Source organism: Pedobacter sp. 01N310 (assembly GCF_056399805.1).
This window is the reverse complement of sequence record NZ_JBFTSB010000001.1, coordinates 288,358-519,043: the sequence shown is the minus strand read 5'-3', so window position 1 is coordinate 519,043 and position 230,686 is coordinate 288,358. Positions and strand designations below refer to the sequence as shown.

At 38.9% G+C, this 230,686-nt stretch carries 166 protein-coding genes, 3 tRNA genes and 1 riboswitch (2 of these 170 running past the window's edge); of the genes, 59 read left to right on the top strand and 110 right to left on the bottom strand.

The genetic code is table 11. From position 1 onward, the window contains the following. The 19 genes from AC1DNH_RS01800 to AC1DNH_RS01710 all read right to left on the bottom strand — a co-directional run. Positions 1 to 743, bottom strand: the start of a protein-coding gene (locus tag AC1DNH_RS01800) for an eCIS core domain-containing protein (protein ID WP_477581078.1). Its footprint begins 2,965 nt before the window's first position; only the first 743 of its 3,708 coding nucleotides appear in the window; the start codon lies at positions 741 to 743; its stop codon lies beyond the left edge, outside the window. A 2-nt stretch (positions 744 to 745) separates the two neighbouring features. Continuing rightward, the gene (locus AC1DNH_RS01795) at positions 746 to 2,128 is read right to left on the bottom strand and encodes an ATP-binding protein (RefSeq protein WP_477607851.1); all 1,383 of its coding nucleotides are present in this window, start codon (positions 2,126 to 2,128) and stop codon (positions 746 to 748) included. Further along, positions 2,095 to 3,582, bottom strand: a complete 1,488-nt coding sequence (locus tag AC1DNH_RS01790; protein ID WP_477581082.1) for a contractile injection system tape measure protein — start codon at positions 3,580 to 3,582, stop codon at positions 2,095 to 2,097. The genes AC1DNH_RS01795 and AC1DNH_RS01790 overlap by 34 nt, the downstream gene beginning before the upstream one ends. 12 nt (positions 3,583 to 3,594) lie before the next feature. Next, the gene (locus tag AC1DNH_RS01785; RefSeq protein ID WP_477607849.1) at positions 3,595 to 7,263 is read right to left on the bottom strand and encodes a hypothetical protein; all 3,669 of its coding nucleotides are present in this window, start codon (positions 7,261 to 7,263) and stop codon (positions 3,595 to 3,597) included. Positions 7,264 to 7,274: 11 nt separating this feature from the next. Then, entirely contained in the window at positions 7,275 to 11,225 is a 3,951-nt protein-coding gene (locus tag AC1DNH_RS01780; RefSeq protein ID WP_477625108.1) for a hypothetical protein, read from the bottom strand. After that, the gene (locus tag AC1DNH_RS01775) at positions 11,226 to 14,312 is read right to left on the bottom strand and encodes a hypothetical protein (RefSeq protein ID WP_477625107.1); all 3,087 of its coding nucleotides are present in this window, start codon (positions 14,310 to 14,312) and stop codon (positions 11,226 to 11,228) included. It abuts the gene before it with no gap. 4 nt (positions 14,313 to 14,316) lie between these two features. Further along, on the bottom strand, positions 14,317 to 14,736 hold the full coding sequence (locus AC1DNH_RS01770) for a GPW/gp25 family protein (protein ID WP_477583686.1): 420 nt from the start codon (positions 14,734 to 14,736) through the stop codon (positions 14,317 to 14,319). A 3-nt stretch (positions 14,737 to 14,739) separates the two neighbouring features. Beyond that, positions 14,740 to 15,018: a PAAR domain-containing protein gene (locus tag AC1DNH_RS01765; protein ID WP_477583687.1), complete on the bottom strand. Its 279-nt coding sequence runs from the start codon at positions 15,016 to 15,018 to the stop codon at positions 14,740 to 14,742. 4 nt (positions 15,019 to 15,022) lie between these two features. Then, positions 15,023 to 16,750 carry a type VI secretion system tip protein VgrG gene (gene vgrG, locus AC1DNH_RS01760; protein WP_477610203.1) on the bottom strand — a complete coding sequence of 576 codons (1,728 nt, stop codon included), beginning with the start codon at positions 16,748 to 16,750 and terminating at the stop codon, positions 15,023 to 15,025. Between the two features lie 6 nt (positions 16,751 to 16,756). Beyond that, positions 16,757 to 17,476 (bottom strand): CIS tube protein, encoded by a 720-nt coding sequence (locus tag AC1DNH_RS01755; protein WP_477625106.1) that lies wholly within the window; start codon positions 17,474 to 17,476, stop codon positions 16,757 to 16,759. Positions 17,477 to 17,478: 2 nt separating this feature from the next. Continuing rightward, complete coding sequence (locus AC1DNH_RS01750; RefSeq protein ID WP_477610398.1) at positions 17,479 to 17,640, bottom strand: DUF5908 family protein; 162 nt, start codon at positions 17,638 to 17,640, stop codon at positions 17,479 to 17,481. An 11-nt stretch (positions 17,641 to 17,651) separates the two neighbouring features. Beyond that, complete coding sequence (locus AC1DNH_RS01745; protein ID WP_029274652.1) at positions 17,652 to 18,119, bottom strand: phage tail protein; 468 nt, start codon at positions 18,117 to 18,119, stop codon at positions 17,652 to 17,654. Between the two features lie 5 nt (positions 18,120 to 18,124). Further along, positions 18,125 to 18,559, bottom strand: coding sequence for a phage tail protein (locus tag AC1DNH_RS01740; RefSeq protein WP_131031004.1), 435 nt, complete (start codon positions 18,557 to 18,559; stop codon positions 18,125 to 18,127). Between the two features lie 21 nt (positions 18,560 to 18,580). Beyond that, positions 18,581 to 20,026 carry a phage tail sheath family protein gene (locus AC1DNH_RS01735; protein WP_477583694.1) on the bottom strand — a complete coding sequence of 482 codons (1,446 nt, stop codon included), beginning with the start codon at positions 20,024 to 20,026 and terminating at the stop codon, positions 18,581 to 18,583. A gap of 4 nt (positions 20,027 to 20,030) precedes the next feature. Further along, complete coding sequence (locus AC1DNH_RS01730; RefSeq protein WP_477610399.1) at positions 20,031 to 21,812, bottom strand: phage tail sheath family protein; 1,782 nt, start codon at positions 21,810 to 21,812, stop codon at positions 20,031 to 20,033. 17 nt (positions 21,813 to 21,829) lie between these two features. Beyond that, on the bottom strand, positions 21,830 to 22,939 hold the full coding sequence (locus AC1DNH_RS01725; protein ID WP_477625105.1) for a hypothetical protein: 1,110 nt from the start codon (positions 22,937 to 22,939) through the stop codon (positions 21,830 to 21,832). Beyond that, a complete protein-coding gene (locus tag AC1DNH_RS01720; RefSeq protein WP_477610393.1) occupies positions 22,936 to 23,544 on the bottom strand; it encodes a Pvc16 family protein in 609 nt (202 codons plus the stop codon). Before AC1DNH_RS01720 ends, AC1DNH_RS01725 begins: the two co-directional genes overlap by 4 nt. A gap of 487 nt (positions 23,545 to 24,031) precedes the next feature. Next, positions 24,032 to 24,724 (bottom strand): lysoplasmalogenase, encoded by a 693-nt coding sequence (locus tag AC1DNH_RS01715; RefSeq protein ID WP_477585708.1) that lies wholly within the window; start codon positions 24,722 to 24,724, stop codon positions 24,032 to 24,034. Beyond that, positions 24,714 to 25,931 (bottom strand): sterol desaturase family protein, encoded by a 1,218-nt coding sequence (locus tag AC1DNH_RS01710; protein WP_477610394.1) that lies wholly within the window; start codon positions 25,929 to 25,931, stop codon positions 24,714 to 24,716. Before AC1DNH_RS01710 ends, AC1DNH_RS01715 begins: the two co-directional genes overlap by 11 nt. A 197-nt stretch (positions 25,932 to 26,128) precedes the next feature. Here AC1DNH_RS01710 and AC1DNH_RS01705 point away from each other — a divergent pair, with 197 nt between their 5' ends. Then, on the top strand, positions 26,129 to 26,479 hold the full coding sequence (locus tag AC1DNH_RS01705) for a hypothetical protein (RefSeq protein WP_029274644.1): 351 nt from the start codon (positions 26,129 to 26,131) through the stop codon (positions 26,477 to 26,479). 5 nt (positions 26,480 to 26,484) lie between these two features. On the opposite strand, the gene AC1DNH_RS01700 is transcribed toward AC1DNH_RS01705, so the two are convergent. Continuing rightward, on the bottom strand, positions 26,485 to 26,985 hold the full coding sequence (locus AC1DNH_RS01700) for a very short patch repair endonuclease (RefSeq protein ID WP_477582801.1): 501 nt from the start codon (positions 26,983 to 26,985) through the stop codon (positions 26,485 to 26,487). Between the two features lie 458 nt (positions 26,986 to 27,443). Between AC1DNH_RS01700 and AC1DNH_RS01695 the strand changes: the two genes are divergently transcribed. Continuing rightward, positions 27,444 to 28,076 carry a phosphatase PAP2 family protein gene (locus AC1DNH_RS01695; protein ID WP_029274642.1) on the top strand — a complete coding sequence of 211 codons (633 nt, stop codon included), beginning with the start codon at positions 27,444 to 27,446 and terminating at the stop codon, positions 28,074 to 28,076. On the opposite strand, the gene AC1DNH_RS01690 is transcribed toward AC1DNH_RS01695, so the two are convergent. Then, positions 28,073 to 28,681 (bottom strand): Crp/Fnr family transcriptional regulator, encoded by a 609-nt coding sequence (locus AC1DNH_RS01690; protein ID WP_477582799.1) that lies wholly within the window; start codon positions 28,679 to 28,681, stop codon positions 28,073 to 28,075. The genes AC1DNH_RS01695 and AC1DNH_RS01690 overlap by 4 nt on opposite strands. Before the next feature lie 219 nt (positions 28,682 to 28,900). Here AC1DNH_RS01690 and AC1DNH_RS01685 point away from each other — a divergent pair, with 219 nt between their 5' ends. After that, complete coding sequence (locus AC1DNH_RS01685) at positions 28,901 to 29,566, top strand: HAD family hydrolase (RefSeq protein ID WP_477625104.1); 666 nt, start codon at positions 28,901 to 28,903, stop codon at positions 29,564 to 29,566. Positions 29,567 to 29,632: 66 nt separating this feature from the next. Here the strand turns inward: AC1DNH_RS01685 and AC1DNH_RS01680 are convergent, their stop codons facing one another. Then, positions 29,633 to 30,805, bottom strand: coding sequence for an aldose epimerase family protein (locus tag AC1DNH_RS01680; protein WP_477625103.1), 1,173 nt, complete (start codon positions 30,803 to 30,805; stop codon positions 29,633 to 29,635). A 407-nt stretch (positions 30,806 to 31,212) separates the two neighbouring features. Here AC1DNH_RS01680 and mgrA point away from each other — a divergent pair, with 407 nt between their 5' ends. Continuing rightward, on the top strand, positions 31,213 to 32,202 hold the full coding sequence (gene mgrA, locus AC1DNH_RS01675) for an L-glyceraldehyde 3-phosphate reductase (protein WP_477582794.1): 990 nt from the start codon (positions 31,213 to 31,215) through the stop codon (positions 32,200 to 32,202). A gap of 227 nt (positions 32,203 to 32,429) precedes the next feature. Continuing rightward, positions 32,430 to 32,615 (top strand): hypothetical protein, encoded by a 186-nt coding sequence (locus tag AC1DNH_RS01670; RefSeq protein ID WP_477610290.1) that lies wholly within the window; start codon positions 32,430 to 32,432, stop codon positions 32,613 to 32,615. A 323-nt stretch (positions 32,616 to 32,938) separates the two neighbouring features. Here the strand turns inward: AC1DNH_RS01670 and AC1DNH_RS01665 are convergent, their stop codons facing one another. Beyond that, on the bottom strand, positions 32,939 to 34,084 hold the full coding sequence (locus tag AC1DNH_RS01665) for a PAS domain-containing sensor histidine kinase (RefSeq protein ID WP_477610291.1): 1,146 nt from the start codon (positions 34,082 to 34,084) through the stop codon (positions 32,939 to 32,941). Between the two features lie 110 nt (positions 34,085 to 34,194). Beyond that, positions 34,195 to 35,361 (bottom strand): DUF3095 family protein, encoded by a 1,167-nt coding sequence (locus AC1DNH_RS01660; RefSeq protein WP_477582790.1) that lies wholly within the window; start codon positions 35,359 to 35,361, stop codon positions 34,195 to 34,197. A 159-nt stretch (positions 35,362 to 35,520) separates the two neighbouring features. Between AC1DNH_RS01660 and AC1DNH_RS01655 the strand changes: the two genes are divergently transcribed. Beyond that, the gene (locus AC1DNH_RS01655; protein ID WP_477625102.1) at positions 35,521 to 37,911 is read left to right on the top strand and encodes a TonB-dependent siderophore receptor; all 2,391 of its coding nucleotides are present in this window, start codon (positions 35,521 to 35,523) and stop codon (positions 37,909 to 37,911) included. A 234-nt stretch (positions 37,912 to 38,145) separates the two neighbouring features. Here AC1DNH_RS01655 and AC1DNH_RS01650 read toward each other — a convergent pair whose 3' ends face one another. The 6 genes from AC1DNH_RS01650 to AC1DNH_RS01625 form a co-directional block, all read right to left on the bottom strand. Then, positions 38,146 to 38,343, bottom strand: a complete 198-nt coding sequence (locus AC1DNH_RS01650) for a hypothetical protein (protein WP_215127748.1) — start codon at positions 38,341 to 38,343, stop codon at positions 38,146 to 38,148. A gap of 103 nt (positions 38,344 to 38,446) precedes the next feature. Continuing rightward, on the bottom strand, positions 38,447 to 38,767 hold the full coding sequence (locus AC1DNH_RS01645) for a hypothetical protein (protein ID WP_477611265.1): 321 nt from the start codon (positions 38,765 to 38,767) through the stop codon (positions 38,447 to 38,449). Positions 38,768 to 38,898: 131 nt separating this feature from the next. Continuing rightward, positions 38,899 to 39,195, bottom strand: a complete 297-nt coding sequence (locus AC1DNH_RS01640) for a Dabb family protein (RefSeq protein WP_477585237.1) — start codon at positions 39,193 to 39,195, stop codon at positions 38,899 to 38,901. A 48-nt stretch (positions 39,196 to 39,243) separates the two neighbouring features. Then, positions 39,244 to 41,940, bottom strand: coding sequence for a DNA ligase D (ligD, locus tag AC1DNH_RS01635; RefSeq protein ID WP_477625101.1), 2,697 nt, complete (start codon positions 41,938 to 41,940; stop codon positions 39,244 to 39,246). A 10-nt stretch (positions 41,941 to 41,950) separates the two neighbouring features. Continuing rightward, the gene (locus AC1DNH_RS01630) at positions 41,951 to 42,124 is read right to left on the bottom strand and encodes a DUF3606 domain-containing protein (protein ID WP_215127755.1); all 174 of its coding nucleotides are present in this window, start codon (positions 42,122 to 42,124) and stop codon (positions 41,951 to 41,953) included. A 107-nt stretch (positions 42,125 to 42,231) separates the two neighbouring features. Continuing rightward, on the bottom strand, positions 42,232 to 43,440 hold the full coding sequence (locus AC1DNH_RS01625) for a glycosyltransferase family 87 protein (RefSeq protein WP_477585238.1): 1,209 nt from the start codon (positions 43,438 to 43,440) through the stop codon (positions 42,232 to 42,234). A 298-nt stretch (positions 43,441 to 43,738) separates the two neighbouring features. On the opposite strand from AC1DNH_RS01625, the gene AC1DNH_RS01620 reads away from it, so the two are divergent. Further along, positions 43,739 to 43,963 carry a DUF3606 domain-containing protein gene (locus AC1DNH_RS01620; RefSeq protein ID WP_029280094.1) on the top strand — a complete coding sequence of 75 codons (225 nt, stop codon included), beginning with the start codon at positions 43,739 to 43,741 and terminating at the stop codon, positions 43,961 to 43,963. A 9-nt stretch (positions 43,964 to 43,972) separates the two neighbouring features. Here AC1DNH_RS01620 and AC1DNH_RS01615 read toward each other — a convergent pair whose 3' ends face one another. From AC1DNH_RS01615 to AC1DNH_RS01580, 8 genes are all read right to left on the bottom strand, one after another. Beyond that, positions 43,973 to 45,130, bottom strand: a complete 1,158-nt coding sequence (locus tag AC1DNH_RS01615; RefSeq protein ID WP_477610778.1) for a serine hydrolase domain-containing protein — start codon at positions 45,128 to 45,130, stop codon at positions 43,973 to 43,975. A gap of 66 nt (positions 45,131 to 45,196) precedes the next feature. Then, positions 45,197 to 45,658 (bottom strand): VOC family protein, encoded by a 462-nt coding sequence (locus AC1DNH_RS01610; protein WP_029280098.1) that lies wholly within the window; start codon positions 45,656 to 45,658, stop codon positions 45,197 to 45,199. A gap of 410 nt (positions 45,659 to 46,068) precedes the next feature. Further along, a complete protein-coding gene (locus tag AC1DNH_RS01605; protein ID WP_477625100.1) occupies positions 46,069 to 47,502 on the bottom strand; it encodes a TolC family protein in 1,434 nt (477 codons plus the stop codon). Then, positions 47,495 to 50,665, bottom strand: a complete 3,171-nt coding sequence (locus AC1DNH_RS01600) for an efflux RND transporter permease subunit (RefSeq protein WP_477582551.1) — start codon at positions 50,663 to 50,665, stop codon at positions 47,495 to 47,497. Before AC1DNH_RS01600 ends, AC1DNH_RS01605 begins: the two co-directional genes overlap by 8 nt. Before the next feature lie 24 nt (positions 50,666 to 50,689). Next, the gene (locus AC1DNH_RS01595; RefSeq protein ID WP_477582549.1) at positions 50,690 to 51,772 is read right to left on the bottom strand and encodes an efflux RND transporter periplasmic adaptor subunit; all 1,083 of its coding nucleotides are present in this window, start codon (positions 51,770 to 51,772) and stop codon (positions 50,690 to 50,692) included. An 862-nt stretch (positions 51,773 to 52,634) separates the two neighbouring features. Then, positions 52,635 to 53,138 carry a hypothetical protein gene (locus AC1DNH_RS01590; protein ID WP_477585413.1) on the bottom strand — a complete coding sequence of 168 codons (504 nt, stop codon included), beginning with the start codon at positions 53,136 to 53,138 and terminating at the stop codon, positions 52,635 to 52,637. After that, on the bottom strand, positions 53,135 to 54,349 hold the full coding sequence (locus AC1DNH_RS01585) for a hypothetical protein (protein ID WP_477585415.1): 1,215 nt from the start codon (positions 54,347 to 54,349) through the stop codon (positions 53,135 to 53,137). The genes AC1DNH_RS01590 and AC1DNH_RS01585 overlap by 4 nt, the downstream gene beginning before the upstream one ends. A 521-nt stretch (positions 54,350 to 54,870) precedes the next feature. After that, the gene (locus tag AC1DNH_RS01580; RefSeq protein WP_477609624.1) at positions 54,871 to 56,283 is read right to left on the bottom strand and encodes an aminotransferase-like domain-containing protein; all 1,413 of its coding nucleotides are present in this window, start codon (positions 56,281 to 56,283) and stop codon (positions 54,871 to 54,873) included. Between the two features lie 91 nt (positions 56,284 to 56,374). Here AC1DNH_RS01580 and AC1DNH_RS01575 point away from each other — a divergent pair, with 91 nt between their 5' ends. The 3 genes from AC1DNH_RS01575 to AC1DNH_RS01565 are packed head-to-tail and all read left to right on the top strand — an operon-like array spanning position 56,375 to position 58,415. Next, positions 56,375 to 57,265, top strand: coding sequence for a DMT family transporter (locus tag AC1DNH_RS01575; RefSeq protein WP_477609626.1), 891 nt, complete (start codon positions 56,375 to 56,377; stop codon positions 57,263 to 57,265). A 29-nt stretch (positions 57,266 to 57,294) separates the two neighbouring features. Then, a complete protein-coding gene (locus AC1DNH_RS01570) occupies positions 57,295 to 57,906 on the top strand; it encodes an FMN-binding negative transcriptional regulator (RefSeq protein ID WP_477583050.1) in 612 nt (203 codons plus the stop codon). A 2-nt stretch (positions 57,907 to 57,908) separates the two neighbouring features. Next, positions 57,909 to 58,415: a GNAT family N-acetyltransferase gene (locus tag AC1DNH_RS01565; protein ID WP_477609628.1), complete on the top strand. Its 507-nt coding sequence runs from the start codon at positions 57,909 to 57,911 to the stop codon at positions 58,413 to 58,415. A 240-nt stretch (positions 58,416 to 58,655) separates the two neighbouring features. Here AC1DNH_RS01565 and AC1DNH_RS01560 read toward each other — a convergent pair whose 3' ends face one another. The 9 genes from AC1DNH_RS01560 to AC1DNH_RS01520 form a co-directional block, all read right to left on the bottom strand. Continuing rightward, a complete protein-coding gene (locus AC1DNH_RS01560; RefSeq protein WP_477583046.1) occupies positions 58,656 to 59,888 on the bottom strand; it encodes an MFS transporter in 1,233 nt (410 codons plus the stop codon). Positions 59,889 to 59,917: 29 nt separating this feature from the next. Beyond that, positions 59,918 to 61,006, bottom strand: coding sequence for a galactose oxidase (locus AC1DNH_RS01555; RefSeq protein WP_477625099.1), 1,089 nt, complete (start codon positions 61,004 to 61,006; stop codon positions 59,918 to 59,920). Positions 61,007 to 61,079: 73 nt separating this feature from the next. Next, complete coding sequence (locus AC1DNH_RS01550; protein ID WP_477625098.1) at positions 61,080 to 61,991, bottom strand: dihydrodipicolinate synthase family protein; 912 nt, start codon at positions 61,989 to 61,991, stop codon at positions 61,080 to 61,082. A gap of 17 nt (positions 61,992 to 62,008) precedes the next feature. Beyond that, the gene (locus tag AC1DNH_RS01545) at positions 62,009 to 62,938 is read right to left on the bottom strand and encodes a dihydrodipicolinate synthase family protein (RefSeq protein WP_477608596.1); all 930 of its coding nucleotides are present in this window, start codon (positions 62,936 to 62,938) and stop codon (positions 62,009 to 62,011) included. A gap of 9 nt (positions 62,939 to 62,947) precedes the next feature. Further along, positions 62,948 to 63,727, bottom strand: a complete 780-nt coding sequence (locus tag AC1DNH_RS01540) for a phytanoyl-CoA dioxygenase family protein (protein ID WP_477585683.1) — start codon at positions 63,725 to 63,727, stop codon at positions 62,948 to 62,950. Positions 63,728 to 63,738: 11 nt separating this feature from the next. Next, on the bottom strand, positions 63,739 to 65,184 hold the full coding sequence (locus AC1DNH_RS01535) for a RagB/SusD family nutrient uptake outer membrane protein (RefSeq protein WP_477625097.1): 1,446 nt from the start codon (positions 65,182 to 65,184) through the stop codon (positions 63,739 to 63,741). A 17-nt stretch (positions 65,185 to 65,201) separates the two neighbouring features. Continuing rightward, on the bottom strand, positions 65,202 to 68,549 hold the full coding sequence (locus tag AC1DNH_RS01530; protein WP_477608602.1) for a SusC/RagA family TonB-linked outer membrane protein: 3,348 nt from the start codon (positions 68,547 to 68,549) through the stop codon (positions 65,202 to 65,204). 83 nt (positions 68,550 to 68,632) lie between these two features. Further along, complete coding sequence (locus AC1DNH_RS01525) at positions 68,633 to 69,802, bottom strand: sialidase family protein (RefSeq protein ID WP_477585342.1); 1,170 nt, start codon at positions 69,800 to 69,802, stop codon at positions 68,633 to 68,635. Between the two features lie 91 nt (positions 69,803 to 69,893). Next, complete coding sequence (locus AC1DNH_RS01520) at positions 69,894 to 70,604, bottom strand: FadR/GntR family transcriptional regulator (RefSeq protein ID WP_057934299.1); 711 nt, start codon at positions 70,602 to 70,604, stop codon at positions 69,894 to 69,896. A gap of 156 nt (positions 70,605 to 70,760) precedes the next feature. Between AC1DNH_RS01520 and AC1DNH_RS01515 the strand changes: the two genes are divergently transcribed. The 5 genes from AC1DNH_RS01515 to AC1DNH_RS01495 all read left to right on the top strand — a co-directional run bounded on the left by AC1DNH_RS01515 (position 70,761) and on the right by AC1DNH_RS01495 (position 77,822). Beyond that, positions 70,761 to 71,681 carry an alpha/beta hydrolase gene (locus AC1DNH_RS01515; protein ID WP_477581146.1) on the top strand — a complete coding sequence of 307 codons (921 nt, stop codon included), beginning with the start codon at positions 70,761 to 70,763 and terminating at the stop codon, positions 71,679 to 71,681. A gap of 527 nt (positions 71,682 to 72,208) precedes the next feature. Beyond that, on the top strand, positions 72,209 to 75,127 hold the full coding sequence (locus tag AC1DNH_RS01510) for a hypothetical protein (RefSeq protein WP_477581145.1): 2,919 nt from the start codon (positions 72,209 to 72,211) through the stop codon (positions 75,125 to 75,127). A 24-nt stretch (positions 75,128 to 75,151) separates the two neighbouring features. Next, positions 75,152 to 75,844, top strand: coding sequence for a hypothetical protein (locus tag AC1DNH_RS01505; RefSeq protein WP_477581143.1), 693 nt, complete (start codon positions 75,152 to 75,154; stop codon positions 75,842 to 75,844). Between the two features lie 34 nt (positions 75,845 to 75,878). Next, positions 75,879 to 76,823, top strand: coding sequence for a T9SS type B sorting domain-containing protein (locus AC1DNH_RS01500; RefSeq protein WP_477581141.1), 945 nt, complete (start codon positions 75,879 to 75,881; stop codon positions 76,821 to 76,823). A gap of 18 nt (positions 76,824 to 76,841) precedes the next feature. Continuing rightward, a complete protein-coding gene (locus AC1DNH_RS01495; RefSeq protein WP_477581139.1) occupies positions 76,842 to 77,822 on the top strand; it encodes a PorP/SprF family type IX secretion system membrane protein in 981 nt (326 codons plus the stop codon). Between the two features lie 44 nt (positions 77,823 to 77,866). Here the strand turns inward: AC1DNH_RS01495 and AC1DNH_RS01490 are convergent, their stop codons facing one another. Next, positions 77,867 to 79,747, bottom strand: coding sequence for a gamma-glutamyltransferase family protein (locus tag AC1DNH_RS01490; protein WP_477581137.1), 1,881 nt, complete (start codon positions 79,745 to 79,747; stop codon positions 77,867 to 77,869). Positions 79,748 to 79,923: 176 nt separating this feature from the next. Next, entirely contained in the window at positions 79,924 to 80,247 is a 324-nt protein-coding gene (locus AC1DNH_RS01485; protein ID WP_215127809.1) for a TfoX/Sxy family protein, read from the bottom strand. Positions 80,248 to 80,524: 277 nt separating this feature from the next. Here AC1DNH_RS01485 and AC1DNH_RS01480 point away from each other — a divergent pair, with 277 nt between their 5' ends. Beyond that, complete coding sequence (locus AC1DNH_RS01480; protein WP_477584522.1) at positions 80,525 to 80,806, top strand: hypothetical protein; 282 nt, start codon at positions 80,525 to 80,527, stop codon at positions 80,804 to 80,806. 197 nt (positions 80,807 to 81,003) lie between these two features. On the opposite strand, the gene AC1DNH_RS01475 is transcribed toward AC1DNH_RS01480, so the two are convergent. From AC1DNH_RS01475 to AC1DNH_RS01465, 3 genes are all read right to left on the bottom strand, one after another. Then, positions 81,004 to 82,422: a glycoside hydrolase family 28 protein gene (locus AC1DNH_RS01475; RefSeq protein WP_477584520.1), complete on the bottom strand. Its 1,419-nt coding sequence runs from the start codon at positions 82,420 to 82,422 to the stop codon at positions 81,004 to 81,006. Between the two features lie 51 nt (positions 82,423 to 82,473). After that, entirely contained in the window at positions 82,474 to 84,102 is a 1,629-nt protein-coding gene (locus AC1DNH_RS01470; RefSeq protein WP_477584518.1) for a sodium/sugar symporter, read from the bottom strand. 123 nt (positions 84,103 to 84,225) lie between these two features. Beyond that, complete coding sequence (locus tag AC1DNH_RS01465) at positions 84,226 to 85,233, bottom strand: LacI family DNA-binding transcriptional regulator (RefSeq protein WP_477609132.1); 1,008 nt, start codon at positions 85,231 to 85,233, stop codon at positions 84,226 to 84,228. A 501-nt stretch (positions 85,234 to 85,734) separates the two neighbouring features. On the opposite strand from AC1DNH_RS01465, the gene AC1DNH_RS01460 reads away from it, so the two are divergent. The 9 genes from AC1DNH_RS01460 to AC1DNH_RS01420 all read left to right on the top strand — a co-directional run bounded on the left by AC1DNH_RS01460 (position 85,735) and on the right by AC1DNH_RS01420 (position 98,580). Next, the gene (locus tag AC1DNH_RS01460; RefSeq protein WP_477585955.1) at positions 85,735 to 86,622 is read left to right on the top strand and encodes an inositol oxygenase family protein; all 888 of its coding nucleotides are present in this window, start codon (positions 85,735 to 85,737) and stop codon (positions 86,620 to 86,622) included. Positions 86,623 to 86,690: 68 nt separating this feature from the next. Further along, positions 86,691 to 89,729, top strand: a complete 3,039-nt coding sequence (locus AC1DNH_RS01455) for a SusC/RagA family TonB-linked outer membrane protein (RefSeq protein ID WP_477625096.1) — start codon at positions 86,691 to 86,693, stop codon at positions 89,727 to 89,729. A gap of 18 nt (positions 89,730 to 89,747) precedes the next feature. Further along, complete coding sequence (locus AC1DNH_RS01450) at positions 89,748 to 91,427, top strand: RagB/SusD family nutrient uptake outer membrane protein (protein ID WP_477583470.1); 1,680 nt, start codon at positions 89,748 to 89,750, stop codon at positions 91,425 to 91,427. A 118-nt stretch (positions 91,428 to 91,545) separates the two neighbouring features. Then, entirely contained in the window at positions 91,546 to 92,526 is a 981-nt protein-coding gene (locus AC1DNH_RS01445) for a purple acid phosphatase family protein (RefSeq protein WP_477583472.1), read from the top strand. Positions 92,527 to 92,596: 70 nt separating this feature from the next. Then, on the top strand, positions 92,597 to 93,823 hold the full coding sequence (locus tag AC1DNH_RS01440) for an acyltransferase family protein (protein WP_477583474.1): 1,227 nt from the start codon (positions 92,597 to 92,599) through the stop codon (positions 93,821 to 93,823). 172 nt (positions 93,824 to 93,995) lie between these two features. Next, on the top strand, positions 93,996 to 96,287 hold the full coding sequence (locus AC1DNH_RS01435; protein WP_477609340.1) for a GH92 family glycosyl hydrolase: 2,292 nt from the start codon (positions 93,996 to 93,998) through the stop codon (positions 96,285 to 96,287). Positions 96,288 to 96,851: 564 nt separating this feature from the next. Next, entirely contained in the window at positions 96,852 to 97,121 is a 270-nt protein-coding gene (locus AC1DNH_RS01430; RefSeq protein WP_477585078.1) for a hypothetical protein, read from the top strand. Positions 97,122 to 97,348: 227 nt separating this feature from the next. Then, on the top strand, positions 97,349 to 97,969 hold the full coding sequence (locus AC1DNH_RS01425; RefSeq protein ID WP_477585079.1) for a Crp/Fnr family transcriptional regulator: 621 nt from the start codon (positions 97,349 to 97,351) through the stop codon (positions 97,967 to 97,969). A gap of 251 nt (positions 97,970 to 98,220) precedes the next feature. Further along, positions 98,221 to 98,580: a DUF1801 domain-containing protein gene (locus AC1DNH_RS01420; protein ID WP_477609342.1), complete on the top strand. Its 360-nt coding sequence runs from the start codon at positions 98,221 to 98,223 to the stop codon at positions 98,578 to 98,580. A 234-nt stretch (positions 98,581 to 98,814) separates the two neighbouring features. On the opposite strand, the gene AC1DNH_RS01415 is transcribed toward AC1DNH_RS01420, so the two are convergent. Continuing rightward, positions 98,815 to 102,291, bottom strand: a complete 3,477-nt coding sequence (locus AC1DNH_RS01415) for a family 43 glycosylhydrolase (RefSeq protein ID WP_477625095.1) — start codon at positions 102,289 to 102,291, stop codon at positions 98,815 to 98,817. 412 nt (positions 102,292 to 102,703) lie between these two features. Here AC1DNH_RS01415 and AC1DNH_RS01410 point away from each other — a divergent pair, with 412 nt between their 5' ends. Beyond that, positions 102,704 to 105,769 carry a beta-L-arabinofuranosidase domain-containing protein gene (locus tag AC1DNH_RS01410; protein ID WP_477580530.1) on the top strand — a complete coding sequence of 1,022 codons (3,066 nt, stop codon included), beginning with the start codon at positions 102,704 to 102,706 and terminating at the stop codon, positions 105,767 to 105,769. Positions 105,770 to 106,015: 246 nt separating this feature from the next. Here the strand turns inward: AC1DNH_RS01410 and AC1DNH_RS01405 are convergent, their stop codons facing one another. The 4 genes from AC1DNH_RS01405 to AC1DNH_RS01390 are packed head-to-tail and all read right to left on the bottom strand — an operon-like array spanning position 106,016 to position 113,398. Then, on the bottom strand, positions 106,016 to 106,570 hold the full coding sequence (locus AC1DNH_RS01405) for a peroxiredoxin family protein (RefSeq protein ID WP_477580528.1): 555 nt from the start codon (positions 106,568 to 106,570) through the stop codon (positions 106,016 to 106,018). Positions 106,571 to 106,605: 35 nt separating this feature from the next. Then, on the bottom strand, positions 106,606 to 108,138 hold the full coding sequence (locus tag AC1DNH_RS01400) for a RagB/SusD family nutrient uptake outer membrane protein (RefSeq protein WP_477580526.1): 1,533 nt from the start codon (positions 108,136 to 108,138) through the stop codon (positions 106,606 to 106,608). Between the two features lie 10 nt (positions 108,139 to 108,148). Then, complete coding sequence (locus AC1DNH_RS01395; protein ID WP_477625094.1) at positions 108,149 to 111,160, bottom strand: SusC/RagA family TonB-linked outer membrane protein; 3,012 nt, start codon at positions 111,158 to 111,160, stop codon at positions 108,149 to 108,151. A 15-nt stretch (positions 111,161 to 111,175) separates the two neighbouring features. Next, complete coding sequence (locus AC1DNH_RS01390; RefSeq protein ID WP_477625093.1) at positions 111,176 to 113,398, bottom strand: transferrin receptor-like dimerization domain-containing protein; 2,223 nt, start codon at positions 113,396 to 113,398, stop codon at positions 111,176 to 111,178. A gap of 79 nt (positions 113,399 to 113,477) precedes the next feature. Further along, positions 113,478 to 113,582: riboswitch (SAM riboswitch) on the bottom strand. A gap of 303 nt (positions 113,583 to 113,885) precedes the next feature. Here AC1DNH_RS01390 and AC1DNH_RS01385 point away from each other — a divergent pair. Both AC1DNH_RS01385 and AC1DNH_RS01380 read left to right on the top strand, forming a co-directional pair. Beyond that, positions 113,886 to 114,161, top strand: coding sequence for an ArsR/SmtB family transcription factor (locus AC1DNH_RS01385; RefSeq protein WP_477625092.1), 276 nt, complete (start codon positions 113,886 to 113,888; stop codon positions 114,159 to 114,161). A 59-nt stretch (positions 114,162 to 114,220) separates the two neighbouring features. After that, positions 114,221 to 115,360, top strand: coding sequence for an MFS transporter (locus AC1DNH_RS01380; RefSeq protein ID WP_477584843.1), 1,140 nt, complete (start codon positions 114,221 to 114,223; stop codon positions 115,358 to 115,360). Between the two features lie 335 nt (positions 115,361 to 115,695). On the opposite strand, the gene AC1DNH_RS01375 is transcribed toward AC1DNH_RS01380, so the two are convergent. Together AC1DNH_RS01375 and AC1DNH_RS01370 are read right to left on the bottom strand one after the other, a co-directional pair. Further along, a complete protein-coding gene (locus AC1DNH_RS01375; protein WP_477584844.1) occupies positions 115,696 to 116,409 on the bottom strand; it encodes a DUF92 domain-containing protein in 714 nt (237 codons plus the stop codon). Between the two features lie 270 nt (positions 116,410 to 116,679). Beyond that, the gene (locus tag AC1DNH_RS01370) at positions 116,680 to 117,225 is read right to left on the bottom strand and encodes a putative glycolipid-binding domain-containing protein (protein WP_477608705.1); all 546 of its coding nucleotides are present in this window, start codon (positions 117,223 to 117,225) and stop codon (positions 116,680 to 116,682) included. Positions 117,226 to 117,581: 356 nt separating this feature from the next. Here AC1DNH_RS01370 and AC1DNH_RS01365 point away from each other — a divergent pair, with 356 nt between their 5' ends. Both AC1DNH_RS01365 and AC1DNH_RS01360 read left to right on the top strand, forming a co-directional pair. Continuing rightward, positions 117,582 to 118,352, top strand: coding sequence for a TlpA family protein disulfide reductase (locus tag AC1DNH_RS01365; protein WP_477608703.1), 771 nt, complete (start codon positions 117,582 to 117,584; stop codon positions 118,350 to 118,352). Between the two features lie 79 nt (positions 118,353 to 118,431). Further along, positions 118,432 to 118,737, top strand: a complete 306-nt coding sequence (locus AC1DNH_RS01360; protein WP_477583223.1) for a hypothetical protein — start codon at positions 118,432 to 118,434, stop codon at positions 118,735 to 118,737. A 96-nt stretch (positions 118,738 to 118,833) separates the two neighbouring features. On the opposite strand, the gene AC1DNH_RS01355 is transcribed toward AC1DNH_RS01360, so the two are convergent. From AC1DNH_RS01355 to AC1DNH_RS01335, 5 genes are all read right to left on the bottom strand, one after another. Continuing rightward, positions 118,834 to 119,913, bottom strand: a complete 1,080-nt coding sequence (locus AC1DNH_RS01355; RefSeq protein WP_477583221.1) for a sensor histidine kinase — start codon at positions 119,911 to 119,913, stop codon at positions 118,834 to 118,836. A gap of 255 nt (positions 119,914 to 120,168) precedes the next feature. Further along, positions 120,169 to 120,242 (bottom strand) — tRNA-Pro (locus AC1DNH_RS01350). A gap of 50 nt (positions 120,243 to 120,292) precedes the next feature. Beyond that, positions 120,293 to 120,366, bottom strand: a tRNA-Pro gene (locus AC1DNH_RS01345). A 100-nt stretch (positions 120,367 to 120,466) separates the two neighbouring features. Beyond that, positions 120,467 to 120,553 (bottom strand) — tRNA-Ser (locus tag AC1DNH_RS01340). 82 nt (positions 120,554 to 120,635) lie between these two features. Next, positions 120,636 to 122,642, bottom strand: coding sequence for an HD family phosphohydrolase (locus AC1DNH_RS01335; protein WP_157280269.1), 2,007 nt, complete (start codon positions 122,640 to 122,642; stop codon positions 120,636 to 120,638). Between the two features lie 190 nt (positions 122,643 to 122,832). Here AC1DNH_RS01335 and AC1DNH_RS01330 point away from each other — a divergent pair, with 190 nt between their 5' ends. The 8 genes from AC1DNH_RS01330 (at position 122,833) to AC1DNH_RS01295 (ending at position 131,700) form a co-directional block, all read left to right on the top strand. After that, positions 122,833 to 123,690 carry an SPFH domain-containing protein gene (locus AC1DNH_RS01330; protein ID WP_029276438.1) on the top strand — a complete coding sequence of 286 codons (858 nt, stop codon included), beginning with the start codon at positions 122,833 to 122,835 and terminating at the stop codon, positions 123,688 to 123,690. Between the two features lie 5 nt (positions 123,691 to 123,695). Then, positions 123,696 to 124,217 carry a hypothetical protein gene (locus AC1DNH_RS01325; RefSeq protein ID WP_477608701.1) on the top strand — a complete coding sequence of 174 codons (522 nt, stop codon included), beginning with the start codon at positions 123,696 to 123,698 and terminating at the stop codon, positions 124,215 to 124,217. Positions 124,218 to 124,219: 2 nt separating this feature from the next. Next, positions 124,220 to 124,387, top strand: coding sequence for a type II toxin-antitoxin system antitoxin (locus AC1DNH_RS01320; RefSeq protein ID WP_086545783.1), 168 nt, complete (start codon positions 124,220 to 124,222; stop codon positions 124,385 to 124,387). 565 nt (positions 124,388 to 124,952) lie between these two features. Next, on the top strand, positions 124,953 to 126,128 hold the full coding sequence (locus tag AC1DNH_RS01315; RefSeq protein ID WP_477583217.1) for an acetyl-CoA C-acyltransferase: 1,176 nt from the start codon (positions 124,953 to 124,955) through the stop codon (positions 126,126 to 126,128). Positions 126,129 to 126,204: 76 nt separating this feature from the next. Beyond that, on the top strand, positions 126,205 to 127,062 hold the full coding sequence (locus AC1DNH_RS01310) for a hypothetical protein (protein ID WP_477625091.1): 858 nt from the start codon (positions 126,205 to 126,207) through the stop codon (positions 127,060 to 127,062). A gap of 147 nt (positions 127,063 to 127,209) precedes the next feature. Continuing rightward, positions 127,210 to 128,799 carry a peptide MFS transporter gene (locus tag AC1DNH_RS01305; RefSeq protein WP_477625090.1) on the top strand — a complete coding sequence of 530 codons (1,590 nt, stop codon included), beginning with the start codon at positions 127,210 to 127,212 and terminating at the stop codon, positions 128,797 to 128,799. Positions 128,800 to 128,862: 63 nt separating this feature from the next. Then, the gene (locus AC1DNH_RS01300) at positions 128,863 to 130,344 is read left to right on the top strand and encodes a peptide MFS transporter (RefSeq protein ID WP_477585076.1); all 1,482 of its coding nucleotides are present in this window, start codon (positions 128,863 to 128,865) and stop codon (positions 130,342 to 130,344) included. Between the two features lie 600 nt (positions 130,345 to 130,944). Further along, positions 130,945 to 131,700 carry a polyprenol monophosphomannose synthase gene (locus AC1DNH_RS01295; protein WP_477625089.1) on the top strand — a complete coding sequence of 252 codons (756 nt, stop codon included), beginning with the start codon at positions 130,945 to 130,947 and terminating at the stop codon, positions 131,698 to 131,700. Between the two features lie 265 nt (positions 131,701 to 131,965). Here the strand turns inward: AC1DNH_RS01295 and AC1DNH_RS01290 are convergent, their stop codons facing one another. The 7 genes from AC1DNH_RS01290 to AC1DNH_RS01260 all read right to left on the bottom strand — a co-directional run bounded on the left by AC1DNH_RS01290 (position 131,966) and on the right by AC1DNH_RS01260 (position 165,328). After that, positions 131,966 to 132,475 carry a YdeI/OmpD-associated family protein gene (locus tag AC1DNH_RS01290; RefSeq protein WP_477583207.1) on the bottom strand — a complete coding sequence of 170 codons (510 nt, stop codon included), beginning with the start codon at positions 132,473 to 132,475 and terminating at the stop codon, positions 131,966 to 131,968. Positions 132,476 to 132,800: 325 nt separating this feature from the next. Continuing rightward, entirely contained in the window at positions 132,801 to 133,379 is a 579-nt protein-coding gene (locus AC1DNH_RS01285; protein ID WP_477583208.1) for a hypothetical protein, read from the bottom strand. 10 nt (positions 133,380 to 133,389) lie between these two features. After that, a complete protein-coding gene (gene dnaE, locus AC1DNH_RS01280) occupies positions 133,390 to 136,404 on the bottom strand; it encodes a DNA polymerase III subunit alpha (RefSeq protein WP_477583210.1) in 3,015 nt (1,004 codons plus the stop codon). 2 nt (positions 136,405 to 136,406) lie between these two features. Next, the gene (dinB, locus tag AC1DNH_RS01275) at positions 136,407 to 137,720 is read right to left on the bottom strand and encodes a DNA polymerase IV (RefSeq protein ID WP_477583213.1); all 1,314 of its coding nucleotides are present in this window, start codon (positions 137,718 to 137,720) and stop codon (positions 136,407 to 136,409) included. 516 nt (positions 137,721 to 138,236) lie between these two features. Continuing rightward, entirely contained in the window at positions 138,237 to 140,198 is a 1,962-nt protein-coding gene (locus AC1DNH_RS01270; RefSeq protein ID WP_477583215.1) for an OmpA family protein, read from the bottom strand. 46 nt (positions 140,199 to 140,244) lie between these two features. After that, on the bottom strand, positions 140,245 to 141,219 hold the full coding sequence (locus AC1DNH_RS01265) for a PorP/SprF family type IX secretion system membrane protein (protein ID WP_477608562.1): 975 nt from the start codon (positions 141,217 to 141,219) through the stop codon (positions 140,245 to 140,247). 58 nt (positions 141,220 to 141,277) lie between these two features. After that, on the bottom strand, positions 141,278 to 165,328 hold the full coding sequence (locus AC1DNH_RS01260) for a Calx-beta domain-containing protein (RefSeq protein WP_477625088.1): 24,051 nt from the start codon (positions 165,326 to 165,328) through the stop codon (positions 141,278 to 141,280). 517 nt (positions 165,329 to 165,845) lie between these two features. On the opposite strand from AC1DNH_RS01260, the gene AC1DNH_RS01255 reads away from it, so the two are divergent. After that, entirely contained in the window at positions 165,846 to 166,031 is a 186-nt protein-coding gene (locus AC1DNH_RS01255) for a hypothetical protein (protein ID WP_477610629.1), read from the top strand. A 28-nt stretch (positions 166,032 to 166,059) separates the two neighbouring features. Here AC1DNH_RS01255 and AC1DNH_RS01250 read toward each other — a convergent pair whose 3' ends face one another. The 5 genes from AC1DNH_RS01250 to proS all read right to left on the bottom strand — a co-directional run bounded on the left by AC1DNH_RS01250 (position 166,060) and on the right by proS (position 172,079). Further along, positions 166,060 to 166,707: a response regulator gene (locus AC1DNH_RS01250; protein ID WP_057934807.1), complete on the bottom strand. Its 648-nt coding sequence runs from the start codon at positions 166,705 to 166,707 to the stop codon at positions 166,060 to 166,062. A 612-nt stretch (positions 166,708 to 167,319) separates the two neighbouring features. Beyond that, positions 167,320 to 167,934 (bottom strand): Crp/Fnr family transcriptional regulator, encoded by a 615-nt coding sequence (locus tag AC1DNH_RS01245; protein WP_477611190.1) that lies wholly within the window; start codon positions 167,932 to 167,934, stop codon positions 167,320 to 167,322. Between the two features lie 115 nt (positions 167,935 to 168,049). Continuing rightward, complete coding sequence (locus AC1DNH_RS01240) at positions 168,050 to 168,901, bottom strand: TIGR02757 family protein (RefSeq protein WP_477585250.1); 852 nt, start codon at positions 168,899 to 168,901, stop codon at positions 168,050 to 168,052. Positions 168,902 to 169,362: 461 nt separating this feature from the next. Next, positions 169,363 to 170,502 (bottom strand): cystathionine gamma-synthase, encoded by a 1,140-nt coding sequence (locus AC1DNH_RS01235; RefSeq protein ID WP_477611204.1) that lies wholly within the window; start codon positions 170,500 to 170,502, stop codon positions 169,363 to 169,365. 104 nt (positions 170,503 to 170,606) lie between these two features. Further along, a complete protein-coding gene (proS, locus tag AC1DNH_RS01230; protein ID WP_230150509.1) occupies positions 170,607 to 172,079 on the bottom strand; it encodes a proline--tRNA ligase in 1,473 nt (490 codons plus the stop codon). 198 nt (positions 172,080 to 172,277) lie between these two features. Here proS and AC1DNH_RS01225 point away from each other — a divergent pair, with 198 nt between their 5' ends. After that, positions 172,278 to 173,288: a hypothetical protein gene (locus AC1DNH_RS01225; protein WP_477610272.1), complete on the top strand. Its 1,011-nt coding sequence runs from the start codon at positions 172,278 to 172,280 to the stop codon at positions 173,286 to 173,288. A gap of 20 nt (positions 173,289 to 173,308) precedes the next feature. Further along, positions 173,309 to 174,838 carry an OmpP1/FadL family transporter gene (locus tag AC1DNH_RS01220; protein ID WP_477585632.1) on the top strand — a complete coding sequence of 510 codons (1,530 nt, stop codon included), beginning with the start codon at positions 173,309 to 173,311 and terminating at the stop codon, positions 174,836 to 174,838. Between the two features lie 135 nt (positions 174,839 to 174,973). On the opposite strand, the gene AC1DNH_RS01215 is transcribed toward AC1DNH_RS01220, so the two are convergent. The 4 genes from AC1DNH_RS01215 to AC1DNH_RS01200 all read right to left on the bottom strand — a co-directional run bounded on the left by AC1DNH_RS01215 (position 174,974) and on the right by AC1DNH_RS01200 (position 182,205). Beyond that, entirely contained in the window at positions 174,974 to 176,371 is a 1,398-nt protein-coding gene (locus AC1DNH_RS01215) for a SusD/RagB family nutrient-binding outer membrane lipoprotein (RefSeq protein ID WP_477584324.1), read from the bottom strand. A gap of 25 nt (positions 176,372 to 176,396) precedes the next feature. Continuing rightward, on the bottom strand, positions 176,397 to 179,405 hold the full coding sequence (locus tag AC1DNH_RS01210) for a SusC/RagA family TonB-linked outer membrane protein (RefSeq protein ID WP_477584326.1): 3,009 nt from the start codon (positions 179,403 to 179,405) through the stop codon (positions 176,397 to 176,399). Between the two features lie 380 nt (positions 179,406 to 179,785). Next, positions 179,786 to 181,621, bottom strand: coding sequence for a UbiD family decarboxylase (locus tag AC1DNH_RS01205; RefSeq protein ID WP_477585308.1), 1,836 nt, complete (start codon positions 181,619 to 181,621; stop codon positions 179,786 to 179,788). 104 nt (positions 181,622 to 181,725) lie between these two features. After that, on the bottom strand, positions 181,726 to 182,205 hold the full coding sequence (locus AC1DNH_RS01200) for a Dps family protein (protein ID WP_477585309.1): 480 nt from the start codon (positions 182,203 to 182,205) through the stop codon (positions 181,726 to 181,728). 282 nt (positions 182,206 to 182,487) lie between these two features. Here AC1DNH_RS01200 and AC1DNH_RS01195 point away from each other — a divergent pair, with 282 nt between their 5' ends. Together AC1DNH_RS01195 and AC1DNH_RS01190 are read left to right on the top strand one after the other, a co-directional pair. Next, complete coding sequence (locus tag AC1DNH_RS01195) at positions 182,488 to 184,032, top strand: muramidase family protein (protein ID WP_477625087.1); 1,545 nt, start codon at positions 182,488 to 182,490, stop codon at positions 184,030 to 184,032. Next, complete coding sequence (locus tag AC1DNH_RS01190) at positions 184,029 to 184,679, top strand: uridine kinase family protein (protein WP_477625086.1); 651 nt, start codon at positions 184,029 to 184,031, stop codon at positions 184,677 to 184,679. Before AC1DNH_RS01195 ends, AC1DNH_RS01190 begins: the two co-directional genes overlap by 4 nt. Before the next feature lie 259 nt (positions 184,680 to 184,938). Here the strand turns inward: AC1DNH_RS01190 and AC1DNH_RS01185 are convergent, their stop codons facing one another. From AC1DNH_RS01185 to AC1DNH_RS01160, 6 genes are all read right to left on the bottom strand, one after another. Then, complete coding sequence (locus tag AC1DNH_RS01185) at positions 184,939 to 185,601, bottom strand: CoA transferase subunit B (RefSeq protein WP_477583344.1); 663 nt, start codon at positions 185,599 to 185,601, stop codon at positions 184,939 to 184,941. Next, positions 185,602 to 185,958, bottom strand: a complete 357-nt coding sequence (locus AC1DNH_RS01180; RefSeq protein WP_477583342.1) for a DUF4260 domain-containing protein — start codon at positions 185,956 to 185,958, stop codon at positions 185,602 to 185,604. Further along, entirely contained in the window at positions 185,958 to 186,659 is a 702-nt protein-coding gene (locus AC1DNH_RS01175; RefSeq protein ID WP_477583340.1) for a CoA transferase subunit A, read from the bottom strand. The genes AC1DNH_RS01180 and AC1DNH_RS01175 overlap by 1 nt, the downstream gene beginning before the upstream one ends. Positions 186,660 to 186,956: 297 nt before the next feature. Continuing rightward, positions 186,957 to 188,045 (bottom strand): PQQ-dependent sugar dehydrogenase, encoded by a 1,089-nt coding sequence (locus AC1DNH_RS01170; protein ID WP_477583339.1) that lies wholly within the window; start codon positions 188,043 to 188,045, stop codon positions 186,957 to 186,959. Positions 188,046 to 188,486: 441 nt separating this feature from the next. Next, positions 188,487 to 190,865, bottom strand: coding sequence for an endonuclease MutS2 (locus AC1DNH_RS01165; protein WP_477610319.1), 2,379 nt, complete (start codon positions 190,863 to 190,865; stop codon positions 188,487 to 188,489). A gap of 1 nt (position 190,866) precedes the next feature. Next, complete coding sequence (locus AC1DNH_RS01160) at positions 190,867 to 191,424, bottom strand: DUF4296 domain-containing protein (RefSeq protein ID WP_477625085.1); 558 nt, start codon at positions 191,422 to 191,424, stop codon at positions 190,867 to 190,869. Positions 191,425 to 191,493: 69 nt separating this feature from the next. Between AC1DNH_RS01160 and AC1DNH_RS01155 the strand changes: the two genes are divergently transcribed. The 4 genes from AC1DNH_RS01155 to AC1DNH_RS01140 all read left to right on the top strand — a co-directional run bounded on the left by AC1DNH_RS01155 (position 191,494) and on the right by AC1DNH_RS01140 (position 195,269). Further along, positions 191,494 to 192,195: a YggS family pyridoxal phosphate-dependent enzyme gene (locus AC1DNH_RS01155; RefSeq protein WP_477610318.1), complete on the top strand. Its 702-nt coding sequence runs from the start codon at positions 191,494 to 191,496 to the stop codon at positions 192,193 to 192,195. Between the two features lies 1 nt (position 192,196). After that, the gene (locus AC1DNH_RS01150) at positions 192,197 to 192,664 is read left to right on the top strand and encodes an N-acetyltransferase family protein (protein WP_477586003.1); all 468 of its coding nucleotides are present in this window, start codon (positions 192,197 to 192,199) and stop codon (positions 192,662 to 192,664) included. Between the two features lies 1 nt (position 192,665). After that, positions 192,666 to 193,931 (top strand): aspartate kinase, encoded by a 1,266-nt coding sequence (locus tag AC1DNH_RS01145; protein WP_477625084.1) that lies wholly within the window; start codon positions 192,666 to 192,668, stop codon positions 193,929 to 193,931. 150 nt (positions 193,932 to 194,081) lie between these two features. Continuing rightward, positions 194,082 to 195,269 carry a class I SAM-dependent methyltransferase gene (locus tag AC1DNH_RS01140; protein WP_477584386.1) on the top strand — a complete coding sequence of 396 codons (1,188 nt, stop codon included), beginning with the start codon at positions 194,082 to 194,084 and terminating at the stop codon, positions 195,267 to 195,269. 432 nt (positions 195,270 to 195,701) lie between these two features. On the opposite strand, the gene AC1DNH_RS01135 is transcribed toward AC1DNH_RS01140, so the two are convergent. The 4 genes from AC1DNH_RS01135 to AC1DNH_RS01120 all read right to left on the bottom strand — a co-directional run bounded on the left by AC1DNH_RS01135 (position 195,702) and on the right by AC1DNH_RS01120 (position 198,572). Further along, positions 195,702 to 195,899: a cold-shock protein gene (locus AC1DNH_RS01135; RefSeq protein ID WP_029276380.1), complete on the bottom strand. Its 198-nt coding sequence runs from the start codon at positions 195,897 to 195,899 to the stop codon at positions 195,702 to 195,704. Positions 195,900 to 196,107: 208 nt separating this feature from the next. After that, on the bottom strand, positions 196,108 to 196,743 hold the full coding sequence (locus AC1DNH_RS01130) for a peroxiredoxin (protein WP_215127985.1): 636 nt from the start codon (positions 196,741 to 196,743) through the stop codon (positions 196,108 to 196,110). Positions 196,744 to 196,904: 161 nt separating this feature from the next. Continuing rightward, the gene (locus tag AC1DNH_RS01125) at positions 196,905 to 197,999 is read right to left on the bottom strand and encodes a S1C family serine protease (RefSeq protein WP_215127987.1); all 1,095 of its coding nucleotides are present in this window, start codon (positions 197,997 to 197,999) and stop codon (positions 196,905 to 196,907) included. A gap of 6 nt (positions 198,000 to 198,005) precedes the next feature. After that, on the bottom strand, positions 198,006 to 198,572 hold the full coding sequence (locus AC1DNH_RS01120; RefSeq protein ID WP_477584382.1) for an RNA polymerase sigma factor: 567 nt from the start codon (positions 198,570 to 198,572) through the stop codon (positions 198,006 to 198,008). A 202-nt stretch (positions 198,573 to 198,774) separates the two neighbouring features. Between AC1DNH_RS01120 and AC1DNH_RS01115 the strand changes: the two genes are divergently transcribed. The 6 genes from AC1DNH_RS01115 (at position 198,775) to AC1DNH_RS01090 (ending at position 202,161) form a co-directional block, all read left to right on the top strand. Beyond that, a complete protein-coding gene (locus tag AC1DNH_RS01115; RefSeq protein ID WP_477584380.1) occupies positions 198,775 to 198,993 on the top strand; it encodes a hypothetical protein in 219 nt (72 codons plus the stop codon). Between the two features lie 146 nt (positions 198,994 to 199,139). Continuing rightward, positions 199,140 to 199,358: a hypothetical protein gene (locus AC1DNH_RS01110; RefSeq protein WP_057934271.1), complete on the top strand. Its 219-nt coding sequence runs from the start codon at positions 199,140 to 199,142 to the stop codon at positions 199,356 to 199,358. 130 nt (positions 199,359 to 199,488) lie between these two features. Further along, complete coding sequence (locus tag AC1DNH_RS01105; protein ID WP_057934270.1) at positions 199,489 to 199,710, top strand: hypothetical protein; 222 nt, start codon at positions 199,489 to 199,491, stop codon at positions 199,708 to 199,710. 139 nt (positions 199,711 to 199,849) lie between these two features. Further along, entirely contained in the window at positions 199,850 to 200,047 is a 198-nt protein-coding gene (locus AC1DNH_RS01100) for a hypothetical protein (protein WP_116251791.1), read from the top strand. Positions 200,048 to 200,175: 128 nt separating this feature from the next. Continuing rightward, on the top strand, positions 200,176 to 201,522 hold the full coding sequence (purB, locus tag AC1DNH_RS01095; RefSeq protein WP_477611388.1) for an adenylosuccinate lyase: 1,347 nt from the start codon (positions 200,176 to 200,178) through the stop codon (positions 201,520 to 201,522). An 87-nt stretch (positions 201,523 to 201,609) separates the two neighbouring features. After that, a complete protein-coding gene (locus AC1DNH_RS01090; protein WP_057934267.1) occupies positions 201,610 to 202,161 on the top strand; it encodes a NifU family protein in 552 nt (183 codons plus the stop codon). 216 nt (positions 202,162 to 202,377) lie between these two features. Here the strand turns inward: AC1DNH_RS01090 and AC1DNH_RS01085 are convergent, their stop codons facing one another. The 5 genes from AC1DNH_RS01085 to AC1DNH_RS01065 form a co-directional block, all read right to left on the bottom strand. Beyond that, positions 202,378 to 203,169 carry an inositol monophosphatase family protein gene (locus AC1DNH_RS01085; protein WP_477584377.1) on the bottom strand — a complete coding sequence of 264 codons (792 nt, stop codon included), beginning with the start codon at positions 203,167 to 203,169 and terminating at the stop codon, positions 202,378 to 202,380. Positions 203,170 to 203,225: 56 nt separating this feature from the next. Then, complete coding sequence (locus tag AC1DNH_RS01080) at positions 203,226 to 204,377, bottom strand: prolipoprotein diacylglyceryl transferase (protein ID WP_477584375.1); 1,152 nt, start codon at positions 204,375 to 204,377, stop codon at positions 203,226 to 203,228. Positions 204,378 to 204,726: 349 nt separating this feature from the next. Continuing rightward, entirely contained in the window at positions 204,727 to 206,049 is a 1,323-nt protein-coding gene (gene mtaB / locus AC1DNH_RS01075) for a tRNA (N(6)-L-threonylcarbamoyladenosine(37)-C(2))-methylthiotransferase MtaB (RefSeq protein WP_477609474.1), read from the bottom strand. Between the two features lie 229 nt (positions 206,050 to 206,278). Next, positions 206,279 to 206,824 (bottom strand): hypothetical protein, encoded by a 546-nt coding sequence (locus AC1DNH_RS01070; protein ID WP_477584392.1) that lies wholly within the window; start codon positions 206,822 to 206,824, stop codon positions 206,279 to 206,281. A gap of 50 nt (positions 206,825 to 206,874) precedes the next feature. Beyond that, entirely contained in the window at positions 206,875 to 207,444 is a 570-nt protein-coding gene (locus AC1DNH_RS01065; protein ID WP_477584394.1) for a UbiX family flavin prenyltransferase, read from the bottom strand. 698 nt (positions 207,445 to 208,142) lie between these two features. Here AC1DNH_RS01065 and AC1DNH_RS01060 point away from each other — a divergent pair. Beyond that, complete coding sequence (locus AC1DNH_RS01060; protein ID WP_477584396.1) at positions 208,143 to 209,996, top strand: PAS domain-containing sensor histidine kinase; 1,854 nt, start codon at positions 208,143 to 208,145, stop codon at positions 209,994 to 209,996. 36 nt (positions 209,997 to 210,032) lie between these two features. Here the strand turns inward: AC1DNH_RS01060 and AC1DNH_RS01055 are convergent, their stop codons facing one another. Next, positions 210,033 to 210,278, bottom strand: a complete 246-nt coding sequence (locus AC1DNH_RS01055) for a hypothetical protein (protein WP_477584398.1) — start codon at positions 210,276 to 210,278, stop codon at positions 210,033 to 210,035. A 260-nt stretch (positions 210,279 to 210,538) separates the two neighbouring features. On the opposite strand from AC1DNH_RS01055, the gene AC1DNH_RS01050 reads away from it, so the two are divergent. Beyond that, positions 210,539 to 210,739 carry a DUF3606 domain-containing protein gene (locus tag AC1DNH_RS01050; protein WP_029276356.1) on the top strand — a complete coding sequence of 67 codons (201 nt, stop codon included), beginning with the start codon at positions 210,539 to 210,541 and terminating at the stop codon, positions 210,737 to 210,739. A 450-nt stretch (positions 210,740 to 211,189) separates the two neighbouring features. On the opposite strand, the gene AC1DNH_RS01045 is transcribed toward AC1DNH_RS01050, so the two are convergent. The 7 genes from AC1DNH_RS01045 to AC1DNH_RS01015 form a co-directional block, all read right to left on the bottom strand. Then, a complete protein-coding gene (locus AC1DNH_RS01045) occupies positions 211,190 to 211,510 on the bottom strand; it encodes a hypothetical protein (protein ID WP_029276354.1) in 321 nt (106 codons plus the stop codon). Next, positions 211,500 to 211,631, bottom strand: coding sequence for a hypothetical protein (locus AC1DNH_RS01040; protein WP_262897887.1), 132 nt, complete (start codon positions 211,629 to 211,631; stop codon positions 211,500 to 211,502). Before AC1DNH_RS01040 ends, AC1DNH_RS01045 begins: the two co-directional genes overlap by 11 nt. 220 nt (positions 211,632 to 211,851) lie before the next feature. Beyond that, positions 211,852 to 212,433 carry an HPP family protein gene (locus AC1DNH_RS01035; protein ID WP_477586199.1) on the bottom strand — a complete coding sequence of 194 codons (582 nt, stop codon included), beginning with the start codon at positions 212,431 to 212,433 and terminating at the stop codon, positions 211,852 to 211,854. Between the two features lie 120 nt (positions 212,434 to 212,553). Next, a complete protein-coding gene (locus AC1DNH_RS01030; protein ID WP_477625083.1) occupies positions 212,554 to 213,417 on the bottom strand; it encodes an OmpA/MotB family protein in 864 nt (287 codons plus the stop codon). Positions 213,418 to 213,491: 74 nt separating this feature from the next. Further along, complete coding sequence (locus tag AC1DNH_RS01025) at positions 213,492 to 216,002, bottom strand: beta-L-arabinofuranosidase domain-containing protein (RefSeq protein WP_477625082.1); 2,511 nt, start codon at positions 216,000 to 216,002, stop codon at positions 213,492 to 213,494. 360 nt (positions 216,003 to 216,362) lie between these two features. Further along, entirely contained in the window at positions 216,363 to 216,755 is a 393-nt protein-coding gene (locus AC1DNH_RS01020) for a nuclear transport factor 2 family protein (RefSeq protein WP_477581127.1), read from the bottom strand. Positions 216,756 to 216,868: 113 nt separating this feature from the next. Next, positions 216,869 to 218,854, bottom strand: a complete 1,986-nt coding sequence (locus tag AC1DNH_RS01015) for a sialate O-acetylesterase (RefSeq protein WP_477581129.1) — start codon at positions 218,852 to 218,854, stop codon at positions 216,869 to 216,871. A gap of 219 nt (positions 218,855 to 219,073) precedes the next feature. On the opposite strand from AC1DNH_RS01015, the gene AC1DNH_RS01010 reads away from it, so the two are divergent. Together AC1DNH_RS01010 and AC1DNH_RS01005 are read left to right on the top strand one after the other, a co-directional pair. Next, positions 219,074 to 219,388, top strand: coding sequence for an RNA recognition motif domain-containing protein (locus tag AC1DNH_RS01010; protein ID WP_057934255.1), 315 nt, complete (start codon positions 219,074 to 219,076; stop codon positions 219,386 to 219,388). Positions 219,389 to 219,677: 289 nt separating this feature from the next. Then, on the top strand, positions 219,678 to 220,931 hold the full coding sequence (locus AC1DNH_RS01005) for a Na+/H+ antiporter (RefSeq protein ID WP_477581131.1): 1,254 nt from the start codon (positions 219,678 to 219,680) through the stop codon (positions 220,929 to 220,931). A 266-nt stretch (positions 220,932 to 221,197) separates the two neighbouring features. Here AC1DNH_RS01005 and AC1DNH_RS01000 read toward each other — a convergent pair whose 3' ends face one another. The 3 genes from AC1DNH_RS01000 to AC1DNH_RS00990 are packed head-to-tail and all read right to left on the bottom strand — an operon-like array spanning position 221,198 to position 225,137. Beyond that, complete coding sequence (locus tag AC1DNH_RS01000; protein WP_477581133.1) at positions 221,198 to 222,874, bottom strand: sodium/sugar symporter; 1,677 nt, start codon at positions 222,872 to 222,874, stop codon at positions 221,198 to 221,200. Between the two features lie 39 nt (positions 222,875 to 222,913). Beyond that, on the bottom strand, positions 222,914 to 224,065 hold the full coding sequence (locus tag AC1DNH_RS00995; RefSeq protein ID WP_477581134.1) for a galactokinase: 1,152 nt from the start codon (positions 224,063 to 224,065) through the stop codon (positions 222,914 to 222,916). Between the two features lie 10 nt (positions 224,066 to 224,075). After that, the gene (locus AC1DNH_RS00990; protein WP_477581135.1) at positions 224,076 to 225,137 is read right to left on the bottom strand and encodes a UDP-glucose--hexose-1-phosphate uridylyltransferase; all 1,062 of its coding nucleotides are present in this window, start codon (positions 225,135 to 225,137) and stop codon (positions 224,076 to 224,078) included. 160 nt (positions 225,138 to 225,297) lie between these two features. On the opposite strand from AC1DNH_RS00990, the gene AC1DNH_RS00985 reads away from it, so the two are divergent. Beyond that, the gene (locus AC1DNH_RS00985) at positions 225,298 to 225,996 is read left to right on the top strand and encodes an NUDIX hydrolase (RefSeq protein ID WP_215128033.1); all 699 of its coding nucleotides are present in this window, start codon (positions 225,298 to 225,300) and stop codon (positions 225,994 to 225,996) included. Positions 225,997 to 226,020: 24 nt separating this feature from the next. Here the strand turns inward: AC1DNH_RS00985 and AC1DNH_RS00980 are convergent, their stop codons facing one another. Next, entirely contained in the window at positions 226,021 to 226,791 is a 771-nt protein-coding gene (locus tag AC1DNH_RS00980) for an SDR family NAD(P)-dependent oxidoreductase (RefSeq protein ID WP_477625081.1), read from the bottom strand. Between the two features lie 181 nt (positions 226,792 to 226,972). Here AC1DNH_RS00980 and AC1DNH_RS00975 point away from each other — a divergent pair, with 181 nt between their 5' ends. Beyond that, positions 226,973 to 227,503 carry an OmpA family protein gene (locus AC1DNH_RS00975; protein WP_230150534.1) on the top strand — a complete coding sequence of 177 codons (531 nt, stop codon included), beginning with the start codon at positions 226,973 to 226,975 and terminating at the stop codon, positions 227,501 to 227,503. A 484-nt stretch (positions 227,504 to 227,987) separates the two neighbouring features. Here the strand turns inward: AC1DNH_RS00975 and AC1DNH_RS00970 are convergent, their stop codons facing one another. The 3 genes from AC1DNH_RS00970 to AC1DNH_RS00960 all read right to left on the bottom strand — a co-directional run. After that, positions 227,988 to 228,845, bottom strand: coding sequence for a glycoside hydrolase family 16 protein (locus AC1DNH_RS00970; RefSeq protein WP_477584860.1), 858 nt, complete (start codon positions 228,843 to 228,845; stop codon positions 227,988 to 227,990). A gap of 96 nt (positions 228,846 to 228,941) precedes the next feature. Continuing rightward, positions 228,942 to 230,135: a DUF4998 domain-containing protein gene (locus tag AC1DNH_RS00965; RefSeq protein WP_215128041.1), complete on the bottom strand. Its 1,194-nt coding sequence runs from the start codon at positions 230,133 to 230,135 to the stop codon at positions 228,942 to 228,944. Positions 230,136 to 230,162: 27 nt separating this feature from the next. Further along, on the bottom strand, positions 230,163 to 230,686 hold the 3' end of the coding sequence (locus tag AC1DNH_RS00960) for a DUF5000 domain-containing lipoprotein (protein ID WP_477609532.1). It continues 676 nt past the right edge of the window; 524 of the gene's 1,200 nt are visible here — the last part of the coding sequence; its start codon lies beyond the right edge, outside the window; it ends in the stop codon at positions 230,163 to 230,165.

The window sequence follows — 230,686 nt, the reverse complement described above, 5'->3', positions numbered from 1 at the left end:
ATGCTATCGTTCATTTTAGCAGCGTGGGAAGTATCATGAATCCTTACTCCCGAAAAATCGCCTCCCATTTTACTGCCCAAATCGCGACTAACATGCCCAGGCAAAGTAGTTCCACCACCCCTTGTAGCGGCAATACCAGATTGCACACTTGATGGTGCACTGCCTCCAGCAGCAGAAGCCGATTCCGATTTGGCTTGCAATACTTCTGGTTGATCTATTTCTTTAAGTACTTCGGCTTTACGGGATAATTTTTCTTCATTTTCGCAGCTGGCGCATTTACGCTGTAATTTAGGTTCATCAATCTCTTGTTCTTTACGCGATGCTTGCTCCTCATGTTCGCAACTGGCACATTTACGTTGCAACTTAGGTGGCGCTATTGCTTTAGGCTTTTCCTTTCTCGATACTTTCTTTTCGTTTTCACAACTGGCACACTTGCGTTGTATTGAAGGTCTGGCAAGGGTTCTCATCACTGCCGTTTCTTTACGCGATACTTTTTTCTCCTGTTCACAGCTAGAACATTTACGTTGCACACTCATCCCTGAAGTAGCCGTACCAAAACCCGACATTGCAAAACCTGTATTAGACGGCATTCGCATCACCCTTTCGGCCACTTGATCAGCCTCTTTCTCTTGTGGATCGTTTACGGCACCCACTTTTAGTTTAGCCTGAACACAACCAGTCCCAGGCCTGCTATGTGTAACAGACTTAGCTTGAGAATTTCCATATGCCAATGCAGTACTCATTGTTACAATGTTCGTCCTGATTTCTTTAATTCACGTTTAATGCCTTCTATAATATCTTTTTGCCTTATTTCTTTGCCTCCATCTTTAAGCATCTGCATGGTTGCATACTGCACCACATTAATGATTACGCCTCCTGTAAGTTCGAATTTTTGGGCAATTTCATTTAAATTTACTTTTTCTTCCAGCTTGGTAAACGGAGAAAACCCTTGCTCCCAAAGGATAGCCCGCTGATTTACCTGAGGCATAGGGAATTCTATAACAGATTGAAATCGGCGTAAAAATGCCTGATCGATATTCTGTTTAAAATTACTGGCCAGTATTACCAAACCATTATGATCCTCGATCCTTTGCAACAAATAGCTTGTTTCTTGGTTGGCATACTTATCTCTGGCATCACTTACATTTGTACGTTTTCCAAAAAGGGCATCTGCTTCATCAAAAAATAGTATCCATCCCTGATTTTCAGCTGCATCAAAAACCTTTGCCAAGTTTTTACCTGTTTCGCCAATGTATTTACTAACCACTCTACTTAAATCGATGCGGTAAACGGGTAAATTGTGTTTTTTACCCAAAACGGCTGCAGCTAATGATTTTCCTGTTCCGGCCTGTCCGTAAAAAAGCGTTCTAAAACCTGGCTTTAATTTATGTTTCAAACCCAAATCATTCATCATGGTAACGTTGTGTGTTAACCAGGAATTTAACAATTCTAAATGTTCTATAGTGTGCTCAGGTAAAACCAAATCACTATATTCCATATTGGTTTCGATTAAATGAGCTGGAAAATCGACCGAGAAACGGGGTTTACTCCTTTCACCAGTAGTAAACTCTTCGAACCAGTTTTTATTAATGTGTAAGGGAATGCTCGAAATGGGCTCGCCTGGCGGAAGTGGCTCGTATTCCAAAACATTTAAAGCAAAAAGTGGGTTTCTGGCATCAAATAGTTTTAATAAATCAAAGCGCAACATTAAGTTATCAGATGCCAATAAAAACAAAAATGTTTCTGCCGTAGGTAAAAAGCCACTGAATACATTTCCCTTTTTACCTCCAAATTCGGTAAATATCTGTCCGGTTTGTGGATTAGTAACCAAAAATATATCTAAACATTGGGGTTTTATCTGACTCACCATTGCCAAAAAAAGCAAAAACCGATCAGCAAACTTAAGTTGGTGCTGAGTTAAAAACCTGGTGTAAGTAGAATCAAAACCGCTTAAATCTGGCGGTTGTACAGTAAAAATGCTTGTACCTGTAGCAACACTACCTGCATTTATTGCACTACGTAACTGCAGCACTTTTTCAAACCAGTTTAACTCGGCCAAAAGTGCATCTGCGTTTCCCCGCAAAAGCGTGGTGTTTACCAGTTCAGATTTATCAAATAATTGTTCCATGGTAAGCGTATTATGGATAATGACCAGGGTAAAGTGTCTAACAAAACATCCAATCCTTTTCTTTCTACATGTAAATTATAATTGCCCTCCCGAAAAATTAAACTTCCATTCCGCATTAAAAATGTTTGGGTTAATCCTTCTATCGAAGTGGAACCTAATTTTGTCCAATGTTTGATCACCGTTGCTTTTAATTCGGTACTCTGCTTTAATTCTTCTTCAGTGAATGCGATCTCGTTGAGCTTGATTACCACTTCCGGATCTGCCCCACACAATATTTTATTAAAAATTAACCTGCTTTCATCTTCAGGCATTTCGTTATAAACCAAATAATGCAAATACACTATTGCCTTGTGTCTACACGTTTCATCAATAAACTGATTGGCATTAAGCAATTGCAAAACATTAAACAAATTTTTAAAATATGGATACAAAATAATCAGACCTGCATTTTCGATTAGGATAGATGCATTATCCAGTACTTTAGTTTGCTTTACTTTCACCGTTTTACTTACTTCCTCTTCTCTGATTAATTCAGGTTTGGGCAATCCTTTACTGCTTGTAATGGCTGCTAGTAATTTATTAAAACGTTGAAGTACCAACTTTTCTTTTTTGAGCTGAACGGCAGCGATACTTAACTTAATACTATCTATTAAAGCCGGTTTCAATGATGGCATATGCTGCACCAGCGAGAAAAGCCAAAGCCCGAAATCTTCAGTATCCAGTAAGTGTTCATCCTGCTTTAAACCATCAAGCCAATACTTAAGTATAACATTAAATAAATCATGCTTAATATTTGGTTCAAAATACTTTAAGAGGATAATATCTGTTTTAAACTGAAGGTAATGATAAAAAAATGACTGCCTGCTAATGAGCTGGATTAATCTGCTATAACTACTAGAATTGTGCTTTAACGCTACAATAAATTGACAGAAAAGATTTCGATCAATATTGAAAAGCCTCAATAAAATTTCAGAAGGGTTAAAAACAATTTCAGAAGGTAACCACCAGGGCTTTAAGCCTGTTTGACAATATAAAGTCAACGATTCATACTCATTAGCAACAGTTCCACTATTAGCGGATAAACCTGGGTTGTGTTTTAAAAGTGTTTCAGGATGAAACTTCAGATTTTCAAGAAACAAACCGAGTTTCTCATCTAGAACAACACCAGTATTTACTTTATTAAAATTGTGATTTTTAAAATAGCCATAGACTTGAGTAATGATTTGTTCTTCAACATTTTGAATCAACTTATCTAAAGATAAATTACCCAAATCGATCTCTAATTTATCGATGCGAATGGTATTATTTATGGCAAATTCATCGAAAATGGTATTGAAGATTTCCGGCAATCTGGTTTTACAGAAATGGCCGATTTCTGCCTGCACCTTTTCCCAATCCTGTTGATTATCAACAGTGAGCAACATTTTTTGCGATTGGATGAGGTGTTTGTTCATGTTCTTAAACCATTAGTTTTTTCCAAACTCAAAGTTTTCGGTTACATCGGCGTCTTTTACACTCGTTTGTCTTTCTTGAAGGCCATATACTACTGAGGTAACCCTCATTAAATAATTACCTGGTGCTACGGTTATACTGTAATTTTCACCATTTGGTGTTTGTGAATACATAATTTGACTACCCTTTTCGTCAAAAACCTCTATCTTGTAAGATTGCGCGAAAGCAACTCTACCCTTTATTAAATGGGTTTCTTCCTGAATTCTGCCCATACCAATAAAGAACGTAATTTTAGCTGCTCCTACCTCTTCGCCAGTTTCTCTTTCAATTACGGCATATTCAAGTTCATCAACAGCAATAATAGATTTCATTGCCCGGCTATTTTCTGCCACCTTTTTCGGATCAAGGCTGTAAACCAAAATCTGTTTTTTCAGATTTGGTTTAGGCTCGTAAATTTCTTCTTCAAAGGTTACTGAACCTAAACCAGGATCACTTTTAACAATAACCTTGTAATCACTAGGGTGATATAAATTATTGAGCACCTGTATTTTGGCTGTGTTTATTCTACTTTGATTATATACTACAAAACGCGAAATTGGCACCACCAACGGTGTAAGTTCTTTATTGCGGTAATCTTTCACATCGCACTCGCAGCAACTGTCGTCTTCGTAAAGGGTAAAATCGGCAATTACATTTGATGCGATATTCTCTAAACCCTGTTTGCCTATTTCTTCAACCAGTTTATCATAATGTTCATTAAACTTTGCTTCGAATCCACTTAAGTATTTACCTTTGTTTTTCTTTGTACCTATTACTACGATCTCTTCTAACTCTTTCTCTTTTGTTCCTTTTTCTACCGCCTTACGCTTTTCATGAAGCGCCGCTAAATGGGTTTCGTACTCTTTCTGTGCATCAGTTTCTTCTTTCCTGGCTTTTTCTATTTCTTCAGCACCACTTTTCTGCTTTTCTGCCAATTCAGATTTTATTTTTTTCGTTAGTTCGTTGATCTCTTTTGTTTTATCCGATTCTGTATTTTTCCGTAGTAAAACTATTCTTTCTTTGTATTCCTTTTCAATCGCTTCGCTTTTAACGGCATCACCTTCTGTTGACTTGAGTTCTCTTGTTTTTGTTTCCAGCTCAGTTTTTAAGAGAGATTCTTCTTTCTTGATTTCATCGTCTGTTAAGACCTTACGCTTATTTATTTCGGCCTTCCTACTTTCTAAAGTCTTTTTTAACTGAAGTTCAGTTTGGGTCAGTTCATTTTCACGTTCTTTTATACGAGCTCTTATTTCTGAAGACTTTAATTCGTAATTGGCTTTAATTGCCTTTTCGGCTGTTACAAGCTCCGCCACCTCTGCTTCTTTATGCGTTACCGGCAAAGCCTCAGGCGCTTTTCCAATGGTTTGGTATTCGATTTCTTTGCCTGTATGGTACAATAATAACAGGGTATTGCCTTTATTTACGCCTGCCAAATGTTCTACAGCTCCTGCTTTGCGGATATAATCATAAAATGAGATATTGGTAGACAGGCTTTTATTCCTTTGCGACCGAATATCAGTTAAAGTACCTATATTGATATAAGGCCTGATCATCAACACATTTAAGCCTCTATGTAACAAGGTGGCGGCCATGAGGTAAGCCATTAGCTCTACATTGCCATCGTTATTAATGATTTTGACCATGAGCTTCATCCCACTTACGTAGGTTACAATTAAATCTGTATACACTGTTTTAAAACGGTTTTCATCAAAATCAGAAAATTCTAAAGTAAGCGTAGCAATTAACTCCTCGATGTTATCGTTGAAACGGGCAACCAGGTGCAATACTTCACGCTGCAGATCGTCGGGTGTTTGTTCCAGTCTGCCTTTACTATTATTTATTTTGCTATAATTGGCCTGGTTGATGCGTTCGTTAACCATACCAGCTTTAATAAAAGCGGTGTTTATATTGCTGAATATAGATTTTTTCTCAGTATTAACGCCTGAATCACTGAAAGTTTCCTTTCCAGCTGCATTTGTATGCGCTGTAGCTTCTTTTTTAACATTTACACCGCTCACGGCATCTTTAGCTGCATCTTTTACATCATCAAACCGGGCTATCATTTTTTCAGCCAGGGTACTGTATTTGATCAGGTTATTGAGATAATATAACATTACATTGCGCCATACCAAATATTGCGAATCGAGATCAGGATAGCGGCATATCGTTTTCACGGTTCCTCCTTCGCCCATAAAAATAGAACGGACCTTAAAGGGCAGGTTAAACCGGCGTTGTAGTTTTTTGTACTGCAAAACGGCTGTATCTTCTGGCATAGCTAAATGGCCTTCCATTCTAAAAAAGCTGGTATCGGTTAAATTATACAGTAGTGGTGCTTCTAACTTGCTCATACCATACTGCTGCAGGTTTGCAGGCATTTGATAGTGATAACTGAGCGGTTTACCATTATCGCAGCCAAGACATAAAGATTCGTTCCAGTACTTTTCAAATTCATCGATATTGGGATCGAAATAAATTGGGAAAGCCCGCTTGCCAATGTTTTGCCACTTTTCTTTGCTTGGTGTGGCTAAAATGCCCCTTTCGCCTTTTTCGGTTAAGGAATCATAATAACCGTTTAACATGGTCAAGGTTCTTCCAAAAACCGAAACCAGTTTTTTGCTCCAGTCTTTATACTCATTAAATAAAGGTGAATATTCAAATTCCTGACGGTAAATGGAGGGAGGACAAGCCTTAGTCCCCAACATCAAATGCATTGGAAAGGCATCTTCATTGGGTAAACAAACGCTATGTAGATGCATGGCTATGCAGCGTAATTCTTCGTACGATTTTATGATATCCTCAAAAGCATCGTACACATATTGAAATCCGTAAGCCTTTCCGCTTAGGTATTGAGCGGAGAGTTCTATCAATTTCGCCTCCCACATCGATCGGATGTTATCAAAATCGACTCCCGGAAAATGACGCACCAATGCAGGCAATTCTTTATAGATAATGCCTAATTGTTTGGTGAGTTTTTCTAATATGGCTGCAACCGGACTCAAATAGGTATTAATTAAAGCAGCGTAATTAGCTGCTGCAATTGATGTAATTAATGCCCGTGGATATTCGATTGTTTCTAAATTATAGAGCGCGGGATACATCGCTCCGCCTTTATTTTTATTAAAACTATTAATATCGATGAGATCGGTTATTTTGATCAATAACTTACGCACGGTGAAGGTATTTTCTTTACCTAAATCATCGCAGCTTTTACCCAAGCAGCTTTTAAGATCCCTTGCTGCTGATTCTAAAAACAGCACAACCACATAATCGCTTAAAATTAATGACGCATTAATTGGTGTGGCCGCCACCGCAGCTGCATTTTCTGCAGTAACCAATTCTAAAAGCGGAGCTTTATTAAAATATTTATAATCTAATCCATCTGGCGGAGTATATGGTTTAAAATGTGTTAAATCGCATTCGCCCAGTGAAATCAGAAAGCCCCAGGAGGTAACGCCTACCCCTTTTGAGATATGAACGGTATTTACGCCAAAAGTTGCATGTAAGCCACAAACGATCCCTCTTCCAATCAATCTAATCCTGGTTAATCTGCTTTCCTGAAACAAGAACTGTTGCATGGTATTAAGCTGACCTGCCGTAAGTACCTGGTTTTCTTCAAAAACCGTTGTTTTATTAATGAGTTCCATAGCTAGATTAATTAAAAAATGCCAATGTTAGTTTGATTTAGAATGAGTGGGTTTTTCTGCACTTCGTTTTCGTTGCAGCTGTGCAACTTTCCGGATGGATAAACACTCCTTAAACCTTGTATTATTTCTATAAAATTTTTAAGTGCCTTAACTCTTTCGGCATCGCCAGTACTTGTGGTATTGATTTGAATGAGCCAATTTTTATACGCTTTTTCGAATTGCCCCATTTGCAAAGGATTTATCCAACACACATTGAGTACAACATGCGCGGGGCATTCTTCCCTCAATGTTTTCTCAATAAAAGTTCTAAAGTTTCGATCGCGGAAACGGTCGGGCCAATAGGGCAACACGGCTGTCATTACAAAACTATAGGTATCGGCAATTTTGCACTGTACACAATCTACATCGGTATGAATGTTTAATAGTTTATCAAAATCGCGTTTTTTTGGCCTTAACAGGATATGTTCAATCAAGTGGATACCTTCTCTATCAATGAATGTCTTATTAAAAAAAGCAACCATATCCGAAATGGCCAGTTTTTCCATCCCAGCCCTGATTACGATTGTTTTTGGCGTAACGTTTTTAATTGCAAATAACTTGGTATAGGTAACTTTGGGTGCTACTAAAAAATCTAGTTCTATATCCGAAATAATGGTTGTTTTATTATCAGCAAAGCTGATGGTTAGTATCCGAAAATCGATTAAAGCTGCCGAAGGCTTGATTAAGCTCATAGTATCGCCGATTCGCAATCTATCAGTCAAATCGGTTCCGGTTATGGTTAGCTTACGGCCATTTTCGTATAGGTAAGCGTTAAATGTTTCGGTAAAACTTAATTTTCCATCAGGATAATTATTAGGGAGTGTTTCATTAATTTCTACCTTGATGTTTGGCCCCAATGCCACGGTATTGTTTACGGAATAGGTACCATTATTGGACAGCGAATCAACAATCTTAACTATCGGTGAAGCGGTGCTGTCTTCAATGATTTCGGCCAATGGATAATTGTAATTTTTCCCTTTATCTATACCAATTATGTTATCATAAATATCGAATACTTCGAAATGGTAATTGGGAGTGTAAACGGTTACATTTTGCGGTTCGCAGCGGTAATAATCTTCGTCGGCAGCAAATCTGATTAATTTCCAGATCAAACTCATTTCGGTATCCGTCATTGTTTCGGCGGCGTCAATTCCTTTAACTTCTGCCCCTTCAATTTCGCCGGTTAGTATTACTTTTCTACCAGCATCTTCAACAGGTTTATCAAATAATTGATACTCAATTTTATGAAGAAATGGTGTTGTGGTATTGTTAACTGTATGCGAAAGCACTTCGAAGTAATTTAAAATCGGGGGTGTTAAGTTCTTACGGCTCGACAAAACCTGATCACATAACTCTTTGGTACATAAATCGATGTGACTATTAATTAATGAATTGGCAGTAGATAAGGTTAATGTAGTGTTTTTACTTTTTGCAATAACCTTTTCCTGAATTAAATCGGCCAAAAGCAAAACCTGGTATTTACCGGCAACACTACCTGCCACAATTTTATAGTTATTGATATGTACTGCAGCGCTAATCAATTCTTCCATAGCAGATTTAGCAGCCAGTACATCTGTAAAATTACCAACCCGCTCAAAAAGAACTTTGGTTAATACCTTGGTTTCGATATTCCAGGTTGTAGACACTGGTAAGATTCTAAACGCTTTCGAAAAATGTAAATCTTCTACTCTTTTAGCATCTATCCCCAACAGTAGGCTTACCCTTTTTTCGTAGCCTGAAACATTTTTATAAAACCAGGTAAATTCATTGTGGTAATTAAATGCCTTACCTCTATTGCTACTAATTTCCGGATAGGCATTTAAAAACGACAATTTATCTTTTATCAGTTCTGCTCCAGCCCTTTGACCGTCAATGGTGTAGGCAATTAAAGCATAATCGCTAAACTGCTCGCAAAAGCGGGCCAAAAGGTGATCTAGAAAGCGGTTTTTACGTTTTTCAAAATCGGTTTTACTTTCAGTAATTCCCTGCAAATGTTCCGCATAACCATCAATAAATATTCTTTGTTCAGTTGCATTGGGCACAATATCTACATTACCCCCAGTTGCTTTTAAGGGTTCGCTGAAGTACGTTTTATTCAACAAAGGCTGACCAAATTCATCCAGTTCCTGGTTTAAGCTAAACAGTGCTTTTAAACCATTAACCTGTTGAAGATAACCATATAACAACTGATCAAAAAACGACAAGAAACCTTTAAACTGTTTGGCCTGGGTTATCCGAAGATTTCTTTCATCATCAGTAGTTGGCAAATTAGGGATCCCTTCAGAACCTACACCATAAACCAGTGGAAAATCTTGTTGTATCGAGGTATAATCAGTAATTTCTCTCCAGTCGCCCACTGGAAATGCATTATCTAAAATTGGATTTTCTGGATAACGTTTCCTCGACTGAGCAAAAAGCGCTTTATATTTTGCTTCCATTTCATCTTTATCAAACGAAAATGGAAGGTTGTGTTTGTAGAACGATAAATTAGAAAGATTAGTGGATAAGCGGGGTACATAAAATTGATCAATCGCTAAAGAAAGACACCATTTAACACTTTTCTTTGATATATTAAGTACATTATCCTCTGGAAAGTTGGCCAATTGCAAGCCGCTAACCGATTGAACAACCTGTTTGCCATCAATTTTAACATCCATGATAATCCTGATCAGATCGCTTACATGGATGGTACATTTTTGTTCGGAAGCGTTAAGTTCATCGTCATCGATAAAACCATGTTCTAAAGCCGGGCCATCAAAAATATCTTCGGTAGCTTTTCCTTTGTTTTTCATATCGGGCAAGCTGTAGAAATATACATCAGGTGATAGAAACTGTGCAATTTGAAAATAAATTTCGGCGGCAACGCTTGCGGCATCAGCAAAAGGATCTATTTCTATATCGCCACAAATGGCAATTTCTTCTACTTTGAGTGCTCTGGTATTTAAATAATCTTCGCAAAGTGGCCGGTTATCATTCAACCTATCTTCAGCCTTTTTTATAATGTTTTTTATTACACCTATTTTGCGTTTGTAGGTTTGTAATAATCCATTGGGCGCATTAAAAATGAAGTAGTTTAAATCGGCATCAATTGCATCAAGGCCTACAAGAGCAATAGGAACTTCGGCAACTGTCTTAGTACCTGCAAGGGTAACTGTGTGATCTGCATCGTTGCTATCAATTAATTTATAATCGTCAGGCAATTCATCGACCTCTATTTTCAGGCTTTTAATTTTCGCAATTATTGCAGCATCGTCGTTAAAATCGATACTTAAATCGTCCCAGCGTGGAAAATGAATTTCTACCTTTATTTCTACCCCCTCTAATAATGGATCGGGGGCAAAATTATTGATGACGTATATGGCAGAAATGGAATTGGAATTTAAATCGCCATAGTTTACCGACTGATCAAATTCGATCAGAAAATTATAAAGTCCTTTAACAAAAAATCCGGTTCCATCAGTAGCGGTCGGGAAATAGTCTAATTTCTGCTGTAACTGATTTACATAAAGTTTCATTTCAGCATCATCAGCAGGAATTACCCAGGCATTTTTTATCCCCAAAGTTTCTGTCCCTGCCTGTACCGCTACGTCCATTAAGAGTTTTCGAAAATCTTTAATGGTAACGGGAGCGTTGTGCAATATTTGCCTTGCGGTAAAAAAATTACGGAAATCGATATCAGCATCGGCAGAATTAGGATCACTGGCCAGTAAATCCTGCATATCGAAGGTCAAGCGGTAACCTAAATCTGTTATGGCATAACAAAGTGTTTCGAGCGTTGTTACTCCCGGATCGTGAAGATTATAATCGCTCCAATTGCTTTTACTTAAAGCCTGAATACGGTTTATACCAATTTCACGTAGTTTATCAAACTGCATGCTATCCTGTTGCGGATTATTTTTCGATATGGTTTTTAAATCGCTCATTTAATTACAACCGCATTCGTTAATTGGAATAAATTTACTGTCTGTTATTGCGTTGTCATTGCAATCGGCACATTCACAATCCGGATTATTGATTCCCGGGATATCATTAATATTGATGATGCTATGCTCGGGGTAGGCCGTTAAAATACTTGCCGCTGTAGCGGTTTCTGCTGTTTCTAAATCTTTTGTTGATATGTCTTCTAAACCCACTGGCCTAAACAGATACATTTTAACGCAGGTGATATAATCTACATAGTCTAACTTTTCGAGCTGATAGATAATGGTCGATTTTTCTATTTTACCCCCAAATTCCATCTGCGTAGCAGCGTTGCTTGTCCAAGGGGCCAACAGTGATTTAAGCTGCGTTTTAAGTTTCGGCAGATAAATATTTTCTTCGTATCCATCACGGAGTTTGAGGTGAAAATGAAGCTTGATTTCTTCAAATATTGGATTTTGAACATTCAATTTTGCGAATACCGAATTGGTTTTGGCCAAATAAGTTTTAATCTGTTCTAATGTATTTTTAGAAACTTTTGGCTTTAATGGATTTGGCGCATTGCTGATCGAAATATCGGGCACGGCAATAATAGTTACCTGGCCGGGCGATAAAGAATTATAACTGCTTACATTCCCATTGTAAAAAGTGTGGTTAATGCATTTTGCCGTGTACACATTCGGGAATTGGGCCAAAATAAGACGCTCGTAATCCCACAGGGTGATGGATCTCCTTTTGTGCCGTAAAATTTCGCTAACCCTTAAATAATATTCATTACCGCTTTCTATTGCCTTCCCATCAAATGAGCCATAAGGTTGAACTACCTTTTTCACGGCGCTATCGGGTTCTTTTAGCTTGGCAATCACCCCTGCTTCGATGGCTATTTTTTCGGGTACAACATCATCATAAACAGAAAATTGAGCCTCACTGGCTTGAGCAGTAATGGAGATAATATCGCACACTGCCGCTGCATTGCTTATTACCGAAGCCCTTAGCCACAACAGACCAGTCGGCAATACAGTATTATCGGTATTTACGGTTTTAGGAATATTTAAGGTAACTATGCCTGTTGTTAACAATCCGTTTGTCTGTTCCCTTAAAATCTCTATGTTTTTAAATTCTTTCCAGATGTTATGTTGAAGATAGGCCCATGTTACCACTGCTTTATCAAAATCGGGATCGGCGCTACCCTCACTAACCTGTAACAATAAACTTAAATTTTGCGGAACAATTGCATCGCTTAGGCCAATGTATAACTCAGCATCATTGGATTTAGTAGGAAGTAACGATACAGACCCATGCGTAAAGGGATGTGCTTCGGCAAGGCCGAAAGGCTCAACAAAATAAAACCTGTGGATGCGGTTATCGTAAGTTGACTTAACATCGCCCGCTACCGAAAGATTTATGGTGGCTGCGCAGCTATAATCGATCGTTAAATTCTGGATAAGTGGCAAATATGGAGGATTGGGCAATTTAGGCACCGTGGTTTTACCAATTACCGCTGTACTAAATACCAGTTGATAATCGGCCTGGCCAAATGTACCTTTGGTAAATTTAAGTTTTAGATAGCCCCGTTCGGTCTCAAGGTTATAAGCATCATTTACTTCGGTATTATAATCTGCATCGAAAGTATCTGGTATATTTAAATCTGTAGAGAACTGTGCATTGGGTGCAACTGTATCTGCTGCACTAAAAAGTGAAACCTCTGCCGATGTAGCATTTATCCAATTGCGATGTAAGAGAAAGGAAACTTCTGCTTTATAATCACTATTATTAACATATTTGGTTGCATCACGGCCATTACTAGCATTAGCCAAATTGGTGTAAAGGTCGTAATATGTAACAAAAGGAACGGTAGGTAGGCCTAAATATTCAAAATTTAGCTTTAAACTACTGAGATCATGCTGAAAAACCTCTTTGCTGCCTATATAAAAATTAGCGCCAATACTGGGAATCGGACCAAAAATTTCCATAGGTTTAGCAGCATCGAGTTTACCTAAACTGTTCTGTACAAATAGATTTTTCACCCCCTGTACATCCGTTTTAATGACCACATTATCTATTGAAGCAAAGGTTAGGCTGGCATAAATATTTGGGGTTGATAGTATTTCTATCTTCAATACCGGAAAAGCGGTTCTGAAATCTTCTATATGAAGTTTTTGACTATAATCGATCAATTTAGGTTTGCTTTCATCAGCAAAGAGCACAATTTCGAGCACACTGGTACTCGTTAATGATACAGCAGTAATGTCTACCGCTGTCCACCCTTTTTCTGCGGTAATACTGGCCTTAAAATTTTCGGGCTTAATTACCGGCGCTGCCAGATAAGGCGCACGATAAGAAAAGGTAAGTGTTATTTTACGTTTGCCTTCGGCCATTCTAAACAGTGGAGAACTTATGGCAAAACCAATATTAGCTTTATTTCGATCGGTGTTGCCAAAAGTATCCCAGCTTCCATCCTGATTGGCCAACTCTCCTCCATTGCCATCGCCAGAATTTGCGATTGGTGAAGCATAAATTTTAGTTTTTTCAGCTTGATCAACCAAAATAGATTTAATACTCGCTACCTGTGTATGGCTAAAGCTGAAAGAAGATAACAGCTTGTAAAACTGTTCTTGTTTTTTACTGTTTTTGCCTGCTTTAAACTCAGTTTTATCGTTTAATATGTATTGAGAAATGTGTTTCGCCAATTCTACAATCAAATATACTTTATCGGGCTCGGCTGCCTTTTTTTCGAAGCCTAAAACGGTTTCAAAAAAATAATCTAAATGTTTGCCTGTAAACTGATTGAGGTCTTTTTGAGCAATGGCGTATAAATCCAAAAAAGAATCGAAAAGTGCCAAATGTGGTTCTGAGGTGCCATCCTCATTAATTTCACTGATATTAAAAACACTTTGCCAATCTGTCTTTTTCTCTGTTCCATCAAAATAGTAATGGTTAATATAAGCCGCCAAATTATCGCAAAATTGATAAAGGCTTGCTTTACTTCTTTCATCAATGGCAACAAAAGATGCATCCAAAGCTTTTGGCAAGCGGTTTAAACGGCTTGTTCCGTTTCTTGGTGCAGTATTTTTATTGCAATTGGTGCTCATTTTTTCAAATATTTGTTCCTTCGGTTAAATAATATGGGTAAACAATATTGTTCCTGGTATTGGTACTTCTGATGGTATATTCTACCACCAGGTTAATTACCCCAAACTCTACATTTTTAAAAACATCTAGTTTATCGAGCTTAATGCGCGGCTCGTAATAAATTATTGCCCTTCTAATCCTTTCGGTTATCCGCGTTACCAGCGTAACATTAATGGGTTCAAAAATCATATCTTCTACATTGCAGCCATACTCAGCCTGCATCACCCTTTCGCCAACCGCTGTTCCGAACAGGATCTCGAGGCTTTGGTTAATATCTACCACATCGCTTACCATGCTGGTAGCAAAGCGTTTTATGCCTTCGTATTTGACTATCTCTGGCGGAAAGGCCCATCCCTTACCTAAAAAATTGCTTTCTGTATCCATTTTTTAACCTATTGAAACTGTCGGACATCCAACTACAGCACTTGCCCCGCAAATACAGGTATCACCTGTTCTAACTGCTGGCAAACCACCTATCAACACTGTCGCACTTCCCGTCGGAAAAGGGCTTACCGTTGGCTGATGGCTATTTGGTGGCAATACACAAACGTGATTATCGCCAACTACACATGCAGGCATCCCCCCAATTAATACCGTTGGTACGCCAGGACCTATAATTGTGCCACCGTGGTTTGTGGTATCGGTAACTCTCGCTGCGTTTGCCATATTTTTAATTTATCTGCACCATACTTCCTTTAACTTTTGTAATGGCGGATGAACTGACTTCTGTGCCCGCGCTTCCGCTTAATTTTAATTGTGCGTTGGCATTGGTTGTAATATTGGTTCCATCTATTTTAAAGTCGCCTGATGCTTTTAGTATGATATCTTTAATACTTTCAATCTTGATCCCATCCTCGCTCATCTCTATTTTATTCCCATTAATATCCTGAATGTCAATCTGTTTCTGATCTTCATCCAGTGTAATAAAATTGCCTCCAGGTGTTTCTATCTTTATAATCTTCTTTTCATCATCAAACAATACCTGAAGTTTTGATTTGGTAGATAATCCTTTTAAATAATTATCATCTTTTGCTTCTAGATGAGGTGGAAATGAACTGCTATACAATCTACCCAGAATCACTGCATCGCGAGGATCATCATTTATAAAACCAATAATTACCTCATCATTTATTTCGGGATTCCAAACCCATCCATGTTCTTTTCCTGCATCTACACTGGCCAATCTTGCCCAAATGCCATCTCCTTCATTTTCGACAGTGGGCAAACGTACCCTTATTCTATTTTCACCGTCGGGATCGCTTTCTAATTGGGTAACAATACCGATCTGCAAACCATTTACCGGGGGGATGATCCCTGTGGCAGGCTTTTCTACAATATCATCGAAATTGTAGCTATGCATTTTTTGATCAAGGCCAAACTGAACATGGCTGTACCAGGCGGCTTCTCCAGAGTAACTATGGATTACCCCCGTAACCAAGCATTTCCCACTAAACCTTTCGCCTATTCCCAATAATTCAACTATAATTCCGGGTTTTAACTTGTTATCGCCCTGCACCCTAAAATTTCCGATAACCCTGTTCAACCTGCTTCTAAACAGTTGTGCTGTTGCCCATTCGGTCGATTCCTGTTCAGCTACATTGCCCGAATGATATAAGCTGTTATCTTCCCAGCCCAACACTTCTGCCAAATCATCGCCGGAAATATTACCTTGCTGGGGTAAAGGTTTTGCGGCCGATGTACCTTCTTTTACTTCCTGGTTGGTATAATTCCAGCTTTTGGTTAGTACCTGTGGATATTGGGTGCGGGCATCCATCTGAGCTTCAAAATCATAAATCTCCGATCCATAGGTATAAGTTGCCGTGCTTTCCTGACTCGCATTGGGCATACCGATAGTCAATTTTCCTGCTTCTGCTATAACCAAGGCACTGTTTAGCTCGGCCCTGGTAACAATAAAATCCCAATTGCTGCAATTAAATTGTACCAGTTGTTTATGTTGTAAACCCAATCCGTCTATATCGGCTGTAATTCCATTCTGGCCTACCAGATCGGTTATTGCATCGCTATCACTTGCGTCTTCCCATATCTTGTTTTTTCGTCCTGCGGTAAGTTTAACGGCTTTATCCCTACATTCTATTTCCATTTGGCTCCCATCCTCGTTAGCCCTAATGGTCTGGCTGATAATTAAACCAGAGAATATCATTTCATTTTCGCCATTGTAACCAGCAGCAATGCTTATTTCGGCCCCTGGAATAAAATTGGTTCCATTGCTTAAATCGAAATTTTGCGCAGCCGCGCTACCATCCATTACTACCACTTTAGCTTTAGGTATGGCATTAACCACATTGGTTACCATAATTTCTAAAATACCAACCGCATCGGGCAAAACTTGTCCGTTTATGGTAATGCTAAAACTTTGTACTCCTGAGTTGGCTGGCATGGTATATTATTTTTCAATCGGTGGAAATGAAATGTTTTGTCCTTGTTTTAATTTCCTAAAATTGTTCAGTTTATTGGCCTTGGCCACTTCTAAGTAATATCTATCGGTTTTATAAATATTGTAAGTCATTAATGGGAGCGAATTATCGCCTTCAACATTTCTGTAATGTGTTAAATCGGGCGAACTGCGCCGCTGTTCGTTAGATTGCTCGGTAAGAGATGTATAACTGGTAAAAGTGCAATCTGTTTTCGCTCTTAATGGTTTTCCGGTATTATCGAACAAGGTGTAGGTAACTTTAACAGCGGTTAACATTCCCTGAAAAGTGAGCTCACCCCAGTGTATTTTTAAAAAATTTGGCTGATGGGTATCTTCTTTAATCTTAAAACAGGTATCGATAAATTTTTCGATTACTTTATGTACTGTTTTATCATTCTGAACATCAGTTTGAAAAGTAGAATTGCCCGAGTAAGAAGCTGATGTTGCGTCCCACAAAAGGTCGAGATTTAGCTCCTTGCCCCTTGTTGATTTAAACTCGCCAACACCATCAGCAGCATTTACAGGCGCATCATGATCGAGTTCATTTTTGTAATCGATAAAATAAGTATTGGGATTATACAATACCTTAAAGGTTTCGATTGGCGAACCCGAAAAGTTATTGTCAGAATAAACATCTATTACGAGTTTTTCTAAATTACCCAATTCATCATGAAGCTGACTTAAAGCCATAGTTACCTCTCATTCTTATTTTTGATCTGTAATCTCAATTCCTCCAATGCCTTTTTCATTTTCTTATCTGTAGCTGTTTGACCGGTTCTGCCTGGCACTGTAGATCCGGCTACATTGTTGGTTACCGTTGCGGTAATGTTTAATTCTCTAATTTCTACTGGCATATTTTAGTACTTTAAATTTCTACCCGCCTGAAATATTGATGTGCAAACTCGATACTTTCGATCACCAAGCCATTTTGTTGTGCGTTAAAACCTTCTATCGACCACCGAATTGGATATGCATTAACAAAATTCCAGGCCTGTAAGGGTTGATGTTCATCGTTAAGCAAAATCAAGGTGATATCTTTCGGGCTAAACGTAAAACTTTCTACACACTCTTTAAACCACTGCATTGCTTTAGAGTTAAACAATAAACCACGCTTTAGCGTAAGGTTACTGTAGGTTACTGCCGTTGGGAGTTTATGCGCAAAACGGTTTTCTCCACCTTCCTTATATTCTTCGGTAGCAATGCTCGATTCTAAACCGGTGGCATCTGTAAAACCTATATCGTCTACGCCATCATAAGATAAGCCCTCTATCTGCAATAGAAAATGAAAACCAACTGGAGGATTTGGCGATGGTGAATTGGATATAGAGAACATATAACCTAGGTAAATTCGATGCTTAAACCTTCATGTGCTAGCTCAACTGTTTCTATAGCAACCTCGTTCCCGGTAGAATTTAGTGTTGGTCCGTCTACTTTTGATGGCCAGGCCTGCCTAACTTTCCAAACCACCACCGGTTCGTGACTTTCGTTCAGCAAACTAATGGTGAGGTCTCTCCGTTCTATTTTATTTAAACTAACGGTGTTAAACCATTGAAAAAGTTCATTATCACCTTTGGTTATGCCTCTTTTCATCGAAATCGCAGTGTACTGCTGCATTCCCGGCATTTTAGTAACATGGTATTCTGGTGAGTTTCCTTCGCGATAATCTATCGATTGGGTTTCCACCGTTAAACCACTAACTTCTGTAAAACCAATTCGCGAGCCGCCCCATTCCACCTGAAAGTGAAATACCGGCAATGGATAAGTATTTGCCATAATTTTATAATTTATGATGAATTATTCTTGTAGTTTATGTGAGAATTTCAGGATGATAAATTCTGCTGGCCTCACAGCTGCCATACCTATCTCCACATTCATTCTACCCTCTAAAATATCAAGGGAAGTCATGGTAACACCCAAGCCTATGCGAACAAAATAGGCATCATCGGGTTTTGCCCCCTGCAATGCACCCTGGCGCCATAGCTGGTTTAAAAAATTCTCGCACATGGCTTTTACACGCAGCCAGGTATTGGCATCATTTGGTTCGAAAACAACAAATTCCGTGGCTTTTTTAACGCTTTCTTCTACAAAATTGTAAAAACGCCTTACTGAAATGTATCTCCATTCGTTATCGTTTCCAGCCAAGGTTCGGGCACCCCAAACCAACGTGCCTTTGCCAGTAAAAAAGCGGATTACATTTATTGATTTACCTGTAGTTGGATCTATGTTTAGTGTTTCCTGTTGTTGTGCGGTCACTTTTAATGATGGTCCAGTAACCATTTTTACACTCTCGTTGGCAGGTGCCTTCCATACTCCACGATTGTTATCAACCCTGGCCATTATACCTGCAACAGCACTCGATGGTGGTAAATCAATTACGTTTTTATCCATCTCGTTTGTTAAAGCACGGTAAGTATTTAAATCCATTGCTTTTATGGCTGATAAGGTTGCATCGTTGTATGGTCCGTTAGCGCCATTTACCAGATGTTTTACGACAATAGAATCGTTGTAGCCATAACTTAAAGTACTTTGTAACCAAGGATAATAAACTGCACCATATTTTAAATAATCGGCACTGATATCATCTCTAATCACTCCTGCATCGGTAAAGGGAGAATCGGATAGTACCCAGGCATCAAAAATTGCAATCCGATCCTGCAGTTTAGCACATTGTGCCAAAGCGTAATCATAGGCATCTTTATAACCCGAAGTAGCACCAAATGAAGTATGCTTATCTGTAAAAATGAGCATGGTTGGTTCATCCACTTTTGCAATTGCATCTAAACAGGCTTTAGCTTTTACGGTTGTAATGGTTGAAGCTACATCGTAATCGCCACATGAAACTATATAACAAGGGCCACCACCGTTTGCATAAAACATCTGTATAGCATAATACATGTATTTACCACTTGTGGCACTCTTTTTAGCATTACAGGTAATTACGCGTTTTACTACCTTACCAGCAACTTCTGTATCGGTTATTGTGGGGATTCCACTGGTTTCGAAAACAGTAGTTTCAGAATTGGCCCCACCAAAATACTTTTGATAATCGAGAAATGAAGTAATGCGGATGGGCGTTGGTAATTTTCCTCCTGTAGGCAGAATATTGTTTCCATTTTCATCTTTAGCAAATTCTGTTCTGCCCATAAATGCTGGAATAGCCGTTTCTACAGGTGCTATTGATGCAGGCAGTTTACTTATTTCCTCTATATAAACGCCAGGGGTTTTATAATTAGTTGCCATAATTTTAAGATTTTGCTAATAAGTGAGAAAATTTAAGAACTATAAATTCTGCTGGTCTAACTGCTGCCATTCCAATCTCGATAATCAACCGTCCTTCTAAAATATCAAGAGCCGTCATGGTGATGCCCAGACCTACATTTACAAAAAATGCATCTTCAGGTTTTGCACCAGCCAAAGCCCCTTGTCGCCACAGTTGATTTAAGAAATTCTCGCACATGGTTTTTACCCGCATCCATGTTTTGGCATCATTGGGCTCAAAAACCACAAACTCCGTGGCTTTCTTTATCGATTCTTCAACCATAATAAAAAGCCGCCTTACGGGCACGTAGCGCCATTCATTATCATTCCCGGCCAATGTTCTGGCTCCCCAAACCAAGGTTCCCCTACCTGCAAATTTTCTGATTACATTAATACTTTTTCCTGATGTTGCATCTACATTCAGGTAATCTTGTTCTTCATCGCTTATTGTAATCAGTGGTTTATCAACCGTAAGCACACTTACATTGGCTGGCGCTTTCCATACACCACGTTCGTTATCTACCCGGGCCATAATACCTGCAACTATACCCGAAGGATAAAGTGGAACCGTATACGCATCAAGCGCTGCTTTTATCTGATTGAATAAGGCAAAATCGTTGCTATCAAACCCACCCTTTAAAAATGGCGCACTTAAGGTTATGCGAGGGATATTTCCTTTTGGATCATAAACAATGGGGATAGCATTTCCGGCATTGCCAGCTGCTTTAGCAGTGATGGTTACTACAGCTAAATTTGCAACAACATCTACCAAAGTCATTAAATCGGTATTACCTGCAATTGCGGCTCTTAAAGCTGCTGCTGTAGCGGTTTCGTCGGCACCAATTACAATGCCGCCTGTACCTCCAAAAGTAAAGCTAAACCCTGCTATGGCAATAGAATGCCCGGTTAAAGTAATACCCCCTATGGTTATTGTACCTGTGGCTTTTATTGCAGTAACCGCATCTTTTTCAACAATTTTGGTAATTGCTTTTTTGGTATTTACAACTTTCTTATAAATACCCAGGTTACTTCCGCCACGGTTATCGGCTGCAATTTTTATGTTTTCGTCAGTTACCCGGTTATAAGTGGCTCCACTTTGTATCTGTGGATAATAGGTGGCTCCGTATTTAAGGTTATCTGCACTTACAAAATCATTTCTAAATTTATCGGCCACTAAATAAGCTGTTGTTAAGCCTGCTTGTGGCGTATCCATTATGGTAAAACGGTCTTGCAGTTTGGCACATTGTGCCAGCATGGCATCGTTTAATTCTTTAATATCAGCACCTGAAGTTAAAGCTGTAATTTCGGGGATCAGCAGGAGTGTAATTTCATCTTCCCGCTCGCAGGCCTGTAAACCAAGTTTTAGTTCAGACTTTGTTATATCTGGTGTATCTTCGAAGTCACCCACCGAAACAACCCAGCAAGGGCCACCCCCATTTTCGTAAAACATTTTTACATGATAATATAAGATATAGCCAGAAACTGTTGTGGCCGGAGTAACATCAATCTTTGGTATTAATTTACCCGGTTCGGGTTCATTAATGGTTACTTCCAGTACTTCCGGAAAGGCACCACCAAAGAAAACTTCAAACTCTAACAGAGAGGTAATACGCACTGGAGAATTGATAGCGAAAGCCACGCCGTTTTTCTCCCGCTTTGCGGTATATCCGATAAAGCCTGGTATTGCTGTTTCTACTTGTGCAATAGATGGGGGTATTGTCGAAATCTCTTCAATATATACTCCTGGATGTTTATATGTTAGCGCCATATCATCATGAATTATTTTTAAACATATACATATATTCTACTGTCCTCTCCCGCTTGTTTTTCGGGCATTGGGTTTGGCAAATTCTTGGTTAAAATAACTTCTGTTCCTCCATCCTTTTTACTCAGTTCTAAGCCCACTTTTACCTTTTGATAAAAAGGAATCTTAACATTGCTTTTGAAGAGCAATATATCCGCATCGGCTATTTTATTAATCGGATCGGGATCATTGGCAGGCACCGGATTCCCGGCAAAAGTATATTTGGCATAAGCCGGAATGCCGCCAGGTGTACCATCCAAACTTTTATCTTTCACTAATAAATCAAAATCATCTAAATCAATCCCACTCTGGTTAATTATATAATATTTCCAGATGGTAGATTTCCTTAAAAAATTAATTAAGAACTTTGTTTCCGTAACTACCGCATTGCTTGCTGGTAGCTTTAACTCCAGCACACCAAAAATTGATTGGGCACTTAATCCGTTGCTCTTAAAAATCTTATAACTTAGTAAATCGTTTCCTGTATCTGCTGCATTTTTGATCGATATGTTATATAGCCCATCGGGTAATTTGCTCATATCGAGCAGTTTTTCAAAAACTTTACTGCTATTGACTTTAATTTTATAAGGACCATTAATGGGCAAGCCATCCGTATCAAAAGCAATAACCAGATTATTTTCTGCTGATGAATTTAGCCTCAGGGTAACTTCTGTATTTACAGGAGGAAGGGTAAAATCTAAATTCATTAAATCGCCCACAATTCCATCAATAATCTGGTATTCGAGGTTGCTGTTTAAACCGTTGTTCGAAAAATAAATCTTTTTATTGCTTAAAAAATCCTTGTTTGGGGCCGTTTCATTTAGTTGTGTAATGGCTAAAAATTTTGCTGCATTATTGAGGTGAATACCAAATTGCAAGGTGGTATCTAAAATTTCTATTTTGGGTTTTAAATCTGCTCCAATTTCAGTTATGAGATTAAAACCGGTATCAAATATTTTAAATAGCCAGCGTTGGTTAATGATTGTTTTTCTTGATGCTGTTGTTGCTATAAAACTCAAATCATTACACAAATTATCCTCATAGTAATTGTGATGCACATTAACTGAAAATAATTTACGGTAGGCTGTCATAACTTGGTTCTTGTGTTTAATAAGATATTTTCTACTAATCCATCTGGCACCAACTGAACGTTTTCCTGTACGGTAATCATCCTGATTTTATATAAAACAGAGGGCAGATAGCTGTGACCGATAATACTCCAAAAATGGTTCATCTGTTCAAAATTGAAGCTAAAAAGCTCCGCACTTAAGCGTTCAATATTACTATCAATAGCGCTTAACAAAGGAGAATTGGCCTGTGTAAACACGTTTTTGCCCTGAAAAAATGAAATTACCTGCGATAGTTTTTTTAAGCCCTCCAGGTAATCTAAAGTTGGCGATTCGGTACCCGCCTGGTTAAAATTTGCAGAAATAAGTACGTACAGATTCAGATAGATATCAGGATTGCGGGTTTCTATTTCGCCAAGCATATTCCTTACCGTAACCCGTTGATCTTTTATTGCCCTATCCTCTTCAATGTTCATTAAAGTAATACCCATTGTTTTTTCGGGTATGGCCAGTTTCCCCTCAGAAACGACACTGCTTACCACAATAAAATCATCGTTTAATGTATTGGCAATATTGTTTAGATATCCATTAATTTCTTTCGAAATAAAATCAAGTGCCGTGTTAATCATAGATAAATATTTGGAGCAGAATCTGTTTGATAATCAAACGGTTAATATAAACTTAAATAGGAAAAGCGCTATAGTTATTAACAATTTTAAAAAAAGTTATTAACACTAAATAGTAACTAAAAAACTGTCATTGGAAAGTAAACACCATACTTTTCACGAAAATTAATGACCTAAAGAAATAGTTGTTAACACATTAAAAATCAAGTTGTTAAAAACAACTCAGGGGAATAAATCTTTTTTCAGACCGAAAAAGATTTTATTTTTCTAAAAACAACCGCCCAGATTACCTAAATGGGCTAAAAAAGCACACAAAGCACCTTTAAACGCGTATTATTAATGATACTGGTTTGATATTTTAAGTTTTTTTAACCCAGTTCAATTACGAAATTATTTGTTGAGCTATTTTAGAAAATAATATAATTTCAACTGCACTCGAGTACGTGTGTCAATAGACAATCGAAAACAAAAAATTCAGTATTTGTTTGATTTAAATCTCGGTGCGTTTTACCACTAATTCGCGCGTTATGGTACCATAAACAATTAAATACTGCGCAATCATGTAGGTTGCCATAATTAATGCCCCACTTTGTGGGATGGGCTGAGCGAATTTATTTACGGCCAGCACACTGTCTGACAATAAGAAAAACAGCGCACCATACAAAATGAGTTTAAAGCTGAAAATATTCACTTTCCCATACCGGTTAACGGCCATAATAGCCATAACCGTGATAATAATGGCATACATTAAAACGGGGAACTGCATTGCTCCTAGTTTTGGCTGCAGGTAGAAAAACAAGCCTGAACAAAAAATAGCAAATGCGCCTACAGCCCACAAAAAATAAGGCGTTTTGTGGTTAGGATTCGATCTATGATCGAGTGTAAATGCCCTGATGTAAAAAATATGGCAGGCTACAAAGGCGATTAACCCAAAGATAAAAAAACTTGGTTTACCGCTTTGAAACATCAGCAAAATATCACCAGCCCAAGCAAAAATTAATCCGATGAAAATTCTCTTATGGAAACGCCCTTTCAAGTTTGTGCTCAGATAAAGCCATGCTAAAAGTACCACCACGATTAATGGCTTAGAGAAATTTCGGAGTCCAATATTATTGGCATATTCGGCATATAGCTGAATTACAAATACAAGGAAAAATATAAATGAAAATAGCTTAGTCTTCATCAGGATTGGGATTTGCCTTTTGCAAATTAAAAAACCAAATTACGGATATTAACTGGATAGCCACAAAAATTACTTGATATCCGACCGGAAATTTCAAAAATAAAACCAGCAAAACACCAAACGGCAGCCTAAAATACTCAAACTTAATTTGCCATGCCTTTTGTTCTAATAATGCACCACAGGTAATTAATGTGAATATGGTAAAAATAGCTCCTGACACTAAAGCAATGGTTTCCATTTTATGATAAGAAAACAACATTGCAGAACCTGCAGTTAAAGCAACTAAAAATTGGATCAGAACGTAACCCGTTAACCCTGATTGATATGCTGGATTATATTTTTTATAGGTTTCTACATTTATTTCCGGCGCATGTTGAAATCCGCCCAAGTGTGCTGGAAACCAGCCAGGTGGTTTAAGAAAAACTTTAATTTTATCACTGAATTTAGGTGATTTCTTTGCTGTTTTAACCAGGTCATCCCAATAATGAAGATTAGCCCAAACAGGATTCCAGCTGGCCAAAGGTTTGGTAATACCATAATAAACCTCTTCTTCTTCTTTCTGAAAAGTACCAAAAAAGCGGTCCCAGATAATCAATGTACCTGCGTGGTTTTTATCAATATATTTTGGGTTAGAGCCGTGGTGTACCCGATGATGTGAAGGTGTATTTAATATATGTTCTAAAAAGCCCATGCTTTTAATGGCTCTGGTATGAATCCAGAACTGATACAAAGTATTGAAAGAACTTAATGTTAAAAACATAATCGGATCAAAACCAACAAATGCCAATGGAAGATAAAATACCCAGCTAAACCACCCCTGAAACCAGCTTTGCCGCAAAGCCACGGTTAAATTATATTCTTCTGATTGGTGATGTACAATATGTGCTGCCCATAAAGCATTTACTTCGTGGCTCATCCGATGAAACCAATAATAGAAAAAATCGACACCAATAAATAGCAGTATCCAAACCCATATTGTTTTAGGTAATTCAAATAAATGCCAGTGCTCAAAAATATACTTGTAACCAAAAAACAATGCGGTTTTCATAAATATCCCGGTGAGCTGCTGCCCAATACCCTGACTTAAATTGGCAATACTATCATTAAGCCGATAATAATTTAGTTTTTTATAAAAATTATAAGCCAATTCTATTCCGATCAGAATAAAAAACACAGGTACAGATAACGCAATGTAATCTACTTTCATATAAACGTGAAGAAATATTTGGCCAGCAATATTTACTTTACAATTTAGAAAATTTTTAGCTCAACATAAAATCTAATTCATGTAATATTTGTGCTTGTTTGATCTTATTTATTGATTTTCATGAAATTCAGCTTACCTTTGAAAGGCTAAACTAATGCTTTTGGCGTTATTAACTTTTCATTTAAATCATCCCATCTATGAAAAAATTATCTCTCCTGTTGTTGCTAATTGCTTCGGCATTTTATACAAAGAGCCAAACGTTAGTATTAGCCAAAGATGCCGCTCAACATATTGGTAAAAATGTAACCATTTGCGATTCGGTGTATAGCGCAAAAGCTTTAGACAAATTAATTTTAATTAATTTAGGTGGTGCCTATCCAAAAGAGCTGATCACCGTAGTCATCAACAAAGAAGATCAGAGTAAATTCCCTTCGGAACCTTCGAGTATGTTTATGGGAAATAAAATCTGTGTTACCGGAATTATATCTGATTACAAGGGCAAAAAACAGATTTTAGTTACCGATCCGAAGCAGATTACCGTAAAATAAACAGCCTAATCATCAAACTGCGGTATTATTGCCGCTTTAGCCGCCTCGATATAAAGTAAAACCTGATTAACACAAGCTGTTAAACTTTCTTGTACCTCGTGTTCCCAAAAGCGCATTACGGTATAACCTTGAGCATGCAGCTGTTGGTTAACATGTTTGTCGCGTTGCATATTTCGTTCAATCTTCGGAATCCAAAAACCAGAATTTGTTTTTAAAGCTGATTTCTTTTCATCCCATTTGTAACCATGCCAAAAATCGCCATCTACAAATATGGCGAGCCTGTACTTATTGATAACCAGATCGGGTTTGCCAGGAAAATTTTTAGGGTGGATTCTGAACCTAACATGTTTGCTCCAAAGTGCCTTGCGTAGTTTTAACTCGGACAGGCTATTTTTCGCCCTAATTTTAGACATATTTTTACTCCGCTGTGCAGTGGTGTAAAAACCGGCACTTTCTTCAAAGCGGGGGACTTTAATATCCTCATCTTTATATGGCTTAGGCTCCATACCAAAGAAAACCAATAATAGGTATAAATTGTTTAAAAAATTGGCGATAGAAAGGGGCGATATTGATCAACCTAAGCACCTCCTCATTTAAAGGAGGGCGCTTCGGCTGGAGCGTTAATACAAAACGTATAATTTATGAGTAAATTGTCGAAGGGTGTGCTCCTTCAGTCGGCAGGAAATTAATCCTGCCAACCTCGTAAGCATAGATATCCTTATTATCTGATTCGAAGATTGAAAATCATTTCAACATATCATAGCGGATTATACAGATAGGCATATTTCCTTGATGAATCGTTTTATTTCCTTGATGAATATTTTTGGTCTTGTAGCTTTTCTTATACTTAAATTTAGACTTTCACCGATTTTGATCCTCAAACCGTATCCATTTCTAAAAAGCTGAAAATTTTGCATCTATTGGTATAAAATACATAGTTTTGATTTTTGATCAACCTATACCTATGCTTTTAAAACGAAATACGCTAATTTTTATACTCATTTTACTGATTGCTGCATTTACTTGTTTAAGTTTTTTCATTGCGCAGCATCCCATACTTGATTTTGACATTAAAACTTCGTTGTTTATTCAGCAATATCATGCAGATTGGTTAGATAAATTGATGTTGGCCATCAGTTTTTTTGGAGAACTCCCCTATTCATTACTTTCGGTAGTAGTGGTAGCAATCATATTTTACCAGCAAAAGTATAAACGCGAAGGCCTATTCGTTTCAACGGTGCTCTTGTCTGGATTAATTATCCTGGGTATAAAAAATGTGATTAACCGCCCACGCCCTACCGCATTTTATGTACGACTGGTGGAAATAAACCGCTTTCAGAGCTACCCCAGTGGGCATGTACTTTCTTATACCCTCTTTTTTGGCTTCTTGATTATTTTGATGAATACTTTGAAAGACGTGCCGAAGTTAACTAGAAATATAGTGACTTATTTATCAGCATTTTTGATGATCACCATTGCCCCATCCAGAATTTATCTGGGTGCACATTGGTTTACCGATACAGTTGGTGGTTTTCTGCTAGGCTTAATCTGCCTTTTCCCGCTTTGCTATTTTTACTTCAAAAAGAAAGCAAATTAAGCCTTTTCTTCTGTCTTTTCTTTCTTTCTGATCCTGCTTAAAGTTTCGATTCGCATCCCCAGGTAGCTGGCCAAAAATTTTAAAGGAACCCTTGACTTTATAGTAGGATACCCGATTTTAAACTGTTTGTACCTTATTTCTGCTGAGGGGATTCGTGATAAAATAGATCGCTCTTGCGACATATGGTAATGTATAGCCAATAATTTTCTGGCCAAAATGTTGGTTTCAGGAAATTGCACATACAAGTCGTCAATAAAACGATATGGGAGTATAAGCAGTTCTGAATCTTCCAGCGCCTGATATTGTTCCTGATAAGTTGGGACAAGGCTGCCTGGATTTCGAATACTGCCAATCAGGTGATTTTCGTCAGTTAACCAGGCAGTAATATCTTTTCCTTCATCCAGTACAAAAGCCCGTACCAAGCCTTTAACAATAAAGAATAAACAATCGCCACTAATATTGCTAAGATCAGGCAAAATCTCATTCTTACGTACGGTGATTTTGAATGTTTCAGTTTTTGCCCGCTCAATTATTTCTTTTCTTAATGGCTGCAGCTCATTTAAATACTTGATAAGAGGATCACTTTCATGATGGGCAGCAGTCATAATATTATCCGGGGTTTTAAAACGATGCAAGCTATTGCTTGAATACCGGATTTCCAAATATGGAAACGAGTTCAACAGCCAAAAAATTACAGTTGTGGAAAATTTATTTTTCAGGCCATCCGTTTTCAACACCACTTTTAGGAATAAATTATTTGTTAAATTTTCGCTTTGATAACTATATTTTACTTAATCATAAAAAAATCTGATAATTTTGCCGCCATGACGAATAATAAACCAAAAGCTTTTCTTTTCGATCTTAATGGAACCATGATTAACGATATGGCTTTCCACAATCATGCCTGGCATAACATACTTACAAAAGATTTAGGAGCAAGTATTAGCTTCGATGCGGTTAAAAAACAGATGTACGGTAAAAACCAAGATCTGTTAGAACGTGTTTTTGGTATTGGTCATTTTTCTCAGGAACAGATTGATCAGATTTCAATCGAAAAAGAGCATAGATATCAAGCTGCTTATAAAAAACATTTAACGTTAATAGCAGGTTTAGGCGATTTTTTAGAAAAAGCAAAACAATCAGCCATTCAAATGGCGATTGGCTCTGCTGCTATTCCCTTCAATATTAATTTTGTACTCGATAATTTAAATATCCGTTCCTATTTCGAAGTCATAGTAAGTGCCGAAGATGTGGTAAATAGTAAACCTGATCCGGAAACTTTTACCAATGGAGCAGAAATTTTAGGCGTTGCAGCCAGCCAATGCATAGTTTTTGAAGATGCACCAAAAGGTGTTGAAGCAGCACAGAATGCCGGGATGAGATGTGTTGTACTTACAACCATGCATACTAAAGAAGAATTTGCAGCTTACAACAACATTATAGCTTTTATAGAAGATTATACAGATCCAGTTTTACAAGAACTTTTCTAAATTAAAACGACCTGCATTTCTACAGGCCGCTTTAATTTCATCATTGTTGGGAGATCACCAAAACAACTATTTGGTAAATTTATATACCGAGCTTGTTTTATACACCTGCCCAGGTTTTAAAACCGTTGACGGAAAAGCGGGTTGATTTGGTGAATCTGGAAAATGCTGTGTTTCTAATGCAATTGCTGTTCTAAAATCATCTTTAGCACCAGTTTTAAAAGTATTTTTACTTTGCATAAAGTTGCCACTATAAAATTGTAAGCCTGGCTCCTGCGTATAAATATCCATCACTATACCCGACTTATCTCCTTTAACCGTAGCCGCATGGAACATGCCCATAGCTTTGGTTTTATTTAGCACGTAGTTATGATCATAACCCTTCCCAAAGGTTAACTGTTCGTTTTTATCGTTTATACGCGCACCAATGGTAGTTGCTTTGGTAAAATCGAACGGTGTTCCCTTAACCTTTTCAATCTTTCCTGTCGGGATCAGGGTAGAATCAACAGGCGCGTACTCATCTGCATAAATCTGTACCTCGTGGTTCAAAATCTCACCACTTCCATCACCATTTAAATTAAAAAATGCGTGGTTTGTTAAATTTACAATTGTAGTTTTATCGGTTTTAGCCTCGTAGTCCATTTTCAGTTCATTATCATCCGTTAAGGTATAAGTTACTTTAACATCTAAATTGCCTGGAAAATTTTCATCGCCATCTTTTGATAAGTAATGAAGCACTAAGGTATTGGCATTTGGCTGAGAAGCATCCCAAACAACATATTGGTAGCCTTTTTTTCCCCCATGAAGGGTATTCTGTCCATTATTGGTAAACAGCGAATAGGTTTTACCTTCAAGCGTAAATTTACCCTTTGCTATGCGGTTGCCATATCGGCCAATAGTTGCACCAAAATAGGGCTCGGTTGATTTTTCGTAATCATTAATACTTTTAAAACCTACTACCACATCAACTAACTTACCATCTTTATTTGGCACCACTAAACTAACCAGACGGCCACCGTAATTGGTAAAAATAGCCTCCGCATTATTCTTATTCTTTAAGGTGTATAACGTTGTTTGTTTACCATCAATTTCCTTTTTAAAAGAATCGGCAACAAGTTTTACAACGGCTATTGAGTCGTTTTTTAAACTATCAGCTGATGAAGATTTTTTGGTTCCGGATTGACAAGATGCAAAGCCGATTACAGCTAGCATACCGAGGCTCGTTAATGATTGTAATTTCATAAAGTGGAATACTTGGTTTAGATTTTTAATTAAGTTTTTAAATATAAGTATATGACATAACTTTACAAAAAAAAACGATTTAGAATAATCAAAAATGCATATTATTAAAGAATAATTTAATTAAACATCAGCAATGATACGATTTGTAGAAATGGTGATAACAAACTGTTGAACGATTGAAAATCTTTGATTTATTTTTATCGTCTTCCTGATCCGATAACCATCAGATTTATTTCAGGGTCTTTTTTAAAGATGAGCTAAATACAATGTTGAATGAATTCAGCATGACGATTATTATACAGCTAAATTGAACTTTCAGCGTTTTTACTGATTTGAAGATAATATTAACCTAATATCAATTAAAATCCAGTAAAACTGATTATTATTGCGGCAATCAAATTCCAAATATGAATCAAATCATTTCAACAGACCGTTACGACAAAATGCTATATCGCCGTTGTGGAAACAGTGGCATAAAATTGCCTGCGATATCGTTGGGTTTATGGCATAATTTCGGGCATGTTAACGTTTTTGAAAATAGCAAAAACCTAATCTACACTGCTTTTAACAATGGAATTACCCATTTCGATTTAGCAAATAATTATGGTCCGCCTCCAGGCTCCGCTGAAGAAGTTTTTGGAAAAATCCTTCATGAGGATTTTAGGGGCTATCGTGATGAAATGATTATTTCAAGCAAAGCCGGATATACCATGTGGGATGGTCCTTATGGCGACTGGGGTTCGAAAAAATACCTGGTTTCTAGTTTAGACCAGAGCTTAAAACGCATGAAACTGGATTATGTTGATATTTTTTACCACCATCGTCCAGATCATGAAACTCCGCTTGAAGAAACCATGGGAGCCTTAAGTCTCTTGGTTCAACAGGGAAAAGCTTTGTATGTTGGTATTTCGAATTATAAGGCAGAAGAAGCCGCAAAAGCCATCAAAATTTTAAAAGATAACGGTACACCATGTTTAATCCACCAGCCTAAATATTCGATGTTCGAACGCTGGGTAGAAGATGGCTTACTCGATGTTTTGGAAAAAAATGGTGTGGGTTGTATTCCATTTTCGCCATTGGCACAAGGTCTACTTACCGATAAATATTTACACGGCATTCCTTCCGATTCAAGAGTAGCCACCAGTGGTATTTTCCTGAAAGAAAGCAATATTACGCCCGAGAAATTAGCCGTGATTGCCAAACTAAATGATGTTGCCAAATCGCGTGGGCAAAAATTAGCACATATGGCGTTATCGTGGATACTGAAGGACGAGAGAATTACCACAGTCTTAATAGGTGCCAGTAAGCCAGAGCAAATTACGGATTCAATTAAAGCTTTAGATAATATAAAATTTAGTGCTGCTGAAGTAAAACTGATTGATGAAATTTTAAGTTAAAAAAATCGATCGTCATTTCGGCAGCAGTGTTCCAAAGGAACTGCTTCGGAGAAGAAATCTTTGAACAATCCAATAAACATGGTTCAAAGATTTCTCTTTCGACTCAACATCCTACCGTGTGGACACATCTTTTGTTAATTCTATAGTTGTTTTTAACACACATTCCTAAAGCAATCGTCATGCTGAATTTATTTCAGCATCTTTCCAGATGCTAAAAGACATTTATTTTGAAAAAAAAATTAATTACACAAACATTGACTTTTCCGCTCTTTGCCGCGGGGGCATGGTACTTTGGAGCGCCAAAGTACCCAAAACGCTCTATCAATCCAGCAATGGGCCTTTTACACAATCCTACACACATCAAAAAAACAGCGGCACTTCGTTTTGTGTTCAATACATATTTAAAGCTTTAAATTAGCGTTTATGAACACAAAACCACTGCGTTTAGGTTTGGCAGTACTATTTGTTCTTTCCTGCAACTGTTTTTTTGATTTCTCCGGCCCTTGGGATTGACGGCGTTCTTCGGTTAAAACAATGTGTTTTCAGAGGAAGTTAGCAAAACGCCTAAAAAATCAACATCAAAAAAATGTGTCCACACAGTAGGATTTAACGCCGGGACTTTTCTCCAGTCGAAATGACGATTTATTTTAGCCTGTAATCCAGTCTTTTACTTTTCTTAACTAACCCGAAACTTTAACTGCGATTTAATCATGCAAGATCAGGGCTTTGATTTGAATTAGCGCTTTACGGGGAGCGAAAAGTGAAATGTAGAACCGGCCCCATAATTACTTTCTGCCCAAATTTTACCCTGGTGTAAGTTTATAATCTCTGCACTTAGGTATAAACCAATCCCAAAACCTGAAATGGTTTTAGTTTGCTGGTTTTCTACGCGATAAAACCGATCAAAAAGTTTCTCCAGATCATGAGCCTCGATACCAATGCCGTTATCTGTTACAGAAACATGTATTTCATTCCCCAAGGCTTCTGATTGAACATAAACAGTACTGCCCTGATCTGAATATTTTACAGCATTGCTAATCAAATTTGAAATTACAGAGCCAATTTTATCTTTGTCGGCGTATATTAATTTAGGCTCACCCTCTGCAAAATTAATCTGATTAGTAGGATGAATTAACCTTAGATCTTCTACAAGATCACAAATCAGTTTATCAAGATCAAAATGAGATAGGCTCAAGTGAATTTCTCCTGATTCTAAACGCGATACATTTAAAAAGGAAGTGATCATAGCACTCATTTTCCGGATCTGTTTTTGAACTTTATCTAAAGTATTTACGACAAAAAGATCTGTTAAACTCCGACTCTGCATCAATTGAACATAGGCACTAATAGAGGTTAAAGGCGTTTTTAGCTCATGGCTTACCATACTGATGAAATCATTCTTTTGCCGCTCTTCCTTTATACTGATTAGAATCTGTTCCTGATCTAGTGCTTCCCGTTGCAGTTCAGTCTCTTTAATGGCATTTTTCGCATTAACCATATCAGTCACATCGCTTGCGGTATGAAGAATACAATAAGGCATCCCAGCTTCATCCTTAATGGCGCGGTATTCGTAAGCATAATAAGCTGTTTGTAATCTCCCATCCCTTAGGGTTTCGGCCTGAATAGCATCTCCTTTATCTGTAATGCCCGTTAGCAATACATTTTTCAGCATATTGATAAAAGGCTGGCCCTTTAACTCTGGCACAGCATCTTCTAAAGGTTTACCGATAATAGAGCGGTCTTTTCCCCAAAAAGCAATCATGGCATCATTGGCCATTTCGATTACTATATGCTCGGATGTGTATATGGCTGTTGCATCTTTTGATAAGGAAAGAACCTCTAAAAGTTGATTATTATTTAAAACCCTTGAATAATTTTCCATTTATAATTAAAAGTTAAAACCCGACGATGCTGATATGTATGGTAAAATCAAATTATACTAAGTATCATACAAGTGGCCTTTACAAAAGTTTGGCTATTATTAACCTTTTATCATCTGGCATTTAATTTATCGCTTATTTTCTGTTTAAGTACTCCCGCGGCCTGAGTATATCCCCCATCTGCTCCATCAACAAAATGAATGTGATCATCTTCCAGGTCCCTAACATAACAAGACATGATCGATTCGCCGCTAACATAGAGGCCGTATAAAATTTCATTATTTTTTTCGAGCTGATTAAGCGCTTTCTGCAATATTAATCGCTGCTGTGCGGTTCCGGTAATTACCGTATTTATTCTACCATCTATCACCAGCGTATCCGACATTTCTACAAGCTGTTTCAGGTATTTTTTACCACGCTCCGTTCGGAAATAGATATAGCCATAAATATTGATGAGCCATGATTTGATCAGTTCAAAAAGTTTAATTTTTCCAATTCGGTGTTTCATTTCTTTCCCCAGACTATTGAAGCTTGTTTTGAAAATCAACTTAGAAACTGAAATCGGCTGACGCTTTTCGGGTGTTCCGTAAATTTGATCAAGATGATGGATCACTTTGCTGAATACGGCTGCCTGCTGCGTTATTTCTGGAGCTATAACGATTAATGTAACCACCTCATCACTATTTTCGGGTGGTTCTATCTTATCCCAGCGGCATTGCATACCACTTAAATCGATTTCATTACTTGCAGTATCATGGCCCGTTAACAGGTAATTCTCTCCCTTGATAATTTGTTCGGCATAAGCCAGGCCATCGCCCAAAACAATGGGGATAGAAAATGTTTCAGCACTACTAAATCTGCAAATATTAAGCGTATGGCTTTGTTTGTAAATTTCTTCAACAGGCATAATCCCAGTCCTTAAATCAAGGTTAAAATTCCGTAAGGTGTTATCTTTGTATTTCAACAGCGATTTCATCACATCATCTACAATACTAGGCGGAACAATAAAAGAAGCCCCATCGCCACCGAAGAAAAATGGAACCGAAATGTTTGCTTTAAATGCAATATTGAGTACGGCAACAATACTTCCGGTAGCAATAAGGTTAACATTTTCATGCAGGCCCGAATTTACAGCAGCGGTTGAACGCTTAATATCGGTGATGATTACACACCAGCTAGCAACCACTTTTTCAAATAATTGATTTTGAATCAACAACTGATATAATGGTATTTTATGAATGGGCAAATTGGAATAGAAATGGTCTTCGCTATTTTGCATAATTTGATTTAGTATATCCTAATATACGCATTCAAAAAAGCTATGTATTTCAAAAAAGCAAATCAAAAACTAATCTTATTTAGAACAAATAAAAATAATTTTGTAATTCCGATGCAAAAACGCTTCCTTTGCGCCAACTAAGAATTAATCTAAATAAAGATGAATAAAAAATTTACTTTTCTTTTAAATTTTATAGCTGTTTTTCTGTTTTTGGCAGGTAATACCATGGCGCAAAGCAAAAACGGATCTGTTTCGGGTTCGATTAAAACGAGCGATGGCAATCCTGCCAGTTATGTAAGTGTTGGTTTAAAAAATACTGGTAGAACTACACAAACTGATGAGAAAGGTAATTTCACGATTAAAAATATAACACCCGGCACCTATACGATCAAAACATCAGCTATTGGTGTTTCTGCTCAGGAAAAATCAATTACTGTAGCGGCTGGTCAGACCGTAAATGCTGATTTCACCATTGCAGAATCTTCATCTCAATTGGATGAAGTAGCCATTAACGGTTACAAAACGCCAAACAGAAAGCCAGCTAACTTAGGTAAAATTGCTATTGCCCCTATGGATCTTCCACAGGCCGTGCAGATTATTGGAAACCAAGTAATTGCCGACCAACAAGCAAACCGCTTAAGCGATGTGCTCAAAAATGTAAACGGTGTAGCTTATGGTGAAAATAGAGGTGGCGTAAGTGGTGAAACATTTTTTGCAAGAGGCTACAGTTTAGGAGCAAATAACATCTTCAAAAATGGATCACGTGCTTCCAGTGGTGGCATGCCAGAAGTGAGCACATTAGAATCGGTAGAAGTACTTAAAGGTAGTGCCGCATTGCTTTATGGTGGTGTAAGTGGTGGAGCTGTTGTAAACCTGATAACCAAAAAACCTAAATTCGAAAATGGTGGTGAAGTTTCTATGCGTGGCGGTAGTTATGATGTGTACAAACCATCAGGAGATATTTATGGTCCGATTACAAAAAATTTGGCTTTCCGTTTAATCGGCACTTATGAAGATGCTGCAAGCTTTAGGAATAGTGTTAAATCTAACCGAGTTTATGTTAACCCATCGTTACTTTATAAAATTAGCGAGAAAACCGATGTCCTACTACAGGGTGATTACTTAAAAAGCGACATGACACCAGATTTTGGCGTGGGGACGGTTGCCAATAAGATAGCAGATATTAGTAGAAATGCATTTGTTAATGCACCATGGGCATATAACAACACCAATACGGTTACTACTCAACTAAACATCAATCACAAATTTAATGAGAAGTGGAAACTAAATGTAATTGCTAATTTACAATCATATAACCGTGATTATTTTAGTGCAGAACGCCCATTCGCACTTTTAGCTGATGGCATTGCAAATCGTTTGGTTACTAGAGCAAAGACTAAAGAATTTACTTATAATGAGCAAATTAATTTAAATGGTGCGTTTAAAACAGGCAAATTTGAACATACATTACTGATTGGGGTAGATGCTGATCAATCAAGAATAACTTCTAATGGTTTTACTTTCAACAGCAATAATGCTGCTACATTTAATTATGGAAATGTAAATTTATTAGATCCATCTACTTATTTTGGAAGTGGTATAGAACCTACGGCGAACAATACCACAAGAACATTTGCCCCCGTATTTAGAATGGGTGGCTTTGTTCAGGATTTAATAGCAGTTACTAAACAATTTAAAGTTTTAGCGGGTGTAAGATGGACTTTCCAAAAAACACCTACAACATCGATCACAAACCTAATTAATGGAGTTGAAACTTCAGGAACAGCCATCGACAAAATTGACAAAGCATTCTCTCCTAAATTCGGATTGGTTTATCAGCCATTAAAAACAACATCAGTGTATGTTAGCTATGCAAACAACTTTACTTCAAATACAGGAATTGATATTGCTACTGACGCCCCAATGGCCCCATCAATAATAGATCAATATGAAGCTGGTGTTAAAAATGATTTTCTACAGGGTAAATTATCTGCGAATGTTACTGTGTACAGAATAAAAAACAGCAACCTGGCACAGGCCGCTTTGGCCGATGCGACCAAACGTGAATTTAGTGGTGCAACTGCCAGTGATGGTTTAGAGGTCGATTTAAGTGGAACTATTGTTAAAGGTTTAAATTTCCTTGCAGGTTATAGCTATAATTATTACCGCTATACTAAAACTCTCGACAAAACAGGTATAATTGAAGGTGAAAGAGTAGTTGGTAGTACTAAAAATACTGCCAATGGAACCTTGTTTTACACCTTCTATGAGGGAGGAATTAAAGGACTTAAACTTGGTGCAACGGCAGTCTACACAGGCGACCGTTTAGGCGGCAGAAATCAAACTAAATCTGGAACATCCACTGGCATTATTCCTTTGAGTGCCTTCACCACTCTTGATTTATCAGCAGGATACTCTTGGAGAAAAATATCATTATTGGCTAAGATTTCAAACATCACCAATGAGTTAAACTATTTCGTACATGAGAACTACAGTGTGAATCCAATTCCGCCACGCCAGTTTGTAACTACATTATCTTACAAATTCTAATAAAAGAATAGGTTAAATAAAAAGCTCCTGGTCTACCGACCTGGAGCTTTTTGGCTTATAAAGTCGGCGGTCCGTATATCACCAACGCCGGTGTCCGTCTTAATTGTCTTCCTGAAATTTATGACGAAGTATACGCTAAAACCGCTTAACCCAGAGCAAAATAAAGCCCGAGGTTTTAAGGCATCTCCTTACACCAATAATATTACCTACCGGTTTATTTAACCATGAAAGGAATTAAAGAATAATTAGGATGGTACCCGATTTAAATAATTTAAAGTAATAATGAAATTCACCATGGCGGTTTACTTTTTCGATTTCATACACTTTACCCGATTTACCATATTCATCAGATAATAAATCACCAATTTTAATGCTATCTAACTGATTTACGTTGAGGGATGCTCTTTTAATTAATGTAGCTGTTTTTTCCATAAGATTGCAGTTTGAAGTATTTACGTAATCAAAAAGGCTTTGGTTTTGTAGTATCGTAAATTACTTATAAATAAGAAACAAACATACAAAATTGTAGTGTTAATTAGTAATACACAATCTCATAAACCCGTTTCATGTACAACGCTTCGTCTATTTTAGTAAAAAATTCGTACCATTCTTCTCTTGTAAAAACTAAACTGATATCAGGAAATGGGGTTGATAAAATAACAACCTGCCTCCCATCGGGTCTATTCTCTAAATAATCGTCGAAATCTAGTTTTTTGGTAGCCGCATAAAAAGCATCAAACTGATCAAAAGAAAAGTTCATTAAAACCCCCGAGCGCCATATATTTAAAACTTTGCAATTATTGCATTGAGCAATGGTGATGTTTTCGTTTTGAGCAAGTACGATGGTTTTACACATGGCTTTAACAGTTCAAATTATCGATAGATTTAACAAATATCTTATTATTTAGAATAATTCCAAATAATAAATTCAATTTATTAAAAATAGCGACAAAAAAATACCTCCGATTTTTGTCGGAGGTATTTCTTTTATTCTGCGTCGTAAATTACAACCTTTTCGAAGTAAACCCTGAATTCATCCAGAAAAGCTTTATGTAATGGGTGAACCTGATAAACATCATGCGCAGCTAAATCTTCAAATAACAGCAGGAGGCTAAATGTATAAGTGGTATCTACCACAGCACGCTCAATTGGTGCTGGTAAACCAATGTGAAAAGTTTTAACAACTTCAATATTTTCTAATGTTTGTAAGCCATTGCGGAAAGCAACTTTCTGCTCATCGGTGGTATCGGCTTTTAGCCAGAATAAAACGTGGTGTGCGATCATTTTTTAATTTTTTCCAAATATAATGAAAGCAGGAAAAGATCGTGAGCTTTATCCAAAAACACTTTTAGCTTTGTCAATAGCCTTAACTAAATCGATTCCTTTTCCCAGTACACCTTTAAACAGATCTCCTTCAACTTTCAAACGATCGATGGTATTAAAAATATTAAAATCTTTCATTTTTAAACCCGGTTTAACTTCATCCCAATGCAATGGCATTGATACCGTTGCTCCAATTTTTGGTCGTAAAGAATAAGGCCCGGCTATGGTTGCCCCTGGTCTATTCTGTAAAAAATCGAGGTACATTTTTCCCTTTCGGGCCGCTACCATGCGCTCAAGCGAAGTATATTCTGGTATTTGATTATGCACCAGGTTAACCACTATTTTGGCAAACATCTGGCTTTGCTCATAACTATATTTGGCATTTAAAGGAATGTAAATATGCATTCCGGTTGAACCTGATGTTTTACAATAACTGGGTACATTTATGGCATCTAATACTTTTTTTGTTTCCAGCGCTGCCTCAACCACCTGATCAAAGGTATGTTTATCAGGATCTAAATCAATTACACAGTAATCAGGATTATCGGGACTTTGCACCCGGCTAAACCACGGATTCATTTCTATACAGCCTAAACTCGCCATCCAGAGTAATGAAGCTTCATCTGTTCCAACAAGGTATTCTTTTTTTTCGCCTTCACCATTTTCATAAGGAAAAGTTTCAGCCCAATCTGGTGCTTTCCCTTTAACATCTTTCTGGTAAAAACTACTGCCATGAATTCCGCCCGGAAAGCGGTTAAGCGACTGTGGGCGATCTTTCAGGTAAGGCAAAATGTAATCAGCAACCTGATAATAGTAGTTAAACATATCTCTTTTGGTTACTTTATCTTCGGGCCAATAAATTTTACTCAGATTGGTAAATTTAAGCTCGTGGCCTTTAATTTTCCTTACCTGTGTTTCATCTTTCGGGTTCAACAAAGTTTTAGGTATTTTACTTTTTGGCGCCTTTATTGCCTGTGCATGTGGGTTTTCTTCATTGGTGTCGTCAACAATTTTCTCTGTTGGCACTTCTATTTCTCTTACCACCTCTTTGGCTTTTTTATCTTCACGCATGCCCTGAAAAGACGGATGGCGAAAAACACCATCATCAGTTACTTCTGTAAAAGCGACCTCACATACCAGCTCTGGTTTTAACCAGGTTGCTTTTGCTTTTGGCCGGTTTGGCCTGAAGCGTGAGGGCTCATTTACATCAGGTATACTTTCGAAAGGGCTTTTATCGATAATAATTGGTTTAAACTGCTCCATCATTGTTTTCTGCAATTTATCCGAAAACCCTGTTCCAACCTTACCTACATATTGCAATTTTCCTTTTTCATAAACGCCCAACAGTAAAGAACTAAAAGATTTAGAAGTATCTGCATTTTTGGTAAAACCCGCAATAATCACTTCTTGTCGTTTCTGCACCTTAATTTTCAGCCACTCTTTTGATCTTCGATCTGCTGCATAAGTACTATCTGTTTTTTTAGCGATAATGCCTTCTAAGCCCATTCTCCTTGCCGCATCGAAAAAATCGACACCACTGGCTTTAAAAACCTTACCAAGGCGCACACGGTCGTCATCTGTTGGCAGTATATCGTTCAATATGGCTTGTCGCTGGTAAAGCGGCAGATCCATCAGGTTCTTACCCTCATACCAGAGGATATCGAACACATAAAAAACAAGTTCTCCATCTGCTTCACTTCTCCAATTCTGCAGGGAGCCGAAATTTGATACACCTTTATTATTGAGCACCAAAATCTCACCATCAAATACCGCATTCAATTTCCAGGTTAAAAGCAGATCATAAATGGGGTAAAATTTTTCGTTAAAGGATTTATTATTTCGGGAAAACAAATCAACCTTTCCTTTATTAATAAAAGCTAGGGCACGGTAACCATCCCATTTCACCTCATATTGCCAGTTAGGATCGTCGAAAGGTTCGTCAACCAGGGTAGCTAGCATAGGTTTCACTCCTTTTGGGATGGCTGTTTTGGGAGCTTTCTTTAATATGCTTTTTACATCTATCGCTAGGTCATTGCCCACTGGCATAGTTTCTCTCTTTGCTTTTTGCTTTGGGCTTTTTTTTTCAGTCTTTAAATCCTGCTCCTTTCCTTCTTTCCAGACCTTATCGGATGTTTTTTCCATCTTTTCGATTGTTTTTCCGGAAAGCACAGATTTATCTTCCTTGGTAATGTCTTTTGTAGAAGCATAATCGTCTTTGTGTTTGATCAACAGCCAACCGTTTTCGCCCATGCCATGTGTTTTTACAAGGGCAAACTCTCCATGAAGCTTTTCTCCGTTTAATTTGATTTTTAAAGAACCATCTTTTAACTGGCCTAACAGATGTTTTTCTTGTGCTTTTTTGCCTTTAATCGTTTCTATCGGCTCGTAAGTTCCTTCATCCCATACAATAACGGTTCCGCCACCATATTCGCCCTGTGGAATAATGCCTTCAAAATCTTTGTAATCGTATGGATGATCTTCTACCATCATAGCCAAACGTTTGGTTTTAGGATCGGTTGAAGGCCCTTTCGGTACCGCCCAGCTTTTTAGAACGCCTTCCATTTCGAGCCTGAAATCGTAGTGCAAACGCGAAGCATCATGTTTTTGGATTACAAAATGTAATTTGTTCCTATCGCTGCTTTTACCCGACTTTGGTTCGGTGGTTTTTGAGAAATCGCGCTTGGCAACATACTTTTTCAGACTCATAATCAATATTTTACTTTTTTAAATAATCTTCAACTGCGCGGGCAGAGGTACCAACTGTTTGTACTACGGCTTTCAGCTTATCTTTGCTTACTCCGAATTTGTTAGACCAATAATCTAGTTCATAACCTTCGTTAATGTTGATCCTAGCCCGATCAGCACTACCGTTTTTTTGTTTATCATCCATAACTATTTTTTGATTAGACAGTTATAAAACAGCCGAATAATAAAAAAGGTTTTAACAGCCATTTTTTCAAACGGATATTAAAACCTTAAAAAAATAAAATTTAAAAGTTAATCTACTAGTGCTGTAACCCTCTCTGGTTCTGTTTCTTCTTCATAGACGAGTTTATCGTTTATAGCGATATTGATAACCCTCAACCATACCAAAAAATAAGGAAAACTAATGATGGATAATAATAAATGATGCGCTTTTGCAAAAGTTGGAAAAAGCAGCAAAGGGAAATTGCAGGTGATGAAAAGTAAAATTGGCAACAATACATTTTTTAGCACTTTATTATTTTCGTTTACATACCAAATGCCAACACCAGTTATCGAAATGATAAATGTACAATCTTCTGCTCCAGTACTAAACAGCACAGGAAACAACAATACGGAAGACAGAATCATCAGCTGGAATTTACTTTTCGAAAAATAAGTAATGTACAGAAAAGGCAACATAAACAATAGGTTGCCAAGTGTAAGAAAAACAAAATTTGATACTTTAGGAATATCAAATAGTTGCCTAAAGAAACCCATAATCGAAATATCTTCTCCACCTGAAACATTAATCATATTTTTCCCGATCAGTGAGTTTTTCCAATCGATATAACTTTGCGCAACAAAATGAGGAGAGGCGAACAACATTGGCAATAAGAATATGATGATAGACCACATGATTAACCATAACACAAAAACTGGCTTTTTCCTCGCAAAAAAGAAGAATACTAGCCCCACAATGCCATAAAGCTTAATAAATGTACCCAGCACAATACAAAGCGCAGACCATATCCCTCTACCTTTATTTATTTGCGTATAACTCAATATCATTAAGGCCGCGGCACCGGCATTAAACTGCTGGTTAAGCATCGATTCGATTAAACAGGGAATGGCAATATAACCGATAATCACCTTTTCATCTTCCGTTAGAGGTAAGGTTTGAACCGCTTTAAAGAGCAGGAAACAATTAAACAGGTTCCAAAAAAGTAAACCGATCCAATTATGCATTAATGCAAATGGAGCAATTAATAGACTAAAAATAGGACCATAATGATTGGCATCTTCGTGATAAGCCGGGTACCATGCATAAAGAGATTTTTGCTGAAGAAGATTCCTGAAGGTATTCTCAAAAATAAGGTAGTTATTATACCGGTGTGTTGCCCAAGAATCGATCACAAAAATAAGTGTAATCAATACCCAAAGAAATAATACAAAACGATTGTTCTGATAATATTTTGGGCAATGGGATAAACTTTTAGCGTTGGTTAGAAAATGATCTGGCATTGTAAAAATTACATTACAATACAATAATAAAAATGCTAACTGAGAATTCCTAATGTTTTGTAAGGAAAATGTTACTCTTTTTTGAGCTAAAATAACATTCATAAAAGAATAGACCTAAATCGATTTTTAAGACCAGTTTTGTAATCGGTTTAGGGCAATTAAAGGCTTTCGCCTCGTGATCATTAACAAAAAAGCCTTTGCGCAGCTATATTTGATTATCTATTGGCAAAACTCCAAAACCAAATCAGAATTATCGGTGTTTATATCACATATTAACTAACCAAAAACCAATAAAAAGATGGAATATCAAATTAATTCGATGAATGCCCGGAAAGAGTTTATTGAGATTGCAGATGAACAAGATCGCAATTACTGGGCAGCCAGATTAGGTGTTACAGGTGAAAAACTAAAATCGGTGGTTAAAGCCATCCAGAGTATGGAATTTTCTATTGTGAAAGAATATTTGACCATGGAAAAAATTAAATCCGGTAATGCTTATAAACGCTTTCTTAATCCTTCATAGGTTTAAAGATTAATTTTGGTTTGGTTTAATAAATGCCTGATACAAGCTGTTGATGGCTGCCCTACTGAAATCAGGGAAGCCATCGGTATAGGTAGCGTTTATACCATTTGTAATGATAACGAAGCCAAATTTGTCTTTCGGATTAAAAAACATGGTACTGAATAAACCATAAGCTGAACCGGTATGTCCTTTCAGTTTTACACCCGGGATAAGCTGATCTGCAGTCCTGATGGCCAAGCCATACCCTTCATCATCGGTCAAGGCAGTCTGCATCTTTTTCGCACTCTTTTTAGTGATTATCTTAATACCATTTGATGTGCCATAATTCATGTGCATAATCATATATTTAGCTAAATCACTAGCCGAAATTTTCATCCCACCTGTTGGCGAAAAAACAGGCGTACTATAACCCATTATGTAATTTGCAATTTCTGTTCTTCGTGGCGCATATGCTGTTGGCGACGGTGTATAAGTTTTCGTATCGGCATGATATTCGTATAAATTAACAAAACGCGTGCTATCTAAAGAGTCTACGCAATAACCTGCATAAAGCCCTAAGGGTTTAAGCACATGATTTTTTACATAGTTATCGAAACGCTCACCCGATTTTTTCTCGATGATGGTACCGATCAGGTTAAAATTAAGATTGCAATAATCGAATTTGCTTCCTGGGGCGTATTCATTATAACATTTGGCCCAGTTTGGATTTTTATCCGGATTGATTACATCCAGATTAAGATATCCCTGAGAATCGTTTAAACTTGAAGTATGTGATAAAGCCATTTTTAAGGTAATTCTCTGATCAGGAAATTTCGGATTCCTGATTTTAAAACCCACCAGATCGCCAAAATCATCATCTAAGGAAATTTTACCGGCCTCTACCAGTTGCATAATGGATGTTGCCGAAAAAGACTTCGAAATAGATGCAATTCTGAAAATATCCTGATCAGTTAAAGGCTTTTTATTTTCTATATCTTTTAGTCCAAAAGAGTGGGTATAAATAATCTTACCTTCTTTTACCACAGCCACAGCAGCACCAACCGCATTATATTTATCCATTACAGTTTTAAATTCTGCTTCGGCGTTAGCATTTTGAGCTTTTAATTGCTCAACTACACCAATTATTAAAAAGGTAGTACAAAAATATTTCAGGAATTTTAGTTTCATAAGCTTAGCGGATAAAACCTAAATATAAGGGATGGTGCAAAACAAAATCTGCGCGTAGTGAAAAATTTACTTGGCATCGTTTACTTCTAACCAATGCCCGTCGGGATCTTTGAAATAAATTTGTTTTACGCCATCTACACGCAAGGTAATTCCGCCTTTCTTTCCTGGCCAATCCTCGAAACTGATATTTTTAGCATTCAGCTTCTTTACAAATTCATCAACTGATGGAACACTGAAACACAAATGCCCGTTTTTATCAAAAACCTCATTTCCTTTTGCCCCCTGGATTAAATGCAACTGTCCGGCTGGCCCTAAAGTAAACCAGGTATGGCGGTTATCTTTAAAAGGTTCGGGAATGATTTTAAGGTTAAACACACTTTCGTAAAAAGTTGTTGCTACGCTTAGATCAGCTACATAAACAGCGATATGATTTAAAACAGCAGGTACATTTTCGGGTTTATTTTGCGCCATGGCTTTTTGAAAAATGATAGAAAATAAAATAGTGGTAAACAGGAAGATTTTTTTCATGTTTAAATATCAAACTTATAAAGGAATAATTTTAATAAATTTTTCAATACATTCTTCGACTCCACTTAGGGTAGCAAAACAGCGGGGTATTTATTGAGCAGATTTATTAACCACAGATAAAAAGGATACACACAGATAATTTGTTGCCGTGATTAATGCTCCCATAGCGGAAAGATCCTGAAACAAGTTCAGGAAGACGTTGCGAGAAGAAAAAATCAATGCGTTTAGTTTGCGCTCGTTTCCAGATGAGTGCATAAATAACTAAATGATTTTATCGTTGTAAACGATTGATTATTCTATAAAGATTCTTCGCTCCGCTCAGAATGACAAAAAAAAGGCTGCCCCGGTTTTTGGAACAGCCTTAATAGATTTATAAGGATAATATGAATATGAGAATTATAGCTATTTACTTAATTCCATCCCCCACCGAGGGCGTGATAAATATCTACCACCGCATTTAACTGCTGTTTTTTGGTTTCAATCAATTCTAATTTTGACTGCAAAGCATCACGTTGGGTCATCAATACCTCAAAATAATCAGCCCTTGCAGATTTAAACAAATCGTTAGAAATATCGATCGATTGGGTGAGTGCAGCTACCTGTTTCGATTTCAAATCATAGCTTTTTTGCAGGTTGCTAATCTTTGACATTTGATTGGCCACTTCTATATAACCATTTAAAATTGTTTTTTCGTAATCGTAAACGGCCTGCAACTGTTTTGCATTGGCGGTTAAATACTCAGCTTTAATGGCATTGCGGTTAATTAGTGGTCCTGCTAGATCTCCTGCTAAAGAATAGATTAAAGATTCCGGTGTTCTCAATAAATAAGATGGGTTAAAAGCCTGGTAACCGATAGCGGCAGAAATACCCAATGATGGATAAAACTGTGCTTTAGCTACTTTAACATCCAACTTAGCCGCAGCGAGTTCTAACTCAGCCTGTTTAATATCCGGGCGGTTGGCTAATAACTGCGAAGGTAAACCTGTTTGTACTGTTGGTGGTACCAGATCGGTAAAACTCGATTTATCCCTAACAATGGGCTGAGGAAAACGGCCTAGCAAGAAATTGATCTTATTCTCCGTTTCGGTAATGTTTTGCTGAATATCAAATTCCAGGCTCTTAGAGCTTAAAACCTCAGCTTCAAATTTACGCACTGCAAGTTCGTTAACCCTACTGGCCTGTTTCTGAATTTTCATCAGTTCTAAGGCATTTTTCTGCAGCTCAATGTTTTTTTTCACTGTCTCTAACTGATTATCTGCAGCTAGCAATTCGTAATATGAATTTGCAACCTCAGCTATCAAATTGGTGACTACGAAATTTTTGCCTTCAACCGTTGCTAAATAATGACTTATGGCTCCTTTCTTGGCGTTGCGCAATTTGTGCCAGATATCGGCTTCCCAGTTGGCCTGTAAACCGAAATGATAATCGGGCAATACCTCAGGCACTTCTTTACCTGGTGTAATTTCTGTAGAAGCATCGCCAGCACCCGAACTGGTGTAGCGACCAACTTTATCAAAACCTGCACCAACGCCATAGGTTACACTTGGTAAAAGTTCCCCCTTTTTGGCTTTGATTTCGTTTTTAGCAATCTCGATATCCTGCAAGGTGATATTCAGCTCCTGGTTATTTTTTAATGCGGTATCGATCAGGTTTACCAGATTTGGATCGGTAAAAAACTTACGCCATTGTATACTGGCCGTACTTACGGTATCCTGCGTGCCAATAAAGGCTGTAGGAACACTTTTATTTTCGGCGCGTTGAGCCACTTCTGGCAATTTACATGCGGTATATGCAGCACATATCAGTACTAAACCAAGGCCTTTATAAATATTTTTCTTAAACATTATCTTCTACTTCTTCAGTTAATGGATGTTCTTCTTCAATTTTAATCAGCTTGTGTCTGGCAGCTATTGTTCCAAATACATAATACAATCCCGGGATAATAACTACCCCGAAAATGGTACCAAAAAGCATACCCCCGGCAGCAGCCGAGCCAATGGTCCTGTTACCGATTTTCCCAGGCCCTGATGCAATCATCAATGGAATTAAACCTGCAATAAAGGCAAAAGAGGTCATTAAAATCGGACGAAAACGTACACTTGCACCTTCCATTGCGGCTTTTAATACCGTTGCACCCTGGGCATGCCGCTGTGCAGCGAATTCAACAATCAATACCGCGTTCTTACCGAGTAAACCAATCAGCATTACCATCGCAACCTGTGCATAAATGTTGTTTTCCAATCCTAATAATTTTAAGAACAGGAAAGCGCCAAAAATACCCGCTGGTAAAGAAAGGATAACTGAAAGTGGCAAAATGAAGCTTTCGTATTGGGCTGCCAGAACCAGATAAACGAAGCCCAAGCAGATCAGGAAGATATAAATGGCTTCGTTACCCCTTGATACTTCATCTTTAGATATACCAGCCCAATCGATACCAAATCCCCTTGGAAGTGATTTCTTGGCCACTTCGGTAATGGCCTTGATGGCTTCACCAGAACTATAACCCGGAGCAGATTGCCCGCTGATCTCAGAAGCATTATACATATTGTGTCTGGTAATTTCGGATAAGCCATACACTTTACGCATTTTAATAAAAGCCGAGAAAGGCACCATTTCATCACGATCGTTTTTAACCGAGAGTTTTAAAATATCTTCTGGCAAAGCCCTGTACTGAGGCAATGCCTGTACAATTACTTTATATTGATGGTCGTATTTAATAAAACTGGTTTCGTAATTACTACCTACAAAAGTCGACAGTGTATTCATCGCATTATCAATACTCACTCCTTTTTGTTGCGCAATATCATTGTCAACATCTAACATGTACTGAGGAAAACTCGCACTGTAAAAAGTAAATACAGATGATAGCTCTTTACGTCTGTTCAGCTCTTTTACAAAATCGTTGGCCACGGTTTCCATTTTTTTGTAATCGCCACTACCTGCTTTATCCAGTAAACGAAGCTCGAAACCTCCCGCAGCACCATAACCCGGAACGGCTGGTGGCTGGAAAAATTCGATAGTTGCACCTGGAATAGATTTCGATTTCTCTTCAAGCTCTTTAATAATCTCTACTGCCGAATGTTTACGTTCGCTCCAATCTTTCAGGTTGATTAAACAGGTACCCGAGTTCGATCCCGTACCTTCAGTAAGAATCTCATATCCTGCCAAAGATGAAACCGACTTTACGCCATCAATATCTTCGCACATTTTCTGCAGTTTCTCTGAAATCTGGTCGGTACGTTCTAAAGTGGATCCTGGAGGCGTTTGGATAATGGCATAAACCATTCCCTGATCTTCGTTCGGAATAAAACCTGATGGTACACTTCCGCTCAATCCCCAAACACCCAAACAAAATGCAATCAATATACCGAAGGTTAAGATCTTACGACTTACCATTTTGGTTAAAACAAATTCGTATTTCCCCGAAAGTTTGGCAAAACCATTGTTAAAACCATCTAAAAAGCGATCAATAATGGTTTTCTTTTTCTTCGATCCATGGTTATTCTTTAACATGATGGCACACAATGCAGGGGTAAGTGTTAACGCCACAATACCCGAAAGGATAATTGCCGTTGCCATGGTGATCGAGAACTGACGGTAGAAAATACCTACTGGCCCCGACATAAAAGCTACCGGAATAAATACCGATGCCATTAAAAAGGTAATAGCGATAATTGCGCCGCCAATTTCTTTCATGGCCTGCTGGGTAGCCTTCAGTACCGAAAGTTTCCGATCGTGTTCCATCTTGGCATGTACCGCTTCAATTACTACAATGGCATCATCTACCACTACCCCAATGGCCAATACTAAGGCGAACAAGGTAATCAGATTGAGTGTAATACCAAAAAACTGCATAAACACAAAGGTTCCGATTAAGGATACCGGTACAGCAATTGCCGGGATGAGGGTTGAACGCCAATCGCCGAGGAACAGGAATACCACTAAACCCACCAAGATAAAGGCTTCGACAAGGGTGTGGATTACTTTTTCAATAGAGGCATCGAGGAATTTAGAAACGTCGTAACTTACTTCATAATCTAAACCTTTAGGAAATGAGCTCGATTTGATCTCGGCCATTTTCGCTTTTACATCTTTAATTACCTGACTGGCATTACTTCCGTAAGATTGTTTCAATACGATAGCTGCAGAAGCCTTTCCATTTAACGTAGAATATAAATTGTAAGCTGAAGCACTAAAATCTACATCGGCAACATCTTTTAAACGAAGTAATTCGCCGTTAGCACTTGCTCTTAGTACTACATTTTCGTATCCTTCTTTCGTACTAAAGCGTCCGGAATATTTTAACACATACTCAAAAGCCTGAGAGCGTTTACCAGAACTCTCACCGGTTTTACCTGGAGAGGCTTCTAAACTTTGCTCATCAAGTGCTTTCATCACTTCATCCACTGAGATTTTATAAGCCTGCATACGGTCGGGTTTAAGCCAGATCCGCATGGCATAATCCCTATCACCCAAAATATCGGCAAAACCTACACCATCAACCCTTTTCAACTCTGAAAGCAAGTTGATATCGGCATAATTGTACAGAAAATTCTGGTTCATCTTAGGGTCTTTACTATACAAGTTGATGTACATCAACATGTTAGACTCTTCGCGAGTGATTTTAACCCCCTCACGAACCACTAAAGGAGGAAGTTTATTGGTAACAGCAGCTACACGGTTCTGTACGTTAAGCGAAGCCTGGTTGGGATCGGTACCTAAATTAAATACGACCTGAATGGAAGCTTCACCATCATTACCGGCATCAGAGGCAATATATTTCATGCCTGGTACACCGTTAAGGGCACGTTCTAGCGGAATAACCACCGATTTGATCAATAACTCATTATTTGCACCTGGATACTCTGCCGTAATATTAACTTTAGGTGGTGAAATAGAGGGGAATTGTGTAACGGGTAGGTAGCTGATGGCCAACACCCCAAGAAACACAATGATAAGCGATATTACTATAGAAAGGACTGGCCTTTGTATGAATTTACTAAACATAAAATAAGTATGGAGGGTGGTAGATTATTCAGTTTTCAATCTTAATTGTTTCATCACTTCCTGAGGCTGTTGGAATTTGAAGGTAATTTTATCATCGTCTTTTACTTTCTGCACTCCTTCAAGCAATATTTTATCACCCGTGGTGATGCCATCGCCAATGATGTACAAATCTGGCACCTCGCCTGCAATGGTGATGGCTCTGGAATGTACTTTGTTATTTTTATCGATTACAAAAACATAAGTTTTATCCTGAATATCATAAGTGGCTTTCTGTGGGATTACTAAAGCATTTTTTAAAGGAACAACCATCTGGATTTTGCCCGTTTCTCCGTTTCTCAGTAAGTTATCAGAATTGTTAAACCTGGCTCTAAAAGCAATGTTTCCTGTCTCATTATCAAATTCGCTTTCGATCACTTCAACCTTACCTTTCGATTTCAGCAACTCGTTATTCGCCAATAACAGGCTAACTTCTTGCTGGCCTTTTGCCTTTGCGGTACTTTGATAGTTCAGGTATTCAGGTTCAGACACATTGAAATACGCAAAAACCTGACTATTATCTGAAAGACTGGTTAATAAAGCACCTTCATCAACCAAACTACCCAGTTTTAATGGAATACGGTCGATTGTACCATCAAAAGGTGCCCTGATTTCGGTATTGGATAAATGAAATTTGGCCAAAGAGGTTTCGGCATTTGCTGATTGCAGTTTGGCTTTAGCCATGGCCAGCTCGTTTTTAGAAACGATATTTTTATCAGAAAGTAATCTGGTGTTTTCAAGCTCAATTTCTGCAGATTTAGTTTCGGCTTGTGCTTTTAACAACTCAGATTGTGCTGCTTTAGGCATAATCTTAAACAACAGTTGACCAGCTTTTACACGCTGACCTTCATCTACATAAATATTTTGGAGATAGCCTTTTTCCTGTGCCCTAACCTCGATATTCCTCACAGATTTAATCTGTGAAACATATTCCTTGGTAAACGAAGTATCCATTCTTAACGGTGTGGTTACCGCATAAGTAGTTACTTCTTCTTTTTCTTCTTTTTTCGTGGTACAACCCGTTACGTAAAGCAAAGTACATAAGCCTAAGCACATGACAACTCTTTTCATCTTTTTTTGTTAAATGGTTTTAATCTGATTTATTTTTTTCTCTAATTAGTCTCCCTTGGCAACCAATTTATGATAAGAAGCAGTCTACAACTGATGTGCAGATACTTAATTGACTTCAATAAATTATGGTTACGCAATGATTTAATTCGAAAGCGAAATAAATACAGATTTATGAAGTTATAATGAAGTTGAACTTCAGGTTTGGATTGAGAAATTGTGTTTTAGTGAAGCAAAAGATGATTTTTCACAACAAACAGATCATTTAGCTCCGCTTTTTGAACGAATTACCAGTAAGGAGCTAGAATTAGATGAAGAAATGACGATTTCTAATAAAAAAAACTCCGTTCTATGCATTTGCCAGTTATTTTCAGAATGAGGTATAAATAGGATTTATTGACGACAAACTAACATAAAGTTAACCAAGAACATCGTTTTAAGTGGAGTTAAAGAAAATTAGACATATAACCGCGCTTGTCATCCTAAGCTTGTCGAAGGATCCTCGCAATTATTTTTTTTCAAAGAAAGCCCGAAATATTCTCCTGAGTTTAATCACCCTGAAGGATAATTTCCACGTGCAGTCAGATGTTACCATCTGACTATCGACTATTAAAAAAGGGAATATCTAGAATATATGTTTTTAGTGTCAGTTGGCAACAACTGACACCACAATTATTCATGTTATCCAAAGATCTCTCCACTCCGAGTTGCTCCGGTCGAGATAACGCCGAATTTCAGTATCTGTCAATTGTAGTAGAGAGGAAGGATTTTTTAAGCCTGTAAACAATAGGCTATTTAAAATAGTCTTTGCCTTGATATCTTAATTACCTTAATTCCTTAATGATCTGTAAGATGCTAACGAAAATCACTTATTAAAATAGCCCTTAATTACCGAGAAAACATAAATCAAAATTACCCAGCCTACTATAACAAATTTTGGCCATGCAATAAAATCTGTTCGCCAAAATTCAGCCATATTTCCCGGGTGATGGAAACTGTGTAATAGCCTGATATTTTCAATTACATCCAGTGAGCCGATTAAAAATGCCAGAAATAAATTAAGCCGTAGCAATTCGTTTAGCCAACTTGTTTTTTCTCTTTGCATTTGCGAATTAGATAGCGTCATGATGAGCACTACATATACCAAAATAAACAGAAAATCGAGGTGTGTATTCTTTTGGGCAATGTTTAAAAGTGTCTGGTCACCATAAAGTGTATCGCTCCAAAGCGCAATAATTTCTACTCCTGCATCTTTATTGGCGAGTTCTAAATTGACGATTCCTTTTCCGCTGAAGTGCTGAAGTACTTTTCCCTGAAAGGACATTGCACCACAAACAATGATAAATACTAGAATCAATATCTTTTTCATTTCTGCCCTCCATCCTGTTGTTTTACAACTGCTATAACTGCACTTCCATTTTTATTTGGGTTGTTAATACAGTGAATAAAGGCTGCTGCTGTTTTTTTGAAATGTTGGGGCAATGGATGCAATTCATCCGTCCAACCATTTTTACCAACTGACCCTCTTGAATCGATATGGAATACCCTATTCTCCCCTAACATTTCACTAAAAATGCGACCGATATCAATCATCATTTCGTTAAAGAGGTAAATCATGGCATAAACAATTTTGCGCTGATCTTCGGGATCGTATATGCCCCTGAGCTGCAAGGGCGTTTTTAACCATCCTCCATGGCCGAGAAAAGTTCGCGCAAACAGCCGGTACCATTTGAGTGGATTATATCCTGCTATCTTCTTATCGCTTGGTATGGCGTAATCGTAACCTTGCGTAATAATCTGTATCCCTGGAAACTTACCATTTTCTCCCTCACCGCCAGTGAGAATCCCATTTATAATAAAATAATATTGGAGCTGAAAAAAGGCCAGTAAAGCATAAAAATCTTTGGATATGAACTGGGTACCACGTTTAAAATCTTCTGGGTTATCGGGTGGATTAGCAGCGCTTTGATAAAGGTATTTCGCAAATGCACTATTTTCAAATTCGTTAGAGTCTCCTTTATGTGTAACCATGGCTGCTATTCTCCGGTTTCCAACCAGGTCGTTTCCTCCCCCGCTAATGATAAATACATCCGGTTGAAGTGTAGAAAGCTGTTCGACATATTTTTTGGCACTAAGCATGTTCATCAGCCAATCGCCACCAGAAGCCAGGCTATAAACGGCCATATTCTCTTCCATAGCAATCCAGTCGATCACATCGCTTAAAAGAATAGGATAATTGAACCACGAATCGCCCTCTACTACCACTACCCTGTTTTTAAGACCGTTGTGCTTAGCCGTATGTTTCCGGAAATTATTTTTTACCTTTTTTATAAAACGGGTATTGCGCTGGCTGTTTTTTAATGCATCTACTTTAGCCATAACAGGCGCTAATGCTGCTATTTTTCGTACCTGCTCCAGGTTAAGGTCGTAGATATGCTGAATAATTTCAGAAAGATCGAATTCATTAATTTCAGGCCTCAGTTCAATAAGTTCGCTAACCGAGATATTGTTATTGAGCAGTTTGTCGATAAGACATTTCTTTATAGCAGGATCCACGGCTTTTCGATCGTTGTATATCATTTTCTGTTTATTAAAATATATGTTTAGCAAGGGACATACTGATATAATAGTAAATCAATCATAAAACACTGCATCCTACTGAAAAATAAACAGATAACTGTTATTAAATATGTAAATATAACACAACGCCATAGAGATTCCAATACTGATTATTGGGTATACTTACTTATTGTACCTAAAATAAATATTGCACCGAATCGGTTAAGGTTTAAAACATCTTCCTTAACATTTAGGCAACAGTAAACTTACATTAAAGGATTACCTTCGCTAACACAAAACCAGCCTTTCTATGTTTCAATAAATAGATTAAAGCGGTACAATATGGAGAACGAAATACAATCTGACAGGGATATCCAATGCGAGTTCCTAAATATTTTTAAATTTATATGGGCAGCTTGCGGAATAACGCCCTTAGGCGAAACGCCGAGCACTCCTGAGTCAGAGAATGTAAATCCTTAATCAATCATAGCGTATCGGCATTGAGCTAATTGCCCCTAACTTTAGTGCGTGCCATTATTCGGTCACATCATTTTTGCCAGATTACCCAATTGTTTCAGTTTAAATTTAAGCTCATCCGACCATGGAAGGCCGATACATAGGCGGATACAGTTCTGATATTGATCTTGTAACGTAAACATCGGGCCCGGGGCAATGCTGATTTTTTGTTTCATTGCCAGTTCATAGAGTTTTACAGCATCAACTTCTTTATTAAATTCTATCCATATGGCCAGCCCACCTTGCGGCCGGGTTGTTTTTGTACCCTCTGGAAAATATTCGGTAACCGCATCGATAAAATGCTGATAATTCTGCTGTAAGGTACGACGGAGCTGATGCAAATGGCGATCATACCGACCAGTTTTTAGAAAATTGCCAACGGCCTCATGAATAACAGAAGTTGAAGCAAGGGCATGTACAAGCTTTAATTTAAGTAATTTTTCTTTATACTTTCCAGGAGCTACCCAACCTACGCGGTATCCAGGTGCCAAAGTTTTCGAAACTGCACTACACCAAAGCACATTACCTTCTGTATCAAATGATTTACAACATCTTGGTCGTTGGGTGCCGAAATAAAGATCACCATAAATATCATCTTCAATAAGCGGAATATCATTTGCAGCCAAAAGCTGAACAACTTCTTTTTTATGCGCATCGGGCATGCAACTACCCAAGGGTGTATTAAAATTGGGAATTAACAGGCAAATATCAATTTTCGACACCACTTTCCTAAGTGCATCTATCTCAATGCCCGTAACCGGATGCGTGGGCAATTCGAGTACTTTTAAACCTAAACTGATTACCAACTGGAGAATTCCGGGATAACATGGACTTTCTATGGCCACCGTATCGCCAGGTTTGCCTAAAGCCATCAGGCAAAAAGACAATGCATTCACTCCACCGGCAGTAGTAATCAGGTCATCTTCATGAAGGTTTCCTCCCCAACCTAACGATCGTACTGCAACCATTCTGCGTAATTTAACATTGCCCTGAAGCGGTTCATATTCTGTTCCCCCTTCTTTAAGCGCCCGCGTAGCATAAAGTATCTCCTTTTTGAGTTTTGCCAATGGTAACAGGCTGCCTGATGGCACACCAATTGAAAAAAGGGTTAAATCATCGCGACCAATGCTAGAATACACCTGGCTACTCAGTTCGCTCGGCTCATGATGATTTGCAATTAGTGAAGGTTTACTAACTGCAGGTAATGGAAGTCGTTCTACCCTACGGTTGCTTACAAAGAAACCAGATTGTGGTTTGGCCTCGACCAACGATTGTGCTTCCAGTTCCAAAAACACACGTTTTGCCGTATTCATGCCTACCGCATATTCTTTGCAGAGCATACGAACAGAAGGAAGTTTATCTCCCGATCGCAGAATGCCGTCTCTAATCTGTGCGGCGATTCCGCTTGCTATTTCATTGTACCTGTAAACTTTCTCCATAATCAACAAACTGTATCCATACAAATATACAAAACTGATACTGTATTTATCGCTTTTAGCTTTGCACCTTTGATTTAAGAAATGAAAAGACATGAAAGAAACAGGAACTGAACTAAACAGAGCGCATATTTCGAGTGGTTGGCGTAACGGATTTATCGCCGTACTTATCTTTAGCGGCTCTATGCCAGCCACAAGATTAGCGGTAATGGATATGAGCCCTGTTTTTGTAACCGTTGCCCGTGCCACTATAGCTGCACTGCTCGCAATGGGGGTATTAATTGCATTTAAAGAAAAACGACCCTCGACCAAACATTTAATCTCGCTAGGAATTGTAGCATTGGGTGTAGTAGTCGGCTTTCCTTTGTTAAGTGCTCTTGCTTTGCAACACATCACCTCAGCACATTCTTTGGTATTCTTAGGCCTTTTGCCTATGGTTACAGCCGCTTTTGCCGTTTTACGAGGAGGCGAACGTCCTAAGCCCATATTCTGGCTTTTCTCAATTGCAGGCAGCTTTCTGGTGATTGGCTACGCCATTTATCAGGGAATTAACGCCGCGCCAACCGGGGATATTTTAATGTTACTGGCAATTGTACTATGCGGGCTTGGCTACGCAGAAGGTGCAAAACTATCTAAAACATTGGGTGGTTGGCAGGTAATCTCCTGGGCACTTGTGCTCTCGCTCCCACTCATGTTACCTTTAATGTTCATTTATCAACCAGCTTCATTTGCTGAAGTGGGTAGCGCTGCCTGGCTGAGCCTTGCTTATATTTCGCTCTTTAGCATGTTCATCGGGTTTATTTTCTGGTACAGAGGGCTTGCACAAGGTGGAACCGCAGCAGTTGGACAGCTCCAGCTCCTACAGCCCTTTTTTGGATTGGCACTTGCCACTACCCTGCTCCATGAAAAAGTAAGTATGGGTATGCTAGCCATTACGATGGGCGTAATCCTTTGCGTTGCGGGCTCAAAAAAGTTTGCTAAATAACCATAATCCACCCTCAAAAACACAATAAAATGTTGATATCCAATAGTTTTAAGTTTGATAACCAAAGTGAGCAAATTACCTTTATGAAGAGATATAGCTTTGCCACTATAATTACCAGCTACAATAATTTACCCATAGCCACTCAGTTACCTTTCGTTGTAAATGAGGTAAATGGAAAGGTATTGATTAGCGGTCACTTTGCGCAAGCCAATGAACAGGTGAAATATATTGAGCAGTATACATCGCTTATTATATTTACCGAGCCACACGCTTATATCTCTCCCAGCCATTACGAAAAACACGAAAGTGTACCCACATGGGATTATATTAGCGTGCATGCTTATGGGAAAGCCAATATTATTAGCGATGAAGAAGCTAAAGAACAAGCACTAAAAGAAATGATTCTGTATTATGAAAAAGAATATCTCTTACAATGGGATAGTCTTTCAGAAAAGTTTAAACAAGGTATGATGCGGGGAATTGTAGCTTTCGAAATAGAAGTAAGCAATCTTCAGGGAAAGAAAAAACTAAGCCAGAACAAATCGGAACAGGAACGAAAAAACATTGTATCGCACCTCGAAAACAGCAACAGCGCTGTAGAAAGAGAACTCGCTCCATTCATTAAAAACCTAAAGCCATAACCATGCAGATAGAAAATAGTACGATACATGATATAACAGAAATCTTCCGCTTATATGAAATTGCAACCGATTTCCAGAAAACGAAATATAGCGTTCATTGGCCCAAGTTTGAACTCCCGTTGATTGAAACAGAGATTAAGGAAAACAGGCAATGGAAAATAATTATTAATGGGCAGGTAGCCTGTATTTGGGCAACTACTTTTAGCGACCCTCAGATATGGGAAGAAAAGAACCTCGACCCTGCCATTTACATTCACCGCATTGCTACAAATCCTGATTTCAGGGGGCAAAACCTGGTGGGTACAATTATAAACTGGGCAAAAGAATATGCCAAAGCAAATGGTAAACGTTTTGTTAGATTAGATACCGTTGGTGAAAACAAGGGATTGATTCGGCATTACCAAAAATTTGGATTTGATTTTTTGGGGCTATACGAACTAAGCAATACTAATCAGCTTCCGGCACATTATCATCATAAACCAGTTAGTTTATTCGAGATGCAAATTTAATACTGAATATAGCGTTAAGAGGTTGTATCACAAATATAGATTTGTCATCCTGAGCTGGTCGAAGGACCCGTTAAATATTCTTTAAGGTGTTTCGACAAGCTCAACATGACATCATCTGAGGTGAAATTTGCCTTTATGATACAACCTCTTGTATGTGGCAATCGTTTAAAGGATATTTCAGCACTTGCCTTAGGCTACACCTTATAACGGAAATTATGTGCCCGATGATGTTATCCATGATTAAGCTTCTTTTTTAATTTTTATTGCAAATAGCGACCATGTTGCAAACAACATTATCACCGCCGAAACCTGGTAAATAATAGATAAATCTACCTTGGCATCTTTTAATGCGCCACCAACATAAACCATTAAACCACCTATAATTGTACTCAGGAAATTAAGGAAACCATATCCGGTTGCAATGTACCTGCTATCGGCAATCTGCCTAAGTACGGGCATTAAATTAGCGTCGTTTATCCCTCTGGCTATACCAAAAAAGAACATAGCGATAATGGCTATTGCAAACACGGTGGTTGACGACATGAGGAATAAAAATGGTGCGCCAACAGTAAAGCCGATAATGATCATAAAAACCCTGCTTCTTTTATTCTTAAGAAACCATTTATCGGCAAAATACCCCCCAAAAATTACCCCAACAAAAGATCCGATCTGAATATAGCCTGTTGCCGAAATTCCGGCTTCGCCCAGCTTGAGGTGAAAATGTTCTTTTAAAAAGGTAGGCAGCCAACCATACACCAGCCAGTTTGCGGTACCCAAAACACTGAAATAAAACAATAACACCAGAAAAGACCGCTCTTTAAACAGGATCTTAACCGAGCCTAATAAACTTATGGTTTCCTTTTTTATCTCTTCTACCTCATTTTCTGTTGTTTCATGTTTAATATCTTTTAAATAATACAACAGTACGATCGAATAAAGAATCCCAAAAATTCCGAATATATGAAAACCATATCTCCAGCCCCATATTTCGGCAATATAACCACCTAAGCCACCCAATGCTAAACCAGCATAAAGACCACTCATGTGCAGGCCTGTGGCAAGTGATCTTGTTTTTCCTTTATGATAGTCAGTAATCAGTGCCAATGCCGCGGGGATATAACAAGCTTCGCTTAGGCCCATAAACAAACGCGAAACCAGCATTTCTTCAAATGAAGAAGTAAAACCTGTCCACAAGGTTACTGCCGACCAAACCGAAACACTGAATATAATTACTTTTTTCCTACTGTATTTATCGGCCAAAAAACCTCCAAAAGGACTTAGTATCCCATAAGACCAAAGAAAAACTGAAGTTAAAAGCCCGAACTGGGCATCAGAAAGGGCAAATTCCTTCACTATAGGATCGCGCATAGAGGTAATCATGATCCTATCGAAATAATTTAAAAAGGCCACTATCCAAAGGAGTGCAACCAGGCCCCAGGCATAATATGATTGATTTGATTTTGTACCGGTCATTTCTAGATTTTCCTCTTGTTAAAATAATTTTACTGTTTTGGTCTCGCTATGATCACTTTTGGCGTTCTTACTGCAGGCCTTACTTCTCCGCCCGGAAAAACAAGATTTCCCCGCCACAGCACCATTGTATTTGTTACCCCGGGCCAGGTACTGTTATTGGGATTTGATTGCGCATCTGCTTTGATATTCTTTAGCACTTTCCCTTCTACCGACCATTTGTTTTTCTCTACATCGTAAGCTAATATTTCATCTGCAAAACCAGGATGTTTTTCTTTTAGTACAGCTGCTTTTGGAGCAAGTACGCCGTCATCACCACCGAATATGAGCAATGATTTGTGATGAGCGTTGTAGGCTGGATATGGCGCAGCTACAATGGCTTTTGGTAGAGAAGCTATTTTTTTCCACCCATCAGCAGCGCTGTAACAAAAAGCATCCGTTAGATATTGTCTGTCTACGCCCCCTTTATTGTTTTTGATCAGATCGGCTCCACTGAATAGATAAAAGGTTTGATCGGCAACACCAGCCACAGCCAACATCCGCGGAGGACCAGGCCAGGTTTCTAATTTATGCCAAACCCGTTTTTTTCCTTTAGAAGATAGATCGAAAGACCAAAAAACATTGGCGGTATGATCAGCTTCCGGCGTAAGGAGTCCGCCTGCAAGGTAAATAACATCACCTAAAACTGCTCCCGTGGTATTTGCTATGGGTTGAGGCAGATTTGGCAACGTAGTAATGCTGATGCTTTTATCTTTGTAAAGAATAGCATAAACCTTTGCCGAATGGCCTTTCTCGTTACTTCCTCCAATGCAAATGAATTGTTTGCCCCAGGAAATGGAGAGCCCATAACCTAAAGCTTCAGGAAGTTTGCCTGCTACCTTCCATTTCCCGCTGGGTTTATCAAGGACAAATATTTTATCGCTCCACACTTTTTTTGAGCCTGACCATGGTGCACCACCATCTGGGAAATTTGCTCCTCCGGCAACAATCAATGCATCGCCCGATACTCCACTAAAAGAACCGGCAAAACCGAAGTTATCTGGTATGGCTGGCAATTCTCCCCATGCAAATTGATTTGTTTTTTTGGTAATCTGTGCAGAACCTGCTGTTGATATCAACATAAAACTTAAAAAAAGTAAGGTATTAAAGTGTTTCATATAATGTGCCTATAGAAAATCTGCATGCTTATAAGCATTACCTATATTTTTCGAGGAGCTCAAAAAAGCCAGTTTTGATTAAATCGGCTTTAAGTTCGATAAATTTATCAGAAGAAAGTGGTACCAATGGTAACCGGGCATCTCCTAAATCATAACCCATCATTTTCATAATCGCTCTTTGCGCCGCAATCGATGGATGTTTGATAATGCAGCGGATAAAATCGACCACTTTTAATTGTAATGCCCTGGCAGCAGTTAAATCATTATTCCTGAAAAGTTTGATTATTTCGAGGTATACCGGTGCGGCAAAGGTATAAGTACTACCAATGGCACCAATAGCACCTACTGCCAAAGCACTTAACAACATCTCATCATAGCCAGATAATACTTCAAATTTCCCATCCTTGTAGTTTAAACAGGCTTGAAACTCGTGAAGTGTTGATGCCGTATATTTTATGCCGGCAAGATTTGGGATTTTTTGCTCTCCGAGTGCTAAAAACTCAACCATATCCATTCCAACGCCAGTTAAACTAGGCATATGGTAATAATAGAATGGAAGTTCGGGAGCGGCCGAGGCGATTTCGGCCATACAATCGACCAGGTTTTGTACCGAGGTGGGTTTGAAATAAAATGCGGCTACAGAAGAAAATGCATCGGCACCAATCTGCGCAGCATGGGTTGCAAGCTTTTTACATTCTTGTATGGAAGTGTGCCCCACATGTACCAATACTAAAATCCTTTTATTTGCAGCTTTTACGTACGCTTCTGCAATGGCTATCCGCTCTTCAACAGTCATGTTTGGTCCTTCTCCGTTGGTTCCACAAATGTAAACCCCTGCCACACCATCAGCAACCAATTTATCTACTAGTTGCGGTATTATGATGAGATTTAAGGAACCATCTGCCTGGTAGGCCGCAAATGTTGCAGCAACTATGCCGTTAATTTTCATATGTATTTTGTATTTGTCTAATTAAAAAATTCTGGTATTAATATTTTGGCCTGTTTGCGCACCGATGTTACATCTGATTCCGAAATCCATTTATAGGGCCATCTTAATCGTGTTGGAATCTGAATATAGCCACCAACTGCTGCTAAAAATTTATCTAATGCCGGGTTGCTGTACTGTTGCTTTTGATATGGAGCAATGCATATTTTAAAGAATTTGAGCATATTTTTTTCTATCCTCAAAGCCTCATCCAGATCTGTTTGCATCAGTTTCCATAAGTGCTGAGCTGCCGATGGATTGATACAGGCAACATTTGAATAAGCCCCAGCTGCAATGCCCGTCTTTACCCCACTCGCCAAAAAATGGCCTGGGACGAATATTGATAAATGGCTTGCATACATCTTCATCTCTTCGGTCCAAGCTACGTCTTTACTTAAAACTTTAATACCAATAAGTGATGGCACCGCTGTTTTGAATTTGAGGTAATCTTTTGGTTTTAACTCCAGCTTTGCATGTGGTGGATTATACAATACCAAAGGAATTCCGTTTGCGTGCTTTGCGATTCCCTGTAAAAATTCTATCTGTTCAGCATCACAAGGAACTACCCAATCTGGCAAAATCACCTGAAAAGCACTTGGTTGTAGGCTTACTGATCTCTTAATCCTTTCTAATGAAATCAATGGTGAAGGATGACTGCAGCCTATCTGAAAAGGCATTGATGCTTTCTGACATTTTTCTGCAAACAACCAATTAATCTGATCAAATTCTGCTTCGGTCTGATTGTGAAACTCACCTGCTGTTCCGTTAGAATAAATCCCATCTACTTTCGCTTCAATCAAACAATCTATTTCATCAGCCAATAATCCGAAATCGATCCTTTGGTCAGTTTGGATGGGCAATAACAATGTTGCCCAATTTCCCCTTAAAGTTTTTGCAGTTAATGTATTCATCAGTATTTTTTAGAGATCGGCTTCAAACTCTTCAACCTCCTTAAACTTCGTTTTGCCTTTTACCAATCTACCTAAGCGGGGTTTGCCACCATTGTATACTTCTATCGCATCGGCATCGGCATATCTCAAAAACAGGATTCTTCGGTCTCTGCTATCAGAAATATTACCGTCTGATTTATGAAGCATCCAACAGTTAAAAATCAAAACATCTCCTGCCTTCATTTCCATCGGTACAGCTAAACTATCGTCGGCTTCTACAATAATTTCAGAGCCACTTTTCTTTTGCGCTTCGTTCTGCTCTACCCTGATCTGGCCTTTTTTATGACTGCCTGGAATTAACCACAAACAGCCATTGCCCCGGTCGGTATCATCAAGCGCAGTTAAAGTGGTTAAAGCGTTATAAGGCTCCAGCTCGCCATAACCATTATCCTGATGCCAGCCAAAGGGTTTTGTATTGCCTTTCATTTTAAATGTAAGCTGTGAAGTAGCTCCTTTTATATTCGGACCGATAATTTCTGAGGCCATCTCAACCAGCGGACCGCTAAAATAGTATCCCTTTACTGTTGTGGCCTGATGGTGGATATTAATCAACAAGGCGTTTTGCAGCCAGCTTTTATTCGGATCGAAGGTCTCTTTTTCTTTACCCCAGGCGTCCATACACTCTTGTTGCATCTGAGCCAAACCTTCAGGTTTTAAAATAGATTTGATGATGAGATAACCGTTTTCGTTAAAAAACGTCAATTCTTCTCGACTGAGTGTTTTATAATTAAATAACGATTCGTTTTTCATGAATAGTTGCATTAATATCCTTGTGTTTGCACCAGATTTGGATTTGCTGCCAAAACAGTTGTAGATAAAGGCCAGAATAAAGGCACCGTTTTATTTTTTAGGTTAGGTACGTAAGTATAGGCGTTTATGGTACCGCCGAAATGAAAGCGTACAATATCGTACCAGCGTTTGTTTTCGAAGAAAAACTCACGGCCGCGTTCGTCAAAGATGGCGCGCTCTACGGTAGCTTTATCAGTTGCACCGGTATAAACTCCGTTTCCGGCTCTATTTCTAACTTTATTTAAATACACAATTGCCTGCGCGGTATTATCAAGTGCGGCATAAGCCTCGGCCGCTATCATATAGATATCGGCCAGTCTGAACATGATGACATCGTTATCAGAAACCCGGTCGTCAGCGTATTTGGTACCCGGCATTTTGGTAATCCATGCGCTCTTTTGTACGGTTCCCTGTCTTTCGATGATAAAGGTATTTGGCACACGTTTATCAGCGGTTAGGCCGCTAAAAAGTGCCCTGCTTTCTTTACTGATCTGGTAGCCGCCCTGTCCGTTAACAGAAGTAAGCGCATAGGCAATGCTATCAAGGTTGGATGCATTTGAAATCGCCGTTAAAAATGGCAAAGCATTTAAACCATAGTTTGCGCCATTTTCATCACGGTTATAATAGGCCAACATGATTACTTCAGCGTTTGCCCTCGTTGTGGTTACATCTTTAAAGTTGGTCAATAATGAAACACCTGTGGCTTCTACTGCAGCAGCAGCGGTGATCGCATCGTTAAAATCTGCCGTTCCTCCAGCTAATACTTTGGCGCTCCATAATTTAGCTTCAGCTTTTAACGCCAATGCAGCGCCATACGAAAACCTGTATTTGGATACGTAAGTTTTTTCAGGAAAAAGTGCTATAGCCTGATCTAAATCAGCAAAAACCTGTTTCATCACCTCAGTGGCTTTCGCTCTTGGCAAAAGTGGAACATTATCATCGGTAATGGTTTCGAGCATCAATGGAGTATCGCCAATAATCCTAACCAGATAAAAATAAGTATAGGCACGCTGACAAAGTGTTTCGGCCTTTAACCTGTTCTTCGTAGCCGCATTAGAAAAAGGAAAAGGCTCTATTTTGCTGAGCAGGAGATTACAGTTACCAATGGCTTTGTATTGTCCATTGTAGTTTAAAGCACCTACTGTTGGACTTAATATCTGTGACCATACCGTTGTTAAACGGCTGTTGGTTCCATTTATGAGTTCCTCGCTCCGTTCGGTACCGTAGGTAATGGAATTGGCAAAGGCCCTGATGGAAGTATATGTTCCGGTAACATAGGGAAGAAAATCGCCCTCACTTTTAAAGTAAACCTGATCGGTAATCTGCGATTGTGGTTTAACTTCGAGTAATTTTTTGCAAGATGAAAAAGCTGCTGCTATTACAATGATAACAGAAAGCAGGATATATTTCTTGGTCATTTTCATGTTTTTAAATGTTAAAATCTTAATGATGCGCCTAAGGTGAACTGTCTTGGACGAGGATAACCTCCCGGATCGAATCCTGTGTAAGTTTCAGGGTTCAACCCTTTGTATTTAGTGAGGTAACCTACGTTGGTAACGCTCGCAAAAACACTCATTCCGGTTGAACCGATTTTCGACATGATGTTTTTAGGCAGATCGTAACTCAGGTAAATTTCGCGTAAGGCTAAAAAGTCTCCTTTCGAAATCATGGTAGAAACATCCGATGCATAACCACTTCCGGTACCTACCGTACTGGCTCCCTGTCTGATAAAGTTTTTCTGTCCGAAATCAGCGTCCCCGAAAGAGAAACGGGCATATAATTTATCCACATCACCAGATTTTTGCCAGATATCGTTCCCTAAAGCTTGTGCCGGAGCACCTTCATTATAGGCCCTGCCCTGTCCTAAAGATCTGGCTAAAGCGCCATCAGAGATCACAAAGCCTAAAGCATAATCCATATTAACCCTAAGCGTAAAACTTTTATAGGTAAATGTATTTTGAAAACCTCCGATTTTATTTGGTGTTTTATAACCCATAAACACCATATCGCGGTTATCGATAATGTTATCGTTGTTTAAATCTGCAAACTTGTAATCTCCCGCATGTTTACCTACCGTTATACCAGCCGCCGTAGCAATCTGATCTACTTTACCCCATGCAGCAGCTTCAGCCTCTGTAGAAAAAACCTTCTCTACCTGCCAGGCATAGTAACCAAACGGGCGTTCTCCTTCTGCATATCCGCCCACTTCAATTTCTTTACCGGTATTTGGATCGATGACAACGCCTCCATTCTGTCTATTTTTTAACCTGCCATTATTAGGTAAGCTGATTACTTTTTGCGCGTTGTAGGCAAAAGAGAAATTGGCGTTCCAGGCGAAATCTTTCATTTTCAGCACAGTTGCCTGAAGCTCGATTTCTATCCCTTTGTTCTGGATTGTTCCGTTATTGAATGTAATGGTAGAAAACGGCGCCTCTGCTGGCAATGGTTTAGAATCGATGCGGTTTTTGGTTAGTTTATCATATAAATCGACAGTAAGATTCACCCTGTTCTTGAAAAAACCTGCTTCTACCGCAACATCAGTTGTTTGTGTGGTTTCCCAAACCAGGTTCGGATTGGATAAGTTTGCACGTTGGATGCCTGAATTCTGTGCATAAACCGCTGAGGTATAACTTCCATAAGTATCGGTTAAATCTAAATCGCTCGAACCTGCCTGTCCCCAGCTTCCTCTAAGTTTTAAGGTGCTCACCACATTCGATTTCCAGAAATCTTCTTTATGGATATTCCATCCTGCAGAAACCGACGGGAATAATGCCCACTTATTTTCAGGGGCAAAATTTGAAAAACCATCGTTCCGCAATACGCCGCTTAAAAGGTATTTACTTTTATAATCGTAACTCAGCTGTCCGAAAAAACTCGCAGATTTAGTTTGGTTAATGCGCGTTCCGAAATTGGTAACATTGGTTACTGTTACACCGTTAATGGTGGTTACAGTTGGTTCGTTTATCGTGGTAATGTAATCGTTGGTTCCACGTTGCGAACCTATATCGATACTGTTCCCGTCATTTTTGGTATAATTAAAACCAGCCAATGCGGTAAAATGATGGTTTTCTTTTAAGGTGTAATCGTACTGTACGATCTGATCGATCATCAACTGACGGGTGTTGTTGGTATTCTCCGTTTTTAACCGGGTGGTTGCAAACTGGATCGGATCTGGAAATGCTTTTCTTGAAAAAATAGTTTTGTCATCGCTAATTAAGTAAGACAAAGCTGGCCTGTAATGTAGGCCTTTAACAATAGCCCAATCTGCATCTACCCTCGAAACCAATCGTTCAGTTGATGCTTTGGTATTATCGTAGGCCAACGTATGAAAGCGGTTTCTTGTCGTTAGGTTTTCGCCTGTAGTTGGTGTACCATCATCTTTAAAAATTCTGATCAGAGGCGTAATGCGTGTAGCGCGTACCAGGTCGTTGGTATATGCATCTACATAATTTGGCAATACATTCTGGTAGTTAAGCATGGCATTGATCTGTAGTTTTTCGCTTGCTTTAAACCCAAAATTTCCAAGCGCACTATATCTTTTATAGCTTGTGCCCACAAAAGTACCTGCCTGATCAACGTAGTTCATTGATATATTGTAAGTAGCAATCTGGCTGCCTCCATCAATCCCAAAATTGTAATTATTGCTTATGCCGGTATTCCAAAGCAGATCCTGGTAATTATTGTCGGCAAATAACAGTTTAGTACCCGGATTAATCGGATCATCCATAGTCTGCCAGCCGTTGGCCAATAAATTATCTGCATATCCCTGGCCTTCAACAGCTACAATGTTATCATATAATGCTGTTAAATTTGTTCCAACACCATACTGCCCTTTGGCAGTGTACACCTTCGTTCCTGCAGAAAAACCACCATTATTTAACAGTGTATTCTTATCAATTAAATCGAAGGTGCTTTTTGCTGTGGTTCTGGCAAGAGTGAGGTAATCTTTGGCACTTAAATAATCATACATCCGCGATGGAGTTTCCCAGTTTGTACGGTAATTAAAGGTGATATTGGGTTTCCCTGAGCCAAATTTTCCGCTTTTGGTTTTGATCACAATTACACCATTTGCACCACGGGCACCATAAATTGCTGTTGAAGCCGCATCCTTCATTACCTGCAATGATTCGATATCATCCGGATTTAGATCTTTCATCGTCCTGAAAACACCGTCTACGATAACCAGCGGACTTGATGCATCAGAAGATAATACAGGATCTCCACCACTATTACCGGTGCCTGTTCCATAAACATTAAGTTTTGAACCCCCACGGATAATGATATTGGTACCAGCCGAACCTGGTTGCCCGTTTGATAACGGTACCGAAACTCCGGCAATTTTACCCTGTATGGCTGCTATTGGTCCTGCATTGGCGGTATTAACCAATTGTTTTGTATCCAGTTTAGATACGGCGGCTGTATTTTTCTCTCTTGATTGCTTAACATATCCCACTACTACCACATCGGTTAAAGACTGTGCATTTGGATTTAATTGTACATTTTTTGTACCGCCTATTCCAGCCTTTACTTCTTGTTCGTTATAACCTACTGAACTAAAAACAAGGATTGAATTTTGAGGTACCCGTAAAGTGTACTTTCCATTTGCATCTGTAACAGTCGCGGTCTGCGCGCCCTTTACTTTTACACTTACTCCTGGCAGCGTTTCATTTTTTGTCGCATCAGAAACAGTACCCGATACCTGCACATCGGTTGTTTGTGCAGCTCCTGTTAAACCACAGAGGTTAATTGCGGCCAACAGGAAAATAAATAAAATTTTTCTCATAATTATTACTTGTATTTATGTACTACATATTTGGTTAGTATAGAAATTCGCTGATTAATCACCACGTGACTAATCGGCCTTAATTATTTTGTTAAATCTGAATAGTTTACAGTTTTAAATACAATGCCCTCATATGGCTTTGCATATCCTGCTTCGAAAAAGCAGCCGATTATTTGTTTGTCTATTACTGCAATATCTGAGTAGGCAGATGGACCAGGGTGTAAAACCATCTTATATTTCCAGGTTTTGCCGTCGTTTTCGCTTAAACGTAAAGTTAAATTTGCCCGTAATTTTGTATTTGCCGGATTGCTGAAAAGCAGTGTTGGTTTATTTTTGCGATAAAAATGACTCAGCAAACTTCCCTGGCAGATGGGCTCTATTAAGGTTGTATCTACCTGTACATTTGCCCAGTTCATACCGCCATCTTCGCTTACAGCGGTATGCCTTGTTTTAATTGTCCGGTCACTATTCCGCATGTTCAACATCAATCGGCCTTTCGAAATTTCGGCCAAGGTAGTTTCGTTCATTTTATCCTGAGGGGTATTATTGCCTAAATTCCAGCTCTTGCCATGATCATCTGAATAAATGGTGTGTGCAAAATTCTGATTAGTACCCGTTTCTACATGGTTTATCGGCACTACCAAACGGCCGGCATATTTTCCTTTAAGTACCTGTAAGCCATGGCATGGCCCGGTTGCGTACCAGGTCCAACCTGTTTTTTTCACTTGAGCAGTAATCTCTGTTGCAGCCGACCAGGTTTTTCCATCATCACCAGATGATAACATATATACATGCCTTCCATCTTTCGATGAGCCATCCATAATCTGTTTTTCATGGTCGGTACCCAAATTCCATGTAGAAATTAAAATGATATTGCCAGTAGCTTGATCCTGGACGGGAACAGGGTTGCCACAAGTATTGGTCGAATCGCTCCACACCAATTGTAAGCCGGTCCAGGTTTTACCCTTGTCAAATGAACGTTTAACCACCAGGTCAATATCTCCAGAATCACCACAATTGTTTTTTCTTGCTTCGGCAAAAGCAAGCAAGCTCCCGTTTTGAGTATGGATTAGGGCTGGAATACGAAAACAGGCATAACCGTTTTCTCCAGCTTTAAAAATGAAATTCAGACTGTCTACCCTATTCGCTTTAATATTGGATGCCGCATAAGTGGTATTTATGCAGCACAAAATCAGTGCAGAAAAGCAGCATAACCCGCCAATCCTTTTCAGATTTTTGATGGTGTAAAACATAACTTAAAAAAATTAATTTGGTTAGTGCAAGCCTAATCAGACTTGCATAAAACAAATGTAATTAATAAATTAATATGTAGTACATAAAAACTTAATTTATTTTCTTTAGTGCCTCAAGTCGATCGAAATGAGGCTTTAGATGTTCGTACATTCCATTTCTGAAATCATTTTTATTTCCAGATTTAAGAATTTCCACCAGATCCTGATGGCTAACACTGCCAGAAAGAAACTCATTTTCTACCTGAAGCACAAAACCAAAAACCGGCAAAAGCATATGCTGGAAACGTTTTAAGGTATCGTTACCGGCCATTTCGTATAATTTACCGTGAAAGGCAATTTCGTTGGCAATACGGAATGCTTCTTTGTTCTTTTTCTTTTCGCTATTGGCAATTATTTCAAGTTCACGGATACTTTTATCATTTAAATTCAAAAAAAGCACATCCGCGAGGCCCATTTCCAAAATTAACCTCAGTTCAAAAAGATCCTGTAGTGCATCCGGACTGATTATTAGCGGATCGAGTACACGCTGAAAACCGCCCAATACATCAGGGCTTGATAAAATCATACCCCTCTTTTTCTTAGTCTCGATCATGCCAAGCATCCTCAAGCGACTTAAAGCTTCCCTTAAAACGTTTCGGCTCACCCCCAGTGCTTCAGCCAGTTCCTGCTCTTTCGGCAATGCATCGCCTGGTTTAAATGATTTCTTTTTGAAATAATCTCTTAACCTCATTTCAACCACATCAGCCATCGTATCAGATGAGATTTTATCGATATCCAAACTTAAATCACTTTTTAATGCCATAGAAATACATATTTAGAAGCTTCAAATATACTCGTTTTTATGTAGTACAAAAACATTTGAAAAATAGTTCGCGCTTTTAGATTTAAAAACAAATGTTCACAAAATATGTAGTACATATTTACAAAATAATTTTATAGTTTTGTTTAAACCAAGTATATGAAAAAAATAATTTTAGCATTTACATTAATGCTTAACATGAACCAGGCAGGGTTATTTGCACAAAATATTGTACCGCTTTACAAAAATGTACCGAATGCCATTAAGGCTGATTTAACAGAAAAAACAGATACCGCCAAAAATGGCAGAATATTAACCAGATACGTTACGGAGCCGACTTTAACCGTTTTTCTCCCCAAAAAAAACAATGATAAGCGTGCTGCCGTAATTATATGTCCTGGTGGAGGTTATTCTTATCTGGTGATGAACAACGAGGGCACCGAGGTTGCAAAGGCGTTAAATAAACAAGGTATAGCGGCCTTTGTGTTAAAATACCGATTACCCAATGATCTGATTATGAAAAATCGTTCAATCGGGCCATTACAGGATGCTGAACAAGCCATAAAAACAGTGCGCGAACGGGCTAAAGAATGGAACATTGATGCGGCAAAAGTTGGGATAATGGGTTTTTCGGCCGGCGGTCATGTGGCCTCTACTGCATCTACGCATTATAAAAATGTAGTGATCCCAAATCAGGAAAAAACAAATCTCCGACCAGATTTTTCAATACTCATTTACCCTGTTATTACCTTTCAGGATAGCATTCTGCACAAAGGATCTAAAAAAGCTTTAATCGGAGAAAATGCATCGATCGAAAAAACAGTTGAATATTCTAATGAGCTACAGGTAAATAAAGATACTCCTCCTGCATTTTTGATTCATTGCAGTGATGATAAAGTAGTACCTGTTGCTAATACTGTAAACTATTATCAGGCACTTAAAAACAATGGGGTAAAAGGCGAAATGCATATCTACGCTACCGGCGGACATGGTTTTGGTTTAAAAAATGCCACGAGAACAGATAAATGGCTTGAACAGTGTATGGCATGGATGACTGAAATGAAAATCAAAACACCATAAGGTCCCTTCCACTGTGCAGCGGTAATTTTTAAACGAGAAGCAATAGGCTTATAGCTTTTAAACCACAGATAAGGTCAATATTTCTATGCCAATCGCATTACTTTATAAAAAAAAATGATTTTTTTTCATGTAAACGATTTTCATTGTAATTTAGAATGCCAAAAACATCATAAATAATTGACTACAAATATATTACCCATTAATAAAATTCAAATAGTCAGAAAGAAAATAATCGGTTTTTAATTAAAGGCGTATCAGTAGAAATACAGGCGATTTAATTTATGCAAAAATTGCCTTTAAACAGCTTTAAGGTGCATTAAAAATTAATATTAAGTGTGTTTTTAGTGCGTTTTTTTAATTACTTTCGACCAAAGAACCAAACAAACTGACACAGTCGAACTACACAATGAATCACACCTAATCTATATAGGCAGGTGTTTATTGTGCTATAATTTATTAAAGTGCCCTCAGCCTTTAATGAATTATTAGATCTATGTTACGCCATATATGGGTTCAACAGGTTATTTATGATTAAGGCTTTTCTGCTGTTTTTATTTAACGGGTTACTGGGATTAATATTGCTCTGCTCAGCAAATATTGCATTTGCACGCCATGAAACTAAAACCATAGCGAACGCTGGCTTTAACAATTTATCTTTTCCTTTTTCTTCAAGAACCAGCACGAACACCACAAAACACTTATACGCAACCAGTTATTCTAAACATTATATCGCCCCTGCCCCATGGCAATATTGGAGTAAAGCCAACGAAATTGTTATTACATCAGATATCGGAACCGTTACCGGAACAATATATAAAAGCGATGGTACTGTTGTAACCACTTTTACCTGCGTTCAGGGAACGCCTTTTGTTTATCGCTTTACCGGACTACCTGAAGATGCACCTGAGCACGAATTAAATAAGGTACTGAGTGGGGCTGGATTAATAGTAGAGGCTACTGGATCTATTTCAGTGAATTTAAGAAATGTTGCATCAGATAATTTAGGAGCTGATGGCACGGATGCAGATATTAAGGGTAACGCCTCTCTTTTTAGTTTTGGCGATGCGGCAATTGGAACGTCCTTTCGCGTAGGTTACTATAGGGATGGTAATCTTGCAAGTAATGCGCATCCACCGATCTATAGCATTATGGCCACCGAAAATAACACGATTGTTAAAATAGCTGGTGTAGCAAAGGCAACATTAAATGCCGGACAAAGTTATTTATTCACTGCCCCAATGGGAACCCTGGTAGAATCGTCAGGATCGGCTGTAATGAATACCGCGGCAGATCTGGATGCTCCTGGAGGCTGTGGAGACGGTGCTTACAATCCAATTCCCCCAATTGCCTCATTGGGTAGAGAATATGTGGTAGTTAGAGGTGAAGGTAACACGATTGCAGAGCAAACTACTGTAATTGCAACTGAAGCAAACACTGTGGTTACCGTTACCAGCTTTGACCTGAATGGTACCCAGAAAACCACAACTACCTTTACACTGGCACAAGCCGGCGATTTTAAAACATTCGAACACGGTTTTGTTTCCGGCACCTATAGCGCGACAAATCCGCCGGGCATTAATACCGGAAGGTATTCATCCTCAAGAATTGAAGCGACTAAAAACGTAGGCGTATTTTCAGGTACGGCTGGTATTTCAGTTGGCGGTGGTTGCGAGGTTGATGTTGCTACTTTAGTACCTATTTCCAGTTGTTCGGGATCCAGAAAAGTCGAAACCACCAAATTCACAGCTTATAACAATAGCGATTTATCTTACTTTGGTTATATCATTACAAAAAGCACCGCTAAAATCTATCTAACGACGCAATTGGGCACACCCAATTATACAAATAGTGATATTGAAGCAATACCAGGCATCGGTACCCGTAAAACTCTGGGAACGTCTGGCTTATATTTAATAAGTTTTACAAAAGCAGATATTGGCGCGCCAAAGGCAATTACCATTACCAGTGCAGAACGGCTTACGGTGTCGATGGTGCAACAAGGCGACGGATTCTCCATGTCGAACTTTATTTCACGTTTCCCTGAGAAAGGTGATCAACCTGTGGTATCACAAACCAACTGCGCATCCGCAACACTCACAGCAACTCCAAATGCTTCCAATTATCAATGGTACCTTAACGAAGTTCCTATAAGTGGTGCAAATGCCAGTACTTATGTGGCTAGTACATCTGGCAATTATTCGGTGAGTTATAGTTTGGATTGTGGGCTGAGTGCACCTTCTCTCCCAATAAAGGTTTCACTTTGTAATATCGACCGCGCGATTACCAAAACAGTTGATATCGCTTATCCGGAGTTAAACAGCAATGTAGTATTTACGCTTAAGGCCGAAAATTTAGGCGATGGCAATGCGGTTGGGATATCGGTTACAGATCTGCTTCCTAGCGGTTTTACTTATGTATCGAGCATAGCGCCATCGGGAACGAGTTACGATCCTATTTCGGGCATATGGACTATTGGCGATTTGGCCAGTAATGCCAGTATCTCCTTAAGCATCACAGCAAAAGTTGTCGCAACAGGAACTAATATTAACACAGCAACGATTACGGGCTCGCAGCCTGATCAGGTAACCACTAACGATCAGAGCTCGGTTAGTACCATAACTGGCTCTAATGATAGAGAAGTATGTGTAGGAACAGCTATGAACAATATTATTATCAATATTCCATCAGGCTCAAACGGTATTCAAGTTACAGGTTTACCAGCCGGGATAACTTATACCAATAGTTCGTCTCCTAAAAAAGTTACCATTTCAGGCACGCCAACTACCGCAGGCCCACCAAAAACTTATACCGTTTCTAATACTACAGGAACTCCATTCACTGCAACAGGCTCAATAACGGTAAATGGAAATGTAAGTACGCCTGCTTTTAACACCGGATTAACCGATAAACGCTGTAGTGGTACCGGAACCGATACCTATGTTGCAACGGCAACAAATGCCACAAGCATAGTTTATTCTATGTTACCCCTAGCGGCAGGTATTATTGATGCAAACAGTGGAAAAGTAACCTGGGATAATACATTCGCAGGAACAGCAACTATAACAGCCACAGCAAAGGGCTGCGCGGAGAAAACAGCCGATTTTATTGTAATCGTAAACGGGCTTCCAAATTTAACATTGGGCACCGAACCTGAAATCTGTCAGGGTTTTACCACGTTATCACTCCCTTATACCAACGCTTTAAACAGTCCAACAACGTATAGCATTACCTGGAACACACCAGGTTTTGATCCAGTTAGCAATCAACCTTTGCCAGCGGGAAATATTCCGCTTAACATCCCGGTCAATGCTGCTCTAGGTGTTCATTCCGGTATGTTGACCATTAAAAATGCGGCGGGTTGCAGTACTCAAATTAATTTCAACATTAAAATAAATCCAAAACCATCAGCACCGCATGTGTTGGTGCAAACTAATTCACAATATTAATCAAACAAACAAAAAATCGTCCCCATGAACAATTCAATTACAAAAGCAATTTTAGCAATTACATTCCTGTTAATCTGCACATTTTCAAAAGTATCGGCTCAGGTACTACCAACTACAAGCGGAGTTAGTCTTTTTTGCAAAGGATCGGATCTTACTTTACCCGCTGCCCCAGCTGGAGAAGACTGGATTGTTAAATACAGTGCAACGCAAACTACTACGCCAAGTACAGGTGTTACTTTAGTTTCGGGAAATAAAATCGCAGCGGCCGATTTAAACACAGGCTATTATTATTTAAGTTCTAAATCAACAACACCAGGCTCCTGCGAATCTGAATTACAAGAAATTCCGGTATATGTACTTCAACCTCTGACTGTTAATTTTACGCCTGCTGATTTCTGTCTCGAAAGCCCATTGGCGCAAGTTGGCGCTGTTACCAATCCTGATGCTACCAACATTCCAACTTTGGCCTATCAGTGGTATACGGTAACAGGAGGAGTAGAAACGGCTATATCAGGTGCTACAACAAAAGACTATACGCCATCGGCACCTGCAACTGTTGGAACAAAAACGCATAGGCTAAAAGTAGGTTATGTAATTAACGGTAATAAATATTGTCCGCAATGGGCAGATCATGATGTTACGGTAACCGCTAAGCCTGTAAAACCAACCATTACTCCAGGAACCATCACCGGCACGGCAACAGCAGTTACTTTCTAGGCCGGTTTTCGTTTTTCTGATGATTGTTGTATAAATGAAGCTAAGGATATACTCCTTTCTGGCTTTGGCTATATTGTTGTTTTTTATTCAAACAGCAAAGGGCCATATTGCTCCCAATGGGCGGCAAACCATTGCGATCAGACAAGGGTCGTCGGTGGTTTTGCGTGCAAATTCGGCTGGAGCGGCTTTATATATATGGTACAAGGATGATGTGTTAGTGAAGAACCAAAACAAAGCAACACTTATCACCGCCACCGCAGGCATTTATAAAGTAGCTACTGTAAATAAATTTGGTTGCACATCCGATATTTCAGATGAAATAGAGGTTATTATATTGCCACAGCTTATTGCGGATGTAGCCATAACAAAGCGATCAGAATCAAAAATTGTAGTGGGCGATCAGGTTTTCGAATATTACCTGAATGTTAGAAATAATGGTAAAGATGATGCCACCCAACTGATGATTAAAGATGCGCTTCCTGATAACCTTTCTTTAGAAAACCTGGCCCAGCCAACAGATGGAATAGCGAGCTACGATCAGCTAAACCGAACCATTAATTGGAACATTCCCTTACTGGCCAATGGCAAGTTTGCTGAGCTGGTAATCAGGGTAAGATCCAAGCAATCGGGTATGGTGACTAATACAGCGACTGTTACTGCAACAGAATTTGACCCTAACCTGGGCAATAATACATCAACCGATAAAAAAGAGATTTCAGGTTTAAGAATACCAAATGTCTTCACGCCCAATGGGGACGGCAAGAACGACACTTTTTATATTGAACACCTGGAATCTTTTGAATCGAACGAAGTAACAATTATTAACCGTTGGGGAAGTACGGTTTATCAATCCAATCACTATAAGAACGACTGGACTGCTCCAGGATTAACGGATGGAACCTACTTCTACGTGATTAAAGTTAGAAATGGAACAGCAACCTGGCAAGATTACAAAGGTTATGTAACGGTAATCAGGTAAATAAAACAAAATACAGACATGAACATTTTGAAAAGGATATTTCTTGTTTTGACCATTACGATATTATCTGTTAAGGTTTTTGCGCAGCAAGATGCCCAGTTTGGGCAATATGTTTTTAATAACATGTACATCAATCCTGCATATGCGGGTTATAAAGAAGAGCTTTACCTACAGGCTTTCGCCAGAGCACAATGGACTGGTGTTCGGGGCGCACCACAAACCCTTTCTATATCTGCAGATGAGGCTATAAATGACGAAAGTTTGGGCCTGGGGATGATTGTAACCAAGGATAAAATAGGTGCACAAAACACTTTAAATGCATCGGCAAATTTCGCTTACAGGATAAAACTTGATCGTACTGAAACCAATATCCTCGCTTTCGGTTTAGGCGTAGGTGTAATCCAGACTTCCTTAAACGGCAATTTGTTAGATCCTATCGAAATGGGCGATAACCGTATCCCGACAGGATCAATAAGTCAGACGATGCCTGATATACGCGCCGGTATCCATTATTCAAATGAAAAGTTTTTTATCGGTTTTTCGGCAAATAACCTCTTTTCAAAAACCTTATCAGTATTTGACGATTACAATTCGCTAAACGTTAAAATTCAGCCTCATTTTTACTTGAGTGCAGGGGTGGCATTACCTGTAAATAACGATTTTGTTTTTAAACCAACCTTTTTAATTAAAGATGATTTACATGGACCAACCTCATTAGATTTAAATGCCTTTTTACTGGTAAAAGAGCGCTTCTGGCTTGGTGCAGTTTATCGCACCTCGGTAAAAATTTATCCTAAAGAGAATTTGCAGCGTGGATTAACCAGTAGAGCGGCAGTTGGTTTCATCAGCGAATTGTTTATAAGATCTAACTTGCGTATTGGTTATGGTTATGATTACAGCCTCAATAAACTGAGCAATTACGATTATGGCTCGCACGAAATCTCAGTTGGCTATTATATCGAAACCAAAAAGAGCCGAAGACCAAAGTGTTATTTTTAGGTGTTAATCAAAATGCAGTGCATATCATTAATCGAACCAATGTATTACCATGCAATACCATAATCTTCGCCATGGTTACTCGAGCCGCCTTGCAAACTATTGTGCTTCCAATCAAAATAAATGGCATTGATTGGCCCACTGGTCCGTTCTGAAAAACTGAGTGTATAACCCATTTTTTTCAGTTCATTGCGCACCTCCTCTTTAGTACTGTTATTTAATAAAATCTGACCAGGTTTTGGTGCTCTATCGCTTGTTTTAGTACCACCCAGCGAAAGCCAAAGCTGATTCGTATTAAAGTTAGCCGCTTCGGTTGCCTTTTGCACATTCATACCAAACTCAGCCATGTTTAAAAAGAATTGAAGCAAATTCTGATCCTGGGTATCTCCGCCCTGAACTGCAGCCGATACGAATGGTTTACCATCTTTGATAAACAATGAAGGCGACAGGGTTACCCTTGGCCTTTTGCCCGGTGCAACAACATTGAAGGGATTTAAGGTAGAATCGAGCACAAAACTTTGCATCCTTTGACTCATCCCAATGCCTGTATTACCGGCAATACAGGCCGGAAGCCAGCCACCACTTGGGGTAACAGATACTACCCAACCGGCCTTGTCTGCAGCTTCTATCGATGTTGTTCCCCTCCACAAACGATCTTCATAAATTTCTTTTGGCGTATTATTCCCAAGGTCGTGCTTTGGCGCAAAGTTACGTTTGGTTGTATCGAGGTTAAAGCCTCTGCTTTTTAACAGATTTAAATAAGGGTTTTTCTTGCCCTCGTATGGGTAAGGATCACCAGGCCCTGTGTTTGCATCATTTTTATCAAGCTGAATAAGCGAGGCCCTTTGTTTTGCATAATCTTTACTTAACAGACCTTTCATCGGTTCAGCAGGACTTTGGTTTGGATCACCATAATAAAAATCGCGATCTGCAAAAGAAAGATTCATGGCCTGATAAACAGTATGGATATATTTTGAGCTATTGTAGCCCATTGCTTTTAGGTCGAAATTCTCTAATATATTCAAAGCTTGCAGTAAAACAGGGCCTTGTGTCCACTGTTTTAATTTGTATACTTTAATCCCTTTATAATCGGTGCTTAATGCTTCTTCTTCAACGGGTTTCCATTTAGCAAGATCATCCATGGTAATCAGACCTCCTTGTTCCTTACTCCCACGCACGAATTCTTTGGCGATGTCTCCTTTATAGAAACGATCGTAAGCGGCCATTAATGCCTCTTGTCGCGAGCTACCTTTCTCCAACGCAGCTTGCTCTGCTTCAACCATTTTGGTTAGGGTGGCCAATAGATCTTTTTGAATAAAAACCTCACCTGCTTCTGGCGCCTCACGCTTTTCGCCCAAATGCGGCAATAGCACCTTTTTACTGTAAGGCCAGGTTTTGATCAATTCTTTATCGCGCTCTATACTGTTTGCCGCCTGTGCTTCTATGGCATAACCCGCGGCCATGTGCATGGCAGGTGCCAGAACCTGTCCCAGACTCATGCTACCATATTTACTCAGCATATAAATCAGTCCGCCGGGTGTACCTGGCGTGGTTGCAGCCAAAGGGCCGTATTCTGGCGGAAAGCTATAACCTTTAGCTTTAAAAAAGGCTACGGTTGCTCCAGTTGGGGCAACGCCCATTGCATTAATCGCGATCACCTTTTTTGTATTCGGGTTGTAAATTAGTGCCTGTGTTTCTCCTCCCCAGCTTAAAGTATCCCACATGGTGCAGGTAGCAGCCAACATGGCACATGCTGCATCAACTGCATTTCCACCTTGCTGAAAGATCATCGACCCTGCTGTTGCTGCCATCGGCTTTCCTGTGATGGCCATCCAGCTGTTCCCATAAAGCATTGGCTTTTGCGTTTGCTGAGCAAATAAAGTGCGAAGAGAGAGTGATAGTAGCAGAAACAGGGCTAATTTTTTCATAGTTCCAATATAGCTAAAATATGTGCCACAGCAGTCCTTCACCTGCACAGCCCCCCTAATTATGGGTAATAAAACAAGCTTGTTACAAATTTAAGTACCACCAGAACAACTTACCCTAGTGCGCACAGTTAGCTTTTGGTAAATTCATCCACCTAGAAGAATGTAAGGTCCTGTTCTCATTTCTTTTTCTTGGGTTTGGGTTCAGGCAGTTCTGCAACAGTGATGCTAACCAGTTTTTTTAGCCAATCGCGATCTTCCAACTGCTCTTCGATTAGAAACTGATTTTTTGTACCCGGGTAAGGAGGTGCCTCCACAACATCTTTTATATACGCCCTTCCAGATAAGGTTGGCTTAACAAACAGCTTGTTGTCGCACACCAGTGCAAACAACTTATCATCAAAATACAAGCCGTATTCGCCAAACATTTTTTTATAAGTAACATGTCCGGAATAATCCATCTGATCTATTATAAAGTCTACGAATTTCTGTTCTGACGCCATTGTAAATTGATCTAATTTGAAAGGTGTGATATGAGTAAAGCTAAACGAATAATTGAAAAGAAAACCTTTAACTGTTTTCACTATTAAATTCTACATGCTTCAAGCACTAAGATAGGAACAATCGTCGATTATATTAAGTACGCCCATTCACTAATCATTGGTTATTCCTTTTCTTTTGATTCTGGTTTGCAATAATGGGCATAATCGCTAAATTTGTCGCCCAAATGAACAATTGACACAAAATATATGATTGTTCTAAACGGTAAAAAAGAATAAAATGGAAGAAAATGATTTTGTTTCAATCTGGCTGGAAGAAACCGGAAATCCAGCAATTGAGAAACTAGCGCAGCTAAATCTTGAAGTTGCCAATAAAACCACAAAAGTACTTGCAGAAAAAGGTGCAACAGAAAACGATCTTGCTTCCATACTGGATATTAATCCTGATGAAATTAAAAGGTGGTTAACTGGCAAACATGTCTTCAGCATCAAAACCATTAACGAAATTGTTATTGCAATGGCCGAAATTACTCAAAGAGAAGAGCAGCCTGAATTCCAATAAATATTCTATTATACTTTTAGTCGTTGTTAAGCGCTAGTTAAATCAATACAATCTTCCTTTAGGGTTATAAAACAGTCCTTTAATTGAATTTTAGCATATTTATTTGCAAAAATATTTAAAATAGGGTGTACTTAGCAGGCCTAGCCCAACTGACAGGGCTACAGTTGAAGCATTTAATTATTGGGGGCTATCCTTAATTATTTATCTACTGTAGTTTCGTTAAAGTTCACCGTTTTGAGCTTACTTACATTCTTTTGTTCGATGGCTTTTCCGGCATAACCAGGTTTATTTACACCCCATACCACATTGCTGTTAAGTAAACTGATGTATCCCGTATTTTCAAAATAAAACCCTGCAATTGCACTTTTAACAAGTCCTTCTACATTGCTCGGCCTACGATCGTATACGCCTCCTTCTTCCTTTGTGGTTTTATCAAGATAAACACTAACCTGATCAAAGTAGATCTCTGAAATTTTATCGGGGCTTTCGCCGCTGATATACACACCACTTTCTCCCGTACATCTGATATTGCTGAAATAAATATTTTTAACCGCTCCTACCTTTCCCTTGGTTTGTCCTTTTGGTAAACGCCAACCAGCATCTTTATTGTTGCTGGTTGCTCTTGGGTAAGCAGTAATATAAATCGGCTCTGCCTTGCCCCACCATACATCCGAAAAAAGTTTGGATTCGATAAACAGGTTGGAGAAAATTACGTTGTTTACTGTGCCCTCATCACGGTTTTGAATACCAATGCCGCGGTTGCTTTTCCTGATATTACAATTATTGATGAGCACATTACTGATCCGGTCCATATTTTCAGAACCTATTTTAATGGCGCATGAGCTAGAGGTCATGGTGCAGTTACTAATCACAATATTTTCGCAGGCACCATATTCTTCAAATTCACGTCTGTTTTTTAAGCAGATACAATCATCACCTGATTCGATAAAACAATTGGTAATCCTCACATTTTTACTATGATCAAGATCAATACCATCGCTGTTACGGATTTTAATACTGTTCAACAGCGTAATATTCGATATCGATACATCATTACAACCCACTAAATGGACCGTCCAGTAGGCTGAATTCTGAAAAGTTACCCCATCTATGTTCAGTTTATTACAACCGATCAAAGTAAGCAAATGCGGCCTGGGGTCTACAACATTAAAGGGTTTTAACACATATGAGTCGCTAAGCTCCTCCCCCATAAACGAAATCCCATTTCCATCAATTACACCTGTTCCACTGATGCTTACCTGTTCTAGTTTTTCCCCGCCTATCCAAACGGTTCCCTCGCCTTTGTTTTCACGAAAGGCACTTTGGGTATATAATTTTTCATCCGGACTAGCCAAGAGCTTAGCACCACCCTCCACTCTTAAATCGATGAACGATTTTAAGTTAAAAGGACCAGTTAAAAACACATAACCAGCTGGTACAATTACCTGCCCACCGCCTGCTGCAGCACAGGCATCGATGGTTTTCTGAATAGCAGCTGCATCATTGGTTTTGCCATCGCCAACTGCGCCGTAGTTTTTAATATTGTATAATTTATTTTGGGCCAGCGTGCCGAAAGAAATCAGCATTGCAAAAAAGAGTAATATTTTGATCTTCATTTTCAATTCATTAGGAATAAATACATAGAGCTATTTTAGGCAAAGACCCGTTTACCAAAAAACGGTATAAAGTGCTGCAAGAATACCACATATTATAACCGAGGCAATGGTAAATGCCGGAGTAACCTTAAACATGCTACGGTCTATTTCAAGACCCTGTGGATTATCTTTACTTTTCGGATCGGTTAACGTAACCAAAACCATCAAAATAATGATGATCACAAATACCCACGACATCCTGTTTAAGAAAGGGATTGGCTCAATGGCCCCATTGGTTAATGTGGGTAAAAATTTAAACAAGATAGATAATGGTATAGTTAGTAATGCAGCAGTTAGGGCTGCACGTGAAGTGGTTTTTTTCCAGAAAAAGCCCAGTAAAAAGATGGCAAAAACACCCGGTGAAATAAAACCGACATATTCTTGAATAAATTGATAAACCTGATCAAAACTTCGCAATGCAGGCGCAATAACGATAGCAATTAAGGATGCAATAACCACAGACCACCGACCAACTGAAACCAAACGTGTTTCTGAAGCTTCGGGTTTGATAAACTTTTTGTAAATATCAAGCGTAAATATGGTGGCTATACTATTGCATTTCCCTGCTAAAGAGGCCACAATAGCAGCAGTAAGTGCGGCAAAAGCAAGGCCTTTAATCCCTGCAGGCAATAAATTCATAAGTACCGGATAAGCATGATCTGGTTTAACCGTTCCTGCGGCATCGAGCATTTCTGAATGAAAATAACCACGTTGATAAAGCACATAAGCCGCAATACCTGGAATAACAACAATTACCGGAATTAGTAATTTTAAAAATGCAGCAAATATTAGTCCGTTGCGCCCGGTTTTTAAATCGGCTCCCAACGCCCTTTGAACGATATACTGGTTACAGCCCCAGTAATTTAAATTATTGATCCACAAACCACCTACCAGTACCGCAATACCTGGCAGTTCGTTGTAGAATTTATCTCCTTTCGAAAATATCATATGAAAATGATCAGACGCTTCACTGCGTAATAATGGAAGCGAGGCTAAAACACTTGGCGCATCTAATTTTTCGGCTACGAGTTTAAGTGCCATATAACAGGTAATCAACCCACCTGCAACTAAAACAAAAACCTGTATTACATCGGTATAACCAATTACCTTCATCCCACCCAGCGTAATGATAGCAGAAAAAATGGCCAGGAAAATGATGCATATATTAAAAGGAACGCCTGTAATGGTTTCAATAGCAATGGCACCAAGAAAGAAAATAGACGTCAAGTTTACAAACACATAAACGAGTAACCAAAAAACAGCCATCAGTGTACTCACCGTATTATTATAGCGGTTAGACAGGAACTGTGGCATAGTGTAAATTTTGTTCTTAATATAAATGGGTAGAAAGAATATGGCTACAATAATTAGCGTGGCGGCTGCCATCCATTCGTAACTTGCAATGGCAAGCCCCATAGCAAAACCCGAACCCGACATGCCAATAAAATGCTCGGCAGAAATATTAGACGCAATGATAGATGCACCAATTGCCCACCAGGTAAGTGAGCCTTCTGCCAGAAAATAATCTTTGGTATCGGTACGCTTTTTTTTCTTGCTCCGATAAACCCAATAGCCATATGCCGAAACAATAATAAAATACATCAAAAAAACAGCATAATCGAATGCAGACAGGTGGTTCATATAGATTTTATATTTGGGTTTTTTAAAAATCAGAAAAAATCCCAATGTTGGGGGCTAAATTCGATTATTTAATTACGTAAACGTTTTCGCCTAGCTTGTAGCAACAACATAGACTTATCCCCGTTAGCAGCCTGTTGATTCGCGCTTAGTGAGCACCGATTTCAATATAATATTCTGTTCATCATCCAGTTGTTTATTATTGAGAATTTTGAACAGGCATTTTGCCGCTTCGCGCCCGATTTCGAAGGCCGGCTGTGAGATTGTGGTAAGTGAGGGGCTCAACAGTTTTGCGGTACTCAGGTTCGAAAAGCTCAGTATTTTCACATCATCCGGAATCTTAAGGTCCATTTCTCTACAGGCGCAATAAGCAGGAATAATAAATTCTTCAATGGAAGAAAAAAGAGCATCGGGCTTATACTTTTTAAGCAGTTCCTTTATATGTTGCAGATTAAGGTCTTCGTCATCCTGATATTTAACAACGGGCTGCTCATCAGCAGCTATTCCATGCGTTTTCAGTGCATCAAGATAACCTGCAAACCTGGCTTTACCAGCTGGAAGATTTTCCAACCCATATAAATACGCAATTTTGGTACAACCGCATTCAATTAAATGCTCAGTCGCCTGAAAAGCAATTTCGTAATCATCGGTAGTTACTTTAACTGCATCCAGGTTTTCATAAACGCGGTCAAAAAACACCAATGGAATTTTCTTAACCAGGTTGGTATAATATTCACTGTTATACTCGCTGCTCGATACTGATGTAAGAATACCATCTACCCTGCCATTTAATAAACTATTGGTGAAGGCAACTTCTGCTTCTATATTCTCGTGGGTTTGATAAATAAGTACATGGTAACCGTATTGCCTTGCAATCTCCTCAATTCCTTTTATTGAGAGGGAGAAAAAGTTATTGGCTACACAGGGAATAATCACCGCTACCGTTTTAGTTTTATGGCTCCGTAGGTTGCTGGCGGCTGGATTGGGTGTATAATTTAACTCTTTGGCTAAGGTCCACACCCTGTTTTTAGTTTTTAAACTAATCTCGTAACTGTCATTGAGGGCCTTGGAAACGGTTGCGATGGAAATATTTAATTCCTGAGCCAACCGCTTAATGTTCACTGCTTCCGCCATGTCTTAAAAATTTGTTTAGTTAGTTTTTTCAGAGGAAAATGCCCCATATAACACTTTAGTTAGCGATATTATAGGTCAAAAGCTTCTTTTTCACCAGCATCTTCATCAAAAACAATCCAGCTTGCCCCAATTGTTAGAGCGGGTTTGCCGAATTTATGTTCATAACATTTGTTGGTTACAGCAATAAGATACTTCTTTTGACTAAGAAAAAGTATCTGCTACAAACGAAAATATGAAATAATCGTAATAACAACGTTTATTTCTTTTCTTTTATACATTTCACTAATGGGGATTCAGGCAGAAAAGGATGACCATTAGTGCAACTCAAGCCGTAACCTATTAAATATAAACAAATTAAAGTTGATTACACTCTAAAGAATTAAAATTTACTTAATCGTTTACGTAAATAAAATCGGCAAAATATAAAAGTTTAAGCTTCTAAAAACTCAACTTTAACTTATAAAACCAAAGAAAATCTTTAACCAATCCATTTCTAGCCTTATGAGAAACCAAAGCGAAACTTCAAAGGATAATCAAAATCCTTTGCAAAATCTTGATCAATGGGAAGAGGATATATTAATCCGCTACCCTGATCCAAAAAACATCAACGCTGAAAAAAAAGAAGAGCAGTTCAGAAATTATGATGAAACGGAAAAAGACAGCGTAAAAGAATTTTACAGGCTTAACCATACTTATCAAACCTATGATTTCGTAAAACAGAAAAAAGCAGATTATTTAAAATTCGACAAACAGGAGATGCCGATCTGGAGTGCTTTTGATTTTTTAAACAAACTGGTAGATGATTCTGATCCTGACACCGATCTGGACCAGATGCAGCACCTGTTACAAACATCAGAAGCCATTAGAAACGACGGCCACCCCGATTGGATGGTGTTGGTTGGTTTAATACACGATATGGGTAAGGTACTGTGCCTGTTCGGAGAACCACAGTGGGCCGTAGTGGGCGATACTTTTCCAGTAGGTTGCGCTTATTCAGATAAAATTGTTTATCCAGAATTTTTCAGTCAGAATCCGGATTTTAAAAACGAAACCTATCAGACCAAATTGGGTGTTTATACTCAAAATTGCGGTCTAGACAATGTAGACATGTCGTGGGGCCACGATGAATATGTATACCACATGATGAAGCCCTACATTCCGGAGCCAGGTTTATACATGCTCCGTTACCATTCCTTTTACTCGCAGCACAGGGAAAATGCATACGATCACCTGATGAATGAAAAAGATCATGAAATGTTTAAATGGGTTAACCTGTTTAATCCTTACGATTTGTACTCTAAAAACCCCAATCAGAAAAGCTGGGCAGAACTAGAACCTTATTACAAGGCACTTGTAGCTAAGTATTTACCAGCCACTATTAAATTTTAACATTCTATCTCAAAAACAGTATAACCAAATAAAACAAACCAATTTATGAACCTAAATCTACAAAAATCATGAGATTTAAATGTACAAGCTTAAAGTATGGCAGCATCTTTTTGCTGCTTTTACTCATCAGCCAGTCGTTCAACGCTGTCTTTGCGCAGGATGAACGAAAAATTACCGGGAATTTAATAGACACCGAAAACATGCCAATTATTGGTGCTTCGGTTTCGGTAAAGGGCACCAACAAAGTAACGGTTACCGGAGATAAAGGTGCTTTTAGCATCTCTGCCAAAAACGGCGACAAACTCGTATTTACTTTTATGGGCTACGAAGCCAAAGAAATCACTATTGGCACCGCATCGAGCTATAAAGTAACCATAAAAGAAGCGAATACCTCACTTACAGATGTAGTTGTGGTAGGATATGGAAAAGGGTCTCGCAAGGGCTTATCAAGTGCCATTACTTCAGTAAAACCTGAGGAATTAAATAAAGGAGCTATTGCAGATGTTGGGCAGCTGCTACAGGGTAAAGTTCCGGGGCTGAATATTAGTGCCAGTGGCGACCCCAACAAACCTGCGGCCGTAATCTTACGCGGTGCATCTACCGTTAATAGTCCAGGAGCACCTTTTTATGTTATAGATGGTATCCCTGGAGCCGATATTGCGGCGATAGCACCAGCCGATATTGCATCAATTGATGTATTAAAAGATGCCGCAGCAACTGCTATTTATGGTAACCGTGCAGCTAGTGGCGTAATTATAGTAACAACAAAACGTGGTAAATCGGGCATGCCGCAGTTAAGCTATAGCGGCTATATAGCTGCCGAAAAAGTAAGTAATCAGCTTGATTTAATGGATGCTGATCAATTAAGGGCTTACCTTACAGCTAACAAGGTTGCATTTTCGCCAAATGATGATAAAGGCGAAAATGTAAATTGGATGAAAGCCATTGAGCGTTCTACAGCATATTCGCAGAACCATAACCTTTCATTTAGCGGTGGTACCGATCACAGTAACTATAGCGCCAGCTTAAACTACTTTAACAAGGAGGGTATTTTAAATAAAAGTTCATTAAATCGTATTATTGGTCGATTAAACATAGATCAGTACGCATTCAATGATAAAGTAAAATTCAGTTTAAACCTATCCAATTCGAGTAGCAAGTCTATTAACGAGCCATTACAGAACATTGTATTGTTACAGGCTGCAAAGCGCTTACCTGTTTCGCCAATTTATAATGCAGATGGAAGTTATTTCGAAAACCTGAACAATACAGGTTATTTTAATCCGGTAGCCATTGCCGATAATGCACAGGACGAAACAAAATATAACGTTTTAATTGGCGGTTTTAATACGGAAGTAAAATTGCCGTTTGGCTTTACCTATAACATTAATTTATCTTACCAGAAAACTACCGCTGCCCATGGTGAATTTTACAGCAGTTATTTTGGAAAATACCCAACATCGAACTTTTACAATAACCCCGACCCAGGCATTGGCATAGCACATACCCTGATTGGAGGTGTGTTTGGCACTAACGGCTCGGCTCTAAGAAGCAATTTTGAAAACACCAATAAAATATTAGAAACATTCTTAACCTGGGATAAGAAAATCGGCGACCATACCTTAAATGCCGTACTGGGTTACAGTTATCAGGATAATATCGTAGGTGATGGCTTTCAAACTTCAAGCACCAATTTCCCAACAGATTTCGTTGGCTTTCAAAACCTTACCCTGGGTAACCCCTATGCCATTCCTACTTACCGCATTAATTTAGGAAATGACCTTGTTTATCAAAGAATCCTGATGATCTCTGACTTTTTCAGGTTAAATTATAATTATAAGAGTAAATACTTTTTGCAAGGTTCAATCAGACGTGATGGAAGCTCTGCATTCGGAAAAAATAACCAATGGGGTTATTTCCCGTCTGTTGGTTTAGCCTGGAGAGTAAGCGAAGAAGAATTCATGAAGGGCCAATCATTTGTTAGCGATTTAAAAATCCGTGCCAGTTATGGAGTAACTGGAAACTCTTCAGGTATAGGTGCCTATTATGGACAGTTAGTTTATGGTGGTTTCGGCACTTATTACAACAATGGTGTGCAGGCAGGGGCGTATGCACCTATCCAAGGTGCAAACCCCAATTTAAAATGGGAAAGGACATCAACCAAAAACATTGGTGTGGACTTTGGTATTTTAAATAACAAAATTACCGGTAGTGTAGATGTCTATGATAAAAATACCAATGGCATGCTTTTCAAATACAGTGTACCACAAGCACTTGTTCCGGGCGGCCAATTATACGCAAACGGTGGTAGCATCAGTAATAAAGGTATCGAAGTAAGTTTAAATGTATCACCAGTTGCTACCAAAAGTTTTTCATGGTTGAGTAGCATTAACATGGCCTATAATAAAAACAAAATTACAAGCTTACAAGGTCCTATTTCTAATGCAGATTCTATTCGTTACTCGGATCCTGAAGGGCCAGGACAAACCAATGCAACTTTACAGATTCTGAAAGTTGGTTACCCGCTTGGCCAGTTTTTTACGCTAAAATATGCAGGTAAAGATGCAAGTGGTAACTCGATGTTTTACAAACACGATGGTACTACAACGACTACACCAAGCATTGGAACCGATTATTTCTACCTGGGCAATGCGCAGCCAAAAGTAATAATGGGTTGGAGCAATACCTTCAAATATAAAGAATTGGAGCTGAACATCTTTTTAAGAGGAACCTTTGGTAATAAAATATTTAACGCCACCAAAGCTGATTTATCTTACACCGCAGGCGCAGCAGTTAATAATATACTAAACAGCGCTGCTGACGATAAAGTAACGGACACAAGAAACTCATTCTACTCAGACCGGTATATTGAAAGTGGTTCTTACGTACGTTTGGATAACGCAACTTTAGGCTATAATTTTAAAAACCTAATTAAGTATGTGAGTAATGTTAGGGTTTATTTATCAACCAATAATTTATTTACCATTACTGGATATAAAGGGATTGATCCTGAGATTAATCAAGGAGGTGCTGCCCCGGGTATAGATTATAATAACTTCTACCCTAAAACCCGTACTTTTTTACTAGGTCTTAACGCATCATTTTAAAACACAAATTTTAAAGACATGAAAAAGATATTATTTGGAATATTATTTGCGCTGACTGGTGCATTAATATTCACCTCCTGTCAAAAACTCGAGGTACCCGTTACATCAGAACTTTTACCAGAAACCTATCCCAAAACAGCCGCACAGTTAACATCGGCATCCGGAGCGGTATACATCAATTTAAGGAGCGATTATGCCACTACTTACTTTTTTTTACAAAGCTCATCAACAGATGAATCGGTGCTGCCAATTTTTGCTTCCGACTGGATTGACGGAAATAAGTACCTTGAATTGCATCGCCACACCTGGACAAAAGACAATGCTTGGGTTGCAGCAGGTTGGTCTTATTTGACCAACATTATCGGCACTGCCAATCAAACCATTTCGATTATTAGCGAGTCGGCACCAGCGGGTGCAGCAAAAAACACCAACCTTGCAGAATTAAAAACCATGCGGGCCCTGTCGTACTTTATGATGATGGATTTATATGGCAATGTTCCGTTAGATACCTTGTATGGCAGCACAGCATTAAAAACAAATTCGACACGTGTACAGGTATTCAACTATGTAGAAAGCGAGCTTAAAGCGGCTATCCCCTATTTAAAATCGACTAGTGGTATGGCAACCTATGGTTTACCAACAAAATACCTGGCTTATTCGATATTGGCAAAAATGTACTTAAATGCAGCAGTGTACACTGGAACAGCACGTTATGATGATTGTATAGCGGCCTGCGACCAGATAATTAGTTCAGGCTTGTATAGCATAGAACCAATGTCGAGCTATCTACAGATGTTTTATCCCACCAATGGGCCAACGCAAAAAGAATTTATTTTTGCAATTCCATTTGATGCGTCTACCTCTACCGGCAATATGTTTATGGCCCGTTACGATTTAAACCGTAACCTTGGTATACGTTATCAATACTCTGGCTCCACACCGGGCACATTTACCAACCCGGTTATGAACCAAAGCAGTGGCGGGGGCTTATCAAACAATAAACCGAGCGGTCCGCGAATGACTACAACTGAGTTTTATGCAAATTTTAACGATTCGAACGACATCAGAAACAAACAATGGCTTACCGGCCCACAGTACTGGCCAGATGGAAGTCCGATTATGGTGAGCACCACTAATTTAGGTTACGATCAGTTTTATACTGGTGGAACTACGGCTGGAGCGTTACCTTATACCTATGCGCTAAATTTAACTCCGTTGAGCAGTTCACGTTTAGGTGCAAATGCTTACGATTTAGGGAAGGATGAAATTGCCTGGAATACCGGCTACCGCAACATTAAATTTTTACCAGATTACACCAATCCAATTAGCCGGAACCAAAACAACGATATGCCATTATTCCGCTATTCAGATATTATCCTCATGAAAGCAGAGGCTATATTCAGAGGTGGAACGCCAACGTTAGGTGCTACAGCAATAGGTTTGGTAAACAGTGTACGAAGCAACCGTACCACTTCTGCTGCTTTAGGAGCATTAACATTGGATGTACTTTACAATGAGCGTTCGAAAGAATTTGCATGGGAATGCTGGCACCGTAATGATATGATCAGGTTCGGTAAATTTGAGAACACTTATGGTTTATCTAAAACCAATACCGATACTTATCGCCGTATATTCCCAATTCCAAGTACAGCAATAGCGACAAACAATACATTGGTTCAAAACCCCGGTTATAATTAACCCTCGGTAAACAATACAAAAATTTCTCTGGTGTAAAAGCCAGAGAAATTTCTTTTTTCCCATCCTGTTTAAGGCCGATGGTCCATCAAAATTTCTCAATCACCTTAAATTTATCTCCATGAGGAAACACTTACTTTTACTGATTTCCCTATTTACCTATTGCTCATTGCAAGCTCAGGTTTTACTAAAAACACAATCTGAAGCCACCACACCAACCAAAACTTTAACTAAAGATGCCTTATCGCTTAATTTCATTGCCATGGGCGATTGGGGCCGTAACGGTGCCGACCATCAGAAACAGGTAGCGCAACAAATGGGGATAACCGCAGCAGATGTTAAAGCACAGTTTATCATTTCCACAGGCGATAACTTCTACCCTAGCGGTGTAATCAGTGAGCACGATCCACTTTTTAAATATTCTTTTGAAGATATTTATACTGCATTTTCTTTGCAATGGGATTGGTATCCGGTACTGGGTAACCACGATTATAAATCCAATCCAGATGCCCAGGTAGCCTATTCAAAAATAAGTAGAAGATGGAAAATGCCTGCCCGTTATTATGCAAAGAAATTTCCTATTAACGGAGACCTGAACAATCAGGTATTGATTGCTTTTATCGATACCAACCCTTTAATTCCAGAATTTTACAAAAATTCAGAATACGGCCCAAACGTAAAAGGCCAGGATACTACCCAACAAAAACGATGGCTTACTAAAGTATTAAGTGATGAAGATCCAAGCATCAGATGGAAAATTGTTGTGGGTCATCACCCCATGTATACTGGAGGAAGCCGCACAGACGGATATGATACCAAAGCAATCCGCCGTTCTCTTAAACCGGTTTTTGATCGTTATGGCGTAGATGTATACCTCACCGGGCACGAGCACAGCTTGCAGTACATTAAACCTGAAGGCAAAACGCATCATTTCATTTCAGGCGCAGCATCAGAAAAAACACCTGTAAAACTCATTGATGATGCCCAGATGGTGGCTTCTATTTATGGTTTCATGCTTTTTTCGGTCGGCAAAGATTTAATCCGCGTACAAACCATTAACGATGAAGGAGAAATTATTTATAATACCATTATCAAAAAATAAATGCTGCTTTTCTCCGAACAGCGCTTATTTTTAGAAAACAAAAATCGCCCATCATTAGCTTAAAAATATTATGGCCATTACCGAAACTGCACCACAGGATTTGCTTTTACCGAAAAAGAAAAGATTACTTTCTTTAGATGCCTTACGCGGTTTTGACATGTTCTGGATTATTAGTGGAGAAGGTATTTTCCACGGACTGGCCAACGGTGTAATGAAAGAACACCATTTGATCAGAAATCCCAATGATTGGACCATCGCCAGTAATGGCCATTTATCGTTTCTCGAAAGTTTTTTGGTTGGCATCAGCAACCAGCTTCATCACTCCCTTTGGAATGGTTTTACTTTTTACGACCTGATTTTTCCACTTTTCATTTTTATCTCAGGTGTTTCGATGCCATTTTCTTACGAAAAACATTTAAATGCCGGAAATGATAAAAAAAAATCAGCAAAAGGTATTTATTATGCCCTGATCAGAAGAACACTGATTTTAATCTTTCTTGGAATGGTGGTAAACGGCCTGCTCAAATGGGAAGGCTACGAAAATACACGTTTCGCGAGCGTACTTGGCCGTATTGCCCTATCCACTTTTTTTGCAGCTTTAATTTACCTCAATTTTTCGTTACGCAAACAGCTTATCTGGCTGCTGGGCATTTTATTGGGCTATTACATCATCATGATAGCCATACCTGTTCCTGGTTTTGGAAATGGCGTTTTAACACCCGAAGGTAATCTGGCAGCATATGTAGATCGCTTATTGTTGCCTGGCAAACTCCATCGTGCAGTTTACGACCCAGAAGGTTTGCTGAGCACTATTCCTGCCATTGCAACAGCACTTTTAGGGGTATTTACAGGAACATTTCTAAATACTAAAAATAACCGTTTCAGTTTGGTTCTAAAAGCTTTCTACCTCTTTATAGCAGGCATAATATTGGTTTCGCTTGGATTATTATGGAACCTAATTTTTCCGGTTAATAAAAATATGTGGACAAGCTCTTTTGTGTTGGTTGCCGGTGGATGCAGTCTGGTGCTGTTCTCAGTCTTCTATTACATTATTGATGTTAAAACTTATCAAAAATGGAGCTTGCCCTTCATCTGGATTGGTACTAATTCTATTTTAATTTACGTTTGTGCCCATGGCCTTTTCAATTTCGAATCTACTTCACAATTCCTCTTTGGCGGAGTTATCGCTAAAATTCCTTTAGGCTGGCAACAGGCAGGTTTATGGCTAGGTGTTCTACTGATACAGCTTGGGATATTGAAATTTCTCTATGATAGAAAATGGTTTTTAAAAATTTAAGGCAAAGCCAGTAGATTCCATACGCTAAGTAATACTAGAAAGATCCTGAAACGGGTTCAGGATGACGAAACGAGCGATATTAAAAACACCAAATTACCCTTGAAGAACAAAGAAGCAATAAAAGAACTTCCTTTAATATCAAGTCCTGCCCCCACTATACTATACATAACATATGTTGTTAACTGATTTAAAAATTAGAGCATCAAAATTCAAAAAAGGAATACAGTTTCTGTTTCTTTCGGCTATAGCGATCATTTATACAAACGTTGTTTATGCACAAAAACAGCCTTTAATTCCTTACGTTCAACCATTTTCGGGTACTTCTGCAAGCACCACATTGGCCAGCCAGCATATTGAAAATAAAACCGAACGCCTGGCCAATACCATTCCAGCTGTAGCACCGCCTTTTAGTATGACGCAATGGACGCCCCAGACCCAGCTCACAGAAAAAAAATGCCTGGCACCTTATTATTACAACAACAAAAAGTTTTACGGCTTTAGGGCAAGCCATTGGATCAGTGGTTCTTGTACCCAAGATTACGGAAGCTTCACCATTATGCCCATTTCAGGCCAGCTTAAAACCAATGCAGCTCAATATGCAGAAAATTATGCCCACGAAAACGAAGTTTCTACCCCCTCCTATTACAAATTAAAATTACCTCAACATCAACTGTTAACAGAAATTACAGCCAGCCTTAGAAGCGGTGTAATGCGGATCACCGCACTAAAAACAGATAGCGTTTATATTTTAGTCACGCCCAATAGCGATCAGAACAAAGGTTTTATTCAGGTTGATGCAGAAAAAGGTGAAATTTCCGGATATAATCCTGTTCACCGGATTTATCAGGGATGGGGAGAACCTGCAGGCTTTAGTGGTTATTTTTACATCCGGTTCAAAAAAAACTTTACCTCAGCAGGGGTTTATAGCGAAGGCCATATTTTCAATCAGCAAAACATCAGCAATAAAAAGGATATTGGTGCTTATGCAGGCTTTAAACTGCAAAAAGGAGAACAGTTAGTGATTTATTCCGGCACCTCTTTTACAAGTATCGCAGCTGCCAAGGCCAACTTGGAAAGTGAGATCAAAAATGATAATTTTGATACTGTTTTAGCACATACCAATCAGGCTTGGGAAAAATCCCTATCACAGGTACGTATTTCAGACACAAATGAAAAAGGGAAAAAAATCTTTTACACGGCCCTCTATCATGCCATGCAACATCCCAGGCTATACAATGATGTAGATGGGAAATATCCGCAATTTGATGGAAATTATCAGAACAAAACAATAAATAAAGGCAATTATTACGATGATTTTTCGATGTGGGATATTTACCGCGCGCAATTACCTTTAATTGAACTATTGAATCCCAACTTAGCTAATAGCCTGGTTAATTCGATGATATTAAAAGGTCAGCAAGGTGGTTGGATGCCTATTTTCCCTTGCTGGAACAGTTATACTGCCGCCATGATCGGCGATCATGCTACTGCTTTCATCGCTTCGGCATATAATAAGGGGATCCGCAATTATGATATTAATGAAGCTTACCGATTGATGAGGCAAAATGCCTTTCAAATGCCCGATTCTGTCGATTATCTGAATGGAAAAGGCCGGCGTGGAATTAACAGTTATTTAAAGTATGGCTATATTCCATTAGAAGACAGTATCCCAAACGCTTTTCATAAAAAGGAACAGGTAAGTAGAACCTTAGAGTATGCATACGATGATTATGCCCTCGCAAGTATCGCGAAAGATTTGGGCAAAGAAGCCGATTACCGGGAGCTATCAAAACGATCGCTTAATTACCAACATGTTTTTGATCCCAATGTTGGAATGGTTAGAGGGCGTTTTGCCAATGGCAACTGGTACAAGCCTTTTTATCCCGATCACCGCGAACCTTATATTACAGAAGGAACCCCAAGACAATATACTTTTTATGTTCCGCATGATATGCCCGGACTGATCAAGTTGATGGGTGGGCGTAAAAATCTCGAAAACGAACTGGATTCGCTCTTTAATAAAAAAGAATATTGGCATGGGAATGAACCTGGGCACCAGATTCCATTTTTATACAACTACACTTCTTCTCCATGGAAAACCCAGATGCAAGTATCACGCATTTTGGCTGAAGAGTATGGGGAAGGCGCTGGTGGTTTAAGTGGCAACGACGATGCGGGGCAAATGTCGGCATGGTATGTATTTGCAGCACTTGGCTTTTATCCGGTAGATCCTGTTTCAGGAAACTATCAACTCACCAGTCCTTTGTTTAAAGAGGCTACAATATCTTTCAGAAATGGCAAAAAATTAGTTATAACAGCCATTAAAAAGAGCAAAAATTCTATTTACATTTCAAAAATCAGTTTAAATGGAAAGCCTTTTACCCAAAACCAAATTAAACACCAATTGCTGGTGCAAGGCGGAAAATTAATCTTTTACCTGCAAGATCGACCAGCCGTGCTCTGAATCCTGAAAAACCAATCTAAACATAAATTAATAATCGTGCTCAGAGGAAGCCAAACAGCTAAATAACAGAAAAACATTTCAACCCCAGTTAATCTTTAAACAAAACCAAGATCATTAGTATTGCACTTAACACGAGGATAAAAAGTATCATTCTTTTGGGAAAGACATTTTCACCCGCCTCATTACCGGTTTTATCTGATGTTTTTAAAGTTTTCTTTTCAACCTTCATAGTTAGATTGGTATAGATAGGATTTGACTGTTTTTGAGCCAAAAAGATTAAGAGGAAAAAAATATCTTTATTCATTGACCGTATCGCTCAAAACATCAATATTAAAACACCGGCCTACACATCCCCGAAAAATTGATTCTGGGCAAATGGGAACCCTTATCTTAGGAAAAGCATACCATGTATTTTTTTTTGTCGATGCACGCTCCACCAAACACTTAACAAACAAACAATAACCTGCTAACCTTGAGGAAACATTGATTGACTAATTTACAAATGCATTTGCCTACCCTAGGCAGAAAACAGGTAAACAAAAAAGTTTCGACAAATAGCAAGCTATGAAACAGCAAGCCAGAACGATCCCAGGAAAACTGGTAGATTTTGATTATAACAAATACAGGTTACCAACATTTGTAATGCAGTTTAAACCCTCCGTTTATCAAGACGGTGATTGTTATTATGCCGTATTATCCTTTGAAGAGGAACACGATGTTTCAGGTCTTGGAACCTCTCCTGAGGATGCACTGATAGACTGGAATGATAAAGTATGTGAAATGCTTGCCCTATCGGGCGCTTTACGCACATCGCTAAGTGCCAAAAACAAATAATTACCACAAAAACAGGCCATTTTAATCTTCGCCAAAATTTATATTGATGAGCCGTGATATAGCTTAACGGCCCGGTATTTGATGAGGACTATTATGATCAGCTGAATTTTCCCGACAACTGTTACTTGAGATCAAAAGACAATGCAATTAATCTGGAGCAACGAAAATTTGAAAAGTTTGGTCTTTTAATTATTTTTATCTTATCTGAAAAGCTAAACTAAAGAATCATGGCCGGTGCGCAGGAAAACAACAAATGGGACTCCTATAACGGCGCTTCCCCACTTATTGCCCTATACAATAGTTTTCACCCCCTAACTGTTGAAATGGAGGCACTTATCGATAGCCACACCTTTCCTGTGAGTTTCCGCAAGAACAGATATATTATCTCTCCGATAGACCGTAATAGATATCTTTACCTGATTTTAAAAGGAGTAGTAAGGGGGTTCTATAAGGACTCGGGAACAGAGATCACTTCCTGGATCTGTCAGGAAAACGAAATTGTAGGGACCATTCGCAATCTATGGACTGAAGAAGAATCAGACGAATACCTCCAGGCAATAGAGGATGTAGAGCTGATTGCCATACCTCATGAACTCACGACTATGCTTTATAAAAATTTTGCAGAGGCAAACATTATTGGCAGAAAGATCATGGAGCTTCATTATAGGGGAGCGTATAACAGGGGCTTTATCTGCCAGATTCCCTCTGCGACGGGCCGCTATAAACACCTGCTATGGGCTTTCCCCTGGATGATTAACCGTGTACCGCTCCGGTATGTTGCTTCGTTCCTTGGCCTAAGACTGGAAACGCTAAGCAGGATCCGATCAGTAGAAAACAAAAGAATATAAAACATAGTCTGCGTTATTTTTAATTTTATTGTTTAAAATCTTGCTGAAGGCATGAAAATATTAAAGGCTGCTGATGCATTTGATAAATCAGCAAAAATAGACCAGGAAATAAATACAAGATCTATTTTATTCAAAAAAAGGGGGATTTCTTACCAATCAGTCTTAATTTACCCGTTAATTTGTCATTTATACACCTAATTCCCTCCATAAAAGATATTGATATTTGTTATAACTATTAATATCAAACCATTATGAACAACACAAAAAAAGTAGATGAGTTTATCGCTAAACTTGAACACCCGCTTAAAGCAGAACTCGAAGCAGTAAGATCTATTATTGTCAATGCAAACCCTAAAATAGAAGAAGACATAAAGTGGGGAGGCCCTAGTTTTTTTTACAAAGAAGACCTGGCCACTTTCAATCCAAGGATCAAAAACTATGTAGCCCTTATCTTTCACAAAGGAGCACTCATTAATGTAAAATCAGACTTTCTTGAAGAGGCAACCAAGGGAAAGGTTTATGCGAAATTTTGTTCTATGGATCAGGTAATAGCAAACAAGGAGCTGATTGAAAAAATGGTTAATACCTGGGTTGAGCTGATGGATAAATAAATTCGCTTTGCCCTCTAAAGTCGTCTTGGCAGAACAATTTTCGAAACATTTCTTGCATGTACTAAGTCCTTGGTGAGTTTACTGCCTCCAGAACGACAATAAAGAAATACTGAGTTCAAGTCTAATTTTTAATTTATGGCTCATGCTGCTTTTATTTATAGCTCATTTTGTGGCTGTATTGAGCTATATTCTTTATTAAAATGAGCTTCATCTTGTGACGCATCAATGTTCGCTTTATTTCTTTTGGATAATCTTAAAACCGCTAAAAGATGCATCACCAGAGGCATCACCATAAGTAGCATGATAAACACCAACCTGTAAGCCGCTACTCCCCAAATCATCCCTTTTTACAGGGCTGCCAGGAAGATCTACCCAAGCCTTTCCATCACTGCTACCACGCATAAAAAATGTGTTTCCTACCCGTTGTATCTGCAGATGCCTATAAAAAGCCCACCCAGAGAGGTTGTTCGTCTGCTTTCTGCCGCCATTCCCAAGGTCGGTAACAATATTTCCAACGCCCCAGCCTGGCATAATGCCGTTTTGTAAAAGCATTCTTCCATTTGTTGAAGCTTTAACCATTATACCTGCCTCATTTGCACCATAGGCTTTCTTCTCCTTGAGCCCTAGCATATCTGAAAGCATTACCTCGGCGATAAAATCACCCTCAACATTGTTGTAGGCAAAAGGCCCTATTGCCTCCGATCCATCCCAAAATGTATTGTGCGAAACCATTTTTAGGATACCCGATTGTTGTATAACGGTATCTGCATTTCCCAATATACCATCCCAGGAAGTTCCTGATAGGCCATCTTTTGTTGCCGGAACTGACCGGGCCGCCCCACCCTGTTTTCTGATCACAAATTGTGAAGAATCTGTTCTAACAGCAAACGGAAGAGATGTTTGGGTAACATTTCCAAAATTATCCCTGATTTTCACCGTATAACGATAACTGCTTTGTGGAAGGACCGAAAAATCCATATAATCTGATGACCGTAACCATTTCGCATCTTCGTTATCTTTATCATTTTTAAAAAGATATTCGAGATCATTGCCTGGCAGTTCAGGTTTATCCGCCGCCATATAAACCATACCTGGTGTAACTGCCGATGGTTTTGAGGCAAATGATGCTTTTAAGTTGCCTGTGCCCAAGGTTTGTTTCCAAAAATTAAATTCTTTTAAGCAAGCACTATAATCAAGACCATAATTGTATATTGAAATTGATGATATTGCTGTTGTGGCACCTGGTCTTCCGCCAGAAGATTCAATCAAAATACGCTGGTCTCTTTGATTATTAGGTACCAGTGCATAACTGGCCGGTTTACCATTGATAAATACCTCGAACTTGCCCTGAGAAAAAGAACAGATTAACTGTTGCCATTTTCCATTACCCACTATCCTTACGGCTTTATTTCCTTTACCAAAAAACAGATCTGTTTTTGAACCAACAGCAGGTAAAAGAGAAAAAACAGCACTAAATGGTTTTGAAAAACCGACCTCTTTTGTAATGTTACCTCTCATAAGGATTTTACTACCATTGGCCAATACAGCAGCTGTTTTTCCATTAATATCGGCAACTTCCACATTCCCCTTGCACGTCAGTTCTCCCAAAGCTGCCCCATTATTGGGCCAGCTTGCTAAATCCCCATATTCAAGGTTTTTTGCAGCTGCGTACAGAACCGTATGGTTAGTTATGCCTTTTGTATAAGCTGCTTTAATCTCTGTATCGGTTAATGGGATATCATAAATTTTCAAAGCGGCCAGCGCACCAGAAAACCCTGAAGTTCCATCATCATTTCCGCCAACAAGAAACCTGGTAAGATTATTTACGAAAAGCATTCTTCTTTCTGCCCTATCCAATTTTCCATCAACATATATACGCTCCATTGTCCCATCAAAAACCATGGTAATCACATGCCACTCATTTGCTTTGGGTAAATTCCTATATCCTAAATTTGCCCAGCCAAGATGGGTGGCAGCGCCTGCACCTTTACTATTCCCATAACCTACCGCAGCATTGCTTAAATCAACACCACCCCGTCCTGTCCATGAAATGATGGTTTCTTCTTTATTAATCTCTGGGTTCAGCACCCACATACTCACGCTATAACTGCTATTCCCCAGCATAGATGAAGGCGCACGAACGGATGACGACAGGCGCTCGGTGCCAGAGAAAACCAAAGCTTTTTTTCCACCTATCATTGAAGTAACTGGCTTGTTTGTTCCGTTAGCAGAAAACACACCGCCCAATTTTCCATTATTTTGAACATGAGCTGCTATTGATCCTATCCGAAGGTGATCAAAGTTCAGATCCACCAACAGTCCCTTCGGTTCAAAATGTTGCAAAGATTCCCTTTTTTTGATGTTGGTGTTCATCACTGGATTATATTCGGCATTGTCGAAAACCTTAATGTTCCATATCGCCTTATTTAGGCCCGGATATTCTGTCCGTAAAATTGTTGTACGCAGATATCTGGCCTTAATGTTCCCAAAATCGACCATTGGACTTCCATGTTGGGTGTTTTTACTCTTATCAATGTACAGTCCCCATGTTTTGCCATCGAGCGAATATTCGATTTTGTATTGATAGTACCAGGTTGCATATTCAAATTGAGTATGTACACTTTTAACATCATAGACTCGGCCTAAATCAACTTGGATCCATGAGGGGCCGATATTGTTTTTGGCTTTCCATAAAGTTCCGTTATTATCATCGAATGCAAATTCTGATTTAAAATCCTGATCATAAGCTGAAGAGGCCACAGCAGTTTTGMCCAGCGCCAGATTTGGATGCGGATTCGCATTTTTTGCCAAATAGCCGATTCCGGAATGTGTAGGCACCAGCTTCAGTATATTTCCTTTCTCATCGAAGATCATTTTATCTGCCGCTACCTGCCTGTGATAGCCACCGTCGTTGTGTGGGTTATTATGCCGGTGATAAACCAGGTAAAAATCATCTCCCTGCTGCAGAACAGACTGATGCCCTGGTCCGTGCACCGTTCCATCGCCATTTGTGGCAAGGATTGGATTATCCGCGGCATACTTAAAAGGTCCCATCGGGTTGCTTGCAGTGGCATACTGTACCCTGTAAGTTCCATCTTCGCAATAACCGGATGAATAAGTAAGATAGTAGATTCCATTTCTTTTAAATACAAATGGAGCCTCGAAAAAGTCTTTTGCATCGGTATTTGGAATCTGAGCAAGTTTTGAAAAGGACTTCATGTCGTCATTCAATAAGCCAACACCGCAACCATGGCCCGGATAAATGCCCCAGGTACCCCAATACATATAATACTTACCATCGTCATCTTTAAAAGTCTGCCCATCAAGTGTGATCACCTTGGGTACCATAAAATTTGAAACTATTGGTTTTCCGGGTGCCAAAAGGGATGTCCATGGGCCAACTGGCGTTGCTGAAGATGCACCAAATATTTCAACGGGCTGACAGTAATATAGATAATACTTTCCATCAGGACCCTGTGTTGCATCCGGTGCCCAGTAATGATGGGTTGTTGGCCAGTTCATATCCTGCATGGTCCAGTTCACAAAATCTTTTGACGTCCATACCTGCGATGGTCCAAATCCGCCTCCATTGCCATCGGTTGTTGCATAAATATAAAAAGTATCTCCAAATTTTTTAACCGTTGGATCTGCAAAATAACCTGGTATAACAGGATTGCCCTGCCCCTTCGTCAAATGCCGAGATTGCGCCATTATAGGTTGGAAAGCGCTACATAAGAGAAAAAAAACGAAGAGGTTTAGATAAATGTTTTTCATAATTAATTGTTGATATCCCGACCTATAAAAACCAGAGTTGATTGATCAGGATGTAAATATAAATGAAGCGTCATCTAGATTTCCGTTGTATATTGATGCATAACATTATTATTTTAACCAAGCACCCCAATCTTTGTTGTACGGCGGGGTACTTGTTAAAATCTAGTAGCTATCAGATAAAAAAGAAGCATAAAAACACAGGGCTTCTTCATAGTTTTATCGATGAATTTTAAGGATTGTTTTTATTCAATATTCTTTAAATTCATTTGCGCTTAGTAAAAGATCCGGGTATAAAATATCTTGATATAAACAGATCTAAGAAGGGTCTTATTGATAAAATGATTTAAACATGAAAATATACAAAGTATTCTTGCGTACCATACTGTTCCCAACTATTTTAGCCATGGGTATCACTTCTGCCAATGCACAAAATGGAGATCAGATATTAGACGGGATCGGCGAAACAGGAATGAGTGCGCGTTATATCTTTAATGGAGATGCCAAAGACTGGTCTCGAAATAATTTTCATGCAAAATTTCAGGGCGACGGAGTCAAATTTATCAACGACAGCCGATTTGGAAAGGTTTTGTCGCTCTCTGGGGATAACAATTCCTTTGTCACAATTCCAGGAGAAGTATTAACAGATATAGAATCGCTCAGCATATCAGGATGGATATACCTCCGTTCTAAGCAGCCCGGCCAGCGGTTTTTTGATTTCGGGAAGGACGTAACCAAACATTTTTTTGTGGCCCCTGTTGGAACAAATGCTCAGGAAGGTTTCCAGACATCGATCACGGCAAAGGAAAACAATAAAAACACAGCGGTTTCTCCTGCTTTAGAACTGAATAAATGGATCTATATTACCATTGTGATAGATATTCCATCAAAATCTATGGTGACCTATGTGAATAGCAAGCCTGTGGCCGAAGCTAAGCACATCCCCCTGGAGTTAACAATGGTATTCGATCAGCAATCAGGGGCAAAAAACCTGTTGTATATCGGAAAATCGCTAGTACCGGGAGATCCTTATCTGAATGCCATGATACATGATTTCCGTATTTACCGGGTTCCGTTAAGTGCGGGGCAGGTTGCCGGAATTTATCGCAATGCCCAAAGAGGTAATCAGGAAAGTGCGGTAAATGTAGGTAAGCGTGAAGATGATCTCCCAAAGTTTTCTTCAGGCACTCCACAGCTTTACAATACTTATTTAGCCCATGTATCAGATATTCAGGTGGAAACAGAAGTAGGAAATTTACCACGGTTACCCAGTTATGTACCGGGCACCTACAAGAATAAGATGAAAGGTCCAAAAGTACGTGTGTTGTGGCCTTCTCCAACTGATAATAGCACGGTCTTGAAACCTGGAAGTTACACCGTTACCGGGCGTGTTGCGGGAACGTCTTTTCAACCTAAAGCATTTGTAACCATAAAAGCGCTTAAAAAATCAGCCTCGCCAGCCTTAAAGCTAGAACCATTTGCTTTAAACAGGGTTTCTCTACAAACGGATGTTCATGGCCATGCAACCAAATTTATCGAAAACCGTGATAAATTTATCAAAACATTAGCTAAAACCGCCCCTAACTCTTTCCTCTACATGTTCCGCCAAGCTTTTGGCCAGAAACAACCCGAAGGAGCAAAACCTCTGGGGGTATGGGACAGTGAAGATACCAAATTAAGGGGGCATGCCACAGGCCACTACCTTTCGGCAATTGCCCAGGCCTATGCTGGTACCGGATATGACAAGGCACTGCAGGCCAATTTCTCAAAAAAAATGGAGTATATGATCAATACACTCTATGAACTATCGCAATTATCAGGGAACCCTAAAAATTCAGATTCCACCTCGGTATCTGATCCGAGCGCTGTGCCGCATGGCCCCGGTAAATCAGATTATGATTCTGACCTTAGTGCATCGGGCATCCGTACAGATTATTGGAACTGGGGAAAAGGATTCATCAGCGCCTATCCTCCCGATCAGTTTATCATGTTGGAAAACGGAGCGAAATATGGAGGACAGAAAAACCAGGTTTGGGCCCCATATTATACCTTGCATAAAATTTTGGCTGGCTTAATAGACGTATATGAGGTAAGTGGCAATAAAAAATCACTTAAAATAGCTACTGACATGAGTGACTGGGTATATACCCGCTTAAGCCAGCTGCCTCAGGAAACGCTTATCAGGATGTGGAATACTTACATCGCCGGAGAGTACGGGGGCATGAATGATGTAATGGCCCGTTTATACCAGATTACAAATGATCCGAAATACCTAAAAACAGCACAATTATTTGATAATATAAAGGTTTTCTTTGGTGATACAGTACATTCGCATGGGCTGGCCAAAAACGTAGATATTTTCCGTGGACTGCATGCTAATCAGCACATACCCCAAATTGTAGGGAGTATCGAAATGTACAGGGTATCCAATAAACCTGAATATTACAGTATAGCGGATAACTTCTGGCACAAAATGGTAGACGATTACATGTATAGTATCGGAGGCGTTGCAGGTGCCCGTAACCCTGCCAATGCGGAGTGTTTTATTGCGCAGCCAGCTACCTTGTACGAAAATGGCTTCTCTGAAGGAGGGCAGAATGAAACCTGTGCCACCTATAATATGCTAAAACTGACCGGAGACCTTTTTCTATTCGATCAGCGGGCAGAGCTGATGGATTATTATGAGCGTGGCTTATACAATCATATCCTGGCATCTGTTGCCCTGAACAGTCCTGCCAATACTTATCATGTACCACTCAGACCAGGATCTGTTAAACAATTTGGCAATGCGGATATGACAGGTTTTACCTGCTGTAACGGCACTGCGATAGAGAGCAGCACCAAATTACAAAATTCAATTTACTTTAAAAGTAAAGATAACCAGGCGCTTTATGTGAACCTGTACATTCCCTCAATACTAACATGGACAGAACGCCAGATTAGGGTAGAACAGACAACAAATTTCCCAAAAGAAGACCACACCCGCCTCACAATTAAGGGCAGCGGAAAATTTGATCTCAATGTGCGTGTGCCAGGCTGGGCCACCAAAGGATTCTTTGTAAAGATCAACGGGAAAGAACAAAAGTTTCAGGCTGAGCCAGGCAGTTACCTAAAGATAAGCCGTACCTGGAAAAATGGCGATATTGTGGATTTAAAGATGCCATTCCAATTCCACCTCGATCCGGTTATGGATCAGCAGAACATTGCCAGTTTGTTTTACGGACCGGTATTGTTGGCAGCGCAGGAACCAGAAGCCAGAAAAGATTGGCGTAAAGTAACCTTGGATGCCAAAGATATTGGCAAATCAATCAAGGGTGATCCACAATCTTTACAGTTCACTATTGATGATGTTGTTTTCAAACCATTTTACGAAACATATGGGCGTCATTCTGTTTACCTGGATGTTACATTAAAATAAGCACTGTTGCGCTAATAGCTGAAGAATGGCCCCATAGGTCACACTTAATGTTTTTCACATTGTAAAATTCCAGTATAGGAATTTTGTTTGTGCTGGAGTATTGATTTATAAAAATTCAATCTCTCCTATGGTTTTAATCATTTATCGCTACCAGATGATTATCTCATTTTCATATCTTTTGGATAAAAAAGAGAAGAGGCTGTGTTCTTTTTGAAGAAACAGCCTCTCACAAAGCAAACAAAATCTTTACTTACTTGCCCTTTCAGTTAATTCTTTAACATTTTTGACCAGAAGACTAAATTCTTCTTTATCATATAATCTGGTTAAAAATCTGATGTAACCATCCCGGTCGATCACTACGTTACGTGTTACACCGGCTTTTTTATCGGCAAATTTCTGGAAAATTTTAGCGCCGGGATCTAGGGCCAATGGATAAGTGATATTCATGTCTTTGTGAAATTTCTGTACCACATCTAATGGTTCATCCCGATCAACACCGATCAATACCACATCTTTATTTTTATAGGCCTGCCAGATGTCCTTTTCTAAATAAGGCATTTCTTCTCTGCATACCTTACACCATGCAGCGGTGAACTGTAGAATGACAATTTTTCCTTTTAATTCTTTTAATGTGGTTTTCTTACCATCATGGAGTACCAGTTCAAAATCATCAGGGGCTTTATCTCCTACTTTTACCAGATAGCCTCTGCTATCGGCATTGGGGTTTTCGAATTTTGGTTGTTGCGCAAATCCACTAAGTGTAAGCAAAACTGCGGCTAAGGTTAATAGTTTAATTTTCATAATGATAAGTTTAAAGAGTTATAATGTTGTCTAAATTATTTTTCAGCGGCTTTCCAGCCTTCATCAAGTGCGGTGGCTACTTCGCCATATTTTCCTTTTTCGCCGAAGTAGGCGTTGCTACCAAAAGTATAAACGGGTTGTTTTACCAGATCGAGCTGGAGTTGCGGCAAAGGATATTCAGTTGGCGTACCGCCTACGAGTAAATTGTTCCTGCGCATAAAGGTAAATGGCAGAAATGCACCACCAGCGCCATCTATTTCAATGGCATATTCATAATGCAACTGTTTTCTCAAATCAGCCTGGTTTGCGGCAACATCAGGAAGCGTTCCTATGGCTTTTCTTACAGCGGCCGGATCATTTAGTATGGCAGCTGCGCCAGCATAATCCTTCAGCCAAAATTTGGATTCAGCCTTTAGTAACCTGATCTCTTCCGCCAGGAAATAAGGATTAACCGCACCAGGTGAGTTTAACGTGTTGGCTGTATTATACCATCTTTTTCGGTACCAATTGGTAAAAAGCCCACGCCCACGCGATTCGATAAATATTCCAAAACTTGTGGTGTATCCAAAATAACTATCAAAACGTTTATCGTTGCTGCTAATGTTGGGTAATATTCCGGTTAAAGGGTAAAATTTAGGGGTATTTCCGGTTTTATCGGCCAAATAGGCAATTTTAAGATCTGGTGGCAACCAACCAGAACCATCTGAATTGCGCTGTAACAAATTGGTCAATAACTGATTGTAATACCCCCCTGTTACCGTGGTGATCACAAAATCGGTGGTAAATCCTTTTTCGGCGTAGGCCAATACTTTATTCCATTGTTCATCGCCAATTTTTTCTGCTTCGGTCTTATCACGGGCCTCAGATGATAAAATCCTTGCAGCCATTGAATTGGCCAGTTTAATAAAGTCGGCTTTACTGAATGTTTTTCCGCTGAGGAAATCGAATTTAAACTGTGTATTCGCTTCAGCCAGTGTTATAGATTTATCAATCAGCTTGATTCCATTGGCAATTAAGGCCTTGTAAGAATCCGGAAAGTCTTTCGTGCTCAAGTTCACGTCATCCACAATAATACCACGGTCGAAAATAACACCAAGATAGCCTTGTGCTATTCCTTTGGCATAATAGGCCGCAACAAGGCAATCCTGCGTTCTATCTGTACCCTGTGTATCGTAAATCTTTTTACCCTGCTTTTCAATAATATCCAATGCCAGCGTGGCATCTAAATTGGCCTGATAAAAGTTATTGTAAAAAGTATTCCAGGTAACTGCACCACGGTAAGAAGTATTGTTATTGAGTCGTAGACGCGGTTCGTTCGCAAAATCCCACCAGGAAGAATTTCCGTTGGTATTGGTTGTCTGATCGGCTAAAAGACTAAAATGCGTGCCAGATGCACTTGTTGAGGTGCTAAAAATAGTTTGAACGCTACTTGTTGTGAGTTTAAGCCCGAGATCTTTTATCTGATCGATGGCTTCCTGATTCGTCAGCGTTGTTGGATTATCGAAATCTGTTTTTTTGCAGGCGCTAAGGCTTAAGGCAATAAGTGATATATAGAATATATTTTTCATTTTCTGTTCGTTAAAAGTTTAGCGTAAGTTTTGCGCTGTAAATGCGGTAGGTTGGATAATCGTAAAAATCCTGATTGCCTTCTGGCGTTACTCCGGTAAAGGATGTCCAGGTGTATAGGTTACGGCCAACTAATGCAAGTCTGGCATTACTTAGTACCCGGTTTATCCCAATAGCTTTTAGCGGCAGTTTGTAGCTTAACGAAACTTCTCTTAGCGATACGTAGCTGCTGTTCTGCAACCAGTAATCGGTGGTTTGCTGGGCATTAAAAACCGCTGTAGTAAAGGCAAGTGGCAAACCTGCCTGCGCCGCCTGATCAGAAAATGGGGAACGGTATTGATAAGTAAGATACTGTTGGGTTTCATTATATTTCTGGCCACCTTTTTTCCAATCCAACACCGCATATAGCGATAAAGGGCCGATATTGAAAGTATTTGAAAAACCGACAATAAAATCGGGCTGTGCATCTCCAATAATTTTCGAATTACCAGTAGCTGCATTTTGGTACAACAATGGTGTTTCAGCTGCCGTACCTTGCTGGCTTTTCAAAACCACAAACCCCAATTGGTTAACAGCAAAATCGCTCAGCTTGTAAATTCCACCTGCTGCATTGGTAACCAGCCCCTGCGCATTGGTTTCCAATTGATCGAGACCAGTGAGCACACTATAACCATAAAAGGCAAAAGGGCTTACTCCAGGTGCTTTTCTAAAATCGCCATCGGTAAACTCTGGTACATCACCCAATGAGGTTATTTTACTTCTAATTCTGCTAAAGGTAATTCCGGTGTTCCAGGTAAAGGCATTTTTGGTAACTACGTTGCCGTTAATTTCGAGCTCGAGCGAATTCGATTTTACTGCACCCAAATTCCCATAAATCCTTGCCGAACCTGTAGTTGGAGGAAAAGCCGGCACCAGGATAAAATCGTTTATACTTTTTGAAAACGCATAATTGGCCTGAACATTAATGCGTTTAAACAACTGCGCGTCAATACCAAATTCGAGTTCGGAGGTAATAGCCCTTTTCAGATCTGTATTTTCACGTTGATTATAGCTTACGCCGCCAGAACTGGATAAGGAAACCTGACTATCCTTAGCACCAAATGGAGGCAAACTTCCGGCCTTGCCATAGGCTACCCTCAATTTTAATTCGTTAATGATACCCAACTTCACATCTTCTGTTAACCGATATGCAGTAGATACCCTTGGGAAAAACGCTGTTCCAACATCAGCACCAAACCTCGAACTGTTATCCAGGCGGCCCAATACATCTATAAAAATCTTTTCCTTCCAAGCTGCTTTCAGGTTTAAAAAGTAACCGTAGTTAACTGTTTGTTCCCAGGTAGAGCCAATACTTCTACTATCAGCTGATGCCGCAGCTAAACTTTTAACAGGTGCACTCAGGTTATAGCCAGAACCAGATAATGAAGTAATCCTGTTTTCTTCGTATACCGCCTTTAACGTTGCCCCGAAGTCGAAATCGTTAAATTTATTATTATAGTTTAGCTGGGCCTGACCGTTTTTGGAAGTGGTTTTTGATGTCTGTTCGCCATAATAACCATTGTTACGGGTAATGTCGGCAGAAATCGTCTGAAAGCCAATCGGGTAGTAATCCGTTTCATTGTAATTTTCATTCTGTATGGAAGTATATACCTCCGCATTCAACTTATCGGTAAACTGGTATTTCACTTTTATACCAGCAAGTAAATTATCGCTGTTATTTTCATATTCACGGTAACTCAACTGGTAAAAAGGATTGTTCACATTGAAGTTCTGTATATCAAAACCATAGGGTTTAAAGGCATATTTCCCTGAGGCATCGCGTTCCTGAAGATTGATAAAAGGTTCGTATAGTGAAGTAGCATATAACAAGGAGCCGCTACCACTTGATGATATGGAAGAAGAAGGCGTTTTGTTGTTAAAGTATTGCAGGCTTAGGTTAATCTCTAAGTTTTTATCCGGTTTATAGCCAAAATTAAACAAGGCTGTTTGTCTTTTATCGGCACCCACAGGTTCTGCAACTCCGCCTTTATATTGATTTTGAAAAGATGCATACAAAGTATATTTATCGCCCGCAGTTGATGCCGAAACAAAATTTGTAAAATATGGATTGTTGTTTAACATGTTAGCCACATTATCGTATACATTTGGGTATGGGTGAAGGTTAAGGGAATAACCGTTAGTTTGTACATCGATGGTCCTGGCGTTGCCGTTAAGCACGAATGAACCATCGGAATTAACCTTAAAATGATGAAACTGAGAAGTTGGCGGCGTATTTTGCACATTGCTTAAGCCAAATTCATTATCGACAATAATATTCACCTTTCCGGTACCTTTTCCTTTTTTGGTGAGCACCTGGATAATTCCGCCTTCACCCCTGGTACCATAAAGGGCCGAAGCCGCTGCGCCTTTAACCACTTCAATCGATTCTATATCCTGCGGATTTAAGTCAGACAGGTTTAATGCGGTTACAAACCCATCCACTACCAAAAGCGGCGCAATATTGCCCGATACCGATTTAGCGCCGCGCAGATAAACCGTTGCCCCCGAATTACCAGAAGATTGACTGATCTGGATCCCTGCAACCTTTCCTCTTAAAGTTTGAGAGGCATCTGTAGCCGGAACGGTATTAATCTGATCGTTATTCACTTTTGTTAGGGCAAAGGTCAACTTTTTGCGACTGGTACCTTCTGCAACGCCCGTAACCACCACATCAGCTAAAAGATGGACATCTTCTTTCAATTCCACATTAATTTCTGATCGGTTATTGATAGCTACAACCTGTTCTAAATAGCCCTGAAAATGGATGATGATACTATCAGCTTTTTGAGATAAGTTTAAATTAAATTCTCCTTTACCATTGGTGCTGGTGCCGATTTTGGTACCTTTTAATTTTATGGTAGCGCCAATAAGTGCTTGCTTATCTTTACTGTCGGTGATCTTACCGCGAATGGTATTTTGAGCAAAAGCCTGCAAACTGCTAAGCAAAACAAAGCAGACTATTAAATGGGTAAAAAATAGTTTCATTTTTATGGATTATAATTAAGGATGATTGGTCTGGTTGAGAAATTGAGTGAGTTTTGAGATTGAAGTTGTTAACACGAGAATTTGTACCTGTACATCTTTTGTATGGTACTGCTCAATGGCTTCTCTCACACCGGGAAGGGTTTTAACGCCATAGCCGGTGTACAGACCAGGGGCATAAATGCTATGCCTATACCACGGACGCCCAGGTAAACCTGCTTGTAGAAGCAATTGTTTTTCAGCCTGAAAAAGTAAGGTATTGAGTTGATCAGTTTTAGTATCCGAAGCGAGTGCAGCAGATACGATCTGATCAAGTTTTGATGATGCAGTTTTTAAACTATCTACTGCTAAGTTCAGTGCTTTAAAATCAAACTCTGGTAATTCAACCTGTACAGGAGGATTTTTCAAGTTTTCTTTAGGATCGTTGGCGAGCTGATAAGCACCACTTAAAACGAGCTTATTCTGGCTTTGAGCACCTTCCCTAAGCTGTTTTGCCAAAGCGTTTACTTCAGTAACATAAGTCGCTATTTTAGCCTGAAGATTAGAAAAATTAAATGGAAGTACATCTGCATTGGCCAAACGTAATACCGCCCGGCCAGCCGTTTGCGATAAGGCCAATCCGTATTCAAAACCTGGATCTTTAAACTTCACAAAGTTGTCGTAAGTATCGAAATTGGTATGGTACTCTCCTCCTTCATCTTCCCCGCCAAAACCAAGGCTTAAAGTAGGGATGCCGAGGTGCTGCAAAAACGCTGAATAATCTGATCCTGTGCCGAGCGCGCCCAGATCGAGTGTTTGGCTATCTTGTATTTTCTTACGGTCGGTAAGCGAGGCTGTAGAAATGGTTTTATTGGCTTTCCACCGCTCAAAAATATTAGAACCAACCTGAGGGTCTTTTACATCTTTCGAAATTTCTGAAACAAAATTTTCTAAAGCATGGGAACCGCCAGCTTCCAAAAAGCCACGGCCATTGCCATCCGAATTGATGTAGGCAACCGCTTTACTGTTTAACTCGTCTGCATGGTCTTCTACCCATTCTGTTGAACCTAAAAGCGATTGTTCTTCTCCATCCCAGGCAATATAAACAAGTGTTCGTTTAGGTTTTATACCTGCCTTTGCCAATTTTCCGATAGATTTTGCTTCTTCCAAAAGGGAGGCCAGCCCACTTACCGGATCTGCAGCGCCATTTACCCAGGCATCGTGATGATTACCACGTATAATCCACTGATTTTTAAATTTACTTCCCTCAAGTTTTGCTACAACATTGTATGCTGGCACAATATCCCAGTTAAAAGCCAGGTTTAAACGGACCACGGTACTTCCATCGCCAATGTGATAGGTAACGGGCAAGCCACCGCTCCAATCGGTAGGTACCACCTCACCTTTAAGTGCAGCAAGCAATGGCAAAGCATCGTGATAACTAATGGGCTGAACCGGAATTTTAAGAATCGTTTTGGCATCTGCCCGCTCCAACCTTTTGGCATTCTTGGTAGAACCGATTCCGGGTGTTAATGGATCACCGGGATAAATTACCATATCCATTACCGATCCCCGTTGAACAGCAAATTCTGGCTTGTAGGCGCCTTGCGGATATACATCTCCTTTCACAAAGCCGTCATCTTTTGGGTCCGAATAAATGATACAGCCCACCGCACCATGTTCGTAGGCTATCTTAGGTTTAGTGCCCCGCCACGATCTGCCATATTTTGCAATAACAATCTTGCCTTTTACGCTGATACCTAAACGCACCAACTTTTCATAATCAGCTGGTAGACCGTAATTTACAAAAACAAGACCTGCACTAACATCACCATCGGCACTCCAGGCATTGTAAGGAGGCAATTGCCCTTGCTGTGCGGTTGCTAAATCTTCCTTAATAGCCTTTTCTTCAAGCGAGGCACTGTATTTGTTGCTCCCTAAAAGTTCTACCGAACGGGCTTTAGGCGTTGGAAACAAAACATAATAAGTCTCTATTTTTGCGTCCCAGCCATAACTTCTAAACTTTTTCAATACAGATTCTGCTACTGTTTTACTTCCTTTAGCACCCAAGTGGTGAGGGTTGGCAGAAAGTTCTTTTATGGTAGCCCCTATATTTTCTTTATTAAGCCCGGCATCAAATTTCTGCTCAATAACACGCTGTATCGGAATATTTTGGGTTTTAAATCCACTCAGCCTATTCTGCGCCAATAAAGGAAGCCAGAGCAATTGAATAGCCGTAAAAAGTGTAAAAGTTTTCTTCATTTTCTGATTTTTTTAGGAGTTCTTTTACCAGAAAAACTTTGAGCGACCTCAAAATCAATTAGCATGCGGATGCATAACCAACTTATCTTCTCCACCCTTGGGCAGAAAGGAATTAGCACCTTTTACAAGTGTATAGGTTGCTCAGACGTCATAGGGCCCTTCCCTCAGTCTTTCTGGATAAGTATTATATAATGATGCAAAGCTAAAAATAATAATCTAGTATTCCTATAGGATTTATATTATTTATTTAAATAACGCGGTTGACAGTCTTTTTAAAACTGACTGCCTTTGTTTTTTTTCGATCTTGCTAAAGGGATATATGCAAACCAGATCTTGGATTTTGCCACTTCTTACTGGGATCTCCCTGATGACTAAAAATCTTTATCCTAAAACAATCAATAAACATAGATACATTTCTATATATCAATATTAAAATTTACCTTTGCCAAGGCTTTACCCCTTGTTAATTTGGAGCAAAGCAAGAAAAATGGATAACAAAAAGATAGAAAAGATATCCCGGGCACTAAGTGATACCAACAGGATAGCCATTTTACAGGAATTTAAAAAAAAGAAAGATTGCCTCTATTGTGCAGAAGTAAATGATCTTTTAGACCTGACACAACCTTCCGTTTCCCACCATTTAAAGCAACTGGTTGATGYAGACCTGTTGTTGCCTCAAAAAGAAGGACGTAATTTCAAATACCTGCTGAACGAGAAAGTGCTCAATGAGTACATCGCCTGCCTAAATTCGTTAAAGGATTAAGGGCACTTACACATGAAATTAGAAACAAATTACCTATACACATCGAAATATTTGAATATATGAATAAGTCTATATATATACTGGCATTAGGTGCCTTTGGCATTATCACTACCGAATTTGGCGTTATCGGCATCTTGCCAACGATCAGCAGGGAGTTTGGCGTTTCTGTGGATACAGCCGGGTGGTTATTAAGTGCCTTTGCTATAACAGTTGCCGTATCGTCTCCATTTATAACTGCCCTTACTTCTAAGATCAATCGCAAGTTCTTATTATGCCTTGTTTTGGGTGTTTTTATACTCTCAAACCTGCTTTCAGCTTTTTCCCCTAGCTTTACCATTTTGATGATCGCGAGGATTTTGCCTGCCTTCTTCCACCCGCTGTTCTGGAATATTTCGCTAGCAGTAGCGTTCAAACAAGGCGGAGCCAAAGCAGTATCGGTCGTCATGACTGGGCTCAGCATCGCTACGGTTTTGGGTGTACCCTTAACTACCTATGCTGCTGATTACTTTCATAACTGGCAGGCATCTTTTTTCTTAACCAGTATTATCAGTTTAATTGCCTTTTTAGGCCTGCTATTTGTTGTGCCATCTATGCCGGGCAACAGCGAAAAATCTGCTGAAAGCCAGTTGTATGTTTTAAAGGATACCAAGCTTTGGCTAAACCTGGTTTCCACCGTACTTACACTTGCAGCCATGTTCTCGAGCTATAGCTACCTTGCCGCGTACCTTGAAAACATTTCGAATATGAACGGCGCTCAAATTAGCATTATGCTGCTCCTATTTGGTGGAATGGGGATTCTTGGTAACTGGTTAATGGGCATTGCACTCGGTAAAAATGTAATCTTAACCAGCCGGTTCTTTTTTATTCTTTTGATAGCTGTGCAAATATTGGCTTATTATTTTGGAACAATTTTTATCCCTATGGTAATTATTGTTTCCTTATGGGGCATGATCCATACAGGTGGATTTTTAGTGCCCAACATTCGAACCACTCAATCCGTTCCCCATAATGCATTGGAATTTGTAAACAGTCTTTTAACATCTTGCTATAATATCGGTATTTCATTAGGCGCATTCTTAGGCGGCATTGTAATCGCGAAGTTTGGTGTCCACGAAATAATCTGGATGGCAGTGCCTCTTCTGTTACTGGCTTACTTATTGAGTTTTGTAAACTCAAGAAAGAAAGCATTGGTTAATTAATAATTTATCAATCTTAAAATATTAAAACTGAGTACATGCTCAGCATTATCAATGATCTTACAGGACAATCCAAGATTTTATAGTGATAAATATAGTCCTTTTGGCTGATTACTTTCAAGAGCGTTAACGAACTTTAACTAAAAAACCCCAACTCAATTAAAAATTTTACCGAGTGTCTCCCATGCCCAATGTTCGTTAAGTTAAGCGTTTTTAACCATAGATGCACCCAGATAACACGGATTTTCATATCTGTGTGCATCCTTTCTATCTGTGGTTAAATTATTTTTGCTTGTGCCGAATGGCTTAAGGTGTAATGGGAATAAATAAACCCAGACTTAAAGAAAAATCTCCAACAACACAATTACAATCGCTGCTGTCAATGTATTCAAAAAATTGACCACATCATTCCCGATCAACCCCCTCCGCTCCAGCACAGCCCCTAATATGGAATCAGTAAGGTTACCCAACGTACCTGCAAGAACAATAAAGAAAAAGCTGATACTCCATCCCCATCCTAGCGCATAAATGCCAGCAATAATACAGCTACCTGCTATACCGATCAGGGTCCCTTCCAGACTGATCACCCCGTCCATTCCGCAGCGGTCGGGCTTAAAGGAAATAACATTAAAAAACCGTCTTCCATAAAGCATCCCCAGCTCGGAGGACAGGGTATCCGCTGTAGCCGAGGCAAAGGCTGCCGCCATTGCCGGAAGCATCAAATAAGCCAGCCGGGGATAAGACAGGGTAACTATAGCTGCAATGGCCGCAGCCCCGGCATTGGCCAGTACCTGCATTGCATTACGGCCTTTTTTTTCTTCATCCTTAGTGGCAAAAGCCTGCTTTCTGTGCCGCTCCAAGGAGGTGGCAGCAGAACCGAGGATAAAAAACATGGTCATCATCGCAAGCCCGAAGTAACCTGCAGCGGTAAAAATAAGGCATGCCAGTACCCCGCCCGTAAAAGCGGCCAGAACCGTCAGTTTTTTTGCCAAGATACTGTAGGCCATGCCTAAAATAATGATGATAGGCAAAAAGATGCCGCTATTGAACATATCACAAATATATTTGAAATATATTCACGAAAAAGCACATGGAAATATTTGTGCTGTTACGAACTACCAAAAACGTCAAAATCGACCGTGGTCACAAGTCTTGGGTTACCAAAGAGATCGATAAAAGTAACGGTTAGTTGTACTTCGGTTTGATAAGAAAACGAGCAGCCATTTTCCCTGAAATACCCAATCTTACTGCTGATTATCCATGCAGAGATTGAAATCAAGAAGGAGCCCGAAATGAATTTAAACGACCAGAATAAACGGGTGCTATTTTTCGCGGAATAGTTTCGGGTATTCAATTACCAATCCATACGGATCGGTTTTTAGCTCGGCCTTAAATGTCGATTTTTCGTTTTCATACAGGTATACCGAATTTGATATTTTAGTATAATACTGCCTTACAGGTATTATCAGATCAGCAATAATGTCTATGTATATCACCTCGATCCTATTGCTCAATTGCCCAATAAAAACCAACCTTCTTATCGGCAATGTATTGGTAAAAGGTGTTAATGAAATATCAATATCGACACAACCATCAAATCGATGATCAATCTTATTGTTGACCAGCCAATGATCACCTTTCTTTTCTAGAAGAAGTGTTTTTTCATTTCCGCCCAATATGACATTTATTTCAACGAAATAGGTTTCCCACAACGTATCCGTAAGAATTTTATATAAGATTTTAGTCGCCTGGTTATTAACCTGGCATGTAATAATCGATGTAACTGCGACACCATTATCTGTTTCCGTTAAGGTACAATTTTCCAGGGACCTGTATTCCAAGCCTTCCCATGTTATGTTTCTCTCCATTATGATTTGAAATTAAACAATCTTAATGCCGACTTGGTTTTAAGCAGCTTAATTCACGGTCCAATAAGGCGAAAACTGGAAAATTATTTTATTTAGAGATTTAACTGCGTATTTCTAGAAAAATAGTTCTCTTCACTTTTTGATGGCAGCTCAAGTTTCCCGCTAATAATTATGTTGAAATCGCTTTTAAATAATATTATCTAGGCTATTGATTGAAAATAATTACTAGCCACAAAAAAGAGCAAGAACGTCAAAGCCTCTTTGACGTTATCGCTGAAGAAAGCACACTTAAAAAGGCTTTTACAAAAGTACGCCGCCTTGACAATAAAATAAGTATCTTCAAATAATCCATTAATATGACAACATTTCCGAAGTTTATTTTTTGTATCCTGTTGATAATTACATTTCTGGGATGTAATAGTGAAAAAGAGTTGACCCCATTGGTTCAGCCCACAAATATTCTTCAAGGCCGTGACCAGCTCTCAAACTATATCACACAATACGTCAACTTCGATTCTGATTATAGTGCTTTCGATACGGAAGGAAAAGCTATGGATAAACAAACGTTTCTGAGCGAGGTGCTATCCGGGCGGTACTTACCCTTAAAGTTAAAAACAGGAGCAGGTAGAAACTTATACCAACTGTACAAAATTAATGTGCTTATTGAGGACTCGCCAAAATATTATCTGATAGACCAGGCCCGTCAGGGGCTTTTTCAACTTTCGCTTGTAGGCAAGCCTGCACCAAAGTTTGAATTTGTAGATTTAACAGGCCATAGATACAACAACCAAAATACCAAGGGAAAAATTTTGGTAATGAAATTCTGGTTTATAGGCTGTATTGCCTGTGTACAAGAAATGCCTGAAGTGAACAAAATCGTTGATCGATACCAGGATCGTAAGGACATTCTTTTTGTTAGTCTTGCATCTAACAAAGTCGAACCATTAAAGAAATTCCTTAATAAGGTAACATTCAAATATCAAACTGTAGCAAACGCCGATCATTATATGGTTGATTCTATCGGCACCAGGGTATTCCCTTCACATTTGATTATTGGCAGGGATGGAAAGATCAGGAAATTTACGCTACAATATGCTGAGGTTGATAAGCTGTTGAAAACTCTTTAGCTATGAAATAATAGAAACCCCTTCCCTTTTAAAAACAAGCGTTACCCTGGGATTGTTATATATAAAACATGAAACCCTTATGGACAACTTTACCGTAACCCTTAGTCCCAATCATAAGTGCCATTTCCAGGTTGAACAGCACCCGCATCACGTTACTGGTGGCTGTAAATACAAAATCTACCAGGACGGGAAATTTGTGGCCAGTCTGGAGCCCGACAGCCGGGATTTTTTGCATGTATGCCAGAACCCGGCAGCTATTGAGCTGGAGATCCTGCATATGTTAGCAGAACAGATCGAACTTGTGCATCCTGGCACGGCTCATTTGGAAGAACTTCAAAATATTGAACTTGACAGCGATGATGAGCTGGAAGCACCACCGCAATAGCTGTCTTAATATTGTTTAAGAAGGATAAAGGTAGGCGGCCCAGTAAGTGATTAGAATATGGCTAACACCCAAAGAATAATGGCGCCTGACAAAAGATTAACCTTTAATTTTCAGATAAACAGTAAATATTGAACCTTCTCCCAATTTACTATCAACGGTAATCCTTCCACCAGAAGCACCTACAATTTCCTTAACCAGGTAAAGCCCGATCCCTGAGCCGTCACCGGACTGGGAAATCCGTTGGTATTTCCCGAAAATACCCGTTAAGTTATTTTCACTAATCCCAATTCCGTTGTCTTTTACGGCAATTACCATAAAATCCCCTTCCTGATGGGTTTTGATCAAAATTTCCGGATTCCTTTCGCTTGACCTATATTTTATGGCATTATTGACCAGGTTATAGATTATGCTACGCAGTTTACGGCGGATATATAAGATTTCTGAAAAACCGATATCAGTCTTTATCTTTGCAGACGATTCATTTATCTGCGGTGCAAGCGTGAGCCTGATATCTTCCAGGATATGCTCAAAATCCAACAGTTCCTCCACCGCTTTATAACGGTGCTCTTGTTCACGGGAATCGGTTAAGTCATGGATTATCTGTTGCATTTTGGTCAGGCTGTTCTCCACCTTTTCCAAAAGCACTGGAAACCGTTCCATATCTTTCTCTGGTAGTTTTCTAAGCATCTCGATCGTAAGTGCCAGACTGGTGAGCGGTGTTTTTATATCATGCGAGATAGTATCCAAAAGCAGTTCATGCTCAGCAATCAGTTTTTCCTGTTCTTTTAAATCGCGTATGCGCATGGTGATCTCCACAAAAGTGATGATCACGCCATTTGTTTTCTTGTCACGCTGAACGATATACGGAAGAATGTTCATCTGATACCAACGCAGGTCTGTGGTCTGAATTTCCTTTTCCAGAATCTCCCCGCTGTCGATAACATGCTGAATATTCTCGATAATAGTCGGAAAACGAAAATTTTCTTTGATATCTGCGATAGGTCTGCCCACATCGGCGAGTTTTAGGCTGAACTGGCGCATGGCCGGTGGCGTGAACTTTCTCAGTATTAGATGTGCATCGACAAACAGCTGGGGAATGATCGTATTTCTGAAATAGTTTTCCAGTTCTTCATTAAGTTTGATAAGCGTGCTGATCTGCTCGGCTTTGTTCTGCATGCGTATGGCCTACAGGGTGAGTCCGGATCGGCATTGCAAGATAGACAATAAATGCATATCTATCGCCACAATCACACAGCCTACCATACACCAATCTGAACCAAACCTGGTCAGTTCTTTTGGCAGCAAAAAATTTGGGTACAGATTTGGGTTAAAAACGGTTGGTATCATTATCCCATTCCAACCCAATAAAAAACAAAACCCTCTAAACACTTGATTTAGAGGGTTTTTGATGGATTATACATCCTGTTTTCGTCGGGATGGCAGGATTCGAACCTACGACCTCCTGCTCCCAAAGCAGGCGCGATACCGGGCTACGCTACATCCCGAACTTGGTATCGATCTTTTAATCCTGTTTTAAAAGTGGATCAACTTTTTGTCGGGATGGCAGGATTCGAACCTACGACCTCCTGCTCCCAAAGCAGGCGCGATACCGGGCTACGCTACATCCCGAACTTGGTATCTTCTTTTTTATTTCCCTTTTTCGAAGGGATTGCAAAGAAACGGTTTTAAATTGATAATTCCATTTATTTTTGCAAATTTTTATTTTCTGCGGAGAGGGCGGGATTCGAACCCGCGGTACCGTTACCAGTACGACAGTTTAGCAAACTGTTCCTTTCGGCCACTCAGGCACCTCTCCTTTTCGACCTCTATTTTCCGCCCTACCGGCGTTGTTTTGAGGTCTGCAAATATAGTAAAACAAGTTATCCAACAAAAAAAAATTACAAAATTTGTTGATAATCTATACGCACATGATAGATACTCATAAGCATCGTCTTGAATATCAATTTGATAGTCTCAATATCTTTTAACGTTAAATCGCAATCATCTAACTGATTTTGCTCTAATTTGTAGTTAATTATCCTTTCAACGATGTCATTTATATTCTGAGCATCGGGATTTTTCAGACTTCTTGAGGCAGCTTCGACCGAATCTGCGAGCATTAGCACACCAGTTTCTTTGCTAAAAGGTATTGGTCCGGGGTAGCGAAAAATGTTTTCGTCGACAAATTTTTCAGGTGTATTTTTCAAAAAAGACTGATAAAAATAATCAACCCGGGTATTGCCGTGGTGTGTTCTGATAAAATCGATAATCGCTTCAGGAATCTGGTTCTTCCTTAAAATCTCAATTCCTTTATGCACATGCTGAATAATAATCTGCGCACTTTGCTCATATGGCAGTTTATCGTGCGGACTAACAGCGGTATTCTGATTCTCGATAAAATATTGTGGATTGTCTACTTTACCAATATCATGATATAAAGCACCTGCCCTTACCAGCACCGAATTGCCCCCTATTTTAAATATCGCGGCCTCTGCAAGGTTTGCCACCTGTAAAGAGTGCTGAAACGTTCCAGGCGCTTTAAAGGCAAGTTCCCTTAAGAGTTTATTATTAGTATTGGTGAGCTCAATTAAGGCTACATCAGATGTGATACCAAAAATACGTTCAAACAGATAAATTAAGGGGTAAGCTAAAAGAGATAAAAGTACACTAAAAACAAAAGGAATAAAATTCATCCATTCTATTTCGCGGAAAGATCCTTCACGAAGCAGGGCAATACCTATAAAAGAAACAAAATAAGCCAAAAGAATAAATAAGGCCGAAACCAGGAATCTTTCGCGCTTAACAAAGTTTTTTATACTAAATATGGCAACCATGCCCGCAGTAACCTGATAAAACACAAACTCGAAACTATTGGCCACAAAAAAACCAGCAATTAAAATTACCAGCATATGGAGGTAAAGCGCCAAACGGGTATCGAACAGGATCCTAATGATAATGGGCACCACACAGAACGGAATGTAGTACAAACTTGGGATTTCCATTTTAATGGCCCAGGTTAATGCCAATAACATCCCCGTGGTAACAATCAGGATTAAGGAAAGCTGGCGGTTATCGGCAAAAATATCCTTCCGGAAAAGAAAAAGGAACGACATTAAAATGGCAAGTATAAAACCAACCAATATTACCTGCCCCAAATAAACCAATGCCCTGCTCCCTATTGTTTTGCTTTGTGCATCGTAAGTTGCTTTATAAGATTCCAGTTTCTGATAAATTTCTTCATCAATAACATCATTCTTCGCTACAATAAGCTCTCCCTTTTGCACCATACCCTTGGTAGTAGAGATATTGTTAACCGTATTGTCCTGTATGGTTTGGGTTAGCCGCTCATCAAATACAATGTTCGGGGTAATATGATCAATGGCGAGGTTTGCAACCAGATCGCCCATAACCTGATTGGGGGCTTTAAAATTATCTTTAAAAAACTTCAAGGCCGATTCTGCAGTAAAAACATCCTGTGTATTCTTTTCCTGGGCAACATTGTTTTCAAGTAAAGAAAAGTCATAGTTCTTCCCTCCTGCCTGATGTTTTACATTTAAACCAATAATCCCTTTCTCGTAAATGTTCTGCAGCAATTTATAGGAAGCGCTTTTATATACGTCCTTGTCTTTTTCGTTAAGTTGCTTAGATTTCCATTTCACATCAAACTCATTGGCAAACTCTTCCAAAGCATTTGCCGTAATGCCCCTATCGAATTGATAAACAGGCAAAATATCTTTTAGCGCATTCTTTTTATCGGCACTAACCTGTGGGTTGGTTTTTAAAATAGCAAAACTGAAGGGAGAAATCAGGTCCTTGTTTTTCCATACTGCATTTTTTTCAAACTCATACCTAAACCGGGGCTGCTTGGGCAGGAATAACGTAATAATGAAAACGGTAAATATCATCATCACATATTTTAGGTTTGATGAATACTTCCGGTAAAGGATTTTGTGTGAATTTCTCTTGATTTTAGCCAAAACGATGTAATTATTGTATTGTCAAAAATAGCATTTTTATCTAATATACATTTTACAGGTTTTGTTTGCAATTACCAGATTTTATATTTTACTTTATGATATCAAATTAATATCAATTATGTATCAAGAAAAAATTATTAATCCGCCATCGGGCTACCTGACATTCGCACTATGCATCGCATTGCTGGGCGCTTCTATTTTCTGTTTTGTTTCAGAAATTTTTCTCTGGGGAGGAATTTTACTGGCCATAGATATATTTTTAATATTCCCGGGCTTTTTAATCATCAACCCCAACCAATCAATGGTGCTCACCCTTTTCGGAAAATATATCGGGACAGTAAAAGCCGATGGATTTTTCTGGGTAAATCCCCTAACTGCTAAAAGACGTTTATCGTTAAAAGCAAACAATTTAAACGGGCAGCAGTTAAAGGTTAACGATAAACTGGGCAACCCGATCGAAATTGCTGCTGTGGTGGTTTGGAAAGTAAACGAAACGGCCAAAGCCGTTTTCTCTGTAGAAAACTACATGCAATATGTAAACATTCAAAGTGAAGCTGCTGTAAGGCATTTGGCCAACATTTTTCCTTATGATCATGCTGAGGGCGAAGAAACCAGCATCACTTTAAAAGATGGTGCTGATAAAGTAAGTGAACTTTTAGAAAACGAACTGAACGAACGTTTATCGAGAGCAGGTATTGAAGTTTTAGAAGCCAGAATTTCGCATTTGGCTTATGCGCCAGAAATTGCCAGTGCCATGTTGCAGCGTCAACAGGCCACTGCAGTTATTGCAGCCCGTAAATTAATTGTTGAAGGCGCTGTGGGCATGGTAGAAATGGCTTTAGAGAAATTATCTCAAAAAGGAATTGTTGAGCTGGATGAAGAGCGTAAAGCAGCTATGGTAAGCAATTTACTGGTTGTGCTTTGCGGCGATCGCCATGTACAGCCCGTGGTAAACACCGGAACATTATATAATTAGGAACAATGGAATTTGAGGAAAAACAAAGCTTAAAACTTTGGTGGCTTTATATTTTATTGGCTATTGATGCCGTTATGGTCGTCAGTATCGTACTTTTTGATAAAGGCGGAATGAGCTTTGAAACTTTAAAAGCTACTTATTTCGCCCCATTTTGGGCCGTTCTCCTTCCTTTTGCGATTATTTACCTGCTTCAAAAAAATAAAATGACTTTGCAGGTCGGCACTGAAGGCATTTCTTACAAGTATTTTCCATTTCAAACCAAATTGAAGCTATTGAGTTGGGGCAACATGGAGAAAGTTTATATTAATAAGTACAATGCTTTAGGAGATTATGGCGGATTTGGTGTTCGCAGCAGGCTTTGGTTTAAATTTAACGACAAGGCCTATATCCTAAACGATAAAGATAAAGGTTTACAGATTGAATTTAAAAACGGCAAAAAGCTATTGTTTAGCAGTAATAAAATAGATGAACTGCAAATGTTCCTTATTAATTTAAAAACGAGATATAATATACAAGCAATACAATAAGAATGGCGGAGAAAGATAAAAAAGCTTTTGTATTAAGAATTAGTCCTGCTTTATTAAAAGAAGTAGAAACCTGGGCTGCCGATGAGTTTAGAAGTACGAACGGGCAGATCGAGTTTTTACTTACACAGGCTATAAAATCGAGAAAAAAGGGAAAAGCAAAAGAAGAATAAAAGCAAGACTTCCGAAGTTTTCAAGCCCAGAGCGTAGCCAACTGCAAATCGCCAACTAAAAACTGTAAAACTGATCTGGGCGTTACCCAAGCTACGCAAGGGTCGGGCTTTTCAGGGCTGCGCTTCGCTCCGGTGCCGATGAAGATCGGCACTGAACCCTTACAATCCCTAACGCAAAACCCAGCGTTTTAAATTAAACCTCGCAGGTTTTAAAAACCTGCGAGGTTTTTATTTTTGTCCCAAGCAGCACCACCCCAAGTAATTTAAACCTGATGGAAGCGGCAGCTCCCGACTTCACGTCGGGACTACAGCGAACAGCAGGACTGAACACCCCTAAGTATCACTACAGCACCTTTCCAAAAACCCATTAAAACTTATTATTTTCGAATAGGCTAAAATCATTTTCTAAACGTTATTTTTAAACCTCGCAGGTTTTGGAACGGCGTTAGCCCTCAATGAGGCTAATGAAGACATCAGAAACCCCGAATTAAACTTGCGAGGTTTGTTTAATATTTAAAATGCATAACTTAGCGGCCTAACCAAAAATTCATAAAATTTAGTTTACATGAAAGAAGTTGTAATTGTATCAGCTGTGCGAACGCCTATTGGCAGTTTTGGAGGCTCATTAGCTCAATTTTCTGCTACTCAACTTGGCGGCTTTGCCATTAAGGCTGCTATTGAAAAAGCTGGCTTAAAACCAGAACATATCCAAGAAATATATATGGGTAATGTTTTATCTGCAAACCTAGGGCAAGCGCCAGCTACACAAGCTGCAAAATTTGCCGGTTTACCAGATTTACCTGCCACTACAATAAATAAAGTATGCGCTTCGGGCACAAAAGCAATTATGCTTGCCGCGCAAAGCATTGCAAATGGCGATAATGAAATTATTGTAGCAGGTGGCATGGAAAGCATGAGTAATGTCCCCTATTACCTCGATAAGGCAAGAAATGGCTATCGCTTAGGCCATGGGCAAATTACAGATGGCTTGGTAAAAGATGGACTATGGGATGTTTATAACGATTACCATATGGGCGCTGCCGCCGAACTTTGCGCAACAGCATGTAACATCAGCCGCGAAGCGCAGGATGATTTTGCAATAGAATCGTACAAAAGAGCACAGGCAGCACAAACTTCGGGCAAATTTGCCGGCGAAATTGTAGCTGTAGAAGTGAAAGACCGCAAAGGCGAAATTACCCTGGTTGATACCGATGATGAACCAACAGCCGTTAAATTTGACAAAATACCTTCATTAAAACCTGTTTTCAAAAAAGATGGAACAGTAACTGCAGCAAATGCATCTACCTTAAATGATGGCGCAGCGGCATTGGTTTTAATGAGTGCCAATAAGGCAAAAGAACTGGGCTTAACACCTTTGGCCAAAATATTAGGCTATGCTGATGCACAACAAGCACCGGAGTGTTTTACAACTGCACCTTCAAAAGCAATTCCATTGGCTTTACAAAAGGCACATATCGACATTAAGCATGTTGACTTTTTCGAAATTAACGAAGCTTTTTCTGTAGTTTCCATTGCGAACAATCAACTTTTAGAACTAAACGACAGCCAGGTTAACGTTAATGGTGGCGCCGTTTCATTAGGTCACCCACTTGGTGCATCCGGCGCAAGAATTGTAGTTACCTTACTTTCGGTTTTGGCACAGAACGACGGAAAAATAGGCGTTGCCGGAATCTGTAATGGTGGTGGTGGCGCAAGTGCGCTTGTTATCGAGAAATTATAAATTTTTGGTTTTGCAAAATCCTTGCGCATTTGATCGTATGAAACTTATCAGATTTTATATCCTTTTAATCTTTGGAATGCTAAGCTTTAGCTTAAAAGCACAGCAGGCACCAAATAAATTAGAAGTTTTTCAAGATACACTGATTAAAATATCGGCAAGGGTTATTGCAGCTCAAAGCGATGCACAAAAATTAGAAATAAATGGCAATTTTGTAAAAACTTTGGTAGAAGCCTTAAAAGCCCCCAATTCTTTTTCTTATCCATTCGATTCGCTTAAAAACGTATCGGTAATTAAATCATCCGATCAGGATTTTAGGATTTTGAGTTGGTATGTACTACTCCAAAACGGTACATACCGCTATTATGGCGCCATCCAAATGAATACCAAAAGCGGCCCTTTGAAACTTTATCCCCTGATCGATAATACCCAAAATTTAGCCGACCCGAATAGCATTACCAATAACCAAAAATGGTTTGGTGCCAGGTATTATGAAATTGTTCCGGTAACCAGTGGAAACCGCTTGCCCTATTATGTACTTTTAGGCTGGAAAGGAAATACACCATTTACCACTAAAAAGGTAATCGACATCCTTTCTTTCGATAAAGATAATCTCACTTTTGGTGCCCCGGTTTTTGATGGAAAAGAACTAAAAGGAAAAAACAGGGTAATATTTGAGTACGCTAAATCGAATGCAATGACTTTAAAAACGGATTTAAAAGCTGGGATGATCGTGTTCGATCATTTAGCATCATTCAATCCGGAAATGAAAGATACATTTGAATATCATGGATCAGATGGCACTTTTGATGGTTTTAAAATCATTGGCGGAAGACTAAAACTGCAGGAAGATATCACACTTAATAACGATCCGAATGCGAGCGACGAACTTTATGCCGACCCAAAGAAAAACGTAAAACCCATCAGAAAGTTTTAAATCTTAACAAACCTTAACAAATCATTTACCTAACACATCATTTAAAAATTTGTGAGTTTGGCATTCGCTGACTATATTGCGCCCTGCTTAACTGGCTTAAACAACACACAAATTCTGAATTCATAAACTAAAACCAACAAATGTTTTATGCAAACATCTAATGAAACCATTAGTATTGACCATAGCAAGGAACTAGATCTCCACTTAGACAGTAACAATGTATCCAAAGAAAAATTATTTAGCCACCCGGTAGGCCTCTTTGTGCTATTTTTCACAGAAATGTGGGAAAGATTTAGCTACTATGGAATGAGATCATTACTTGTTTTATTCTTAGTAAGCGAAATAAGTAAAGGTGGCTGGCACTGGACAAGGCCAGAGGCTTTACAACTCTACGCGTGGTACACAGGTTTAGTATATTTAACGCCAATAATTGGTGGCTTAATTGCCGATCGACTGACCGGATACAGGAAAGCTGTTATCTTAGGCGCTTTAATTATGACCATTGGACACATATCAATGGCGTTAGAAGGTTCAAATACCAATTTCTTTTATTTGGGATTATTTTTATTAATTACTGGAAACGGACTATTCAAACCAAATATTTCTTCTATCGTAGGAAAACTTTACCCATCTACAAGCGATAAAAAAGACGCTGCTTACACCATCTTTTACATGGGCATTAACTCTGGAGCCTTTTTAGGAATGTTAATGTGCGGTTATATCGGCGAAAAAGTGGGTTGGCATTGGGGTTTTGGATTAGCAGGGGTATTTATGTTTTTCGGAATGCTTCAGTTTTACTTCGGACAGAAAATCTTTGGTGTTTTAGGTGCTGCTGTAAATAAAACAGAAAAAGTAATTGATCCAACTGATGAAGTTTTACCAAAAAAAGTAAGCAATCAACGTTTAGCTGTAGTTGCTGTATTTTCAATTTTTACCATTTTCTTTTGGATGGTATTTGAACAGGCAGGCGGCTCAATGACCATTTTTGCTAAAGATTATACACTGAGAAATTTGACAGGAAATGCCAGTACAATTTTTAAATGGGTTGATGCAATACTTACTATTTTCCCACTCATTGCGGTAACTGTTGTTTTATTAAGCCTGGCGGCAAAAATCGCAAAAAAATATCCCGCCACAATAATTTTCACAGCAATAAGCTTCATAATCATCTGGGGATTAGCCATTTGGAAGGTAGAAAAAGAATTTACCGCTTTAAATACAGAAGTTCCTGCCTCATGGTTTGGAATTTTAAATTCATTCTTTATTGTTTCCCTTGCACCATTTGTGTCTAAAATATGGGAAACTAAATTTAACCCAAGTGGGCCTGTAAAATTTGGACTCGGTTTAATTTTTGTAGGTGTAGGTTTCGCAGGATTGGCTTATGGAGGTATGGACATTGCAAAAGGTGCTACATCTGCACAGGTAAGTATGTTTTGGTTAATTTTCGCTTACTTCTTCCATACCGTTGGGGAATTATGTGTTTCGCCTGTTGGATTATCTTACGTTAGTAAATTAGCTCCGGCCAAAGTGGTAGGTTTAATGTTCGGTGTATGGTTTACCTGTACAGCGATTGGTAACTGGTTAGCGGGTACTACCGGTGGCTTAATCGACAAAATAAGTTCAGAATACTCCATTTCGATTTTCTTCTTAATATTTACTATTATCCCTATTGTTGCAGGCTTAATTATGTTTGCTATAAGTCCGATATTGCGTAAATGGATGCACGGCGTTCACTAATCAAAAAATAAATTTAACATAAAGCCCGATCTCCATCGGGCTTTTAATTTTTAAACCTATTTAATGGAAAAAACAGTTTCAATAGAAGATATTCAAAATTTTGAGGGAAAGTACCCGAAACAGCTCTGGCATTTATCGTTGGTAGAAATGTGGGAGCGTTTCTGTTTTTACGGCATGCGCGGGGTATTGGCTTTCTTTATGGTTGAGCAACTGGGTTTAAGCGATCAAAAATCGAACCTACAGTACGGTGCTATACAAGCCTTTGTTTATGCCTTTACTTTTATAGGTGGTATTTTTGCCGATAAGATTTTAGGTTTCAGAAAATCTCTTTTTTGGGGCGGATCATTGATGATTATCGGGAATTTAATCCTAGCCTTCTCTCCTCATGATCTGTTTTATGTTGGAATTACCTTATCCATTATCGGAACAGGTTTCTTTAAACCCAATGTTTCATCAATGGTTGGCGAATTATACCACGAGAAAGACAACCGCAGAGATGCGGGTTATGGACTTTTCTATGCAGGGATTAATGTAGGTGGATTATTGGGCGGTGCCATGTGTATTTATCTTGGCAAGTATTACAGTTGGCACCTATGTTTCTTGTCTGCTGCACTGGTAATGATGTTCGGTTTGGGCACATTCATTTTCACAAAAAAACATTTAGGCCCGATCGGGAATTCGCCTTTGCTGCATCTTAAAAAATCGAAACAGCAGTTATGGGAAATAGTCGTTTACATAGGGTCGATACTTTGTATTCCACTGATTTATATCATGGTAAAAAATACGGCTTTTACCGATTATTTCATGTACACGATAGGCATTATTGCCCTGGTTTATTTCTTGTATGAAACCTTTAAAATAAAAGATAAAAAAGCGCAGTATAAACTACTGGCAGCTTTTGTTTTTATCTTCTGTTATTTCATTTTTATGGCCATATCTGAGCAGAGTGGCGGTTCATTATCGCTATTTGCGAAGGACAATCTTGATCATAAAATCCTCTTTTTCAATATCGATCCGAATGTGGTAAACAATAGCGTTAACTCGTTCTTTGTTATTGTTTTTAGTCCGATTGTTGGTATTTTGTGGTTAGGTTTATACAAACGTAAAATAGAACCGAACACGGTTGTAAAATTCGGAATCGGCTTCCTTTTACTGGCTTTGAGTTTCTACGTGTTTTACGCCACCAGGTTCTTCGCCAATGTACAGGGCATTAGCTCGTTAAATATATTTACATTAGCCTATTTATTATTAACCCTTGGCGAACTTTGTTTGGGCCCGATAGGTATGTCGATCATTACTAAACTTTCGCCAAAGAAAATGTTCGGGATGATGATGGGCCTTTGGTTTTTATCAAGTGCTTTCGGACAATTGGCTGCCGGAAAATTAGGCGCAGAAATGTCGAGTATTGATAATGCATCGTTGCCAACTAAATTAATGGCTTATACCGAAGGTTATAAAGCATTGGCTTTATATTCATTAATTGCGGGTTTGGCGCTGATTATTTTCTCGCAACTGGTTAAAAAGTTAATGCAAGAGGTGAGGTAAGAAAGGGATCGTCATTTCGATCCCGAATGTTCGGGAAGAAATCTATAAAACGATTATTTATTGATATACTGTAAGATTTGGAAATGAAAGGACAGTGGTTCTTGGAGGCCTGCTGTCCCGCTCTTGTTCCAAGTCCTCGCCCTCATGCTTCAGTCTTCGGGCTTTACACGCCGATCGGGTTTAGGAATATTGGTTTGAGCCGCAAAAGCTAAAAACAACTTCAAGAGCTAGTCGGGATTTGAAATCCCGTCTTATGAACTTAGGATTTGTAATCCTTGCAAAACTGCTAAACCAGATTACAAAACTGGAGGACAACGATCCGGATTACAAATCCGGACCAACAGAAAATTTTGAAAGATAATCTGCATTGATCCGCGAAATCAGCTGAAAATATTTAGGCAAGGTCTTCGACTACGCTCAGACTGACAAGTTTTAAAAACAATAAAACTATTAATAAAACAAGTTCAAGAATAGGAATCATTGGTTATTAATGAAAATTCATAAAGGTTTCATATTAAATATTTACTTTCGCAGTCTAAAAGCAAAGTGTAATAAATATATAAACACAGGAAGCTTACATTATTAAAAACCACAACAAACGTGTCAGATAGTTTAGTCATCATTCCCACCTACAACGAGAAGGAAAATATCGAAAAAATCATTAGAAAGGTTTTTTCTTTAACACAGCCTTTTCATGTTTTAATTATTGATGATGGTTCGCCTGATGGAACTGCTGAAATTGTAAAATCGTTACAAGACGAATACGAAGGACATTTATTTATTGAGGAGCGTGCAGGGAAACAAGGATTGGGTACAGCCTATATTTACGGCTTCAAGTGGGCATTACAACACGATTATGCTTACATTTTTGAAATGGATGCCGATTTCTCGCACAACCCCGATGATCTCTCACGCTTACGCGAAGCCTGTGTAAACGGTGCTGATGTAGCCATTGGCTCTAGGTATGTTAAGGGTGTAAATGTGGTAAATTGGCCAATGGGCAGGGTTTTAATGTCGTATTTTGCTTCAATGTATGTACGTATGATTACCCGTATAAACATTCAGGATGCTACTGCCGGATTTAAATGTTACCGCAAAATTGTCTTAGAAACCATTCCACTAAATAAAATTAAGTTTGTTGGTTATGCGTTTCAGATCGAAATGAAATTCACCGCCATTAAATTTGGCTTCAAAGTGGTCGAAGTTCCAATCATCTTCACCGACCGTACCGAAGGAACATCAAAAATGAGTACCCGTATTTTTAGGGAAGCTTTTTTAGGTGTAATACAAATGAAAATTTGGAGCTGGTTTAGGAGTTATAAAAGGGAGTCCGAAATCCGAAGACCAGAGTCTTAGTTTATATATAAAACTTCTTGTTTAATAATTTGAAAATGGGCGTACACAGGTTCTTCTGAAACAACAGTCCCGTTATCGCTTATAGTCCTCGCTTCGCTGTGGGCTATTCCGCTCTACCGGGTTTAATACCGAAGGGTTTGTACAGCAAGCAACATCCACTGACTGTTATTTTGAATACTGTATCTGTTCCGCCATCAATACCCAAGCAATCAATGAGTAGTATTTTCGGTTCCAGGACTAAGGACTATAGACTTAGGACTATAAATTAAGACTTCCCCTGCGATTCCCTGATCATTGCACCAAAATCTTGCCCTTTATCCATGGCTTTAACGGTCATTACGATTCTTTTGGTACGTGTAGGCTCGGTTTTAGCCTGATTGATCCAGTTGATGTAATAGTTTTGGTGCGATTTAGGCTGTTTTAAAAAATTCCGAATTAAATGTTCTTCTTCTGATAAGCAGATTTCGAGGTCTTCGGGCATTTCGATTTTGAAATCTTTATCTTCTTCTAAATAGAGTTCGACACTTGCTCCGGCTTCTTTTCTTAATTTTTTACGGACTTCACCTTTTAAAGCAATAATAAAATCGCCCTCTCCCATCGGGATGGTTGCCATACCGCTAATCTCCAACTGATCTATCTTTCCTTTTACTCTGAAACTCTTTTTACAATCTGGTTTGATTTCATTGGCCAGTGCTGCCGGAATAAAGACATAACTCCAGCCGGTTTTTTCGCCCATGGTTTCGAAACGCTCTATTTCTGCTTTAAAGTGGATCATGGTTAAAAATATGAAATTATATTTTAACTGCTAAATGATAAATGGTTAGGCTATTTGTATGTTCATTAGAAATGAGTCTTAGTTTTTTTTACCATATAAGGCATTTAAGGAACATATAAGCTTAAAGAACTTCTATTCCTCATATGGTAAATGGGTTTTAAATATTGATGTGAAAAAGATTCTTCGCTGTGCTCAGAATGACAATCCGTCGTCCTTAAATCGCCACCGGATACTTCGCGGCGCTAGCGTTAATACATCCCAAAAGAAAGGTCGTCATTGCGAGGAACGAAGCAATCTTACAACTATGGGTTATAGCGAGTGTATTCTATTGAAAGAATGAAAGTTGTCCTTGTTTAGGAGGATTTCCTAAAAAACAAAATTCGTAAATGACCTCATACTGTCCTTTCTCATCATTAAATTTACGAATTGCAATCTTTTTACATAAAAAATTCAAGCTAACTTCTTCGAACAGGTCTTGAGCTATTTCAATATCTTCGGGATGTAATTTTCTCCCAATAGAGATATGGGCAGCAGCTCCATTTATTGCTTTCTTATATCTCAAGCCTTGTCTAAATCTTTTAAAAAGGCTATTCAAGTAAGGTTTAGCAGTCTTGTTAGGTAAAACAACAACTGCTCCGTTTTTTTCCGAAGCAATGAACTGATCAAACATCACAAAGTTAGGTTTTTCAGCATAGCAAAAGTCTTTAGTATACGATATGTAAAAATCCAACTCATGCTTATCTGCTTCAAACAGAGCAATCGTAACATGTGCCTCTGAGTTTCTACTGCTATACCAGCCAATTTTTTCTGCGAGTGTATTTTTTAAAACACTTACTTCATTAATACTTTTTCTTTGAGGGTAAACAACTATTGAATACCTGTCTTTTTTTAATTTTAAATCCATATCAATTTATTTAATCAATCGCCACTGGGTTCATCTGGATATCCAGTTTGGCGAACTTTAAAACTTCGATGCTCTGAAAGCCGAAATCTTCTACCACTTTACCTAAAATAAGGTAACAGCCCTTTCCTTTAAAAGGATACATGGGTGTGCTATTGGGGAAATGGGTCGTATCAAAAAAATCGCCGTTGGCATCTAAAAAAGTACCGAACCACATTTTGGTGTTTTTAATGGTATGTACCGTTTTTTCGCAAACATAGCTCCCTACCATTCTTACCGTTTTACCCAAATGTGTGTGCAGATCTACCGCCATCACATCACCACGATAAGGTGTTTTTAAAAAATCGAACATTTTATAATTAAGCGGATATCCCAATAACTCTAATTCTGTGTAAGCATTTTCGAGTTCGGAATCGGCCAAGACGGGGAGCTGATAGGTTTTGTAACTCAGCTTAAAAAGCTCGGCATGATTCACTTTTTTTTGTTTAAACCCAAGGTAGTTATGCACATCCCAAAGCAGGGTTTTCCGATCTTTCCCGGTAAAACGCAAGGCGCCCAAACGGATTAAAATAATGGCCTGTTCTAATGAGATGCAGGTCCGCCTTACAAAATCTTCGAGATCTATATACAAACCATTTGCAGCACGTTCTTGTGGAATAATTTTGATGATTTTTTCTTCCAAGCCCTGAACGGCAATGAAGCCCAGATAAGCATCTTCGCCTTTTATATTTACCACATCATCGCTACAGTTAACGCAGGGTAAATGCACCCTTGCTCCTGTTTTTTGCAGTTCGTGCACGTAAACCCAGCGACTGTAAAAACCTCCATAATTATTCAGTACCGCTACCATAAATTCCATGGGGTAATACGTTTTCAAAAATAAACTCTGGTAACTTTCTACTGCAAAAGAGGCTGAATGTGCTTTTGAAAAACTATAACCGGCAAAAGAAGAAATCTGTCGCCAAACTTCGGTAATGAGTTCTTCTGAGTGCCCTTCTTCTCTGGCTGAAACAAAAAACTTATTCACCAGTTCATCAAAAGCCAGTTTAGACCGGTATTTACCGCTCATCGCTTTGCGCAGGATATCAGCATCGGCAAGATCCAGACCTGCAAAATAATGACATACTTTGATCACATCTTCCTGATAAACCATTACCCCATAGGTTTCGCTAAGCCGCTCTTTCATCACTTCGCAGAGGTATACTACTTTATCGGGTGCGTGATAGCGTTCGATATAGGATTTCATCATGCCTGAACTCGCCACGCCCGGACGGATAATGGAACTGGCTGCCACCAGGGTAAGATAATTATCGCATTTGAGTTTTTTGAGCAGTTGCCGCATAGCCGGCGATTCGATATAAAAACACCCAATGGGCTGTCCTTCTTTAAGAATACCGTTCAATTTCTGGTCTTCTTTAAAAGTTTTAAAATCGTGGATGTCGATATCCTTTCCCTTATTTTTTTTAATGAGCTGCACGGCTTCGCGGATATGCCCGATACCCCGCTGACTTAAAATATCGAATTTCTCATAACCTATAGCTTCGGCTTCGTACATATCCCATTGCACGGTTGGAAAACCTTTTGGCGGCATATCCAAGGCTGTATAATAAGTAATCGGTTCTTCGGAAATTAAAATTCCTCCGGCATGAATCGAACGCTGGTTGGGCATTCCTTTCATGTATTGGTACACGGCCAATAACTTCTGGTAAGTAACATTCAGTAAATTTTCACGTTCTTTGGTGGGATCTGTAAAACTATCTATTTCTCCTTTGGGTAAACCCAGCACTTTACCGATTTCCCTGATAATTGCACGATCTTTAAAAGTGCTCATGGTGCCTAAAAAAGCAACATGCCATTTGGGATAACGTTCAAAGATATAACGTTGTATCACCTCCCTTTCGTCCCAGGAGAAATCGATGTCAAAATCTGGCGGACTTGTCCGTTTTTCATGCAGGAAACGTTCGAAATACAAATCGAGATCAATCGGATCTACATCGGTAATGCGCAAGCAATAAGCTACAATGCTGTTGGCACCCGAGCCACGGCCAACGTGGTAAAAACCGCATTTATTCATGGCATAGCTTACAATATCGAAGGTAATGAGAAAATAGGCACAGAAGTTTTTAAGTTCGATGATCCGGAGTTCTTTCTCCAAACGCTCAGTGGCATCTGTATTATTTTCACCATAACGGTATCTAAGCCCTTCTTCGGCCAACTCCCGAAGCATTTTTTTATCTCCTTCGAAATCTCCGGTATAAAAAAACTTGTTTTTAGAAGTAGGTGTAGTGCCATCCTCAAAATAAACACTTAAATCGCAGCTGTTTATCAGTTTCTGTGTATTCTGAACAATAAAGGGATACTGTTCAAATTGCTGGGTTAGTTCTACTTCTGGAATCAGGAACTCATCCGGATCGCATTTTTGGTCATCGTTCACTTTACTTAAAAGGGTATTAAGCTCGATCGCCCTAAAATATTCGTGCAGGCGGTAGGTAATCTTATCGCTAACGGTAACAGGATGCCACACCAACAACTTTTCTTTCTGTTTTAAAAGCGGATGTTTGTACAAAAGATTGAGCTGTTTGGCACGGATGCCTACAAATTCATTTGCTTTTAGTACTGGGTTAAAAGATTTTTGAAAGGGATAAATGATATAAACATTCTCCATTTCGGGTGGAACATTGGGTAACGGAATATGGTTGATGTTGTGATGGCTTAAAAATTCATTCAGTTCACGCATTCCCTCTTTATTCTTCGCAATGCCCACATACAACAACCTGTTATCGATCCGGAATTCGATCCCCGCTACCGGTTTAATCTGATACGGAATATTGCCTTTGTGTATTTCGTCGGCTTCTTTGGCAATGCCTTGTTTATAACACTCGCGAATAAACTCTACCGCACCAGTTGAATTATTGATATCAGTAAGTACCATTTGGTGGATACCCAAACTCCGGGCAGTAGCAATTAACTGGTCAATGCGCTGCGTGCCATACTTTAGGCTATAAGAAGAATGGACATTTAAAAACATTGCTAATCATAAGATTTAGTACCTATTGTTCCTTTTTCACTCATAAAACTTCTAATTTTCGATCGTTTTCTTACTTCCTGCTGTTCATCTTCTGTTTGGTTTTCGATCAATATTTTCTTTTTACGGGGATTGTACTTGATTATTTTCCCCGTTTCATCGCGGGGTGGCTGGGTAACAATACAGGCTTTTACCACTGCTTCGGCACCATAGTGGTTACGTACTTTATCCATGGCCTGGTAAAGACTATATTCTTCTTCGGCAATATTATATAAGCCAATCTGCTCGTAACCGCTCACCAGATGCGAAAGCTTTACGCCTACCAGCCGTAACAGCATCCGTTTTGCATACACCTTTTCGAACAGGCTATGTGCTTTACTGATTAAAAAAGAATCGAGCGAGGTATACGGAATACGCTCTTGCTGGGTAACCGTTTCGAAATTGGTATAACGCACGGTTACGGTAATGCAGGCGGTTAATTTTTTCTGGTTACGCAGCTGAAAAGTTAAGCCGGTAACCATTCCGGTTATAATGGCCTTTAATTTGGCCATATCCATGGTATCGCTTTCGAAGGTAGCCTGTGTACCAATAGATTTCCTTTCACGATAAGGTACAACTGGCGAAAGATCGACCCCATTTGCTTTTTGCCATAAACTTAAACCATGCTGCCCCAGTATTTTAAACATGAGCTGTTGTGGGATCTGGGTAAGCGTAAGGATTTCACGAACACCCATTTCGCTTAATTTTTTATAGGTAGCATGGCCAATACCCGGAATTTTGTGGATCGCCAAAGGATCAAGAAAGGGCCGCAATTCGGGAAAAGTAACCTGCCGTTCGCCATCAGGCTTAGATTCGTTCGTGGCTATTTTGGCTACGGTTTTATTGATCGACAGGCCAAAGGAAATCGGTAAGCCCATTTCTTTGATAATGTTTTGTCTGAGCTCTGACGCGAATTTCATACAACCAAAAAAGCGGTCCATGCCCGTCATATCGATATAGTGCTCGTCAATACTGGCTTTTTCAAAAAGGGGAACTTTATCGGCAATAATTTCGGTAATATCATGTGATGCCTTGGAATATTCTTCCATATCGCCTTTTAAAAATATAGCCTGGGGGCACAGCAATTTTGCTGTTCTACCGGGCATTGCAGAATGTATGCCGTACTGGCGTGCTTCGTAGCTGCAAGAGGCTACCACACCCCTATCGCCGCCGCCGCCGATAATTACGGGTTTACCCAATAACTTGGGATTTTTTCTGATTTCTACCGATACAAAAAATGCATCCTGATCCATATGAATAATCTGCCTTTCTTTATCCATTCTCGTATTATAAGGATGATTGAGATCAAAAATACTAATATTTTTAGTTTTAAAGAAAATTAAAATCGATTAACTTTAAACAAAATACTAATAAAATTAGTTTAATACACTACACTTTATTATGCTGAGTTTGCTCGAAGGATTTGCCACGGAAACACGGAAAAGCACGAAATTAGGCTCCCAATCCCTTAGGTTGATCCATAGGAACTTACATGATAGGAATGACGCAGCGCAGGAATTAAACGATTGATGGCTGGTGAGGACACCAAGCATGTGCGAGTTGTGTGGGCCGCAACGCGGACATATTTAACCATATAAGGCATTTAAGAAAATATAAGCTCATATGGCCATATATTTATATCGCAAAGAAGGTCTTCGACTACGCTCAGACTGACACACATTTATATTTTATGTAGCTGGTGGAGCACTAGCCATGGATTACCGAAAACAAAAATGCCCCCGATTTTCATCGGAGGCAGGTAAAAAAATAAAATATTTCGTAAATCTTAATTGTGCTTATTGTTTTACGATTTTGAATTCTGTTCTTCTGTTTAACTGGTGTTCTTCTTCGCTACATTCTACCCCGTTGCTACATTTGTTTAACAGCTGTGTTTCGCCATATCCATGAGCAGTAATGCGGTTTTTATCGATACCCCTCGAGATGATATACTCTACAGCAGACTCAGCCCTTTTTTGTGATAGGTTCAGGTTGTAAGCATCCTTGCCCCTGCTATCGGTATGCGAACCTAATTCGATCCAGATAGTCGGATTATCAGCCATGATTTTAACCAGTTTATCCAACTCTGCTGCAGCATCCGGGCGGATGTTCCATTTATCGAAATCATAATAGATATTTTCCAGCTTAATTGCTTTGTTAATTACAACAGCTTCTAAATATAGGTTTTGCGTAAGTACGCCAGAAGTTGTTAAGCCAATAGTTGCCAGCTTTTCTACATCAGATCTGTAGTTTGTTTTTTCTGCCGAAACATTGTATTCAGATTCTTTAGTTAAATTAAATCTATAACCGCCATTCTCATCAGTTTCCGTTTTTAAAACAGCACCGTTTGCTTTTGCTAAGGTTACCAATGCACCTGCAATAGGCTGATTGTTATTTTTATCCAAAATCCGTCCTTCTAATTTAAAAGCCAAGGTCATCTTCTGATCAATGGTGTAAATATCATCACTACCCAAACCACCTTCACGGTTAGAAGAAAAATAAACAACACAATCTTTTTCGCTTAAACTAAAGCCAAAATCATCTTGAGGAGAATTAAAAGGATAACCCAGATTTTCGATCTGTCCAATTTTTCCACTTTCCTTTAAAACCCGATAAACATCCAGTCCACCCATCCCAACTCTGCCATCACTAGAAAAATAGAAATTATCTTTTCCGTCTAAAACCAGACTGCGTTCATTGCCTTCGGTATTTATTTCTTTCAGGTTTATTGGTTTATCCCATGTACCGGCATCAGTTTTTAAGCAGACATAAATATCTGTACCACCTAATCCGCCGGGCATGTTCGACACAAAGTAAAGGCTATTTCCATTTGCAGTAATAAAAGGATCGCCTACCGAATAGTTGTTTACATCATTATAGGCGAATGAAACAGGCTTCCCCCAAGTACCATCGGCAGCTTTTATACTGCTAAAAATTTCTACATTAACTGTTGTTGGTTGCTTTTTTAACCGCTCTAACTCATCGGTGATGCGGGTTAAAGTGAAGTACATGGTTTTACCATCGGCAGTAAAACTTGCCGAACCTACATGGTAGCTTGTTCCGGTTTTTATAGGAAACAATTGAATACTATCGTTTGGTGAGCTTTTGAGGTACAATTTCAGGTAGCCATTGCCAGTCCAGCCATATACTTTTTTATCAGGTTCTTTTGAACCGTCGAATTTTAAAAAGGGTTTACTTTCCTGAGATACCAATAGGTTATTTGACCTATCGGAAGTGAATACAACCCCACCTTGATAGTTAACCGCCCCCCAATCAGATTGCGTACTATTTAAAGCTTTTTGATTGATCAGTTCGATTTTTTTAGGATTTTTGATCCATTTCAATGCCGAATCGCAAGAGGAAAGCCAAACAGTCTGCTGTTTTTCTGATATATTTTGTTTTTTACTGATATAATCCAAATACTGGGCTTTTGCCTCGCTATATTTTGAATTGTGCTGTAAAGCTTTGGCATAATCAAGTGTGTTTTCGATATTACTGCCCGGCATTTTAGCCACAATGGCATACCAGCTTTCTGCCTGCTTATAGTTGTAAACAAACGAATAAGCCATTGCCAAACGCTCGGCCGCATGTAAAGTTTCTTTCTTTTTATAGGCTTGTTCGTATAAATCAATTGCCTTGGTGTAATTAAACAGCTCATACTGTTTGTCAGCATCTTTTAAAACATACTGTGCATTTGCCAAAAAACTGAATGCAAATAAACAATATGCAGAAAAGCAGGTACCTATTAAAAATTTCTTCATTATGTTGTTCTGGTCATTAGGTCAAAAATATTTAATATTATCTGTTTTAAAACACCCTCGGCGTTGCCATTCTGATGTTTGATCTGATGAAGGAATAAGCGATCGAAATCTCATGCGTTCCGCTACTATAGCCCTGTAAAGGACCTATTGAGAAATCGTAACCATAACCGATCCTGATTTTATCTGATGGAAAAATCTGTATTGCTGCAACAGCAGAGTTTCGGGGTGTAAGGTCTCGCTGCAGATAACTTTTATCATACAGTTTTACTCCGGTCCGGTAGGAACCGCCAACCCACAGATATTCTTTAATCAATAAGAATGCATTTACATCTAAACTGGTTGGGCCGCCACGGTCATCCTTTAACAGAAATGAGGGTTTGATCTGAAAATCTTCCGAAAGTGGGAACAGTGCTCCGGCTGTAAGGTAATAATGTGGTTTAGGCTGTGGGATAAAAGCATAACGATCGATATTGATGTAAGTGGCAATCAGGTTATCTACCGAAAAACCAGCATAGTATTTGTCGTTTGCAAAATAAACCCCTGCCCTGGCATCGGGCACAATGGTACTTTGCACCCCTACTGGTTGATTAGGTTCTGGATTGTTTGGATTGAGCATAGAACCATCGATACCCAACTGCACCATTCCAACGCCAAGGCCAAGCGCCAATCTCGAACTGCCATCATCATTCATCCTGATGCGGTACGAATAATTACCGTAAATGCTCAGGTTGGTCTGTGCGCCAAGTTTATCGCTCGCTACCTGAAGGGCCAAGCCTACGTTACCGCTGTTTGCAATGGCATCTACCGCCAACGACATGCTTCTCGGTGCCCCGGTTATCCCCGTCCACTGGCTCCGGTAAAAGCTATGCACATTCAGTACTTCTTTGTAGCCTGCATAAGCTGGATTGATGTAAATTCCGTTAAACATATACTGACTGTACTGGGCGTCCTGTTGTGCGGATGCCGGCCTCGAAAGCAATAAAAACGAACCCGCTATTAACAATATTAATTTCTTCATCATCTTAATATCTTAAAGTGCAGCCCGATTTTAAAAACCTGACTGCACTAAGCCTCTTATCTTATTTTTTAAACGCTCTGATTAATGTAATGTAACCTTTAAACACTTCGTACTGATCGCTTCCTGCTTTTTTAACACGCAATAAGTAGTAGTAAGTACCTTCGTTTAATCCCTCACCTGTCCAGTTGTTCTGGTAACCTTTGGCACGGAATACCTCATTGCCCCAACGGTTAACAATCTGCAGTTCGTTAACTGGGTATTGGTTAATGCCCAAGATTTCGAAGGTATCATTTATACCATCACCGTTTGGCGTAAACAGATTAGGTATGGTAAGGCCAGCGAAGTTAGCCGTTAAGGTTACCGCTGCCACATTGGTATAATAACCATAGGCATCTTTCACCCTATAAGTAAAGGTATCATCGCCGGTGTAACCAGGATCAGGTGTGTAGGTAATCGTACCGTCAGCGTTTACCGTTACTTTACCATGTTGAGGCCGGCCTACAACTTCTACTGTTAATTTATCAAGGGTAGAATTTCCAGGATCATCATTTGCCAATACATTAATGGTAACCGATTTATTTGCCACTGTACCACCAACATCATCAACCGCTTTTGGCGATTTAGGGAATGCAATAACTGTTGCAGCATTATTGTTTTCGGAGGTTCCTGAAACATCGGTTACATTAACACCACCAAGTGTTTTGGCATTTACCGTTGCGGTATTGGTTACTGTTCCCAGGTCTTTATCGGCCTGAGTTAAGGTGTATACTTCAACATCGGTTGTAGTCGCTCCCGGAGCAAGTCCACCAGTTACTGTGATCACCTTGTTGTTTAAACCAAGCTTAGCATCGGTTAAAGTAATGGTATTTAAAGTATTGGTTCCTGTGTTCTTAATTGTAAACGTATAGGTTACCTGATTACCGCTAAATGCCGCTGTTTTAACCAAAGCTATAGCACCCATCACTGGAATCTGCGTTACAGTTGCCGTATTGTTGTTTTCAGCTGTACCAGAGATATCGCTAACTGAAACATTTGCCGGTGTTTGACCAGTAATGGTTGCACTGTTGGTTACGCTTGCAGCATCTTTATCTGCTTGTGTTAACTGGTAAACATAACTATCAGTTACTGTTGCGCCTGGAGCAAGTGTGCCAGGAATTACCCTGTTTAATCCAAGTTTAGCGTCCACTAAAGTGATGATGTGCAGGGTTACATTTCCAGTATTTTTAACGCTGAAATTGTAAGTAATGCTATTTCCATCAGTACTTAGCGTACCTGTTTTAACCAGAGTGATGGTAGATGCCGGAGCAATTAACGTTACGGTAGCGTCATCAGCAGCAGGCGTACCCGGATCGTCTGATCTAGGTTTATTCAACGTACCACCGTTTGGCGTTTGTGCTGTTGCCGAAGCCTGGTTGCTAAACGAACCTGCATTTACCTCGGTTAAGGTAATGGTGTGCCTTGCGGTTACCGTAACACTTACGCCTGGTGCCAGACTTGCTATGCTAACCGGAATGATTGATCCTGCATCGGCACCGACATCTGTAACCGCCACATTTGTTAGGGTTACGTTGCCTGTATTGGTTACCACAATGTTGTAATTAATTACATCGCCAACCTTGCTCACCGTATTGGTAGCTGCTTTGGTTAAACTTATTGCTGGAGCTGCTACCAAGCTTACCGTTACCGGAATAGTTACGGTAGTAGTACCACCTTTACCATCGCTTACAGTTACAGTGAAAGTATCGTTACCCACATAACCAGAAGTTGGTGTATAAGTATAAGTACCATCAGTATTTACCACTACTGTACCATGTGCTGGCGGAGTGCTTACTGTAAAAGTTAAAGCGTCGCCATCTACATCGCTTGCGGTTATTGTTCCGCTGGCTGCTGTATTTTGCGGTGTGGTAATGGCTGGCGAAGTTGCTACTGGTGCATCATTTACCGGAGTTACAGTTACTGAAATGTTTACTGTTGTTGTACCACCCTTACCATCGCTTACTGTCACGGTGAAAGTGTCGGCACCATTATAGTTAGGTGCTGGCGTATAGGTGTATGTACCATCCTTATTTACCACAACTGTACCATGTGCAGGAGGCGTGCTTAGCGTTAAGGTAAGTGGATCACCATCTGCATCGGTAACCGTTATTGTTCCGTTAATCGGGGTATCTTCAGGAGTAGTAATGGCAGGTGCACTTGCAACAGGTGCACGGTTATCTCTAATGTTAACAGTAGCAGGTATTGTACTTGCCGTGATTAATGCATTATTTGTTGTTGCATTCATCGTTAAAATTACCGTTTCATTTCCTTCGTTAAGATTATCATTAAGTACAGGAACAGGAACTGTTACCGTTTTTTGTCCGGCAGGTATGGTTACTGTTGTACCTATTGAAGTATAATCTGCACCACTTGTTGCTGTACCTGTTACGGTATACGTAATCTGCGTATCGGTTGTTGATACGTTACTTAAAGTAAAGGTAAACTGACCAGGTGTTGAAGGTTCTGCTCCATCGGCTGTTGTGCTTACTGTAACTGTTGTATTTGATCCATCCAGAATATTAATCGTTGCAGGAGCATTGCTTACCGTTACCGCAGGATTACCCGAAACGGTTAAGGTACCAATTACGGTTTCTGTTCCTTCTACAACTGCATCAGCTGATACCGGAATCGTAATGGTTGCCGTAATTTGACCAGCAGGAATAGTGACCGTTTTGGTTACAATCGGACTGTAGTCGCTGCCTTCTGTTGCTGTGCCACCTAAGGTATAAGTAAGCTGCGTATCGGTTGCTGATGCTTTACTTAATGTTACAGTGAAGGTTCCATTTACAGGCCCACTTTCGTTACCGTTTATACCTGCGGTAATTGTTGCTATCGAAGCATCGTTATCGATAATGGTTGTGCTTGCCGCATTTGTAGCAATAGTTACCAAACCACCTGTTATATTGCTAATGCTTGCGCTAAATGTTTCGTTCGTTTCAACAATATTATCATCGTTAATTGGAACGGTAAACGTTAAGGTAGCACCGGCAGCAGCACCTGCAGGGAATGTTAATGTTCCGTTAGTGGTGGTATAGTCTAAACCAGCTATTGCCGTTCCGTTGCTTGTTGCATAATCAACTGTAAATGCATTTTGAACAGCTGCATTTAAGGTAACGGTAAAGGTAGCAGTACCTGCCGCTTCGTTAACCGTTGGACTGGTAGAGATACTCACACTCGCATCATTGTTATCGGCAATATTGATTGTTGCTACAACATTGCTCACACTTACTGCTGGGTTTCCAGCGCTGGTTAATGTAGCTATAACTGTTTCAGTACCCTCAACAACCGCATCTGTTAATACCGGAATGCTAATGGTCGCTGTGGTTTGACCCGCAGGGATGATAATGGTTTTGGTAATCGCAGTATAATCGCTGCCCTCGGTTGCTGTACCTCCTAAAGTATAAGTAATCTGGGTATCGGTGGCGGATGCTTTACTTAATATTACGATGAACGTTCCGTTTGCAGGGCCGTTTTCGTTACCATCAATACCTGCCGTAATGGTAGCCACTGCAGTATCGTTATCAATAATGGTAGTGGTTACCGTACCCGTAACAATGGTTACCAATCCACCTGAAACATTATTAATTGTACCACTAAAGGTTTCGTTCGGTTCAACAATACTGTCATCATTTATTGGAACGGTAAACGTTAGGCTTGTGCCCGCAGCAGCACCAGCAGGGAATGTTAACGTTCCGCTGGTTGTGGTATAATCGAAGCCTGCAGTTGCAGTTCCATCACCAGTAGTGTAAGCTACCGTAAATGCATTTTGAACAGCAGCACTTAGTGTTACTGTAAACGTGGCTGTTCCTGCCGACTCATTAATGATTGGATCAGTTGAAATACTTACTGTTGCCGTATTGTTATCAATAATATTAATACTAGCCGGAACATTACTGATTGTAATTAAAGGATTACTAGAAGTTAGCAATCTAGCAATAACCGTTTCAGTACCTTCCACCATTGCATCGGTTAATACCGGAATGGTAATCGTTCCAGTAGTTTGACCTGCAGGAATGGTAATGGTTTTGGTTACAATTGTGCTATAATCGCTGCCTTCAGTTGCTGTTCCTGTTAAGCTATACGTAAGCTGTGTATCGGTAGCTGATGGATTATTCAAGGTAACTGTAAATGTTCCGTTAACCGGTCCGTTTTCATTTCCTGATGTACCTGGCGTTATCGAAGCAATTGAAGAACCACTATCGGTAATATTCACTGTTGCAGGTATAGTGCTGGCAATGATCGAACCGTTGTTCGTCGCGGCATTCATGGTTAAGATAACCGTTTCCGTTCCTTCCACAATATTATCATTTAATACCGGTACCGATACAGTTGCCGTAGTCTGTCCGGCTGGAATAGTTACGCTATTACCAATAGCTGTATAATCGGTTCCGCTGATCGCCGTTCCACTTAGCGCATAGGTAATTTTGGTATCGGTGGTCGATATACGATTTAACGTAAAGGTAAACTGACCTGATGTAGCAGGCTCGGCTCCATCTGCTGTTGCAGATACTGTTACCATAGCATCTGTATTATCTGTAATGTTAATGGTTGCCGGTGTACCGCTTACTGTTACCAATGGATTTCCAGAGCTCGTCAATGTCGCAATAACAGTTTCGGATCCTTCAACAATTGCATCGGCCGATACTGGAATAGTAATTATTCCAGTGGTTTGACCAGCAGGAATGGTGATGGTTTTGGTTACAATTGAAGCGTAATCACTTCCTTCAGTTGCTGTTCCACTTAAAGTATATGTAATCTGGGTATCGGTAGATGCTGGTTTACTCAAAGTAACTGTAAATGTTCCGTTTACTGGCCCACTCTCGTTTCCTGAAGTACCTGGCATAATACTTGCCATAGACGAGTCGTTATCGGTAATGGTTACCGTTGCAATACCGTCTGCAATGGTTACCAGTCCACCAGTTACATTACTGATTAATCCGTTGAAAGTTTCGCTTGGTTCTACCAGATTATCATCAATAACCGGCACAGTAAAGGTTAAGCTCGAACCTGCTGCAGAACCTGCAGGGAACGTTAATGTTCCGCTGGTTGCAACATAATCTAAGCCAGCAACTGCTGTTCCGTTCGACGTATTATAATCAACACTAAATGCATCCTGTACTGCTCCGCTTAAGGTTACGGTAAAGGTTGCCGTGCCTGAAGCTTCATCTACATTGGTTTGGAATAGTGAGATACTCGCAGCTACCGAATTGTTATCCAGAATATTAATGGTTGCAGGCGTATTGTTTACCGTTACCAAAGGATTATTGGTATTTGTTAAGGTAATCACCACCGTTTCATTTCCTTCTACCACTAAATCAGTTACCACAGGGATCGTTATTGTTCCTAAAGTTTGACCAGCTGGTATGGTAATGGTTCGGGTAATCGCGGCATAATCGTTGCCTTCGGTAGCTGCTCCGCCAACAGTGAAAGTAATCTGGGTATCAGTAGATGATGGATTACTTAATGTCACGGTATATGATCCGTTTACTGGTCCGTTTTCATTTCCATTTGTACCCGCTGTGATGGTTGCTACTGAAGTGTCGTTATCTGTAATGGTTACAGTTGCCGATGATGTACCAAGGGTAACTACGCCACCCGTAACATTGCTTAGTGCGGCACTTAATGTTTCTGATGGTTCAACGATGTTATCATCATTAATTGGAACCGTGAACGTTAATGTTGCACCTGCCACTGAATTTGCAGGAAAAGTTAAAGTTCCACTAGTGGGTGTATAATCTGCACCTGATGTTGCGGTACCATTGGCAATAGCATAATTCACGCTGAAGCCATTCTGTACGGCATTGCTTAAAGTCACAGTAAAGGTTGCTGTACCTGCGTTTTCATTAATTATTGGAGTGGTTGATAGGTTTACTTTAGCCACATCTTCATCAATGATATTAATTGTTGCCGTTGTGTTATTCACCGTAATTACCGGATTGCTTGAAGCTGTTAAGGTCGCAATTACCGTTTCGGTACCTTCGGCCAATACATCTGCCATTACCGGAATAGTAATGGTTCCTGTGGTTGCACCTGCAGGGATGATGATTGTTTTGGTAACGGCACCATAATCGGCACTTTCTGTTGCTGTTCCGCTTAAGGTGAAAGTTAATGTTGTTGGTGTAGCTGATGGATTACTTAGCGTAACATTAAACACTCCATTTACAAGACCATTTTCATTGGCATTGGTACCAGCAGTGATGGTTGCCACCGCGCTATCATTATCCGCAATATTTACAATTGCCGGACTTGCACCGATAGCAACTTCTGCCCCAACCACATTACTTAATCCAACGGTAAACGATTCTGAATTTTCAATCAGGTGATCATCAATTATCGGAATAACTACATTGAACACTGTACCTGCCGGCGAATTTGGCGGGAAGGTTATGGTTCCACTGGTTGAGGTGTAATCTAATCCAGATAGCGCTGTTCCGTTTGCTGTTTTATAATCAACAGTAAAGCTATTTTGAACTGCAATATTTAAGGTAACCGATAAAGTAACGGTACCAATTGCCTCGCCAATGCTGGCTGCGTTGATCGAAATACTTACGTTAGCTGTATTGGCATCGAGAATATTGATGCTTGCGGGCGTGGTATTTATTGTAATGGCAGGATTATTCGACGTACCCAAGGTAGCAATAACCGTTTCGGTACTTTCTGCTACTGCATCAACAATTACAGGAATACCGATTGTTCCGGTAGTTTGACCTGCAGGGATCGTAATCGTTTTGGTTACGATGTTAGTGTAATCGGCTCCCTCTGTTGCGGTTCCGCCCAAAGTATAGGTAATCTGTGTATCGGTAGCCGATGGATTACTTAAGGTTACTATAAATGTTCCGCTCACCGGACCAGTTTCGCTACCATTTGTACCTGGGGCAATGCTGGCCACAGCAGTATCGTTATCTGTAATGGTAACATTACTTGTTGACGTTCCTATGGTTACAAATCCACCTTGAATATTGCTTAGTACAGCACTCAAAGTTTCTGATGGCTCAACCAGATTATCATCACTAATCGGAACCGTGAACGTTAATGTTGCACCTGCCGGCGAATTTGCAGGGAATATCAATGTACTTGTAGTAGCGGTATAATCTAAACCAGCTGTAGCTGTTCCATCTACCGTTTTATAATCAACACTGAATGAGTTTTGTACTGCTGTACTTAAAGTAACCGTAAAGGTTGCCGTTCCAGCCGCTTCATTTATTGTTGGTGTGCTAGAAATGCTTATGGTAGCGGTATTGTTATCGAGAATATTAATGTTAGCAGGATTATTATTTACACTAACCAATGGGTTGTTTGAAGTACCCAAAGTAACTACAACCGTTTCTGCTCCTTCTACTACCGCATCTGCCAATACCGGAATAGTAATGCTTCCCGTAGTTTGACCAGCTGGAATGGTGATGGTTTTCACAATTGTGGTATAATCAATTCCTTCCGTTGCTGTTCCTCCTACGGTATAAGTCAGCTGTGTATCGGTTGCCGATGGATGACTTAAGGTTACCGTAAATGTTCCATTTAGCGGACCGTTCTCATTACCATTTGTTCCTGCCGTAATAGTGGCAATCGCGGTATCGTTATCCGTAATATTAACCGTTGCTGGTGTTGTACTTGCAGTAATAGAAGTATTGTTTGTTGTGGCAAGCATGGTTAACACCACAGTTTCGGTTCCTTCTACCAGGTCATCATTCAATACCGGCACACTCACCGTAGCAGTTGTTTGTCCTGCCGGAATGGTTACCGTTGTACCAATTGAGCTATAATCGGTTCCGCTTGTGGCAGTTCCATTTACCGAATAAGTAATCTTTGTATCTGTTGTAGAAACATGACTCAGGGTAAAAGTAAACTGACCTGCAGTAGTTGGCTCTGCACCATTGGCAGTAGCCGTTACCGTTATTGTTGCGGTGGTATTATCGGCGATATTGATACTTGCAGGTGTATTGCTTACCGTTACCAACGGATTACCAGAGTTAGTTAAGCTAACCACAACGGTTTCTGTTCCTTCAACAATATTATCGGTTAATACCGGGATAGTAATAGTACCAGTAGTTTGTCCGGCTGGGATAGTGATCGTTTGCGTTACAATCGGACTATAATCGCTACCCTCTGTTGCTGTACCAGCAAAAGTATAAGTAATGGTGGTTGGCTGTGATGATGGATTGCTTAAGGTAACTACAAATGTCCCATTCACCGGACCATTTTCAGCACCATTTGTTCCAGCAGCAATAGTGGCAACCGAACTATCATTATCAATAATGTTAACTGTAGCTGGCGTTGTACTTGCTGTAATTGAAGCATTATTGGTTGCAGCAGCCATAGTTAAAATAACTGTTTCCGTGCCTTCTGCAATATTATCATCCAGTACCGGTACACTTACTGTTGTAATGGTTTGTCCGGCAGGGATGGTTACCGTTGTTCCGATTGAGCTATAATCGCTGGTACTTGTAGCCGTTCCGGTTACGGTATAGCTAATTTGTGTATCAGTAGTAGCTACATTACTTAAGGTAAAGGTAAACAAACCTGGTGTTGCAGGTTCTGCCCCATTCGTTGTAGCAGCTACGGTTACGGTAGCGGTAGTATTATCGATAATATTAATGCTTGCAGGCGTATTACTTATGGTTACCAATGGGTTGCTCGAGTTGGTTAAAGTTGCTATTACGGTTTCGGTACCCTCTACAGTATTATCGGTTAATACCGGGATGGTTATCGTTCCTGTGGTTTGTCCAGCTGGAATGGTAATCGTTTTCGTTACCACCGTACTGTAATCGCTACCTTCTGTCGCTGTTCCGACTAAAGTGTAAGTTAAGGTAGTTGGTTGAGAAGATGGATTACTTAGTGTAACCGTAAAGGTTCCGTTTGAAGGGCCGTTTTCGTTACCTGGTGTGCCTGCAGTAATGGAGGCCACTGAAGTATCATTATCTGTAATATTAACTGTTGCAGGCGTAGTACTAGCCGTGATTGAAGCATTGTTTGTGGCAGCTGCCATAGTCAAAATAACCGTTTCAGTACCTTCTGCAATGTTATCGTTCAATACCGGTACACTTACTGTTGCTGTTGTTTGTCCGGCAGGGATAGTTACTGTTAATCCGATTGCGGTATAATCTACTCCGCTTGTGGCGGTTCCACCAACACTATACGTAATCTGTGTATCAGTTGTTGATACATTACTTAAGGTAAAGGTAAATAAACCTGGTGTAGTTGGCTCTGCCCCATCGGTTGTTGCCGCAACACTTACCGTTGCTGTAGTATGATCAGCAATATTAATGCTTGCAGGACTATTGTTTATTGTTACCAATGGGTTTCCAGAGGTAGTTAATGTAGCCAATACAGTTTCTGTTCCTTCTACTATTGCGTCGGTTAATACCGGAATGGTAATGGTCGCTGTAGTTTGTCCCGCTGGGATAATGATGGTTTTTGTTATGGTGGTGTAATCGCTTCCTTCGGTTGCAGTTCCAGCTAAAGTATAGGTAAGCTGTGTATCCGCTGATGATGGATTACTTAAAGTCACCGTAAATGTTCCGTTTACAGGTCCATTCTCATCGCCTGATGTCCCGGCGGTAATAGTGGCTTCTGAAACATCATTATCAACAATAGTTGCAGTTGTTGTAGCATTGCTGATTAACACCACACCACCAGTAATATTGCTTAATGCTGCGCTAAAAGTTTCAGCCAGCTCAGCAATATTATCATCGTTTATCGGAACCGTAAAGGTTAAGGTAGCACCTGCTGCAGAATTTGCAGGGAAGCTTAAAGTTCCGGCCTTAGTGCTATAATCTGATCCTGCAATTGCAGTTCCATCCGTTGTTGCATAATCAACAGTAAATGCATCTTGAACCGCATTGTTTAAGGTTACGGTAAAGGTTGCTGTTCCATCAGCTTCGTTAACCGTCGGTGTAGTGGAAATACTTACACTTGCTGTATTGGCATCAAGGATATTGATCGATGCAGCTGTTGTACTAATGCTTACGGATGGATTGCTTGAGCTAGCCAAAATTGCTATAACGGTTTCAATACTTTCGCTAACGGCATCAACTAACACAGGGATGGTGATGGTTCCTACAGTCTGACCTGCAGGAATAGTAATGGTTTTGGTCACAATGGCCGAGTAATCACTTCCTTCGGTGGCTGTGCCGCCTAAAGTATAGGTAAGCTGTGTATCGGTAGATGATGGATTACTTAAAGTTACCGTAAATGTTCCGTTTACCGGACCGGTTTCATCGCCGTTTAAACCTGCTGTTATGGTAGCTACCGAAGTATCGTTATCGGTAATGGTAACTGTAGCAATTGCAGTTCCGATGGTTACCAATCCACCGGTAACATTGCTTATTGTTCCATTGAAAGTTTCATTTGGTTCAACAAGGTTATCGTTGTTGACAGGAACGCTAAAGGTCAAAGTTGCTCCGGCAGCAGATCCCGCAGGGAAAGTTAATGTTCCATTGGTTGTGGTATAGTCTAAGCCTACACCTGCTATTGCTGTTCCATTGGTGGTAGCATAATCAACTGTAAATGCGTTCTGAACTGCCGCACTTAAAGTAACCGTGAACGTTGCTGTTCCATCGGCTTCGTTTATACTGCTTGGTGTTGCCGAAATACTTACTGTAGCTGTATTATTATCAAGGATGTTGATGTTTGCAGGCGTATTGCTTACCGTTACCAATGGATTTCCTGATGTTGCCAATGCAGCAATCACGGTTTCTGTTCCTTCCACTACTGCATCGCTTAATACTGGAATGGTAATCGTTCCAGTAGTTGAACCCGCAGGAATGGTAATGGTTTTGGTTACGATTGCAGTATAATCACTGCCTTCGGTTGCTGTCCCATTTAAAGTATAGGTAATCTGCGTATCTGTTGAAGATGGATTACTTAAGGTTACCGTAAATGTACCGTTCACAGGTCCGTTTTCATTTCCTGTTGTACCCGCCGTAATTGTTGCAACTGAGCTATCATTATCGATAATATTTACGGTTGCAGGTACTGTGCTTGCCGTAATTGAAGCATTATTGGTTGCAGCAGTCATGGTTAAGATTACCGATTCGGTACCTTCTGCGATATTATCTTCCAACACTGGTACAGATACCGTAACCGTGGTTTGTCCGGCCGGGATGGTTACTGTGGTGCCTATCGAAGTGTAATCTGCTCCACTATTTGCTGTTCCGCCTACCGAATAGGTAATCTGGGTATCTGTTGTTGATACATTGCTTAAGGTAAACGTAAACTGACCAGGCGCAGTTGGTTCGGCACCATCGGCACTTGCAGCAACCATTACCGTGGCTGTTGTATTATCAATAATATTAATGCTTGCCGAGATATTGCTTACCGTAACAGCAGTATTATTACTAGCGGTTAAAGTAGCCACTGCAGTTTCAATACCTTCTACCAGTGCATCGGTTAATACCGGAATAGTAATGGTTCCAGTGGTTTGACCTGCAGGGATAGTGATTGTTTTGGTTACAATATTACTGTAATCACTTCCTTCAGTTGCTGTTCCACTTAGGGTATAAGTAAGCTGTGTATCAGTTGCCGATGGATTACTTAATGTTACCGTAAAGGTTCCGTTTACCGGTCCGTTTTCGTTTCCTGATGTTCCTGCTGTAATGGTGGCTACCGAAGTATCGTTATCAGTAATAGTAACTGTAGCCGTACTGGTGGCAATGGTTACCAAACCACCTGTTACATTACCGATGGTGGCATTAATGGTTTCGTTAGGCTCAACAATATTATCGTTCGCAATCGGAACGGTAAAGGTTAAAGTTGCACCTGCCAACGATCCCGCAGGGAAGTTTAGGGTACCTGTTGCGGCAGTATAATCGTTGCCTGCAATAGCGGTACCGTTCGAAGTAGCATAATCGACAGTAAAACCTGCCTGAACCGCATTACTTAAGGTTACGGTATAGGTAGCTGTTCCTGCTGCTTCATCAATACTGGCTGGCGTGGCAGAAATACTCACCGTAGCCACATCATTATCATTAATGGTTCCGATTCCTTCCGCCTGTGAAATACTAACCGGAGCAGTAGCTCCGCTTAAAGTTACTTTGAACCTTTCAGTGTTTTCAGTGATGTTATCGTTTGTTATCGGAATAAGAATGCTTTGTGTTGCACCTGAAACCGATCCTGCAGGGAAAGTAACTACTCCCGTTTGAGCGATATAATCGGCTCCTGCAATTGCAGTATCATTAGAAGTTGCATAATTTACTGAAAGGGCATCTTGTATATTTCCGGTCAATGTTACGGTGAAGGTCATGTTGCCAACGTTTTCTAAAGCAGAAACACTGTTAATGGCCACACTTGCTGCATCATCATCGATAATGCTGGCTGTTCCGGTTGCCCCTGCTGCAGGAATAGTTACTGCCGATCCGGCACTTATGCTGTTTAATGTTACCGTAAAGGTTTCGGTACTTTCGGTAATGGCATCATTAATCACCGGAATATTGAAAGTCTGCGTAGCGCCGTTAACAGAACCGGCAGGAAAAGTTACACTACCTGTTGTGGCAGTATAATCAGAACCAGCTAATGCCGTTCCATTTGCAGTTGTATAATTCACCGTAAATGCATCCTGAACGTTACCAGTTAAGGTTACTGTAAATGTTGCATTACCTCCATTTTCTGCTAATGATATGCTGTTGATTGCAACAGTTGCCTGATCGTTATCGGCAATATTTACGGTTGCAGGAATGGTACCCGCTGTAATGGCCGGGTTGTTAGTTGCGGCCGTCATGGTTAAAATAACGGTTTCTGTTGGCTCCACAAAAGTATCATCTTGCACCAGCACCTGTACGGTTTTACTGGTTTGTCCAGCCGGGATAGTTACCGTTGTACCAAGCGAAGTATAATCAGTTCCGTTGCTTGCTGTTCCGCTTACTGCAAAAGTAACCTGTGTATCAGTTGTAGCAGCATTACTTAATGTGAAGGTAAACAAACCTGGCGTACCTGGTTCTGCACCATCATTCGTGGCGGCTACTGTTATTGTTGCCGTTGTATTATCGGTAATATTAATTGTTGCCGTTTTATCAGCTGGGATTGGCGAAATACTTACCAATGCACTGGTTGTAGATACGAGGGTTGCCACCACTGTTTCTGCTCCTTCAACCAATAAATCGGTTCTAACTGGAATGGTGATGGTTCCTGTAGTCTGCCCTGCCGGGATAATAATCGTTTTGCTTATGGTTGTATAATCATTTCCTTCTGTTGCCGTACCACCTAAAGTATAGGTAATCTCAGTATCAGTTGAAGATGGATTACTTAAGCTTACCGTAAAGGTTCCGTTTATAGGTCCGTTTTCATTTCCTGATGTTCCTGCTGTAATCGCTACCGTTGCCGCATCGTTATCTACAATGGTCGCAGTAGCCGTAGCATTACTGATAATAACCACACCTCCAGTAATTCCACTCAGTGTAGCGCTAAAGGTTTCGGATGCTTCGGCAATATTATCATTGTTTATCGGAACTGTAAAAGTTAATATACTTCCTGCCGCAGCATTTGTCGGGAAGTTTAATGTTCCGATTGTAGTGGTGTAATCTAAACCTGCCAAAGCAGTACCATCGGTTGTACTGTAATTTACACTGAACGGGTTTTGAACCGCATTGTTCAGCGTAACTGTAAAGGTTGCGGTGCCTGCTGTTTCATTAATGGTAGGCGTAGTCGAAATACTAATACTCGCCGTATTGGCATCAATAATATTGATACTTGCTGGCGTTGTATTTACGGTTACCGCACTGTTCGAAGTGGCTAAAGTCGCAATTACCGTTTCTGTATTTTCGGTAACAGCATCAGGCTGAACATCGATGGTAATGGTTGCTGTAGTTTGACCAGCAGGAATAGTAATGGTTTTGGTTACTATCGTCGAGTAGTCGGTTCCTTCGGTTGCAGTTCCACCTAAAGTATAAGTAAGTTGTGTATCGGTTGATGCCGGATTGCTTAAGGTTACCACAAAGGTTCCTTTTATTGGTCCCGTTTCGTTACCGTTTACACCTGCAGCAATGGTAGCAACAGAAGTATCGTTATCGGTAATGGTTACCGGAGCAATTGCAGTTCCGATGGTTACCAATCCGCCGGTTACACCAGTTAAGGTTCCATTAAAAGTTTCGCTCGGTTCAACTAAATTATCGTTATTAATCGGAACGGTAAATGTTAAAGTAGCACCCGCAGGAGAATTTGCAGGGAAATTTAAGGTTCCGCTGGTGGCAGTATAATCCAGGCCAGCAACTGCTGTTCCATTTGTGGTAGCGTAAGTAACATCAAATGCACTTTGAACGGCACTACTTAAAGTTACCGTAAATGTAGCTGTTCCCGCAGCCTCATCAATACTGGTTGGACTAGTTGAAATGCTAACTGTTGCCGTATTGTTATCCAGAATATTAATACTTGCCGTTTTACTAGCTGGTGCTGTAGTAATGCTTACCAAGGCACTGTTTGAAGCAAGGAGACTGGCAATAACCGTTTCCGTTCCTTCTACAGCCAAATCTGTTTTAACAGGTATGGTAATTGTTCCGCTAGTTTGTCCGGCAGGAATGGTGATCGTTTTGGTTACAATGGTATCGTAATCTGCTCCTTCTGTTGCTGTTCCAGCCAAAGTATACGTAATTTCCGTATCTGTAGATGATGGATTACTTAAGCTTACCGTGAATGTTCCGTTAACAGGCCCGTTTTCATTTCCTGTGGTTCCGGCCGTAATGGTTGCAATTGAGCTATCATTATCGGTGATGGTTGCAGTGGCTGTTCCGGTAGCAATGGTTACCAGATTCCCTGTTACATTGCTTAATGTTGCAGCGAAAGTTTCGCTTAGCTCTACCAGATTATCGTTCGTAATCGCAACAGTAAAGGTTTGAGTAGCTCCTGCAGCTGATCCGGCCGGGAAAGTAATGGTTCCGTTTTTAGCAGTATAATCTGCTCCTGCAGTGGCAGTGCCATCTACAGTGCTATAATCAACTGTAAATTCATCTTGAATGGCATTACTTAAGGTTACCGTAAAGGTAGCCGTTCCTGCAGCTTCGCCATAACTGTTTGGTGTTGCCGAAATACTTACCGTTGCAGCATCGTTATCGGTAATGGTGGCTGTTCCGGTTGCTGTAGCAATGGTTGTTGGCCCGGTTATTCCTGAAAGTGTCGCTGTAAAAGTTTCGCTAGTTTCGGTAATATTATCGTTGATCACCGGAATGGTAAAAGTTTGCGTAGCGCCACTTACCGATCCTGCCGGGAAGGTAACCGTTCCAGTAGTTGTGGTATAATCGCCCGGTTGAACTGCTGTGCCATCGGCAGTAGCAAAATTAACCGTGAAGCTGTTCTGTACTGATCCTGTTAAGGTTACCGTGAAGGTGGCTAAACCGCCGGTAATGTTTTCAGCAACCGAAATATTGTTGATGGCAATAGAAGCGTTATCGTTATCAACAATTGATGTGTTTACACTTGCATTGCCTAAAGATGCCGGACCGGTAATCGATCCTATAGAAACTGTATAATCTTCTGTATTTTCAAGAATATTATCATCAACTATGGCCACAGGGAAAGTGATGGTACCACTTGCTGCCCCAACAACCGATCCCGCTGGGAAAGTAACGGTCGAGCTGCTAAAGTTATAATCTGCAGCATTTGTGGTATTTGGCGTTATTCCGGTAACCACAGTTACTGGCGATGCTAGGGTTGTTCCGGCTGTTCCCGTAAGGGTAACCGTATAATTAACCGCTCCTGCATTTTCATTAACCGATGTTGGTCCTGATAATACCACAGTTGGATAGATACTCACATTAACCGTAATCGGATCGCTCACTACCCCATCAGCTGTTGTTAAAGTATAAGTATAACTATCCGTTCCGGTATAACCTGCATTTGGTGTATAAGTAACTTTTCCGGTTGCATCAACTGTGGTTGTACCATGTGCACCATTCCCTGCTAATACAGTTGTATTGGTAGCTGTTGCACCATCATTGGTTTTAACATCGGTAGTAACCGGTGTGTTTACCAAGGTGTTTGCGTTGTCTGTTAGTCCTACAGGTTTAATTGAAATGATAAAAGTTTGTGCTGCACTTTGGTCTACACCGCCATTTGCGGTACCTCCATTATCACTTAACACTACAGTTACAGTAACCTTGCCAGCAAAGTTTCCTGAAGGTGTATAAGTTAAGTTTCCAGAGGCATCGATAGCAGGTTGTACCGTAAACGAGGTGCCACTGTTATTACTCACTACAAAGTTGACCGTTTGGTTTGCAACTTCATCAGCCGGACCAGCCGCTATAGCTGTAGCCCAATTATTTACGGTTTGCGCACCAGCGGCCGCATTCACCAGCTGATCTGCTCCTTTTACAAATGAAGGTGCGTCGTTTATTGGATTTATTGTAATGTTGACATTTTTAATAGCATTGGCGTAAGCTGTTCCATCAGAACCATTCCAGTTGAAACTAGACGAACCATTAAAATTGGCATTAGGTACGAATGTTATTTTATCTAAATCGGCCCTATTTATTTCCTGTCCTGTAGTAATGTCTACCCCATTTAATTTAAGTAGACCATTAGCAGGAAGGCTTACGATCTGAATTTTTGTTAAGACATCGTTTTCCACATCGGTAAAACGATCGGTAAAATCTGTTAGAGTAAAAGGGATAACTGCATCTTCATCTCCTGTTTTACCAAAATCATCAACAACTGGCTGATCATTTACCGGGGTAACCAATATATTAACACTACCAATTGCTGAGTATGATGTACCATCGTTTCCGGCCCAGTTAAAACTAACATTTCCATTAAAGTTTAGTGCCGGAATAAAAACCAGATTAGAAATTTCGGACACCAATATTTCCTGGCCAGAAGATACTACAGAACCATTTAGCAATAGTGTACCCTGTACATTTGGAGGAAGATTTGACACCTGTATTTTTGATAAGGCATCTCCTTCCAGGTCACTAAAATTGCTGGTAAAGTTTGCTAACGTAAATGACAGGTTAACATCTTCTACAGTAGTTAAATTAATATTGGTAATAGTTGGTACATCATTAACCGGCGCAATAATAATGTTTACATCATTTTGTGCAGTTGCATATGCTGTACCATCGCTTCCGTTCCATTTAAAGGTAACTGAACCATTAAAGTTCGCCGCAGGAACAAATGTAATGTTCGCCAAATCTGCCACTGCTATTTCTTGCCCGGCAACAATATTAGTTCCGTTAAGTTTCAACACTCCCTGAGTAGCAGGAGGCAGCGATACAACTTGAATTTTGGCTAATGGGTCTCCATCAGCATCTGTGAAATTACTGGTAAAATCGCTTACTGCAAAGGTTAATGTTATATCTTCCGCCCCAGCTTTCGATACCGCAGTAATTACCGGATTATCGTTAACGGCGGTGATATTAATGTTCACAATTGCTGGCGCATTTGCATAATCAGTTCCATCGCTACCATTATAACTAAATGATACACTACCGTTAAAGTTAGGCGCAGGCACAAAAATAAGATTGACTAAATCTGCTGCTGTAATCTCCTGTCCAACGGCCACATCTACCCCATTCAATTTAAGTATTCCTTGTGCAGCTGGAGGTAAAGTTAACACCTGTATTTTAGCTAATGTGCCATCTACATCTGTAAATTGACTGGTAAAATCTGTTGTTGTAAAAACAACATTGATATCTTCAGTTCCATTTTTAGCAACATTGGCTACTGAAGGAATATCGTTGACCGGCTGAATACTTAATGTTACCGTTTTTGTATCGCTTAACGCTGGCCCGCCTGTATTACCTTGATCGTTAATATTTACAGTTAAGGTAACATTGCCATTTGCGTTTGCAAAAGGCGCATAGGTTACTTTATTGGCTGCAATAAAACTATTAATTGCACTTATGCTTCCTGTAATCGTTATTGCATTAGTACCCGTTCCAGCAATGGCTATGCCCGCTTCGCTAATGGCGGTTAAAGTTCCCTGTCCGGATGGAACGCTCCATGTAACTACAACGTTCAGATTGCCGGCATCGGCATCGGCAAAGCTGATTCCACTTACTGCATTTGGCGTATCCTCAATTATCGAAATTGAAGTTGGAACAGTTGCAATTGGTGCAATATTATAATCCTCTCTCCAATCTCTTTCTGTTGTTGCCGGAGTATCTAAGTTAGGGAATGAGGTAGGCGTTTGGCCATTTGTTGAATTATATGCAGTATCGTTATTATCAAAAGCATCATCCAAACCATCTTTATCTGCATCAGTACCCAACGCCACTATATTAGCAATACCATTATTATCGGTATCGTACGCCTCTATGGTATCGCTGTCGCCATCATTATCTGAATCTAAATCCATGTAATCTGGTTGGTCTGCACCATCTGTATTTACAACTGAAATTCCATTAGGTCCGTAAGCATCATCTAAACCATCATTATTGGCATCAACGCCTGAAGGTGTAACATAGCCGGCGGTACTCTGTGCTTCGATATTATCAGGAATACCGTCTCCATCAGAATCAAGGTCTAAGAAATTCGGAATACCATCGCCATCTATATCTGTTACCCCTTCTACCGAATCTTTAATACCGTCACCATCAGAATCTAGATCAAGGTAATTCGGAATACCATCACCGTCGTTATCTTTAACCGTTATCGGAGTACCTGAAGGATCGCCAGCTAAAGTACCCGTAGTATTATTATAATCATCGACAATATCAACAATACCGTCATTATCAAAATCATTAACTAAACCTGTCCCCACTTTTCCATCACCATCTACATCAGGTCCACCGTTTTCTATTACATCATTAATACCATCATTATCCGAATCAGGATCCAGGAAATTAGGGGTACCATCACCGTCTTTGTCTGGTGGAGTATAGCCTCCGTTTGCAGCCAAAGGAACTCCATTGGCATCTACATTAGTGGAGCCGATTAAACCGATTCCTGGCAAACCATTATTATCTGAATCTGAGCCACCAGCTTCGATTACATCTGGAATACCATCGCCATCCGAATCCAGGTCATGATAGTTCGGTAAACCATCTCTGCCACCTGTATCAAGCATGCCGTCTACAGTATCTAAAATACCATCGTTATCATCATCCAGATCAGCTCCATCAGGAATGCCATCTTTATCATAATCTGATGAACTTCTCCAATCTCTTTCTCCTCCCGGTACCTGAACATCAGGCATTGAAAGCGGTGTTTGACCTCCATTGGTGGCGTAACCTATTGGATTGGTATTTCCATTGTCATTGTCATAAATATCAGCTAACCCATCGCCATCAGCATCAGGTAATAGATCCATAATTTCATCAGGTATTAACGCACCTGTTTGATTGTTTTTAAGATCAACTTCTAATGGGCTAGTTACTGCATTTTCGAGCCAATCTCTAAATCCATCGTTTTCGGCATCAGTATCTACGTAATCGGGTGCATTACCTCCATCTACGTTAGAATAACCAGAAATAAGTCCACCATTATTTACATCATAGGCATCATCAATGCCATCCCCGTCTGTATCCGATCCAGTAGGCGCAGCATATAAAGTAGTTGGTAAACCTTCAATAATATCTATAATTCCATCGTTGTCGGCATCAATATCCAAGTAATTTGAAAGGCCATCGAAATCCCTATCTTGATTAAATAGTGGGCTAACGGTCACAAAATCTGGATCGTTTAAATCTGAAAGGCCATCTTTATCAGCATCTATAATAGGTCCGGTTCCAATAATACCATCATTTTCGCCATCTATAATATAAAAAGCGGCTTCATAGGTATCAGGTATTCCATCACCATCAGAATCGAGATCCAGATAGTTTGGCTTCCCATCTTTGTCTTTGTCCTGAATAACTAAAGGTGTCCCTCCATTGTTGGGATCAACCGCATCAGCTAATCCATCACCATCAGTATCGACAAAGGCTCCTGTACCAAAACGCCCATCCTTATCAGGATCGTTATTTGGATTTCCGTTTGATTCTATTGCATCAACGATACCATCATTATCTGAATCTATATCCAGATAATTCGGAATGCCATCATGATCAAAATCACTTGTTCCTTCTACTGTATCTGGAATACCATCATTATCATCATCTGGGTCGATGTTATCAGGAACACCATCCCTGTCAGAATCTATGTTAAGATTAACAACATTTGAAATTACAGTGGCGCAGGCATTGTCAGTTTGTGTAATTAACGCTCTATATTTATAACCTTCTATTGTACCATTTACTCCGGTAATGGTTAAGGAATTAGTTGTAGCTCCACTGTATAAACTACCATCAGTAATATTGGTAAAACTAGTTCCGTTATCAGTACTTACTTGCCATTGATATTGGCTTGTACCAGTGCCTCCAGTTGTGGCTACATTTAAAGTAACATTAGATAAAGCCCGAACATTTTGATTGATTGGCTGGGTAGTGATTGTACTCGCTGTCCCCACAGTAATGATAACCGGACTCGTGGTTGCCGATTGGCATACTGTTCCGTTTAGGGTAGATACTGTTGTTCTGCGGTATTGAGTAGTTTGGGTTAAAGCTGCTGGTGCATAAGTTGCCGATGTTGCACTTGCAATTGTATTCCATGTAGTGCCATTAGTAGAATTTTCCCAAGTATAAGTTATTGTGCCCGCCCCTGTACCATTGGCTGTAGAACTAATGGGTGTTGGGGTAGTATTGGCACAAATGGTTTGGTTAGCCGCAATAGTTCCAGGCGTAACCGCACTCTGTACAGTAACATCAAATGTAAATGTGTTGCCGCTGCAATTGTCTAAAACCGGAGTTACAGTATACCGAACTGTTGCACCGGTAGCAGAGTTGTTCACCAAAGCCTGGCTAATTGGACCACTAACGGCCGTAGTAGCATCGCTAAATCCGGTAAGGTTACTGCCGCTGATTAAGCTGGCTGTCCAGGTATATTTTAAATTTGCATTACTAGATGTTGGATTAACAGAGAATGTCCCGTTATTACAAAGCGTTGCCGGGTTACCAGCTGATGCAGAAATATTTGGTCCTATAACTGCTGTTATAGTAAATGTAGTACCACTACAGCCTGCATTAGTTGGCGTAACGGTGTACACAACCGTAGCTGTAGTTGTTCCTGTATTGGTTAAGGTTTGGACAACAGATGCGGCATTTGTTCCGCTAGTAGCACCCGTTACAGTGCCTCCGCTAGTAACAGGAGCAGACCAGGTATAAGTTGTACCGGCTGGTGCTTCAACTGGCGCAAAATTGAAAGAGCCAGATACACAGAGATTATAATTTTGGTTTGCAATAACTGGTTTTTGTGTTACACTCACCATGAATGGAGAAGATGCAGCTGCTGCACATCCGCCACCAGTTACAATTGCCCTATAAGTAGTTGTTACATTTAAATTTGTATAATTTAATGTGGTTGTTGTAGTTGCTGGCGAATAAGTAATCCAATTTGTTCCTCCATCTGTTGAATATTCCCATCTTACCACCGTTGCTGTTGTTCCACTTAAGGTTAATGCACCATTATTTCCGCTACAAACACTTGCCGTACCTGCAATAGTACCAGTTGAGGTAACAGTAATGGTATGCTCAGTCCATTGAGGAGTACATCCTGCAGCGGTAGCCCTTACTACGGCCGTTCCGGAAAATAATGCTGAAAAGGTTACCTCTCCAGTAACTGCATCGATTACGGCTTGATTTTTTGCTGTACTGATCATGTAGGTAATCCCAGTTGCATTTGTTGCTGTTGCGGTATAAAACTGGGATCCCGCACCCTGGCATCTGCTCGAAGTTGCACCAGCGGCAAATACTGGCTTTGCTACCAATCCATTTACTTGAATTGATCCAGAAGCTGATACATTTGGGCTCCCCCCTGTTGAGGTTACCACATAATCTATTGGCCCCGCAGTAATTGCAGTTGGTGTTCCTGAAATAGTTAATACCCTTGTACTACTGTTATAACTCGATGTAACTCCCGCAGGTAAGCCAGTAACATTTGCACCTGTAGCTGTTCCACCAATGGCATAAGTGATATTGGTAATGGCTGTGTTTATACATACCGTTTGCGCATCACTCGGTGGTGTAGAAGAAGAAGTTAGGGAAATTGTGGTAACTGGAACTACGGTTACAGAACTTGCATCGTTTGCAGTATTACCATCGGTTTGCGAGCCGGTAATGGTGGCTGTATTTGTGTAATTACCTGATGAATTTACTTTTGCCGTAACCACCAAGGTTGCCGAACCATTTGGCCCTAGCGACCCAATGTTCCATAATCCTGTAGTTCCGTCATAAGAAGTACCTGTTGAGGCAACGCTGCTTATAAAGGTAAAACCTGAAGGCAATAAATCTGTAACAGAAACCCCCAAAGCTGTCCCTACGCCAGTATTTGATGCACTAATCGTAAAACGAACGGTACCGTTAATAGGTGGCTTTGCATCATCAACGGTTTTAGTAACACTTCTTTCAACATTACAAAGTGCCACGGTTACGGGCACAGATTGCGCCGAAACGCCACATTCTAAAGTTGTTGTTAATGAATAAGAGCCAGATTCTGTTGGTGTAAACGTACTACCTGTTGCACCTGCTATGGCAATACCATTTAAATACCATTGAAAAGGCGCTACCGCACCTGCACCGACAGAAAGTGAAGCAGAAGCGCAATCAGGTTGTGTTAAAATGGGTGTAATAGGCTGTTCTGCCATTGGAGTTATAAAATTGGCCATAGAAACCCCAGGACTTGCCTGAATCTGTACCATTGCAGCATTCATCCTAACATCGCTAGTAAAGGTTATTGCCCCAGGCGATTGTATATTTGCATTGGTATAATCGATGATATAAATTCCACTACTACCAATCTGTCTCCTAATACCAACCCCAGCTATCGCTTCTAAATCTGTATTGTTATAATTTGTAGTTGCACTTCCTGTTGTGGTAATATAAATTTTAGCAGTTGAACTTTTAGTAGTGATATAGCCAAAATATTGTAGGTCGGCTAGATTAAGATCCCGATATTTGTATGTTTTCGCAATTAAACTTCCGCCACAGGCTGATATAGGGGCCAAAGTTAACAAATCAACTTCGCAACCAACAGCAACACCACTATAAGCCACTACGTTTTTAGTAGCCGAAATTTTTGACGTAGAATATTGAACACCTGTTTGTCCACTTCCAGTAGATCCTCCACGAATACCATTATCAACGGTTACAAAACTACCTGCTGCAATAAGTGTATAAGAATCTGTTGATACCAAGGCCCCAGCTAAATTGTAGTTTGTTACAGTAACAGTAGTATTGGGTAAAGTTGCTATAATTGTAGTTTGTTCAGCTACGTTATTTCCTCCACTACGTACCACTAAATAATCGGTACCTAACGATGTAATAGGAGGTATTGAGTTATAAACACCATCCAAACAAGCAATAGGACCATCAGCATTAGAGGAAACATTCATTACTACCTTTGCTGAACTCTCTACCAAAGACCCCATTCCAGCTTTAAACAAATAGCCTTGCCCCTTATTTAAAGTAACCAATGCAGTACCGTTTAATTTAACCGTAGTATTGTTTTCTATAGCCATTACGCTATACACAGGTTTTTTTTCTGTGGCCCCAAGGTCTATAGCTTGTTGACCACTCAATCCATTTAAATCACCATCACGGTAATAGCCCACCCTAAAGGCTGTTCCTATGGCTGCATCACCATAACTAAATAGCGAGGCATCTCCAGTTATCTGTGGGGTACTGGCAGTTCTAACATTTCTAACATTTACCGTAATGGGATTAGTTCCATCAACAATTATCCCCCTATCAGAAAGTACAGTATTTAAACCATTTAGAGGCACAGTAGTATAATCTCCAACAAACCGATAAACCGCAGGTACTGTAGGCGTTGGGCTAAGCGTAGTTAAAAGCGTGCCATCACTTTTTTTAACTGTAACTGTAGTGTTTAATGTGTTGGTGGTAACTACTAATTCATTAGCACTAGACCAATACTGCCAAAATGCTGGAGCAATATAATGGGTTTTATAAGTCTGTCCAAACGCTGTCCCAAAGTTGAAAAGAATAAAGGCTAATAAAAAAAACAGCCAGCGGCCAAAACAGCAGTTAAAATGTTTCGTTAAATTAATTTTCTTACCCAAAAAAATACGCAGATAGCGGGATAGAGAGTGTAAATTTTTATTCATACGCTGGATGATATGTACTTGTATCACTAGGGGGAATGATACCGTTCTAAAGCTTTTTTATTTCAAGAAGTATTTACGCAATCTTAAAACCTATGGTTTTAAAAACTGAAATTCTATGAGCAATAATTTTTAGTCGTTCATTTTATTCATTTATGTGCACAAAGATATATTATTAAGTATCAATATTATTACGATAGGTCTAAATTATGTATAATTAATTATACGGGAAATATTAATTTGACATTTACCAAATAAAACATCCATTTAAACCATGTGCTGGCATATTCTGCAAACAGCTATAATTCAGATATTTTGATCTTGATCAACTAAATAAATACAACTTATAGCTATATTAGTTTTAAGTCGGAGCTAATGCGCCTACAAATAAAAATTCTGTATGACTTATTCATTTTAAAAACCGGAAATTATTTCACATAGAATTTCGGCGTTAACTAGAAAGACTTAAATAAAACTTTGAGTGTTTTGAAATGTTGACATAATAATCAACATGTATGCTATGAAAACTAAAGACAATAAAAACGCAGCGGAAAAAGAGCGTAAAAATAAAGGAAGCGCAAAGGGAAAGGCCTCCTTCGATCAAAACGGAAAGGGTTCTTCAGATAAATTTGGTCAGGCTGGCTCCACACCTAACGAATCAGGAGAGAGTGGGCTTGGTACTGTAGATAAAAACAAAAAGACTTAAAAAAGATAAAAAGAGTAAAATACTCTTTTTATCTTTCGTAGATACTCATCTTTTCTGCAAGTTCTATAATGCTTTTTATTTTTAGCTTTTGGAAAAGTCTCAACTTATAAGTACTTACTGTACCCATTTGAAGATTTAGCTGGTTAGAAATTTCTAATACTCCAATCCCTTTTGTTAGTAATTCTGCTACTTCTAATTCTCTACCCGAAAGTTTGGTAAAAGGATTATCGGCATCATTACCCAATATACTGTTGAACATATTTTCCTTAACATTTCTACTTGAATAGCGACTGCCTGCTAAAATCGTAGTAATAGCGGTTACAATTTCTGATTCTTCTGCATTTTTGGTTAAGTAACCCGATGCACCCGATTTTAAATATGGAACAGCATAAATATTCTCATTCAAAGATGAAAATACCAGGATTTTTGCGTTTGGCTGAACCAATTTAATCTGATCGATTACCTTAAGGTTGTTACCTCCGGGCAAGTTCACATCAATGATGATTAAACTCGGCGATTTTTCTGTTTCAACAAGCGCCTGCTCTAGAGTAGATGCATGAATAATTTCAACACCAGGCCAAAAGTCTGATATTAAACCTTTTAATCCACGGCGGATGATCTCGTGATCATCAGCGATGAGCACAGTAAAAGTACTTACGGCATTTTTTGTTTTCATTATTTTAAGAATATTGTGCAAGTTAATAAAAAGTTATTTTTTTGTACGCAATTGTAGTTAATTTTTCGTTTAAATGCGTAAATATTATAATACACAAGTTTAAAGTTTTGTTTAAAACACATTAGTGCTCCCAATCTCACATTTTGCTTAATGAACAAATACGACTATGAAATCTCATGTGTAGCGCTGCTATAGGCCTGTAGCGGACCGATTGAGAAATCGTAACTATAGCCGGCCCCTAGTTTCTCAGATGGAAAAACCTGTATTGCCGCTACGGCCAAGTTCCTGGGTGTAAGATCACGCTACAAATAGCTTTTATCATACAGCTTTACTCCTGTGCGGTACGAACCGCCTACCCAGATAAAATTTTTGATCATCAAAAATGCATTCAGTTCCAAACTTGTGCGCCTCCGCAGTCATCTTTTAACAGAAAAGAAGGTTTAGCCTGAAAATCTTCCAAAAGCGGAAACAAGACCCCGGCGGTAAGGTAATAATGCGGTTCTGGCTGTATAAAGCTGTTTGTTCAGCAGTATTATTTCCTTTTCACTAAAGGACTTAAGACCTGTTAAAATGTTAAACCTCTTACTTTAAAAACAAGAAAATAATATAGAATTAAATTTTAGCCCTAATTCTACTCAATGTTTCGAGCCTGATGGCTAAAAAAGAAGCAATGTATTTTAAAGAAACCCGGTTAATTAAATCAGGAAATGAGAGCAAAAACCGTTTGTATCTTTTTTCGGCTGACGAAATCCGGCACAGGTAAGCACGTTCCTCTGCCGAGCGGTAATATAATTCCATCATCTTTCTGCCAACAATATTGGCTTCAGGAAAATTTTCGTAAAGATATTCTGATAATACATGCGGGATAGCAACTAAATCTACATCTTCCAATGCCTGTAAATACTCATCCGAATCGCCATCTATCCACAAATTACGTATGGTACCTACAATTTCATTCTCTTTGGCAATCCATGTGGTAATCTCGTTGTCCCCATCCTTAATAAACCCCCTAACTACACCTTTAATAATTAAAAAAAGGAATTTGTTACGGTCTACAGGTGAAACAAGGTATTTATTTTTTTTGAAGCTGATCGGAAAGGTATGCTGGTTAATCCGCTTTTCTATTTCATCATTAAGCGGATGGAATTTCTTAAAAATTGAGACTAGAGGAGAAAAATTATTATATTTCTTCCACCTATCTTCATCAGATAAATTAACTGCGATCATAGCGAAACATTGGGATAGACATAATCCTACTAAACCGAAGCAGGATCACTACGTAAGTATAGGAAGATTGAATTGAAAAAAGAACTTTTTTTTGACTTTTCTCAATTCTCAAACTTTAAAGCAATTTTTCTACACCTAGTCCAAATAATGCAAAATCATACTTCACCGGATCTGAGGGATCGAACTGCTTCAAATTGTCGGTTAATTCAATTGCAGTTAACCAATCGGTCTGCTTTCTATTAATCAGTCCAAGCAAGCGTCCTACCCGATCAACATGCACATCGCAGGGACAGATTAGATCTTTTGGCTGAAGTGTATTCCAGATACCAAAATCAACACCTTTTTGATCTATCCTAACCATCCACCGCAAAAACATATTTAAACGTTTACAGGTAGATTTTTGCTTTGGAGAGGAGATATGTTTCTTCGTGCGGTGAGGAAAATCTTCTAAGGAGAAAAAATACTGCCTGAAATGGTTCAATGCCTGCTCTATCGAGAAGTTAAGCTCAGCAGCATAACACACTTCCGAGGCATATGTTATCTCCGGTTTTATAGATGAAACTTCTAAATAATCAGTCCGAAAAACATCTTGCCTTGGCACAAATGCCTGCTCTAAGCTATCGAAGTTTTGATAATGCTGCTTAAAAAACGAAATAAAATAAAGTAAGTCGGTATCATTGAATGTGCGGTGTTTAAAGTTCAGCAGACGTTTTAAATCGTTATCGGTATGATTGACAACAAAATCGTAAGGCGCATTATCCATATGGCCCAGCAGTTCCCTACATTTATTAATAATTGTTTTCCGCTGGCCCCAGGCTAAAACCGCAGCAAAAAAGCCGGCAATTTCTATATCCTGTTTTTTTTCGAAAAGATGCGGAATACAAACTGGATCGTTTGCTATAAAATTTGGCTGATTGTATTGTTCAACCTTACTATCAAGGAAATTTTTTAGCTCTAAAAACTGCATATATGTGATGATTAAACGAAAATAGCATTACCATCTATCAGATTGTCATGCTGAGGGTACGAAGCATCTGCAACCGATGAAAAAGATGCTTCGTGCCTATCGTTGAAGTTTTTTTTAATACACTGGTAATTAGCGATTATATATTCCATCCAGCTAAGCCATAGCACTGTGTCCTCGTTCCACTCAAATCCGGCCTAATAAATTTTTCGGGCTCCACTGACCTAGCCTTCCCACTAACTTCGAAAGAAAAATTTTCAGCCGGTGTTTTTTGTTTCTTTTTGACACCAAAAAGAAAGAGCCCTCTGGCGGCGGTGAGCCGAGGCAAGGATGAGTTATGGGATAAAAATGAATCAATAATATACTTCGCTTATATTTAAAATAAATTATTCCTTAGCAACAGCAATATTTATTATTGTGGAATAAAAAAAACGGGCAAATATTTTATCTGCCCGCTCGAAATATTATGCTAATGCATTTGCCAGATCCTCTAAAAGATCGTCGATATCCTCTACCCCAACGCTTAAACGGAGCAAGTTATCGGTAACACCTACTTTCTCTCTTTCTTCTTTCGGGATAGAGCCATGTGTCATCGTTGCTGGATGGTTAATTAACGATTCTACCCCGCCCAATGATTCAGCCAATGTGAATACTTTAAAATTAGACGAGATTCTAAAAGTTTCTTCCAGATCAGCACCTTTTAAGGTAATCGAAATCATACCGCCAAATCCACGCATTTGTTTTTTAGCTACATCATGATTAGGGTGATCTTCAAAACCCGGCCAGTAAATTTTATCAACCTTTGGATGTGTTTTTAAATAATATGCAATACGCGCTCCATTTTCGCAATGTGCTTTCATCCGAAGGTGAAGCGTTTTTATACCCCTCAACACTAAAAAAGCATCTTGCGGACCCGGTGTTGCACCACAGGCATTGTAAATGAACCAAAGGTCTTTATACAATTGTTCATCATTTGTTACCAAAGCACCCATTACCACATCAGAGTGGCCACCAATGTATTTGGTTACCGAATGCATCACAATATCAGCGCCCAGATCAATCGGGTTTTGTAAATAAGGCGATGCAAATGTATTATCAACGGTCAGGATTAAACTTTTCTCTTTTGTAATTTTTGCCACCCCTTCAATATCGATAATCTGCATGGTAGGATTAGTAGGTGTTTCTATCCAAACCAATTTGGTTTTATCATTAATGTAGGGCAATATATTTTCTGGCTTAGATAGATCCAGAAAGTGAAATTTGATTCCGTATTTAGTGTATATTTTGGTAAAGATCCGGTATGAGCCACCGTACAAATCATTTCCGGTAATCACTTCATCGCCAGGCTGTAATAATTTCAATACGGCATCTGTTGCCCCCATTCCACTCGAAAAAGCCAGACCATATTTGGCATTTTCTAAAGCAGCTAAACAATCTTCCAAAGCTTTACGCGTTGGGTTTGTTCCTCTCGAATACTCGTAGCCTTTATTGTCTCCAGGAGATTTCTGCCAATAGGTAGAGGTTTGATATATCGGTGTCATTACAGCACCTGTAGTTGGATCAGGCTCTTGACCTGCATGTATAGCTTTAGTTGCGAATTTCATTTTTTTTTAAGATTTGGGATATGAGACAGGAGATGTGAGACATAAAATTTGAGTCGAGATACAATCTCAAATCTCACTTCTAAAATCTAGTGTCTCACATCTAATTAATACGCTCTTGCAAACAGTACCCTTTGGATGGATGGTTTTCCTGAATAAATACAAACGCCATCTTCTAATTTATTATCTAAAGGAATACAACGAATGGTTGCTTTTGTTTCTTCTTTTATCTTTTGCTCAGTTTCTGGTGTTCCATCCCAATGCGCTGAAATAAAACCAGCTTTGGTATCCAACAATTCCTGAAACTCTTCGTAACTATTGGCTGCTGTAATATGCTCATCGCGATAAGCCAAAGCTTTGTTGAACATGCTTTGCTGAATATCTTCCAATAGTTTGATGATGTAAATATCCAATCCTTCCTGAGGTACAGTTTGTTTCACCTTGGTATCTCTACGGGCAATTTCTACTGTTTTATTTTCTAAATCGCGGCCACCAATAGCAATACGGATTGGCACACCTTTCAACTCATAATCAGCGAACTTAAATCCAGGGCGTTGTGTATCCCTGTCATCATATTTCACCGAAACGCCTAAACCTTTTAAACGCATGGTTAATTCATTAACATATGAAGAAATTCTCGCCAGATCCTCATCACCTTTATAAATCGGAACAATTACCACTTGTATTGGCGCTAATTTTGGTGGAATAATCAATCCAGAATCATCACTGTGTGCCATAATCAAAGCACCCATTAAACGTGTAGAAACACCCCATGAAGTAGCCCATACATGATCTAATTTCCCATCTTTACCAGTAAACTTAACATCAAAAGCTTTAGCAAAATTCTGGCCTAAAAAGTGAGATGTACCTGCTTGTAAAGCTTTGCCATCCTGCATTAAGGCCTCAATACAATAAGTATCTAAAGCACCCGCAAAGCGTTCATTCGGCGATTTACGGCCTCTGATTACCGGAACTGCCAACCAATTTTCGGCAAAATCGGCGTAAATATGTAACATACGTTCTGTTTCCTCAATCGCCTCTTCTGCTGTAGCATGTGCGGTATGTCCTTCCTGCCATAAAAATTCGGCTGTACGCAGAAATAACCTGGTACGCATTTCCCATCTTACCACATTCGCCCATTGATTGATCAATATTGGTAAATCACGGTACGATTGGATCCATCCTTTATAAGTATTCCAAATAATGGTTTCGGATGTAGGGCGAACAATTAATTCCTCCTCTAACTTAGCTGTTTCATCTACAACAATATTTCCGTTACCGTCATTCTTTAACCGGTAATGTGTTACAACCGCACATTCTGTCGCAAAGCCCTCAACGTGAGAAGCTTCCTTAGAGAAAAATGACTTTGGAATGAATAATGGAAAATAGGCATTTTGATGGCCTGTATCCTTAAACATTTTATCTAAAACAGCCTGCATTTTTTCCCATATAGCATAGCCATTTGGCTTTATAACCATACAACCACGCACGGCAGAATGCTCTGCTAAATCTGCTTTTAATACTATATCATTATACCACTGGGAATAATCTGCTTCTCTACTTGTAATTTCTTTGCTCATCTTATGTATTTGGAACGTAATTTGTATGTTAAAAAGTGTAAAATCCAACGGCAAATTTATAAATTTATGCCTACAAACGATTAACAAAATAATATCAATTATTTTATATCATTTTTTGACTAAATAAATAGTTAATAATTTTTACTTTTGAAACTTGTTTATTAAATTCGTGAACACACACAACTAAATATAAACACAATGAAACCAATTAAATTTTTACCCATTGTTATGATTGCCGCCGCAGGGTTGGTGGCATCATGCTCTACATCAAAACTGGCTCAAACTAAGCCAGCTGATGATGTTTATAATTCTGTGGCGAAAGCCAGGGAGGTTGAAATAGCACCTCAACCTCAGAACCGACAAGGCCAGCAATATCAGGCTCAGGGACAGGAGGAATATGATGAATATTACGGAACAAGTAATCCTTATTACGATATGGATTACTCATCTAGAATAAACCGTTTTTATAATGGTTACAGCTTTCAAGGCTATTACGACCCTTATTTTGACAATTATTACTATGGAAGCAGTTATGGCCCTTCAAACTACTTGGGTTATGGCCTGGGTTGGAACAGCGGATACGGTTTAGGGGGCTGGGGCGGCAGCTTTGGTTATGGCAGCATCTGGAGCAATCCCTTCTATTACGGTAATTTTGGCTACGGATGGAACAATCCTTATGGATGGAACTCTTGGGGACCTAACTCTTATTACGACCGTTATGGTTGGGGCGGTGGATACTACGGCGGAGGCTGGGGTATCGGCGGTGGATACTATGGTGGCGGTGTGTATACCAATAGAGGTTACAGCAGACCAAGACCTGGAAGTGACGATAGAGGCACGCCAAGATATGGAAACGGCAATGCCGGAAATGTGGGCAGACCGAGCAGATCTGGTGTTACAAATCCAAATGGTGTAGGTTATGCTCCAAATATTAATGCTGGAAGACCAAGCAGAAACCAAGGTAATGGCAGCTATGCACAACCTCAGGGCTCGCAAGCTGGCAGACCTACAAGGAATGATAATTATAGTCCTCAAGGTACACAAAGTAGCAGGCCTACCAGAAACGAAACCTATACTCCACCTACCAGAACCGAAAGCAGACCTAGTTATTCACCACCACCATCAAATGGCGGCGGAAATAGTGGCGGTGGTTCAACCGGCGGCGGCGGTGGTGGCGGTTCAAGACCATCAAGAGCAGGAAGAGGTTAATTTAAATTTAAACACACAACATGAAAAAATATATTTTAGCTTCACTAGTAGCTACAGTAGCTGCTATAGGAACAACGTACGCCCAAAGTTACGCCCCTGATGCATTCCGCTTTTCTCAAACCAATTATGGTAGTTCTGCTCGATTTAAGGGAATGGGCGGTGCGCAAATTGGGGTTGGAGGTGATATTGGTTCAATTAATGCAAACCCCGCCGGATTGGGTTTATTTACCAAATCTGAGTTTAGTTTAACCCCTGAATTTAATTCTGTATCAAACAATAGCGCATACCTGGGCAATAATACCAAAGCTGATAAAAACCAGATTAATCTGAATAATATTGGCGTTGTATTTTACAGTCCAGCGGCAAGAATAAAGGGAGCTGATGTAAATAAAGGATTGGTAAGTACTGTATTCGGCTTAAGCTATACGAGAAATAACGATTTTTTAAATAACATCAGTTATAATGGAACCAATACCAACAGCTCCATAAGAGATTCATATGTAGATCAAGCAAATAATTTCGGAACCGACAATAGCGTGGCTGGCGATGCTTACAAAAGTTATTTAATTAATAAAAACACACCCACTTTTCCGAATCAATTTTCTGCAGAACCTTATAACAATGCAAATTTTAAACAAAACTGGGATGAGGCACGTTTAGGTTCAACTTCTGAATTTAACGTAGCAGGTGCCCTTAATTTTGGCAATAAGGTATACATTGGTGCAACAGCAAGTTTTGTTAATGTAAAATACACCAGCGATGCTACTTTTACGGAATCCGGCATTGTTAACTCATATAATGATGGTGACGTTGTACCAACATATAACGGAAACGAAAATTACAACCTTACCCACTTTAGAAACCAGGAAACTAAAGGCGGCGGTTTTAATTTAAAATTGGGTGCTATTTTCAGGCCGATAAACGAATTAAGGATCGGTTTGAATTTCCAAACACCAACCTGGATGAATATTGAAGATAATACCAGCGAGACTTTACAGGCAACTACTGCGGGTAATGCTTCTACAGCACCAAACAAATCAAATAACCCTACCCAATACTATTCTTTCAGTTACAACTTACGCACGCCGTTAAAAGCATCTGCAGGTATCAGCTATGTAATTGCTGGTACAGCATTAATCTCAGCTGATGTTGATTATGTAGATTATGCCTCAATGCGTTTTTCTGATTCTAATGGCTCTGATCTTTCAACAATCAATAGCAACAATGCTTTTATCAAAGAATCTTATAAAGAAGCGGTTAACTACAGAGTTGGTGCAGAAGTAAAAGTGACTAACGAAATTAGCTTAAGAGCTGGTTACGGGGTAAACGGAAATGGTGTTAAAGGTGGCGACAATAAATTTTATCAGGGTCAATACTACACCGGTGGAATTGGATACCGCATAGATAACTATTATTTCGATTTAGCGTATCAGAACTACAAAACAAACTTCAGTTCAAGTCCGTATTTATTAGATGATTACAGCGAGCCTGTTGCAGATGTTAAAAGCAATAGAAACAACGTATTCTTAACCTTTGGGGTAAGATTTTAGTAACAACTTGTCTTACAAATTAAGAAGCGCCAGTTTTCTACTAGAGAATTGGCGCTTTTTTTTACCATAAAATTTTACCATAAAAAAGGATACCCAATCGGGTATCCTCAACATGATCAACTAACCAGCACTTATTTAATTAACATCCCACCATAACCTATCGGTAATTTTAGCCTTTTGTTGCGGCTGTGGGTTTGCTGTAATTTCGGTATTTGGGTAAAGTACCCTTCTTGGAATTTCAGAGAGTGCATTTTTAACTTTGGTTAAAGCCGGGAATCCGGTACGGCGCCAATCTGTATAATTTTCAGCATTAAGAAAGTTTGCAACCGACTTTTCTTCCATAATTAAACGGAGCGCATTTGTACTGTTGAGTGTCCCCCGCGAAGCAATATAGGTATCCATATCAGTTGTGCTCACCCCTACCTTAGTCATGTGCTGTTTGATGCCATCCTGATAAAAAGGTTGTGCAGCTGCAAAACCCGATATCACCAGCGTGGCTTCGGCTTTTATAAATAATGCCTCGGTATAATTTACCAGATAATTATTGGCATTGGCACCCGCGTAAAAATCGGCAGGGATTGAGTAAGCCTCCAGACTTCCAATTTCGTCTAAACCGATCTGCCGGCCAGTATATAAACCGGTTTGTTTGGCGGGTTTAACCATTTTGCTTAATCTTGGATCGTTTCTGGTAGTAAAAGCATCAACAAAGGTGTTGGCAAGTACAAATGTAGTACCTGGTAAAAAATTCTGTTGCCATGGATTTTCGGCCCCTGCTGCACCACTGAAAGCAATTTTAGCATCATCATCGTTGCTCTGCATACCATTAGTTAGTGCAGTCAAAGCCAGCTGTGCCTGCGCAGAAGCTGTATTTCCAGGCGCTTTACTCAGGTGCATGTAATAACGTGCTTTTAACGTGTAGGCGAGTTTTTTCCATTTGGTCATATCACCTGAGTACATCAGATCGTCACTGCCAGGTGTCAAACCGGCATTGCGACCGATATCTATAATCCCATCATCTAACAAGCGCTGTATCTGGGTATATATTTGTTGCTGGGTATCGTAAGTAGGATTGGCTACATCAATTCCCTTGAAAGCCTGACTATAGGGGATATCTCCCCATGCATCGGTTGCGTAGCCCAAAGTATACGCAGTGAGTATTTTAGAAATCGCAGTATAATTAAAATTGCCGTTTGCAGCTGCTTTTACATTTAGGAGGCCTAGGTTGTTCAGCGTGCGCACGTATACGTTGCTCCAATCGCCGTCCATATCAATATTGTACATCTGATAAGTACCAAAATTTGGGGCTACCTGGTTCAGTGCCATTACCTGTAGGTATTGCTGTAGCACTACACTTAAATTCCCATCGCCTGATGCATTGATATTCTGCGAAATCAGCATTTGTATAGGTGGTAACATGAGCGATTCTTTAACATCAATCGGTCTGTTGGGGTCATAGTTAACATCTATGTATTTTTTGCACCCGGCAAAAGCCATCATAAATGCAAAACTTAAAATGAAATATATCTTTTTCATGTTGATTCTTTTTTATGTATTGGGCCTATAATGTTAATTTTAAACTGAAATCTACCGAGCGGGATGTTGGGGTTGAGAAGGAATAAATCCCTTGAGATCCGTTTGAAGAACCAAAAGAACTTACTTCTGGATCGCCACCTGTAAAGTGTGGTGCATATATCCATAAATTTCTACCCGTAACCTGCAAACCAATAGTTTTGAAAGGCGTTTTTTGCAGCCATGTTGGCTTTAGGTTATAGCCCATGCTAACATTTCTCAATTTTACATAAGTACCATCTTGGATAACGGATTCCAATACACCATTAGCTCGTTGATAATAGGCTTGTCCTGAAACAGACACCGTATTGGGCAAACCTGTAGTCGCATTTACACCTTCAACAATACGTGGACCACGGTCTTCGGTAACTTTTGGTGTACCATAGAAATATCCGTAACCATCAACATTGTTTTGAATATCGCCTCCCTTTTTCATGTCAAAGGAGAAACTCAAAGTAAACTGCTTATACTTGAAATTATTAACAATACCGCCCATCCAATCCGGATTGATATCGCCGATTATGCCTTGTTCGTCTGCAGCAAATGGTAACCCATCATTACCGATTAATAGTTTCCCTTCACTGTTTCTGGCATAACGGGTACCATAAATTACCCCATATGGCTGGTTTGGAAAAACAGTGGTAAACCCGTTGCCAACCTGTTTCAGTTCCTTGTAAATCGAAAAGACCTTATTTCTGATCCTGCTATAATTCAGGGTCAAATCCCAGCTAAAATTCTCCGTTTTTATGGGTTTTGCATTTAAAAGCAGCTCGACACCCCTGTTACGCATTAAGGCTGTATTTACACTGGTAGTGTTAAAGCCGCTTGATGGTGCCAGTGCTACGGTGGGAATGATCCCGTTTTTTGTCTTTTTATAGAAATAGGTAACCTCCAGGCTTAAACGGTTTTTAAAGAAACCTGTTTCTAAACCAATTTCAAATTCGTTGATCCGCTCATTTTTTAAGTTCGGATCGCTTAGGTTTTGACTGATCAAAAAGCCCGACTGCCCCTGATAGGGAAAGGCAATGTTTCTTACCGTCTGTGATTCGTATGGGGTAAGGAGGTTGTATGGCCCAATGCTCGCATTCCCCACTGTGCTGTAGGATAATCTTAATTTTCCGAAGCTCATGACATCAGAAAGTTCTTTCGAAAAGAAATTGGAAAAGATAAAACTCGTAGCAGCAGAGCCATAAGGATAAAAACTGTTGTTTTTGGACAGTACCGAAGTTCCGTCGTATCTTCCTGTAAGAGAGAGGATTAAAAACTTTTTATAATCTATATTAGACTGTAAATAGAATCCTATTTTTCTGGAGAGATAACTTGTTTCTGTAAATTGCACGGTTGATGTAGATCCGATGTTACCAAATCCCGGAACAGTTATGCCTAGTCCGTTGGCATTGCCAATTTCACTATAGGTTGATAATATGTTGTTACCCAATAGTGCATCGATGGTAAAATCGCCAAAACTTTTGTTGGCACCGATGATCAGGTCATTATTATATTGCCTGAAATTGCTATTTCTGTTTACAATCCGGCCATTAGGGTTCGAAACCGAGAGTAACGATTCATGATATTTGCCCTGTTCAACATAAACATCGGCACCAAAACGCTCAGTAATGGTTAACCAGTTTAAGGGTTTATAATCGGCTGTAAATGTCGGTAGAAAACGGTTCACAACTGATGTATTACTGATATTATCTAATACCCAGTAAGGATTATTACGCGAGAAACGGTATAAACGCTGACTTCCATCAGGGTTTACCGAAGGCTGCAGGTTGTAAGAAACTGGGGCAGAAAAAATGGTCCACACTGGACTTTCCAAGGCATAACCTTCAGGTAACCGACGGTTTTTGGTATTGGCGTAATTTAAAGAGAACGTAACATTCAGATCTTTAATAATTTGCGTGGTGAATTTCCCAAAAACAGTATTTCGGTCGAAAGAAGTGGTAGGTACCGTTCCATCCTGAGCAAAATTGGTATACGATATAAAATAAGAGTTGTAAGCCCCACCTCCGTTTACGGCTACCGTGTTGGTATATGTTTTTCCGGTTTTAAAGAATAAATCAGACTGATCATATACCTGTGCAGGCTGGCCGTTAATTTTTAAGGTATCCATTCTTGCTCCCCACGATGTACTCGTTTTTTGGTTCACACCATCAAAATATACGCCATTTGAGCCAAGTGAATATTTATTCTGAATTTCTGGCAACAGTGGTTTCTCCATTGAAAAAGAAGAAGAAAAACTAATACCAGGCTTTTTATTCAGGCTGCCTGCTTTTGTAGTGATAATAATTACTCCTTTTGCACCATCAGATCCATATAGCGCTGTTGCTGCACCACCTTTTAACACATTAATGCTTTCAATAATATTAGGATCAAGATCGGCAATTCGGTTGGTACCGGGACCCGAGTTGAGGTTACCGGTTTCATCATTGTTAACCGGAATACCATCGATTACCATCAAAGCTTCATTGTTGCCATAAAGAGAATTAGCACCCCTAATTACAATACGCGATGAACTCCCTGGAGTGCCCGACGAACTTGTAATTTGCACACCAGAAACTTTACCTGCCAATGCATTTACCAGGTTAGGCTCTTTTGTCTGGGTCAATTGCTCGCCTTTTACCTCTTGAGAACTATAGGTGAGGTTACGTTTTTCCCGCTTTACACCTAATGCAGTTACTACAATCTCATTCAGGCTTTGCTGGTCTTCACTTAATGTTATGGTTATGTTGCTTTGCCCGCTATAAGCAAATTCTTTGGTTGTATAACCAATTCCACTAAAAACCAGTGTAGCTGGATTTGCACTTTTAATTGAAAAAACCCCTTTCGCATCGGAAGAGGTGCCAATAGCGGTTCCTTTAACTTTTACCGATATGCCTGGGATTGGCAGCCCCGACGCATCTGTAATCTTGCCACCAATCAGCGACGTTTGACCATAAATCTGTATGCAACAGAGCATGGTCAAAATGAACAAAGTAATCTTTAATCTGGTCATTGTATTCAGTTTAGTTAGTAATATGACCAAAATTAGGTTTATAAGAAGCCAGATAGAACGATGATTTTAACACGTATTGCCCAAAAATTAACGCAAATGTTACAATCGTTGTAAATACGTTAATAAACTGTGATTTGTTTAACCGATCAAACAAAATTTTGAACCGCGGAGCAGATATTGAAGTAATTTGTTGGATGTTTAGGCTTTCCGCCCGCCAACTGATTGTTTGTCCGCACTAATCAGATTTTCAGCACCGGTTTGGGTTGGTTAAACTAAGCGATTGCAGGTACAAGTAGCACCCATAAAAAAGTAATTAGCCCAGAAGTTGAAAGCATGGCCTATGTATGCTTAAGAAACAATTTTTTATTTTAATTATTCAACTAAATTATTCCATACAGGCTTCCACCCTCTTGAGCCAAAACATCCAGCTTTTTTTCCACAGCCTCATCTTTGATCAATTCAGGTGCGTGGTGGAGCTTTTTCCTTGCGTCAATAATCAACGAACCTTTACAGCCCCAATGTTTATTAATGGTAAAATCGTTAATACCATAAATATCAGCTGCCGGGTTGCTCCTTGTAAAAGCTACCCAAACCAAGTTCTCAATATTGGCAGCCGTAAATTCTGCATCATCAGCCAATATAATTAAAGGTAAGCCTGATAAATCCTGATCCATCATGGCCATATTCAATAAAGCAATTTCAGCAGCTGTTTTCTCGGGATTTAAATATTTGTTGCTTTCTAAAACCAAAACCCCTGGAATGGCTATTTTCGGCAGATAAAATCCATCGCACAATTTCAGTCCTTCAGGAATCTTATTCCAAAGTTCACGCTGCTTATCTCCTGCTGCAGCAATTACTGCCTTCGATCCGCTGTTTAGTCCATCACCGCTATAATCAAGTGTATCAATTGTAGTATTGGTATAAAAATGAACATCCCTCGTTAAATCGATCCGTTCTAAAATATGGGTAAGAAATGCTTCAATATGGTGCGTACTTAAATGCTGATCATCTTCTTTGGCTGCAATAAACAGGTATTTAGCCAGACTCAATTGGTTTTTTCCCAGTATATGGTTCGCTATGGTTAATATTTCCTGAGGCCTGCGCGCTTTTAAATATGGGGTATAACGCTCACTGCCGATGGCAAAGAGCAAAGGGTGAACGCCAGCCGCATCAACCGCATGAACTTCTTTTAAACCATGTATTTCCTGTGGTATGGCCGAGCCTGTAATTTCATGGATCAAAGCCCCGAAACTGGTATCCTCCTGTGGCGGACGACCAACAACCGTAAACGACCAAATGGCATCCTTTTTATGATATACGTTGTGCACTTTCATCAAAGGAAAAGGATGCGTTAAACTGTAATACCCCAAATGATCGCCAAAAGGCCCTTCTGGCTTATTTTCATTTGGGTAAACCGTTCCGGTAATAATAAAATCGGCATCTGCAGAAATGCAAAAACCTTCATCATCATAAAAATAACGGAAACGCCTATCGCCCAATGCACCTGCAAATGTCATTTCCGATAATCCTTCCGGTAAAGGCATCACTGCTGCTAAAGGATGTGATGGAGGTCCGCCAACAAAAATGCTCACTTTTAAGGGTTGGCCTAGTGCATTGGCTTTAGACTGATGTACGCCAATCCCCCTATGGATCTGATAGTGCAACCCGATCTCCTGATCCTGGATATAATCGTTCCCACCCAATTGGATGCGATACATGCCTAAATTTGCATTTAAAACGCCTGGTTTATCTATATCTTCAGTATAAACCTGCGGCATGGTAACAAAAGGGCCACCGTCCATAGGCCAGTTTACAATTTGTGGTAACTGACCAATACTTGTTTTTAAAAATTTGCTTTTTGCAGAAGGTGTTTTAAGTGGCAAGGCCGATAAAGCCGACATTGCTGAACCCGCATATTTAAATGGATTTTTTAATGCTTTTATCGGATCATTCCTTAACGATACCAGCTGTTGTACTTTTGGTAAAGTATCTCTAAAAATAAATTTCGATCGCTCTAATGTACCAAACAAGTTTGAAACAGCAGGAAAAGGACTTCCCTTAACTTTTTCGAATAGTATTGCTGGTCCTTTATTTTCGTAAACCCTTAAATGGATGGCTGCCATTTCTAAATAGGGATCTACTTCTTCTTTTATTCTGATTAAATGACCGTGCTTTTCGAGATCGGATACACATTCTGCTAAACTTTTGTATGCCATGCCCAAAGATAAATAATTAGATTTTCTCCGAAACAAAAAAGCCTCATATAAGCAGATTTTACAATAAAGCTACTTACATAAGGCTTTTAACCACCTAAATTATATTATTTCTTTCCTGCGAAAGAGCGCAACATCCAGGTATTTTTCTCTTTAAACTGCATAAAACGGTTAACCATATCGTTAGAACCATCGTCTCCGGCCGCATCTGTAGCTTCTAAAAGTCCTCTTTCCAATTCGATCAATGCAGCCATATCATCTAAGATGGCATCAACCATATCAAGATCTTTAAGGCCAATGGTATCAATTTCTTTAATTTGAGATTCTTTTATATAATCGGCAAAACGGCTATGCGGTGCTTTACCCAAGGTTAATACACGCTCGGCTATCTCATCAATAGTTAATTGTGCATTGGTATATAATTCTTCAAACTTAACATGTAAAGTAAAAAAGTTCTGACCTTTAATATTCCAGTGGCAACCTCTTAGTTTTTGATAATGAATATGATAATTAGCCAAATAATCGTTTAAAAGATCTACAACTGGTTTAACTTCTTTTTCGTTTAAGCTTATTTCTTTAGCGTCCATTTTTTTATTATTTATGATGTTTTTGATGTCTACGTAACAACCCAAATTTATAAAAGTTTTGCTCAATTTTGTCTTTTGAACAATACGTTATTTATTAGATCGTTTAATATTCAATATTATAGGGAACAACAATTTTACAAACATTTGTTAATGAATGGCATATCGATATTAAGCTATTAAAGTCATCTTATTTTTACTTAAAAACGAATAGCTGAACATAGACTGGTTAACAATATTATTCGTATAATTGCTCCCTTTGACTTAGAAATTTACATAAAATAAATGCATAAAATATATTTATCTGCTGTAGTGTTATTTGCCTTAAACATTGCAAATGCCAAAGCCAACACAGCAAGAGACTCTATCGGTGTAGAAAATAATAAAGGCAAAAAACTGATCGTTCATCAAACTGTAGCAAAAGACACTTATTATTCAATAGGAAGAAGGTATAATGTTTCTCCTAAAGAGATTATGGCCTTTAATGACAATAAATATCTTCAGGTTGGGGTAATCATTAAAGTACCAACAAATATTCCTTTTACCGTAACAGGATCAGTTAACAGCACACAAAATCAAAGCGCTTCTACTGGCAATATAATAGAGCATACCATCAAGCCAAAAGAAAACTTAAACATGCTCGCCGAAAAATATGGCACAACCATTAATGAGATTAAAGCTTTAAACAATCTTAGCAGCAGCAATTTAAGTATCGGTCAGGTTTTAAAAATCCCTGCTAAAAATGGAGAACAAACTGCAACAGCTCCTCCGGTAACGCCACCAGCGAAAAACAATACAGAAACGCTTCAAGCCAATGCATCATCTGCTGATCAAACCATGATCGAGCATACTGTTGCGCCTAAGGAGTTTTTAGGCAAAATAGCCGAGAAATACGGCACTACTGTTGAAGAAGTAAAAAAAGCCAACAATCTTTCAGGAAATAACTTGCGTATCGGTCAGAAACTTAAAATTCCGGCAACTAAAAACATTGATGAGAACAAAGTAGTATCTGCTGCTGAAGAAAAACCTGTTCAGGAGAACAAATCTACAGATGCGGCCGGCACACATACTGTTTTAAGGAACGAAACTATTTTCACCATCGCTAAACAATACGGCATTACCGCTTACCAGATTAGAAAACTGAACGATTTGCCTGATAACGCCATTACCATTGGACAGGTTTTAAAAGTACCGGGAGGGATTATTACAGATGTTCAGGTTCCGAAAGAAAAACAAGCTGAAGCAAAAGTTAAAGAGGTAGAAGCAAAAGTTAAAGAAGCACAAGCAACTAAAGAAGAAAGTTTTATTCATACCGTTGCTACTGGAGAAAACATTTTTACCATTGCTAAAAAATACAATTTAACGGCTTATCAGATCAGAACAGCAAATAAACTGGAAGACAACGCAATTAAAGTTGATCAGAAACTGATTATTCCTAAACCGCCACAACCTAAATCGGTTAATGATTTATCGAAAGAAGAGCAGGAAAACGAACCAGATAGCACCATGGTTAAAGACCCTAAACTTCGCCGCGACCCGAGCGTATATGGTTTAAGTCAGATCGAAGAAAAAGGAACCGCAGTTTGGATTGCAGATCAGGACCTGGACGGAACAAAAATGTTGGTTTTACACCGTACCGCACCTGTGGGCAGGGTAATTAAGATTACCAACCCAATGACCAACCGCACTACCTTTGCCAAAGTTGTTGGTAAATTTACGGAGAACGAATCCACAAAAGATGTTATAATTGTAATGACTAAAGCTGTAGCCGATTCATTGGGCGCTTTAGACAAACGTTTTTTCTGCAATTTAACATATAGTGCTCAATGAGTTTAAACAAAAAGCCATTTATAATTGGTATTGCCGGTGGTAGCGGATCTGGTAAAACATTTTTCTTAAACTGTTTTCTTCACCATTTTAAACAGGATGAAGTAACACTCGTATCGCAAGATGACTATTATATCCCAGCGGGCGAGATGACGCAGGAAGAAAACAAGTTATACAACTTCGACCTCCCTTCTACCATTGATAGCGAACAGTTTTTAAGAGACATTAAGCAGTTAATGACTGGCGAGGTTGTTTATAAAAAAGAATACAACTTCAATAACCCACTCGCCGTTGTTAAAATTTTGGAGATTAAATCGGCACCAATCATTATTGTAGAAGGTCTTTTTATTCTCCACTTTAAAGAAATTGCCGCACTGCTGGATCATACCATCTTTGTTGATGCAGATGAACAGGTAGCTTTAGATCGCCGTATAAAACGCGATGGCTTGGAACGTGGTTACCCTGAAGATGATGTATTGTACAAATGGCACAACCATGTAGTGCCAGCCTATAAAGAATATTTATTGCCGTATCGCGAACAATGTAATAAGGTAATAATGAATAACACCAATGAACCTGAAGAAATTATCGGTATCACCGAAGATATCTCTAACGATTTAAGAAACAGTATTTTAGTAGATATACAGTAAAAATATATCCAATATGAAAGAAGTCAAGTTTTTAAAAACTTGACTTCTTTTTTTTTGCGAGGAATCGTCATTCCCAACCTGATTGGGAACCACGAAGTGCTCATGAATGCCTTTGAAAACATGAAAACTTATGAATAATCGTAATGCCTTGATAGGGTTAACAGGGTGCATTAAGATTCCCGCCTGCGCGGAAATGACGATCGTTCTTTAGAATCAACCATCACCACCGCCGTGGTTTGTGTCCTCACAAACCACCAATTTAATCCAATCTCATTTCAGGAATCTCTCCTTCTACTACCAGTCTTCCAGCTGTAGATTGTTGTATAAATTCGATACTTACGCCTGGTGCACGCTCCAAAAGTTTAAAACCACCTTCAGGTAAAATATCCAAAACCGCCAATTCAGTTACAATTTTTTTAATGCATTTTACACCGGTTAAAGGCAAAGTACATTTAGGTAATAATTTACTTTCTCCGGCTTTATTGATGTGCTGCATCGCTACAACGATATTTTTGGCTGATGCTACCAAATCCATAGCTCCGCCCATTCCCTTAACCATTTTACCGGGGATTTTCCAGTTAGCAATATCTCCATTTTCTGACACCTCCATGGCTCCCAGAATAGTCAGATCTACTTTTTGCGCACGGATCATCCCAAAACTCATGGCCGAATCAAAAATAGACGATCCTGGCAAGGTAGTAATGGTCTGTTTCCCTGCGTTAATTAAATCGGCATCTTCCTCTCCTTCGAAAGGAAATGGCCCCATACCCAATAAGCCGTTTTCAGACTGTAACACTACGTTAATTCCCTTTGGAATATAATTGGCAACCAAAGTAGGTATGCCAATACCAAGGTTAACATAATATCCGTCTTTTATTTCTTTAGCAATACGCTGTGCGATTTCTTCTTTTGAAAATGCCATTTATTTATTTTTTCCTATTAAACCTAAATGTGTGTGATTAAATGCATCGCTATATTTCAACCCATAACCTAGCGCCCTATCCATGCAAGAATGGGCAAATAACATAATGCCCGATAACTGCAATATGGGTAAATGATAATAAAATCCGATCAAGAAAATTAATATTGCTATCGCTTTATGGTGAACTATGTTATAAAGCCATGCACCAACTTTTGGGCCTGCCAGATAACCCAGCATGCTTAAATCTGGTACAAGCAGCAATACTGGAAATATCCACCAATGAAATGACAATTTAGAAAAGGCAAATATTGCCAATAGAAACATGGCCATTTCTTCGATTGCAATTATTTTCTTCATTACGATTTTGTTCTTACGGTTCGTTGCTCGATTCTTTTCTCATAATCTTTCCCTTGAAAAATCCGATGAACATAAATACCAGGCGTATGGATATAATCTGGATCTAATTCACCAGCTTCTACCAATTCTTCTACCTCGGCAATGGTTACTTTACCTGCCATAGCCATTATAGGATTAAAGTTGCGGCTGGTAGACCTGAAGATCAAATTCCCAGCGGTATCACCTTTCCAAGCTTTAACAATAGCGAAATCAGCATCAAAGGCATATTCCATTAAATAATCCTTACCATCAAAATTGCGCACTTCTTTGCCTTCTGCCACTTCGGTGCCCACGCCCGCAGGCGTAAAAATTGCCGGCATACCATATCCGGCAGCCAGGCAACGCGTAGCTAAGGTACCTTGCGGAATAAGATCTACTTCAAGTTCGCCACTCAGCAATTGCCTTTCAAATTCGGCATTTTCACCTACATACGAAGAAATCATTTTTTTAACCTGGCGTTGTTTCAGCATTAAACCAATACCAAAATCATCAACACCAGCATTATTAGAGATGCAGGTTAAATTTTTCACCTGTTTGTTTACCAAAGCATTAATGCAATTTTCTGGAATACCGCAAAGCCCGAAACCGCCAAGCATAAGGGTAGCACCATCTGATATATCTTTGATAGCCTCTTCAGCTCCAGATACCACTTTATTTATCATCTTATGAATTTTTTGGTTAGTTTGCTAAATTACAAATTGCCTTCAAAAATGTAGCATTTATAATTTTTAAATCTTCCAGGAATATTAATTAATTGGAATTAATCTAAATAACTATTACCTTTGTGCTGCAATGATTTACGAGAGAGAAGAAAGTCTATTCATATTACCCACCGATCCTGAATTTCAAAAAGGCATGGGTTTTATTTTCAGCTGTACGGCTGAGCACAAAAAATGTTGTGAGAAATTCAAAAAAGGTAAACGCTGTAAAAAGTGCCCCGGACGGAAAAAATAATTAATCTACTTCGCAATTTCTACAATTTTATCATCGCTTCCATTACTGGTACAGATATAAATTTTCCCTTCTGGCGATTGGCAAACAGCCCTTATCCTACCATAAGTGTTTACATAAAAATCTTTCGTTCCTGTAATTTTTGTTTGAGCATCATCTAATTTAAGCTGCATCAATTTAGTTCCTTTTAATACAGCCAGCAGCAACGAATTTTTAAATTGCGGAATATAATCTGAATTGTAATAAGCTAAACCACTAGGCGCAATGGTTGGTGTCCAATTGATTAATGGCTCTACCACATTGTTCGAACTGCAAAACGATTGTTCTCCACTTTCATTACAAAAACCTTTAATATTTGGCCATCCGTAGTTTCTTCCCTTTTCGATAATATTAATCTCATCATCAGAATCCGGACCATGCTCTGAAGAAAAAATTTTATTGCCCACCTGGGTTAATCCTTGTGCATTTCGATGCCCTAAAGACCAAACCGGGTTATTTGGATAAGGATTATCAGCAGGAATTGATCCATCTAAATTTATCCTTAAAATTTTACCCGCTAAAGAATTAACATTTTGAGGATTGCCAGTATCAGCAGCGTCGCCGGTACTGATAAATAGTTTACCGCCACTGATCAGCAAACGCGAACCATTATGGATTGAAGCCGCAGGAATCTGATCCAATAAAACCTGCGGACTCGTTAAATTTCCTCCGCCGTAAGTATAACGTACAACTTTAGCTTTATAGGTACTACCATAGCCATAAATTACATAAACGTAAGGGTTACTGGTAAAATCGGGATGGAGTGTCATTCCAAGCAAGCCACCTTCTCCATTGGTACGTACTTCGGTTATGGTAAGTAAAGGTGTTACTTGTCCATTGGCAGGATTTAAACGACTAATTTTACCTGCTTTTTCGGTAAACCAAATGAAATTATCAGGTCCATACACCATTTCCCAGGGAAAGCTCAATCCGGATACAACTACTTTTGATTTTAATTCTACATCAGGTAAAGTACCTGGATCGTCGTTATCATCACCATTCTTTTTGCAATTTGTAACGAATAGCATTACAAATAAACAGAGTAGTATTGCCCTCATAACCGTAACGTTTTAGAAATAACAACGTTACGGCTATAAAGTTTTATTGTTTTACTGGGCGGACGTCATTTCGAGCGAAGCACAGCGCAGCCGAGAAATCTTTTAAAGATGCTTAACATCATATTTAAAGATTTTTCCATCGAAGGAGTTCCTTTGGAACACTGCGGTCGAAATGACGATTACACGAGTATTTTACCCCTTATCGTCATCCTCGCGCATGCGGGGATCTTAGACTCAAGTATTATAAGGCATTAAGATTCCCAATCAAGTTGGGAATGACGCCTACACGAGAATTTCAGATCGTAAACATCCAATACCACAGCTATCCCCGTGTTTCCGTCGTCTTTAACGAGTGCATAAATAGCTTTGTGATTTTTATCGCAAAATATTATTTACAATGTCAGATTGTAGCATCCGACACCACGCTAAAACGCCATAACATCAATTCAAATACACATAAGTAATCCCATCCCCGCCTCTATCAGCATGTTCATCTTCCATCCTATTTACCTGACTATATTTACGCAGGTATTCTCTGATCATTTTACGCAAAATACCATCGCCTTTACCGTGAATCAGTTTAATGGACGGAAAGCCGAGCATAATGGCTTTATCTAAATATTTCTCTACTTCAAAGAGGGCGTCTTCAGTTCGTTTTCCACGAAGATCAAGTTCGGCCCTGAAACCAGATACGGCATCATTCATGCGCCCTGCAAAAGAATTTGCACTGCTTTGAACTACTTTTTTAGCTTCACGGTTACTCACCTTTTGAACACGGTTCTTTTTAACAGTCGATCGTAAATCGCCAATAGCCAAAATCAGTTCATTGCGGTTAATTTCTAAAACCTGGCCAATGGTTTCACTATCCGTAAATTTCACTAAATCACCAATTTCAATTTCACCGCCAACAATTACCTGTACTGGTTTAGGGCGCTCTTTCGGAATAGTATTTTTAACCAGCTCTTTTTGCAAATTCTGGCGGAGTTCTTTAGTTACTTCTTTATCAGCTTGCTTTTCCTTAATCTCAGCGATGGTATTTTCAACCAGTTTATTGGCATTTTTAATAATATTCTGCGCCTCTTGTTTCGCCTCTTTAATCAGTACCTTTCTATTCTCCTCTAAAAAGCTTTTCAACTTTTCATTTTCGGCAACCAGGTTTTTAGCTTTATTCTGCTGATTGGCTAAACTTACTTTGGCATCGTAAACATTTTTCTTTTCGCGCTCCAGATCAACAAGCATAGTATCTACGCGGTTCTGGTTAGATCCTGTTTTTTCTTTGGCCAGCTCGATTACCTCTTTTGGCAAACCAATATTCTGAGCGATTTCGAATGCATAAGAACTACCAGGTTTACCCATTTCCAAAATATAAAGCGGTTTCATTTTGGCATTATCAAAAAGCATTGATGCATTTTCCAAACCAGGTGTATTACCTGCAAAAAGCTTTAAATTAGAATAATGGGTAGTAATTACCCCCCTCACCTTTTTATTGTTCAACACCTCTAAAACAGCTTCAGCCATTGGTCCCCCAAACTGCGGATCAGTTCCGGTACCAAACTCATCAATCAGCACCATCGTTTTTGGCGAAGCATGCTCTACAAAATAGCGCATCTTCTTTAGGTGTGCACTGTAAGTACTTAAATCACTTTCTATCGATTGGTCATCGCCGATATCGGCAAAAATATTTTCAAAAATACCCACTTCACTATTCGCATCAACCGGAATTAACAAACCTGTTTGCAACATAATCTGCAAAAGGCCAACGGTTTTCATACAAACCGATTTACCGCCTGCATTTGGTCCTGATACCAATACCACCCGGGTTTCGGCATCTATATGGATATTTAAAGGTGTAACCGTTTTCTTTTCGGCGGCAAATGAAATCGATAATAAAGGGTGCCTTGCATTAATCAGCTTGGTTTTAGGCTCTTTTAACAAACCGGGCATTTCTGCTTCAATATCCATCGCAAATAAAGCCTTTGCACGAACAAAATCCAGTTTGGTAAGGAAACCATGGTAAGAAAGCAATAGTGGCGAATACGGCCGCAAATCGTCCGTTAGCGCAATTAAAATCTTAATAATTTCCCGGCGTTTGTCAAACTCTAAGTCGCGCAGCTTATTATTTAAGGTAAATACTTCTTCAGGCTCAATGTAAACCGTCTGCCCTGTTGCCGATTCATCGTGTACAAAGCCCTTGAGTTTACGCTTGTTCTCGGCCAAAACCGGAATACACATTCTACCATCACGAATGGTTAAACTACCATCGGCAACCCAGTTATTGGCAATCGCCTGCTTGTAGATCGAATCCATTCGCTTACGCACATCTTGTTCAGCTTTCGAAATGGCAGAGGTAATCTCCTGCAATTCTTTTGATGCATTGGGTTTGATCTTTCCTTTGGCATCTATAACGCTTTCTATTTTACGAAGGATCGTTTTTTCGATCGGCAGATGCTCAAATAAAGCTTCTAATGTAGGATATACTTCTGCACGTTCTTCGAAAAAACGGAGTACCGAGAAAACAGTATGCAACGAAGTATATACCTGAAACCACTCATCTTCCAATAGATAAGTGCCTTCAACCCTGATTTTTTCAACCAGCGACTTAATATCAAAAAAGGTATTAATCTGTAGTGGTTCCTGATTTTGCAGAATACTTTTAAACTCGTTTGTTTGACGTAGAAACTTATCAATCTGATCAAAACGGTTCATCACCTGCATCTTCTCTACCATTGTTTGCCCCATCGGACTTAAACAATGTTTGCTAATCAGTTGCCTGATCTCAACAAAACCTAAACGTTCTAAACAGTTTTCGGGATATAACATACTATTGTACAATAGCTGGACTTGGAACTACTTCCGATACGCCAGCTTTTTTTATATTAATTAATGAATCGGCCTGTTTTTTCTTCTTTGCAATTTCAGCAACTGCTTTAACCTTCGATAAAGAATCTGGTTTCATTTTTTTTCTGATCGCAAGAGAATCGGCCTTAAATTTCTTTGCTATCACTAAAGAGTCGGCTTTAAATGCTTTTTTCTTTATTATCAGATCAGCTAATGCCGTTCCCTTTTTTTGCTTGGCTAACAATTTTTGTATGTTTTTATACATCGCCTCTAACGCTACAGGGTTGGTATTATACCATATTAAACTCTTGTTATATTCGGCAGAATCTGTACCAAATTTTTTGTAAATCCCTTTATAATAAGCTGCTGCCACCTTCTTTGCTGAATCTACTACATAAATGCTTGAAAGGTAGCCATCAACAATGTGCATATCGTATAAAATCTTTTCCATTTTATCAGGTTTAATAATGCCATCAGGTATACCAGGTTTGCAACCAAACCATAATATAGCTGTCATTAAAACCCATATTAATCTCTTCATGCTTAATTTAAATATTATTTTTTGCCCAAATTGCGGCAAGGTTATTAATTTTACCAAAAATAGTTATAAATGAGCATAGCTGATAATCTTAAACAATATAAAAGCGAAGTTGAATCAGGCGGGGTAAAACTAATTGCCGTTTCAAAAACACAACCAGTAGAATCAATTTTAGAAGCCTACAACGCCGGACAGCGCATTTTTGGAGAAAACCATGTACAAGAAATGGTAGATAAACAGGCGCAACTTCCAAACGATATCGAATGGCATCTTATTGGCCATTTACAAAGTAATAAGGTAAAATACATTGCCCCTTTTGTAAAACTTATTCATGGGGTAGACAGTTTGAAACTGCTACAGGAAATCAATAAACAAGCGGCAAAAAACAAACGCGTAATTGATTGCTTATTACAGGTTTACATTGCAGATGAAGACACTAAATTCGGACTTGGTTTTGATGAAGTAATCGAATTGCTACGTGCCGAAGACTTAGCCGAATTGAAAAATATCCGTATTGTGGGTTTAATGGGCATTGCCACCAATACCAAGAACGAAAAACAGATTACGACCGAATTTCACGAACTAAAAGTATTTTTTGATGGCATTAAAGTGAGTTTTTTCCGCAAAGACAATGCTTTTAAAGAAATATCGACCGGAATGAGTGCAGATTATAAAATTGCAATTGAAGAAGGAAGTACAATGGTGCGCATTGGCAGCAGTATTTTCGGAAAAAGGGTAATCAAACATTTCAAAAACGATATTACGACCAATTAATATGGATTTTAACATCAGATTTGCGACTGCAGAAGATTGTCCAAGAATATTGGAATTAATTAATGAGCTCGCCATTTATGAGCGTGCCCCTGAAGAAGTAACGGTTACTTTAGATCACTTTATCGATGCTGGTTTTGGCAAAAACCCGGTATGGAAAGCTTACGTAGCCGAAGTAAATAATATAATTGTGGGCTTCGCATTATACTATACACGTTACTCTACATGGAAAGGATGCAGGTTATATCTCGAAGATTTTATCGTAACAGAAGAATTTAGAGGAAAAGGCCTGGGTAAAGTATTATTCGAAAAAGTGATAGAAGAGGCTAAAAACGGTAATTATAGCGGCATGGTTTGGCAAGTATTAGACTGGAACGAGCCGGCAATAAACTTCTACAATAAATATAAAGCACATTTAGAAAGTGGCTGGTTAAACGCAGCTTTCTCTAAAGAACAAATCAAGGCATTTTAATATGGATATTTTTAAGTTTGGTGGTGCCTCGGTAAAAGATGCAGATGGAGTGAAAAATCTGGCCAATATTGTCCGCGATTACAAAAAAGGGAATCTACTGATTGTGATTTCGGCGATGGGTAAGATTACTGATAAACTGGAAAAGTTAACGCAGGCATTCTTATCACAAAGTGATGAAGCGCATGCAATTTTTGATGAGATTAAACATTTCCATTTTAGCATTATAGATGAGCTGTTTCAAGGCAAAGCCAATCCTGTTTATGATGATGTGGCTAACACATTTGTTGAAATTGACTGGCTGATTGAAGATGAACCGGATAACAACGCTGATTACATTTACGATCAGATTGTATCTATCGGCGAAGTGGTTTCTACAAAAATTGTGGCAGCCTGGTTAAATGAAACAGGTAATAAAGCCCTTTGGGCTGATGCACGGAATTATATTCAGACTGACAATACCTACCGCGAAGGAAAAGTAGATTGGGCAAAAACCAATCAGATTATAAAAAAAGACTTATTACCACTCTTAACCGACAACATTATTGTCACACAAGGATTTATTGGCGGCACCAGCGAAAACTACACCACAACTTTAGGCAGGGAAGGTTCTGATTATTCGGCAGCCATATTTGCTTCCTGCTTAGATGCTGCAGCACTAACCATCTGGAAGGATGTTCCCGGCGTATTAAATGCAGATCCGAAATGGTTTGATGAAACAGAGAAAATTGCACAGCTTTCTTATCACGATGCAATAGAGCTTACTTATTATGGCGCAACCGTAATCCATCCAAAAACAATAAAACCACTTCAAAACAAAGGGATTCCGCTTTTTGTAAGGTCATTTATCCAACCAGAAGGCTCAGGAACAGCAATTACCAAAGAAAATAACCCATTGCCTATCCCCTCTTTTATTTTTAAGGTTAACCAGGCGTTGATTTCAATTTTCCCAAAAGATTATTCTTTTATTATCGAAGAAAACCTGAGCAATATTTTTGAGCTTTTCCATACACACCGGATCAAAATCAATACCATGCTCAATTCTGCTATCAGCTTTTCGGTAAGCATTGATGATCATCCTACTCAAATTGAAAAACTGATCAAAGACCTCTCTCAAGAATTTACAGTAAAATACAATAAGGGCCTGGAACTGGTAACCATCCGCTATTATAACCAACAAACTATTGATCGTGTAACGGTTGATAAGGATATTTTATTGGAAGTTAAAAGCCGTCATACTTGCCAGATGGTGATGAAGAATAGGGTCTAAAACTTATAATATCATTAACTTAAAAAAATATTGTCATCCTGAGCTTGTCGAAGGACAAGTATCTTATTTATTTGAGATTACCTGCAGGTCTTCGACAGGCTCAGACTGACAATACCGCCTACCCTCATAACAAGGACCTGAATTTAAACAATGAACAATAAACTTTTAGCCAAAGCCGTAAAAGACTATATCAGCACAAATTTAAATGCAGATGTGAATCAGATTGCTTTAGCAAAAAGTCCGTTCGAGGGTATTACTGCAGCCGAACTGGCCACACAAATTACCGCAAAAAAAAAATCAGAAAAAAAATTACCCACCTGGTTTAACACTCAAGGTATTTATTACCCTCCTGTATTATCCATTGAACAAACTTCTTCTGAAATTACCGCTAAATACAAATCTAAACTAGCTAAAGGCAATACTTTAATTGATATTACCGGAGGTTTCGGGATAGACAGCTATTACTTTTCTAAAAAGGTAAAAGCGGTTACACATTGCGAAATTAACCCTGAACTATCCGCAATAGCTAAACATAATGCGCAGGCTTTACATATAGCAAATATCGAATTTAAAGCAGAAGACGGAATTGCTTACCTCCAGACCAGTGATGCATCATTTGATACGATTTATGTAGATCCTGCCCGAAGGGCCGAAAAGGGCAAAGTTTTTATGCTAAAAGACTGTACACCCGACATTGCAAGTAATCTGGATGCCTTATTAGAAAAATCATCGAGAATAATCGTCAAAACTGCTCCTTTACTTGATATTTCAGCAGGATTATCAGAATTGAAACAAGTTAGCGAGATTCATATTGTGAGTGTAAAAAATGAATGCAAAGAACTCTTATGGATCATTGATAAAGATTACAATGGTGATACGAAAATTATAGCTGTAACCCTAAATAACGGGATTGAAAAAGATTTTTCCTTTTACAGATCAGCTTCAAATGGTTCAATTCAGTTTATTGACGATTTAAACACTGGTGATTACTTATACGAACCAGATGCTGCTTTACTAAAATCGGGCGCTTTTAATTTAATTGGCACAACTTACAATCTTTTAAAACTACATCCTCAAACACAGCTGTTTAGTTCGGCTATGGTAAATAAAGATTTCCCAGGCAGGATATTTAAAATTGAAGCTGTACTTACTACCGCGGCACTTAAGAAACAAGAAAATTTAAAAGGAAATGTGATTGTGCGGAACTATCCGGCAAAGCCCGAAGATTTGGTTAAGAAATATAAAATAAAAGCAGATCAAAATCAGTTTTTAATTTTCACCAAGGTGGGCAATGGAGAAAACATCGTTGTTAAAACGTTGATTATACAGTACTATTAATCTAGTTCGATTAACAATATGTCCGTAAGAAAGATTCTTTAGATACTTTAGCATTAGTAACGTCACCCTGAATTCATTTCAGAGTATTAATAGCGGGAAAGTTGCTGAAATAAATTCAGCATGACGATCCCCATAGTACAACCATCTGGGGTAAAATAAACCCGACCGACAGCGTTATCCCGATTTAACATTTATTTTTATTTGTACAGCATTTCAATCGGGATTAAGCAAAGGGCGGGGCTATCGGAACCGATTACCACAACAGTTGCTTTCCAAAAAACAAATTACTTCATGATTAGCAAAGAAAAACAGCTAAGATACGCTTAACTCAGATTCTTCACTGCGGCCAGAATGACAAAGCTATATAACACAAAAAGCCTCTCAATAGAAAGGCTTTTTGTAGTGATGAAGAAATAATCTTTATATTATTGCTTAAACTTTCTTAACATTTACTGCCTGTAAACCTTTTCTGCCTTCAGCTACTTCAAATTCTACTGTATCGTTTTCTTTCAAGCTTTCGATTCCACCTAAAACATCTTTAAAATGTACAAATAAGTCTTTATTGTCTTCTTGTACAATAAATCCAAAGCCTTTTTGAGTGTTAAACCATTTAACTTTTCCGGTTGCCATAAAAAAATAAAAAATTGTATAAAATAAATAAACCTTTTACGCCTTGATCAGAATTTCATTTAACCAATTGAGTATTAATATGAATAAAACAACCAGTTTAAGCGTTAATATTGAAACAAAACTACCAAATATAATAAATTATGAATGTAATGCAAGCTATTTCTGGCCATTCAACAAGAATGTTGCGTTATTAAATAAAATTTTCGAATTATTTATTTGGTTGAGGTGTAGTACGTAAATATGGTTTAATTACTTGGTGTCCTTTAGGAAATTTAGCTGGAATATCTTCCGTTTTAATGCTGTTTACCACAATTACATCTTCTCCATCTTTCCAATCGGCAGGCGTAGCCACACTATAATTGGCTGTAAGCTGTAAAGAATCAATCACACGTAACACTTCATTAAAATTTCTTCCTGTTGATGCTGGATAAGTAATGATTAATTTCACCTTTTTATCAGGACTGATTACGAACAACGAACGAACTGTTAAAGTTTCTGAAGCATTTGGGTGGATCATATCATAGAGATTTGCCACTGTTTTGTCCGGATCTGCAATAATCGGAAATTCGACAGAAGTATTTTGAGTTTCGTTAATATCATTAATCCATCCTTTATGCGACTCGGCAGAATCAACGCTTAAGGCCAAAACCTTAACGTTTCTTTTTTCAAATTCACCTTTTAAAGCTGCAGTTCTACCCAGTTCTGTGGTACAAACAGGGGTATAATCGGCAGGGTGAGAAAACAATACTCCCCAGCTATCGCCTAAATAATCGTAAAAATCTATTTCGCCAATGGATGTGTTGGCCTTGAAATTCGGTGCGGTATCGCCTAATCTTATACTCATGATATTATTAATTTAATTTTGACTAAAACAAATCTAAACAATACTATACTAAATACATAGATTTAATATTATTTTAAGACCTCCAAATTACAATTCCAATAAAAAACCCTGAAGAATCAATCTTCAGGGTTTAAGAATATTAATTTGTTTGGGGTATTGCGTTAGTATGCTTTTATCATAAATACATAATCCTGTATTTTTTCGATCTGTTTGGTGCGTTTTAAACCAGACAGCAAGCTCTTCTTGTTGGCAGAAAGTTTATTTACGCCTAGTGAATCCTGAGGAATGGCCCTCATTGCCTCTAAAATATATTTTGATTTAATGGCAAAAGCTGCACCTTCAGTCTGATCTGGCTTACCACTAATAATACCTACCAAATTTCCGTTATTATCTAAAACAGGACCACCGCTATTGCCCGGATTAACTGAAATGGCTACTTGATACTGAGTGGTATCACCAATAAAACCATTTTTAGAGCTCACGTAACCTTCTCCAAGTACAGCATCATCTTTTGGATAACCTAAGGTATATACAATTTCACCAATGTTACTTGTATTCCTTTTAATGGTGTATGGAATAGATGACAAGTTACTGAAGTGTTTATCGTTTATTTTAAGAATTGCAATGTCGTTTTGAGGATCTGTGTAAACTGACTTTACCTTGAACGATTCTCCTCTACTGTTTTGCACATATAAAGAATCAGCGCCATTAATAATATGCAGGTTGGTTAAAATGTAACCATTTGTAGAAATGGCAAAACCAGTACCACCAAAACTATTCTGAGCATTTGGCTTACCAGAAGTTGTATTATTATGCTTAATATTTCTGATTAAGCTATTTTGTGTTTTAATAGCATTATTTACCTGGTTGCTTAACTGCCTGTAACGCTCTGCCTGTTGAGTATTATGCTGAATAGAGTAAATAGAAACCAGAGAGAGTACAACGAAAGATGCTGCAACTGCAATTGCAGATTTATGTTTGCGCCACAATTGAACCACACGTGATGGATGAGGCCTAAGTGTAGAAGCCAAACCCTCCACATCAATTTCTGAATGAATGTGATTTAACTGTTCTTTTAAGCGCAACTGCTCAGCAAATGTTCCCATAGATTCTAAAAAGAACTTATGCGAAACTACTTTATGATCTACTGTGGCATCATTACGACGTAACTGTTCAAAAGCTTCAGTTTCCTGTGCATTAAGTTTACCTAAAAGGTAATCTTCAATAATTGCATCTAACTCCAAATCGTTTCTCATTTCAAATTATGGTTGAAAAAATATTTTCTTTAACCTTTGCAGGCATTTATATTTCTGCGTTTTTGCATTATCGGTATTGGTATAACCAAACTTTTCGCAGATATCCTGCATGGATAAATTGTGGATATAAAAATCCTGAATAATGGTTTTACAAGGTTCGCCCAGGTGATCGAGTGCCGATTGCATTTTCACAAAAGCAGCATCCTTTTCTTCATGGTGCTCTACATCTTCCTCAACAACAAATACATCTTCATAATCAGTAATATTACCGGCTTTTTTACTGTTTAGGCTAAGTTTTTTTAGCCAAATACGCCGACATACCGAATAAATGTAGGTTTTGAGTTTGCTGCTCAGCTCAAAATTGCCTTCCTTAATTTTGTTATATAAAATTATTATGCCTTCCTGATAAACATCTTTTGCATCATCTTCATCACCGTTATTATTCAGGATAAATTGCAAAACCATCGCATAATAAGCCTTGTATAACTTGTTAAGTGTATCTTCTGAGTTATTTAGAATACCTAAAATAACCTCTCTATCTGTTGGAACTGAACTCTTTAAACTGTTATTCACTAGTTAATACATTTTTCTATAAATAGTAACCCAATATTAGACAAAAAAATATTTATAGCTACTATAATTGCTTAATACAAACTTAAAGCAAACGGTAACCCAAACCTCAAAAAAAAATATTTTAACTTTTTTGTAAATTATCGGGTTACCTTTTTACCTTTGCGGCATTAATAAGAAATTAATTACTTAAAAAAATTCAAAAATGAAAAATGCATTCAAATTAGGCTTTTTAGCTTTAGCTTTATCTTTATCAGTTGTTGCTTGTAACTCAGAAAAAAAAGCTGAAGGTACTGATACTACTTTAACTGATTCTTCTACTATCGTTACTGATACTACTGCAAAAGATACTACAGTAAAAGATTCTACAGTAAAAGATACAACTGTAAAAACTACTACAACTAAAGAAGAAGTTAAACACTAGTCTAACTTTACTCATAAAAAAAGGCTCCTGATGTAAAATCGGGAGCCTTTTTTACTTTTTTTACTTTTTTTTTATTTTTTTGGGTTACCTTTTTAAATAAGTGGTATTAACAGATAAATTAATTAATTACTTAAAAATACTCAAAAATGAAAAATGCATTCAAATTAGGCTTTTTAGCTTTAGCTTTATCTTTATCAGTTGTTGCTTGTAACTCAGAAAAAAAAGCAGAAGGTACTGATACAACAGCTACAGATTCTTCAACTATCGTTACTGATACTACTGCAAAAGATACTACAGTAAAAGATTCTACAGTAAAAGATACTACTGTAAAAACTACTACAGAAAAAACTGAAGTTAAACACTAGTCTAACTTACTTATAAGAAAAGCCTTTGGAAAATGAATTTCCAAAGGCTTTTTTATTTTATCAGAAAAAACGGGTTACCTTTTATCATTTTAGGCATTAACAGTATAGTAACCCTAAAACAGATATCAAAATGAAAAATGCATTCAAATTAGGCTTTTTAGCCCTAGCTCTATCGTTAACAGTTGCTGCTTGCGGCGAATCAGGTAAAAAAGCTGATGGTGCTGACACAACAGTTACAGATTCATCAACTATTATTACTGATACAACTGCTGTTGATACTACAGTTAAAGATTCTACTGTAAAAGACACTACAATTAAAGCTACTACCACAAAAGAAGAAGTAAAACACTAATTATTTTTACTAAATAACATAAAAAAGGTCGCGTTTTTACATCGCGACCTTTTTTATTTAAGAAAACAGGGTTACTTTCTTATCTTTTTTGTATAAATTAGTAATTAATTAATTTTCAAAACCAAACAAATTAAAAAAAATGAAAAATGCATTCAAAATGGGCTTTTTAGCTCTAGCTTTATCCCTATCCGTTGTTGCTTGTAAATCAGAAAAAAAAGATGGCGCAACTGATTCATCTAAAGTTGATTCTACAGTTGTAGATACTACTGTAAAAGATACTACAGTGAAAGACACAACCGTTAAAGACACTACAGTAAAAGACACAACTAAAAAATAGTTTTAGCTATTACTGCAAAAAGGCCTTGGAAATTCTAAGGCCTTTTTTATTTTATATTAATTTCTAGGGATCAAGACCTTAAAATCCATCAATTGTAGTAAATTTGCGGCAAAAATATAATCCGCATAATGAATTTAACATCACTACAAGCTATTTCACCAGTTGATGGCCGTTACAGAAAAACAACCGAAAGTTTAGCTGCTTACTTTTCTGAAGAAGCCTTAATCAAATACCGTGTTTTTGTAGAAATCGAATATTTTATCGCACTTTGCGAAATCAACTTGCCTGGCTTAGAAAATTTTGATAAAAATCTTTATGCCCAATTGCGCAAAATCCACGAAAACTTCTCAGAAGTTGATGCCTTAGAAATTAAGGAAACTGAAAAAGTAACCAACCACGATGTTAAAGCTGTCGAATATTTTATCAAAAGTAAATTCGATGCGCTATCACTTCAGCACTATAAAGAGTTTATCCACTTCGGGTTAACTTCTCAGGACATTAATAATACTGCCATTCCTTATTCTATTAAATTAGCATTGAATGAAAGTTATTATCCGGCAATTAATACGCTGATTGAAAAGATAAATGCCCTGGCTACAGAGTGGAAAGATATTCCGATGTTGGCCCATACACATGGCCAGCCGGCCTCTCCTACCAAATTAGGTAAAGAGTTTTTGGTTTTTGCCGAACGCTTGGCTATTCAGGTAGAAAGTTTAAAAAACATCCCTAATAGTGCAAAATTTGGCGGCGCTACCGGAAACTTCAACGCACACCATATTGCTTACCCTACAGTAAACTGGGTTAATTTCTCTAACCATTTTGTTAACGAGACTTTGGGTTTAACACGTGCGCAACATACTACACAAATTGAACATTACGATCAATTTGCAGCTCAATGTGATGCTTTAAAACGCATAAACAACATTATTATAGATTTGGACAGAGATATCTGGACATATATTTCTAAAAACTATTTTAAACAGAAAATCAAGGCTGGAGAAATCGGTTCGTCGGCTATGCCACATAAGGTTAACCCTATCGATTTCGAAAATGCTGAAGGAAATGCAGGAATTGCCAATGCTTTGTTCGAGTTTTTCGCTGCTAAATTGCCAATCTCACGCTTACAGAGAGACTTAACCGACTCTACTGTTTTAAGAAACGTAGGCGTTCCTTTTGGACATACCTTAATTGCTATTAATTCTACGCTACGCGGATTAAACAAGATTTTATTAAATGAAGCTGCTTTACATGCCGATTTGGACGAAAACTGGGCAGTTGTTGCCGAGGCTATTCAAACGGTTTTAAGAAGAGAGAACTACCCTAACCCTTACGAAGCCCTAAAAGAATTAACCAGAACAAATTCAAAAATCAATGCAGCAAGTATTGCTGAGTTTATTGAAGGTTTAGCAGTTTCTGAAGCTGTTAAGGTGCAATTGAGAACGATTACACCTTTTAACTATACTGGCGTTTTCTAGTTAAATTAAATTGACGTTAAGCAGACAGCTTACAAAGGTTTTATTAGTGAGTAATTGTTAATTTTGTTTATTCAAATTGATTAAGACATGACGATTAACGTATATACAGAACAGACTCCAAATCCAGCTACCATGAAATTCATGGTAAACAAGCTGTTAATAAATGGCAGTGAGGATTTTGCAACTAAAGAAAGTGCAGAACATTCGCCTTTTGCTAAAGAGTTATTTAAGTTCAACTTTGTTTCTGGCGTTTTTTTCGCCAGCAATTTTGTTACCATTACCAAAACAGATGATGCAGAATGGGCTGATATTGAAGCTATTTTAAAAGAATTTGTTAAGGGAGCTGTAGAATCTGAATTAAAAATTAAAGAAGCAACTACCGAAGAAGCCCCTGCTTTTGAGGGTACAGAAACCGAAATTAAAATTCAGCAGATTCTGCACGATTATGTACGCCCGGCTGTTGAACAGGATGGTGGTGCAATTACATACAAATCTTTCGATGAAGGTGTGGTTACGGTAGAATTACGCGGTTCTTGCAGCGGTTGTCCATCTTCTACAATTACGCTTAAATCTGGTATCCAAAACTTATTGCAGAGAATGGTACCAGAAGTTACAGAAGTAGTTTCTGAAGCGCTTTAAAATTGTGCATTTTTCATAGTACATATAGTGAAAAGGTCCCGATGAGAATCGGGACCTTTTTTTATTGCAAATCTGCCGTCCTGTAGATGTTCGTCATGCTAAATTTCTTTCAGCATCTTCAAGTTCAGACCCTGAAAGAAATTACCTTCGGTGAGCTCGCTTAAAGATCGGTTTACTGCGTAGCTTTCCACTGCGCTACAGGTCAGGGTGACGCCATTAATTAAAGTACTGCTTAATCGCAGTTAACATCTCAGCGGTAAGTTTACCATTGGTAGCCAAAATCTCTCTTTTTTCAAAGTAATCATTTCCACCAGCAAAATCGTAAACCTCTCCTCCTGCCTGCTGCACAATAAAGCATCCGGCTGCAAAATCCCATTGTTGCAGATTGTATTCAAAAAAAGCATCGAAACGTCCACAGGCTGTATATACCAGATCTATTGCTGCTGCACCAATTCTACGTACACCATGGCTTTTCTGCATCATTTCGGTCAATAATTTTAAATATTGAGGCTGTTTATCAAACTGATAATACGGAAAACCTGTTGCCAATAAACTCGATTTTAGATCAGGATTAGTAGAAACTTTAATTTCTTTCTTATTCATAAGGGCAGGCCCACCTTTATATGAATAAAACATTTCTCCCCTATTTAACTCGTAAACTACGCCGATAACGGGTAATCCATCTTCATAAAGTGCTACACTTATACCATAAGCTGGAATGCCATGGATAAAATTGGTTGTACCATCCAAGGGATCAATTATCCAGGTGTAGGTTTTACCAGTACGGTTAATGGTTTTCTCTTCGGTTATAAAACCTGCATCAGGAATCAATTTTTCGAGATTTTGAACCAGTTTCTGTTCTGCTGTTTTATCAACATAAGAAACCATATCATTTAATCCTTTGTATTCTATTTTTTGAACATCGAACTGCAGCGCTTCTTTACGGATAAAGTTTCCAGTAAGCCTTACAATCGATATTACTTTTGTGCACAGTAATTCGTAATTCATAACTATTTAACAATAAAACGAGGCGTTTATTGGATGAGAAATAAACTTATAGGTATTTAAGCCAGTTGATTCTTGTTCCTTAAAGCATAAGCACTTAGTGCTATACCGCCAACAACAAGAAAAGTAGAAATCATTTCTGCCTGGGTGAAAGGGGGTAAACCAAAAACATGATATTTTGAATTTACACGGATTAATTCGATGCAGAAACGTTCCATACCGTTTAAGATCATGTAAATACCAAACATTAAACCAGGTGCTTTTATTTTATCCCTAATCTTCCATAAAAAGGCAAAAAGGATTAAACATATAATTACTTCGTAAATTGGTGTCGGGTATACACCTTGTGCCAATTCGTTACAGAACTTACCGGTACAACCAGGAATCGGAATGCCTTCGCCTACCACATTATTCGGATATTTGTAAGACCACAACCAGTCTGGAAGCCAGGAAAATGGTTTTGGATTTGAATTTACAATCCCCCAGTCGCCATCGCCGGCTAAGTGGCAACCAATACGGCCTACAGCATAAGCCAGCATCATTCCCGGCCCACCTACATCAAGCATATGGAGCGGTTTAATACCATTTCTTTTAGCAATAATTAATACAGCCGCACCGCCGCAAATTAAACCACCATAAAAAGTTAAACCACTAAAAGATAATAACCGTTCGATGGGATGTTGAACAAAATCATCCCAATACTCTAGGTTATCGAAAAACTTTGCCCCTAAAAAACCCCATATAGCCGCCCAAACAATCAGGTTACTCATGGTTTGGTACGGGTGGATGGTTACCTGTGTTTCTTTTGGTTTATCCAGCTTGTGTTTATTCTTTTCGGTATAATCCCAATAAGCAAACAGCCCTGCAAAAAACAACCCACCAATTATATTTCCTTTGGTCGACATTAAAATCGACTGTGCATCATTTACAAAAAGTTTGTAGTTTAACAACGCATAAACCAGTTTATAACCAATAACGAAGCCGAAAAGGCCATTCATGATCAACTCTGATGTAGTAGCAGGTTTGCCAACCACAATTGTCTTTTTAATTGGGTGGAGTATGCCTAATGCTTCCTTACGCTTAAGCTCTTTGGTGAAAGCCCAGTAACCAGCAACAAACGCCAGTGCTACAAAAACACCGAAAGTATTAAATGGAAGCGGTAAATTAATGCCGAATAAGTATTCTAAAAAATGTGAAACGGTAGGAAACATACAAATAATTTGTTGCGAAGATAGGAAAGAAAGACCAAAGCTGAAAGATTAAAGCAGAAAGCTTAAAGACTGAAGAAGAAAGACCAAAGCGCTTAGTTGAAAGCCAGAAAAAGCGTGTAGAAATCTATTTTTTTTATTTTGGAAAAGAGTGGTTCTGTATTTCATCGGTTAGTACAGCCCCGCTCTACGCTTTACTTCGTGTTCGCTGCGATCAGGTTTAGTAACTGATCACAGTAGTTCTTAGGGGTGTAATTAAGCGTTAAATGACAGATCCCAAAAACAAGTCTTCCTTTTCCTTCATTTGAAGAATCTTTGACTTAAGACTTCTGACTAATGCCTTATGACTAAACTAGTGATGTGCGTGAGTAGTTTCCAATTCGGCAACTTCTACTTCTCCTTCGGCAGTAATTTCTAAAAGCTTAACCGCTTTCAATTCATTTACCATAACCGGATCGTATTTTGCACGTACTTTTACATAGTTTTTGGTAAAACCGTGCATGTAACCCGATTTTTGATCTGCCTCGAAAAGCACTTCAGCTTCAGCACCAATTTGAGATTCGTAGAAAGCCCTACGTTTTTTATCAGATAAAATATGGAGCATTTTACTGCGCTCATTACGCTCGCTGCCCGCCACAACACCTTTCATTTCGGCTGCAGCTGTTAATTCGCGCTCAGAGTAAGTAAATACGTGTAGATAAGAAATATCAAGCTGATTTAAAAATTGATAGGTATCCAAGAAATCTTCTTTCGTTTCACCAGGAAAACCGACAATCACATCAACACCAATACAACAATGAGGCATTACTTCCTTAATTTTGGCAACACGTTCTACATACAAATCGCTACGGTAACGACGGCGCATTAAACCTAAAATTTTATCAGAACCCGATTGTAAGGGAATATGAAAATGCGGAACAAACCTTTTCGAAGTGGATACAAACTGAATGATCTCATTGCTCAAAAGATTTGGCTCAATAGATGAAATACGGATTCTTTCAATTCCTTCTACCTCATCTAAAGCCTTAACAAGGTCAAAAAATTTATCTTCACGCTGACCGTTTCTAATTCCGAAATCGCCAAGATTTACACCAGTTAAAACAATTTCTTTAACACCGCTATCTGCAATCATTTTTGCGCGATTCACCACATTTTCAATGGTATCGCTACGACTTGCACCGCGCGCTAAAGGAATGGTACAGTATGTACAAGGATAATCGCAACCATCTTGTACTTTCAAAAAAGTACGTGTCCTATCACCAATAGAATAAGAGGCAATAAAATTATGGTTTACTTTCTCTATATTTTGCTGATGAATAAGGGTTTTTGGTTGCTTGGTTAAATCGGTAATATATTCTACTATCCTGAATTTTTCTGCAGCGCCCAAAACCATATCAACACCTTCTATTTCGGCAATTTCTTGTGGTTTTAACTGCGCATAGCAGCCTACAATGGTTACAAAAGCATTAGGAGAATATTTTAAAGCTTCTTTAACAACTTTACGGCATTTTTTATCGGCATGCTCTGTAACAGAGCAGGTGTTAATCACATAAACATCGGCCTGATCCTGAAACTCTACTACAGCATAACCCGCATCGGTAAATAACCGACCAATAGTTGATGTTTCAGAGAAATTTAGTTTACAACCTAATGTATAAAATGCGACCTTTTTCATTGAGGCTGCAAAGATAGGAAATTTGTTCGGAGTTGTTGGTTTTGAGTTTTGAGAACTGACAAATTACAGACTATAAATTGTTTGGAACGCATATAGTAGTACCATCCTTTAAACGCAACTCGTGCATTCCTTCAGGGCAGGCTCTTTTTTTACAGCCAGACAAACATATGCCTGAAACTAATAAAACGACTATAATAAAGCTTAATTTTAGCATGGGGGTATCGGCTATTTAATTTGAATTGTATAGTTTAATGCATTCTTTTACGGCTTCAAAGCTATAACTATCATCTTTTTTGAATTTCTCTAAAAGTTCTGGTTTATCACTTATTAAGTTGTATAACCTATCTTTGCGATCATTGCGAGAACCGAAGATATGGTTGCTTTTTACCTCAAACAGTTCTCCATTTTCTTTACTTGCATACCAAACAATATCAACCTGATTATTACCACTCTGTCTGTAATATTCGAACAAATCAATTTTGCCTTTAACCAATCTTTGTAAAAAGTCAGGGCTTCTTTTGTCGGGACGTACTTTAACAAGATAATTTATCTCTTTTTCTACCTTATAAAATTCTTTTGTCTCGCGCATTGGGATCTTATTAAAACTGGTGCCTCCTTCTGGCTTGAATCTATAAAAACCAATAAATTGTTTTTTTATTTCACCTTTTAAAGTGTCGTTTTTTGAATTAATCAGAAAATCCTGCTGGGCCTTAACCTGAGAAAAAAAAGGGCATAACATTGCGCAGCATAAGATAGAGCGTAAAAATAGTTTCATGAGTTTGATTTAAATCGGTCAAAAATATTTAAACTTTGGCAAAATACCAATTACTGCTCCTGCCACCGATAACTTTCCTGCTCGAAACCTGCCAGGTCTAACACCCGGCTAATTACCGTACCGGCAACTTCTTCTATTGTTTGAGGCAAACTGTAAAAAGACGGATTGGCCGGACAGATGATTCCACCCGCTTCGGTTACGGTTTTCATATTGTTGATATGGATTAAACTGAACGGGGTATCTCTTACTACAGCTATTAATTTCCTGCGTTCTTTTAACACAACGTCTGCTGCCCTTGAAATCAAATCGTTCGATATTCCATGTGCTACCCTACCCAAAGTTCCCATAGAACAAGGAATAATAATCATGGTATCGTATTTTGCCGACCCTGAGGCAAAAGGAGCATTAAAATCGTTTTTGTTATAAAAGGTAAAGTCTTTAAAATGGTTATAATCCTGGTTTCCCAGTTCGAATTGCCAAACCGCTTTTGCATTGTCGCTCATCACTACACCAACAACCTCAATCTGATCTTTTAATGTTAATAACCGATCAAATAAAACTTTTGCATAAATAGAACCGCTGGCCCCTGTAACCGCAACAATCACTTTCTTTTTCATCATAACACAAAAATAGTTTTTCTAAATCCATTAAAACAAAAAAGGGCCAGAACATTGTTCTGACCCTACATCTACCTATGAAAAACATACCCTCGAAAGGGTAAGAACAAATATATATAAATTTTTAAAAAAATTTAAGCAAGAAATGTTAAATCGCTTAAATCAAACATTTAATTTAAAAACAAAACATAAATAACTGATTACCAGATAAATAATTTTAAAGAAAAAATACATAAAAGCTTTTTTTCTACTTAAAAAGACATCATTTTCAACAAATTCTCGCTTAAGATTGTCTTACAAATCAGTCACAAACACCAAGTAAGGTCCTACTTTATAATTAGGCTACTGATTTTTACACTTTTGACTTTACAATTTTTTCATATTGATATAACATAAAATCAATTCGATTGCATAAAAACATTCTGGCGATTTTACAAATATAATCTCGAATGAATGCTCTTTCGTAACTGAAGAGCAAACGAAATATTATATACCATTTTTTATACTCCCTTATATGTATGAATGTTTAACGATAACAGACCAGCGACTAAATACTGAACCACAACAACTTACAATCAAACAGAAAAACATCACACTTACTATTTATACCGTTCTGTATGATAAATATTATATCATCCTTACAAATCGGTTGGTGATTAGCTGCTTAACGATTATATTTGAAAAAGTGTCAACTTAAATTTATGATAGATTTAGCCTCTCCATTCTTAAAAGCACTGTTAAAACACTCTAAGAACCCCATAATTATTTTTAAGGTAAAACCGATATTGGTGGTGGTAGAACATAACGATGCTTACCAAGCTTTAATTGGGCGGATTGGTGGAAAATTAAAATTCTATGATATTAACATTATCCCAAACCTCCTGTCTGCTACTGAAAAGGTACTTCTGATTAAAACAGTTCAGAAAGTAAGTGAGCTTAAAGCAAAAGCTACACTGGTTATTCATCCCATCTATTCTAACTCGCCAAATGTAAAATGGGAATTGGAATTCTCGCCGGTATTACAAAACGATCGCCCGGTTGAATATATCATCTGTTCATTAAGGGAAATTCCGTTAGATGAAAATGACCTTGAGCATATTTTATTTGAACTTTCAGAAAGTGAAGCACGTTTCAGAGGATTTTTTGAGCAGGCCCCTCTGGGCATGTGCGTATTAAAAGGTCCGGAGCTTATTACAGAATATGCAAACGATAATATATTAAAACTTTGGGGCAAGACAAGGAAAGAAGTAATCGGGATTCCACAAGAAAAGGCACGACCAGAGCTCGAAAAACAACAAGCACTTGTAGCCCATGTAAAAGATATTTTTAAAAACGGCCAACCCTTAACAATCAATGAATTAAAAATTTCGACACCTATTTCAGACGGTTATTTTATAGCTTTTTATGAGCCGTTAAAAAATGATAAAAATGAAGTAAGCAGAATTTTAGTGATTATCAAAGATATTACGGAGCAGGTAAATTTTAAAAAAGAACTACTTAAAGCTAAAGACATTTTAAAAATAGCCATGGATGCATCAGAAATGGGTTCATGGAATATCGATCTGGAAAGCAAACAGATACTTTTATCGGAAAGGGCACAACAAATTTACGAACTGGAAAATAACAGGTTGGGTATAGAAGAAGCCAAATCATTGATATCTATGGAAGACATCGGGCACCTTACCAGTGGCATCAGACGTGCATTACACCATCGAAATGCTTTTAACATCGAATATCAGATTAATCTGAATGGCATAAGCGCTAAAAGCAAATGGTTAAGAACAGCAGGAAAAGCCTATTATAACGAACAAGGAAAAGCCGTTTATATTGCCGGAGCTGTTTTGGATATTACAGAACATAAACAGGACGAAATTAGAAAAAACGACTTTATCGGTATGGTAAGTCACGAGCTTAAAACTCCATTAACATCGTTAAGTGCTTATGTACAACTTTTACAGCATAAATTTAAAGAAACGGATAACGAATTCACCATTCAGATACTTGACAAGGTAAATGTTCAGTTAAAAAGAATGTCGTTAATGATTGATGGCTTTTTAAATGTATCCTTACTTGAAGCTGGCAAAATTTTATTGAACAAAACAAATTTTGACCTAGTTCATTTGATTAAAACCATAGCTGAAGAAAATAGAATTGTTTTACCCAGCCATTTCATCCAGGTGATTGGTACGGAAGAAATGATTGTAAATGCCGATATGGAGAAAATCGGCAATGTGATCACTAACCTGATTGGAAATGCAGCGAAATACTCAAAAAAGAACTCTTTAATTGCGATAAAGTGCGAAACACAAAAGGATTATGTAGTTGTTAGTGTGGAAGATGAAGGTATAGGCATTGGGGAAAATGATATACCCAAACTTTTTGACCGCTTTTACCGCGTAGAGAGCCCCGACACTAAAACAATTGCAGGATTTGGTGTTGGCCTGTATATCTGTGCCGAAGTAATTGAAAGACATCAGGGAAAAATTTGGGCAGAAAGCAAATTGGGTAAAGGTTCTACATTTTATTTCAGCTTACCCGCTGCAAATGACCTATAATAATGTTTAACATTAATTTACTTTGGGCAAGTGAAACTAACCTCTTATTTCTTCCATTTCTAATTTAACATTAACCGCTACCAAACCACGTTTGTGTAATTCTATTTCAAAAATTATTTTCGAATTTATATTAATTTGATCAGATATATTATCTAATTGAAAGTGAATATCCTGGCCATTTTCGTCAATAATGATTCCGTGTCCATATTCAAAGTCAATTTGAGTAACGTCTCCCTTCCTCATATCGCCCATTACAGAATATTTTTTATAAATAACAGACAATTATAGTCATTTTACGTATAATTAAAGATACATAAAATTATTTTTTTGTATAATTATTAATATTTCTTACACCTTTTATGATTACTAAAACGAATTAATAGAAGAGAATGAACGATTTTGACGTTATTTTAATTATGATTGAAATGTTATTTTTTTTTCAAACAGCTGGTTTACAAATTGTTATTACAAATAAAAAAAACTATTTTTATTGAACCAAATCGAGCTTGTGCGTGTTATTAACTGAATTAATCATCCCAATCATGAAAAATCTCATCCAAACCCCGAGCATTAAAGAAGAAATCATCTTATTATCCGAAGAAACGGATCGAAATTATTGGGCTAAACGTTTAGGCGTAAGTTCTGAAGTTTTGAAATCTGCGGTTAGGGCAACAAGAAGCATTATGTTAAATCAAATTACAGCTTATTTAAACCAGCAAAAGAAAAAAATCAGCATTTCCTGATTGTTAAATCAGTATAATTATCTGATTAGAAAGTTATATTTCATTTAGCGTATTAACGGCGGCAAGTACTTCTTTGCATTTAAATGAGATGGTTTTTAATTTTTTCATCATTGCAATGGCTCTTTATATATAATATAAAGAATTACAAAATTGCAACTACAACAAAAACAGCGAGTGCTGCTAAAAGATCTACATCCTCTGTAGTCATAAAATTTATTTCAATCGAATTTATCGCGTTGTCCAAAGGACTCCTACGGAGAGCTTGTCCAAACGCTTAAAAATGCACTAAACCTGCCTCCGAAAGGCTACTATTGACAGCACCTAAAAATCGGCGTCATCTCGACCGGAGCAAAGCGTAGTGGAGAGATCTTTGGACTATATTAAAAAGATCTCTCCACTACAGTCGAGATGGCGATTCATTGTAATGATACAGCTTCTTCTATTTTACGATTAATACTTTAATCTTCCTGTACAATAAGCCAATAGATTAACAGATTCTTTTGAAATTTTCTTGGGATTAAGGTTATCCTTGATGTTGGTAACTGCGGTTCCAAGCTTCTCTTGCAACAGATCGAGTATCCCAATTATGTTTTCTGGTACTATGGTTAAGGATAATAAGGGATAATATTTATTCTCCAGGTCCTTTTTCTGATTATTTGTCGCCAAATCTAAAGTCCATTCTTCAGTTGCAGAAAAACCATATTCGTGCCTTGTATTATTAAGTTCGTACAAAAAAACTTTTGCCTGAACTTTCGGATCGTTACTTGCCATTTTTACCTGGCTTTTTTGCAAACAGATCTATCTCGACCTTTGCCGACTTACCTTTACCTGATTGATAATCAGACGGTGCTTTTTTATTAACACCAGCCTCTTTCTTTTTGTCTCTACTCATCTTTAAATGATTACAGTTTGATAAGACCAATCATCATTGCATAAACAATTCGGTGATTGGAATAAAAAAATACTCATCTAAAATTTAAGATTAGAGAATACCGCAATGGCACATCAGCGAGAGAAAAGCAATGTAATTAGATTATTAATTACTGACATAATCAAATATACATTTATAATAGGCTAAAATCGTCATATCAATATGGTTATCGAGATATATTTTACCTGCGATAGCGATGCCAAACCCTATACCATTTTTTATTATTAGGGTAACTGCGATGCGATGTTCTGTTGTTTATCATTATAGCGACTAACAGTAAAATACTGGCGCCAGATAAAACCGGGCACAGTACGTACAAATAACCTAACGAATGGATTTTAGCAGACCCGATATTGGCTATTAGTGCGGTAGCCCCGCCTGGGGGATGCAGTGTTTTGGTAATCTGCATCAATACAATAGATAAAGAAACCGACAAGGCAGAAGATAACCACACTTCGCCGGGAATAAGTTTATGAACGGTAACGCCTACCAATGCACAAATCACATGCCCACCGATTAAATTCCTCGGCTGTGCCAGTGGGCTGTTTATAATTCCATAAATAAGTACCGATGAGGCACCAAATGAACCGATAAGAAATAGATTATCGTTGGCGGTAAAGTATTTAGAATGGAGTATGCCAATAATGCCAATACCTAAAAACGCTCCAATAAATGTCCAAACGTGTTCTTTAAAATCTACTAAAGTTTCTTTGTAAACAATATATTTTGCTGTGCGAAGGTGCTTTCTTATTCGTGTTCTCATAACCTGTACTGGAGCGCGTGCAAAATTAGCAAAATATACAAGGGAAAAGAGAAAGCTTTATAAATAAAAAAGGGCTGAAAAATTAATTTCAACCCTTTAAAATGATTATTATTTCTGATTTTATTTTTGAGATTGCTCAGGCGCTTTTCCGATCAGATCCATAAACTGATCTAATTTAGGTGTAATAATGATCTGTGTACGTCTGTTTTTCGCTTTCCCTCCTGCTGTTGTATTATCAGCAATTGGATTAAATTCGCCACGTCCGCCTGCGGTTAACCGTCTAGGATCGACAGCATATTTGGTTTGCAATACCTGAACCACTGATGAAGCACGCAAGGCACTTAAATCCCAGTTGTTTCGGATATTGGTTTGAGCGATAGGCACATTATCGGTATTACCTTCAATCAGCACATCATAAGTATCGTAATCTTTAATGATTTTGGCGATTTTGTTTAAAGTTTCTCCCGCTTTATCGGAAACTTCGTAACTACCTGATTTATACAACATGTTATCAGCTAAAGAGATATAAACTACGCCTTTAAGCACCTGTACATCAACATCTCCCAACTCTTCTTTACTTAATGATCGCGTTAAATTATTAGTCAACACCATATTAAGTGAGTCACTTTTATTTTTAGCATTTACCAGTTGTTTGATGTATTTATTCGAACTGTTAATTTCATCAACCAATTTCGAAATGTTAACATTGCCCTGGCTACTAGAATTTAAACATTTGTTCAAAGCATCCTGCAATGCAGTTACATTGGCTTTTTCTGATGCGATCTGTTCTTCTAAACTTTTAACCCTGCTGGTGCTGCCACTAAGCTCGCGTTGGCTATCCTGGTATTTATTACTTAATTCCTGGTTCCTTTCTCTCAGCTTGGAATAGGTATCCTGAAGTTCTGCATATTTCTTATTGCTTACACAACCAGCTGCAAGCGCAATGGCAAAGAGCATTATGGGAATTGATTTGTATAATTTCATAATCTTATTTTTATTTATTAATAGTAGGTTAACAAATTCCTTGCCGCAAAGTTCAATACCGACCTAAACCGGTGTTAAAAAGCGTTAATCTTTACCGAATCGAAGCTAGCCAAAGCTTTATACGTTCTTAATCCTATACTACCAGATTGATATTGACTATCTGTTGCAGAAAGAATGGGTTTTGCCGACCCGTTTATAAAAACATCAAATTTATCTCCTTTCGCCACTATCTTTAAGGTATACATTTCGTTCATTTCAACAGGATATTTTCCTGAACTTATAACGGTCCATTTTTGTCCGTTGGCTTTTCCCAACAGTACCGTTCCATTAGACTGATCCAAACCCACATAATACCCTTGGTAAGCATCGGCACCAATTGCCGGGTCAGAAACCCTGAACATTAAACCAGCATCACCGGTAGTATTGATTTTAACATCTGCCTGGTAAGTAAAATCCTTAAAGTCTGTTTCATTAGCCACATATTTAGATCCATTTATGCCATAACCACCAGAGCCTGCGTTCGATGCCGAATTAACCTGTCCATCTTTCCAAAACCAGCCACCTCCATAAAAAACCCAATTATTGGCCATTCCCTGATCAAAATTTTCGACCAAAGCCTTATTTATTTTTTTTGGCTGACCGATTACAGGAAAACAGCTTAGGCGTATATTTTCAGATCCATAAGGTACCAAGGTAACTTCTTCTTGCTTTTCGGTTGAGGAAATTGGACTAAAAGGCACATCAAAAGCGGCTACTTTGTTGTATCCTAGCGTCCATGACGGAATCTTTTTTGCCCGAACTTTTAATTTAACCGGTGCATTTGCTGCAATAAAAGGATTTTCGGGCATTGTCGATTTCACTAAGATAACGTTGTTTAAATTACCTTTATCTAATACTAAACCATAATTCCACGCCAATTCCGGACGGATTTCGTAATCTGTAAAACCAGCAACCGGATGTGTTTTGGTTACCTTATTTGCTGCCTTAATTTCTAATGCATACACAATAGGACCACGTTCTACACTAATGGAATTGTTTACTTGAGCCTGAGTCGTAATTTGCATCGGGAAATTCAGTTCTAATTGATCCTGATTTTTCCATTCGCGGGATATGGTAAACATTTCACCGGCTTTTACTCCTTTTAATATAGTTCCATTTAATTTAATACTTGGTTTTACACTCCACGCAGGGATTCTTAAAATCAATGGAAAGGATGTAGAAGTGGTAAGCCCCACTTTTAACCTAATCTGTTCTTCGAAGGGATAATTGGTTTCTTCGGTAATTTTTATTTTTTTATTGTTGGCTAACACAGTTTCTATTTCCATTGGGCCATAGGTAATTACTGCCAAGCCGTTCTCAGGGGTAGCCACTACACTACTTTTTACAAAATAAGGCCAGCCCATATGCATGTTATAGCGGCAGCATCCATAACCTGAATAGGGACTAGAAACAATCCCTGAACCATAATCTTGATTAAAGCCATGCTCCCCATGAATGCTTTGAACCTGATTGGGTAATGTATAATATGAATGGTTTTTAAAATCCCTGCTAAACTGAGCAGGTAATGCATTAAAGGCCACTTTTTCCAACTGATCGCCAATACTGACATCATGAATAACCTTTGCCGCAGTTTCTAAACTCTGCATCCATTCTACCACAGTACAGGTTTCTACTCCTTCTATGCTGCTTGTACCCGCCAGAAATTCAGTTCCTGAACCTAAACCTTCTGGCTGACCATGGTCGTGCATAATGTGCGCTATACCTTTGGAAAGTGCTTCAAGATTAGAAGCACGATCTTGAAGTTGAGCATAAAGCACTGGGAATTTTAAGGCTTGAGCTACATTAACCATATGTTTTGGCTGAAAATCATCACCAAAAAAGTAAAACCCGTTGTTGCTATAAATATCGATCCAAGGGTATGCCTGTTGTTTTAACTTTTCTACGAGTCGTAATAAATCCTGATTGCCGGTTTTATTGTAAAGCCAAATGGCTATTTCCATATTATCACCTGCTCTTGATTTACCCCATTCCTTTAACGGATCGCCATCAAGATTAGCCAGTTCATATTTGAAATATTTTGAGAGAAAAGGAATTACCCTTTTATCATTTGTGGCCTCGTAATAGCTTTGCAAAGCATACATCATTGGCATGCGTGGCCACCAATCTTTCATTTTCGGCGGGCCAAATAATCCGTTGGCTTGTTGATTGTTCAAAGTCCAATCAATGTACTTTTGTGCTTTTTCTTTTAGCGTAGGATCATCTAAGGTATAAGCCAATGCTACCAAACCTTTAACATAATATGGTACCCGCTCCCATCCATTCCCATCGCCTCCTAACCAATCGGAGTTTTTGCCCAGATTATCTTTTTCAGGGTATAGCTCTTCTGCCATTCCCGTTGCACCATCTCTTTGCTGCTCTAGTTGCTTTAACAACCATCCTTTGGCTTTAATACTCCCTATGGGCAATTGCACATAAACATGCTGTTTTAAGGGTTTTTTGTTGAATTCAGTTAAATTCTGGGCATTCAAAGTATGAATAGATAGACAGGAAACCAGAAAATAGATTGAGGTAAATATTCTTTTCATAAAAGGATTATTGGTTAGATAATATTTCATAAAACTAATAAATATGAGCGAATATTAAAACGATTTAGTAATCTTATATTCAAACAATTCAAAAAGCAATGTTAAGTTGGTTAAAGCAAACCTAAAGGCTGAAAATAATAAATTGAAAGGTAAAAAATTATACAGTTTGCAAGCCTGGAGGTTTACACCAGATTGTGATATATACCTATTTTTAACTTGCCAGGGTAAGCATTTGCCTTGTTCTGTCATCAAGCTTTTGGTTGAAACTGAGATTAGTTCTATATTAGATCTAGAGAGCGTTAATTTAGAATCGGGGGATAGCCATTGGTTATTCCCCGTTCTTATTTTTAAGCAAATATTTTATACTGAAATGCTTGTACAACTGGCAGAAATTACTTTCCAATCTTCTCTCACTTTACCCCAAACCCTTAACCATTGATATTTGCCGTTAAGTAAAATATTTGAATAACTTCCCTTAATAAAAAGACTTGCAGAAACAATAACAATAGATTCAAAAACACGTATTTCCCGTTTGGATACGTTGATTTTATTAATTTTGATCATGCCACTCCGGTAAGCTTCCAGATCCATCTCTTTATCAAGCACATTACCATACTGATCATGAAAAAGCATCCCATCGGCAAACAATAAATCGAGTGTGTTCAGGTCTGTTCTTTTAAACCCATCTAATAATTTTTCTTCTAGGTCGGCAATCAGGAGAATGGTTTCCTGGTCTGATAAAGTATTTGGCATAATTTCCGGTTAGCCAGTAAAAATATAAAGTAAGCCATAAAGAATAGCGTAACTTTAAATATTGCCTGCATTACACGGATTTAACCACACACATTGCACAAATTTTTTACCAATTATTTCTTTGCAAAGGTAAGGCCTTGCCAGGTGTCTGTTCTGAATGGTGATGCCGGCAAGCCATCATTACTAACCAGGTTACACACAGGATTATTTCCCCATGCATAACGAACCGCAACAGGATTTGCCACCTGGTCGCTATTTACGATGATCTGATTCCCCTGGATGCTTGCTTTGGCCCAATAAAATTTCTTATCTGATCCAGCGATGGCAAAACCGGTTAATGCGGCACCATCTACTGCTTTTAATCCATTTTCTGTATTGCCAAAAGTTAAACGGATCTGTTTTCCTTCTACTTTATTTGATTGATAAATGGGGCCAGAATAGTTTATTTTCTGACCATATGTTTTAGCCAGGGCAATTATGGCTAACCTTCTACCCACCTCTTGTTTGTTTTTAGGGTGAATATCTTTTGCATCACCGATATCAATAATGGTAGCCATGCCTGTATTCGGTAGTGTAAGTGTTCTTTGTTGGGCCTCTCTAAGCTCTGCCCAGGCGGATTCTACAGGAGAACGATCAATCTGCATAAAATTGGCCAGTTGAACGAAATAGAATGGAAAATCTCCCTGCCCCCATTTCTGCCGCCAATCTTTAATCATCGTTGGAAATAATTCGCGGTATTGGTAAGCTCTATCGGCATTACTTTCTCCCTGATACCAAATGGCACCTTTAATTGAAAATTGCAGGTAAGGATGAATCATCGCATTGTACAAAACGGTTGGTCTGTTAGGGCCATTTTCTTCATAAGGTTTAGCTTCAATATTTTTAAAATCTACACCCACTTTATACTTCCAGTCGCCAGCTAAAGAAATTTTCTCTGCCGTGTTGTTTGTTAAGGTCAAATCTTTGGCATCACCATATATACCGCCACCACCACCACTATCAAAAACCCTAACGGTAATGGTATTTTCACCTATTTTGAGCAGATTTGCAGGGATCGTATATGTTCTAGCAACATTATACCCTACCGTTTCACCCACTTTTACTCCGTTTACGAAGGTAATATCGTTATCATCAATTGTACTTAAATTAAGTTTAGCACCGTTTGTTTTCCAGTTTTCGGAGATGTTAATCTTTTTTGTAAACCATACAATGCCATCAAAATTTTTAAGGGCTGCATCTTCCCACAAAGTCGGCAAAGTCATGCTTTTCCAGTTTATAGTTTCTGCCAAAGCCCATTTTGTTTCTCCAGCCTGATAACCCGAATCTTTCTCGGTTGTCATTTTAATCCAATTCTGCAGTTTTTCTTCGTAAGAAACTGTTGATGGATTTTTAGCTAATTTTTGGATCTTATCAACTGCGGCAGAAAAATCGGTCATTTTTTTAAGCGATTCGGCACTTGTCCAGGCTTCAGCAATTGTTCCTCCCCATGAGGTATGGATTAGGCCAATAGGGATTTTAGTTTTTTCATACACTTCACGGGCGAAGAAATAGGCTGTAGAAGAAAACTCAGCAATATATTTTGGGTTACACTCCTGCCAACCACCATTAGTCACTTTGGCGTCGTTAAGTGGAAAACTACTGGTAATATGTTCTGCCTGCAATAAACGGATATTTGGAAATTTAGCATCAGCAATTTCTTTTTCGTGGTTAAGGATTTTTCCCCACCCCGCTAAAGGCATTTCCATATTCGATTGGCCTGAGCAAATCCAAACATCCCCTATTAATACATTGTTTAGCACCAATAATTCTCCATCGGAAATGGTGATGGAATATGGACCGCCGTAACCTGGCGTTGCCACTTTAATTTTCCAATTGCCACTGGCATCGGCAATAGCCCCATAATTAATTTTATTCCACGAAACCGTTATCTTAACGGCTTTACCAGCTGTGGCTTTACCCCAAATGGCCGCATTTGTTTTTTGCTGCAAAACCATATTGTCGCTAAATACTGACGGCAATAAAATTTTTGACTGTACTAGTAGCGAACTGAAGAGGAATAATGCTATAATGAGTATAGATTTTAACTTAGAGATGCTCATATTTTAACCTATTTTTTGATGATTAGAAAGCGAATGTACATTTTATGTCTGTCAACATCAATATATATGTCTGCTCTTCACAAATTTATGATAAAAATGAGGCAAAATTCATTTAATTAGTTTGGGTAAGAATATCATTTTGCTTATTTTGCAGGTCTAAAAGAACAATTCTGGATTTAAGCTTGATTTAATCGGATGTTCTCTCAAATTACTGAATTAATGGTTAAGATTTTTATAGGTGGCCTTCCTGACAATATCCAAGAGATGGATTTGGCAATATTGGTTAGCCTTCATGGTAGGGTAGAAACGATTAAAATTGTTCGCGATAGAGCTACCGGCAAGTGTAAAGGCTATGCTTTTTTAGAAATATACAGTTTACCGGATGCTAAAAATATTGTATCTACCTTAAATGGAGAAACTTTTAAAGGCAATGTAATTACAGTTAAAATATCGGAAGAGGAAAGTGGTGTTCAAGCCGCAAAGCCAAAAACCAATCAACCTTTTAAGAGTAAAAGGCCTAGGTTGCAGCGCTAATTCACTCTTAATCTATATTTTTCATTCTTCCCCTGTAATTTTTCCGTATTATAAAACGGTGTTATCTCTTTTTAGCAATGCATCCATGCTTTCTTTTTTTACTGTATCATTAAGAATTGAAGGACATTAAAGTTTTCTTCTTCTAATTAACTGCATTTATCACTGTAGAATTCTAGACATTCCCTCGTTTCATCGATTAATTTATTTCGGCCAGAAACTTTTTAATCCAGTTCTAAACATATATTTTGCAAGTAAGTGTTTCGACTTCTATTAAACGCGTTTTGCCGATATGGAAAATTATGCCATTGTAATATTTATTTTAGCTGTGATGATTGGCCTTTCTGCTGTAGCCGATCGAATTAAAATCCCCTATCCTATTTTATTGATTATAGCTGGAATAGCGGTGGGTTTTGTTCCATCTTTGCCACCAATTGACATTAATCCTGAAATTATATTTTTGATATTCCTACCACCATTGCTTTACGATGCCGCTTTTAATATCTCATTCAAGGAATTTAAAACCAATATCAACACCATATTTACATTGGCCATTACGCTGGTTTTTATCACCGCTATTGGTATTGCTGTAGTTGCCCACTATATGATTCCGGGGATGAGCTGGCCGGTATCTTTTGTATTAGGTGCGATCCTTTCTGCTACTGATGCAGTTGCCGCCATGAGTATTACCAAAGGATTAGGTTTGTCTCACAAAACAAATACCATATTGGAGGGCGAAAGCTTAGTTAACGATGCTTCTGCACTGGTAGCGTATCGTTTTGCGGTTGCTGCTGTAACAGGAACAGCCTTTGTATTTTGGAAAGCATCGCTTGAGTTTGCCCTTTTAATGGCTGGTGGATTCTTAATCGGCATGGTGATGTCGAAAATTCTCGCCTTCATTATTAAAAGAATCCATAGTAACCGTTTGGCCACCATCAGCTTTATGTTGTTGATGCCTTTTGTTACCTATTTAATTGCAGAACAAGTACATGTTTCTGGTGTTATTGCAGTTGTTATTTTAGGATTGGGCATTTCGAGGTTTAGCAACAAAGTATTTCCTGAACAACTTAAAAACCAATCAAAAAACATTTGGGATATTATTATTTTTTTATTGAATGGGCTGATTTTCATTTTAATTGGGCTACAATTCCCTTATGTGTACAAAAACATTAACAGTGCCGATATTTTACCTTACATAGGTTATTCGCTGGTGATTACTATTGTTGCGCTGTTGTTAAGAATGGCCCGTGTTTTCCTACAAAAATTCAATCTTCAAAAAGCCTTTCAGAAAGGGAAACACCGCATTACTGAGGGTGCATTGCTTGATTTCAAGAACAGTTTGATCATCAGCTGGTCGGGCATGAGGGGTATTGTTTCGTTGGCCATTGCCATTGGATTACCAGCTACTTTATCGGATGGAAGCGCATTTCCGCAACGTAATGCTATTATATTTATATCTGTTGTAGTGGTATTGTTTACCTTAATCGGACAAGGGCTCACCTTGCCATGGCTGGTGAAGAAACTGGCGACTGAAGAGGATAAATAACTGGTTATTGGCGTAAATTATAAAGCACCATTAATTTCAACTTGTTTTACAGGAAAGATGCTGATCCCGAAACTTCGGGACAGCATGACGATTACAAGAAAGAGAGCTGTCTTCCTGAACTTGTTTCAGGATCTTTTAGAATGGTTAGTTTTATCATTAAGGGGTTAAGAACATTAAGATTTAAATTTATAAGTAAGCGGATATTTTAAACGAAAAAGGGATAAAATCTAATGACTTTATCCCTTTTCTATTTTATACATTATCGTTTACCAGTATACACTATAAAGTGCAACCAATAATCCGATGATGATTAAAGCCCCTACTGCAAAACTGGTTGAGGTTTTAAACATTTTAGCATCGATGGCCAGTCCTTTAGCTTCTGCCTTAACTTTGTTGCTCGCTAAACTGATGATCACCATACCAAGAATACAGAATACAAATACAAAGCCCATCCGATCTAAAAATGGAATTTCATAAACTCCAGCTGCATTTTTAACAGAGAAACCCATTCCTGATAACCATGAAAGATCGGTAAGTTTAGGTAAGAATTTAAGTAAAATTGATAAGCCGAAACCACCGATGGTAGCGAATAGTGCCGCACTTGAAGTTGTTCTTTTCCAAAAGAAACCTAAAATAAACATGGCAAAAATACCTGGAGAAACAAAACCTGTATACTCCTGGATATATTGGAAACCACCTTTTTTATCGATTCCTAAATGTGGTGCAATTAATACACCAAGAATCATCGCTACAATAATCGAAATCTTACCCGTTGTTACCAAATTTTTCTCAGTAGCATCGGTCTTTAATACTTTCTTGTAAATATCCAGTGTAAAAATAGTTGCAATACTATTTGCTTTACCAGCCAAAGAGGCTACCACTGCAGCGGTTAATGCTGCGAACGAAAGTCCTTTTAATCCGGCGGGCAGTAAATTCAGTAATACTGGATATGCACGGTCTGGGTTTACTGATCCATCTTGTAGCATTTCCGCTTGAAAGGCACCATCTTTATATAAAACATAAGCTGCAATACCTGGTAACACGACAATAATTGGCATTAATAATTTTAAGAATGCAGCAAAAAGAATACCTCCGCGGGCAGTCTCCAGGTTAGCACCCAAAGCACGTTGAGTAATGTATTGGTTACAGCCCCAATAATTTAAGTTCACAATCCACATACCGCCTACAAGCACGCTTAAGCCAGGTAAATCGATATAATTTTCGTTATCTGGCTTTAAAATCATGTGAAAATGTTCAGAAGCCTTTGAAGTCATTAAACTATAGCCTTCAAAAACACCTGTCGTTCCATAATGGGTAGAAACTAAGTTTAAAGCCAAATAGGTAGTGGCCAAACCACCCAGAATTAAGAAAAACACCTGAATAACGTCAGTATATCCAATAACTTTCATTCCACCCAGCGTAATAATAATGGCAAAACCTGCAATGGCGTACATACAGAAACTTAAATCGAAACCAGAAATACTGCTTACTGCTAAAGCACCTAAGTAAAGGATCGAGGTTAAGTTAACTACAACATAAAGTAATAACCAGAAAACAGCCATTATCATGGCCACCGTTCCGTTATAACGCTGATGTAGGAATTGCGGCATTGTAGCAATTTTGTTTTTCAGGTAAACCGGAATAAAGAATACCGCAACAACCACTAAGGTTAATGCGCCCATCCATTCGTAGGTTGCAATGGCCAATCCCATTTTAAAGCCTGATCCGCTCATACCGATAAACTGCTCTGCAGAAATATTAGATGCAATTAACGATGCGCCGATTGCCCACCAGGTTAAAGAGCCCTCAGCAAGAAAATAATCTTTAGAACCTGTAGATTCCGACTTTTTCTTGTTATAAATGTAGAGCCCATAAGCGGCCACAATAACGAAGTAAATTGCAAATACAATGTAATCCTTCGTGTCTAGTAAATTGTTTTTCATTGATTTATTTTGGTTAGTATACCTTGGGTTATTTAATTTTTAGCTGTATAAGCTGGTTCCGTTATCAGTTTGAACGGTGTAGGAACCAAGCTTGAGTCCGAACTGTAGTAAGTATTTTGAAGATAACGCTTCAATTAAATCGGTAATTTTTTCTTCCTTAACAATATTGATGGTACAACCACCAAAACCACCGCCCATCATCCTGGCACCTAACACATAATCAAGAGGTTTAACCGCATCAACCAGGAAATCTAATTCTTTACAGCTGACTTCGTAATCTTTGCTTAAACCTTCATGCGTTTCGAACATCAGTTTACCCAAACCTTGCAGGTTACCATTTTCCAGTTGCTCCGCAGCGGTTAATAAACGGCCGATTTCTTTCACTACAAAACTACATTTGGTGTAAACTTCCAGATCTTTTGGTTTAACATGGGTTTCTAACATGGCTAAATCTACATCACGAAGCGTACTTACATTTGGATAATGCTCCTTTACCCAGGCAACACCTTGTTCGCACTGTGATCTCCTTTTGTTGTAGGCAGAATCGGCAAGTGCGTGTTTTACATTCGTATTTAAAAGCAAAAGTTTATATCCATCTAATTTTAATGGGATATAAATGTGTTTCATCGATCTGCAATCGAGCATAATGGCTTGGTCCTTCTTGCCAAATACAGAGGCAAACTGATCCATAATTCCACAGTTAACACCAGCAAAAGTCTGTTCTGCCTTTTGTGCAATCAATGCAATATCCATTTTCGGAACGGAAAGTGAAAAAAGTTGATCGAGCGCGAAGCCAGTAGCACATTCTACAGCAGCAGACGACGATAAACCAGCACCCAAAGGCACGTCACCATCGATATAAAAATTAAAGCCACCCAACTGATGGCCTCTTTCTTTTAACTGATCGGCAACGCCTAAAATGTAATTGGCCCAACTGTTCTCTGATTTTTTCAGGTTTTTGATCGATGAAATATCAAATTGCTGATAACTCTCTGAAAATAAATGTATTTCATTATCTTCTCTTTTTGATATGGCTACATAAATGGCTTTATCTATAGCAGCAGGCATTACAAAACCGCCGTTATAATCGGTATGCTCGCCAATGATATTGATTCTTCCAGGCGAACGCACTAAAATAGGCTCAGCGTTGAAAAGTTTTTTAAATGTATTTTTTAAATCCTGTGCATTCATTATTTAATATTTAGTCTTCAGTTTTGTTGATTTTATAGTGGGCTACAGACATCTCTTTTAAACGGCTAGCGGCAAATTCAGGGGTAATATCGCGTTGAGGGTTAGCTAGCATTTCGTAACCGACCATAAACTTTTTAACTGATGCCGAACGCAACAATGGTGGATAAAAATGCATGTGCCAGTGCCATTCAGGGTAATAGCCATTGTTTACTGGTGCCTGATGCATGCCTGCAGAGTATGGGAAAGAGGTTTCGAACAGGTTATCATATTTGGTTGTTAATACCTTAATGGCATCAGCTAACGATTTTTTCTCAGCTTCTGTAAACAATTTAATGCTATTTATATGGCGTTTACTGATAATCATGGTTTCGTAAGGCCAAACTGCCCAAAAAGGGACAAGTACCACAAAATGATCGTTTTCGAATACTATACGCTCTTTTTTCTTTTGCTCCAGTTTTAAGTAATCGCCAAGCAAACTTCTTCTGTGAATAGCATAGAAGGTTTTCTGACGTTCGGTTTCTTTAGCAATTTCTAATGGAATATCGCTCTGCGACCAGATCTGACCATGTGGGTGTGGATTACTACAGCCCATTATTTCGCCTTTATTTTCGAAAATCTGAATGTACTTGATCCAATCATTTTCGGCAAGGCTATTAAATTCATTTTGCCAGACATTTACCACGGCAGTTATGGCTTCGACACTCATTTCGGGAAGTGTGAGGTTGTGCTTCGGGCTAAAACTGATCACCCGGCAAAGCCCTCTCTGATTATTGGCTACCAATAAATCTTCTTCGTTCATATTACCTGCAGGCGTATCTTCAAGCAACGCAGCAAAATCATTGTTAAAAACAAAACTTTCGGTATATTCTGGATTGCTATCGCCATCTGCCCTGCCATTACCAGGACATAAATAACATTTAGGGTCATATTCCGGACGGTTATCTGGTGTTACATCTTCAACCTTACCCTGCCAGGGCCTTTTAGTACGGTGCGGAGAAACTAAAACCCATTCGCCAGTTAATATATTTAACCTGGTGTGTGGATTACTATCGAGTTCGAATGTTTGGTTCATCTTATATTTTCAATTGGTTAAAGAAAAGAAAGCATTTAGCTTAACCCATCTAAGCCGCCAAATTATAAAATTATTATTAATTGTCAAAACGACAATTAATAATAATTTTTATTTTCGTGAAAATTTGAACATATTAAGCCCTTTAAAATCTCGGATAAAAATGATTGAATATTCTAGGCAGCCACATTATCTGGTTGCTGTTGATTGCATAGTGTTTGGGTTTGACGGTGAACACCTCAAAATTCTGTTGGTTAAGCGGGGTTTAGAACCCGAGATAAACAAATGGAGTTTAATGGGTGGTTTTGTGGGTGCAAATGAAAGTCCAGACGATGCAGCGAACAGGGTACTCAAAAAAATGACAGGTTTGGAAGGTGTTTACCTGGAGCAGATGCAGATTTATGGAGAACCTGACCGCGACCCAATTGAAAGAACACTTTCTGTTGGATATTTTGCCCTTATTGATATCCATAAATATGAGGCACAGTTAAATGACGATTACGAGGCAGAATGGTTTTTGATCAACGATAGGCCAAAACTTATTTTTGATCATAACCAAATGGTTGCCGATGCCCGAAAAAAATTAAGATACAAGGCTGCCCTCCATCCTATTTTATTTGAAATGCTCCCTAAAAAATTCACCATCCCACAATTGCATATACTTTTTGAGGAAGTAAACGATACTAAAATCGATACCAGGAATTTCAGCCGTAAAATTACTTCAACCGGACTATTGATTAAGCTAGCTGAAAAAGATAGAACAGGTTCTAAAAAAGGAGCATTCTATTTTAAATTAGATAAAAAGAAATACCATGCTAATTCGCAGGCGTTCTTAAACTTAATGCCAAATTTAAAGGTTTAAATTAAATTTCTTCGCACGATTAGCCTATTGCTCTTCATAATGATAGGTTAATCCTCCATCTACAAAATAAGTTGATCCGGTTACATAAGCGGCATCATCAGAAGCGAGGAAAGCCACTATTGCTGCCACATCTTCTACCTTACCCATTCGTTTTAAGGGGATATTTTGAAGTACTTTTTCCAACTGTTCTTTATTGTTCAATAAATCTTGATTAATCGGTGTTGAAACAGCTCCGGGCGCTACGTTGTTAATCCTGATATTAAATTGGGCTAATTCTGAAGCGAGATTTCTGGTTAACATCTTTAAGCCTCCTTTACTCGCACAGTACGCAGCAAAATGTGGAAATGCGATTTCTTCGTGTACAGAACTCATATTGATTACGGTTCCGGCTACCTTACTTTTCCTACAGTAATTTACAAACGATTGGATGGTAAAAAAAACACCTTTTAAATTTGTATTCATGATCAGGTCGTAATCTTCTTCAGTAACATCCCAAAAGCTGGCTTTTTTTTCTACGCCCGCATTATTTACTAAAATATCTAAATGGCCAAATGCTGCTACGGCATCGGTTATCAATTTAGCGGCTTCTTTGGCCTTACTTAAATCGGCCTTCAAAAAAGTTGCTTTCCTACCCATGTCTTGTATTTCTGCGATAAGTTTTTCGCCCCTTTCATCAAATTTATGGCCATTTAAAATAATATCACAGCCATCTTTTGCCAACCTTAAGGCACATGCAGCGCCAATTCCCTGACTGCTTCCGGTAATTAAAGCGATTTTGTTTTCAAAACGTTCCATAGTAAAATGTTATAATACATAAAGGGAATTGATGTGAATATGTTTGAGTAAAACTGAAGTTAAAATTAGACGGATTAACACATTAAATATAACTTCTTCTAAAAAACACCGTTATAGCTGTAATCATTTATTAGTATGTTTGGGCAACAAACACACAGTAAACTTAAATTAATCTTAAAACATGAACATTACCAAAAACCTTTTATTCACTACGCTCCTCGCTTTGTTTACCCTTACAATGTACTCTTGTAAAACAAAAAAACTGGTAGCAAAACCAGCTCCAGCACCTGTTGAAAAGCCAGCACCACCAGTAGAGGAAAAAAAACCAGCGCCTGCACCAGAGAAAGAAGAAGCTCCGGCTCCAGTTGAAAAACCCAACTTTAACTTAGACAATATCCAGTTTGAGTTTAATTCGTTTGTACTTAAAACATCATCATTCGCTATCCTGGATAAAGCAGTGGCGGAAATGAAAAAATCGCCTACCACCAAATTTGTACTTAACGGACATTCATCTGCTGAGGGTACACCCGATCACAATATGCAACTCTCTATCGACCGTGCAAATGCCGTAAAATCTTACTTTATAAACGCAGGTTTAAACGGCAGTAATTTTACTGTTGTTGGTCATGGCGAAAAAGAACCGATCAGCTCGAACGATAGTGAAGAAGGTAGAATGGTGAACAGAAGAACTGAAATAAAAGTTCAACATTAATTCTTAGAAATATAATAGAAAGCGCCATGGTTTAATTTCCATGGCGCTTTCTTATTTACAACGCGGTCGTCATCCTGAACTTGTTCAGCCCTTCGACTACGCTACCATTGACGTTATTTTACAAATTATTATTAATCAGTATTTTAATTGCTTTCGCATTTCCATCCAGCTGGGCCATAGCATTGTATCCCCGTTCTACTTAAATCCGGCCTAACAAATTTTTCGGGCTGAACTGTTCTGGCCGCACAACTGGCTTCAAAAGAAAAATTTTCAGCCGGCATTTTTTGTTTTTTCATGGGCCTTTATGCTTTCAGCGGCATTCAAGCTAGCTATGCTGGTCTTTTTGATGCCAAAAAGAAAGAGCCCTTTGGCGGCGGCGAGCCGAGGCAAGACCGTGCCGTATGGCAAAAAGAAATCATTTATACGTCACTCATATTGATTTTTATAAATAAATTATCCCTCAGGGTGACAATTTCAAAGGCATCTATTTCTGATACACCCTAATATAATCGACTTCCATCCTATTGGGAAATTTAGTATCATTTAACGAGCCACCATTCATACCGCCCATTGCCAGATCAAACAAGATGTAATGTTGTTGTTTAAAAGGATGAAAATCTGAGCCGTCATCATTTTTAAGATCGGTTAACAGCGTTTTGTTCAAAAGCATTCCATCTACAAATAAACTGATGGCTTCGCTATCCCAGTCCATGCGCCATATATGAAATTCAGATGCCCATTTTTTTCCGCCCAATTCGGCTACGGGTTTTGTGTTACTAAACCATTTCGCCTTTTTATCGGGCCCTAAACTTGCGATATTGGCCAATAATTTTCCCCGGTAGTATTCCATAATATCGATTTCACCGTTTGCAGGCCAGCGACCTTTTATGCCTAGTGTCCAAAATGCCGGCCAAAGCCCATCTGAAATGTCGATCTTTCCTCTCATTTCGAATCGACCATACTGCCAGCTTTGTAAACCTTTAGTAATGATACAAGCTGAAGTATATTCTATATTTTTTGTTTTTTTACGCCATTCGTTGCTTCCTTCTACATATAGCGGATTAGGTTTTACTTCTTTTCGCGCTTCGATAATCAACTTGCCATCTTTGCAGAAAGCATTTTCGGGCTGATACCATTGTAGCTCTTCGTTACGGACAAAACCTTTCTCATAATCCCAATTGGCTGGATCTGGAACGCCATTTTTGTTAAATTCATCACTCCAAATTAGCTTATAACTTTCCTTAACATAAGTATTTGAAAAATTGTGATCCTTGTTTATAGCGCAGGATTGGATTAAAATAATTATCCATACAATAAGGGTGAATGGGATTCTATTTGGCATAAGGATTTTTTGATCAACTAATTTAACATTATTCTTAAATAAAAAATTCTCTGGGTTTTGATAAAACCCAGAGAATAAGAAATTAACTTTAATACGTTAAAGTGATTTAAGCATTACTTCTTTTACAATCCAGAATTGATTTCCTGATGCCGTTAGCATCGTGGCAAGAAAGCCTATTGAAACTGTTGTTGATTGTGTTAATGTAAACTGGAACTTATTATTTGCAAAATTGGTATACCCCAATGAAGTTGATACATCGGCCACATCTGGCAGGGTATTACCAGCTGCTGCTACGATGTAAACCGGATCCTTTGCTTCATTTTTAGCCATGGTAATTTCGAAACTATAGCTGCCCGCCGGAAGCGTAAAAGTTTGGTATATTTTACCATTGGTAATTTGTGCAGTGCCATCCCAGCCCATTTCCATTGCCAAACAGCCACCTTGATCCGAGCACCAGCCACCTAAACCACCATGATTTTTAATATTTGCAGTAACTGTCCAATCGGCAATATTACGCCATCTACCACCACTTGCAGCAGCTAAGAATGGATTACCTTTATTTTTAAAATAGGTTGAGGTGATATCGGCTCCTACCCGTTGTGTTTGAAAAGCAGTTGAAAATGTATCGATTGAAACGGTATCAGGTAAAAACAACGTACGGTACCTAAGGGTCGTACCTGGCTTAATATCTGAGATAGAAGTTGTTGTCTCATCAATTTTAGCTCTGATCTTTTTAATTACATTACTCAGGTTCGTGTATTCTACTTCAGTAGCAAACACACCTGTTAAACGGTCCATTCCCTGCCAGGTAATTTTAGTTAGCCCACTTGCATCAGTAAAAGCGGATTCTATTGGCCGGTTAAACAAGGATGATTGATACCTCTGGCCATAAGACCTCCCCGTTTTGTATACCGGAATTGATTTATTCCCAACACCATCATAGGTATAGATTTCGAAATTCTGTACACCCTCTTTTACATTTTCTACAAAGTATTTCAACGTATCGATGGGATATTTTTTCTTTACGGGGATAACGACAGAATCGGCTTTATTATTCCAAAAGATTTTACACTGCGTCACTTTTGGATCTGCAAGAAACAACCCACGGATGTACACCCTATTATTTCCCGACATTACTTTTACTGAATCCAATTTCCCAGTGTAAGAGATCTCTCCCGTTTCAGTAAATTTTTTATAGTCGTCGGCCTTTGTACAGGCGAGGTAAGCGCCAGCCAACAGGATCATAAAAGCTAGTTTTATGGTTCTTATATTTATTTTTTGATTATTCATCTCTAAAATTCTGTTAAGTTATTGCCTCTATCTTGGGTCTCCATAAAGTTGAACTTCTGATACACTCATAAATGAGTTACCCTGCCAATTATTAATAGATTTTATGCGGATATACCTTACTTTTTTAAGGCCTACAGCAAAATTGTAGCTTATGCCGGCATTTGCAAAAGCGTAATCTTCACTTGTTTGCACACCATAAGCACTTTTAGAAGGTTTTTGAGAGCTGTATTTACCCAACATTACCCAGTTATTAAAACTTCCGTCAGCAGGTGGGTTATCGGTACCCCAGATTTCAAAATCTTTTAAGTTGCCACCGTAATAATAGGTGCGGCCAGCATTAAGGTATTCGGGGTAATTCCAAACCACAATACGGCTAAGCGTGGCAATTTTACCCAGATCAAAAGTTACCCATTGCGGCGTTAATACTGTGGTTTTGGTTAAGCATACACTAGGCCAATCGATAATGTTTCCGTCCCACATTTTAGCTACACCCGTGTTTGAATATTCTTGAGGAGTATCTGTTGGCAAAATTACTTCTTTATAGGTCGATT

Excerpts from the sequence above, each read along its gene's own strand:
- AC1DNH_RS01480 (WP_477584522.1), top strand. The coding sequence starts at position 80,525 with ATGGAAGAAAATGATTTTGTTTCAATCTGGCTGGAAGAAACCGGAAAT.
- AC1DNH_RS01265 (WP_477608562.1), bottom strand. The coding sequence starts at position 141,219 with ATGATGAAGAAATTAATATTGTTAATAGCGGGTTCGTTTTTATTGCTT.
- AC1DNH_RS01405 (WP_477580528.1), bottom strand. The coding sequence starts at position 106,570 with ATGAAAATTAAACTATTAACCTTAGCCGCAGTTTTGCTTACACTTAGT.
- AC1DNH_RS01795 (WP_477607851.1), bottom strand. The coding sequence starts at position 2,128 with ATGGAACAATTATTTGATAAATCTGAACTGGTAAACACCACGCTTTTG.
- AC1DNH_RS01680 (WP_477625103.1), bottom strand. The coding sequence starts at position 30,805 with ATGAAATTACAATCATTAACGAGCCTCGGTATGCTAGCTGTAATCGGC.
- AC1DNH_RS01090 (WP_057934267.1), top strand. The coding sequence starts at position 201,610 with ATGACGATTAACGTATATACAGAACAGACTCCAAATCCAGCTACCATG.
- AC1DNH_RS01395 (WP_477625094.1), bottom strand. The coding sequence starts at position 111,160 with ATGAAACTATTTTTTACCCATTTAATAGTCTGCTTTGTTTTGCTTAGC.
- AC1DNH_RS01665 (WP_477610291.1), bottom strand. The coding sequence starts at position 34,084 with ATGGAAAATTATTCAAGGGTTTTAAATAATAATCAACTTTTAGAGGTT.
- AC1DNH_RS01210 (WP_477584326.1), bottom strand. The coding sequence starts at position 179,405 with ATGACCAGATTAAAGATTACTTTGTTCATTTTGACCATGCTCTGTTGC.
- AC1DNH_RS01015 (WP_477581129.1), bottom strand. The coding sequence starts at position 218,854 with ATGAGCATCTCTAAGTTAAAATCTATACTCATTATAGCATTATTCCTC.
- AC1DNH_RS01080 (WP_477584375.1), bottom strand. The coding sequence starts at position 204,377 with ATGTTTCCTACCGTTTCACATTTTTTAGAATACTTATTCGGCATTAAT.
- AC1DNH_RS01695 (WP_029274642.1), top strand. The coding sequence starts at position 27,444 with ATGCTTTTAAAACGAAATACGCTAATTTTTATACTCATTTTACTGATT.
- AC1DNH_RS01130 (WP_215127985.1), bottom strand. The coding sequence starts at position 196,743 with ATGAGTATAAGATTAGGCGATACCGCACCGAATTTCAAGGCCAACACA.
- AC1DNH_RS01490 (WP_477581137.1), bottom strand. The coding sequence starts at position 79,747 with ATGAAAAAATTAGCCCTGTTTCTGCTACTATCACTCTCTCTTCGCACT.
- AC1DNH_RS01035 (WP_477586199.1), bottom strand. The coding sequence starts at position 212,433 with ATGAGAACACGAATAAGAAAGCACCTTCGCACAGCAAAATATATTGTT.
- AC1DNH_RS01585 (WP_477585415.1), bottom strand. The coding sequence starts at position 54,349 with ATGATATACAACGATCGAAAAGCCGTGGATCCTGCTATAAAGAAATGT.
- AC1DNH_RS01530 (WP_477608602.1), bottom strand. The coding sequence starts at position 68,549 with ATGAGAAAAATTTTATTTATTTTCCTGTTGGCCGCAATTAACCTCTGT.
- AC1DNH_RS01060 (WP_477584396.1), top strand. The coding sequence starts at position 208,143 with ATGATAGATTTAGCCTCTCCATTCTTAAAAGCACTGTTAAAACACTCT.
- AC1DNH_RS01445 (WP_477583472.1), top strand. The coding sequence starts at position 91,546 with ATGAGGAAACACTTACTTTTACTGATTTCCCTATTTACCTATTGCTCA.
- AC1DNH_RS01040 (WP_262897887.1), bottom strand. The coding sequence starts at position 211,631 with ATGAGTAGAGACAAAAAGAAAGAGGCTGGTGTTAATAAAAAAGCACCG.
- AC1DNH_RS01590 (WP_477585413.1), bottom strand. The coding sequence starts at position 53,138 with ATGAAAAAGATATTGATTCTAGTATTTATCATTGTTTGTGGTGCAATG.
- AC1DNH_RS01165 (WP_477610319.1), bottom strand. The coding sequence starts at position 190,865 with ATGTTATATCCCGAAAACTGTTTAGAACGTTTAGGTTTTGTTGAGATC.
- AC1DNH_RS01700 (WP_477582801.1), bottom strand. The coding sequence starts at position 26,985 with ATGGAGCCTAAGCCATATAAAGATGAGGATATTAAAGTCCCCCGCTTT.
- AC1DNH_RS01105 (WP_057934270.1), top strand. The coding sequence starts at position 199,489 with ATGAAAAATGCATTCAAATTAGGCTTTTTAGCCCTAGCTCTATCGTTA.
- AC1DNH_RS01430 (WP_477585078.1), top strand. The coding sequence starts at position 96,852 with ATGAAACAGCAAGCCAGAACGATCCCAGGAAAACTGGTAGATTTTGAT.
- AC1DNH_RS01440 (WP_477583474.1), top strand. The coding sequence starts at position 92,597 with ATGGCCATTACCGAAACTGCACCACAGGATTTGCTTTTACCGAAAAAG.
- AC1DNH_RS01755 (WP_477625106.1), bottom strand. The coding sequence starts at position 17,476 with ATGGCTTTAAGTCAGCTTCATGATGAATTGGGTAATTTAGAAAAACTC.
- AC1DNH_RS01500 (WP_477581141.1), top strand. The coding sequence starts at position 75,879 with ATGAAGCTAAGGATATACTCCTTTCTGGCTTTGGCTATATTGTTGTTT.
- AC1DNH_RS01620 (WP_029280094.1), top strand. The coding sequence starts at position 43,739 with ATGGAATATCAAATTAATTCGATGAATGCCCGGAAAGAGTTTATTGAG.
- AC1DNH_RS01170 (WP_477583339.1), bottom strand. The coding sequence starts at position 188,045 with ATGAGGGCAATACTACTCTGTTTATTTGTAATGCTATTCGTTACAAAT.
- AC1DNH_RS01565 (WP_477609628.1), top strand. The coding sequence starts at position 57,909 with ATGCAGATAGAAAATAGTACGATACATGATATAACAGAAATCTTCCGC.
- AC1DNH_RS01135 (WP_029276380.1), bottom strand. The coding sequence starts at position 195,899 with ATGGCAACCGGAAAAGTTAAATGGTTTAACACTCAAAAAGGCTTTGGA.
- AC1DNH_RS01650 (WP_215127748.1), bottom strand. The coding sequence starts at position 38,343 with ATGGAAAAAACAGCTACATTAATTAAAAGAGCATCCCTCAACGTAAAT.
- AC1DNH_RS01235 (WP_477611204.1), bottom strand. The coding sequence starts at position 170,502 with ATGAAATTCGCAACTAAAGCTATACATGCAGGTCAAGAGCCTGATCCA.
- AC1DNH_RS01420 (WP_477609342.1), top strand. The coding sequence starts at position 98,221 with ATGAACAACACAAAAAAAGTAGATGAGTTTATCGCTAAACTTGAACAC.
- AC1DNH_RS01245 (WP_477611190.1), bottom strand. The coding sequence starts at position 167,934 with ATGATCGCAGTTAATTTATCTGATGAAGATAGGTGGAAGAAATATAAT.
- AC1DNH_RS01510 (WP_477581145.1), top strand. The coding sequence starts at position 72,209 with ATGATTAAGGCTTTTCTGCTGTTTTTATTTAACGGGTTACTGGGATTA.
- AC1DNH_RS01260 (WP_477625088.1), bottom strand. The coding sequence starts at position 165,328 with ATGAATAAAAATTTACACTCTCTATCCCGCTATCTGCGTATTTTTTTG.
- AC1DNH_RS01205 (WP_477585308.1), bottom strand. The coding sequence starts at position 181,621 with ATGGCATACAAAAGTTTAGCAGAATGTGTATCCGATCTCGAAAAGCAC.
- AC1DNH_RS01715 (WP_477585708.1), bottom strand. The coding sequence starts at position 24,724 with ATGAAGACTAAGCTATTTTCATTTATATTTTTCCTTGTATTTGTAATT.
- AC1DNH_RS01125 (WP_215127987.1), bottom strand. The coding sequence starts at position 197,999 with ATGAGAAACGATTTGGAGTTAGATGCAATTATTGAAGATTACCTTTTA.
- AC1DNH_RS01365 (WP_477608703.1), top strand. The coding sequence starts at position 117,582 with ATGACAACATTTCCGAAGTTTATTTTTTGTATCCTGTTGATAATTACA.
- AC1DNH_RS01045 (WP_029276354.1), bottom strand. The coding sequence starts at position 211,510 with ATGGCAAGTAACGATCCGAAAGTTCAGGCAAAAGTTTTTTTGTACGAA.
- AC1DNH_RS01010 (WP_057934255.1), top strand. The coding sequence starts at position 219,074 with ATGGTTAAGATTTTTATAGGTGGCCTTCCTGACAATATCCAAGAGATG.
- dinB (WP_477583213.1), bottom strand. The coding sequence starts at position 137,720 with ATGGATAAAGAAAGGCAGATTATTCATATGGATCAGGATGCATTTTTT.
- AC1DNH_RS01775 (WP_477625107.1), bottom strand. The coding sequence starts at position 14,312 with ATGAGCACCAATTGCAATAAAAATACTGCACCAAGAAACGGAACAAGC.
- AC1DNH_RS01570 (WP_477583050.1), top strand. The coding sequence starts at position 57,295 with ATGTTGATATCCAATAGTTTTAAGTTTGATAACCAAAGTGAGCAAATT.
- AC1DNH_RS01765 (WP_477583687.1), bottom strand. The coding sequence starts at position 15,018 with ATGGCAAACGCAGCGAGAGTTACCGATACCACAAACCACGGTGGCACA.
- AC1DNH_RS01435 (WP_477609340.1), top strand. The coding sequence starts at position 93,996 with ATGTTGTTAACTGATTTAAAAATTAGAGCATCAAAATTCAAAAAAGGA.
- AC1DNH_RS01725 (WP_477625105.1), bottom strand. The coding sequence starts at position 22,939 with ATGACAGCCTACCGTAAATTATTTTCAGTTAATGTGCATCACAATTAC.
- AC1DNH_RS01615 (WP_477610778.1), bottom strand. The coding sequence starts at position 45,130 with ATGAAACTAAAATTCCTGAAATATTTTTGTACTACCTTTTTAATAATT.
- AC1DNH_RS01485 (WP_215127809.1), bottom strand. The coding sequence starts at position 80,247 with ATGGCGTCAGAACAGAAATTCGTAGACTTTATAATAGATCAGATGGAT.
- AC1DNH_RS01540 (WP_477585683.1), bottom strand. The coding sequence starts at position 63,727 with ATGAAAAACGAATCGTTATTTAATTATAAAACACTCAGTCGAGAAGAA.
- AC1DNH_RS01790 (WP_477581082.1), bottom strand. The coding sequence starts at position 3,582 with ATGAACAAACACCTCATCCAATCGCAAAAAATGTTGCTCACTGTTGAT.
- AC1DNH_RS01355 (WP_477583221.1), bottom strand. The coding sequence starts at position 119,913 with ATGCAGAACAAAGCCGAGCAGATCAGCACGCTTATCAAACTTAATGAA.
- AC1DNH_RS01150 (WP_477586003.1), top strand. The coding sequence starts at position 192,197 with ATGGATTTTAACATCAGATTTGCGACTGCAGAAGATTGTCCAAGAATA.
- AC1DNH_RS01560 (WP_477583046.1), bottom strand. The coding sequence starts at position 59,888 with ATGACCGGTACAAAATCAAATCAATCATATTATGCCTGGGGCCTGGTT.
- AC1DNH_RS01705 (WP_029274644.1), top strand. The coding sequence starts at position 26,129 with ATGAAAAAATTATCTCTCCTGTTGTTGCTAATTGCTTCGGCATTTTAT.
- AC1DNH_RS01145 (WP_477625084.1), top strand. The coding sequence starts at position 192,666 with ATGGATATTTTTAAGTTTGGTGGTGCCTCGGTAAAAGATGCAGATGGA.
- AC1DNH_RS01550 (WP_477625098.1), bottom strand. The coding sequence starts at position 61,991 with ATGAAAATTAACGGCATAGTTGCTGCAACATTTGCGGCCTACCAGGCA.
- AC1DNH_RS01160 (WP_477625085.1), bottom strand. The coding sequence starts at position 191,424 with ATGAAGAGATTAATATGGGTTTTAATGACAGCTATATTATGGTTTGGT.
- AC1DNH_RS01315 (WP_477583217.1), top strand. The coding sequence starts at position 124,953 with ATGAAAGAAGTTGTAATTGTATCAGCTGTGCGAACGCCTATTGGCAGT.
- AC1DNH_RS01745 (WP_029274652.1), bottom strand. The coding sequence starts at position 18,119 with ATGTTCTCTATATCCAATTCACCATCGCCAAATCCTCCAGTTGGTTTT.
- AC1DNH_RS01325 (WP_477608701.1), top strand. The coding sequence starts at position 123,696 with ATGGAATTTGAGGAAAAACAAAGCTTAAAACTTTGGTGGCTTTATATT.
- AC1DNH_RS01735 (WP_477583694.1), bottom strand. The coding sequence starts at position 20,026 with ATGGCAACTAATTATAAAACCCCTGGCGTTTATATAGAGGAAATAAGT.
- purB (WP_477611388.1), top strand. The coding sequence starts at position 200,176 with ATGAATTTAACATCACTACAAGCTATTTCACCAGTTGATGGCCGTTAC.
- mgrA (WP_477582794.1), top strand. The coding sequence starts at position 31,213 with ATGAATCAAATCATTTCAACAGACCGTTACGACAAAATGCTATATCGC.
- AC1DNH_RS01520 (WP_057934299.1), bottom strand. The coding sequence starts at position 70,604 with ATGGCATTAAAAAGTGATTTAAGTTTGGATATCGATAAAATCTCATCT.
- AC1DNH_RS01390 (WP_477625093.1), bottom strand. The coding sequence starts at position 113,398 with ATGAAGAAAACTTTTACACTTTTTACGGCTATTCAATTGCTCTGGCTT.
- AC1DNH_RS01270 (WP_477583215.1), bottom strand. The coding sequence starts at position 140,198 with ATGAAGAAATTTTTAATAGGTACCTGCTTTTCTGCATATTGTTTATTT.
- AC1DNH_RS01785 (WP_477607849.1), bottom strand. The coding sequence starts at position 7,263 with ATGGAACTCATTAATAAAACAACGGTTTTTGAAGAAAACCAGGTACTT.
- AC1DNH_RS01595 (WP_477582549.1), bottom strand. The coding sequence starts at position 51,772 with ATGAAAAGAGTTGTCATGTGCTTAGGCTTATGTACTTTGCTTTACGTA.
- AC1DNH_RS01455 (WP_477625096.1), top strand. The coding sequence starts at position 86,691 with ATGAGATTTAAATGTACAAGCTTAAAGTATGGCAGCATCTTTTTGCTG.
- AC1DNH_RS01185 (WP_477583344.1), bottom strand. The coding sequence starts at position 185,601 with ATGGCATTTTCAAAAGAAGAAATCGCACAGCGTATTGCTAAAGAAATA.
- AC1DNH_RS01690 (WP_477582799.1), bottom strand. The coding sequence starts at position 28,681 with ATGACTGCTGCCCATCATGAAAGTGATCCTCTTATCAAGTATTTAAAT.
- proS (WP_230150509.1), bottom strand. The coding sequence starts at position 172,079 with ATGAGCAAAGAAATTACAAGTAGAGAAGCAGATTATTCCCAGTGGTAT.
- AC1DNH_RS01195 (WP_477625087.1), top strand. The coding sequence starts at position 182,488 with ATGCATAAAATATATTTATCTGCTGTAGTGTTATTTGCCTTAAACATT.
- AC1DNH_RS01000 (WP_477581133.1), bottom strand. The coding sequence starts at position 222,874 with ATGAAAAACAATTTACTAGACACGAAGGATTACATTGTATTTGCAATT.
- AC1DNH_RS01580 (WP_477609624.1), bottom strand. The coding sequence starts at position 56,283 with ATGGAGAAAGTTTACAGGTACAATGAAATAGCAAGCGGAATCGCCGCA.
- AC1DNH_RS01175 (WP_477583340.1), bottom strand. The coding sequence starts at position 186,659 with ATGATAAATAAAGTGGTATCTGGAGCTGAAGAGGCTATCAAAGATATA.
- vgrG (WP_477610203.1), bottom strand. The coding sequence starts at position 16,750 with ATGCCAGCCAACTCAGGAGTACAAAGTTTTAGCATTACCATAAACGGA.
- AC1DNH_RS01050 (WP_029276356.1), top strand. The coding sequence starts at position 210,539 with ATGAAAAATCTCATCCAAACCCCGAGCATTAAAGAAGAAATCATCTTA.
- AC1DNH_RS01020 (WP_477581127.1), bottom strand. The coding sequence starts at position 216,755 with ATGCCAAATACTTTATCAGACCAGGAAACCATTCTCCTGATTGCCGAC.
- AC1DNH_RS01220 (WP_477585632.1), top strand. The coding sequence starts at position 173,309 with ATGAAAAAATATATTTTAGCTTCACTAGTAGCTACAGTAGCTGCTATA.
- AC1DNH_RS01285 (WP_477583208.1), bottom strand. The coding sequence starts at position 133,379 with ATGGATTTAAAATTAAAAAAAGACAGGTATTCAATAGTTGTTTACCCT.
- AC1DNH_RS01335 (WP_157280269.1), bottom strand. The coding sequence starts at position 122,642 with ATGATATTTACCGTTTTCATTATTACGTTATTCCTGCCCAAGCAGCCC.
- AC1DNH_RS01255 (WP_477610629.1), top strand. The coding sequence starts at position 165,846 with ATGAAAACTAAAGACAATAAAAACGCAGCGGAAAAAGAGCGTAAAAAT.
- AC1DNH_RS01460 (WP_477585955.1), top strand. The coding sequence starts at position 85,735 with ATGAGAAACCAAAGCGAAACTTCAAAGGATAATCAAAATCCTTTGCAA.
- AC1DNH_RS01250 (WP_057934807.1), bottom strand. The coding sequence starts at position 166,707 with ATGAAAACAAAAAATGCCGTAAGTACTTTTACTGTGCTCATCGCTGAT.
- AC1DNH_RS01605 (WP_477625100.1), bottom strand. The coding sequence starts at position 47,502 with ATGTTTAAGAAAAATATTTATAAAGGCCTTGGTTTAGTACTGATATGT.
- AC1DNH_RS00990 (WP_477581135.1), bottom strand. The coding sequence starts at position 225,137 with ATGAACCAAACATTCGAACTCGATAGTAATCCACACACCAGGTTAAAT.
- AC1DNH_RS01305 (WP_477625090.1), top strand. The coding sequence starts at position 127,210 with ATGCAAACATCTAATGAAACCATTAGTATTGACCATAGCAAGGAACTA.
- AC1DNH_RS01310 (WP_477625091.1), top strand. The coding sequence starts at position 126,205 with ATGCTAAGCTTTAGCTTAAAAGCACAGCAGGCACCAAATAAATTAGAA.
- AC1DNH_RS01110 (WP_057934271.1), top strand. The coding sequence starts at position 199,140 with ATGAAAAATGCATTCAAATTAGGCTTTTTAGCTTTAGCTTTATCTTTA.
- AC1DNH_RS01515 (WP_477581146.1), top strand. The coding sequence starts at position 70,761 with ATGAAAAAAATAATTTTAGCATTTACATTAATGCTTAACATGAACCAG.
- AC1DNH_RS01300 (WP_477585076.1), top strand. The coding sequence starts at position 128,863 with ATGGAAAAAACAGTTTCAATAGAAGATATTCAAAATTTTGAGGGAAAG.
- AC1DNH_RS01375 (WP_477584844.1), bottom strand. The coding sequence starts at position 116,409 with ATGTTCAATAGCGGCATCTTTTTGCCTATCATCATTATTTTAGGCATG.
- AC1DNH_RS01025 (WP_477625082.1), bottom strand. The coding sequence starts at position 216,002 with ATGAAAAGAATATTTACCTCAATCTATTTTCTGGTTTCCTGTCTATCT.
- AC1DNH_RS01330 (WP_029276438.1), top strand. The coding sequence starts at position 122,833 with ATGTATCAAGAAAAAATTATTAATCCGCCATCGGGCTACCTGACATTC.
- AC1DNH_RS00980 (WP_477625081.1), bottom strand. The coding sequence starts at position 226,791 with ATGGAACGTTTTGAAAACAAAATCGCTTTAATTACCGGAAGCAGTCAG.
- AC1DNH_RS01180 (WP_477583342.1), bottom strand. The coding sequence starts at position 185,958 with ATGAAGAAAATAATTGCAATCGAAGAAATGGCCATGTTTCTATTGGCA.
- AC1DNH_RS01730 (WP_477610399.1), bottom strand. The coding sequence starts at position 21,812 with ATGGCGCTAACATATAAACATCCAGGAGTATATATTGAAGAGATTTCG.
- AC1DNH_RS01400 (WP_477580526.1), bottom strand. The coding sequence starts at position 108,138 with ATGAAAAATATATTCTATATATCACTTATTGCCTTAAGCCTTAGCGCC.
- ligD (WP_477625101.1), bottom strand. The coding sequence starts at position 41,940 with ATGAGTCTGAAAAAGTATGTTGCCAAGCGCGATTTCTCAAAAACCACC.
- AC1DNH_RS01190 (WP_477625086.1), top strand. The coding sequence starts at position 184,029 with ATGAGTTTAAACAAAAAGCCATTTATAATTGGTATTGCCGGTGGTAGC.
- AC1DNH_RS01545 (WP_477608596.1), bottom strand. The coding sequence starts at position 62,938 with ATGAATACATTAACTGCAAAAACTTTAAGGGGAAATTGGGCAACATTG.
- AC1DNH_RS01495 (WP_477581139.1), top strand. The coding sequence starts at position 76,842 with ATGAACATTTTGAAAAGGATATTTCTTGTTTTGACCATTACGATATTA.
- AC1DNH_RS01070 (WP_477584392.1), bottom strand. The coding sequence starts at position 206,824 with ATGAAACTATTTTTACGCTCTATCTTATGCTGCGCAATGTTATGCCCT.
- AC1DNH_RS01710 (WP_477610394.1), bottom strand. The coding sequence starts at position 25,931 with ATGAAAGTAGATTACATTGCGTTATCTGTACCTGTGTTTTTTATTCTG.
- AC1DNH_RS01065 (WP_477584394.1), bottom strand. The coding sequence starts at position 207,444 with ATGATGAAAAAGAAAGTGATTGTTGCGGTTACAGGGGCCAGCGGTTCT.
- AC1DNH_RS01555 (WP_477625099.1), bottom strand. The coding sequence starts at position 61,006 with ATGTTGATATCAACAGCAGGTTCTGCACAGATTACCAAAAAAACAAAT.
- AC1DNH_RS01155 (WP_477610318.1), top strand. The coding sequence starts at position 191,494 with ATGAGCATAGCTGATAATCTTAAACAATATAAAAGCGAAGTTGAATCA.
- AC1DNH_RS00995 (WP_477581134.1), bottom strand. The coding sequence starts at position 224,065 with ATGAATGCACAGGATTTAAAAAATACATTTAAAAAACTTTTCAACGCT.
- AC1DNH_RS01465 (WP_477609132.1), bottom strand. The coding sequence starts at position 85,233 with ATGGCGGAAGCAGTGAACATTAAGCGGTTGGCTCAGGAATTAAATATT.
- AC1DNH_RS01320 (WP_086545783.1), top strand. The coding sequence starts at position 124,220 with ATGGCGGAGAAAGATAAAAAAGCTTTTGTATTAAGAATTAGTCCTGCT.
- AC1DNH_RS01225 (WP_477610272.1), top strand. The coding sequence starts at position 172,278 with ATGAAACCAATTAAATTTTTACCCATTGTTATGATTGCCGCCGCAGGG.
- AC1DNH_RS01640 (WP_477585237.1), bottom strand. The coding sequence starts at position 39,195 with ATGATCGCACACCACGTTTTATTCTGGCTAAAAGCCGATACCACCGAT.
- AC1DNH_RS01140 (WP_477584386.1), top strand. The coding sequence starts at position 194,082 with ATGAACAATAAACTTTTAGCCAAAGCCGTAAAAGACTATATCAGCACA.
- AC1DNH_RS01240 (WP_477585250.1), bottom strand. The coding sequence starts at position 168,901 with ATGCAGTTTTTAGAGCTAAAAAATTTCCTTGATAGTAAGGTTGAACAA.
- AC1DNH_RS01630 (WP_215127755.1), bottom strand. The coding sequence starts at position 42,124 with ATGGATGATAAACAAAAAAACGGTAGTGCTGATCGGGCTAGGATCAAC.
- AC1DNH_RS00970 (WP_477584860.1), bottom strand. The coding sequence starts at position 228,845 with ATGCCAAATAGAATCCCATTCACCCTTATTGTATGGATAATTATTTTA.
- AC1DNH_RS01200 (WP_477585309.1), bottom strand. The coding sequence starts at position 182,205 with ATGGACGCTAAAGAAATAAGCTTAAACGAAAAAGAAGTTAAACCAGTT.
- mtaB (WP_477609474.1), bottom strand. The coding sequence starts at position 206,049 with ATGAAAAAGGTCGCATTTTATACATTAGGTTGTAAACTAAATTTCTCT.
- AC1DNH_RS01425 (WP_477585079.1), top strand. The coding sequence starts at position 97,349 with ATGGCCGGTGCGCAGGAAAACAACAAATGGGACTCCTATAACGGCGCT.
- AC1DNH_RS01600 (WP_477582551.1), bottom strand. The coding sequence starts at position 50,665 with ATGTTTAGTAAATTCATACAAAGGCCAGTCCTTTCTATAGTAATATCG.
- AC1DNH_RS01660 (WP_477582790.1), bottom strand. The coding sequence starts at position 35,361 with ATGCAAAATAGCGAAGACCATTTCTATTCCAATTTGCCCATTCATAAA.
- AC1DNH_RS01030 (WP_477625083.1), bottom strand. The coding sequence starts at position 213,417 with ATGAAATTATACAAATCAATTCCCATAATGCTCTTTGCCATTGCGCTT.
- AC1DNH_RS01115 (WP_477584380.1), top strand. The coding sequence starts at position 198,775 with ATGAAAAATGCATTCAAATTAGGCTTTTTAGCTTTAGCTTTATCTTTA.
- AC1DNH_RS01380 (WP_477584843.1), top strand. The coding sequence starts at position 114,221 with ATGAATAAGTCTATATATATACTGGCATTAGGTGCCTTTGGCATTATC.
- AC1DNH_RS01450 (WP_477583470.1), top strand. The coding sequence starts at position 89,748 with ATGAAAAAGATATTATTTGGAATATTATTTGCGCTGACTGGTGCATTA.
- AC1DNH_RS01610 (WP_029280098.1), bottom strand. The coding sequence starts at position 45,658 with ATGAAAAAAATCTTCCTGTTTACCACTATTTTATTTTCTATCATTTTT.
- AC1DNH_RS00985 (WP_215128033.1), top strand. The coding sequence starts at position 225,298 with ATGATTGAATATTCTAGGCAGCCACATTATCTGGTTGCTGTTGATTGC.
- AC1DNH_RS01655 (WP_477625102.1), top strand. The coding sequence starts at position 35,521 with ATGAATAAAAAATTTACTTTTCTTTTAAATTTTATAGCTGTTTTTCTG.
- AC1DNH_RS01100 (WP_116251791.1), top strand. The coding sequence starts at position 199,850 with ATGAAAAATGCATTCAAAATGGGCTTTTTAGCTCTAGCTTTATCCCTA.
- AC1DNH_RS01215 (WP_477584324.1), bottom strand. The coding sequence starts at position 176,371 with ATGAAAAAGATATATTTCATTTTAAGTTTTGCATTTATGATGGCTTTT.
- dnaE (WP_477583210.1), bottom strand. The coding sequence starts at position 136,404 with ATGTTTTTAAATGTCCATTCTTCTTATAGCCTAAAGTATGGCACGCAG.
- AC1DNH_RS01290 (WP_477583207.1), bottom strand. The coding sequence starts at position 132,475 with ATGATCCACTTTAAAGCAGAAATAGAGCGTTTCGAAACCATGGGCGAA.
- AC1DNH_RS01780 (WP_477625108.1), bottom strand. The coding sequence starts at position 11,225 with ATGAGCGATTTAAAAACCATATCGAAAAATAATCCGCAACAGGATAGC.
- AC1DNH_RS01370 (WP_477608705.1), bottom strand. The coding sequence starts at position 117,225 with ATGGAGAGAAACATAACATGGGAAGGCTTGGAATACAGGTCCCTGGAA.
- AC1DNH_RS01505 (WP_477581143.1), top strand. The coding sequence starts at position 75,152 with ATGAACAATTCAATTACAAAAGCAATTTTAGCAATTACATTCCTGTTA.
- AC1DNH_RS01535 (WP_477625097.1), bottom strand. The coding sequence starts at position 65,184 with ATGACCAAGAAATATATCCTGCTTTCTGTTATCATTGTAATAGCAGCA.
- AC1DNH_RS01770 (WP_477583686.1), bottom strand. The coding sequence starts at position 14,736 with ATGGATACAGAAAGCAATTTTTTAGGTAAGGGATGGGCCTTTCCGCCA.
- AC1DNH_RS01475 (WP_477584520.1), bottom strand. The coding sequence starts at position 82,422 with ATGAAGATCAAAATATTACTCTTTTTTGCAATGCTGATTTCTTTCGGC.
- AC1DNH_RS01625 (WP_477585238.1), bottom strand. The coding sequence starts at position 43,440 with ATGCCAGATCATTTTCTAACCAACGCTAAAAGTTTATCCCATTGCCCA.
- AC1DNH_RS01685 (WP_477625104.1), top strand. The coding sequence starts at position 28,901 with ATGACGAATAATAAACCAAAAGCTTTTCTTTTCGATCTTAATGGAACC.
- AC1DNH_RS01740 (WP_131031004.1), bottom strand. The coding sequence starts at position 18,559 with ATGGCAAATACTTATCCATTGCCGGTATTTCACTTTCAGGTGGAATGG.
- AC1DNH_RS00965 (WP_215128041.1), bottom strand. The coding sequence starts at position 230,135 with ATGAATAATCAAAAAATAAATATAAGAACCATAAAACTAGCTTTTATG.
- AC1DNH_RS01525 (WP_477585342.1), bottom strand. The coding sequence starts at position 69,802 with ATGTTTTACACCATCAAAAATCTGAAAAGGATTGGCGGGTTATGCTGC.
- AC1DNH_RS01005 (WP_477581131.1), top strand. The coding sequence starts at position 219,678 with ATGGAAAATTATGCCATTGTAATATTTATTTTAGCTGTGATGATTGGC.
- AC1DNH_RS01750 (WP_477610398.1), bottom strand. The coding sequence starts at position 17,640 with ATGCCAGTAGAAATTAGAGAATTAAACATTACCGCAACGGTAACCAAC.
- AC1DNH_RS01470 (WP_477584518.1), bottom strand. The coding sequence starts at position 84,102 with ATGAACCACCTGTCTGCATTCGATTATGCTGTTTTTTTGATGTATTTT.
- AC1DNH_RS01085 (WP_477584377.1), bottom strand. The coding sequence starts at position 203,169 with ATGAATTACGAATTACTGTGCACAAAAGTAATATCGATTGTAAGGCTT.
- AC1DNH_RS01360 (WP_477583223.1), top strand. The coding sequence starts at position 118,432 with ATGGACAACTTTACCGTAACCCTTAGTCCCAATCATAAGTGCCATTTC.
- AC1DNH_RS01645 (WP_477611265.1), bottom strand. The coding sequence starts at position 38,767 with ATGTGTAAAACCATCGTACTTGCTCAAAACGAAAACATCACCATTGCT.
- AC1DNH_RS01575 (WP_477609626.1), top strand. The coding sequence starts at position 56,375 with ATGAAAGAAACAGGAACTGAACTAAACAGAGCGCATATTTCGAGTGGT.
- AC1DNH_RS01720 (WP_477610393.1), bottom strand. The coding sequence starts at position 23,544 with ATGATTAACACGGCACTTGATTTTATTTCGAAAGAAATTAATGGATAT.
- AC1DNH_RS00975 (WP_230150534.1), top strand. The coding sequence starts at position 226,973 with ATGAACATTACCAAAAACCTTTTATTCACTACGCTCCTCGCTTTGTTT.
- AC1DNH_RS01410 (WP_477580530.1), top strand. The coding sequence starts at position 102,704 with ATGAAAATATACAAAGTATTCTTGCGTACCATACTGTTCCCAACTATT.